Below are 223,973 nucleotides of genomic sequence, written 5' to 3' on the forward strand. Positions count from 1 at the left end.
GAACGCCCGGTCGAAGTCCCGCGCCATCCCCCGGCGTTCGTCGTTCGAGAGCCCGAAACCGACCACGCCCCGATCCACGTACCGCACCGCCAGCCGGGCCAGCGTGCGCGCGTCCAGCGGGTGCTTCATCCGGTTTGCCGCGACCAGGACCCGCATACCGAGCCCCGTCTCACGGGACGTCGTCTCCACCGCGTCGAGGATGACCTCCAGCGCCGGGATCAGACCCCCCAGCCGCGGTGCGTACGACGTCGGGTCGACCTGGATCTCCAGCCACCCCGACCCGTCCCGCAGATCCTCCTCCGCGGCCTCCCGCACCAGCCGCTGGATGTCCTCCGGCTCCCGAAGACACGAGCGCGCCGCGTCGTACAGCCGCTGAAAGCGGAACCAGCCCCGCTCGTCCGTCGCCCGCAGTCTCGGCGGCTCCCCGCTGACCAGCGCCTCGCTCAGCGCGTCGGGCAGCCGCACCCCGTACTTGTCGGCCAGTTCCAGCACGGTCGAGGGCCGCATCGACCCGGTGAAGTGCAGGTGCAGATGGGCTTTCGGCAGTTCAGAGACATCACGTACACGCTCCATCCCAGGATCCTGCCGTATGCCTCAGCCGTCCCGACAGCGTTTTCCCCGAACGTGGTCTTGCTCGCACGCCCTCACGACAACACACGCACACGAGAAAGCGAGCCGCTCCCCACAAGGGGAACGGCCCGCTTCAACCTACTCACGTGAGCAGGCTGGATCAGTCCCTGGCCTCCGCCAGCAGCTTCTGAATCCGGCTCACGCCCTCGACGAGATCCTCGTCACCCAGCGCGTACGACAGCCGCAGATACCCGGGCGTGCCGAACGCCTCACCCGGCACCACCGCGACCTCGGACTCCTCCAGGATCAGCGCGGCCAGCTCGACCGTGTCCTTGGGCCGGCGCCCCCGGATCTCCTTGCCGACCAGCGCCTTCACCGACGGGTACGCGTAGAACGCGCCCTCCGGCTCCGGGCACACCACGCCGTCGATCTCGTTCAGCATCCGCACGATGGTCTTGCGGCGCCGGTCGAACGCCTCACGCATCTTCGCGACGGCGTCCAGGTCACCGGAGACGGCGGCCAGCGCGGCCACCTGCGCCACGTTGGACACGTTCGAGGTGGCGTGGGACTGCAGGTTCGTCGCGGCCTTGACCACGTCCTTCGGGCCGATGATCCACCCGACCCGCCAGCCGGTCATCGCGTACGTCTTCGCGACACCGTTGACAACGACGCACTTGTCGCGCAGCTCGGGCACCACGGCCGGCAGCGACACGGCGGAGGCGTCGCCGTAGACCAGGTGCTCGTAGATCTCGTCGGTCAGCACCCACAGACCGTGCTCGGCGGCCCAGCGGCCGATGGCCTCGGTCTCCTGCTCGCTGTAGACAGCACCGGTCGGGTTCGACGGCGAGACGAACAGGACGACCTTCGTCTTCTCCGTACGGGCCGCCTCCAGCTGCTCCACGGACACCCGGTAGCCGGTCGTCTCGTCGGCGACGACCTCCACCGGGACACCCCCGGCCAGCCGGATCGACTCCGGGTACGTCGTCCAGTACGGCGCGGGCACGATGACCTCGTCGCCCGGGTCCAGGATCGCGGCGAAGGCCTCGTAGATGGCCTGCTTGCCACCGTTGGTGACAAGGATCTGCGAGGCGTCGACCTCGTAGCCGGAGTCGCGCAGCGTCTTCGCGGCGATCGCGGCCTTCAGCTCGGGCAGACCGCCGGCCGGCGTGTAGCGGTGGAACTTCGGGTTCTTGCAGGCCTCGATCGCGGCCTCGACGATGTAGTCCGGGGTCGGGAAGTCGGGCTCACCGGCGCCGAAGCCGATCACCGGCCGCCCGGCGGCCTTGAGTGCCTTGGCCTTGGCGTCCACGGCGAGGGTGGCGGACTCGGAGATCGCGCCGACTCGGGCGGAGACCCGGCGCTCGGTGGGAGGGGTTGCAGGGCTCATGGGCCCCATCGTTTCAGACCGGAAACGCTCGCGGCACGGGGGTTTCACAGACTGAACAACGTCGGGCAAACCCCTGAACAACAGTACGGATCGGCCGCCCGGCCTGGGCGATCTTCAGCCTGAGGCCCGCCGTCCGCTCCCCGCCCCGGGGGCGATCTTGCGCCAACGAGGCCTCCTGCGGGCCCTTTCTGTTCGACGACCGGCCGCGGAGCACGTACACTCTCACCTCGTTGGCCTTCAGCAGGCCGCGCCCGTTCGGTGCACACCACGCATCCGGATGGATGCGGTACGTTGGGGAACACACAAAGGGTCGTAGCTCAATTGGTAGAGCACTGGTCTCCAAAACCAGCGGTTGGGGGTTCAAGTCCCTCCGGCCCTGCTACACACACCTTCGCCAGGATGTGTGCGCATGTACGTACAGCAATGCACCGCCGTGCGGCTCAGACCGGGCGCGGCACGGCCACGACCCGGAATCAGGTGAGGACGAGTGACGGACGCCGTGGGCTCCATCGACATGCCTGATGCCCAGGATGAGGCGCCGGAGTCCAAGAAGGCCCGCAAGGGCGGCAAGCGCGGCAAGAAGGGCCCGCTGAAGCGCCTGGCCCTCTTCTACCGCCAGATCGTCGCGGAGCTGCGCAAGGTCGTCTGGCCGACGCGCAACCAGCTCACGACGTACACGACCGTGGTGATCATCTTCGTCGTCATCATGATCGGCCTGGTCACCGTGATTGACTATGGACTCAGCAACGCCGCCAAGTACGTGTTCGGCTGAGCAGCCCGCGAAGAGCGCCGAGGTACCCGGCGCTCCTTTCGCATGTTCCACCCCTATGTATCCAGGAAGAAGCAGCCACCGTGTCTGACCCGAACGTGAACGACGCCATCGAGCCTGTCGAGTCCGTCGAGGACGAGCTCGACACCGTCGAGGGCGCGGACAGCGAGGACACCGAGACCTCCGCCGAGGTCGAGGCTGCCGACGCCGTCGCGGACGACGACGCCGAAGCGGAGTCGGAGGACGGCGAAGAGGAGTCCGAGGACGGCGAAGAGGCCGCGGAAGAACTCGAGGAAGAGCCCGAGGACGACCGTGACCCGATCGAGAAGCTTCGCGAGGAACTGCGGGTCCTGCCCGGCGAGTGGTACGTGATCCACACCTACGCCGGCTACGAGAACCGCGTGAAGACCAACCTCGAGCAGCGCGCCGTCTCGCTCAACGTCGAGGACTACATCTTCCAGGCCGAGGTGCCGCAGGAAGAGGTCGTCCAGATCAAGAACGGCGACCGCAAGACGATCAAGCAGAACAAGCTCCCCGGCTACGTCCTCGTCCGCATGGACCTGACGAACGAGTCCTGGGGCGTCGTCCGCAACACCCCCGGCGTCACCGGCTTCGTGGGCAACGCCTACGACCCGTACCCGCTGACCCTGGACGAGATCGTCAAGATGCTCGCCCCCGAGGCCGAGGAGAAGGCCGCCCGCGAGGCCGCCGAGGCCGAGGGCAAGCCGGCTCCGGCCCGCAAGGTCGAGGTCCAGGTGCTGGACTTCGAGGTCGGCGACTCGGTCACCGTCACCGACGGCCCGTTCGCCACGCTGCAGGCGACCATCAACGAGATCAACCCGGACTCGAAGAAGGTCAAGGGCCTCGTCGAGATCTTCGGCCGCGAGACGCCGGTCGAGCTCTCCTTCGACCAGATCCAGAAGAACTAGCGGACACCAGCTTCCGAGCAGGTCAGACGGGCTCCTGGAGCCTGCCTGACCTGCTCGGTTTTTGGCCGCACATGGATACCCGTTATCGTTGTGCGGTATGCCTCCAGCCGGATGATCCGGTTCGGAGGCTGGAAAACTCTCACTAGGACCCGGAGAGAGCAATGCCTCCCAAGAAGAAGAAGGTCACGGGGCTCATCAAGCTCCAGATCCAGGCCGGTGCGGCCAACCCGGCTCCGCCGGTCGGCCCCGCGCTGGGCCAGCACGGCGTCAACATCATGGAGTTCTGCAAGGCCTACAACGCCGCGACCGAGTCGCAGCGTGGCTGGGTCATCCCGGTGGAGATCACGGTCTACGAGGACCGTTCCTTCACCTTCATCACCAAGACCCCGCCGGCCGCCAAGATGATCCTGAAGGCCGCGGGCATCGAGAAGGGCTCGGGCGAGCCGCACAAGACCAAGGTCGCGAAGATCACGCGTGACCAGGTCCGTGAGATCGCCACGACCAAGATGCCCGACCTCAACGCCAACGACCTGGACGCCGCCGCGAAGATCATCGCCGGCACCGCCCGCTCCATGGGCGTCACGGTCGAGGACTGAGCCCCAACTCCATCAGCAGAAGTGGCAGGGCCCGCTCGGCCCGGACCACGACTCCTAAGAATCCACAGGAGCAGTAGTGAGCAAGCGCAGCAAGTCCCTTCGCGCTGCGGACGCCAAGATCGACCGGGAGAAGCTCTACGCCCCGCTCGAGGCCGTCCGTCTCGCCAAGGAGACCTCCACGTCGAAGTTCGACGGCACCGTCGAGGTCGCCTTCCGCCTGGGTGTCGACCCGCGCAAGGCCGACCAGATGGTCCGTGGCACCGTGAACCTCCCGCACGGCACCGGTAAGACCGCCCGGGTCCTGGTCTTCGCGACCGGTGACCGTGCCGAGGCCGCACTCGCCGCGGGCGCCGACATCGTCGGCTCCGACGAGCTGATCGACGAGGTGTCGAAGGGCCGTCTGGACTTCGACGCCGTCGTCGCCACCCCGGACCTCATGGGCAAGGTCGGCCGCCTCGGCCGCGTGCTCGGCCCGCGTGGTCTGATGCCGAACCCGAAGACCGGCACCGTCACCCCCGATGTCACCAAGGCTGTCAACGACATCAAGGGCGGCAAGATCGAGTTCCGCGTCGACAAGCACTCGAACCTGCACTTCATCATCGGCAAGACGTCGTTCGACGACACCAAGCTGGTGGAGAACTACGGCGCGGCGCTGGAGGAGATCCTCCGTCTGAAGCCGTCCGCCGCCAAGGGCCGTTACATCAAGAAGGCCGCCATCAGCACCACGATGGGCCCCGGCATTCCGCTGGACTCGAACCGCACCCGCAACCTCCTCGTCGAGGAGGACCCGGCGGCGGTCTGAGCCTGACGGCTCGCCCAACCGGTCACGGGCCCCGCACCTCTCACAGGTGCGGGGCCCGTTCCCTTTTCCGGTGCGTACGCCGGTGGCCTGGGTTAACGTGCGGGAACCGGATGCGAACGGGGGGACGTATGCAGGGCACGACCGTGCGCCGCGTGGGCCAGGTGCTCGCGGTGGCGACCGCGCTGACGGGGGTGGCCGCCTGCACCTTCTCGGACTCCTCCGACCGCCCGGGCAAGGACGACCGTGCCGTGAGCGGCAGCACCCTGGCGGCCCTGCGCTCCGCCGAACGGGCCACCGCACGGGCCGAGTCCGCCCGCGTCGAGTCCACGACGACCATGGGCTCGCTGATGTCCATGACCGCCGGCGGCGCCCTCGGCTGGAGCGACGGCATCACCGGCACCCTCACCATCACCTACACCGGCGGCACGATCGCCGACACCATGCGCAAGCTCGGCACCACCTCGATGGAGGCCCGCTACCTGCCCGACGCGTACTACGCGCGCATGGGCGACAAGTTCGCCGAGCAGACCGGTGGCAGGCACTGGATCAGGTACGCGTACGACGATCTCGAAGCCCTCACCGGCGGCTCCGGGGCCCACCTCGGCGACCAGATGCGCAGCACCACGCCCAACCAGTCCGTGAAACTCCTGCTGGCCTCGGGGGACGTCCGGAAGATCGGCGAGGAGACCATACGCGGCCGGGCCGCCACCCATTACTCCGGCACCGTGGCCACGGCGGACGTCACCGACGACGGCCTGAAGAAGCAGCTCACCGAGGCCGGCGTCACCACCGAGACCGTCGACATCTGGATCGACGAGCGGAACCTTCTGGTCAAGAAGGTGGAGAAGGCGCGGATGACCGCGGGCCGGATGACCCAGACCGCGCACTACCGCGACTACGGCGTGCGGGTCCGGGCCCAGCGGCCCCCGCTGTCCGACACCGGTGACTTCGAGGACCTGATGCGGAAGAAGGCCGGTACAGCCGGTAAGCCCTGAGGTTGCCGTGAATTCGGTTAGATCACTTGTGCCCCCTGGGGTAGGCTCACGGCCTTGCTGTGAAGCAAGTCTGCATTCCTTGGGGGGAATCAATGAAGACATCCATACCCACCGCCGGCCTGGGCGCGCTGCTTCTCGCCGTCGGCGCGGTCGGCTGCGGATCCGAGCAGTCGCCGGAGATGACGCCCGCGGCCGCCGTAGCCAAGGCCGCGAAGAACACGGAGGACATCACGTCCCTCCGGTACCGCCTGAGTGGCACGAGCCCGGGCGAGGGCCGGGTCAAGGGCGAGGCGTCGATGCGCATGAAGCCCACGATCGCCATGAGCATGAAGATGACGGCACCCGACAAGGGAGCCACCGAGGCCGTGGAGATCCGCCTCGTCGACAAGGCCATGTACCTCGGTGGGGGAGCCGAGATGGCCAAGGAGATGGACGGCAAGCGCTGGATGAAGTTCGACCTGTCCGGATCCGAGGCCGGCAAGGATCTCGACAAGATGGGCAGCAGCACGAGCCAGGCCGACCAGAACCCCGCGGACCAGTCCGCCTTCCTCACGGGCGCCAAGGACGTGAAGGAGGTCGGCTCCGAGAAGGTCGAGGGCGTCGAGACGACCCACTACTCGGGCACGGTCACCCTGGCTGACCTGCGCGCCTCCCTCAAGGACGCCAAGGCGGACACTCGCAAGCAGCGCGAGAAGAGCATCAAGCAGTTCGAGAAGCTCGGCGTCGACAAGCTCACGATGGACATGTGGATCGACGGTGACGACCACACCAAGCAGTTCCGCATGAAGGGCGATGCCGACAAGGGCCCGCTCGACATGACCATCACCTTCCTCGACTACAACAAGCCGGTGGACGTCAAGGCGCCGCCCGCCAACGAGGTCGCCGACCTCGCCGGCATGTTCAAGGAGCTGGAGCAGGGCTGATCCGGCCCCGCTTCGCCGGTCGTACGACGGAGCCGTACGGGCGGATTTGCTTGACGGCGATCCGTTCCCGTACCCTCCTGTAGAAGCCAAAGACCGCTGGTCGTTACCGCGTGCTCGGAAGAGGGCGTGGTGGCCGAAGGATCCGCTGAACGGCGGACGACCCGCGCAGGTGACACTGGAAGAGCTCCTGGATTTCGCCGCCTCGTGCGGACTGAGAACCGGTCGAGCTACGCCCCGTGCGCTTGCGCCGGGGCGTTTCGTTTTCCCCAGTCCTCCTTCGGGTCCGCGCGGTCCGAATCACCCGGAAGGAGGCCGAGGCTCATGGCGAGGCCTGACAAGGTCGATGCCGTCGAGGAGATGCGGGACAAGTTCCGCAACTCCAACGGTGCCGTCGTCACCGCGTACACCGGTCTCACCGTGGCGCAGCTGCAGCAGCTGCGTCGTTCACTCGGTGAGAACGCTAACTACCGTGTGGCGAAGAACACGCTGACCAAGATTGCGGCCAATGAGGCCGGGATCAACACGATCGACGACCTCTTCACGGGTTCGTCGGCCGTCGCCTTCGTGACCGGTGACCCGGTCGAGGCGGCGAAGGGTCTCCGTGACTTCGCCAAGGACAACCCCAACCTCGTCATCAAGGGCGGTGTCCTTGACGGCAAGGCGCTGTCCGCCGACGACATCAAGAAGCTTGCGGACCTCGAGTCCCGCGAGGTTCTGCTCTCCAAGCTGGCCGGTGCCATGAAGGGCAAGCAGTCCCAGGCTGCTTCCGTCTTCCAGGCGCTGCCGTCGAAGCTCGTCCGCACCGTGGACGCGCTCCGTGCCAAGCAGGACGAGCAGGGCGGTGCCGAGTAACTCGGCTCGCATCCCGGTCCCCGCTGCCTGAACGCGGAGACCGTCGCGGGCCAGACGTACGCCCGCCTCACATGTACATCCGGCACCTGCCGATTTAGTGGAAGGACCGCCATCATGGCGAAGCTCAGCCAGGACGACCTGCTCGCCCAGTTCGAAGAGATGACCCTCATCGAGCTCTCCGAGTTCGTGAAGGCCTTCGAGGAGAAGTTCGACGTCACCGCCGCCGCTGCCGCGCCGGTCGTCGTCGCCGGTGGTGCCGCTGGTGGCGCCGCCGCCGAGGCCGCCGAGGAGCAGGACGAGTTCGACGTCATCCTCACCGGTGCCGGCGACAAGAAGATCCAGGTCATCAAGGTCGTGCGTGAGCTGACCTCCCTGGGTCTGAAGGAGGCCAAGGACCTCGTGGACGGCGCCCCGAAGCCCGTCCTCGAGAAGGTCGCCAAGGACGCCGCCGAGAAGGCCGCCGAGTCCCTCAAGGGCGCCGGCGCCTCCGTCGAGGTCAAGTAAGACCCCTCGGATCCGACAGGATCCACGACACGTCCGGCTGGACGTGTAACGCGTAAGCGCGGAAGAGCGATCATCCATCCGGGTGGTCGCTCTTCGGCGTTCCCGGGGTCCGGCCACGGTTGCCTTGCACCCTCAGTGACGGGGGGTATGGTGATCTTCGTCGTGTCTCCGGGCAGCCCCGGTTCGGGCAGGGGGGCCTTGACGAACCGCACGCAGCGCGCAATTCTCAGGACGCGTCGTCACAAGGATCCGTATCCGAGGCATGGATCGACGACGAAGAGGGCAGTATCAACGTGCGTTGAGGGCAGCGCCTTGTCGCAGGAGTGGAACAACGAGGGTCAACACGGGCGTGAAAACCCGGACTGGACATCAGTGTGCCAAGTGGCTACACTGACCCTTTGCGCTGCCTGTTAGCTGTCCCCTGCCCGTCACCAGGGGTCTGCCCTCACTCGAGCATCGATGACAAGACCTGTCTGACCTGGCCTTTTGGCCGGACCGACTCGGCTTGTCTCTGTGTACGGGAGAGGGGCCGGTACGCGCGTAGTGAGTCCGAGCCCTCGGAAGGACCCCCTCTTGGCCGCCTCGCGCAACGCCTCGACCGCGAATACGAACAACGCCGCCAGCACTGCCCCGCTGCGCATCTCTTTTGCAAAGATCAAGGAGCCTCTCGAGGTTCCGAACCTGCTCGCGCTGCAGACCGAGAGCTTCGACTGGCTGCTCGGCAACACCGCTTGGCAGAGTCGGGTCGAGGAGGCTCTGGACAGCGGTCAGGACGTCCCCACCAAGTCCGGTCTGGAGGAGATCTTCGAGGAGATCTCCCCGATCGAGGACTTCAGCGGGTCGATGTCGCTGACCTTCCGTGACCACCGCTTCGAGCCGCCGAAGAACTCGATCGACGAGTGCAAGGAGCGCGACTTCACGTACGCGGCTCCGCTCTTCGTCACCGCCGAGTTCACCAACAACGAGACCGGCGAGATCAAGTCCCAGACCGTCTTCATGGGCGACTTCCCGCTCATGACGAACAAGGGCACCTTCGTCATCAACGGCACCGAGCGTGTCGTGGTGTCGCAGCTGGTCCGTTCGCCCGGTGTCTACTTCGACTCCTCGATCGACAAGACGTCCGACAAGGACATCTTCTCCGCCAAGGTCATCCCGTCCCGCGGTGCCTGGCTGGAGCTGGAGATCGACAAGCGCGACATGGTCGGTGTCCGCATCGACCGCAAGCGCAAGCAGTCCGTCACCGTTCTGCTCAAGGCTCTCGGTTGGACGACCGAGCAGATCCTGGAGGAGTTCGGCGAGTACGAGTCCATGCGCGCCACCCTGGAGAAGGACCACACCCAGGGCCAGGACGACGCGCTGCTCGACATCTACCGCAAGCTGCGTCCGGGCGAGCCCCCCACGCGTGAGGCCGCGCAGACGCTCCTTGAGAACCTGTACTTCAACCCCAAGCGCTACGACCTCGCCAAGGTCGGCCGCTACAAGGTCAACAAGAAGCTGGGCGCGGACGCTCCGCTCGACGCCGGCATCCTGACCGTCGAGGACGTCATCTCGACGATCAAGTACCTGGTGAAGCTGCACGCGGGCGAGACCGAGACGGTCGGCGACAGCGGTACCTCGATCGTCGTCGAGACCGACGACATCGACCACTTCGGCAACCGCCGTCTGCGCAGCGTCGGCGAGCTCATCCAGAACCAGGTCCGTACGGGTCTGGCGCGTATGGAGCGTGTCGTCCGCGAGCGGATGACGACCCAGGACGTCGAGGCGATCACGCCGCAGACCCTGATCAACATCCGGCCGGTCGTCGCCTCCATCAAGGAGTTCTTCGGCACCAGCCAGCTGTCGCAGTTCATGGACCAGAACAACCCGCTGTCGGGTCTGACGCACAAGCGTCGTCTCTCGGCTCTGGGTCCCGGTGGTCTGTCCCGTGAGCGGGCCGGCTTCGAGGTCCGTGACGTGCACCCCTCGCACTACGGCCGCATGTGCCCGATCGAGACGCCCGAAGGCCCGAACATCGGTCTGATCGGCTCGCTCGCCTCCTACGGCCGGGTCAACGCGTTCGGTTTCGTCGAGACCCCGTACCGCAAGGTCTTCGAGGGCCAGGTCACCGACGACGTCGACTACCTGACCGCCGACGAGGAGGACCGCTTCGTCATCGCGCAGGCCAACGCGCCGCTGACGGACGACCTCCGCTTCGCCGAGGCCCGTGTGCTCGTCCGCCGTAAGGGTGGCGAGGTCGACTACGTCACCGGTGAAGACGTGGACTACATGGACGTCTCGCCGCGCCAGATGGTGTCGGTCGCGACCGCCATGATCCCCTTCCTCGAGCACGACGACGCCAACCGTGCCCTCATGGGCGCGAACATGATGCGTCAGGCCGTGCCGCTGATTAAGTCCGAGGCCCCGCTCGTCGGCACCGGCATGGAGTACCGCTCCGCCGCCGACGCCGGCGACGTGGTCAAGGCCGAGAAGCCGGGTGTGGTCCAGGAGGTCTCCGCGGACTACATCACCACCGCCAACGACGACGGCACGTACATCACGTACCGCCTGGCCAAGTTCGCCCGTTCCAACCAGGGCACCTCGGTCAACCAGAAGGTCATCGTCAACGAGGGCGACCGGATCATCGAGGGCCAGATCCTCGCCGACGGTCCGGCCACCCAGCACGGCGAGATGGCGCTGGGCAAGAACCTGCTCGTGGCGTTCATGCCGTGGGAGGGTCACAACTACGAGGACGCGATCATCCTGTCGCAGCGCCTCGTGCAGGACGACGTCCTCTCCTCGATCCACATCGAGGAGCACGAGGTCGACGCCCGTGACACCAAGCTCGGCCCCGAGGAGATCACCCGGGACATCCCGAACGTCTCCGAGGAGGTCCTCGCCGACCTCGACGAGCGCGGCATCATCCGTATCGGTGCCGAGGTCATCGCCGGTGACATCCTCGTCGGCAAGGTCACGCCCAAGGGTGAGACCGAGCTGACGCCCGAGGAGCGCCTGCTGCGCGCGATCTTCGGTGAGAAGGCCCGTGAGGTCCGTGACACCTCGCTGAAGGTGCCGCACGGCGAGACCGGCAAGGTCATCGGCGTCCGCGTCTTCGACCGCGAGGAGGGCGACGAGCTTCCCCCCGGTGTGAACCAGCTGGTGCGCGTCTACGTCGCACAGAAGCGCAAGATCACCGACGGTGACAAGCTCGCCGGCCGCCACGGCAACAAGGGCGTCATCTCGAAGATCCTGCCGATCGAGGACATGCCGTTCCTGGAGGACGGCACCCCGGTCGACATCATCCTCAACCCGCTCGGTGTGCCGTCCCGAATGAACCCGGGTCAGGTCCTGGAGATCCACCTCGGCTGGCTCGCCAGCCGCGGCTGGGACGTCTCCGGTCTCGCGGACGACTGGGCGCAGCGCCTCCAGGCCATCGAGGCCGACAAGGTCGAGCCCGGCACCAACGTCGCCACCCCCGTCTTCGACGGTGCGCGTGAGGACGAGCTGGCGGGTCTGCTGAACCACACGATCCCGAACCGCGACGGCGAGCGCATGGTGCTCCCGACCGGTAAGGCGCCGCTGTTCGACGGCCGTTCCGGCGAGCCGTTCCCGGAGCCGATCTCGGTCGGCTACATGTACATCCTGAAGCTGCACCACCTGGTCGACGACAAGCTCCACGCCCGTTCGACCGGTCCGTACTCGATGATCACCCAGCAGCCGCTGGGTGGTAAGGCCCAGTTCGGTGGCCAGCGCTTCGGTGAGATGGAGGTGTGGGCGCTGGAGGCTTACGGCGCCGCGTACGCCCTCCAGGAGCTGCTGACCATCAAGTCCGACGACGTCACCGGCCGCGTGAAGGTCTACGAGGCCATCGTCAAGGGCGAGAACATTCCCGAGCCCGGCATCCCCGAGTCCTTCAAGGTGCTCATCAAGGAGATGCAGTCCCTGTGCCTCAACGTGGAGGTGCTGTCCTCGGACGGCATGTCCATCGAGATGCGCGACACCGACGAGGACGTCTTCCGCGCTGCGGAGGAGCTTGGCATCGACCTGTCCCGGCGCGAGCCGAGCAGCGTCGAAGAGGTCTGACGGGAGTTCGGAGGCCTTCGTCATGAAGGCCTCCGGCCCCAGGACCCCCGTATCAGACCCCATGACTTACAACCCTGAGAGGGATTGACGCATAGTGCTCGACGTCAACTTCTTCGACGAGCTCCGGATCGGTCTGGCTACCGCTGACGACATCCGTCAGTGGAGCCACGGCGAGGTCAAGAAGCCCGAGACCATCAACTACCGCACCCTCAAGCCCGAGAAGGACGGACTCTTCTGCGAGAAGATCTTCGGTCCGACCCGGGACTGGGAGTGCTACTGCGGCAAGTACAAGCGCGTCCGCTTCAAGGGCATCATCTGTGAGCGCTGTGGCGTCGAGGTCACCCGCGCCAAGGTGCGTCGTGAGCGGATGGGCCACATCGAGCTGGCCGCGCCCGTCACGCACATCTGGTACTTCAAGGGCGTCCCGTCGCGTCTGGGCTACCTGCTCGACCTCGCCCCGAAGGACCTGGAGAAGGTCATCTACTTCGCGGCGTACATGATCACGTACGTCGACGAGGAGCGCCGTACGCGCGACCTGCCCTCGCTGGAGGCCCACGTCTCCGTCGAGCGCCAGCAGGTCGAGCAGCGCCGCGACGCCGACCTGGAGGCCCGGGCCAAGAAGCTCGAGACCGACCTGGCCGAGCTGGAGGCCGAGGGCGCCAAGGCCGACGTGCGCCGCAAGGTGCGCGAGGGTGCCGAGCGCGAGATGAAGCAGCTGCGCGACCGTGCGCAGCGCGAGATCGACCGTCTCGACGAGGTGTGGAACCGCTTCAAGAACCTCAAGGTCCAGGACCTCGAGGGCGACGAGCTGCTCTACCGCGAGCTGCGTGACCGCTTCGGCACGTACTTCGACGGCTCGATGGGTGCCGCGGCGCTGCAGAAGCGCCTGGAGTCCTTCGACCTCGACGAGGAGGCCGAGAAGCTCCGCGAGATCATCCGCACCGGCAAGGGCCAGAAGAAGACCCGTGCGCTCAAGCGCCTGAAGGTCGTCTCCGCGTTCCTGCAGACCAGCAACAGCCCCAAGGGCATGGTGCTCGACTGCGTGCCGGTCATCCCGCCGGACCTTCGCCCGATGGTGCAGCTGGACGGTGGCCGCTTCGCGACCTCCGACCTGAACGACCTGTACCGCCGTGTGATCAACCGGAACAACCGACTGAAGCGCCTTCTCGACCTCGGTGCGCCCGAGATCATCGTGAACAACGAGAAGCGCATGCTCCAGGAGGCCGTCGACGCGCTGTTCGACAACGGCCGTCGTGGCCGTCCGGTCACCGGTCCCGGCAACCGCCCGCTGAAGTCCCTCAGCGACATGCTGAAGGGTAAGCAGGGCCGCTTCCGTCAGAACCTGCTCGGTAAGCGTGTGGACTACTCCGCGCGTTCCGTGATCGTCGTCGGTCCGCAGCTGAAGCTGCACCAGTGCGGTCTGCCGAAGGCGATGGCGCTGGAGCTCTTCAAGCCGTTCGTGATGAAGCGTCTGGTCGACCTGAACCACGCGCAGAACATCAAGAGCGCCAAGCGCATGGTCGAGCGCGGCCGCACGGTCGTGTACGACGTGCTGGAAGAGGTCATCGCGGAGCACCCGGTTCTGCTGAACCGTGCGCCCACGCTGCACCGCCTCGGCATCCAGGCCTTCGAGCCGCAGCTGGTCGAGGGCAAGGCCATTCAGATCCACCCGCTCGTCTGCACCGCGTTCAACGCGGACTTCGACGGTGACCAGATGGCCGTGCACCTGCCGCTCTCCGCGGAGGCGCAGGCCGAGGCCCGCATCCTGATGCTGTCCTCGAACAACATCCTCAAGCCCGCCGACGGCCGTCCGGTGACGATGCCGACCCAGGACATGGTCCTCGGTCTGTTCTTCCTCACCACCGACGGCGAGATGCGCGACCTCAAGGGCGAGGGCCGTTCCTTCGCCTCGGTCGCCGAGGCGATCATGGCCTTCGACGCGGGCGAGCTGTCGCTCCAGTCGAAGATCGACGTCCGCTTCCCGGTCGGCACCATCCCGCCGCGTGGCTGGATGCCGCCGGCGCGTGAGGAGGGCGAGCCCGAGTGGCAGCAGGGTGACAGCTTCCGGCTGAACACCACCCTGGGCCGCGCGCTCTTCAACGAGCTGCTGCCCGAGGACTACCCGTTCGTCGACTACGAGGTCGGCAAGAAGCAGCTCTCCGAGATCGTCAACGACCTCGCCGAGCGCTACCCCAAGGTCATCGTGGCGGCGACGCTCGACAACCTGAAGGCGGCCGGCTTCTACTGGGCGACCCGCTCCGGCGTCACCGTGGCCATCTCCGACGTCGTCGTTCCCGAGGCGAAGAAGGAGATCGTCCGCGGCTACGAGGCGCAGGACGAGAAGGTCCAGAAGCAGTACGAGCGCGGTCTGATCACCAAGGACGAGCGCACGCAGGAGCTCATCGCGATCTGGACCAAGGCGACCAACGAGGTCGCCGAGGCGATGAACGACAACTTCCCGAAGACCAACCCGATCTTCATGATGGTGAACTCGGGTGCACGAGGCAACATGATGCAGATGCGTCAGATCGCCGGTATGCGTGGTCTGGTGTCGAACGCGAAGAACGAGACGATCCCGCGTCCGATCAAGGCGTCGTTCCGTGAGGGCCTGTCCGTGCTGGAGTACTTCATCTCCACGCACGGTGCCCGTAAGGGTCTGGCGGACACCGCTCTGCGTACCGCCGACTCGGGTTACCTCACCCGTCGTCTGGTCGACGTCTCCCAGGACGTCATCATCCGCGAGGAGGACTGCGGCACCGAGCGCGGTCTGAAGCTGCGGATCGCCTCGAAGGACGAGGCCGGTGTCCTGCGCAAGGCCGAGGACGTCGAGACCAGCGTCTACGCCCGCATGCTCGCCCAGGACGTCGTCATCGACGGCAAGGTGATCGCGCCGGCCAACGTGGACCTGGGCGACGTGCTCATCGACCAGCTCGTGCACCACGGTGTCGAGGAGGTCAAGACCCGCTCGATCCTGACCTGCGAGTCGCACGTCGGCACCTGTGCCATGTGCTACGGCCGTTCGCTGGCCACCGGCAAGCTGGTCGACATCGGTGAGGCGGTCGGCATCATCGCCGCCCAGTCCATCGGTGAGCCCGGCACCCAGCTGACGATGCGTACCTTCCACACCGGTGGTGTGGCCGGTGACGACATCACCCAGGGTCTGCCGCGTGTCGTCGAGCTCTTCGAGGCCCGTACCCCGAAGGGTGTCGCCCCGATCTCCGAGGCCTCCGGCCGCGTCCGGATCGAGGAGACCGAGAAGACCAAGAAGCTCGTCGTCACCCCGGACGACGGCAGCGACGAGACGGCGTTCCCGATCTCGAAGCGTGCCCGTCTCCTGGTCAGCGAGGGCGAGCACGTCGAGGTGGGCCAGAAGCTCACCGTGGGTGCCACCAACCCGCACGACGTGCTGCGCATCCTGGGTCAGCGTGCCGTCCAGGTCCACCTGGTCGGCGAGGTCCAGAAGGTCTACAACTCGCAGGGTGTGTCGATCCACGACAAGCACATCGAGATCATCATCCGGCAGATGCTCCGCCGTGTGACGATCATCGAGTCCGGCGACGCCGAGCTGCTGCCCGGCGAGCTGGTCGAGCGCTCGAAGTTCGAGACCGAGAACCGTCGTGTGGTCCAGGAGGGCGGTCACCCGGCCTCCGGTCGTCCGCAGCTGATGGGTATCACCAAGGCCTCGCTGGCGACGGAATCCTGGCTGTCGGCCGCCTCCTTCCAGGAGACGACCCGAGTCCTGACGGACGCGGCGATCAACGCCAAGTCCGACAGCCTCATCGGCCTCAAGGAGAACGTCATCATCGGTAAGCTCATCCCGGCCGGTACGGGTCTGTCCCGCTACCGCAACATCCGGGTCGAGCCGACCGAGGAGGCCAAGGCCGCGATGTACTCGGCCGTCGGCTACGACGACATCGACTACTCGCCGTTCGGCACGGGCTCCGGCCAGGCCGTTCCGCTGGAGGACTACGACTACGGTCCGTACAACCAGTAAGCGAGTCGCTTGAACCGGAGGGCGGTCACCTTGGGGTGGCCGCCCTTCGGCGTGTCAGCGCCGGCTGTCCAGATGGGCCTGCAAGCGGTGGAGCCGGGTGTGCACATCGGGGTGCGAGTCGAGCAGCCGCGTGATCATCCCGCCTTTCGCGAAGGCGAGGCCCGGGGCGGTGGCCGTGGCCTCCCGTTCGCGCTCCTGGTGCAGTACGGCCATGAGCTGGGGCGCGAAGCCGAGCCCCGCCGCGTGCTCGTCGGCCCGCAGCTCGGACCGCCGGGCGACCGCGGCCACCAGATAGGGCGTCGCCAACGGCAGGAAGATCAGCCCGTACGTGGCGGTCGCCAGCGCGATGAGAACGGCCCCGGCCACGCCGATCAGCACGGCGGCCGCACCCGTCGGGAGCCGGCCCAGCCGGGTGCACAGCAGGAGCAGCAGCCGCCAGGCGAGCCGGGCGGGCAGCGCGTACCAGAGGGACAGCAGCGAGGCCCACGCGTGTCCCCGCGTGTGATGCCCGAGTTCGTGGGCGAGGACCCCGGCGAGCTGGCCGGGTGTCAGCGTCCGCAGCGAGTGACGGGTCACGCCGACGATATGACCGGCCGCCGCCAGGGCGTTGATCTCGTCGCTCTCCTCCATCCAGAGTTGATAGGCGCTCGCGTCCACTCCGGCCCGGGCGGTCACCTCGCGCCAGACGGGCCGCAGCCGCCTGTCCTCCTCCGGTGTGGGGTAGCGCAGGCCGAACAGCCAACGGGCCAGGAGCCGTTCGCACGGCCGGTGGAAGACCAGGGCTCCGCTCAGGACCCAGCAGCCGAAGAGAAGCCACCAGGGCAGCTCGCTGAGGTGGCCCAGGGCGTAGGACAGGACGAAGACGACGGCCAGGCTGGCGGTGACGTGGGGGAGGTGCAGCGCCAGCGCGCCAAGGGCGGTGAGGTCCGCCCCGCGCCGGCGGGCGGCTATGTGGATCCGGCCGGGGCGGCGGGGGAGGTCGTCGTCGGGGACCGGTGCGGACATGGGCATGGGCCTTCCTTCCCGTGCGGGGGACAGAGCGGCGTGGTTCAGGCGAGGAGCATCGATCCGGGCAGCAGGACCGCCGAGCAGCCGAACGAGACCAGTCCGGTCCGGATCCAGAAGTGCTTGCGGGCGGCGATGCCGCTCGTCTCGGCGAGAGCGAGCAGCAGGCCACGAGCGGGGTCGCGGCCGGTGTCCGCCAGGGCCGTGGTGAGCCGCCCCTCGGCTGCGGCCCGTCGTACGTCGCCGAAGTAGGTGAGCGGGCTGCCGGGCGTCCAGCGGCTGCTCCGGTAGCGGGGCACGACCGCGAGCAGGAGGGCGAACAGCGCGACGACCAGGGACGTCGCCCCGGCCCACCACAGCACGGCCGCGGGCGCGGGAAGCCGGCCGGGAGTCCAGTCGCGGTCGGCCAGGAGCGCGGCGAGCATGCCCCCAGAGATGCCCAGGGCGCCGACGAGCACGGTGGCCTTGGCGTCGGCGCGGGCGATCTCGCCGCGGAGATCGGCGAGCAGCTGGACGCCCGCCCGCACGCCGGAATCGTCCGACGAGGTCATGTGCCCGACTCCGGATCGTCCTCGGGCGGGGCGGACGGGTCCGTGGTCCGCAGGATGACCTTCATCCGCTCGGCGATGAGCTTGTGGGGCTCGTCGAGCTGGTAGCCCTCCAGCTGCTTGCTGTCCAAGGCCTGGTTGATCAGGTTCACCTGGGTGTCCAGCAGCCTGTTCTGGCCCGACTGGAGATGCTCCAGGACGAGCCGGGTCTCCTCCGGGTGCGCCGCCAGGTGCAGGGCGAGCGCGGCGGTACCGCCCCTGGCCAGGGTGAGTTCGTAGAACCTGATCTGCTCGGCCCTGCGCTCGGCATCGTAGGTGTCGCGGAGCCGGGTCGCCTCGTGCTCCGGCTTCGCGGCCTCCACCTCGTGCCGGGCGGTCCGCAGACGGTCCTGGTGGGATCGCTCGGTGGCGTCGCGGCGCAGGCGTATCGAGCAGGTGACGTGCAGGCCCTGGGCGCGGCCGAGCGAGGTCGCCTCCCGCACCGCCCGCTGTACGGCCCGCTCCGCCTCCGCGCTCGCGTCGATCGGGTGATGGCGGCCGGCGTCCCGCATCAGCGGCAGCAGCTCCCGGGTGAGCAGGCCGGGTACGTCCCGCTCCTGGCTGCGGACGAAGAGCGCCGGGTGGCTGACCCGCCAGCCGACGTCGGCCGTGACCTCGAACTCGAAGCTGTCGACCAGGCTGGGCAGGAGCACGTCCAGCTGGAAGGCGTGCGGGTCCGTGTCCACCTCGTACACGGCGACGTACCGCCGCATCGACGCGGGACGGTCGGGCGGCGGGAAGGTCTCGTACGCGCCCTTTCGGGTCACACACACCAGGGCGTGGTCGATGCGGCCCGTGAAGCGGCGGCCGCCGAGGTGGAAGCGCGGCAGCTGCCAGACGGTGCGGACGGGATCGGTGTCGTGGTCCATGGTCGGCCTCCGTAGGCGGGTCAGTCGAGGGCGAGGCGCTTGCGCAGCCGGTCAGCGGCCGGTGTGACGGCTCCCCTGGAGTCGCGGACCGTGCCCAGCAGATGGCTGACGCGCCGCCGGTTGGTGGGCGTGGCGACGAGGGCGCCGAGCAGCGAGGCGAGGGCCGACTCGGTCTCCGGGTCGTCGTCGGCATGGCGCACCCAGCCGCGCAGGACGCCGAGGGCCTTCGGGTTGTGCGTCCGGTCGGTGAGCAGCCCGTCCCAGTACGCGGCCAGCTGCCGGGCGGCCGTCGGGTCCTCGGCTGCCGCGGACCGCGCGTACCAGGCGAGGACGGGCGGACGGTCGCTGTCGTCGTCCTTCGTCTGCCGGCAGGCCTGGAGGAAGGCGAGCAGGGCGTGCGGGCGGACGCGGTCGGTGCGGCGGAGTTCGGTCAGGGCGGCCAGTACCGGGTCCCGTACGGCGAGGAGGAGGAGTTCGAGGGCGTCGGCGAGCTGCCGGGCCTCCTCCGATGGCTCCCCGTCCTCCTGGACGCTCCCGGCCTCGTCGGGCGGCGGCCGGTGCATGGCGTCCACGAGTGCCGCCAGGGTCTCCTCGTGGTGCACCGGCCCCAGGAGGCCGTAGGCACGGATGGCCGTCCAGCGACGGCTCTCCACGTCCCCGACGCACCAGTCGTGCAGGATCCGGGAGACGGCCGGCACGTCCAGCAGCTGGGTCATGGTGAGGGCGTTGGCCGCGGTCAGCCAGGCATGCGGCTTACGGCCGTCCGCCCATGGCTCGATGAGGTGGGCCATGGCGGACGACAGATCGGCCTTGGCCAGCAGCGCGGCGGCCGACGCCGCCCGGGTCCGCACCAGAGGGCGGCGGTCGTCGGCCAGCTTGCGGATCCACTCCGCGAAGGCAGGGCGGGCGGACGGATGGAGGTTCCACACCTCCTCCAGCAGCATCGGAGCCGTCCGCTCGTCCCGGAACGCGGCGCAGAACCTGCCCTCCAGGGAACCCCACTCGGTGACCTCCGCGGTCGCATAGCCGTCGGCGTGCGCGAGCCGGAGCCGCTCCTCGCGGGAGCTGCCGAAGACGGGGATGGACGGCCGGATGTTCGGATCCTGGATGTCGTGCAGGCGTACGAAGAGGCCGTCGGCGAGCTCGGCCGTCACCGCGTACGGCGCCTTGTCGAAGACGGCGAGGGAGACGAGAAACGCCTTGTCGCGCAGTTCGGGCTTCTCCTCGGTGAGCCAGCGGGTCACCTGGGTCGCCACGGCCGTCTCGCCGAAGGCGGCGAGCCGTGCCTCGTCGATCTCGCCGCGCTGGTGCGCGACGAGCTCCAGCGCGAACCGCCTGATCGCCTCGGGCCGGTGATGCCGGGTGAGGAACTCCTTCACCGCTGTGAGTCCGCACAGTTCCGGCCAGGCGGACTCACCGGTCGCCGGCGTGACATGGGCGTGCAGCAGGTCCTCGGCCGACGGCGGCTCCCACCGTACGGAGGGCAGGTCGCCCAGCGCCGCCGAGGGCTCGACGGTGATCACCAGACGGGCCTGAGCGCGCTCCAACCGCTCTCGAAGAGAGTGCAGTTGGGCCTCGCGCAGGAGACGCTTCCGGGTGACGGGCAAATCGCACAGGACGTAGCCGGCCGAGGCGTCCACCTGGTCGGCCAGCTCCGGGAACGACGCGGGGGGATCGAGGGAGCGCAACCGCCCGGCGCCCGACCGGTGCAGCAGCATCAGCGCGGCGGTACGACGGCCTGTCTCGCGTCCGCCGGACAGGATGACGAGCCTGTCGTCCCGCAGGCGCTTCAGGGCCTCGTCAAAGCTCTGGCAGCCACGGAAGACGCCCTCCAGCTCCTCGACCTCCGACGGTGGAATCGGCCCGGACAGCGTGCGACGTGCCTCTGCCCGGCCTCCGAAGTGGAAGTGCTGGTCGCCGTGGTGCGTGCCGCCTGTCTGACCGAACTGGTCCCGGGCGACGAGAGTGGAGACGAAGTCCGGGGCGTGCGCGATCAGGTCCCGGCGCGCGGCCCACGCCTCCTGCCTCGGCTGTTCCTCGGCCGCCTCGTCCCGCTGCTTCTTCTCGCCGTCCTGCGCTTCGGCCGGATGCGTCGCGTCGGCCGCCGCTTCCTCCTGGCTCATCGGCGCTCGTCCCGGGCCCGGCCGGTGAAGTCGAAGTGCTGGCCGCCGTGGAGTGTGCCGCCCGCCTGACCGTACTGATCGCCGTAGACGCGGACGTCGGAGCGCTGGGGGGCTGGCGCGTCCTGGCCTGAGGCGTCGGCGGGGGCTTCGGACGAGCTCGGCGTGCTGCCCGGCTCCCCGTGCACCCAGGCCACCGTGGGCCCCTCCTTCGTCCCCACGGTCACCCGGTGGAACTCCTCCGGCCGCACGCCCAGCGGGCCGTGCCGTACCACTCCCTGGTAGATCCCTTCCGACACGCACAGCACGCAGTCGGACTCGCGCTGCTTCAGGGCGTCGCGCAGGGGGTCGGAGTTCAGCAGGCGGACCGCGTGGTTGAGGTCGGAGCCGACCCAGCCGTCGAGTTCGTCGACGGCGACGTAGCCCGAGGACAGGACGATGCGCAGCCGCATACGGGCGCTGGTCGCCAGGAGGCGGTTCTTGTTGTGGAGGAGGGCGGGGGTCTCGGTCAGAAGTGTCTTGATCAGGGCGGGTACGGGGACCGCGGTGTCGATCAGCTCCATGACGGAGTCGCCGCGGTCGGCGCGCAGCCGGGCCGTCTCGTCGACGGCGGCGTCGAGCAGGGTCGTGTCGACGACGTCGTACAGGACGCGTCGCAGGAACGCCTGTTCCACGTCGTCGCGCGATCCGTACTGCTCGATGTCGAAGAGGAGGATCGTGCGGTACACGGGGTCGGTCATGGCTGCCTCTCGCACGTCGGTGTCCGTCGTCCAGCACGATGGCGGGTCGCGGGCGGGCGCCGGAGGGCCGATGACACGGACGGAATGTGACCGTGTGCATGGAACGGCGGGCGGGGATGTGCGTCAGGCGGAGGCTTCGCCGGCCATGTGCGTCAGGCGGAGGCTTCGCCCGCTATGCGGCGCAGTACGTCGGGGCGGAGTACGACGATGCGGCGGCGCCGGGTGGCGACGACCTGCCGGTCCCGCAGCTCCTTGAGGAGCCGGGCCACCGCCTCGCGGGAGGAGCCCACGGAACCGGCGAACTCCTGCTGGCTGAGCCCGATGGTGAGCTCGACGCCCTCGTCCGTCCGGCTGCCGTGCGTGCGCACCAGTTCGAGCAGCAGGACGGCCAGCCGCTCGCGCACGGTCAGCGCGGCCCATTCCAGCCGGCGGCGGTCGGTCGACCGCTGCCGGTCCGTGGACAGGCTCAGCAGGTGCAGTGCCACCCGGGCGTGGTCCGAGACGAACGTGGTGAAACGGTTCTGGTCGATGACGACCGCCTCGACCGGCTCCAGGGCCGTCACCGTCGCAGAGCGGCCGCGGCCGCTGAGGGCCGCGCCCTCGCCGATGATGTCGCCGGGGCCGCGCAGGGCGAGCAGCGCCTCGTAGCCGTTGGCGGCGATCGCCGTGACCTTGGTCCAGCCGTGCAGGAGGAGCAGGACATGGGCCGAGGGCTCGTCCTGGTGCAGGATGACGCCCCGGGCCCGGTAGCCGAGGGGGCGGCCGATGGCGAGCAGGGCGGCGCGGTCCTCCCGCTCCAGCCGGGCGAGGAAGGGGACGCCGTCGTCGTCCCACGCGCGTGTCTGCCCCCCGGTCATCCCGCCGCCCCCGCGTTCACCCGTGCCGATGCCTGCCCTCTACAGGCGTCGTCGTACAGGCGTCAACGTACTTGAAATGACCATGGGAGAAACGGGCGACATTCGGCCGCGTGGCTGACGTGCGGTGCCTCGCCCCGGGCACACCGATGCCGGAAGCGTCCCCTCGGCGCATCATGGAAGGACTCGGGTTCCCGGGGAGGTACTCCGTGTCGCAGCCGCCCTATCCCTCCTGGCACCCCTGGCAGGGCGCCGGCCCACCGTCCATGCTCGCCTCCCACGCCGACCGGGAGCGGGCCGTGGACGTGCTCAGAGCCGGGTTCGGCGAGGGGCGGATGGAGCGGGACGAGTTCGAGAAGCGGGTGGCGCGGGCGTACGGGGCCCGGACCGTGGGGGAGCTGGCGCTGCTCGTCGCGGACCTGCCGCAGGGGCCCGTGCCGCAGTCGGCCGGTGTTGTGCCCGTGCCGCGGACGTTCCTGCCGGTGCCGCGGCCCGCGACGAACGGGAAGGCGGTCGCGGCGGGCGTGTGCGGTCTGCTGTGTGTGCCGACGATGGGGCTGACCGGGATCCCGGCCGTCGTGCTGGGGCACGTGGCGCGGGCCGAGATCCGCAGCCGGGGCGAGCTGGGGGACGGGCTCGCGCTGACCGGGCTGGTGCTCGGATGGTTGTCCACGGCGGGCTGGGCACTCGTCCTGGTGTTGCTGACGGTGGTGTCCATCGCGGCGGGCTGAACGGCGGGCTGAACAGCGGGCTGAACGGCCGGTTGAACCGTCGGCCGAACGGCCGGTTGAATGGCTGGCTGAACGGCCTGGGGCCTTGACATGCTCCGCATAACCATGCGGGCGGCACCCATTTGTTTTGACCGCAGCGAATGCGATAGGTACGCTCAGACCTTGTGCCTGGGGTGTGCCCTGGCTCTCGTGCGTGCCATCAACCGCATCGCGAGCTGTTACCGGCCACCGCAATCTGCGCTTCTTTCTGCCTCGCGGCGGGAGTCCGCGGGATTCGACACACCCGACCGCGTGGGTCGGCGACGTTCCAGGTTAGCTTCACCATTCGGCACACAGAAACCGGAGAAGTAGTGCCTACGATCCAGCAGCTGGTCCGTAAGGGCCGGCAGGACAAGGTCGAGAAGAACAAGACGCCCGCACTCGAGGGTTCCCCTCAGCGTCGTGGCGTCTGCACGCGTGTGTTCACGACCACCCCGAAGAAGCCGAACTCGGCCCTGCGTAAGGTCGCGCGTGTGCGTCTGACCAGCGGGATCGAGGTCACCGCTTACATTCCGGGTGAGGGACACAACCTGCAGGAGCACTCCATCGTGCTCGTGCGCGGCGGCCGTGTGAAGGACCTGCCGGGTGTTCGCTACAAGATCATCCGCGGCTCGCTCGACACCCAGGGTGTCAAGAACCGCAAGCAGGCCCGCAGCCGCTACGGCGCCAAGAAGGAGAAGTAAGAATGCCTCGTAAGGGCCCCGCCCCGAAGCGCCCGGTCATCATCGACCCGGTCTACGGTTCTCCTCTGGTGACCTCCCTCATCAACAAGGTGCTGCTGAACGGCAAGCGCTCCACCGCCGAGCGCATCGTCTACGGCGCCATGGAGGGTCTGCGTGAGAAGACGGGCAACGACCCGATCATCACGCTGAAGCGCGCACTGGAAAACATCAAGCCGACCCTCGAGGTCAAGTCCCGCCGTGTCGGTGGTGCGACGTACCAGGTTCCGATCGAGGTCAAGCCCGGTCGTGCCAACACGCTCGCGCTGCGCTGGCTGGTCGGTTACTCCCGCGCCCGTCGCGAGAAGACCATGACCGAGCGTCTGCTCAACGAGCTTCTCGACGCCTCCAACGGCCTTGGTGCCGCTGTGAAGAAGCGCGAGGACACCCACAAGATGGCCGAGTCCAACAAGGCCTTCGCGCACTACCGCTGGTAGTCGCTACCCACATCGAGACCGAGAGAAGACTGAAGCCTTATGGCTACCACTTCACTTGACCTGGCCAAGGTCCGCAACATCGGGATCATGGCCCACATCGACGCGGGCAAGACGACCACCACCGAGCGGATCCTGTTCTACACCGGTGTGTCTTACAAGATCGGTGAGGTCCACGACGGCGCCGCCACCATGGACTGGATGGAGCAGGAGCAGGAGCGTGGCATCACGATCACGTCTGCTGCGACCACCTGTCACTGGCCGCTCGAGGACAACGACTACACCATCAACATCATCGACACCCCGGGGCACGTCGACTTCACCGTAGAGGTGGAGCGCTCCCTGCGTGTGCTCGACGGTGCCGTGACGGTGTTCGACGGTGTCGCCGGTGTCGAACCGCAGTCCGAGACGGTGTGGCGTCAGGCCGACCGTTACGGCGTTCCGCGTATCTGCTTCGTCAACAAGCTCGACCGGACCGGCGCGGAGTTCCACCGCTGCGTCGACATGATCTCGGACCGCCTTGGTGCGCAGCCGCTGGTCATGCAGCTGCCGATCGGTGCCGAGGCGGACTTCAAGGGCGTCATCGACCTCGTGACGATGAAGGCCCTGGTCTGGTCGGCCGAGGCGACCAAGGGCGAGATGTACGACACCGTCGACATCCCGGACACCCACGCCGAGGCTGCCGAGGAGTACCGCGGCAAGCTGCTCGAGGCCGTCGCCGAGAACGACGAAGAGCTGATGGAGCTGTACCTGGAGGGCACCGAGCCCACCGTGGAGCAGCTCTACGCCGCGATCCGCCGTATCACCATCGCGTCCGGCAAGAGCGACGGCACCACCGTCACCCCCGTGTTCTGCGGCACCGCGTTCAAGAACAAGGGCGTTCAGCCCCTGCTCGACGCGGTCGTGCGCTACCTGCCCACCCCGCTCGACGTCGAGGCCATCGAGGGCCACGACGTCAAGGACCCGGAGCAGGTCATCGCGCGCAAGCCGTCGGAGGACGAGCCCCTCGCCGCGCTGGCGTTCAAGATCATGAGCGACCCGCACCTCGGCAAGCTCACCTTCGTCCGCGTGTACTCCGGCCGTCTGGTGTCCGGCACCGCCGTGCTGAACTCCGTGAAGGGCAAGAAGGAGCGCATCGGCAAGATCTACCGCATGCACGCGAACAAGCGTGAGGAGATCGAGTCGGTGGGCGCCGGCGACATCGTCGCCGTCATGGGCCTCAAGCAGACCACCACCGGTGAGACGCTGAGCGACGACAAGAACCCGGTCATCCTGGAGTCCATGGACTTCCCGGCGCCGGTCATCCAGGTCGCCATCGAGCCCAAGTCGAAGGGTGACCAGGAGAAGCTGGGCGTCGCGATCCAGCGCCTGGCCGAGGAGGACCCGTCCTTCCAGGTCCACACCAACGAGGAGACCGGCCAGACCATCATCGGTGGTATGGGCGAGCTTCACCTCGAGGTGCTGGTCGACCGCATGAAGCGCGAGTTCAAGGTCGAGGCCAACGTCGGCAAGCCGCAGGTCGCCTACCGCGAGACGATCCGCAAGGCCGTCGAGCGCGTCGACTACACGCACAAGAAGCAGACTGGTGGTACCGGCCAGTTCGCCAAGGTGCAGATCGCGATCGAGCCGATCGAGGGCGGCGACGCCGCGTACGAGTTCGTGAACAAGGTCACCGGTGGCCGCATCCCGAAGGAGTACATCCCTTCGGTGGACGCCGGTGCGCAGGAGGCCATGCAGTTCGGCATCCTCGCCGGCTACGAGATGACGGGCGTCCGCGTCACGCTCATCGACGGTGGCTACCACGAGGTCGACTCCTCCGAGCTCGCGTTCAAGATCGCCGGCTCGCAGGCCTTCAAGGAGGCCGCCCGCAAGGCCAGCCCCGTGCTGCTCGAGCCGATGATGGCCGTCGAGGTCACCACGCCCGAGGACTACATGGGTGAGGTCATCGGCGACATCAACTCCCGCCGTGGCCAGATCCAGGCCATGGAGGAGCGGGCCGGTGCCCGCCTCGTGAAGGGCCTGGTGCCCCTCTCGGAGATGTTCGGCTACGTCGGAGACCTCCGCAGCAAGACGTCGGGTCGCGCAAGCTACTCGATGCAGTTCGACTCCTACGCCGAGGTTCCCCGGAACGTCGCCGAGGAGATCATCGCGAAGGCCAAGGGCGAGTAACGCACCGCGTCTACACGCCGTAGGCTTGACTCCGGAGCCTTGAGGGGCATTCCGTCACAATCGTGGCGAGAATGCCCCGGGCCCGGGCTTTCCAGCAAAGATCACCTGGCGCCGATGAGTAAGGCGTACCAGAACCACTCCACAGGAGGACCCCAGTGGCGAAGGCGAAGTTCGAGCGGACTAAGCCGCACGTCAACATCGGCACCATCGGTCACATCGACCACGGTAAGACGACCCTCACGGCCGCCATTACCAAGGTGCTGCACGACGCGTACCCCGAGCTGAACGAGGCCTCGGCCTTCGACCAGATCGACAAGGCTCCCGAGGAGCGCCAGCGCGGTATCACGATCTCGATCGCGCACGTCGAGTACCAGACCGAGACGCGTCACTACGCCCACGTCGACTGCCCCGGTCACGCGGACTACATCAAGAACATGATCACGGGTGCGGCGCAGATGGACGGCGCCATCCTCGTGGTCGCCGCCACCGACGGCCCGATGCCGCAGACCAAGGAGCACGTGCTCCTGGCCCGCCAGGTCGGCGTTCCGTACATCGTCGTCGCCCTGAACAAGGCCGACATGGTGGACGACGAGGAGATCCTGGAGCTCGTCGAGCTCGAGGTTCGTGAGCTGCTCTCCGAGTACGAGTTCCCGGGCGACGACGTTCCGGTCGTCAAGGTCTCCGCTCTGAAGGCCCTCGAGGGCGACAAGGAGTGGGGCAACTCGGTCCTGGAGCTCATGAGCGCCGTCGACACCGCGATTCCGGAGCCGGAGCGCGACGTCGACAAGCCGTTCCTGATGCCGATCGAGGACGTCTTCACGATCACCGGTCGCGGTACGGTCGTCACCGGCCGTATCGAGCGTGGTGTCCTCAAGGTCAACGAGACCGTCGACATCATCGGCATCAAGACCGAGAAGACCACCACCACGGTCACCGGCATCGAGATGTTCCGCAAGCTGCTCGACGAGGGCCAGGCCGGTGAGAACGTCGGTCTGCTGCTCCGCGGCATCAAGCGCGAGGACGTCGAGCGCGGCCAGGTCATCATCAAGCCGGGCTCGGTCACCCCGCACACCGAGTTCGAGGCCGCGGCGTACATCCTGTCCAAGGACGAGGGTGGCCGCCACACGCCGTTCTTCAACAACTACCGCCCGCAGTTCTACTTCCGTACGACGGACGTGACCGGCGTGGTGACCCTCCCCGAGGGCACCGAGATGGTCATGCCGGGTGACAACACCGACATGAAGGTGGAGCTCATCCAGCCCGTCGCCATGGAGGAGGGCCTGAAGTTCGCCATCCGCGAGGGTGGCCGCACGGTGGGCGCCGGCCAGGTCACCAAGATCAACAAGTGAGTCTTCGGACTGGCTTGAGGGTCTACTGACCTGAGTGGCTCGAAAGGGCCCGTACGACTTCGGTCGTGCGGGTCCTTTTGCTGTTGGCCGGGGGGCATCGCGGGATTCTGGGCGTGGGGGTGCCTGAACAGGTCGCTGCAGTCCGGGGGGCAGGCTCAGAAGCCCAGGTACGTGATCTGGACGATGTAGATCCGCTCGCTGCGGACGACGACTTCCGCCTTCCTGTCCACCTCGGCGAGGAAGTCGGTGGGAGCGGTTCGGGCCGCTTCCTCGGCACCGAAGGCGTACTCCCATTTCCAGCTCACCCGCGGACTGCCTTCATGGCCTCGTCGAGGACGGCGCTCAGTTCGCGCAGCGCATCCTGGGCGATGGCCGGGTCCTCGTGTTCCAGGTTGGTCTTCGCGTGGGCGTAGCGGGTGGACAGGTCGGGCCGTCGGGCGATCTCGATGTCCCGGGCCCAGGCCAGCACCCAGCTCTGCACCGGGCTGAGGGACTGCCATTCGACAGCCTTGGCGAACGCGTCGTCCTTGGTGGCCTGCATCTCTCCCAGGCGGGCCGGATCGACGGTGGCGAGAGCCGCGCGCAGGGCGTCGGGAGTCTGCTGAGGGCGGGGGGCCAGCTCATGTCCGTGGTCGGCCTGCGTGCTCATCGTGTCCACCTCCGAGGAGTGCCCGGGCCAGGCTATCCCGCCCGGGTGCCGGGGAAGCGCGGCGATGTGGGCGGCAGATGTTCTCCTCATGCTGCTCCCGGAAGCTCGGTTCGGCCGGATCGGCAATCGCGGCAGTGGCCCGGGGCCGGTGCGCGGAAGGCTCGGTCGCAGGTGTCGCAGGTCTGGAGGGGGTGCCGGGCTGGCGGTGGGGATGCGGCCGGTCGCGCGAAGGGCGGCGGGGGCGGTAGCTGGGCCGTGAGGCGGTGGGCCAGGAGGGCGGCCGGGCGGCGGAGGGGCTCGGGTGGGAGGTCGGTGGTCATGGCGTGGCGTACGGCGGCGGGGGCGACGTCTCGCTCCAGCCAGGCGGCGACGCCGGGGGCGAGGTGGGCGGTGTCGCCGGCCGAGAGCAGGAGGCGGGGGTCCTCGCGGCGGAGGCCGGTGAGGAGGTCGGTGGCCTGCTGGAGGAGGGCGGGGGCCGGGCAGGCCGGTCGCGGTACGGCGGGCAGGGTCTTGCCGCCGGACGGCCTCGTCTGCTTCCTCGGGGCCGGAGGCGGAGCCTCTGCACCCCTGTGACCTGGCTGGTTGCAGGAGGTCGTACGGGTGATGATCCGGCCGTCGGGTACGCGTACGCGCTCGCGGCGCAGGTAGCCGTGGGCTTCCAGCTCTTTCAGGGCGGCGGCGATACGGGTCGTGCCCTCGGGGAAGCGGGTGGCGAGCGACTTGATGTCGATGCGGGCGCCGACGGGCAGCGACTGGATGTGCGTGCCGAGCCCGATCGCGAGCAGCGACAGCTCCGGGTGCTGGGCGAGGTGGTTGCCGATCACCGTGAAGCGGGTGGTGTGGCGGGTGTGGTCGTGCACCAGGCCGGAGTGGGGATGCCGCCGGTTCGGGTGCTTCTTTGCGGCAACCCGGGTGTGGGCGTGCGAGGGCACGTTAGGGTTCTGCGTATCCATCAGGAAGTTTGAGCCTTCCTCGGTGGTCAGGCCCTCGCACTGGGATTGCCGTCCCGGCGGGGGCCGTCGCATGTCTGCGGTTGTGTTGCGCTGAGCGTAGGGCAGGCAATGGCCCCCGACGCCAGTCGAGTTGGTGATGTTCACCCGCGCGGGTGAGGCCTCTCGGCGGCCGGGAGGAGGGGTGGGGCTTGGTGGGGTCCTTTCAGCTGTCTGTTCCTTCTGGGAGGCCGCCCGCGCCACCGAAGTCCAGGTTCTTGGGCTCCGGTACGAGGCCGATCTCGGCCCAGACGGTCTTGCGGGGCGGGAGCCCGGCGGTGGTGCCCCAGCGGTCGGCGAGCGCCTCGACGAGGCGCAGGCCCCTGCCCGCCTCGGACAACACCGGCAGACGGTCGCCGCGCGTGTCCGTCACCTCGATGCGGAGCGTGTCAGCGACGACGTAGAGCAGCAGGCGGAAGTCACGACCGGGGACGCGGCCGTGCGTCACGGCGTTGACCGACAGCTCCGCGACGACCTGCCTCGCCGGGTCCAACGGCAGCCCCCAGGAACGCAGTTGCTCGACGGCCAGGAGGCGGGCCAGCCGGGCACCGCGTGGGGTCGGCGACAGCTGGAGGCTGAAGTTGCGGACGGGGGTGGTGAGTTCAGTGGATCGCTGCTTCACGTCACTCAGAGTGGCGGTGCGCGCTTATCGTGAACAGTGACTCAGCGGGTGCGTACGGTGACTGTCCGGAGCTTGTCCAGTGGTGTCCGGGCTGTCGGGGCCGGGCGTACGGGTAGGGCGCAGGGCATGTTCGTACGACGGCGGAAGGGTGCGGGATGACGGCGGTCGAGGCGGACTCGGGACGGCTCAAGGGCGAGGCGGACGAGCCGGGTTGGGAGGTGGACCCCGACGACGAGTGGGGCGTCGCCGTCATCGCGACCGTCGGACGGCAGCTGAAGCTGCGGCGGGAGGCGGTGGGGATGCGCGCCGGCGAGTTCGGGATGGCCGTGGGGTACGGCGAGGACATGGTCTACAAGATCGAGAGCGGGAAACGGATCCCTCGGCAGGACTATCTCGTCAGGGCGGATGGGGTGCTGGGGGCGGGTGGGCTGATTGCGGCGACCTGGGAGGACGTGAAGAGGGTTCGGTATCCCAAGAGTGTGCGGGCGCTGGCGCAGTTGGAGTCCAAGGCGGCTGAGTTGGGGGTGTACGTCGGGCTGAGCATCCATGGGTTGTTGCAGACGCCCGAGCATGCGCGGGCCTTGTTCGAGGCGTGGCAGCCGCCCTACTCGGAGGAGGAGGTGGAGCACCTGGTTGCCGCGCGTATGGCCAGGAAGTCGATCTTCGAGCGCTGCCCAGCGCCGTCGCTCAGCTTCGTCCTGGAAGAGGCCACGCTGCGCCGACGGGTTGGAGGCACAATGATGTGGCGTCAGCAGCTCGAACACCTGCTGGGGGTGGCCCGATTGCGTAACGTCTCGCTTCAGGTGATGCGGATGAGCTCAGGAGCTCATCCGGGGCTGGACGGCAGGATCGAGGTGCTGAAGTTCGCCGATGGCTCGGCAGTGGGGCGCTCTGACGGCGCGTTCAGCGGCCGACCGACATCCGATCCGAAGCACCTGCGGATCCTTGAGCTGCGGTATGGCACCATCCGGGCGCAGGCTCTTACGCCGGAGGAGTCGCTGGCCTTCATCGAGCAAGTGCTGGGAGAAACATGATCCGCAAGCCTTCCGCAGAACTGGTCTGGTTCAAGAGCAGCTACAGCGACGGCCCCGACGGCAACTCCTGCGTCGAGGTCGCGATAGCACCCCACACCATCCACGTCCGCGACTCGAAGCAGGACCACGGTCCCCGACTGGCGCTCTCCCTCACCACCTGGGCGGGATTCGTGTCGGGAGCCGCCAAGTTGGCCCAACTGGAGCCTTCCGGCCACTAGCCCGCCCCATTCGCGGCCCCCCCAACGACCCATCCGCTCCACTCCCCGCTGCCGCCGCCGAACCACCCGGCGTGCATGCGAAAAGCAACCGCGCGCCCGTTACGCAGAGCGGCAACGCAGGCAACCGTAGGGTCCGAGGGACCTGGACCACCCGCGTTTCAGGGCCGCTCGCTCGCTTCTCCCACGTGCTTCCGCGGCCCGGGTCAAGGGTCGGGCGAAGGCCGATCGGCGGAGCCGACGCAAAGCGCCCTTGAGGCGGGTCGTGGAAGCACGACACTGGCAAAGAAGCGGGCGGCCCGACAGCGTCATGGTCAACGCCCCGCTGAAGCCCGACTCCGCAGCTCAGAGACAGCCCGGTCGAACGCGGAGTCCTTCTTCTCCTCGAACTCCTCCTTCGTGAACACCGGCTCGGAGAGGTGGGGCGGGATGCCGGGGCCGTCGTAGGTCCGGCCCGACCGGTTCAGGAACTCCTCGTTGGGGAGGACCGCGGCCATGCCGTTGGGCAGGTCGCGTTCCATGACGTCGGAGAAGACGCCCTGGGTGGCCTGGCCGATGCGGACGGTGTGTCCCGGCCGGTCGATCAGGGCCTGGGTGAAGGTCTCGCCGGCGCTGACGGTGGAGCCTGAGGTCAGTACGGCGATGGGCCCGGTGTAGCGGGGCCCGTCCACCGGCACGACCCGGATCGGCTCGGGCCGGGTGTGCCGGCCCGGGTCGCTCGGATGGTTCCGGGCGCGCTTGGCGTAGGCGACGTAGGGCGTGTCCGTCAGGCGCTCGGCGATGCGGATGCCGAGGGCGTCGGAGCCGCCGCCGTTGATGCGCAGGTCGATGATCAGGCCTTTGAGCCGCTGGGTGCGGTCCTTGGTGAGGACGGTGTCCAGGGCCTTGTCGAGCGCGGCGACGTGGGCGGCGTACGGGGCGTCCTCGGAGGTGTAGCCGGCGAACCCGGAGATACGGAGATAGCCCTGGCTGGTGCGGCCGGGCAGGTCGGCGTAGGTGATGCGGCCGTTCGCGAAGTCCTGGCGATACGGGGCGCCCTTCAGATCGCGTTCGACGACGAACTTCTTGACCTTGGTGTCCAACTCCTCCGTGGGCACCTCGGTGCCCGGGCGGACCTGGGCGAAGACGAGGTCCCCGTCCTCGACGGCGACATGGGCGTCGTAGAGGGGCCGCACCATGTCGCTGAAGACCTTGAAGAGCTCCTCGCGGGTGGTGTCTCTGTGCACCTTGGACCGATACCGGTCCCGGACGTCCCGCCAGTCGATGCCCTTCGCGGCGAAGAAGGGGTAGTTCTCGGCGAAGGAGTGCCAGAAGACGTCGAAGGAGGTGCGGGGGTCCTTGGGCATGGGGCGGGTGCAGTCGGCGGGCAGTTCCTTGATCCGCCGGAGCGCGCGATGGCCGACGGAACTGTCCGTACCGAGGGTGGCGCGGTCCCGGCCCGGCCCCGGGCGGACGGTCAGTACGGTGCCGTCGTCGGTCGTGTACGCGCCAGTACCGGTCCTCCGCGCTGCCTCGCCCTCGATACAGCTGACGGACGTCGTCTGGAACTCCTGAAGGGTGTCGCCGTCGAGGGAGAGGACGGTGCCGTAGCCGTCCATGCGCCAGACACCGTCGATGCCGGGCCTGCCGGAGCCGGCGGCGACGGGCGCTGCCCCTGCCGCGGCGAGGGCCAAGGCGAGGACGGTGGCTGTGACGGTTCGCATGATCGACTCCCCCGTTGTGTGGTCGTGTACCTCCTACGGTGCCCGGGGGAGCGGGGGCGGGCCATCCGGCGGGCTGGGTGGACGGGGGTGGGGGCAGCCCCCGGCCGGCCACTACCAGGCCGGGACAATGGAGCATGACTTCAGAACCGACAGCTGGTGAGGACCACCTCGACCTGGACGCCATCGAGGAGCTGTGCGTGGCCTCGACTCCGGATCCGGTCTTGGCCGCCACTGCCAGGGAGACGATGCCGCTGCTCGTGGCGGAGATCAGGCGCCTGCGCTGGCTCGTCTCCTTCGGAGCGTGCGACACGGCCGGCACCACGGGCACGGAGTTCGTACTGGCGCTCGACGAGGAGATGCTGGCGTACTTCCGCGAGATGGCGGACGTACTGGTGGAGCACATCGGTATCTCCCGTGCGGAGGCGGTCGCGAGGATCAACGCGGTGTACGGGACGCGGGAGTCGGTCAGCTGGGGTGTGGGACTCCTGGGCCACGAGCTGCCCGAGTACTGGGCGTACGGCGTGTACTACGGCCCGGATGACCAGCACCGCGTCCCGAAAGGATGCCCCACCGCGGACGCGGACATCGACTTCAGCACACATCCCGTACGCCCCGCACCACCGAAGGACTCGCCGTTCTGGACGCTGGAGGAGTAGTGACACGATGTGCGCACAAGTGATCGAGCGAACATCGCGTGAGCGAGTGAACGGGGAGGCCGGCGTCATGGCCCGCTACATGGAGACTCTGACCGTCGAGCGGGGCGGTTTCCGGATCAAGGTGCCGGAGACGTGGTGGGAGTTCGACGTACGCCCGGAATCGCGGGACGACTCGATCCGCCGAATGGTGAGCGAACGTGTGCAGCAGCGCCCGGAGTTGGAGCAATACCGCGGCACCTACGTCGACTTCCTCCAGAAGGCCGCCGCGGACGCCTGGAAGTCGGGCGCGCTCTACTGCGGCTGCATGGCGGAGAACTTCGGCGGCGATACGCCGATAACCGGCTCAGTGACCGTCTCCCTCGTCGGCGGCCGCAACGAGCGGGGTGAGCCACTCTCCAACGACCCCTCTGCCATCGCGAGCCAGCTCGCGGTCAAGGAGGCCAAGCGAGAGGGCGACTCCTGGCGCAAGGTGACGACGGTCGACATCCCCGGAGTCGGCCCCGCCGCCCGCACGCACGGCATCGAGGACATCGCAGTCCCTGGCGACACCCTCAACCGCACCATCCGTGCCGTCCTGATGCAGACGTACATCCCCGTTCCGGGCCAGGAGGGCAAGGTCGCCCTGGTCGCCGGCAGCAGCCAGGTCCTCGACCTCGCGGACTCGTTCTTCGACATCTTCGACGCGATCACGTCGACGTTCCGGTTCACGGAGGCGTGATGAGGCAATGACCGGTGTCGACATCACGGGGACATCGGAGCCCTGGGTCATCTTCGTCGCGCGAGGAGATACCGGCATCCAACGGCAGCTGTCAGGGCTGGAGGCGAAAGGAGGGCGTGTCCACCACTTCGACTCCCGCGACCTGATTACTGAGGAGGGGATCTACCGTTCCTTCGCGGAGGTTCTGCAGTTCCCCGGCTACTTCGGGATGAACTGGGACTCTGTGGTGGACTGCCTGGATGACCTGTGCGGTGCGGTGACGGGCGGAGTCGGGATCGTGGGTGTGATCCATGACGCGGACCGACTACTGGAGGCGGCACACTTCCCCCTGTTCGTGTCAGTCCTTTGTCAGGGTGCCGACCGTGCGAATGGGGCGGTAGATCTCGACGGGTTTCCCCTGGATCGTCTTGCGATCGCCGAACACTTCGTATTCGAGTTCCGTCAGTTCGATCGCGAGAAGGTGGCGCTGCGCATCGAACAGCCTGACCTCACCGTCACCGCCGGCGACTCCTTCGCCGCTGCCAGCCTCAACCCCCGGATGTGGCACTGAAGTCGCGGCGAGCGGGCCGCGCTCGGACGCTGTCCGCGATGTGGGGGCTCACTTTTCCTCGAACGGCTGTGCCTTGTAAGTTCACGTGTGCATACGGTTGTTGACGTTGAGGTGCGCGTGACGGGGGTTGGGGTATGGCGGGGCACAGGCCTACGGACTGGCATGTCCTGGATCTGGACAAGGACCCGACGCCGGGCGACCCGCAACGCGTCCGCACGCTCGCGAAGCATCTGCACGACTTCGCCGACGATGTCTCGGAGGGGCTGCGGCTGGTCAAGGGCATGGCGGGCGAGGGCACCCTCCTGGAGTGGGCGGGCAAGTCCGCGGACGTCTTCAAGGAGGACTTCGCGGATGTCCCGAAGAACCTCAAGAAGCTGAAGAAGTCGTACGAGATGTGCGGTGACGCGCTCTCGGACTTCTGGCCGAAGCTGGAGCGTGCCCAGTCCCTGGCCGACAAGGCCCTCATCAAGGGCCGCGAAGCGCGCGACAACCTCTCCTCGGCCCAGTCGAAGCTGACGTCGGCCGACTCCTGGGTCACGCGGGCCGGCAAGGAGGCGGACAAGTACAAGGACGACCCCACCGGCAGCAAGTCGGACGCGGACAAGCCCGACGAGGCAAAGGTCCGCGCCGCTACCCGCGACGTCCAGCACGCCAAGTCGGCCCAGTCCAAAGCCCAGTCGGACGTCGCCGACGCGCAGGACGCCTTGGCGGCGGCGAAGAAGATGGCCGAGGACGCGCGCAAGATGCGCGAGGACGCGGCGCGTGAGGCGAAGTCGAAGATCGACGAGGCCTCGGACGCGGGTATTCAGAACCGGTCGTGGTGGGAGGAGGTCGGTGACTGGTTCACCGACAACTGGGACACCATCGTGGCGGTGTGCAAGGTCGTGGTCGCGGTCGTCGGGATCGTGGCGATGATCATCGGCGGGCCGATCCTGGGTGCGATCGTGCTGATCGCAGGTCTCGTGGTGCTGGCCGACTCGCTCTACAAATACTCCAAGGGGCAGGCGTCCCTGTGGGATGTCGGGCTCGCGGCTCTGGACTGCATACCGGGCATGAAGGGCCTGACCACGCTCGGGGGGCTGGCCAAGGGCCTCAAAGTGCTCGGCAGAGGCGGCCTAAAGGGCATGGCGCTGGGCGCCAAGGGACTCGGAAGGAGCGCCAAGGGCCTGGTCGGGGACGGCGCCAAGGGGGCTTACAACCGTCTGAAGACCAAGATCTTCGGATGCGGTGACCCCGTCGACATAGCAACCGGCGCGATGTATCTGCAGCAGACGGATGTTGAACTTCCCGGCCTGTTGCCTCTCGTGTTCACCCGCCGTGGCTCCTCGAACTACCGCTGCGGATGGTGGTTCGGTCCGACCTGGGCCTCCACGGTGGACCAGCGGCTGGAGGTGTCCGACGGCAGCGCCGTCTTCGTCACCGAGGACGGCATGTTGCTCACCTATGAGTTCCCCTCCACCACCGGCGCCCGTTCCTATCCGGATCAGGGACCTCGCTGGCCGCTCACCCTCCTCGACGACGGCGGCTTCGAGATCCAGGACCACGACACCGGACATACACGCACCTTTGCACCTGCAGTGCGAGGTCTGTCGCTGCTGCACCGGATATCCGACCGGAACGGCGCCTCCATCACCTTCGACTACGAGCCGGACGGCACGCCCCTCGCCATGCGGCATTCCGCCGGATACCACGTGACGTTCACAGTGGCCGACGACAGAATTCATGCGCTGCATCTGCGCGGGGCCGGCGAGGACGGAGACGTCACCGTCAAGCGCTTCCTCTACACGGACGGCCGGCTCACCGGAATCGTCGGATCGGCCGGGACCCCGCTGGGGCTCACCTATGACGATCAGCACCGGATCACGGCGTGGACCGACACCAACGGCAGTTCGTACCGCTACACCTACGACGAGCGAGGCCGTTGCACGGCACAGGGCGGTGAGGCCGGTCATGTCTCCTTCACCTTCGCCTACGACGGAATCGACGGCGACCGGCCAGATTATAGGGTCACCACGGTGACGAGCGCTTCCGGCGCTTCGAGCCGCTACGTCATCAACGCCGACTCGCAGGTGGTGGCCGACGTCGACCCCCTCGGCGGCCGGCGGACGAGGACGTTCGACAGCAACCACCACCTCCTGTCCCACACCGATCCGCTGGGCAGGACCACGCGGGTCGAGTACGACGCCGAAGGCCGTTGCATGGCGGTCGTGCGCCCTGATGGTGCTCGCAGCGACTACACGTACAACGCACTCGGCCTGACCGTGATCGTCGCTCTACCCGACCGCACGTCTGTCCGGAGTTCCTACGACGCGAAGGGGAACCGCACAGCGATCACCGACCCCGACGGTGCCACGAGCACGTACGTGTACTCGGCGGCCGGGCACCTGCGTGGCTTGACGGACGTCCTTGGGCACACGACGACGATCCGCACCGACGCGGCGGGGCTACCCGTCGAAGTCACCGACCCGCTCGGGGGTGTGATCCGCCACGAGCGCGACGCGTTCGGACGCACTGTCCGGTTGACGGACCAGATGGGTCACATCACCAGTCTCGAGTGGTCCGTCGAGGGATGGCTGACGCGGCAGACGGACGCCGACGGCACGGAGACGTGGGAGTACGACGGTGAGGGAAACTGCCTCCGCCACGAGGACACCGCCGGTCATGTGACTACCTACGAATACACGCACTTCGACCTGCTGTCGGCCAGGACGGATTCTGCGGGGACGCGGTTCGTCTACTCATACGACGCGGATCTGCGCCTCACCCAGGTGACCGCGCCCACAGGCGATACCTGGCAGTACGCCTATGACGCCGCCGGTCGAATGGTGTCGGAGACAGACTTCGACGGTGTGACCACCCGCTACGCCTACGACCTTGCTGGTCAGCTCACCGCGCGAACGAATTCCATGGGCCAAACCATTCACATGGAGCACGACGTTCTGGGTCGCATGCTCCGAAAGCGCCTGGATGGCAGGACCATGAACTTCCGCTACGACCTGGGCGGCCGCCTCACTGAGGCGATGAGTCCGGAAGCGACGATCACCAGGACCTACGACGCGACGGGGCGGATCCTCACCGAAACGACCAACGGCCGCCGCTTGACTCACACCTACGACCTGACGGGCCGCCGGCGCAGCCGCGTCACCCCCAGTGGTGCCGTCAGCAACTGGAGCTATGACGCGGCGGGCAGCGCCGTCGAGCTCGTCAGCTCGGGAAACACCATGAGCTTCGACCGGGACGGTTTGGGGCAAGAACTGGCACGCCGGTTCGGCGACCGCACCGTACTGGCCAACACGTACGATCCGCGCGGACGTAGACTCACCCAGTCTCTGGTTCACGACGGACACACGCGAGGGTGGCGTCGCTACAGCTACCGGTCCGACGGATACCTCGACGCGATCGAGGATGCGGCCGGGGCGCGCAATGGCTACGAGACGGACCTGACGGGACGCGTAACCACGGTGCACGGTCCGCAGGGCACGGAACGCTACGGCTACGACGCACAGGGGAACCAGACGCACGCGTCTTGGCCGGCCGTGTTCCCCGGGCAGGAAGCGGTGGGCGACCGCAGGTACCGGGGGTTGCGCCTGGAGAGGGCCGGCGGCGTGCGCTACGAGTACGACGCGCAGGGACGCATCACGCTCCGCCAGAAGACACGTCTGTCACGCAGGCCGGACACCTGGCGCTACGAGTGGGATGCCGAAGACCGTCTGACGGCGGTCACAACCCCCGATGGCACCCGCTGGACATATCTCTACGATCCGCTCGGGCGCCGTATCGCCAAGCAGCGGCACACCGCGGACGGTGCAGGCGTCGCGGAGCGCACCGACTTCGTGTGGGACGGCACCACGCTGTGCGAGCAGAAGACCTGGTCCGTCGATCAGCCGCAGGAAGTCGTCTTGACATGGGACCACCAAGGGCAGCACCCCATAGCCCAGGCCGAACGCATCCTGGACGCGGGTGCCGGGCAACAGGAAATCGACCGGCGATTCTTCGGCATCGTGACCGACCTCATCGGCACCCCCACCGAACTCGTCGACGACGAGGGCGAGACGGCTTGGCTCGCACGTGCGACCCTCTGGGGCGCCACCACCTGGAGTCGCACCGCGCGGGCTTACACCCCACTGCGCTTCCCCGGTCAGTACTTCGACCTGGAGACCGGTCTCCACTACAACGTCTTCCGTTACTACGATCCTGAAACCGCTCGTTATCTCAGTAGTGATCCTCTGGGTCTGGCTGCGAGCCCGAACCCCGCCACCTATGTCCATAATCCGCTCACGTGGTCGGACCCGCTGGGGCTCACTCCTTGCGAAGACGCAGCCCGGCAGGCCGCAGCCCGAAACGAGACAGTGCTGGGTCCGAACGTGCCCGCGCGAACCGAAGCATCCGTCGGCAGCGCCGCAAGCCACAACTACAAGAAGACATTCTTCGAGGCACATCCAGGTCTCAAGGGAAAGGTTGTCGTCCATCACGCAATCGAGCAACAGGTGCTGAAGCGATATCCTGGTCTGTTTTCGGCGGACGAAATGCACTCCCTGGAAAACCTGCGAGGAATACCGAAGGGTGACATCAACAGCAGGGTTCACCTGAGTCAGATCCGAGTCGAGTGGAACAGGTTTTACGATGCGAACCCGAACCCGACTCGACAGGAAGTGCTGGATCAAGTGACGCGAGTCGATGATATGCTCGGCAACTGGTTCAGCCCGCGCATCCGATAGTCGTGCACGGAAAGATGGGTCCAGGAATATGTGGCGTGAGATCCTTGAAGCATTCCCGTCGGCGGAACTTCGTGGCTCTGTTGATTCCGACACTCTAGACCGGATCGAGGGGACTCTCGGTCAGCCGCTTCCCGGTGATCTCCGATCATTTTTGCTCGAGAGTGACGGACTTTCCGACGAGTACGGTACCGAAGTCGTATGGTCCGCCGAGCGAATTCTGCGTGACAATCTCTCGTTTCGCGGCGACGAACAGTTCCGCTCGCTGTACATGCCTTTCGACTCTCTGATGTTCTTCGGCGACAACGGCGGCGGCGATCAGTTCGCCTTCGTGCGTGCGCCCGAACGTGATGAGGTGTTCGTCTGGGACCACGAGACGGACAGCAGAAATCTCGTGGCTCCGGCTCTCGAGAGGTACGTGCGCAGCGCGCTCGAGAGTGATGGCGAGGACTGGTACCGGTAGTTCCGCCAGGATCAGCGGGTCCCGCGTGAGGGGTGACGAGTTCCGTAAATGATGGACGTAAGTGGAGAACTGAGTCGCATTTCCGGCCTTGGCATGCTCACCGGCCGGGCCGTCGAGACGGTTCTCTCCGCATCCGGCTGGGAAGGCGAGCGCAGGAACCCGGCGAAGCAGTGGGCCACCACGTGGCGCCGCGGTGACGCGCACGCCTGGATCCAGGGCGACGGCCCGGTGGAGGTGGAGTTCACGCTCTGGTACCGGACGGTCGAGGACGAGCGGCCGGACCCGGACACCTACATCGACGAGCTGTACGACGCCGCTTCCGCCGAACTTCCTCGCGTTGCCGACCAGTTGGAGTCGGGAGTGCTCGCGTCGCGCCTCGAGACCGTGGACGAGGACCTGACGGACGGGGTGGACTACATCGCCCACACGGCGTGGCGGATCGGGGACAAGGTCCTCCTGGCCGGCGTCAAGCACGACGACACCGACGCACCCGTTCAGCTGGTGGTCGTGATGCGGGGGCACGGCACGGGCGAGCAGGACGACGAGGGGGAGTGTCTCTGACGCGCAGCCTGGAGTGGGGCGACGGCCGGTTCCCCACGGCCCGAGCCGAGCCCATGGCGCGGGCGGTCTTCGCCGCCCTAGGAGGCGTCGTGGAGATCGGTGCCGTCCGGGCGGCCGGAACGCGGCTGCTCCCCGACGTCTCGGTCGGGGCGTTCCTCGAACCCCGGCAGGACGATCTGCGCCGCCTCCTGTAGGGCGTCCGCGTGGTCGGGCGGTTTCCTCGAGAGGTCATGGCCATCGCCGACGAGCTCGGGTACTTCGCGGACCACGAGGTGCGCGCCGCCTCCCTGCTGCTGCGGTCCGAAGGGATCGCCGGCGTCCCCGAGCCCAGGGAGCGGCTGGAGGAGCCCGAGCTGGTGCGCCGCATGTGCCGGATCGGGGCCGATCTCCAGCTGACCCGGCTGCTGCAGGCCCTGGTGACCGCCTGCCTCGCAGCCGGCACCGAGCGGGGGGAGGGGGCCGCCGGGAGCGCGGAGATCCTCCGGATCGCATGCGGCCTCGCCGAACCGGGCCGTGCCGCGATCACCCCCGCCGACATCCACCGCATGTGGCGCGTCGCCCACCTGCCCGGCATCCTGCGGCCCGCGTCGGACGCACCCGAGTGGGGGAAGGCCGGCTACCGGGCCTACGACGCAGAGCTGGAGCGGCTCGTCCAGGGGGAGTGAGGGTCCTGCCGGCAGGGTCGTCCGGCCTCGCGTTTGACCCACGTCACCCCCGGGGTATTCTCTCCGGCTCGATTGGCGTAGGCCCCGCTCCCTATGGCAGACTGTCCGAGTTGCTCGGTCGAGTGTTGATGCTGCGCGCCTCCCGCCGGGAGGACTGGAAGCGAGTCCCACAGTACTCGTCGCCCCAACTGCCTTACGGCAGCGCTGAGGCGGACGTACGGGAATCTTCCGGGAAGTGTCAGCGCGGCACCGGCCAGGCACCCGGTGGGCCTTCCGCCCCCGGCTCGCGGTTCCGGCAGGGCCGTGTGCAATCCCGCAGGGATGTTCGAACAAGGGGCATCCATGTCAGCGAGAGTGCGACACGCCCGACCGCGTGGGTCGGAGGAACGAAGGCAGCAGAAGGAATCCGCCGGGTTCCAGAGCGTTACGAGAGACAGGACTACTGAGTAGCCATGGCGGGACAGAAGATCCGCATCCGGCTCAAGGCCTACGACCACGAGGTCATCGACTCCTCGGCGAAGAAGATCGTCGAGACGGTGACTCGCACTGGTGCGTCGGTCGCGGGCCCGGTGCCGCTGCCCACTGAGAAGAACGTGTACTGCGTCATCAAGTCGCCGCACAAGTACAAGGACTCGCGCGAGCACTTCGAGATGCGCACGCACAAGCGCCTGATCGACATTCTCGACCCGACCCCCAAGACCGTTGACTCTCTGATGCGACTCGACCTCCCGGCCGGTGTCGACATCGAGATCAAGCTCTGAGGGCTGGTGATCTGAGAATGGCTAAGCAGATCAAGGGCATCCTGGGCGAGAAGCTCGGCATGACGCAGGTGTGGGACGCGAACAACCGTGTTGTTCCGGTCACCGTCGTCAAGGCCGGCCCCAATGTCGTCACCCAGGTCCGCACGAACGACGTCGACGGCTACGAGTCCGTCCAGATCGCGTTCGGCGAGATCGACCCGCGCAAGGTGAACAAGCCCCTCAAGGGCCACTTCGCCAAGGCCGACGTCACTCCCCGCCGCCACCTCGTCGAGATCCGTACCGCTGACGCCAGCGAATACACCCTCGGCCAGGAGATCACCGCTGAGGTGTTCGAGGCCGGCCTCAAGGTCGACGTGACCGGCAAGAGCAAGGGCAAGGGCTTCGCCGGTGTCATGAAGCGTCACAACTTCAAGGGCCTCGGCGCCGGACACGGCACCCAGCGCAAGCACCGCTCCCCCGGTTCCATCGGTGGCTGCGCCACCCCGGGCCGCGTGTTCAAGGGCCTCCGCATGGCGGGTCGCATGGGCAACGAGCGTGTCACCACCCAGAACCTGACCGTCCACGCCGTTGACGCGGAGAAGGGTCTGCTGCTCATCAAGGGCGCGGTTCCCGGTCCGAACGGCGGCCTCGTCCTGGTCCGCACCGCGGCCAAGGGGGCCTGAGGTACCGATGAGCACTGTTGACATCCTTTCGCCTGCGGGCGAGAAGACCGGTAGCGTCGAGCTCCCCGCGGAGATCTTCGGCGTGGAGAAGATCAGCATCCCGCTGATCCACCAGGTCGTCGTCGCGCAGAACGCCGCTGCCCGCCAGGGCACGCACAAGACCAAGCGTCGCGGTGAAGTCCGTGGTGGCGGCAAGAAGCCGTACCGCCAGAAGGGCACCGGTCGCGCCCGTCAGGGTTCGACCCGCGCGCCGCAGTTCGCCGGTGGTGGCGTCGTGCACGGTCCCGTGCCGCGTGACTACTCGCAGCGGACCCCGAAGAAGATGAAGGCTGCCGCTCTGCGTCACGCCCTCACCGACCGGGCCCGCCACAACCGCATCCACGTCGTCTCCGGCGTCATCGAGGGTGAGAACCCGTCGACGAAGGCCGCCAAGTCGCTGTTCGGCAAGATCTCGGAGCGCAAGAACCTGCTCCTGGTCGTCGACCGCGCCGATGAGGCCGCGTGGCTGTCCGCCCGTAACCTGCCCCAGGTCCACATCCTGGAGCCGGGCCAGCTGAACACGTACGACGTTCTCGTCTCGGACGACGTGGTCTTCACCCAGGCCGCCTTCGAGTCCTTCGTGTCCGGCCCGAAGGCCAATGACACCGAAGGGAGCGAGGCCTGATGGCTATCCGTCACCCCGCTATCGCCTCCAAGGCGGCGAAGAAGGCCAAGGCCGCGCGCGTCGCCAAGGCGCGCCGCCACGCCGCCGAGGGCAAGAACACCGTCGAGACCCCGCTGAGCAAGTCCTTCACGGACCCCCGTGACGTGCTGCTCAAGCCGGTTGTCTCGGAGAAGAGCTACGCGCTCCTCGACGAGGGCAAGTACACGTTCGTCGTCGACCCGAGCGCCAACAAGACCCAGATCAAGCAGGCCGTCCAGGCGGTCTTCTCGGTCAAGGTCACCGGGGTCAACACGATCAACCGCCAGGGCAAGCGCAAGCGGACCCGCACCGGCTTCGGCCAGCGCGCGTCCACCAAGCGCGCGATCGTGACCCTCGCTGAGGGCGACCGTATCGACATCTTCGGCGGTCCGACCGCGTAAGCGGGTCGGATCGTCCGATATCGGACGAGGACTGAGAAATGGGAATCCGCAAGTACAAGCCGACTACGCCGGGCCGTCGCGGCTCCAGCGTCGCCGACTTCGTCGAGGTCACGCGGTCCACGCCGGAGAAGTCGTTGGTCCGCCCCCTGCACAGCAAGGGTGGCCGTAACAACTCCGGTCGTGTGACCGTCCGCCACCAGGGCGGTGGCCACAAGCGCGCCTACCGCGTGATCGACTTCCGTCGTCACGACAAGGACGGCGTGCCGGCGAAGGTCGCGCACATCGAGTACGACCCCAACCGCACCGCGCGTATCGCGCTGCTGCACTACGCCGACGGCGAGAAGCGCTACATCCTCGCCCCGCGCAACCTGCAGCAGGGCGACCGCGTCGAGAACGGTCCCGGGGCCGACATCAAGCCGGGCAACAACCTTGCCCTGCGCAACATCCCGGTCGGTACCACGCTGCACGCCATCGAGCTGCGTCCCGGCGGCGGTGCGAAGTTCGCCCGCTCCGCCGGCGCCTCGGTGCAGCTGCTCGCGAAGGAGGGCTCGATGGCCCACCTCCGCATGCCGTCCGGTGAGATCCGCCTGGTCGACCAGCGCTGCCGCGCCACGGTCGGCGAGGTGGGCAACGCCGAGCAGAGCAACATCAACTGGGGTAAGGCGGGCCGTAAGCGCTGGCTGGGCGTTCGCCCGACCGTGCGTGGTGTGGTCATGAACCCGGTGGACCACCCGCACGGTGGTGGCGAAGGCCGTACCTCGGGTGGTCGTCACCCGGTGTCCCCCTGGGGCAAGAAGGAAGGCCGTACTCGTTCGCCCAAGAAGGCGTCGAACAAGTACATCGTCCGCCGCCGCAAGACGAACAAGAAGCGCTAAGGACGGGTTGAGATGCCTCGTAGCTTGAAGAAGGGGCCCTTCGTCGACGACCACCTGATCAAGAAGGTGGACGCACAGAACGAAGCCGGCACCAAGAACGTCATCAAGACCTGGTCCCGTCGCTCCATGATCGTGCCGGCCATGCTCGGCCACACGCTCGCGGTGCACAACGGCAAGACCCACATTCCGGTGTTTGTCACCGAGTCGATGGTCGGCCACAAGCTCGGCGAGTTCTCGCCGACGCGCACCTTCCGGGGTCACGTCAAGGACGACCGGAAGTCGAAGCGCCGCTAAGCGCGGGGTGGAATGACCATGACAGACACTGGAAGGACAACCATGGAAGCCAGGGCCCAGGCGCGGTACATCCGCGTCACGCCCATGAAGGCCCGCCGCGTGGTGGACCTCATCCGTGGCCTGAACGCCACGGAGGCTCAGGCGGTCCTGCGTTTCGCCCCGCAGGCCGCGAGCCAGCCGGTCGGCAAGGTGCTGGACAGCGCCATTGCCAACGCCGCGCACAACTACGACCACACCGATGTCGACAGCCTCTTCGTCTCCGAGGCCTACGTCGACGAGGGCCCGACCCTGAAGCGGTTCCGTCCGCGCGCCCAGGGCCGTGCCTACCGGATCCGCAAGCGGACCAGCCACATCACCGTGGTCGTCAGCAGCAAGGAAGGAACCCGGTAATGGGCCAGAAGGTAAACCCGCACGGGTTCCGGCTCGGTGTCACGACCGACTTCAAGTCGCGTTGGTACGCCGACAAGCTGTACAAGGACTACGTCAAGGAAGACGTCGCCATCCGTCGGATGATGACGTCCGGCATGGAGCGCGCCGGCATCTCGAAGGTGGAGATCGAGCGCACCCGTGACCGTGTGCGTGTGGACATCCACACCGCGCGTCCGGGCATCGTCATCGGCCGCCGTGGCGCCGAGGCCGACCGCATCCGCGGTGACCTCGAGAAGCTCACGGGCAAGCAGGTCCAGCTGAACATCCTCGAGGTCAAGAGCCCCGAGACGGACGCTCAGCTGGTTGCCCAGGCCGTCGCCGAGCAGCTCTCCTCCCGCGTCTCCTTCCGTCGCGCCATGCGTAAGAGCATGCAGGGCACGATGAAGGCCGGCGCCAAGGGCATCAAGATCCAGTGCGGTGGCCGCCTCGGTGGCGCCGAGATGTCCCGCTCGGAGTTCTACCGCGAGGGCCGTGTGCCCCTGCACACGCTCCGCGCGAACGTGGACTACGGCTTCTTCGAGGCCAAGACGACCTTCGGCCGCATCGGTGTGAAGGTCTGGATCTACAAGGGCGACGTCAAGAACATCGCCGAGGTCCGCGCCGAGAACGCCGCTGCCCGTGCGGGTAACCGCCCGGCCCGTGGCGGCGCTGACCGCCCGGCCCGTGGTGGCCGTGGTGGCGAGCGTGGCGGTCGCGGTCGCAAGCCGCAGCAGGCTGCTGGTTCCGAGGCCCCCAAGGCCGAGGCTCCCGCGTCCGCCGCTCCGGCTGAGAGCACCGGAACGGAGGCCTGACCGAAATGCTGATCCCCCGTAGGGTCAAGCACCGCAAGCAGCACCACCCCAAGCGCAACGGCATGTCCAAGGGTGGCACGCAGGTTGCGTTCGGCGAGTACGGCATTCAGGCCATGACCCCGGCGTACGTGACGAACCGGCAGATCGAGGCAGCTCGTATCGCCATGACCCGTCACATCAAGCGTGGCGGCAAGGTCTGGATCAACATCTACCCGGACCGCCCCCTCACGAAGAAGCCCGCCGAGACCCGCATGGGTTCCGGTAAGGGTTCTCCCGAGTGGTGGATCGCCAACGTCAAGCCCGGACGCGTGATGTTCGAGCTGTCGTACCCCAACGAGAAGATCGCGCGCGAGGCCCTGACCCGTGCGGCTCACAAGCTGCCGATGAAGTGCAAGATCGTCAAGCGCGAGGCAGGTGAAGCGTGATGTCGGCCGGTACCAAGGCGTCCGAGCTGCGCGAGCTGGGCAACGAGGAGCTGCTCAACAAGCTCCGCGAGGCCAAGGAAGAGCTGTTCAACCTCCGCTTCCAGGCGGCGACGGGCCAGCTCGAGAACCACGGCCGGCTGAAGGCCGTCCGTAAGGACATCGCGCGGATCTACACCCTGATGCGTGAGCGCGAGCTGGGCATCGAGACGGTGGAGAGCGCCTGATGAGTGAGAGCAACGTGACTGAGCAGACTGCAGAGGCCCGCGGCTTCCGCAAGACCCGCGAGGGTCTCGTCGTCAGCGACAAGATGGACAAGACCGTCGTCGTCGCCGTCGAGGACCGCGTCAAGCACGCGCTGTACGGCAAGGTCATCCGCCGTACCAACAAGCTCAAGGCGCACGACGAGCAGAACGCCGCGGGCGTCGGCGACCGTGTCCTCCTCATGGAGACCCGGCCGCTGTCCGCCACCAAGCGCTGGCGCGTCGTCGAGATCCTCGAGAAGGCCAAGTAATCCCTCCTAGGGGGACCCCCTAGGAATCGTTCCGCCAGGCTCGGCAGGGGCCGACCTCGCAAGAGGGAAGCCCCTGCCGGGAACCGGCAGACAACCAGGAGATAGACGTGATCCAGCAGGAGTCGCGACTGCGTGTCGCCGACAACACGGGTGCGAAGGAAATCCTCTGCATCCGTGTGCTCGGTGGCTCCGGTCGCCGCTACGCGGGTGTCGGTGACGTCATCGTCGCCACCGTCAAGGACGCGATCCCCGGCGGCAACGTGAAGAAGGGTGACGTCATCAAGGCGGTCATCGTTCGCACCGTCAAGGAGCGCCGCCGTCCGGACGGCTCGTACATCCGCTTCGACGAGAACGCCGCTGTCATTCTGAAGAACGACGGCGACCCTCGTGGCACCCGTATCTTCGGCCCGGTCGGCCGTGAGCTGCGCGAGAAGAAGTTCATGAAGATCATCTCCCTCGCGCCGGAGGTGCTGTGAGCATGAAGATCAAGAAGGGCGACCTGGTCCAGGTCATCACCGGTAAGGACAAGGGCAAGCAGGGCAAGGTCATTGCCGCTTACCCGCGCGACGAGCGTGTCCTGGTCGAGGGTGTCAACCGGGTCAAGAAGCACACCAAGGCAGGTCCGACGGCTCGCGGTTCGCAGGCCGGCGGCATCGTCACCACCGAGGCGCCGATCCACGTCTCCAACGTCCAGCTGGTCGTGGAGAAGGACGGCAACAAGGTCGTGACCCGCGTCGGTTACCGCTTCGACGACGAAGGCAACAAGATCCGCGTTGCCAAGCGGACGGGTGAGGACATCTGATGACGACCACCACCAGCCCGCGTCTGAAGCAGAAGTACCGTGAGGAGATCACGGGCAAGCTGCGTGACGAGTTCAAGTACGAGAACGTCATGCAGATCCCCGGTCTCGTCAAGATCGTGGTCAACATGGGTGTGGGCGACGCCGCCCGCGACTCCAAGCTGATCGAGGGTGCCATCAAGGACCTCACCACGATCACCGGTCAGAAGCCGGCCGTCACCAAGGCCCGCAAGTCCATCGCGCAGTTCAAGCTGCGTGAGGGCCAGCCGATCGGTGCCCACGTCACGCTCCGTGGCGACCGCATGTGGGAGTTCCTGGACCGCACCCTGTCGCTCGCGCTGCCGCGCATCCGCGACTTCCGCGGCCTGTCCCCCAAGCAGTTCGACGGCCGTGGCAACTACACCTTCGGTCTCACGGAGCAGGTCATGTTCCACGAGATCGACCAGGACAAGATCGACCGCACCCGGGGTATGGACATCACCGTGGTGACCACGGCGACCAACGACGCTGAGGGCCGCGCGCTCCTTCGTCACCTCGGCTTCCCCTTCAAGGAGGCGTGAGCGAGATGGCGAAGAAGGCTCTGATCGCTAAGGCTGCTCGCAAGCCGAAGTTCGGTGTGCGTGGCTACACCCGCTGCCAGCGCTGTGGCCGCCCGCACTCCGTGTACCGCAAGTTCGGCCTGTGCCGCGTGTGCCTTCGTGAGATGGCTCACCGTGGCGAGCTGCCGGGCGTGACCAAGAGCTCCTGGTAATCCCCCTTTTAGGGATTCCCAGGGCTCTCGGTAAGCAATGGGCGTGTCAGGTGCCCTCCTCTCCATGGCTTAGGCTTGGAGGGTTGGGCGCCTGACTGCCGCCCGTACGACTTACTACGCCGTAGGTCCACCGCGCCGCACCCGCCCCGTCTCGGATCGGGGAGAAGGATGGCGCACCAGGAAACCCCGGCGAGAGAGGCCGAAGGCCAATTCATGACCATGACTGATCCGATCGCAGACATGCTGACGCGTCTGCGGAACGCGAACTCGGCATACCACGACTCCGTGACGATGCCGGCGTCGAAGATCAAGTCGCACATCGCGGAGATCCTCCAGCAGGAGGGCTTCATCACGGGCTGGAAGGTCGAGGACGCCGAGGTCGGCAAGAACCTCGTCCTGGAGCTGAAGTTCGGCCCCAACCGTGAGCGCTCCATCGCGGGCATCAAGCGGATCTCCAAGCCCGGTCTCCGGGTGTACGCGAAGTCCACCAACCTGCCGAAGGTTCTGGGCGGCCTGGGCGTGGCCATCATCTCCACGTCCCACGGTCTCCTGACCGACAAGCAGGCGCAGAAGAAGGGCGTGGGTGGGGAAGTCCTCGCCTACGTCTGGTAATTCGGGAACGGAGGAGAGACAGCAATGTCGCGTATCGGCAAGCTCCCCATCCCGGTTCCCGCCGGCGTGGACGTCACCATCGACGGCCGTACGGTCGCGGTCAAGGGCCCCAAGGGCGAACTGACCCACACCGTCATCGCGCCGATCGACATCGCCAAGGCCGAGGACGGCACCCTTCAGGTGCTCCGGCCCAACGACGAGCGGCAGAGCAAGGCCCTGCACGGCCTGTCCCGCACGCTGGTGGCGAACATGATCACCGGTGTGACCCAGGGATACGTCAAGAAGCTCGAAATCAGCGGTGTCGGCTACCGTGTCCTGGCCAAGGGCTCCAACCTGGAGTTCTCTCTGGGCTACAGCCACCCGATCCTGGTCGAGGCCCCCGAGGGCATCACCTTCAAGGTGGAGTCCCCGACCCGTTTCTCGGTCGAGGGCATCGACAAGCAGAAGGTCGGCGAGGTTGCGGCCAACATCCGCAAGCTGCGCAGGCCCGACCCGTACAAGGCCAAGGGCGTCAAGTACGAGGGCGAAGTCATCCGCCGCAAGGTCGGAAAGGCGGGTAAGTAAGCCATGGCATACGGACAGAAGATCCTTAAGGGCGACGCCTACAAGCGCGCCGCGATCAAGCGCCGCCACATCCGGATCCGTAAGCACATCAACGGAACGGCGGAGCGTCCGCGTCTGGTCGTTACCCGCTCGAACCGCCACATCGTGGCCCAGGTGATCGACGACATCAAGGGTCACACCCTTGCGTCGGCGTCCACCCTGGACACCTCGATCCGCGGTGGCGAGGGCGACAAGTCCGCGCAGGCCAAGCAGGTCGGCGCCCTGGTCGCCGAGCGCGCCAAGGCCGCCGGTGTCGAGGCCGTCGTGTTCGACCGTGGTGGTAACCAGTACGCGGGGCGCATCGCCGCCCTGGCGGACGCCGCCCGCGAAGCCGGGCTCAAGTTCTGAGCCTGCCGTAGCTAGCGGAAACAGAGAGAGGTAATTCCAATGGCTGGACCCCAGCGCCGCGGTGGCGGTGCCGGTGGCGGCGAGCGGCGGGACCGGAAGGGCCGTGACGGCGGCGCTGCTGCCGCCGAGAAGACCGCGTACGTTGAGCGCGTTGTCGCGATCAACCGCGTCGCCAAGGTTGTGAAGGGTGGTCGTCGCTTCAGCTTCACCGCGCTGGTCGTGGTGGGCGACGGTGACGGCACCGTGGGTGTCGGATACGGCAAGGCCAAGGAGGTGCCGGCCGCCATCGCCAAGGGCGTTGAGGAGGCCAAGAAGCACTTCTTCAAGGTCCCCCGCATCCAGGGCACCATCCCGCACCCCATCCAGGGTGAGAAGGCTGCCGGCGTCGTGCTGCTCAAGCCCGCGTCGCCCGGTACCGGTGTTATCGCCGGTGGTCCGGTGCGCGCCGTGCTCGAGTGCGCCGGCATCCACGACGTGCTGTCGAAGTCGCTCGGCTCCGACAACGCGATCAACATCGTGCACGCGACCGTGGAGGCCCTCCGGGGTCTGCAGCGTCCCGAGGAGATCGCGGCCCGCCGTGGTCTGCCCCTCGAGGACGTCGCCCCCGCGGCTCTTCTCCGTGCGCGTGCCGGGGCGGGTGCGTAATCATGGCGCAGCTCAAGATTACGCAGGTCAAGTCCTACATCGGCAGCAAGCAGAACCACCGTGACACCCTGCGTTCCCTTGGTCTCAAGGGCATCAACACGCAGGTCGTCAAGGAGGACCGCCCCGAGTTCCGCGGCATGGTGCACACCGTCCGCCACCTCGTGACGGTCGAGGAGGTCGACTGATCATGGCGGAGAACAACCCGCTCAAGATCCACAACCTCCGTCCCGCCCCGGGCGCCAAGACCGCCAAGACCCGTGTCGGTCGTGGTGAGGCGTCGAAGGGTAAGACGGCCGGTCGTGGTACCAAGGGCACGAAGGCCCGTTACCAGGTTCCGGAGCGCTTCGAGGGTGGCCAGATGCCCCTCCACATGCGTCTTCCGAAGCTGAAGGGCTTCAAGAACCCGTTCAAGACGGAGTTCCAGGTCGTGAACCTGGACAAGCTCGCCGCCCTCTACCCCGAGGGTGGGGAGGTCACCGTTGCCGACCTGGTCGCCAAGGGTGCCGTCCGCAAGAACAGCCTCGTCAAGGTCCTCGGCCAGGGCGAGCTCTCCGTGGCGCTGCAGGTGACGGTCGACGCCGTCTCCGGCTCCGCCAAGGAGAAGATCACCGCCGCCGGCGGTACCGTCACCGAGCTCGTCTGAACCACCGGCGCTGATCACCGAGGGTGATGAGCACCAGCTTGTATGCCAGCCCCACTCCGCGATTGCCGGAGTGGGGCTGGTTTTTTGTGTCCCGGTCGGCTTTTTAAGGCTTGGACATGACATCAGAAGTGAACTAGCGTTCCATTGCTTGCCGTTGCAACATGACCACCTGCAGTAGCGGCGGGCGTTTCTGCTGTCTATGGGGGGCGCTTCACGTGCCCAGCAGAGAGAACGAGGAACCAGTGATCAAGTCCAAGCTCACCCGCATGGCGATGGTTGGGGCGGCTGCCGCAGCCATGGTCGTAACGTCGACGGCCCCGGCCATGGCCGTCAGCGACAAGACCATCTCCCTCCCGAATGGCCGGGGATACATGAAGTTCGTCGACGACGGCGATGTCTTCCGTGTCTGCGACACCAAGGCGGACGGCCATGGTGTCACCGGCACGTTGTGGGTCAGGAACGCCAGTGGACTCGTGTCCAAGGTGTTCGACCTGGGGGACGGTGGCGATGCCGGCTGTGGCAAGAAGCCGTACAACATCGGCCAGCTGGCCAGCTACAAGATGGAGGTCTGCTGGAACGGCGGCGGAGGCTGCAAGTTCTCCGAGTGGTTCAACGAGTAGGCCGACATCTCACGCATGCTCAGCCGCGACCCCTGCTGCTGGTGATCTGCGGCAGTCGAGCTGACGCATGACGACAGGGCCCTGTAGTGGTCGGAGGACGCCGAGCCAGCCGACGTACTGGGGCCCTGTCTTGTCGTGGTGCAGGGATGCTGGTCTGCTTCCACGATGATTCATGGAGGTAGAGCGGCGTCCGTCCGGCCCTCGATTTGGGTAGGCTGTGCTGTCGGCTCCCAGCGCCGTTCTGGCATGCCGTAATCTCGTTCCTCAGGCCATCAGCCCCTCTTAACCGTCCACCTCACGCGCGCACACGCGGGGGTCGCAGGAGGCACCGTGCTCACCGCGTTCGCCCGGGCGTTCAAAACACCCGACCTGCGCAAGAAGCTGCTCTTCACGCTCGGCATCATCGTGGTCTACCGGGTCGGTACGCACGTCCCGATCCCAGGCGTCGACTACCGGAATGTCCAGACCTGTATCGACGCGGCCCAGACCAATCAGGGTCTTTTCGGGCTGGTCAACATGTTCAGTGGTGGCGCGCTGCTGCAGATCACGATCTTCGCGCTGGGCATCATGCCGTACATCACGGCGAGCATCATCCTCCAGCTGCTGACCGTGGTGATCCCGCGTCTGGAAGCCTTGAAGAAGGAGGGCCAGGCCGGTACAGCGAAGATCACGCAGTACACCCGTTACCTGACGGTCGCCCTTGCCGTCCTCCAGGGCACCGGCCTCGTCGCCACCGCCCGCAGCGGAGCCCTGTTCTCGGGCTGCCCCGTGGCCAGCCAGATCGTCCCGGACCAGTCGATCTTCGTCACCATCACCATGGTCATCACGATGACCGCCGGCACGGCGGCCGTGATGTGGCTCGGTGAGCTCATCACCGACCGCGGCATCGGCAACGGCATGTCGATCCTGATGTTCATCTCGATCGCCGCCACCTTCCCGTCCGCCCTGTGGGCAATCAAGACCCAGGGCTCGCTGGCCGGCGGCTGGATCGAGTTCGGCATCGTCATCTTGGTCGGCCTCGTCGTGATCGGCCTGGTCGTCTTCGTCGAGCAGGCTCAGCGCCGTATCCCGGTCCAGTACGCGAAGCGCATGATCGGCCGCCGGTCCTACGGCGGCACGTCGACGTACATCCCGCTGAAGGTCAACCAGGCGGGCATCATTCCTGTGATCTTCGCCTCGTCGCTGCTCTATATCCCGGCCCTGGTAGCGCAGTTCGCCGGTGGAAACTCCGGCTGGAAGATCTGGATCGAGAAGAATCTCGCGGTGCCCGACGCACCGATGCACATGGTTCTCTACTTCCTCCTGATCATCTTCTTCGCGTTCTTCTACGTGGCGATCTCCTTCAACCCCGAGGAAGTCGCCGACAACATGAAGAAGTATGGTGGCTTCATCCCGGGCATCCGGGCTGGCCGACCGACCGCTGAGTACCTGAGCTACGTACTCAACCGGATCACCTGGCCGGGTTCGTTGTACTTGGGACTGATCGCTCTCGTGCCGACGATGGCGTTGGCAGGTTTCGGGGCAAACCAGAACTTCCCGTTCGGCGGGACCAGCATCCTGATCATTGTGGGTGTCGGCCTCGAGACCGTGAAGCAGATCGAGAGCCAGCTCCAGCAGCGCAATTACGAAGGGTTCCTCCGCTGATGCGTATCGTCCTCGTCGGGCCGCCGGGCGCCGGTAAGGGAACGCAGGCCGCGTTCCTGGCCAGAAACCTGTCGATCCCGCACATCTCCACGGGCGACCTGTTCCGGGCCAACATCAGCCAGCAGACGGAACTCGGCAAACTGGCGAAGTCCTACATGGACGCGGGCAACCTGGTACCCGACGAGGTCACCATCGCCATGGCGAAGGACCGCATGGAGCAGCAGGACGCCGAGAACGGCTTCCTGCTGGACGGCTTCCCCCGCAATGTCTCGCAGGCCGAGGCGCTCGACGAGCTGCTCGAGACCGAGAGCATGCAGCTCGACGCGGTGCTGGACCTGGAGGTCCCCGAGGACGAGGTCGTCAAGCGGATCGCGGGCCGCCGCATCTGCCGCAACGACTCCGCGCACGTCTTCCACGTGACGTACAAGAAGCCGGCCAAGGAGGGCGTCTGCGACGTCTGCGGCGGCGAGCTGTACCAGCGGGACGACGACTCCGAGGAGACCGTCCGCACGCGGCTGGAGGTCTACCACACGCAGACCGAGCCGATCATCGACTACTACAAGGCGCAGGGCCTGGTGGTCACGATCTCCGCGCTCGGCAAGGTGGAGGACGTCACGACACGCGCCATGGAGGCGCTGAAGCGTGGCGAGGGCGACAAGTAGTCGTTCGTACGCAGCTACGGCCGCGGTTCCCCTCGGGGAGCCGCGGCTGCTGCGTGGGGGGTCCTCGAGGGGCCCCGTATCGTTGAAGGCGTTCATTCCCTCCGAAGGTCCAGAAAGGCCGTAGTCCCCATGGTGCAGATCAAGACCTCCGAGCAGATCGCCAAGATGCGCGAGGCGGGCCTGGTCGTCGCCGCCATCCACGCGGCGACCCGTGAAGCCGCCGTGCCGGGGGCCACCACGAAGGATCTGGACCAGGTCGCCCGCAAGGTGCTCGCCGAGCACGACGCCAAGCCGAACTTCCTCGGCTACGGCGGTTTCCCCGCGACGATCTGCACGTCCGTGAACGAGGTCGTCGTCCACGGCATCCCGTCCGACGACGTCGTCCTCAAGGACGGGGACGTCATCTCCATCGACTGCGGCGCGATCATCGACGGCTGGCACGGTGACGCCGCGTACACGGCCTTCGTCGGCTCCGGCCACTCCCCGGAGCTGGTCGAGCTCTCCCGGGTGACCGAGGAGTCGATGTGGGCCGGCATCGCGGCCATGAAGCAGGGCAACCGGCTGGTCGACATCTCCCGGGCCGTCGAGACGTACATCCGCCGCCAGCCGAAGCCCGGCGGTGGCAAGTACGGGATCATCGAGGACTACGGCGGCCACGGCATCGGCACCGAGATGCACATGGACCCGCACCTGCTGAACTATGTCGACCGGCGGCGGGGGAAGGGGCCGAAGCTGGTCCCCGGGTTCTGCCTCGCCATCGAGCCGATGGTGTCCCTCGGCACGCCGAAGACCGAGGTTCTTGAGGACGACTGGACCGTCATCACGACGGACGGCACGTGGTCGTCGCACTGGGAGCACTCGGTCGCGCTGACGGAGGAGGGCCCGTTGGTGCTGACGTCTCCCGACGGGGGGAAGGCGAAGCTCGCCGAGCTGGGCGTCACGGCAGCTCCTGATCCGCTGGGCTGAGCGCCGTCCGCGGCCGCGGACCGGTGGGGGTTGTTCGCGCAGTTCCCCGCGCCCCTTTCGGGGCGCTTAATGATCTGTGTGATGGGGCAGGATCTCTCGATTCGTGTTTCTGAGGGGCCTGACGTAGACTGACTCGTCGGCTCTGGTGCACCCGCATGTCTGCATGCGCTCGCACAGAGTCGATCAAGGTAGTCGATTCGAAGGGCGAAGCGTGGCCAAGAAGCAAGGTGCCATCGAGATCGAGGGCACTGTCGTCGAGTCTCTTCCGAACGCCATGTTCAAGGTCGAGCTCCAGAACGGCCACCAGGTCCTGGCACACATCAGCGGCAAGATGCGTATGCACTACATCCGCATCCTCCCTGACGACCGGGTCGTGGTGGAGCTGTCTCCGTACGACCTGACGCGTGGCCGGATCGTCTACCGCTACAAGTAGATCTTGCCCCGCATCTCGCCTCGGCGAGGTGGTGGCACTGACCCGGAGAACCTCACCTAATGAAGGTCAAGCCGAGCGTCAAGAAGATCTGCGACAAGTGCAGGGTGATCCGCCGTCACGGCCGGGTCATGATCATCTGCGACAACCCGCGCCACAAGCAGCGCCAGGGCTGATCGACAGCGGATCGCACCCTCTGCATCCATCGCAGAGATTCGCGCGACGCGAGCTGAATATGTTCATACGCAGGACCCGGGCGGACGATGTTCGCCTGACACCCCTGGTTCGGAGGCCGGGGACCCAGTTCGTACCTCATACGGCGGCTGGGAGTCGGTTCTGTGGAAGACCTCCGACAAGTAACTGGAGCCATTGAATGGCACGCGTTTCCGGTGTCGACATCCCGCGCGAAAAGCGCGTGGAGGTCGCCCTCACCTACGTGTTCGGCATCGGCCGGACCCTCGCGCAGCAGACGCTGGCCGCCACCGGCGTCGACCCGAACACCCGCGTTCGCGACCTCTCCGAGGAGCAGCTCGTCGCGATCCGCGAGTTCGTGGACAACAACATCAGGACCGAGGGTGACCTCCGTCGTGAGATCCAGGCCGACATCCGCCGCAAGGTCGAGATCGGCTGCTACCAGGGTCTGCGTCACCGCCGCGGTCTGCCCGTCCGCGGTCAGCGCACCAGCACCAACGCCCGCACCCGCAAGGGGCCGCGTCGCGCCATCGCCGGCAAGAAGAAGCCGGGCAAGAAGTAGTCCGCAGCGGACGCCTGTCCACGGTCTTCGCTGTAGGACCGACCACCTCCCGTAGGAGTTAAGAGATGCCCCCCAAGGGACGTCAGGGCGCTGCCAAGAAGGTGCGCCGCAAGGAAAAGAAGAACGTCGCTCACGGCCACGCGCACATCAAGAGCACGTTCAACAACACGATCGTCTCGATCACGGACCCGTCCGGCAACGTGATCTCCTGGGCCTCCGCCGGCCACGTCGGCTTCAAGGGCTCGCGCAAGTCCACGCCGTTCGCCGCGCAGATGGCCGCCGAGTCGGCTGCCCGTCGCGCCCAGGAGCACGGCATGCGCAAGGTCGACGTCTTCGTCAAGGGCCCGGGCTCCGGTCGTGAGACCGCGATCCGCTCCCTGCAGGCGACCGGCCTCGAGGTCGGCTCCATCCAGGACGTCACGCCGACCCCGCACAACGGCTGCCGTCCGCCCAAGCGCCGTCGCGTCTGATCTTTCACAGATCTGACGCAGGCCGCTTGGTCTGAGGTTTTCGGGCGGTACGACTCCTTCGGGTCGTATCGCCCGTACCCTTGTCCGTAACACCATCGGGCTTCGCCCGGTGCATCAGGGCGTCAAATAGCGGGCGCCCCTGACAGAAGGATCACCACATGCTGATCGCTCAGCGTCCCTCGTTGACCGAAGAGGTCGTCGACGAATTCCGCTCCCGGTTCGTGATCGAGCCGCTGGAGCCGGGCTTCGGCTACACCCTCGGCAACTCCCTGCGTCGTACGCTCCTGTCGTCGATCCCCGGTGCGGCTGTCACCAGCATCCGGATCGACGGTGTCCTGCACGAGTTCACCACCGTGCCGGGCGTCAAGGAGGACGTCACCGACCTGATCCTCAACATCAAGCAGCTGGTCGTCTCCTCGGAGCACGACGAGCCGGTCGTGATGTACCTGCGCAAGCAGGGCCCGGGTCTGGTCACCGCCGCCGACATCGCGCCCCCGGCCGGTGTCGAGGTGCACAACCCCGACCTCGTCCTCGCCACGCTCAACGGCAAGGGCAAGCTGGAGATGGAGCTGACGGTCGAGCGCGGCCGCGGTTACGTCTCCGCCGTGCAGAACAAGCAGGTCGGCCAGGAGATCGGCCGGATCCCGGTCGACTCGATCTACTCGCCGGTGCTCAAGGTCACGTACAAGGTCGAGGCCACGCGTGTCGAGCAGCGGACCGACTTCGACAAGCTGATCGTCGACGTCGAGACCAAGCAGGCCATGCGTCCGCGTGACGCCATGGCGTCGGCCGGTAAGACCCTGGTCGAGCTGTTCGGTCTGGCCCGCGAGCTCAACATCGACGCCGAGGGCATCGACATGGGCCCGTCCCCGACGGACGCTGCCCTCGCCGCCGACCTGGCGCTGCCGATCGAGGAGCTCGAGCTCACCGTTCGGTCGTACAACTGCCTCAAGCGTGAGGGCATCCACTCCGTGGGTGAGCTCGTGGCTCGTTCCGAGGCGGACCTGCTCGACATCCGCAACTTCGGTGCGAAGTCGATCGACGAGGTCAAGGCGAAGCTGGCGGGTATGGGCCTCGCGCTCAAGGACTCGCCTCCCGGGTTCGACCCGACCGCCGCCGCGGACGCCTTCGGTGCGGACGACGACGCGGATGCCGGGTTCGTGGAGACCGAGCAGTACTGAGTGCTCCGCGGGGAGGCCGTACTGCGTCTGCGGGCCGGTTGTGGCTGGTCGCGCAGTTCCCCGCGCCCCTTCCAGGCCCCCTCCGGGGGGCCTGGATCTCCGACGGGCGACCGCTCGCTCGGATACTGACCCCGGTACCTGATACGGCCGGGGCAGACACCTAGGAGAAACACCATGCCGAAGCCCACCAAGGGTGCCCGTATGGGCGGCAGCGCCGCGCACGAGAAGCTCCTCCTCGCGAACCTCGCGAAGGCGCTGTTCGAGCACGGTCGCATCACCACCACCGAGGCGAAGGCCCGCAAGCTGCGGCCGTACGCCGAGCGTCTGGTCACCAAGGCGAAGAAGGGCGACCTTCACAACCGCCGTCAGGTGCTCCAGGTCATCACGGACAAGAGCATCGTCCACACGCTCTTCACCGAGATCGGCCCGCGCTACGAGAACCGTCCGGGTGGCTACACCCGTATCACCAAGATCGGTAACCGCCGTGGCGACAACGCGCCCATGGCTGTCATCGAGCTGGTCGAGGCGCTGACGGTGGCGCAGGAGGCGACCGGCGAGGCCGAGGCCGCGACCAAGCGCGCCGCGAAGGACGCCGAGGCTGCCGAGGCTCAGGTCGACACGACCAAGGCCGAGGACGCCGAGGAGTCCAAGGACGCGTAAGCGTTCTGCCGGGGGCCTGTGCACCGGCGGCTGCGGGTTCGTCGTGGTTGCTCGCGCAGTTCCCCGCGCCCCTGAGGGTGCGTTGGCGGGCCCGTTCCTTTTCAGGAGCGGGCCCGCCTTTGTGTTGCTGAGAGGATCTGTGCGTGAGTGATGAAGCAGCTGCCGGGTTCGTTCGTGTCCGGCTTGATCTGTCGTACGACGGGAGTGAGTTCTCCGGGTGGGCCAAGCAGGCCGGGGGGCGGCGGACCGTACAGGGGGAGATCGAGGACGCGCTGCGGACCGTGACGCGGTCGCGGGAGACGTACGAGCTGACCGTGGCGGGGCGTACCGATGCCGGGGTGCATGCCCGGGGGCAGGTCGCGCATGTCGATCTGCCACGTGAGGTCTGGGCCGAGCACCATCAGAAGCTGCTGAAGCGGCTCGCCGGGCGGTTGCCCCGGGACGTGCGGGTCTGGGCCCTCAGGGAGGCGCCCAGTGGCTTCAACGCGCGGTTCTCGGCCGTCTGGCGGCGGTATGCCTATCGGGTCACCGACAATCCGGGGGGTGTCGACCCGCTGCTGCGGAACCATGTGCTGTGGCACGACTGGCCGCTCGACGTCGACGCCATGGACGAGGCCGCGCGCCGGCTGCTCGGGGAGCACGACTTCGCCGCCTACTGCAAGAAGCGGGAGGGCGCGACGACGATCCGCACGCTCCAGGAGCTGAGTCTCGTGCGGGGCGAGGACGGGATCATCACCGCGACTGTGCGGGCCGACGCCTTCTGCCACAACATGGTGCGCTCGCTCATCGGGGCGCTGCTGTTCGTGGGCGACGGGCACCGGCCGCCGGACTGGCCGGGCAAGGTGCTGGCAGCCGGTGTCAGGGACTCGGCCGTGCACGTCGTACGGCCGCACGGGCTGACGCTTGAGGAGGTCGGCTACCCGGCCGACGAGCTGCTGGCCGCGCGCAACAAGGAGGCGCGGAACAAGCGGTCGCTGCCGCCGGCCGGGTGCTGCTGACGGCTATTCGTCGGCCGCGGCCGATGCCTGGGCCTCGCCGCGGCGGCGGATCTGGTTGAACGTGAACTGCTGGAGGTTGTCGCCGGTGGCGAACACCTCGGTGTCCTTCTCCGTCACGTCCTTGCCGTTGGTGAAGCCGGCGTTGGTGAAGTAGGCGTAGCGGCCGTAGGAGTTGCTGGTCGTGCGGCAGAACCCGGCTTCGCAGAAGGGCTTCACGCCGCCGCCGGAGAGCGACTTCACAAAGCTCTTCTTGTTGCTCTGGGCCTTGGCCTTGACGGCCTGTGCCTCGGTGTCGAAGACCGCCACGCCGACCGTCACCGCGATGCCGTCCTTGGAGTAGGTGACTCGTATCAGGCGGGTGCAGTCGTTCGCCTTGAGGACCTTGGGCAGCGAGCCGCCCGCCGCCGTGCCGCAGCTCCTGGTGTCGGCCGTCGGGCCCTTCTTGTAGACCGTCTCGCCCATGGTCAGCTGGGTGCCCGGGAAGAGCGTGTCCGGGCCGAGCGGCGCCTTGTCCTTCTTCGCGCTGGCGACGAAGTCCTTCGGGTCCAGCGGGGGCGGGGCGCTGGTCGGGGCGAACGACGGGCCGGAGGGCGACCCGCTCGGGATGTCCGCCGAGGGCAGGGAGGCCGGGTTGTTCGCCTGGTTGTCGCCGTTGGCCGAGACCACGGCCACGGCCACGGCGGCACCGATCGCGACGGTGGCGACCGCGCCACCGCCGACCAGCAGCAGCCGCCGTCGTTTGTTACGTGACTCGGACGCCTCGGCGAGCGCGGCCCAGTCTGGAGACTGGCCTCCGCCCCCGCTGTTCCAGGGCTGCTGCGACTGCGGTTTCCAGGGATCCCACTGGGACTGGGGTCCCCCCTGCCCATAGCTCATGTGGCGCATCTTAGACGGGACATGGGGTGTGCTGGTCCGTCCGGACCGGCCTCGTAGCGCTTAGCGTTCCTCCCATGCGGACGGGCAAAGGCGACATCTCCGGGTGGTTGGGGCGACTCGTGAGCCGGAGTCTGTGGGTGGGGTCCGCGCGGGTGCTGGTAGCCGTCGCGCTGCTGGTGTGCGTGCTGTCCTGGCCGTCGGTCGGGCTGCCGGCCGGGCTCGCGGCGCTGCGGGCCTACCGTCGTCCGCGCGGTGGCGGATCCGTGCTGCGGTGGGGCGTCGCGGTGGCCGTCGATGTGGCGCTGTCGTCGGTGTTTCCGTTGGTGCGGCCGGTTCGGCGCCGGACCCTGCGGAGGGCTGTCACGCTCTGTGCGGGACTGTGCGTCTGCGTGTTCGACCGTCGACGGTGATCCCGCGTTTTGACCCTTGTGGTGTGCCCCGGTATTCTGCTTGTTCGTTGTGTATTGGCTTGCTCATTCTCACGGGACGGGCCCTTACACCGGTCCGCCGGGCCGATGACCAGCGACCAGCACGCGGTTTGCGTCACCGCAGTGCGGTCAAGGCTGTCGTGATCGTTTCGGTGACCTGTTCAGGACCATTCACTCGAAGCGAAGGCTACGAACCGTGCGTACGTACAGCCCCAAGCCCGGCGATGTGACGCGCCAGTGGCACGTCATCGACGCCCAGGACGTTGTCCTGGGTCGTCTCGCCACCACCGCAGCGACCCTCCTCCGGGGCAAGCACAAGCCGATCTACGCCCCCCACGTCGACGCTGGTGACTTCGTCATCATCATCAACGCGGACAAGGTGCACCTGTCCGGCAACAAGCGGACCCAGAAGATGGCGTACCGCCACTCCGGTTACCCGGGTGGTCTGCGCTCCGTCCGTTACGACGAGCTGCTGGACAAGAACCCCGAGAAGGCCGTCGAGAAGGCCGTCAAGGGCATGCTCCCCAAGAACTCCCTGGGCCGTCAGATGCTCTCGAAGCTGAAGGTCTACAAGGGTGACCAGCACCCGCACGGCGCGCAGCAGCCGCAGCCGTACGAGATCACCCAGGTCGCGCAGTAAGTCCGGCCACACCCCCTAAGACTGAACAGAATCTGAGGAGCATCGTGGCCGAGACCACTGCCGAGCAGCCGCTCGAAGAAGTCGACATCGACAGCTACACCACCGAGTCCGAGGTTCCGGTGGAGGGTGAGTACACCTCCGAGTCCCTCGCCTCGCGTTTCGGTGAGCCCCAGCCGGCCGCCGGCCTGGGCCGTCGCAAGAACGCCATCGCCCGTGTCCGGATCGTCCCGGGCACCGGCAAGTGGAAGATCAACGGTCGCACCCTCGAGGACTACTTCCCGAACAAGGTGCACCAGCAGGAAGTCAACGAGCCCTTCAAGGTGCTCGAGCTCGACGACCGCTACGACGTCGTCGCCCGCATCTCCGGTGGCGGTGTCTCCGGTCAGGCCGGTGCGCTCCGTCTCGGTGTCGCCCGTGCGCTGAACGAGGCGGACGTCGACAACAACCGCGGCCCGCTGAAGAAGGCCGGCTTCCTCAAGCGCGACGACCGTGCGGTCGAGCGCAAGAAGGCCGGTCTGAAGAAGGCCCGCAAGGCCCCGCAGTACAGCAAGCGCTAAACGCGTCGCCTGTCCTGGCGACTGGCTTTCGCAACGATCGCCCCGGCGGCCCGCATGGTGCCGCCGGGGCGGTTCGTTTACACAACCCCTACCGCCCCCGGACAGTCTCAGGGATGTACCAGGGAAGTCTTTGGGGATGTGAGCCGCATTCTCACAGCAATTCGGAGGACACCACAGTGGGACGACTCTTCGGCACTGACGGCGTGCGCGGTGTGGCCAACGCGGATCTGACGGCGGAGATGGCCCTGGGCCTCTCCGTGGCCGCGGCGCACGTACTGGCCGAGGCGGGCACCTTCGAGGGGCACCGCCCGACCGCGGTCGTCGGGCGTGACCCGCGCGCGTCCGGGGAGTTCCTGGAAGCCGCCGTGGTCGCGGGCCTCGCCAGCGCCGGTGTGGACGTCCTGCGGGTCGGCGTGCTGCCGACCCCGGCGGTGGCGTACCTGACCGGGGAGCTCGGCGCCGACCTCGGTGTGATGCTCTCCGCGAGCCACAACGCCATGCCCGACAACGGCATCAAGTTCTTCGCCCGCGGCGGGCACAAGCTCGCCGACGAGCTCGAGGACCGGATCGAGTCCGTCTACGAGGAGCACCGCACCGGCGCCCCGTGGGAGCGGCCGACCGGGGCCGGAGTGGGCCGCGTCCGGGAGTACGGGGAGGGCTTCGACCGGTACGTCGCGCATCTGCTGGGCGCCCTGCCGAACCGGATCGACGGGCTGAAGGTCGTCCTCGACGAGGCGCACGGCGCAGCCGCCCGGGTCTCGCCCGAGGCGTTCCGGCGGGCCGGTGCCGAGGTCGTCACCATCGGGGCCGAGCCGGACGGGCTCAACATCAACGACGGCTGCGGCTCCACGCACCTGGACAAGATCAAGGCCGCCGTCGTCGAGCTCGGGGCGGACCTGGGCATCGCGCACGACGGTGACGCCGACCGGTGCCTCGCCGTGGACCACACCGGCGCGGAGGTCGACGGCGACCAGATCCTGGCCGTGCTCGCGCTGGCGATGCGGGAACGCTCCGCTCTGCGGTCCGAGACGGTGGTCGCCACGGTGATGTCCAACCTCGGGTTCAAGCTGGCCATGGAGCGTGAGGGCATCCGGCTGGTGCAGACCGCCGTCGGTGACCGGTACGTGCTCGAGGAGATGAAGGAGCACGGGTTCGCCCTTGGGGGCGAGCAGTCCGGGCATGTGATCATCCTCGACCACGCGACGACCGGGGACGGGACGCTGACGGGGCTGCTGCTGGCGGCTCGGGTCGCCGGGAGCGGGCGTTCGCTGCGGGAGCTGGCCGCTGTCATGGAGCGGTTGCCGCAGGTGCTCATCAATGTGCCGGATGTCGACAGGACGCGGGTGGGGACGTCCGCGGAGTTGTCGGCGGCCGTCGCTGACGCGGAGCGGGAGCTAGGGGCCACCGGGCGGGTGTTGTTGCGGCCCTCCGGGACCGAGCCGTTGGTTCGGGTGATGGTGGAGGCGGCTGATATCGAGCAGGCTCGGTCTGTTGCGGGGCGGCTGGCCGATGCGGTGAAGTCCGCGTTGGGGTAGTTGGCCTTTGCGGTTCGGGGTGGGGGGTTCTGCTGTGGGCGGGCTGCGGCTGCGTCGTGGCTTGTCGCGCAGTTCCCCGCGCCCCTGAGGGAGTTGTCCTCGCGCCCCTTTGACGGTCACCCGCGTTGCTTCGACCAGAGCCACTTCTGGGCCAGCAAGGTGAGGGTGCCTGCCAAGAGGATCCCCGCGAGGTTCAGCAGGAGTTGTTCTGTGGAGCGCAGGGTCTGGTTGGTGTCGCCGTAGATGAGGGCCACGGCCGCGTTTGCCGCGGCCGGGACCGTGGTGACCGAGATGGCCACGCCTACCAGGGCTCCGGACTTCGCTGACGTCAGGGAGAGGGTGCCGGCGATGCCGGCCAGGACCGCCACGACGAAGGAGAACCAGTCGGGGGCGTAGATGAAGCCGGTGTTGGGGCGGTCCGCCTCCAGTTGGGCCTCGGTGAAGAGGCCCACTGCGTTCATGAAGAGGCTGAAGAGGACCGTCACCGCCATCGCCACCGCGAAGCCCACCAGCAGGGCGATCAGGGAGCGCAGGGCCAGGCGTGATCTGCGGCGGACGATCGCGGTGCAGATGCCGGCGAGGGGGCCGAACTCCGGGCCCACCGCCATGGCGCCCACGATCAGGATCGCGTTGTCCAGGACCACGCCGCAGGCCGCGATCATCGTGGCCAGCGTGATGAAGGCCAGGTAGGTGACGGAGAGCGTCGACTCCTCGTGTGTCGCATCGCTCAGGTGCTCCCACAGGACCGCGTCCGCGCCCTCGCCCGGCGCGTCTGCCTCGGCCTTCTCGGCCCGCTCGGACAGCGACAGGTCGATGTTCTCGACGGCGATGGAGCCGGTGGTGTCGATGCCCAGCTCCCGCAGGCCGGCCAGCAGTTCGTCGCCCGCCTCGCGGGCCACGTCGCACATGACGACGTCCCCGGCGGGGTTGCGTGCGGTGTCCGGCAGTACGACGAGGTGGGTGGTGCCGACCGTCTTCTCGATCAGCAGCACCACTTCGTCGGTCTTCGCGGACGGTGTGATCAGGCGCATGTGGAGCATGGCGACCATCTAACCGGCCTTTTCCCCGGGCGTCACAGCTTGCGCAGGCTGAGCCGCTGCACCTTGTGGTCGGGGCCCTTGCGTACGACGAGGGTGGCCCGGCCCCGGGTGGGGGCGATGTTCTCGACCAGGTTGGGCCGGTTGATCGTGCGCCACATCGTCTGCGCGTAGTCGAGGGCCTCCTCCTCCGAGACCTGGGTGTACTTGCGGAAGTACGAGGACGGGTTCTGGAAGGCGGTCGCGCGCAGCTTGCGGAAGCGGTTGAGGTACCAGCGCTCGACGTCCTCGACGCGGGCGTCGACGTACACGCTGAAGTCGAAGTAGTCGGCGAGACCGACCCGGGTGCGGCCGTCCTTGCCGGGCAGCGCGGGCTGGAGGACGTTCAGGCCCTCGACGATCAGGATGTCGGGGCGGCGGACCGTGAGCTTCTGGTCAGGGACGATGTCGTAGATGAGGTGGGAGTAGACCGGGGCCGTGACCTCGTCCTTGCCTGCCTTGATGTCGGCGACGAAGCGGGTCAGGGCGCGGCGGTCGTAGGACTCCGGGAAGCCCTTCCGTGACATCAGGCCGCGGGCTTGGAGCTCCTTGGTGGGCAGCAGGAAGCCGTCGGTGGTGACCAGCTCGACGCGCGGGTGTTCCGGCCAGCGTGAGAGCAGGGCCTGGAGGAGGCGGGCGACGGTGGACTTGCCGACCGCGACCGAGCCGGCGACTCCTATGACGAACGGGGTGCCGGACTGGGAGCCCTGTTCGCCCAGGAACGTGTTCAGGGCGCCTCGGAGGCCGTCGGTGGCGCCGACGTAGAGGTTGAGGAGTCTGGAGAGCGGGAGGTAGATGTCCCGCACCTCGTCGAGGTCGATGACGTCACCGAGACCGCGCAGTTTCTCGACCTCCTCGGCCGTCAGCGGGAGCGGCGTCTTGTCACGCAGCGCGCTCCACTCGGCTCGGGTGAGGTCGACGTAGGGAGTCGCCTCCGGCCGCTGCCGGTGGGCGCTCCGGGGCATCGAGGAGACCGGAGAGATCACAGTCCATTGTTACGGGCATACGAACGGACGGTGAGGTGGGATCCGTCACGCGAGGTATTCGCCGCGGTTCGCCCTTGTATGCGGGGAGAAAAACTGACACGGGTGGAATGTCAGTGGTATGCGTCACAGTTGTGGGAGGAGTGGGCCCGGTCCGGGGTCCGCGAACGCCTGGGGGTACCCATGACGTATGCGATAGAGGCGGAAGGCCTGGTCAAACGGTTCAAGGAGACCGAGGCGCTGGCCGGCGTCGACCTGGCGGCCCGCAAGGGCACGGTGCTCGGGCTGCTCGGGCCCAACGGTGCCGGGAAGACGACCGCGGTGCGGATCTTCGCGACACTGCTGCGCCCGGACGGAGGCAGAGCCCGGGTGGCCGGCCACGACGTGGTCAGGGAGGCCGGGGTGGTCCGCTCCCTCGTCGGGCTGACCGGGCAGTACGCGGCGGTGGACGAGAACCTGACCGGCACGGAGAACCTGCTGCTCATCGGCCGGCTGCTGGGTCTGCCGCGGCGGGAGGCGAAGGCGCGGGCGGGTGAGCTGCTGGAGCGGTTCCAGCTGACGCACGCGGCCGGGCGGGCCGCGAAGACCTTCTCGGGCGGTATGCGCCGGCGCCTGGACCTCGCGGCCAGTCTGGTGGGGCGGCCCAGCATCCTCTTCCTGGACGAGCCGACCACGGGTCTCGATCCACACAGCCGCGGAGAGCTGTGGGATCTGCTGCGCGGCCTGGTCGCGGACGGGGCCACCGCGCTGCTGACCACGCAGTATCTGAACGAGGCCGATGTGCTCGCCGACGACATCGTGGTGATCGACAAGGGCCGGGTGATCGCCGAGGGCACGCCGGACCGGCTGAAGGCGCAGGTCGGCGGGCAGGTGCTGGAGCTGCGGCCGATCGTCGGGCAGGACCTGGCGCGGGCGCACGCGCTGGTGGCCGGGGCCGCCGGGCCAGAGGCCCGGATCGAGGGCGAGATGGTCACCGCCCCGGTGAAGGACCCCGAGCTGATGCCGGCCGTGGTGCGCGCGCTGGACCGGGAGGGGATCGCGGTGGGGGAGCTGGCCCTGCGCCGCTCCTCGCTCGACGAGGTCTTCCTCGCCCTGACCGGACACCGAGCCGAGCCGGGCGGGCCCGAGGGGAACGGCGGGGCCGCCGTCCATGACGACGAAGAGACCGCCCGTGACGACGACGGGCTCGAGAAGGCGGTGAGCCGGTCATGACCGCCACCACGCTGACCGCGCCGGTCACCGCGTCGGGGCGCGTGCCGCCGCTCGCGGGGATGCGGCAGACCTTCACGATGGCCTGGCGGAGCCTGGTCGCCGTCAAGCACAACCCGCTCGAACTGGTCGACTACAGCATCACGCCGATCATGTTCGTGTTTCTCTTCACCTATGTGCTGGGCGGGCAGATGGCCGGATCGCCCGAGGCGTATCTGAAGTACGCGCTGCCCGGGATCATCGTGCAGAACACCCTGTTCATGACGATGTACACGGCGATGGCGCTCAACACCGACCTCACCAAGGGCGTCTTCGACCGGCTGCGCAGTCTGCCGATCGCGCGTTCCGCGCCGCTGATCGGCCGGATCACCGCGGACCTCGCCAAGCACCTCTGGGCGCTGCTGCTGATGATCGGCCTCGGCCTGGCGCTCGGCTTCCGCATCACCGGCGGATTCGGCGGGTTCCTGCTCGGGGCGCTGCTGGTGGTGGTGTTCGCCGCGGCCGTGTCCTGGAGTGCGGTGCTGATCGGGATGCTGGCCGGAGACGCGGAGAAGGTGCAGGCGTTCGCCTTCACGCTCATCTTCCCGATCACCTTCACCAGCAGCGCGTTCGTCGTCGTCGACACCATGCCCGGCTGGCTGCAGGCGTGGAGCGACGTCAATCCGGTCACGCATCTGTCCGACGCGTTCCGGGGGCTGCTGCTGGGCGGGGCGGTGGCGGAGCCGGTGCTGTGGTCGTTGGTGTGGGCCGCGGGGATCGCGCTGGTGTTCTATCCGTTGGCCATGAGGGCCTATCGGGCGAAGGTCTGATCCAACCCTTCGTACCCCGGTGGGAATTTCCGATTTCGGGCACGCAACGGCCGGTTCGGCGCGGGAATCGACCCTAAGCTGCCGCTCATGTGTGGAATCGTGGGATACGTGGGGCCGCAGTCCGCGCTCGAGGTCGTGATGGCCGGGCTGAAGCGGCTGGAGTACCGGGGGTACGACTCGGCGGGTGTCGCCGTGCTGGCCGATGGCGGGCTGGCGGCGGCGAAGAAGGCCGGGAAGCTCCTCAATCTGGAGAAGGAACTGGACGGCCGGCCGCTGCCGACGGGCACGACGGGCATCGGGCACACCCGGTGGGCCACGCACGGCGGCCCGACGGACTCCAACGCCCACCCGCACCTCGACAACGCGGGCCGGGTCGCCGTCGTGCACAACGGCATCATCGAGAACTTCGCCCTGCTGCGGGCCGAGTTGGAGGAGCGGGGCCACGAACTCGGCTCCGAGACGGACACCGAGGTCGTCGCGCATCTGCTCGCCGAGGAGTTCTCGTCGTGCGCGGATCTGGCCGAGGCGATGCGGCTGGTGTGCCGGCGACTGGAGGGCGCGTTCACGCTGGTCGCGGTGCATGCCGACGAGCCGGACGTGGTGGTGGGCGCACGGCGCAACTCGCCGCTGGTGGTGGGTGTCGGAGAGGGCGAGGCCTTTCTCGCCTCGGACGTCGCCGCGTTCATCGCCCATACGCGGTCGGCCATCGAGCTGGGACAGGACCAGGTGGTGGAGCTGCGCCGGGACGGCGTGACGGTGACCGGCTTCGACGGCCGCCCGGCCGAGGTCCGGTCGTACCACGTCGACTGGGACGCGTCGGCCGCGGAGAAGGGCGGCTACGACTACTTCATGCTCAAGGAGATCGCCGAGCAGCCCAAGGCGGTCGCCGACACGCTGCTGGGCCGGATCGACGGCTCCGGGTCGCTGACCCTGGACGAGGTGCGGATCCCCCAGGGGGTGCTGCGGGAGATCGACAAGGTCGTCATCGTCGCGTGCGGTACGGCCTTCCACGCCGGGATGATCGCCAAGTACGCCATCGAGCACTGGACGCGCATTCCGTGCGAGGTGGAGCTGGCCAGCGAGTTCCGGTACCGGGATCCGATCCTGGACGCGCGGACCCTGGTCATCGCCATCTCGCAGTCCGGCGAGACCATGGACACGCTGATGGCGCTGCGTCACGCCCGTGAGCAGGGCGCCAAGGTGCTGGCGATCTGCAACACCAACGGCTCGACGATCCCGCGCGAGTCCGACGCGGTGCTGTACACGCACGCCGGTCCGGAGGTCGCCGTGGCCTCGACGAAGGCGTTTCTGACACAGCTCGTGGCGTGCTACCTGGTCGCCCTGTACCTGGGGCAGGTGCGGGGCACCAAGTGGGGCGACGAGATCCGGGCGGTGATCCGGGACCTGTCCTCGATCGCCGGCGCGGTGGAGCAGGTCCTGGGGACGATGGAGCCGGTCCGGGAGCTCGCGCGCACACTCGCCTCCAAGAACACGGTGCTGTTCCTCGGGCGGCACGTGGGGTATCCGGTGGCGCTCGAGGGCGCGCTGAAGCTCAAGGAGCTGGCGTACATGCACGCCGAGGGGTTCGCGGCGGGGGAGCTGAAGCACGGTCCGATCGCCCTGATCGAGGAGGACCTGCCGGTGGTCGTCGTGGTGCCGTCGCCGCGGGGGCGGTCCGTGCTGTACGACAAGATCGTGTCCAACATCCAGGAGATCCGGGCGCGAGGGGCTCGGACGATCGTCATCGCGGAGGAGGGGGACGAGGCCGTGGTGCCGTACGCGGATCACCTGATCCGGGTCCCGGCCACGCCGACCCTGCTTCAGCCGTTGGTGACCGCGGTGCCGCTCCAGGTGTTCGCGTGCGAGCTGGCGACGGCTCGCGGCAACGATGTGGACCAGCCCCGGAACCTGGCGAAGTCGGTGACGGTGGAGTGAGGGCGGCGGAGTGAGGAAAGGGGCGAACGGCTGTGCGCCGTTCGCCCCTTCACCGGCCGGTCAGTGGTCGGCCGGTCGGGCGATCACCAGTTGATGCAGGTCTTCGGGACCCAGCCGTTCACTTTGTCGCCGCCGTAGTACCACTTGTTGCTCTTCTTGCCGCAGGCCTTGTACGAGCCGCCCTTGTACGCCTTGCCGTCGTTGCAGATTGCGCCCCTCTTGCCCTTGCCCCAGATGCCGACGGCCGTGGCGGACGTCTTCGGTGAGGTGCGGACGTTGACGGTCTGCTTGGCCTTGACGTTGACGATCGCCTTGCTGCAGTCCTTCGGCGGAGCCGCGGCGGCGGTGCCGGCCGTGGCGACGGTCCCGGTGAGGGCCGTGGCGAAGAGGACCGCGGCGGTGGCGGCGGTTCCCAGCGACCTGAACTTCATCGGTGTGTTCTCCCCGTTGTGTGCGGTTGTGCGTGGCGGCGCGCCGGTCAGGAGTGGCCCCACTTGTACTTCAGCGTGTAGTTGGCACCGTTGGTGAACTTCAGCGTGCCGCTGCCGCTGCTCACGGTGTGTGTGCCGATGACGTCGTCCGGGTCGGGACCGTCCTGCTCGATGAGCTTGATGGTCGCCTTGTTGGTGTGGACGTACCGGTGGATGGAGACCTTGTCGCCCGGGTCGAAGAACTCGGTGAGGATGTTCTTTCCGTTGACCTCGATCCGGAGCTCGTCCTGGTTCCAGTCCTCGGTGTCGTTGCACTTGATGGAGTCCAGGTAGATCCACTTGCCGGAGGCGGCAGAGGTGCTTGCCTGGGCGGTTCCGCCGGTGTTCGCCTGGGCGGTCCCGCCGGTGAGAGAGACGAGTGCCAGAGCGGCGATGCCGGCGGCGGCGGACGTACGAATCCTGCGCGTCATGTGATGCTTCGCTTTCCCCGTTTCGGTGGGTCAGAGCCCCGTTCGTGCGCCACGAAGCCGGCCCAACTCGCCGTGCTGCGGCGGAGTTCGGGTCGTGTGGTCGCACGTCCCTGATCCGGAATCGGACCGTACCAGACTCGTCGTGTCCTCGACCTTCATTTCTGCGAACGAAAACGAAGGGTGGATCATGTGTGTGAGCTGCGGTGATGGTGTGGAGATTTGCGGGTTGATATGCCGCGTGCGGCCATGTGGAATCGCCGGGAGCGGACCGGCCGGAGGGGGCGGGCGCTGACCGTAGGGTGCTCGGCATGAGCATCATCGGTGTGGGGATCGACGTGGCGGAGATCGACCGGTTCGCGGCGTCGCTGGAGCGGACGCCCGCGATGGCCGGGCGGCTGTTCGTGGAGGGGGAGTTGCTGCTGCCCAGTGGGGAGCGGCGTGGGGTTGCCTCGCTCGCCGCGCGATTCGCCGCCAAGGAGGCGTTGGCCAAGGCGCTCGGGGCTCCGGCCGGGCTGCTCTGGACCGACGCGGAGGTGTATGTGGAGGACAGTGGGCGGCCGCGGCTCCGGGTGAGCGGGAGCGTGGCCGCGCGGGCCGCCGAACTCGGTGTGCGGTCCTGGCATGTGTCGCTCAGTCACGACGCGGGGGTGGCCTCGGCGGTGGTGATCGCGGAGGGGTGACCCGGGGTTGCGCGGTGGCCGGGGGTTGCGCGGTGACCGGGGGGCGGTGACCCGGGGTTGCGTGGTGACCGGGGGTGGCGCCGGCGGTTCCGCTCCCCGGCTAGGACATGCCCCCGATGAGTACGACCGTGCCGAGGAAGCCCAGGGCGCCGAGTGTCGTGCCCGCCGCCGAGCTCCACATGCGGCCCACGCCCTGACGGGCGTAGTGCATGCCCATGGTGCCGAAGGTGACGGCGAGAGCGCCGGCGATCACCGTCCAGGGTATGAGGAACGCCCAGGTGCCCGCGGCGGAGAAGGCGCCGAGGGCGAGTGCGGTGGGGCCCAGGGCGGTGGCGGGTGTGTCGGTTCCCTCGGGTGTGGTCGCGTTGCTCATGGTTCGGGCCCCCGTTTTGAACGAGTTCAAATCCTTGGGTTCAGCATAGGGCAGAGCCCCCGCCGGTGGTGGCGCGGGGGCTCTGCGCGGTCGTGCGTACCGTTCAGCAGATCGACTGGCTGGTGTTCACCCGCGTGATGTTGCGGAACGTCGTGTTCTCGCCGCACGGGCTTTCCCTGATGGCCGAGTTGGTGACCGTCAGGTTCTGGACGGTGATGTCCTTGTTGTTCGGGAACTCCGAGCGGGCGGCCAGGCGCAGTTCGCCGCCGCCCGTGATCGTGCCGCTCTGGGCCGCCAGAGTGACGTTGTAGCAGTTCTCGATCAGGACCGAGTTGTTGCCGGCGCTGGAGAGCGTCACCTTGTTGATCGTCGCCCCGCCGCTCTCCGAGACGCAGAACACGCCGCGTCCGCCGCCACGGGCGATGACCTCGCCGACGCGGATGTTGGTGGGGTAGCCGCTGCCGATCCGGCCGTTGCGGTTGGCCATGCGGAAGGCCGCGTAGCCGGTGCCGGTGCCGGCGTTCTCCGCGTCGACCTTCGTGACGTTGGCGTTGATCGTCTGGTTGAGCAGCAGTCCGGACTCGCCCACGTTGCGGGCGGTGACCGTGCCGATGGTGAGGCCGTCGACGCCATAGGTCTCGACGGCGTGGCTGGACGCGCCGGAGACGTAGACGTTGTCGATACGGACGTTGCGCGTCCACTGGCTGGTGTCGCCGCGGTTGTCGATACGGACGCCCAGGCCGCGGGAGAGGCGCATGTCGATCTGGCCGAGCACCACGTTCTGGACGTTGCGCAGGAAGACGCCGTAGAGCGGGGTGCCGGTGAGCTTGAGGTTCTGCACCTCGATGTCGCGCGTGCCGCGGGAGTAGACCGGGGCCTGGTCGCCCGAGCCGCTGCCGGTGACGTTGATGGTGCCGCAGACGTCGAGGACGGTGTAGCTCGGGAGGGAGACGCGGGAGCCCGCCGAGATCGAGCCGGAGCCGCGGACGACGACCCGTTCCTTCGAAGTGCGGCCCGCGGTGAGGCTGTTGACGGCCGCCTGGACCGCCGCGCGCATGTCGGTGCCGGTGTAGACCGTGCTGCTGCCGCGCCGGGCGGTCCAGTTGGCGCCGTTCTGCACGGCCTCGGCCTGGTAGGAGCCGTCTCCGCAGGCCAGTGCCCGTGCGGGAGTGGCGGTGGCGGTGGCGGGAGCGGTCAGGGTGCCTGCGGCGACCAGAACGGTGGTGGCGCCGGCGGCGGCCAGTAATGCGGCTCTGCGTCCCATGGGGGCCTCGGTTTCGTCGGACAGTGGGGGGTGTGAAGCTGTGCAAGCGCTTTCTTCGCGGCCGGGAGTCTGGCAAAGGGACGGCAAAGCGTCAATGGGCTCGACACGGTTCGGAGTTGCGCGAGATACGTGCGAGTGGTCCGGCGGTCGTACGGGAAACTCGACCGCATGCGGAGTGCGTACAGCGTGGACACGGTCAGGACCGCCGAACGGGAGCTGATGGCGCGGCTGCCGGAGGGGGCGTTGATGCAACGCGCCGCCGCCGGACTCGCCGCCGCCTGCGCCGACCTGCTCGGGCGGGTGTACGGCAGCCGGGTCGTGCTGCTGGTCGGGAGCGGTGACAACGGCGGTGACGCGCTGTACGCCGGGGCCCGGCTGGCCCGGCGCGGAGCCGGGGTCACCGCTGTGCTGCTCGCTCCGGAGCGTGCGCACGCGGCGGGGCTCGCGGCGTTGCGGCGGGCCGGGGGGCGTGCGGTGGATGCCGGGCGTGCGGTGGATGCCAGTGGGGCCGTGAGTGGCGGTGGCGGTTCCGTCGAGGAGCTGATCGAGGGGGCGGATCTCGTCCTCGACGGCATCGTCGGGATCGGCGGGAAGGGCGGGCTGCGGCCGGACGCCGTGCCGCTGGCCGCCGCCGCCGGGCGGGCGCGGGGTGCTGTGGTCGCCGTCGATCTGCCGAGCGGGGTGGACGTCGACACCGGGCAGGTGCGCGGCGTCGCGGTCCGGGCCGATCTGACGGTGACGTTCGGGACGCACAAGCCGGGCCTGCTGATCGATCCGGCGCGCGAGTACGCCGGGTCGGTGCGGCTGGTCGACATCGGCCTCGAGCTGCCGGTCGAGCCGGAGCTGGAGGCGTTGCAGCACGCGGACGTGGCGCGGCTGCTGCCGGTGCCCCGGGCCGAGAGCGACAAGTACCGGCGGGGTGTCGTCGGGATCGCCGCCGGGTCGGCGCGCTACCCGGGCGCCGCCGTGCTGGCCGTCTCCGGAGCGCTGCGGGGCGGTGCCGGGGCCGTGCGCTACGTCGGGCCTGCCGGGGACGCCGTCATCGCACGGTTTCCCGAGACGCTCGTGTCGGACCAGGGGCCGAAGCGCGCCGGGCGGGTGCAGGCGTGGGTCGTCGGGCCGGGGGCCGGGGACGACGCGGCGACGGTGGGGGAGGTGCTGGCGGCGGACGTGCCGGTGCTGATCGACGCGGACGGGTTGCGGCTGGCCGACGCGGAGGCCGTACGAGGGCGGAGGGCTCCGACGCTGATGACGCCGCATGCCGGGGAGGCGGCGGCGCTGCTCGGTGTGGAGCGGGGTGAGGTCGAGGGGGCCCGGCTGGCGGCGGTGCGGGAGCTGGCGGGGCGGTACGGGGCGACCGTGCTGCTGAAGGGGTCCACGACGCTGGTCGCCGACTCGGGGGGCGGGGCGGTGCGGGTGAATCCGACGGGGACGTCCTGGCTGGCCACGGCGGGGAGCGGGGACGTGCTGTCCGGGCTGGCGGGGTCGTTGCTGGCGGCGGGGCTGTGTGCGGTGGATGCCGGGAGTGTGGGGGCGTATGTGCATGGGCTTGCCGGGAGGCTGGCGGCGGATGGGGCGCCGGTGGGGGCGCATGATGTGGCGGATGCGGTTCCTGTGGCTTGGCGGAATGTTCTTGGCTGAGTGACTCGTGGGGTGTGCGGGTGGGTGGGGTTGCCGTGGGGGTGGGGTCGCCCCCTCCGCCCCTTCCCGTCCCGAATCCGGGGGCTGCCGCCCCCGGGCCCCCGCTTCGGCCTGAACGGCCTCGTCCTCAAACGCCGGACGGGCTGGAAGGTGGGGGCTGGTGTCCCTGGGCCCCCGCTTCGGCCTGGACGGCCTCGTCCTCAAGCGTCGGACGGGCTGGGAGTGGGGGCTGGCGTCCTCCAGGCTCGGGTTTGGTCTCGAGCGTCGGACGGGCTGATATTGCGGGGCCGCTGACCCGGCAGTGTCAGGGGGCTCTGAGACACTGTTCGCGATGAGCGAGAGAACAGCCCCGCGGACCGCGTTCTTGCGGGCCCGGGCCGAGATCGATCTGGCCGCCCTGCGGGCCAATGTGCGGGCCCTGCGTGCCCACGCGCCGGGCGCGGCCCTGATGGCCGTGGTGAAGTCCGAGGCGTACGGCCACGGGGCTGTGCCGTGCGCCCGCGCTGCGGTCGCCGCCGGGGCGGACTGGCTGGGTACCGCCACGCCCGAGGAGGCCCTCGCCCTGCGGGCGGCCGGGCTGCCGGGGCGCATCATGTGCTGGCTGTGGACGCCCGGCGGGCCCTGGCGCGAGGCGATCGAGGCCGATCTCGACGTGTCCGTCAGCGCGATGTGGGCCCTGGACGAGGTCACCGCGGCGGCCCGGCTCGCCGGGCGGCCCGCGCGGGTGCAGCTCAAGGCCGACACCGGGCTGGGACGCAACGGCTGCCAGCCCGGTGACGACTGGGCCGGTCTCGTCAGCGCGGCCCTGCGGGCCGAGGCCGAGGGGCTGCTCAGGGTCACCGGGCTGTGGTCGCATCTCGCCTGTGCCGACGAGCCCGGACATCCCTCCATCGCCGCCCAGCTCGGCCTCTTCCGGGAGATGGTCGCGTACGCCGAGGAGCGGGGCGCCCGGCCCGAGGTCCGGCACATCGCCAACTCGCCGGCCACGCTCACCCTCCCCGAGAGCCACTTCGACCTGGTCCGCACCGGCATCGCTACCTACGGCATCTCGCCCAGCCCCGAGCTGGGCACCCCGGCCGACTTCGGGCTGCGCCCGGTGATGACGCTGTCCGCCTCACTCGCCCTGGTCAAGCACGTACCGGGCGGGCACGGGGTCAGCTACGGCCACCAGTACGTGACCCCCGGCGAGACCACCCTCGGCCTGGTCCCCCTGGGCTACGCGGACGGCATCCCGCGGCACGCCTCCTCCGCCGGACCGGTCCTGGTCGAGGGCAAGTGGCGCACGATCGCGGGACGGGTCGCCATGGACCAGTTCGTGGTGGATCTGGGCGGCGACGCGCCCGCGGCGGGCGCCGAGGCGGTGCTCTTCGGGCCCGGGGACCGCGGCGAGCCCACCGCCGAGGACTGGGCCCAGGCGGCCGGAACCATCGCATACGAGATCGTGACCCGGATCGGAACGCGCGTTCCTCGCGTCTATGTGAATGAGGAACAGGACGGGTAACTCGCACAGGGTGCCGTCACGCGAGAAACGACAGGCACCCTGGCAACACCAGCACCATCCGACCCAGTGAGTCACCCGATGAGAACCCCGGCGAAGAGGAGCGGTACGTGAGCGAGAGCAGTGCGGAGGCCGTCGCGAACGCAGCCTCCGCGGCCGTCGCGGCCTCCGCCGCGGGGGCGGCGGGAGGCTGGCGCCGGGCGACCGGCATCGCAGGCGTGGCGATAGGTGTGGTGGCCGCGGGCGCGGCCGCCGGTGTCGCCCTGGAGCGGATGACGGTGGGCCGGGGCATGCGCCAGAAGGCCCGGCTCGCCCTGGACTCGGCGGGACCCTACGGCTCGCTGCGCGGCATGCCCGGCAAGGCGTTCGCCGACGACGGTACGGAGCTGTACTACGAGGTCGACGACATCGACCCGGAGGCCGCACCCGCCGCCATCGGCCCGCGCCGCCGACGGCTCTTCGGCCGCAAGGCACCCGCCCCCGTCACCGTCGTCTTCAGCCACGGCTACTGCCTCAGCCAGGACTCCTGGCACTTCCAGCGGGCGGCGCTCAGAGGCGTCGTGCGGACCGTGCACTGGGACCAGCGCAGCCACGGCCGGTCCGCGCGGGGCGTGGCGCAGGGGCGGGACGGCGAGCCTGTCACCATCGAGCAGCTGGGCCGCGACCTCAAGGCCGTCATCGACGCGGCCGTCCCCGAGGGGCCGATCGTGCTGGTCGGCCACTCGATGGGCGGCATGACGGTGATGGCGCTGGCCGACGAGTACCCCGAGCTGATCAGCGAGCGGGTCGTCGGGGTCGCCTTCGTGGGGACGTCCTCGGGGCGGCTCGGCGAGGTCAACTACGGGCTCCCGGTCGCCGGCGTCAACGCGGTGCGGCGGGTGCTGCCCGGCGTGCTGAAGGCGCTGGGGCAGCGGGCCGACCTGGTGGAGAAGGGGCGCCGGGCCACCGCTGACCTGTTCGCCGGGATCATCAAGCGGTACTCCTTCGCGTCCCGGGACGTGGATCCGGCCGTCGCCCGGTTCGCCGAGCGGATGATCGAGAGCACGCCGATCGACGTGGTCGCCGAGTACTACCCGGCGTTCAACGACCACGACAAGACCGAGGCGCTCGAGTGCTTCGCCGACATGCCGGTTCTCGTCCTGGCCGGGGTGCAGGACCTGGTCACACCCAGTGAGCACAGCGAGGCCATCGCCGATCTGCTGCCGGACGCCGAGCTGGTACTGGTGCCGGACGCGGGGCATCTGGTGATGCTGGAGCACCCGGAAGTGGTCACCGACCGTCTCGCCGACCTGCTCACCCGCACGGGTGCCGTGCCCGCAGGGGCTACCGTGAAGGGCTATGGAAGCACCAGCACCGCACAGCCCGGCTGAGCCCGGATCCGTCCAGATCACCGTCACGTCCCCCGAGCAGATGCGGGAGCTGGGCCGCCGGCTCGCGAAACTGCTGCGCGCGGGTGACCTGGTGATGCTCAGCGGAGAGCTCGGCGCGGGCAAGACGACGCTGACCCGTGGGCTGGGGGAGGGGCTCGGCGTGCGCGGTGCCGTCACCTCGCCGACCTTCGTGATCGCCCGGGTGCATCCCTCGCTGGGCGACGGGCCGCCGCTGGTCCATGTCGACGCCTACCGGCTCTCCGGCGGTCTCGACGAGATGGAGGACCTCGACCTCGATGTCTCGCTGCCCGAGTCCGTGATGGTCGTGGAGTGGGGCGAGGGAAAGGTCGAGGAGCTGACCGAGGACCGGCTCCAGGTCGTCATCCACCGCGCGGTGGGCGACACGACCGACGAGGTACGCCAGATGACGATCACCGGTGTGGGCGAACGCTGGGCGTCGGCGGACCTGAGCGTGCTCGCCGCGTGAGGTCGTGGGCCGCGTACGTCGTGTCGTGAGCCGCGCACGTCGAGTCGTGGGCCGCACACGTCGAGTCGTGAGCCGCGTACGTCGTGGTGTGCGGTCTTTTGATGAACGTTCCGACAAGACGTCGGCAAGATGTTGCGTTTGGCGTCTTGTGCGTGGTCACATGGTATCCAGTCCGTGGTTAGGTGAACCTAACTTCGTTGCCCCGGCCCTTCGGGAGGCGTCCATGTCGGCTACAGAGAGCAAGGGGCAGCCCCAGCCGTTCGCGGTCGCCGGGGTGTCCATGCGAGATCTGCTGGCGGCCGGCGAGGCGGCGGCCCTGGTCTCCACGCCCCCGCGCGCTCCCGAGCCGGAGTTCTCGGAGCGGGCCCCGGAGCGCCGCGAAGCGGCTTAGTCGCCAGGTCCTGTCGCCCGCAGCCTGGAGCAACGCGTCACCAGCAGAGGGGCAGGCCTGCACGCGCTCCCGGAAGGCAGCGACTACAGGGGATTCGACGGACCCGGTACCGCCGGTGAACCCGTACGCGGGTACGGCCACGATGCGCCTTGCCGCACAGCCAGGCCGTGGGCCGGCCTGACGGTCTGCAAGGGAGAGGTCGCTCCGGCGCGCGCGGCCCACGCGGTGGGCGTGGAGGGCGCGGATGTCGCCAGGGGCTCGCGGGACGCTGACACGCGGCGCACGACCTGCTGTCCGAGGGGGGGGCTCAGTTCGAATCGGGGGCGGAGCTGCCGGGAACCTCGTGCCCGGCACGGCGGCGGTACTCGGCGTTGATGCGCTGAGCTTCCTCGAGCTGGTCCTCGAGGATGACGATGCGGCAGGCGGCGTCGATCGGGGTGCCTCGGTCGACGAGCTCGCGGGCGCGCGCCGCGATCCGCAGTTGGTAGCGGGAGTACCGGCGGTGTCCGCCCTCCGAGCGCAGCGGAGTGATCAGCCGGGCCTCACCGATGGCTCGGAGGAAAGCCGGGGTGGTGCCGAGCATCTCGGCGGCCCGCCCCATCGTGTACGCGGGGTAGTCGTCGTCATCCAGACGACCACTGAGTGGGGTATCTGCTGTCATGTCACCTCGATGTGCAACGCGTCGAGGGGCCCTGGTGCCGTACGGCACCAGGGCCCCGAAGGAAATTCAACACCATCGGTCGGCCCTCATGCGGTGCCGACCTTCTCTTTCCGCTACCGGCCCTGCGGGAGGGGGGTGCGGGGATCGCGGTGCGTGACCGGGGACCACCTTCCAATCCGGGGTCTTGCGGTACCCGGGCCGAGTGCCTCTCGGGCCGGGCGATCCTGATGGCGTCTGCTCCTCCGTCCTTCCTCCGAACCAGCCACTGGGCGGACTGGTACTGCGGAACTGCTCAGGTACTGCACCCGCCAGTTCGTGTCTGCCGGGTTTCGCTTGACCTCGTCTACGAGAAAAATGCTAACCGGGTCAGCGCTCAATGTCTACTCTGGCAAGAGTAGATTTCAGCTCTCTGGGGGTGCAGATAGCCTGCGGTCGGCCTTGATGGAGGGAGCCTCGGGCCCCGCGACGGGTGGAACGGACGGCGAGACGGCGATGAGGGCCCTGCCGACGCGCGTCGGCAGGGCCCTCATCGGGATCTTGACGGCGGTTTCCCGCCCTCCCTCATTCCTCCAGGGGCGGGGTGCCGAGCAGTGCCGACGCCGTCTGGAGGGGAGTGGGGACCTGCGCGGCCGCGGTTGTGACGTGGTCGTGGCAGGTGAAGCCGAGACGGGTCATGGCCCGGATGACCTCGCCGCTGGTGAAGTCGCGGCGGTCCTGCCGGGTGAGGACCTCGCCGACCTGCTTGACGGGGTAGCGGCGGCGGCCGATGGCCACGGACTCAGCCGTGACCAGCTCGGGCGTGACGCCCTTCATCGAGGTCAGCACTCCACTCCTGGTCAGGTCGAACGGGTACCGGGCGATGACACAGCGCATGATGCCCCCACGGGGAGAAGGAGAACGGGCTGATCGGGCCGGGGCGGATCAGTGGGAGAGGGCCGGGACGACATCCCGTAGACGGATCCGGTCCGTGTACGTGGCACTGCCGCGGTGAACGGCGAGTTCGGCCCGGGTGACCGAGCCCGTGCACTGGTCGTCCCCGTCGCACAGGAGGAGGTACTCGACCCGGGCACCGGCCATGACGGACAGCGCGACCTCTACGGTCATGTCGTCCCGGACCCGGGGGCCGGACGCGGCCATGTCGTCGGCCAGGGCCATGGGGGAATGTTCCGCCTCGTGTCGCCGTGCCTGTACCGGTGTCATGGCTGCCTCCTCGGAGATGGGTGGGCTCTTGATCGACGCGCTCTAGGCCGTCGGGTCGAAGGCGGGCCGCTGCGGCCTGCGCCGCCCCGCTCGCCCGGTGGCGCGTCCCTGGGTGGGACGGTCGTGGCGGCCTCGGGACGAGGGAGCCGCGGAAGACGCGGAGCGGCGGGGGCGCGGCGCGGCAGGCGGGGTGATGACGACGGGGACACCGGAAGGGGCCTGGGCGCCTGTGATGCGGCTCAGTTCCGCCTCACCCGAACGTACCGCGGTGATCCGGGGGGTGATCGCGGCCGAAGCCATCAGCCGGCTGATGCCGCGGCGCTGGCCGGGGGTCACGAGGGTGACGACGCTGCCGGACTCGCCGGCACGGGCGGTACGGCCGCCGCGGTGCAGATAGTCCTTGTGGTCGCTCGGCGGATCCACGTTGACGACCAGGTCGAGGTTGTCGACGTGGATGCCGCGGGCCGCGACGTTGGTCGCCACCAGTACCGTCACATGGCCGGTCTTGAACCGGGCGAGGGTCCGGGTGCGCTGGGGCTGGGACTTGCCGCCGTGCAGAGCCGCGGCGCGGACGCCGCTGTTGAGCAGATGCTCGGTCAGCCGGTCCACGGCGTGCTTGGTGTCCAGGAACATGATCACCCGGCCGTCCCGCGCCGCGATCTCGGTGGTCGTCCGGTGCTTGTCCGCCTCGTGCACGTGGAGCACGTGGTGCTCCATCGTGGTGACGGCGCCCGCCGACGGATCGACGGAGTGGACCACCGGGTCCGTCAGGTAGCGGCGGACGAGCCGGTCCACGTTGCGGTCCAGGGTGGCCGAGAAGAGCATCCGCTGCCCTTCGGGGCGCACCTGGTCGAGCAGGGCGGTGACCTGGGGCATGAAGCCCATGTCGGCCATCTGGTCGGCCTCGTCGAGGACGGTGATGTCGACGTCGTCCAGTCGGCAGTCACCACGGTCGATGAGGTCCTTGAGCCGCCCGGGCGTCGCGACGACGACCTCCGCCCCGGTCCGCAGCGCACCCGCCTGCCGTCCGATCGACATGCCGCCGACCACGGTGGCCAGTCGCAGCCGCACGGAGCGGGCGTACGGGGTGAGCGCGTCGGTCACCTGCTGGGCCAGCTCGCGGGTGGGGACGAGGACCAGGGCGAGCGGCTGCCGTGACTCGGCGCGCCGGCCCGCTGTACGGGCCAGCAACGCGAGGCCGAAGGCGAGGGTCTTGCCCGACCCGGTACGGCCGCGGCCGAGCACGTCACGCCCTGCGAGGGAGTTCGGCAGGGTCGCCCCCTGGATGGGGAACGGCACGGTCACGCCCTCGTGGCCGAGCGCGGCCAGCAACGGCGACGGCAGGGCGAGGTCGGCGAACGACTCGACGGCGGGCAGCGCGGGCGTGATCGTCTTGGGCAGTGCGAACTCGCCCTGCCGTGCGGCCGGTCGACGCTCGTAACCGTTGGAACGCCGCGGAGCTCCCGAGCGCTGGGGGGCAGCACCCCGGGAGCGGTCGAAGGTGCGGGGCGTGCGGGTCGTGCGGGAGGTGCGTGCGCGGTTCAAGCGGAACCTTCCTCGATGTGGGCACGTAGGCACGTAGCAAGGAATTTTCCGCAGCAAAATGAAAGGCGCAGAGAATCGCGAGAACGAGCCGGAGATGACGGGCGGCGAATGGGCGCCCTGAAATGCGGCGAGCTGGGGCCCGCACCCCAAGGTGCGGGCCCCAGCTGCGAAGTATGCGTAGCCGCCGGTGTCAGGCGGGAACGATGTTCTCGGCCGTCGGGCCCTTCTGGCCCTGCGCGATGTCGAACGACACCTTCTGGCCTTCCTGGAGCTCGCGGAAGCCCTGGGTGGCGATGTTCGAGTAGTGGGCGAAGACGTCGGCGCCGCCGCCGTCCTGCTCGATGAAGCCGAAGCCCTTTTCCGCGTTGAACCACTTCACGGTGCCAGTAGCCATGTCATTTCTCCTTCGGAGACGATGTTCGGAATTCGCCTTGTGCGGATTCCGCGTCGCCGTGCTGATTAACCGTCGGAAAATGAACCTTCTGGCAACCACACCTGCAACTGAGATCGACACTAGCACGGCGTGATGGGCCCTGTGCGGTCGTTAATTCCGATCCGGTCTGCGGTCGAGGAATACTCGCAGCGGACCGCAGCTATTTCTTACGTCACGGATACAGATATTGGTTCCGTGCGGGTGAAGTGTTCCTGCCGATCACTTCCGGCGCAGCGCCATGACCTCCGTCGATGAGCCATCCGCCGATGCCGTCGTCATGGCCGGACGGGGTGACGGCGAGCGCGCCGAGACCCCGCTGTCGCGATGAAGGTCACATCGTTCTGTCCTGCGCGGTCACCGCACTAGCGGACCACGACGACCTTGCGGCCGATCGTCGCGAACGTCCACATCGCGTCGCCGTTCACGCGTGACTCGCGGATGCCGCCCGTGCGGACCTTCGGGTCGGGGGCGGCGGTCGAGCCGGGCACGGCCGCGCTGAAGCCGATGACGACGCCGTCCACGCTGGTGAAGCGCACGACGTGCTCGACGGGGATACCGTCGGAGCCGGTGATCGCGTTCGACCGGGATGTCACCGAGTAGCTGCCCGGGGCCGGATCCACCGCGCTCGGGTCGACCTCGAACGTGCGCGTGACCACCTCGTCCGTGCCGACCAGCCACACCCGGTCGCCGCCCAGCGAGTACACGACCCGGGCGCCCTGGCCGGAGCCGCCCGGCAGCGCGGAGGGGTCCTTCTCGGTCCGGGGCGCCTTCGAGGCGCCGGCCTTCGGTGAGGCGCCCGCCTGCGGCCTGCCGGAACCGGCCGGTGCCGTCGCCGACGCCTGGTAGGCCAGGTAGCCGACCGTCGCGAGGGCCGCGGCGGTGAGCCCGGCCACGATTCCCGAGCTGCTGACTGCCACCGGCGGCCACCTCCGCGTCGTACGTCCCTGCCGTGACGGTAGGTGACGCTAGCAGCAGCTGACGGCCCGGCAGGTGCGGCTCCGCCGGGCCGGTGGACCGTGTCGAACGTCCTGCGTGCCGCGCGATGCCAGGCACGTACGCTCGCCGCGCTGACGAGGGCCCTCCGTGCCGCGCGGCCCGCTCGACGGGCGGACGGCAAGGCGTCCGACACCGGCCCCATGGAGCCGTAGGCTGTTTGCGTGCTCTTGCTCGCTCTGGATACCGCCACACCCGCCGTCACCGTCGCGCTGCACGACGGCCGCGACGTCATCGCCTCGTCGAGTCAGGTGGACGCGCGGCGGCACGGGGAACTGTTGCTGCCGGCGATCGACCGGGTGCTCGCCGAGGCCGGTCTGAAGCTGGACGCCGTCACCGGGATCGTCGCCGGCATCGGTCCGGGCCCGTACACCGGGCTGCGGGTCGGGCTGATGACCGCCGAGACCTTCGGGCTGGCGCTCGGCGTCCCCGTGCACGGCCTGTGCACGCTGGACGGCCTCGCCTTCGCCGCCGACCTGGAGGGCCCGTTCGTCGTGGCCACCGACGCCCGCCGCAAGGAGGTGTACTGGGCGCGCTACGCCGACTCCCGGACCCGCCTCACCGACCCGGCCGTCGACCGGCCCGCCGACATCGCCGAGCAGGTCGAGGGCTTGCCCGCGGTCGGCGCCGGCGCGCTGCTCTACCCGGACACCTTCCCCAAGGCGCACGAGCCGGAGCATGTGTCCGCCGCCGCCCTCGCCCGGCTGGCCGCCGAGAAGCTGGCGGCGGGCGAGGAGTTCCCCGCGCCCCGGCCGCTGTATCTGCGCCGCCCGGACGCCCAGGTCCCCAAGAACTACAAGGTGGTCACCCCCAAGTGACCGAACCCGTGAGGTGTGCGCTGCGCGAGATGCGCTGGTGGGACATCGACCCCGTGCTGGAACTGGAGCGGGACCTGTTTCCCGAGGACGCCTGGTCGCGTGGCATGTTCTGGTCCGAACTGGCCCACGCGCGCGGGCCGGAGGCGACCCGGCGGTACGTGGTCGCCGAGACCGGCGGGCGGATCACCGGGTACGCCGGACTGGTCGCCAGCGGTGAGCAGGGTGACGTCCAGACCATCGCCGTCGCCCGGGACCTGTGGGGCACCGGACTCGGCGGGGTGCTGCTGGCCGAGCTGCTGCGCGCGGCGACCGCCTTCGAGTGCGCCGAGGTGATGCTGGAGTGCCGCGTCGACAACGTCCGCGCGCAGAAGCTCTACGAGCGCTTCGGCTTCGAGCCCATCGGCTTCCGGCGCGGCTACTACCAGCCCGGGAACGTGGACGCCCTGGTGATGCGCCTCACCGACCCTTCAACTTCCGTACAAGGAACCGAGATCAATGGCTGACGAACCGCTCGTCCTGGGCATCGAGACCTCCTGCGACGAGACCGGCGTCGGCATCGTCCGCGGCACCACCCTGCTGGCCGACGCCATCGCCTCCAGCGTCGACGAGCACGCCCGCTTCGGCGGCGTCGTCCCGGAGGTCGCGAGCCGCGCCCACCTGGAGGCGATGGTCCCCACCATCGACCGCGCGCTGAAGGAGGCGGGCGTCAGCGCCCGCGACCTCGACGGTATCGCCGTCACGGCCGGTCCCGGACTCGCCGGTGCCCTGCTGGTCGGCGTCTCGGCGGCGAAGGCCTACGCGTACGCGCTCGGCAAGCCCCTGTACGGCGTCAACCACCTCGCCTCGCACATCTGCGTGGACCAGCTGGAGCACGGCCCGCTGCCCGAGCCGACCATGGCGCTGCTGGTCTCCGGCGGTCACTCCTCGCTGCTGCTGTCCTCGGACATCACCTCCGACGTCCGCCCGATGGGCGCGACCATCGACGACGCGGCCGGCGAGGCCTTCGACAAGATCGCGCGGGTGCTGAACCTGGGCTTCCCGGGCGGTCCGGTCATCGACCGGTACGCGCGCGAGGGCGACCCGAACGCGATCGCGTTCCCGCGCGGTCTGACCGGCCCGCGCGATCCGGCCTACGACTTCTCCTTCTCGGGGCTGAAGACGGCCGTGGCCCGCTGGATCGAGGCCAAGCGGGCCGTGGGGGAGGAGGTCCCGGTGCGGGACGTGTCGGCCTCCTTCCAGGAGGCGGTCGTGGACGTGCTCACCCGCAAGGCCGTCCGGGCCTGCAAGGACGAGGGCGTCGACCACCTGATGATCGGCGGCGGTGTGGCCGCCAACTCCCGGCTGCGCGCCCTGGCACAGGAGCGTTGCGAGGCCGCCGGGATCCGGCTGCGGGTGCCGCGGCCCAAGCTGTGCACGGACAACGGGGCGATGGTCGCCGCGCTCGGCGCCGAGATGGTGGCCCGCAACCGGGCCGCGTCGAGCTGGGACCTGCCGGCCGACTCCTCGCTGCCGGTGACGGAGCCTCATGTGCCGGGCAGTCACCAGGGCCACCACCACGACCATGTGCACGAGGTCAGCAAGGAGAACCTCTACCCGTGACGGTCGCCCTGATGTGGGAGGCGCGGGCCGTGGCCGGGCGGGGCGAGGACCTGCTGGCCTGGGTCCGTGCCCAGGAGCTGCCCCGCCGGCCGCTGCGCCGGGAGACCCTGCGCGCTCCCCAGGACCGGGTCCTCGTCCTCACCTGGTGGGACGCCCCGTACGACGCCGAGCTGCCCGAACTGCCGGAGCCGGACGGGGAGCTGGTGACCCGGGCGGTGCACCGGTGGCGGTTCGAGTCGCTGGGCGTGGACTGAGCGGGCCGGTCACTCCACGCCGCCGACCTCCGTGTCGCAGCGCAGCCGCCGGTCGGGGCCGAGCACCCGGACCGGGCCCGTGAGGGTGACGCGCGCGGTGTGCCGTACGTCCGCGCTCGAAGCCGCAAGCCTCAGTTCCAGGGCGCCCGGCTCGACCACCCTGCGGCCCGCGCGGTCGCTGAAGGACGACAGATCCGCGTGGAAGCGGAACGTCACCCGGGCCGCCTCGCCCGGTGCCGCCGTCACCCGCTGGTAGCCGATCAGCCGCATGTCGGGGCGGGTCACGGACGCCACCGGGTCGTGCAGATACAGCTGCACCACCTCCGCGCCCTCGCGCTCGCCCGTGTTGCGGACCGTAACGGACAGGTCGTACGTCCCGTCCGTGCCGAGCTCCGCCTCGCCTCCGGTGAACTCCTCCCAGGCGAACGCCGTGTACGAGCGGCCGTGGCCGAAGGCGTACAGCGGGGTCGGGTCGAGGTTGCTGACCTCACCCGCGAGGCCGAGGGGCGGCTGGAGATACGTCCAGGGCTGGCCGCCGGGCACCTGCGGGACGCTGACAGGGAGCCGGCCCGACGGGTTGACGCGGCCCGACAGGACGCCCGCGACCGCCGGGCCGCCCTCCTCCCCCGGGAAGAAGGCCTGGACGACGGCTCCCAGGCGTCCGTGCCAGCGGCCGAGGGCATACGGCCGGCCGGTCAGCAGGACCAGGACCACGGGCACGCCGGTGGCGATCAGCGCGTCCAGCAACTCGCCCTGGGCGCCCGGCAGGCCGAGGTCCGCCGCGTCGCAGCCCTCGCCCGAGGTGCCCCGGCCGAACAGGCCCGCCCGGTCGCCGAGGACCGCCACGCACACGTCCGCCTCGGCGGTGCGGGCGACGGCCTCCTCGAAGCCCGAGGTGTCCGGGCCGGTCACCTCGCACCCTTGTGCGAACGTCACCTTGGCGTCGGGGAGTTCGGTGCGCAGGGCGTCGAGGACGGTCGGGATCTCGATGCCGGTCGGCACATCGGGGTGGTGGGTGAGGACATGGGACGGGAAGGAGTAGCAGCCCAGCATGGCCAGGGCGTCCGCCGCCCGGGGGCCGACCACCGCGATCCGGGTGTCGGGGGCCAGCGGGAGAAGGCCGTCGGGGTTGTCGAGCAGGACCACCGACTCCTCGGCCAGACGGCGGGCCAGGATCCGGTTGCCCGTGGAGTCCAGGTTCACCGCGGCGGCCGGCTCGGGTGTCCAGTCCTCGTCCAGCAGGCCCAGTTCGCACTTCTGGAGCAGGACGCGGCGGGCCGCGCGGTCCACGAGTTCCTCGGGCACCTGGCCCGACCGGACGGCGGCCGGCAGCGGATCGCCGTAGCACTTGAGGGTGGGCAGTTCGACGTCGATGCCGGCGGTCAGGGCCGCGTGGGCCGCCTCGGCCGGGGTGCCGGCGACGCGGTGCAGGGTCTGGAGGAATCCGATGCCGAAGTAGTCGGCGACGACCGTGCCGGTGAAGCCCCACTCCTCGCGCAGGAGCCCGGTCAGCAGCTCGGGGTCCGCCGAGGCCGGGACGCCGTCCCGCTCGGTGTACGCGGCCATCACCGAGCGCGCCCCGCCCTCGCGCAGCGCCATCTCGAAGGGCGGGAGCGTGACGTCCGCGAACTCGCGGACCCCGGCCCGTACCGGTGCCAGATTGCGGGCGCCCGCCGAGGAGGCGTACCCGGCGAAGTGCTTGAGCGTGGCGACGACCCCGGCCGACTCCAGGCCCCTCACATAGGCCGAGCCGACCGTGCCGACCAGATACGGGTCCTCGCCGATGGTCTCCTCCACCCGGCCCCAGCGCGGATCGCGTACGACGTCCAGTACGGGCGCGAGGCCCTGGTGGACGCCGGCCGAGCGCAGGTCGTCGCCGATCCGGCGGGCCATCTCCTCGACCAGCGGGGGATCCCAGGTCGCGCCCCAGGCCAGCGGGACCGGATAGGCCGTGGCCTGCCAGGCGGTGAAGCCGGCCAGGCACTCCTCGTGCGCGATCGCCGGGATGCCGAAGCGGCCGGCCTCGGTGATACGGCGCTGGGCGCGGGCCAGGGCGCGCACGCCGAGCGCCGGGTCCACGGGGGCGGTGCCGAAGGAGCGCGTGAGCTGGCCCAGGCCGCGTGTGATCAGCTCGTCCCATGCCTCGTCGGAGTAGTCGACGGTCATGTCGTGCTGATGCGGAGCGACTCCGTCGCCGTCCGTCGAGGCGCCCACCCACACGCCGTACAGCTGGGCGGTCTTCTCCTCCAGGGTCATCCGGGAGAGCAGGTCGTCGACGCGGGCGGCGGCGGGCAGCGCGGGGTCACGCCAGGGCACGGTGGTCATGAAGCTCCTGTCGGGTGGACGGACGGCCCTCTCACGAACGGTGCTGGAGCGTTTCTCACGAACGTATTCACGAATGTTTCGCTGTGCATTCCGAATGTTCCGGGAACCTATGGCGCCGCGAGGACTTCGTCAAGGGGGCCCGCAGGGTTACGATCGCCGCCATGACTTCCCCGGAGCCCGTTGAAAGCCGGACGCAGACCCGGACGCAGGGGCGCACCGCGCAGACCGCGACGCTCGCCGAGATCGCCCGCGAGGCCGGTGTGTCGGCGCCGACTGTTTCGAAGGTGCTGAACGGCCGTGCCGATGTCGCCCCGGCCACCCGGGCCCGCGTCGAGGGCCTGCTGCGCGCCCACGGCTACCGGCGCCGCCGCGCCGAGGCGACCCGCTCGCCCCTGATCGACCTGGTCTTCCACGAGCTGGAGAGCGCCTGGGCGATGGAGGTCATCCGGGGTGTGGAGAACGTGGCCAGGGATGCCGGGCTGAGCGTGGTGCTGTCGGAGAGCGCCGGTCGGCTCACCCCCGGGCGGACCTGGGCCGACCAGGTCGCCGCGCGCCGCCCGCACGGCGTCGTCCTGGTGCTGTCCGGGCTCGACGCGTCGCAGCGGGCGCTGCTGACCAGCCGCTCCATCCCGTTCGTGGTGATGGACCCGGCCGGTGACCCGGGCGCCGACGTGCCGTCGATCGGCGCCACCAACTGGCAGGGCGGTCTCGCGGCCACCCGGCACCTGGTCGAGCTGGGGCACCGCAGGATCGGCGCGATCACCGGGCCCTCGCAGATGATGTGCAGCCGCGCCCGGGTCGACGGCTACCGGGCCGCTTTGGAGACGGCCGGGCTGCCGGTGGATCCCGGGCTGATCGCGGACGGCGACTTCCATCACGAGGCCGGCTACCGGCGGGGCCTGGAGCTGCTGCGCCGCCCGGACCGGCCGACCGCCGTCTTCGCGGGGAACGACCTCCAGGCGCTCGGGCTGTACGAGGCCGCGCGCGAACTGGGGCTGCGCATCCCCGAGGACCTGAGCGTGGTCGGGTTCGACGACCTGCCGGTGGCGCCCCTGGTCGGGCCGCCGCTGACGACCGTACGGCAGCCGCTGACGGAGATGGCCGAGGCGGCGGCCAAGCTGGTCCTTGACCTCGGCCGCGAGGAGGGCACCCCGGCGGCGACCCGGGTGGAGCTGGCGACGAGCCTGGTGGTGCGCAGCAGCACGGCGGCGCCCCTGGCCGGAAGTTGACGTATGGACGGGTGGGGCGGGCGTCTCCGCACCCCTCCGAAGTCAATCGGTTGCACCTACGAAACTTTCGGATGGGGCCCTGACGCAAGGCGGCGATGAACGCCTGTGTGGCGGTCAGTTGTGTGAACGCCTCGTGCAACGGGTCGGTGCCGAACGGCAGTTCGGTGGCGTTCGGCCCGCGAAGTCTGAGAATTTCCGAAGAAAAGGCGCGTCGAGGTCCCTGCCCGTAATAATTCGGACTTATGTTCCTGTCGTGACGGGACACGAGGCGAACGGGGACGAGAACAGAGGCACGGGGCGGCGGTCGATCGCGCTGCGGACCGTCGGCCTGACCCTGACGGCCCTGCTGATGCTGGCCGCCGCGGCGGCGGGCTGGGCCTACTGGCAGCTCGACAGCAACATCAAGAGCGTCGACATCGACAACGCGCTGGGCGACAACCGCCCGCCGAGGCCGGTGACCGTACCGTCGCCCTCGGCGTCCGCCCTGCCCAGCGGGGCGCTCAACATCCTGGTCCTGGGCTCGGACTCACGTGGCGGCGAGGAGAACCAGCGGCTCGGCGGCGGCGACAGCACGGGTGCCCGCTCCGACACGGCGATGGTCGTCCATCTCGACGCCGGGCGGACCCGCGCGACGGTGGTGAGCATTCCGCGCGACACCCTGGTCACGCGCCCGTCCTGCCCGCGCTCGTCCGGCGGTTCGACGGCGGTGGCCTACCGGTCCATGTTCAACAGCGCGTACGCGGTGGGCGGTCCGGTCTGTGCCGTGAAGACGGTCGAGTCGCTGACCGGCGTCCGCATGGACCACTACATCGAGATCGACTTCTCCGGCTTCGCGAAGCTCGTCAACGCACTCGGCGGCGTCACCGTCACCACCGACGAGGACATCGCCGACGACCACAGCCATCTGCGCCTGAAGGCGGGCACCCACCATCTGGACGGCACCCGGGCCCTCGCCCTGGCCCGCACGCGGCACGGCATCGGCGACGGCAGCGACCTCGGCCGCATCGGCCTCCAGCAGACGCTGGTGAAGGCGCTGCTGGAACAGATCGCCGCACAGAACCTGCTCACCGACCCGGCGAAGCTGTACCGGGTCGCGGACGCGGTGACCGCCGGCCTCACCACCGACACCGGTCTGGACTCCCTGACCGATCTGACCCGGCTCGGACAGAGCCTGCGGGGCCTGTCGGCGAGCGGGGTGCGGATGGTGACGATGCCGGTGGTGCGGGCACCGTCGGACCCCAACCGGGTGGTGGCCGAGGAGCCCGAGGCGGAGAAGCTGTGGGAGTCGCTGCGCTGACCTGCGGGAACGCGGCCCGGGGAAGATCCCGGAAAAAATCTCGAAGAAATGCGGTGACCGTGTCGATCCCGGGGGCTCCCGATCGACGCAGGGGTGAGAGCGGGAAGAGATCCCGCTCCACAGACCCCGAGGAGTCACCATGCCGCGCTTTCTCACCCTGATCCGTATCGACGAGAAGAACGCGCCCGCCGAGGGCCCGAGCCCCGAGCTCATGGAGCGGATGGGCGCGCTCCTTGAGGAGATCACCAAGGCCGGGGTCATGCTCGACACGGCCGGGCTCACCCCGAGCTCGGACGGCAGCCGGGTGACCTGGGAGGGCGGGCAGCTGTCCGTCACCGACGGGCCGTTCACCGAGTCCAAGGAGGTCATCGGCGGCTACTCGATCAGCCAGTGCAAGGACAAGGCCGAGGCGATCGAGTGGACCAAGCGGTTCCTGTCCGTGCACGAGGACTACTGGACGATCACGGCCGAGGTCCGGCAGATCACCGAGGACTGACGGGCGCTGCTTGGCCGGGTCGCGTCGAGGGTGTCTGATGGTGGGCTGTGACAGCGCAGCCCACCCCGGATCCCAGCGGCACCGGCACGGCCATCGAGACGGTCTTCCGCATCGAGTCGCCCCGCATCATCGCCGGCGTCACCCGGATCGTCCGGGACGTCGGCATCGCCGAGGAACTCGCGCAGGACGCCCTGGTCGCCGCGCTGGAGCAGTGGCCGCGGGACGGCGTGCCCGACAACCCGGGCGCCTGGCTCATGGCCACCGCCCGCAACCGCGCCGTCGACCTGGTCCGTCGCCGGGAGAACTACGCCCGCAAGCTGGCGGAGATCGGCCGCGACCTGTCGGCCGTGGCTCCCCCGGAGGAGCCCGCGGACCCCGACGACATCGACGACGACCTGCTGCGCCTGGTCTTCACCGCCTGCCATCCGGTGCTGTCCACCGAGGCCCGCACCGCCCTCACCCTGCGCCTCCTCGGTGGCCTCACCACGGCCGAGATCGCCCGCGCCGTCCTGGTCCCCGAGCCGACGGTCGCCCAGCGCATCGTCCGTGCGAAGCGCACCCTGGCCACGAAGAACATCGCCTTCGAGGTGCCTTATGGCCCCGACCGCGAGGCCCGTCTGGGCTCCGTCCTCGATGTCATCTACCTCATCTTCAACGAGGGGTATGCCGCCACGGCCGGTGACGACTGGCTCCGCCCGTCCTTGTGCGAGGACGCACTGCGCCTGGCCCGGGTGCTCTCGTCCCTCATGCCGAAGGAACCCGAGGTCCATGGCCTGACCGCGCTCCTGGAGTTCCAGGCGTCCCGCACGGCGGCCCGGACCGGTCCGTCCGGCGAACCCGTCCTCCTCAAGGAACAGAACCGTGCCCGCTGGAACCGCATGCTCATCGCCCGAGGCGTCGCCGCGCTGGGCAGAGCCGAGGCCGCCTCCTCGGGCGCCCCGGGTCCGTACCTCCTGCAAGGCGCCATCGCCGCCTGCCACGCGCACGCGTACACGTACGAGGAGACCGACTGGGCCCGCATCAGCGTGCTGTACGGCCTGCTGGCCGCCCGCTCCTCGTCCCCGGTCGTGGAGCTGAACCGGGCGGTCGCCGTCTCGATGTCCGAGGGCCCGGAGACCGCGTTGCCCCTCGTCGACGCTCTGACCGACGACCCCGCCCTGCGCGAATACCACCTGCTCCCCAGCGTCCGGGCCGACCTGCTCTCCCGACTGGGCCGTACGGCGGAGGCCCGGGCCGAGTTCGAGCGGGCGGCCTCGCTGACGCGCAACGAGAGGGAGCGGGAGCTGTTGCTGCGCAGGGCGGCGGAACAGCCCTGACCGTCAGACGGGGTGCCCTACGAGCATCGCCGGGGCCCCCGCCACCCGGGTCAGGAACACCGTCGCCGCGTGCGGCCCCTGCGGCTTGACCTTCTTGCGGAGTTCCTCCGGTTCGACCGCCGAGCCCCGCTTCTTGACGGTGAGCGTGCCGACCTGGCGTTCCCTCAGCAGGGCCTTCAGCTTCTTGACGTTGAAGGGGAGATGGTCGGTGATCTCGTAGGCGGTGGCGTACGGGGTCGGGCGCAGGGTGTCGGCCGTGACGTACGCGATGGTCGCGTCGAGCAGGCCGCCGTCGACCTGGTCGGCCACCTCGGAGACCAGGTGGGCCCGGATCACGGCGCCGTCGGGCTCGTACAGGAAGCGGCCGGGCGTGCGGACCTCCGGGTCGGGCAGGCCGCGGGAGAGCAGGGTGCGGGGGCCCGGCAGCAGGGTGGCCCGGACCGCCCCCGGCTCGGTGCCGAACCACAGCACCGCCTCCTTCACGTCCCCGCCGTCGGAGATCCACTCGGCCTCGGCGTCCTCGGGCACCGCCTCGTGCGGGATGCCGGGGGCGATCTTCAGCGCGGCGGCCCGGGGGGCCCGGCGGGCGGCCGAGACCGCCCAGGACAGGGGTGGTGAGTAGGCCTCGGGGTCGAAGATCCGGCCCTGGCCGCCGCGCCGGGCCGGGTCGACGAAGACGGCGTCGTACCCGGCCGTGTCCACCTCCGTGACATCGGCCTCCCGCACCTCGATCAGGCCGGCGAGACCCAGTGCGTCGGCGTTCGCCCGGGCCGCCGCGGCCGTCAGCGGGTCCCGGTCCACGGCCAGGACCCGGATCCCGGCGCGGGCCAGCGCGATCGCGTCCCCGCCGATGCCGGAGCACAGATCGGCGACGGAGGTGATCCCCAGGTCCTTCATCCGCTGGGCGCGATACGCCGCCACACTCGCCCGGGTCGACTGCTCCACCCCGTTCGGCGTGAAGAACATCCGCCCCGCGTCCTCGGCCCCGAACTTCACCGCCGCCCGCTGCCGCAGCCGCGCCTGGCCCAGCGCCGCCGACACCAGCTCGGCGGGGTGCTCCCGGCGCAGCCGCGTCGCCACGGCCAGCTCCCGCGCGGGATCGGTGTCCCGCACCTCGTCGAGGAGGGCGCGGCCTTCGGGGGTGAGGAGGGGGGCGAGGTCGTTCACCGGATCATTGTCGGCCACGGAGCGGCGGGGGCGGCGGGCCGGGGCGGATGTGGGCCAGTCGGTGGACGGTATGCCGCCGGCCGCGGTGTCGGGGAGGGTTCGCACCGGCCGGCTGCGAGGATCCGACATCATGCGAGCAGTCGTACAAAATGACAAAAGGCGGGCCATGGGAGGCGTCCGTATCGGCCTCGTCGTGCTCGCCCTCGCTGCCATCGCCTCGGGCTGCGCGCAGGCGGACGGCGGCCAGGTCGCCCCGGCCGGCGGCCAGCAGCCCCTCGACGCGCCCCCGGCCCGCGCGCTCGACTCCTACGCCACCAAGCTGCGCGCCGCGCACGCCGCCCGCATCGCCGCGGCGCACCGCTGGGGGCTGCGAAGGGTCCCGCCGGCCGCCCCGCCGGCTCCCGAGCAGAAGCCGAGGATCAGGACGCGCAAGGGCTTCGAGGTGGACGGCCACCGGGAGCTGGGCCTCCCGCCCGTCTTCACCACCGTCCCCACCAGGGACAAGGTCGTCTTCCTCACCATCGACGACGGCGCCGAGAAGGACCCGGCGTTCCTGCGGATGATGAGCGACCTGGACGTCCCGTACACCGCCTTTCTCAGCGGCTACCTGGTGAAGGACGACGACCGCTACTTCCGCCAGATGCAGGCCAGGGGCGTGGTCCTGAACAACCACACCCTCTGGCACCGCTACATGCCGGGGCTGCCGTACCGCGCGCAGCGGCGCGAGATCTGCGGCATGCAGCGCTTCATCGAGAGGCGCTACGGCACCCGCCCCACCCTCTTCCGCCCGCCCTTCGGCAGCTACGACAGGGCGACGCTGCGCGCCGCCGAGGTCTGCGGCATCGAGTACGTCCCCCTGTGGAACGCGGAGGTCTTCGCCGACCACTGGGAGTACCGCGAGGCGGACCGGAGGCTGCGCCCGGGCGACATCGTCCTCACCCACTTCCGGGGCCGCGAGCAGTGGAAGGCAACGATGCCCGACATGATCCGCCGCTTCCTGAACAAGGTCACGGCCGAGGGATACGCGGTGGGCAGGCTGGAGGACTACCTGTGAGGCGGCTGCCGGCCGCCGCCGCGCTGTGTGCGGGCATGCTCCTGCTGGCCGGCTGCGCCGGGACGGCGGGGGAGCGGGCGGGAGCGGACGGCCGGGGCCAGGACCCGGCCCGCACGGCCGGCCCCCTCGCGCGTCCGGCGCGCCTGCCGCCCGTCGTGGACCGGGTCCGCACCCGCGACCCGGTCGTCTTCCTGACCTACGACGACGGCGCCGAACGCGACCCCGCCTTCGCCGGCCTCGTCCACGAACGGCGGCTCCCGGTCAGCCTGTTCCTCACGGACAGCGTCGCGGGCCCCGGATACGGCAGGCTCGCCCGGCTGCGCGCGGTCGGCGTGTCCCTCCAGAACCACACCCTCGACCACCCGGCCCTGCGCGGTCTGCCCTACGCCGGGCAGCGCGCCGAGATCTGCGGCCAGCAGCACAAACTCCGCACCCGCTTCGGCATCCGCCCCCACCTCTTCCGCCCGCCCTACGGCACCTACGACACGACGACCCTGCGCGCCGCCGCCGACTGCGGCATCACGGCGATCGTCCTCTGGCGGGCGTCCCTGTCCGCCGGCGGCGAACTGACGTACACCCACGGCGAGCCCCGCCTTCGCCCGGGCGACATCATCTCCGTGCCGTCGGCCCCGACGGAGTCCCTGTCACCGGCGGAACGGACCGCGCGTCTGCTGGGGGAGATCGAGGGGCGGGGGCTGCGGGTGGGGCGGCTGGAGGACTACCTCCGACACGAACTCCCCGGCCGACGCGCCGCGGGCAATTAGCAGTCCGCTTGACCGAGTGCTAATCGCGGTCATAGTCTCGGCTCTGGCACTCACCACTGGAGAGTGCCAACACAGCGACGGGCAGGTCCGGCACCCGCGACGACGGATCCACCTGGTCGCCACCTCAGACAGTTAACCCCGTGAGATCTCCGAAGGGGGAGGTCGGATCGTGACGACCACCAGCTCCAAGGTTGCCATCAAGCCGCTCGAGGACCGCATTGTGGTCCAGCCGCTCGACGCCGAGCAGACCACCGCCTCTGGCCTGGTCATCCCGGACACCGCCAAGGAGAAGCCCCAGGAGGGCGTCGTCCTGGCCGTGGGCCCGGGCCGCTTCGAGGACGGTAACCGTCTTCCGCTCGACGTCTCCGTCGGCGATGTCGTGCTCTACAGCAAGTACGGCGGCACCGAGGTGAAGTACAACGGCGAGGAGTACCTCGTCCTCTCGGCTCGCGACGTGCTCGCGATCGTCGAGAAGTAATTCACCCCGCATTACCAGCATTGCAGTGAACTGCGCCCCTGGCCCCCGCGACCTTATGAAGCCGGGCGTCGGGGGCGCAGTTCGTTTCACCCACATTTTCCGAGAGGGCTGAACCGCTCCCATGGCGAAGATCCTGAAGTTCGACGAGGACGCCCGTCGCGCCCTCGAGCGCGGCGTCAACAAGCTTGCCGACACGGTCAAGGTGACGATCGGCCCCAAGGGCCGCAACGTCGTCATCGACAAGAAGTTCGGCGCCCCCACCATCACCAACGACGGTGTGACCATCGCCCGTGAGGTAGAGGTCGAGGACCCGTACGAGAACCTCGGTGCCCAGCTGGTCAAGGAGGTGGCGACCAAGACCAACGACATCGCGGGTGACGGTACGACCACCGCGACCGTGCTCGCCCAGGCGCTCGTGCGCGAGGGCCTGAAGAACGTCGCCGCCGGTGCCTCCCCGGCCGCCCTGAAGAAGGGCATCGACGCCGCCGTCGCCGCCGTCTCCGAGGACCTCCTCGCCACGGCCCGCCCGATCGACGAGAAGTCCGACATCGCCGCGGTCGCCGCGCTGTCCGCCCAGGACCAGCAGGTCGGCGAGCTCATCGCCGAGGCGATGGACAAGGTCGGCAAGGACGGTGTCATCACCGTCGAGGAGTCCAACACCTTCGGTCTGGAGCTGGACTTCACCGAGGGCATGGCCTTCGACAAGGGCTACCTGTCGCCGTACTTCGTGACGGACCAGGAGCGCATGGAAGCCGTCCTGGACGACCCGTACATCCTCATCACGCAGGGCAAGATCTCCGCCATCGCGGACCTGCTGCCGCTGCTGGAGAAGGTCATCCAGGCCAACGCCTCCAAGCCGCTGCTGATCATCGCCGAGGACGTCGACGGCGAGGCGCTGTCCACCCTCGTCGTGAACAAGATCCGCGGCACCTTCAACGCCGTCGCGGTGAAGGCCCCCGGCTTCGGCGACCGTCGCAAGGCGATGCTGCAGGACCTCGCGGTCCTCACCGGCGCCACGGTCGTCTCCGAGGAGGTCGGCCTCAAGCTCGACCAGGTCGGTCTTGACGTCCTCGGCTCCGCCCGCCGCATCACCGTCACCAAGGACGACACCACGGTCGTCGACGGCGCCGGCAACAAGGACGACGTGCAGGGCCGCGTCGCCCAGATCAAGGCCGAGATCGAGTCCACCGACTCCGACTGGGACCGCGAGAAGCTCCAGGAGCGCCTCGCGAAGCTGGCCGGCGGCGTGTGCGTCATCCGCGTGGGTGCCGCCACCGAGGTCGAGCTCAAGGAGCGCAAGCACCGTCTGGAGGACGCCATCTCCGCGACCCGCGCCGCGGTCGAGGAGGGCATCGTCTCCGGTGGCGGCTCCGCGCTCGTCCACGCCGTGAAGGTCCTCGAGGGCAACCTCGGCAAGACCGGCGACGAGGCCACCGGTGTCGCCGTCGTCCGCAAGGCCGCCGTCGAGCCGCTGCGCTGGATCGCCGAGAACGCCGGCCTGGAGGGCTACGTCATCACCTCCAAGGTCGCCGAGCTCGACAAGGGCCAGGGCTTCAACGCCGCGACCGGCGAGTACGGCGACCTGGTCAAGGCCGGCGTCATCGACCCGGTCAAGGTCACCCGCTCCGCCCTGGAGAACGCCGCCTCCATCGCCTCCCTCCTCCTCACGACCGAGACCCTGGTCGTCGAGAAGAAGGAAGAGGAGGAGCCGGCCGCCGCGGGCCACGGCCACGGCCACTCCCACTGAGGCACGATGAGTGACGGCTGACGACCTCAGTCGGCCCGAGCCCGAGCGAAGGCCCGGCACCCCGGAGACGGGGCTGCCGGGCCTTCGCCGTGCCGTTCGCTGGTCAGGGAACCGTCACGGGGCCGGCGACGGTCTACCCACGAGAGCGGTCGGATCATGAGGGGGTAGGGATGAACCAGGTGCTCTATGGGGAAAGTTCCCGCAACCCGCTGGCGCGGACGGTGCGGCTCACCGAGGACGGACTGCGCAGGGGCGGCAGGACGACCCCGCTGGACGAGCTGAACCTCGCCGCCATGGCAGAAGCGTTCCTGCGGGGCCGCTGGCTCGGTGGCGGGGGCACCGAACGCCCCCTGGCGGCGCTGCCGCAGGGTTCCGGCGCCGTCCCGGTCACCCGCGTGACCGGCACCACCACTCCCTTGAAGGCCCGTCAGGCCGCCGAGTTCGCCCACACGCTGGGCGAACTGGCGGTGCGCAGATGCGGCGGGCCGGACCACGTCGCCGCTCTCGCCGCACAGGCGCAGGCGGAGGGCGTACCGCTGTGGATCGCACGCCGCTACGCGCCCGGCCCCGTCGGGCGGGTGGCCGTCGCCGTTGACCGGCGTCTGGTCCGCGTGGACGTTTGGAGCCCGAACGCCCCCGCCGTTCGGCTCAGGGCACCGTACGGCTACCGCCCCGACAGCGCCGACCGGGCCGGTGGCCTGGTCATGACCGTCGGTGACACCTCCGCACGGCTCGAACTGAGCCGGAGAATACGCAAGTCCAAGAGCAAGGTCGAGATCCGTCTGCCAGACCGGCTCTGGACCCTGCGCCGCGAGAACGCCGAGAGCTCGTGGCTGCTGCGCGACGACCGCCGGGTCGCGCTGCTGACCCGCCCCTCACGGTGGCCCGGCCCGCCGTCCGGCTCGGTGCTGCTGCCGCTGGCCGACGTGCACCATGAGAGCCCCGACCCCTTGGACGCCGTCATGGCCCACGCGGTCGCGGTGTCCTTCGGCCTCGGCGACACGACGGGCCTGGCCAGATTCCGCGCCGTGAAAACCCGCAGGGACACGGACGACGGCATCTGGGAGCGCCCCTGGTTCAGCAACCTCGGCAGGGACCGCACCGACAACGAACCCGGCGGCGGCGACGGCTGGGGCAGCGACGGCGGGGACGGCGGCGACGGCGGTGGGGGCGGCAGCGACGGCGGCGGAGACGGAGGGGGCGGGGGCGGAGGCGGAGGCGACTAGCCGCCCGGCGGCGGAACCTCACCCCCGAAGTCTTGGGCTGGTGGGGGATTCTCACTCCGGTTCCTGATCGTCCAGGTGACCCAGACGTTCTCGAACCCTGCGAGCGGTCGTCTGTCTCGATGCTGACGAGGTCGCCGCGTTCGCCGCTCGCGCCCTCGACCGCCCGCCCTGCGGCTCCTCGCCTTGCGGCTCCTCGCCCTGCCCTTCACCGTCCTGGCCGCGTTGCTTCCCTCCGTCGTCCTGCGGGACCGAGCAAGAGACCGGCCCGGCGGGTCAGGGACACCGGCGGGTCCCCGCCGAGCGGCACATCACGCACGGCACGGGTGCTGGAACGACATGGCGGTGGCGTGCGGCGGCCTCGCCGGCCGGACCTTCGTCGTCTGCATGGGGCTGGGGCTCTTCTGGGAGTGGTGGCCGGCGCGGGCCGCAGCCCTGAAGTGGTCCTGGCAGGAGCTCCAGCCTCCGCCCGGCGCCCCGTCCCTCGTCACCGGCTGCCCCGGCTCAGCCGGGACGACTCGGGCGGTGACGACACAACGTCACCCGTGCTGCGGTAGCTGGCATTTGTCGTGATGAGTGGGAAAACAGGTCGACGGGTAATATCCCGTCACTTCCTCTGAACAAGCAGACACGCGACATCCGAAAGGGGCGGCGACGGTCATGGGGGTGGACGACCGGGCGATCGGGTTCGAGGTGGTGCTGGAACCGGGACGGGGGGATGGGGACAGATCGATGGAGCTGGCCTCCGCCCAGCTCGCGCGTGAACTGAACGGTCTGCCCGACACCACGGCCCGGCGGAAGCCCGAACTGCCTCCGCCGCCCGGCTCCCGGGCGGGGGAGGGTCTCGCCGAAGTGTTGCGCCTGTCAGTCGAGTTCGCCCCCCTGGCGGCGGTGATCCTCCAGGGCGTCCAATTGTTCGGCAACTGGTCGGCCTTGCGGCCCGGGCGTAAGGTGCGGCTCAGGCGCCGGGGCGGTGAGGAGATGGAGGTGACCGGCCTGTCCGCCGAGGACCAGCGTCGGCTGATCGACTCCTGGCTGGACGGCCGGGAAGACCCCCCGGACGACTCAGCCCCCACGCCTGAAGACCAGGGAACCCCACCGGACGGGCAGCGGGACTCGTCATGACACAGCGGCGTGCCCTGCTGATCGGCTGCTCCCGCTACCAGGATCCGTCCTTCGCCGAACTCGCCGCACCCTTCCACGACCTCGCCGAGCTGAGCACCGTGCTCTCACGTCAGGACATCGGCGGTTACACGGTGCAGCGGCTGTTCGACGTGCCCGCGTCGGAGGCGCGACTCGCCGTGTCGGCGCTGCTCAAGGAGGCGAAGCGGACCGACGTCCTGTTCGTCCACTTCTCCTGCCACGGCTGGCTGGACGACACCTTCCGCCTCCACCTGGTGCTGCGCGACTCGCACAGCGAGCACATCGAGGCCACCGGATTCTCCGTCGCCCTGCTCGCCGAACTACTGGAGGTCTGTGCCTCGGAACAGATCGTCCTCAGCATCGACTGCTGCTACAGCGGACGGGTCAAGCGCGTCCTCACCCACCGCGGGCCCAGTTCCGTAGGGCTGGGAGCCCGCCTGCAAGAAGCAGGCTCCGGCTTCGCCGTACTGACCTCCGCCGACGAGGTGCAGGCGGCGATGGAACCCTCGGGAAAGCTCCGCAAGGTCGGTGCGCCCCGCACCTCCCTGTACGTCACCGCCCTGGTCGAAGGACTCAGGACCGGTGACGCCGACCTCGACCGGGACGGCGTCGTATCCCTCCCCGACCTGGCGGAGTACCTCAGACAGCGCTTCGTGGGGCAGGCCCAGCAGCCGACGGCGTCCCTCTTCCTCAAAAGGCCCGTGACGGTCGCCCTCAACCCCCAGCATCCGGTTCCCGACAAGGTGACCGGCAGACCACCCGCCCCCGCGGACACCGAGGAGATCTGCCGCGTCCTGCGCAGCGCACCGCTGGCCCTGGGTCTGGTGATCAGGCCGCCTGAGGACGACCCGGCCCTGAGACACATGCGGAAGACCGTGCCGGGCGTGTCCGGGGAGAAGATCCTCGGCTACCAGAACCGGGGCCACCACTTGCACCTCTTCAACAACTTCCTGCCCGTATGGCGGAGTCATAACGGCTACCTCGTCTTCACCGACACGGCGGTTCACCTGCCAGGGCGCAGCGGACGCTTGACCTACGAGGAACTCACCACCCACGAGATCACGGCGACGAGCACCCGGGTCTCCGGCCACTACCGCCAAGGGGGCGGGTACGTCTCCCACTTTGTCCTCCTGGCACACCCTTACCGCAGGCTCACCCTCGGCGCCGGAAGCGCGGGCAGCGCCGAGCGCATGGCAGCCCTGCTGGGCGCCCTGGCCGGACTCCGCCCCGGCCGATGAAGCCTGTAGCCCGGCTACTGGTACGCGACACCCAGATCACAGAGGTAGACGTGGTGTCGGCGAGCGGCGCCATGCCGGCGGGAGCCGCGACGGCGGGCAGCTCACGCAGCGCCGTGGTCCGGCCCGGGCCGCGGTTCCCGGCGGGCCAGGTCGGCGGCCGACTCACCCGACGCCGTCGCTTGGTGCGCGAGTTCGGCGGGAGTCGGATCGTCGGAGCCCGGCTGGTCCTCCGGTGCGATGGCGACCCGGCCGCCCCGCCGCTGCACGGCCAGCCGCGTGGGTGCTTCCACCGGTTCACCGGAAGGGGCCCCGGCCGGGTCGTCGTCCCGCTTGCGGATCTCCGCCTCGACCGCCGCACGCACCACGGCCAGCGCCCTGGCCAGGGACACGGCTGGAGCACCGGCCCCCGCGCCGTGCCGCGCGCAGCTCGGCCGCCGGCTCCTCCGCCGTGGACACCCGGTCCCGCTCGGTGAGGACGGCCACCACTTCGTCGCGCCCTCTGCCGAGCCAGGGCATCCCCGCCCACTGCTCGACGGCCACCTGCTGGTTCCGCGGCACAGTGGGCCGGCTGATGCCCAGCGCCTTCGCGATCAGGCTCTGCGCCGACCACGGCTCCAGTGCCTCACCGGCCTCCAGGCCGACCACGGCTCCAATGCGTCACCGGCCTCCAGGACGCCGGGCAGCTGAAGCGTCGCCCGGACCACGAGACAGGCGTCGAGCCGGATGGGACTCGCGGTGCCGGAAGAGGATCGCCGGACCGCCCTCATGCTCGCGGATCTGCGCCGCCTGCACGATGCCGCGGTGGTTGATCCCCTGAAGCACCTGGTACTCACGGAAGCACCTGGTACTCACGGCGGGCCGCACGGTCCACCTTCGCCCGCTGCTCCGCCGAGGCGGCCTGCCCGGCCAGGTATATGCGGGACCCGGCCGCGGCGGGCTCTGCGAGGTCCGGCCGCTGAGCACCGAGGAGGCGGCACCATCGGTCACTCCTACCAGGGTGTGGCCACCGCACACCCTGGCGTGTGCGCACCATCGCCGCGAGGAGCGGCTGACCGGAGGAGTACCGAGGTCACAGCTCCAGCGGCTCGAGCGCCCCGAGCTGTTGCATCAGCCCCAGCCGGTCGTACTGCCACCAGCCCTCGGCGAGCTTCCCGTCCGGCGTGCACCGGTGGACGGTCGTCCCGGTCATGGTGACGTCCTTCCCGGTCGGCGGAATCCCGAGGAAGTCGCCCTTGTGGTGTCCCTTCCAGGTCCACCGGGTGCACACCCGGTCGCCCTGGGCGACCTGGTCGTCGATCGTGAAGGAGAAGTCGAACCCGCCTCGCCACACCTCCACCTCGCGCCGCAGCGCGTCCAGCCCGATGACGTCCTGCACATTGGCGGGATCGTGGTCGTGGTAGTCCTCGATGAACACGTCGTTGAACGGGGGCGCCGCACCCTGCCCGGGCGCCTGCTCGAAGAACCTGCGCGCGGTCGCCGCGTACAACTGCTCGTCCCGCACCACGTCCAGATCCGTGAACGTCGGTGCCTCGTCGCAGAGCGCCACCATGTCCTGGAAGATCCGGTCGGTCTCCGGAAGCCCGGAGTTCCGCATCGCCTCCTCGTACGAGGGGAACTCCACGATCTCGACCACGTGCGACGCGTCGGCCCGGTCCTTCGCCACCACACTGTGCGACGCGGTCCGCTTCCCTTTGGTCTGCTCGACCCACCTGTCCATCAGCCGGTTCATCTCGTCGAGCCGACTGGTCCTGCATTCGATGAGCTGTACGAAGGTCATGGCCTCGCCTCCGGCCCCCCTGGGTCCGGTCGAACAGCTCCAATTGTCCCAACGGGAGCTGCCCGTCGCCTCCCGACCCCGGGCTCCTACTGCGGTCCGTACTTCCGTCCGGTCCTGGACGACACCGCCCCGAGCATCCCTCTGGGCACCAGCTTCGCCGCCCCCATCAGCGCCTTGTAGCGCGGGTCCGGGATCGACAGCGTCTTGCCCCGGGCCAGATCGTGCAGCGCCGCCGCCACCAGCTTGTCCGCGTCGAGCCACATCCAGCTCGGGATGTTGTCCGTGCCCATACCGGCCCGGTCGTGGAACTCCGTGCGCACGAAACCGGGGCAGAGCGCCATCAGCCGTACGCCGCTGCCGGCCAGGTCGCGCGCCGCGCCCTGTGTGAACTGCACGACCCAGGCCTTGGACGCGCCGTAGGTGCCCCGCGGGACGAACGCGGCGACCGACGCGACATTGACGACACCGCCCCGGCCGCGCTCCCGCATGCCCTCGGCCGCCGCCGACGTCAGCCGCAGCACCGCCTCGCAGTGCACCTTGAGCATCCGCAGCTCGTCGGCCATGGAGACATCGAGATAGCGGCCCTTGTTGCCGAAGCCGGCGTTGTTGACCAGGAGGTCGACGGGGTTCTTGCGGTCGCTCAGCCGGCCGGCCACCGCCTCGATGCCCTTCTCCTCCGCCAGGTCGGCCGTCAGCACCTCCGCCTCGATGCCGTGCCTGTCGTGCAGCTCGGTCGCCTGTTCCCTGAGCCGCTTGGTGTCGCGGGCCACCAGCACCAGGTTGTGCCCGTCGGCCGCCAGTCGCCGCGCGAACGCGGCCCCGATGCCTGCCGTCGATCCCGTAATCAGAGCCGTTGTCATGGCAGAAGGTTAGTGACACGGACTGGGTGCGTCCGCTTCCGGACGGGGCCTTCGGCGGTGAAGGGTCGGTGGAGACAGTCGCGGTGAGGCGCCGTCAGGCCCCGTTCTTCTCCTTGTACTCCCGCGCTTGGCGCAGCACCTCCGGGTGCAGGGCCTCGCCCGCCGCCAGCAGCCGCGGCAGCAGCGTCCGCTCGGTGGTCACCGCGCGGAACTGCAGGGCCACCGTCACGTCGTGGTCCGGCCGGTGCAGGATCTCGACGGCGTCGCCCGCGCGGATCGCCCCGGGCTCGATCACCCGCAGATACGCCCCCGGCGCGCCCCGCCGGGTGAACCGCTTCACCCAGCCCTTCTCCTCCAGATGGCCCTGGAACGTGCGGCACGGGATCCGCCCGGAGGTGATCTCCAGCACCACCTCGGGCCCGATGCGCCAGCGCTCGCCGATCAGCGCGCCGGACACGTCCAGCCCCTTGGTGGTGAGGTTCTCGCCGAACGCCCCGTCGGCCAGCGTCCGGCCCAGCTCGCGCTCCCACTCGTCCAGGTCCTCGCGCGCCATCGCGTACACCGCCTGGTCGTCGCCGCCGTGGTGCTCCAGCTTGCACACCGCGTCCCCGGCCAGGCCGCTCCCGCCGATGCCCTTGGGCCCGGGCGCCGACACCCGCACGGCCCTGTCCACCGGCCGCTTGTCGATCCCGGTCACGCCCTCCGGGTTGTCCGTGTACGGCACAGCCTCGGCACGGCCCAGATTCACAGACAGAAGCTTCATACCCGCACGGTAAGGGACCGGGACTCAAAGCGTCGACGCATTATTCGCATCGGCGTCAAAGGGTCGCTTATCCTCGAAGGGTGATCGAAGCTCGTCATCTCCGTGTACTGCGCGCCGTCGCCGCCACCGGTTCCTTCTCCGCCGCGGGACGTGAACTGGGCTGCACGCAGCCCGCCGTCAGCCAGCAGATGAAGGCCCTGGAAACCTCCGTCGGCACCCCCCTTCTCATCCGCACCGGGCGCGAGATGCGCCTGACCCAGGCCGGGGATGCGCTGGTGCGGCACGCCGCCGGGATCCTCGCGGGGCTCACGGCCGCGGAGGAGGAGGTCGCCGCCATCGCCGGGCTGCGCGCGGGACGGGTCCGGCTCGTCTCCTTCCCCAGCGGCAGCTCCACCCTCGTACCGACGGCCCTCGCCGCACTGCGCGCGGCACACCCGGGTACCCGCGTCTCCCTGGAGGAGGCCGAACCGCCCGCCTCGGTGGGTCTGCTGCGCGAGGGCGACTGCGATGTGGCGCTCGCCTTCCGCTACGAGGGCGCGGCGGGCGCGGAGGAGTGGGACGACCTCGTCGTACGGCCGCTGCTGTCGGACCGGCTCGTCGCCCTGGTGCCGGAGCGGCACCGGCTCGCGGGTGCGGGGTCCGTCGCCATCGGGGAGCTCGCGCGGGAGTCGTGGATCGCGGGCTGCCCGCGCTGTCGCGGCCAGTTGGTCGAGGTGTGCGCGGCGGCCGGCTTCACGCCTCGCATCGACTTCGCCACCGACGACTATCCGGCGGTGGTCGGCCTGGTCGGTGCCGGTCTTGGCGTGGCCGTGCTGCCCCAACTGGCCGTCGAGGCGGTGCGGCCCCGGGGTGTACGCACCGTGACGCTGGAACCGGCGGTGCGCCGGGAGATCGTCGCGCTCACCCTGCCCGACCTCGCACAGGTACCGGCGGTGTCGGCGACGCTCGACCAGCTGGCGCGGGCGGCCGTCCGGTAGCGGGGACCGGCGGCACGCGTGCGCGTGTCCTTCGCAGAAACGTTATTTCAGTGATGCGAGGCGGTGTGCCCGCCCGGTGCCGACGCCGACACCAGCCGGTTGCGCGCCCGCCCCATGAGCTCTTCGCGCTCGTCCTCGGTCAGCCCGCCCCACACGCCGTACGGCTCACGCACCGCCAGCGCGTGAGCAGCGCACTCGGCGCGTACCGGGCACCTCATGCAGACCTCTTTGGCCGAGTTCTCGCGAGCACTCCGAGCCGCACCGCGCTCGCCCTCCGGATGGAAGAAGAGCGAGCTGTCCACCCCGCGACAGGCAGCCAGCAGCTGCCAGTCCCACAGGTCCGCGTTCGGTCCGGGAAGGCGGGAGAAATCTGCCATTACGTGACCCCTTGTAGCCGTTCTGGGCGGATCCGGTGTCTACGACCGTACAACTACGATCTAAGGAGATGAAAATATGACTCATTGCGAATCTAGCTCCAGACACTGGCAAAGCGGAAGAAATGGGTCTGAATGGGGCATAGGTTGTGATGAAAGTTCGTGGGTCTGCTGCGCATGTCTGCACCGTGTCCGCCCCCTCACGTAGAGTGCCGAAGATGACAGCCGACCCCGTAACTCTTTCGAGTGACCGTCGTTGAGAGTGCGAGGCGGTTGAAGGAACAAGCGCTCGGACAGGCGTCCGAGGCGGTCGACCGCACAGGTGACGATTTCGTACCAGCCTGGAGGCTCAAGGTGACGCGCATCAGCTGCGGAGGGCGGTCATGACATCCGTCCTCGTCTGCGACGACTCCCCGCTTGCCCGAGAGGCGCTCCGTCGCGCGGTGGCGACCGTGCCCGGCGTAGAGCGCGTGACGACGGCGGCCAACGGCGAGGAAGTCCTCCGCCGCTGGGGGGCCGACCGCTCGGACCTGATTCTGATGGACGTACGCATGCCCGGTCTGGGCGGCGTCGAGACGGTCCGGCGGCTGCTGTCCGCCGACCCCGGTGCGCGCATCATCATGCTCACCGTCGCCGAGGACCTGGACGGTGTGGCGCTCGCCGTCGCCGCCGGTGCCCGCGGCTATCTGCACAAGGACGCCTCCCGCGCCGAGCTGCGCGCGACGGTGACGCAGGCCCTGGCCGACCCGACCTGGCGGCTCGCCCCGCGCCGGCTGCGCTCGGCCGAGATGGGCGCAGCGCCCACGCTCACGGCGCGTGAGATCCAGGTCCTCGAAGGCATGAGCCACGGCCGCTCGAACGCGGAGATCGGTCGCGAGCTGTTCCTCTCCGAGGACACCGTCAAGACGCACGCCCGGCGCCTGTTCAAGAAGCTCGGCGCCTCGGACCGGGCCCACGCCGTGGCGCTCGGCTTCCGGTGGGGCCTGGTGCGCTAGGGCCTGTCGTTCGGATCGGGCCGGCTTCGAGGCGCGGGCCGGGGAGCGGGGGCATGTGGATGCCCCCGCGTGAGCCGGACGCGCGCGTGCGACAGCCGGTGGCCGACGGCGATGCCGGTGCGGCCCACTGCCTCCCCGGGCGGGGCCGGGAGCCCGGGAGGGTGTCCGCGAGGACCCGCGTCCCGGGGATGATCCGAACAGCAGGCCCTAGGGGCGACCGCGGAGGTCGGAGCGGTCGGAGCGGAAGTACGGAAACCCAGGTGGGCGGGGGTGGACCGGGGGTCCGCAGGGTGCCCGCTGCTTGTTTCGCCGCGGATGCCGCATCCTTGAGGGTGTGGAGTTCCTCGGGGACGAGTCGGTCGAGCGGAAGGGGAGGGCGCAGGAGATGAGTGCCGGCGCACCTGCTCATAACGCTTCGGTGCACAACAACGGGCGCGGCGCCGCGGACCCGGTGGCCGCAAGGCACCATGGACCGATGCGCGACGACGAGGCGGTCAATGCCCATGGGGCGATCGGCGCGCTCGTCCACCGCGCCGTCGACGGGGACGAGCAGGCCACGCACGATCTGCTCGCCCATGTCCACCCTCTGGCGCTGCGCTACTGCCGCACCCGTCTGTCCCGTCTCCCGGGCGACGCCCGGCACTTCGTCGAGGACCTCGCCCAGGAGGTGTGCGTGGCGGTGCTCCTCGCGCTGCCCCGCTACCGGGACACCGGGCGTCCCTTCGAGGCGTTCGTCTTCGCCATCGCCGCCCACAAGGTCGCCGACCTGCAGCGCGCGGCGATGCGTCACCCCGGCTCGACGGCCATCCCGTCCGACGAGATGCCCGAGCGCCCCGACGACTCCCTGGGACCGGAAGAGCGCGCACTGCTGAGCAGTGACGCGGAATGGGCCAAGAAGCTCCTGGCCAACCTGCCCGAGAACCAGCGGGAGCTGTTGCTGCTGCGCATCGCGGTGGGGCTCACGGCTGAGGAGACGGGCCAGATGTTGGGAATGTCACCCGGCGCCGTCCGGGTGGCGCAGCACCGGGCGCTGAGCCGGCTGCGGGCCCTCGCCGAGCAGTAGCCCCTTCAGCGGCCCTTGGTTGAACAGGCGGTGCGCGCCCTCCGTACGAACATACGAAGCCCGGAGCGAGCCGGAACCGTGGAATGAGACAGCCGCGCTTCCCGTTAGCATGGACATCCGCACCGATCAAGGCCATTTGGGGAAGGTGTCATGACTGCAAACGTCGACGGAGTGCCCGGAAAATTCGCGACACTCGGGCTGACCTACGACGACGTGCTGCTGCTGCCGGGCGCATCCGAGGTGCTCCCCAACGCGGTCGACACCTCGTCCCGCATCTCCCGCAACGTCCGGGTCAACATCCCGCTGCTCTCCGCGGCGATGGACAAGGTGACCGAGTCCCGTCTGGCGATCGCGATGGCCCGCCTCGGCGGTGTCGGCGTGCTGCACCGCAACCTGTCGGTCGAGGACCAGGTCAACCAGGTCGACCTGGTCAAGCGGTCCGAGTCCGGCATGGTCACCGACCCCATCACGGTGCACCCCGACGCCACGCTCGCCGAGGCGGACGCCCTGTGCGCCAAGTTCCGCATCAGCGGCGTCCCCGTCACCGACCCGGCAGGCAAGCTGCTCGGCATCGTCACCAACCGCGACATGGCCTTCGAGACCGACCGCAGCCGTCAGGTGCGTGACGTCATGACGCCGATGCCGCTGGTCACCGGCAAGGTCGGCATCTCCGGCGTCGACGCCATGGAGCTGCTGCGCCGCCACAAGATCGAGAAGCTGCCGCTCGTCGACGACCGGGGCATCCTCAAGGGCCTGATCACGGTCAAGGACTTCGTCAAGGCCGAGAAGTACCCGAACGCCGCCAAGGACGCCGAGGGCCGGCTGCTGGTCGGTGCCGCGGTGGGCGCCAGCCCCGAGGCCCTGGAGCGCGCCCAGGCGCTCGCCGAGGCCGGGGTGGACTTCCTGGTCGTCGACACCTCGCACGGCCACAACAGCAACGCCCTCAGCTGGATGTCGAAGATCAAGTCGAGCGTGTCCGTCGACGTGATCGGCGGCAACGTCGCCACGCGCGACGGTGCGCAGGCCCTGATCGACGCCGGCGTCGACGGCATCAAGGTGGGTGTGGGCCCCGGCTCGATCTGCACCACGCGTGTGGTCGCCGGTATCGGTGTCCCGCAGGTCACCGCCATCTACGAGGCCTCCCTCGCCGCCCGTCCCGCGGGCATCCCGCTGATCGGCGACGGCGGTCTGCAGTACTCCGGCGACATCGGCAAGGCGCTCGCCGCCGGTGCCGACACGGTCATGCTCGGCAGCCTGCTCGCGGGCTGTGAGGAGTCGCCCGGCGAACTGCTCTTCATCAACGGCAAGCAGTTCAAGTCCTACCGCGGCATGGGCTCGCTCGGCGCCATGCAGTCCCGCGGCCAGGGGCGGTCCTTCTCGAAGGACCGCTACTTCCAGGCCGAGGTGGCCTCCGACGACAAGCTCGTGCCCGAGGGCGTCGAGGGCCAGGTGCCCTACCGCGGCCCCCTGGCCAACGTGCTGCACCAGCTCGTCGGCGGTCTGCGCCAGACCATGGGCTACGTGGGCGCGGCCTCCATCGAGGAGATGGAGTCCAAGGGCCGCTTCGTCCGCATCACCTCGGCGGGCCTGAAGGAGAGCCACCCGCACGACATCCAGATGACGGTCGAGGCGCCGAACTACAGCCGTCAGTAGGCACCAGGCCTGATGGGGCGGCCCCGGACGCATCCGGGGCCGCCCTCGTCATGCCCGTCGGCGATACTGGAAGACGCTGCAACGCATCAGGGAAAGGCCACAGACGTGACTGAGATCGAGATCGGGCGCGGCAAGCGCGGCCGCCGGGCGTACGCCTTCGACGACATCGCCGTCGTCCCCAGCCGCCGTACGCGGGACCCGAAGGAGGTCTCGATCGCCTGGCAGATCGACGCCTACCGCTTCGAGCTGCCGTTCCTGGCCGCCCCCATGGACTCGGTCGTCTCCCCGGCCACCGCGATCCGCATCGGCGAGCTCGGCGGCCTCGGCGTGCTGAACCTCGAGGGTCTGTGGACGCGCCACGAGGACCCGCAGCCGCTGCTCGACGAGATCGCCGAGCTGCCCGCCGAGGCGGCTACCCGGCGCCTCCAGGAGATCTACGCCGCGCCGATCAAGGAGGAGCTGATCGGCGCCCGCATCAAGGAGGTGCGCGACTCGGGCGTGGTCACGGCCGCCGCGCTCTCCCCGCAGCGCACGGCCCAGTTCTCCAAGGCCGTCGTCGACGCGGGCGTGGACATCTTCGTCATCCGCGGTACGACGGTCTCCGCGGAGCACGTCTCCGGGGCGTCCGAGCCGCTGAACCTGAAGCAGTTCATCTACGAGCTGGACGTCCCGGTGATCGTCGGCGGCTGCGCCACGTACACCGCGGCCCTGCACCTGATGCGCACCGGCGCGGCCGGTGTGCTGGTCGGCTTCGGCGGCGGCGCCGCGCACACCACGCGCAACGTGCTCGGGATCCAGGTCCCCATGGCGACGGCCGTCGCCGACGTGGCCGCCGCCCGCCGGGACTACATGGACGAGTCCGGCGGCCGCTACGTGCACGTGATCGCGGACGGCGGTGTCGGCTGGTCCGGCGACCTGCCCAAGGCGATCGCCTGCGGTGCCGACGCGGTCATGATGGGCTCCCCGCTCGCCCGCGCGACCGACGGTCCGGGCAAGGGGCACCACTGGGGCATGGAGGCCGTGAACGAGGAGCTGCCGCGCGGCAAGAAGGTCGACCTCGGCACGGTCGGGACCATCGAGGAGATCCTCACCGGCCCGTCCCACACCCCCGACGGCTCGATGAACCTCTTCGGCGCCCTGCGCCGCGCTATGGCCACCACCGGCTACAGCGAGCTGAAGGAGTTCCAGCGCGTCGAGGTGACGGTGGCGGACTCGCAGCACCGGCGGTAGTCCGCGGGCCGCAGTAGGGGGAAGGGCCTGGTCACTCGAGTGAGTGACCAGGCCCTTTCGCGTACCCAACTGGCTCTGGCAGGGCGCGTGTTGCCGTTGGGGGGCGCACGGTTGCCTTTGGGCCGTTCGGCCCGGTGTAGGGCGGTTTCGAGGCGCTAGTGTCCTTGATCGGCGCCCAGGTTCTTCTGGGCTCCCCCTTCCAAGGACACGGTTCCGGACCCCGGCCCCTCGGGGCCCGGCCCGATTCCGACGTGCTGCCTACCGGGTCAATGGGCAGTGTCGTGGAAGGGGGCGCCCATGGGTCGCCACCGCAAGCCCACCCGCTGGGACCGACTCCGTCTTCGGATGGTGCAGTGCCGGAGGAGGTGGATCTTGCGGATTTTCGGATGGTGAGCGGCCGCCCCCATGTGAACTAGGGGCGGACACTCCGTGATCCATCCTGGAGCCTGCCGCAGTGACCGCTGTGGTGGGCTCCACCTCGTTTTGGATGGTGAGCGGCCGCCCCCAGAGAACGTAGGGGCGGACACTCCGTGATCCATCCTGGAGCCTGCCGCAGTACCCCCTGCGGTGGGCTCCACCTGTGTCCGTAAGGTACCCGCGCCGCACGCCGCATGCCACCAGCCTTCGGGGTTCACGCACCCCACGCGCCCCCTTTCACAACCGATGCGCCGCCCCCGCAGGCGTCGCCCCTCGCGTGTCCAGGAGCAGTTGCGCCTTCACCGACAGGCCCTGGAGGTCGTATGTGCGGTGCTGCTGGAGGAGGATGGTCAGGTCCGCGTCGGCGGCCGCTTCGTAGAGGGCGTCGGCCCGGGGGACGGGGCGGTCCAGCACGCTCCAGGCGGGGATGTACGGGTCGTGGTAGCTGACCGACGCGCCCAGGTCCATCAGGCGCAGGGCGATCTCCTGGGCGGGTGTGCCCTCCAGGTCGGCCAGGTCGGGCTTGTAGGTGACGCCAAGGAGCAGCACGCGTGCGCCGCGCGCCGATTTGCCGTGCTCGTTGAGGAGCTGGGCGCCGCGCTTGACGACGTAGCGGGGCATGCGGCTGTTGACCTTCTGGGCCAGTTCCACCATGCGCAGGCTGCGGCCGCCGTGGGCGGTCAGGTCCTGCGGGAGGGCGTGGCCGCCGACGCCCGGGCCGGGGCGGAAGGCCTGGAAGCCGAACGGCTTGGTCTCCGCGCAGCGGATCACGTCCCACAGGTCGACGCCCAGGTCGTGGCAGAGCGCGGCCATCTCGTTGACGAGGGCGATGTTGACGTGCCGGTAATTGGTCTCCAGCAGCTGCACGGTCTCCGCCTCGCGCAGTCCACGCGCGCGTACCACCTTGTCCGTGAGCCGTCCGTAGAAGGCGGCGGCCGACTCGGTGCAGGCCGGGGTGAGACCGCCGATGACCTTCGGGGTGCCGGCGGGGGTGAGGTCGCGGCTGCCGGGGTCGACGCGGCTGGGGGAGTGGGCGAGGTGGAAGTCGCGGCCCGCCCGCAGGCCCGATCCCTCTTCGAGGAGCGGGCGCAGGAATTCCTCTGTCGCCCCGGGGTGCACAGGTGACTCCAGGATCACCGTGGTGTGCGGGCGCAGCTGGGCGGCCAGGGTGCGGGCGGCCGTCTCCACCTGGCTGAGATCGAGCCGTCCGTCGGCGCCCGGCGGGGTCGGTGCGCAGATGACCGCGGTGCGCACCCTGCCGAGTTCGGCGGCGTTCGTGGTCTGCCGGAAGCCCCCCGAGAGCATCCGGCGCAGTTCGGCGGGGCTGAGGGGACCGGTCTCGGGTCCGGTCCGGTAGCCGATGGTGGGGACGCCGGCGGCGACGGCGGCCTGAGCCAGGGGCAGGCCGTAAGGGCCGAGTCCGATGACGGCGAGATCTGCGGGCACGGCGTGGCCGTCCTTCCCGTAGCCGAAGTGGGACAGGTGCGCAAGCCCTGTGGACAGGACGGGCGAGCGCAATGTCAGACTAGGAGTAAATATGACCGTTATGTGGGATTGCCTGGCCGAGTTTCGGTGAGTGTTCCGTGCGCGTTGTCCACAGGCTGAGGGCCCGTGGTGGCTGAAGTCGGGCAACCCGGTCAGAATTTTGGGCATGGGGGATACGGACGGGGCCGCACCCGACGGGTGCGGTCGGCGCGACCGATGAGCGGGAGGCAGCGTGAGGACAGCGACACTCGGGCCGGCGCAGCGAGCCGAGTCACTTGCATCCATGGCCGAGCGAGAGCTGGACGTGCTGGTCGTGGGCGCGGGCGTGGTCGGTGCGGGTACCGCCCTCGACGCCGTGACCCGGGGCCTGGCCACCGGCCTGGTCGAGGCCCGCGACTGGGCCTCGGGCACCTCCAGCCGGTCCAGCAAACTGATCCACGGCGGCCTGCGCTATCTGGAGATGCTCGACTTCGCGCTCGTCCGGGAGGCGCTGAAGGAGCGCGGCCTGCTGCTGGAGCGGCTCGCCCCGCACCTGGTGAAGCCCGTGCCGTTCCTGTACCCGCTGCAGCACAAGGGCTGGGAGCGCCTGTACGCCGGGTCGGGCGTCGCGATGTACGACGCCATGTCCATGGCACGCGGCCATGGCCGGGGCCTGCCGGTGCACCGCCACCTGACCCGCTCTCACGCCCTGCGCGTGGCGCCCTGCTTGAAGAAGGACGCCCTGGTCGGGGCGCTCCAGTACTACGACGCCCAGATGGACGACGCCCGCTATGTGACCAACCTGGTGCGCACGGCGGTGGCGTACGGCGCCAAGGCCGCCAACCGCGCGCGGGTGACGGGCTTCCTGCGCGAGGGTGAGCGGGTCGTCGGCGCGAGGGTGCAGGACGTCGAGGGGGGCGGGGAGTACGAGATCCGCGCCAAGCAGGTCGTCAACGCGACCGGCGTGTGGACGGACGACACCCAGGCGATGGTCGGGGAGCGCGGCCAGTTCCACGTCCGGGCGTCCAAGGGCATCCACCTGGTCGTGCCCCGCGACCGGATCCACTCCACGACCGGGCTGATCCTGCGCACGGAGAAGTCCGTGCTGTTCGTCATCCCCTGGGGCCGGCACTGGATCGTCGGGACCACGGACACCGACTGGGACCTCGACAAGGCCCACCCGGCCGCGTCCAGCGCGGACATCGACTATCTGCTGGAACATGTGAACTCGGTGCTCGCGGTGCCCCTCACCAGGGACGACGTCCAGGGCGTGTACGCGGGCCTGCGACCCTTGCTCGCGGGCGAGTCGGACGCCACCAGCAAGCTGTCGCGCGAGCACACCGTGGCGCATCCGGTGCCCGGGCTCGTCGTCGTGGCGGGCGGCAAGTACACGACGTACCGGGTCATGGCCAAGGACGCGGTGGACGCCGCGGTGCACGGGCTCGACATGCGCGTCGCCGAGTGTGTCACCGAGGACGTGCCGCTGGTGGGCGCCGAGGGCTACCGGGCGCTGTGGAACGCGCGGGCCCGGATCGCCGCCCGGACCGGACTGCATGTGGTGCGGGTGGAGCATCTGCTGAACCGGTACGGGGCGATGACCGAGGAACTCCTGGAGCTGATCGCCGAGGACCCGTCGCTGGGTGAGCCCCTGGCGGCGGCCGACGACTATCTGCGCGCCGAGATCGTGTACGCGGCCTCGCACGAGGGGGCGCGGCACCTGGACGACGTGCTGACCCGGCGGACGCGCATCTCGATCGAGACCTTCGACCGGGGCAGCCGCAGCGCACGCGACGCCGCCGGGCTGATGGCGCCCGTGCTCGGCTGGGACAAGGACCAGATCGAGCGCGAGGTCGAGCACTACCAGAAGCGGGTGGAGGCCGAGCGGGAGTCGCAGCGGCAGCCCGACGACCTCACGGCGGACGCGGCGCGGCTGGGGGCGCCGGACATCGTGCCCCGATAGGCACCCGCCGCTTCGGGGCCCTCTCCCGACATCACTCGAACGAGTGTCGCGGGCCGGGATCTCCGTTCGGGGCCCGGTCGTTCTACGAGGTGCGGGGGCAGAACTCGGCCGCGAGCACCGCGGGTTCGAGGTCGGGATCGGCGATCGCGTCCGTGTTCACGCGGAAGGTGAGGACACGCCGGCCGTCGACGGTGGCCGCGGTGCGTACATAGCTGCCGGATATGTGCCCGTTGTGTCCCCACACCGTGGTGCCGCACGGAAGCTTCTCGGGGAACAGGCCCATGCCGTACGCGCCGTGTGCGGCACGGGTGTCGCGCATCTCGCGCAGCCAGTGCGGGGGCAGCAGCCGGCCGTCGAGCAGGGCCGCGTAGAAGCGGTCCAGATCGGCGAGCGTGGTCACCAGCTCGCCCGCGGCGCCGGCCACCCGCGGGTCCAGATCGGTGACGTCGGTTCCGTCGGCGGCGTAGGCGCGGCCGTGCGGAGGGGGCAGCGAGGTGCGGGAGCCCGGGAAGGAGGTGCCCGTCAGACGCAGGGGAGCGATGATGCGGCGCTCGGCCTCGTCGGCGTACGGGTGGCCGGTGACCTGCTGGATGACCAGGCCGAGCAGGACGTAGTTGGTGTTCGAGTACGAGAAGCGGCCGCGCGCGGTCGGAGGGTGGGTGAGTGCGATGCGTACGGCCTGACGGGGTGTGACGGGTGCCCTTCCGCCGGTGTCCGAGGCGAAGTCGGACAGGCCGCTGGTGTGGGTGAGCAGGGAGCGCAGGGTCAGCGCGCGGCCGTCGTTGCCCGCTACCCGCACCAGCCCGGGCAGGTGGTGCTCCACGGTGTCGGACAGCGACAGCCGGTGCTCGGCGGCCAGTTGCAGGACGACCGTCGCGATGAAGGTCTTTGTGATGCTGCCGGCGCGGAAATGGTCCGACCGGGCGATTCCGGTACCGGCGTGGGCATAGCGGGTGGTGCTTCCCTCCCGGGCCAGCAGGGCCGCGGCGGGGGCTCCGCCCCGGGTCGTGAGCAGCGGCAGCACCGCGTCCGTGGGCGGTGCCGAGAACGCCGAGGAGTCGGCCGGGGGCAGGCCGAGGAGGGCGACGGCCACGGGCAGGGCCAGCAGCGTCCGAAGCGGTGGCATACGGGCTCCTCCCTCGTCAGGGCCCATCATGCAAGGCGGCGCGGGGCGCGGCACACCCGGGTTACGGGTGGGCGGGCCCGGCGCCCCGTGCCCAGGGAGCCCCCTGGGCACGGGGCACTTGTCGGGTGAGAGACAATGGAGGCTCTGTCAGGGCGGGTTGTATGAGGGGACGCATGTCGGAGGCGGAGCGGGCGGGCACATCCCGTCAGGACACTCGTCAGGACAACAGGGAGCGTCTCCTGGCGGGGCGCTACCGGCTGGGCGAGGTGCTCGGCCGCGGCGGCATGGGCACGGTGTGGCGCGCCGAGGACGAGACGCTGGGGCGGACGGTCGCCGTCAAGGAGCTGCGGTTCCCGACCAACATCGACCAGGAGGAGAAGCGGCGGCTGATCACGCGGACGCTGCGCGAGGCCAAGGCGATCGCGCGGATCCGCAACAACAGCGCCGTGACCGTCTTCGATGTGGTCCAGGAGGACGACCGGCCCTGGATCGTGATGGAGCTCGTCGAGGGCAAGTCGCTCGCCGAGGTCATCCGGGAGGACGGCCTGCTTGAGCCGAAGCGGGCCGCGGAGGTCGGGCTCGCCGTCCTCGACGTGCTGCGGTCCGCGCACCGCGAGGGCATCCTGCACCGCGACGTGAAGCCGTCGAACGTGCTGATCTCCGACGACGGCCGGGTCGTGCTCACCGACTTCGGTATCGCCCAGGTCGAGGGTGACCCCTCCATCACCTCGACCGGCATGCTCGTCGGCGCGCCCTCCTACATCTCCCCGGAGCGGGCGCGCGGCCACAAGCCGGGCCCGGCCGCCGACCTGTGGTCGCTCGGCGGGCTGCTGTACGCGTCGGTGGAGGGAGCGCCGCCGTACGACAAGGGGTCGGCCATAGCGACCCTCACCGCGGTGATGACCGAACCGCTGGAGGAGCCGAAGAACGCGGGCCCGCTGACGGACGTCATCCACGGGCTGCTCACCAAGGACCCGGCCAAGCGGCTCGACGACGCGGGCGCCCGGGCGATGCTGAACTCCGTCATCCACGCGCCGGAGAAGGCCGAGCCGGAGCCGCTGGACGCGACGAAGGTCGTGCCGCTGCCCAAGCAGCCGGACAAGGCCTCACGCAAGGGCGGCGGTCCGTCGGGCGCCGGGAGCAAGCGGGGCGAGGAGGCCGGGGAGCGGCTGCGCGGGGCGTTGCGCTCGGTGCGCAAGGCCGCGGCCGGACCTGCCGCTGCGTCGGCCGCGACCCGCACCAGGACCGAGGACGCCAAGACCGCATCCGGGCCGAAGGACGACGCGGCCGCCGGAGGCGCGGGCGCGTCCGCGGCGAAGCCGGGTCCGAAGCAGACGCCGGGGGCCGCGGCTTCCGGGGCCGGTGAGCGGGCCGGGCAGGACGCGAAGGCGACCTCCGAGGGGCGGAGTTCGGGGTGGCCCGTCGTGCCCCCGCCGGACCTGCCGCCCCGGCAGGTGCCCCGGGCGCCGCTCACCGACGTGGTGTCGCGGCGGACCCTGCTGATCATCGCCGTGGTCGTGGTGCTCGCCGTGCTCGGCACGGTGCTCACCATCGCGTTCAGCGGGGACGGCAACGGCTCGAAGGGAGCCGGGGGCGAGAGCGGCGGCAAGACCGTCGCGACCGCGTCGAGCGCTGACACCAAGGGCGACGAGAAGGGCGGCACGGGCACCGACGACACCGCGACGCAGCCCGCGCCGTCGGGGCCCGCCTCGAACAGCGAACCGAGCGGCGGGGCGAGCGGACCGGCCGGCGACGGGAAGGACGGGTCCGCCGGGAAGGGCACCGCGGCGGAGTCGACTCACCAGGGGAACCAGGGGTACTCGATCGGCCTGCCGAAGGGGTGGAAGTTCCAGTCCACGGGCTCCGCAGGCGACCGGTTCACCGGGCCCGACGGGCAGAAGCTGCTCATCGCCTGGACGTCCACGCCCAAGGGCGACCCAGTGGCGGACTGGAAGAGCCAGGAGCGCTACATGCAGCGCGCGGCGTACAAGAAGATCCGAATAGAGAAGGTGGACTACCGCGGCTGGAACACGGCCGACTGGGAGTTCACCTACCGGGAGAGCGGCACCAAGTACCGCACCATCGACCGCGGGTTCGTCGTCGACGACTCCCAGGGCTACGCGCTGATGTACACGGCGAAGGCGGACGGCTGGGGCGACGCGTCGCGCAAGGACACGTGGGCGACGCTGACCAAGACCTTCGAACCCAAGTCCTGAGCATGAGCCTTCCCGGGTTTGGGGAGGCAGATCTGGCATCCCCACATTGCGGGTTGCCTGCGGCACGTATCGTAAATATTTGCGGTCCGTGCGCAGCCGGAACGGACCGTGGGGCGAACGGATGTGACCGACCGGGCTGACGGGGGAGGCAACGTGGACGACTATGCGGGCCGGGTACTCGCCGACCGCTACCGCCTGCCGCTGCCGCCGTCCGACGAGTACGAACTCACCGAGACCCGGGCCTTCGACACCTACAGCGGACAGGAAGTCCTCGTCAGGCAGGTGCCGTTGCCTGAGGTGGTCGAGGCCGAGGTCCTCGACGCGGAGGGGCTGCCCGACGGCTTCACCGCGCGTGACGGTGGTGCGCGGCGGTCCGGCACCCGTCCGGGCCCCCGGCGGCCCACGGACCCGGTGGTACGGCGCGCAGTCGACGCCGCCCAGGCCGCAGCGGCCATTCCCGACCATCCGCGGCTCGACCAGGTCTTCGACGTGTTCGCCGAGGGCGGTTCGCTGTGGATCGTCAGCGAGCTGGTGGCCGCGCGTCCGCTGGCGGCGCTGCTCGCCGAGAAGCCCCTGACGCCGTACCGGGCGGCCGAGGTCGCCTCCGACGTCCTGATGGCGCTGCGGGTGCTGCACGCGCACGGCTGGGTGCACCGGAACGTCACCGCTCGGACGGTGCTCGTCTGCGACGACGGCCGGGTGATGCTGACCGGTCTCGCGGTGGGCGCGGCGGAGGAGGCGCTGTGCGGGTACGACCCGGTTCCGGCTGCCGAGGAACTTGAGCAGGGACCGGCCGACGGTGGCGCCGGGCCGGTCAACGGCGTCGGAGGCCCGGGTGGCGGCGCCCCGGGCGGCCGCGGTGGCGCGGCCGATCCCGAGGCCGCGCGGCGAGCCGCCATAGAGGCACGGGAGGCCAGGGGACTGCCCGCGGCCGGGGGTGACACGGCGGGCGGGGGCGCGGCCGTACCGGCTCGCAGAAGTGTGGACGACAGCGGTGACCCACGGGCCGCCCGAGCCGGGGCGATCGCGGCCTACCGGGCGGGTGCCCGGGCCGCCGCACGGGTCCAGGAGGCGCAGGAGGGCGGCCGGGCCGCCCTGCCCGGTGCCCGGTCCGCCCCGGACAGCGAGCCCGCGCCCCACGGCGACGGCTCGGCGCAGTCGCCGTACATCCCCGGGCAGGGCCCGGCACCCGGTGCGGGCCCGCCGGGGCGGATAGCCGACCCCTACGGCGTGGGCGGCGCCCCCCGGACGACCGCGTGGCACGGTGCCACGCCCCGGGGCGGAACCGGCGGTGCGCCCTTGCCGCAAGGGCAGGGCCAGGAGCAGGCGGCTCTCCCGCCGGCCCCGGACCCCGCCGCCCAGGGCGCGCCCGCCCGGTGGGACGAACTGGTCGCCGACACCCCCGCACCCCGGCGCGGCCCGGCCACGGCCCTGGCCGCCGAGCGGGCCCGGCAGGCCCGGATGGCCGTGGTGGGTCCCGTGACGGAGCGCTGGGCGCCCGAGCAGGCCGGACCCGTGCACGAGAACTGGCAGTTGGCCGCCCCGATCGGTCCCGCGACCGACCTGTGGGCGCTCGGCGCGCTGCTCTTCAGGGCCGTACAGGGGCATGCGCCCTACCCGGAGGAGTCCACGGCCGAGCTGGTGCAGATGGTGTGCGCCGAACCGCCCGCGTACGCCGAGGAGTGCGGGCCGCTCCGGCCGGTCGTGGAGTCGCTGCTGCGTCAGGACCCGACCGAGCGCCTCGACTTCGAGGAGCTGCGCGGCTGGCTGCGCTCGCTCGTACGCTCGGCGCCCGAGCCGGAGGCCGGGGTGCACGTCGTCGCGGCGCCGCCCGCCGACGCGAGCCGACTGCCCGTCGTACGCCGCCGGGGCGAGCTCGTGCGCAGGCGGAAGGCCGGGCTGCCCGCGCACCACGCGCGGCACAAACGGGCCAAGCGCGAGTCCCGGTCGCCGAACCGCCTCGGCCGCACCCTGCTCCTGCTGGTCCTGCTCGCGATGGCCGCCGCGATCGCCTACGCCATGCTCTTCATGCCCAGGTCGAAGACCGACGGCGCGGAAGGCACGGGCGGCACGGACCGCACCGGTTCCGCCGGTGAGGTCAGCCAGGCGCCCGAGCCGGACGCCAGCAGCGAGCCCCGGCCCGACCAGACCTCGCCCGAGCCGGAGAAGAGCCCGTCGACATCGGCCGGTTCCGCGGAGACGCAGACCGCGGGCCCCGATGTCGCCGAGGGCTTCACCCTGCGCAAGGACTCGGCCGGGTTCCAGGTCGCCGTCGCCAAGGGCTGGAGTCACACCCCGCGCAACGGCAGCGGCCAGGTCGTCTACGCGAAGGGCGACTTCGAGCTCATCGTCGTACCGGGCCGGGACAGCTCCGCGGAGTTCGGCAGTGATCCGATGTCCTACCAGCGGGAGAGGGAGCGGGAGTTGCAGCCGTACCGCGACTCCAGCTGGGCCACCTCCACCGGGCTGAAGACGATCGAGGTGGGCGGACGGACCATGGCCGAGGGACAGTTCACCTGGACCGGCGGCGACGGGGGCGAGCTGTACGTGCGCAACCTCGCGATGCTGGTCGACGGGCGGTACCACGTGGTCCAGGTGCGCGGGCCGGAGGCCGAGCGGGACGAGGTGACGCGGCTGTACGAGCAGGCGGCGGCGACCTACAAGGCGACGGGCTGAGGGTCCGGCGCGCCGCCTGTACGCGGTAGTTCAACCTCTGGTTGCCTCGCGTCCCGACAGGCGACAACCGTCACAGTGCGGTCACCGTGGTACCCCGCTTGTTCCCTGGGGAGGGGCGGGTCCTTACGCTGACCCTGTCAAGACCATTGCGGGGCAACGTGAATCAGATGCAGGGCCAGCTCGTCGCGGGCCGCTACCGGCTCGCCGACTCCATCGGCAGCGGCGGCATGGGCCGGGTGTGGCGCGCCCATGACGAGGTGCTGCACCGGTCCGTCGCCATCAAGGAGTTGACGGCAGCCCTCTACGTCTCCGAGAGCGAACAGGCCATCCTCCTGGCGCGCACCCGGGCGGAGGCGCGGGCGGCCGCGCGGATCAACCACTCGGCGGTCGTCACGGTGCACGACGTGCTGGAGCACGACGGCCGCCCGTGGATCGTGATGGAGCTGGTCGAGGGCCGCTCGCTGGCCGACGCCGTCAAGGAGGAGGGGCGCGTCGAGCCGCGCGAGGCGGCACGCGTCGGCCTCTGGGTGCTGCGGGCCCTGCGCGCCGCGCACACCGCCGGTGTCCTGCACCGCGACGTCAAGCCGGGCAACGTCCTGCTCGGCCGGGACGGGCGCGTCCTGCTCACCGACTTCGGTATCGCCCAGATCGAGGGCGACACGACCATCACACGGACCGGCGAGGTCGTCGGCTCCGTCGACTACCTGGCGCCCGAGCGGGTGCGCGGCCACGACCCGGGCCCGTCCTCCGACCTGTGGGCGCTCGCCGCGACGCTCTACACGGCGGTGGAGGGCCGGTCGCCGTTCCGCCGCACCACACCGCTGACCACCATGCAGGCGGTGGTCGAGGAAGAGGCCGCCCAGCTGCAGCACGCCGGTCCGCTCGCGCCCGTCATCACCGCCCTGCTGCGCAAGGATCCGGCCACCCGGCCGGGCGCGTCCGAGGCCGAGCAGATGCTCGCCGAGGCGGCGGAGGGGCGGCGGCCGAGCGGGGCGGAGGCGTATGTCCCGACGCAGTACGGGGGGACGCCGTACCGGGACGTCCACAGCGGCACGGGCACGGCGGGCACGGGCATGACCGGTCCGGGTACGGGCTCGACCGGGCCGGGCATGTCCGGCACCGGCTCCGGGTCGCACACCCGGACGCCGCTCCCGCCGCTGGCCGGTACCCCCGCCAACGGTGCCCCGGCACCCGGGACGCCGTCGTCCGGGACCCCCGTCGCCGGCCATCCGACGACCGGTCCCACCACGGTCGGTCCGACGGCGACGGGTCCGCAGGGGGCCGGGCCGCAGCGGACCGGTTCGGGCCGGCGCCGCAGGCTTCGTACGCTCGCCCTCGTCGTCGCCCTCGCGGCCATCATCGGCGGGACCACCGCCGTGGTGCTCCAGCAGTGGAACGAGGGCCGGCAGACGCCGGGCGGGGCCTCCGCGTCAGCGGATCCCACGAGCACCCAGCAGCCCGGGGGATCGGCTCCCGACAGCTGGGTCCGCCACGACGACCCCGCGGGTTTCAGCCTCTCCCTGCCCAAGGGCTGGAAGCGCAAGCCCTTCGGTCCGCAGGGCGAACTCAAGCAGATCGACTACACGCCGGACGGCGGACGGCACTTCGTGCGCATCGCCGTCGACACCTCCCCGGACTTCGGCGACCCGTACGCGCACCAGCTCGACCTGGAGCAGCAGATCAAGGATCTGGCCGACTACAAGCGGATCACGCTGGAGCGCAACGTCTACCGTGACCGGGGCGGCGCCCTGTGGGAGTACACCTGGACGGCGCGGGCGAAGGACACCCCGTTTCCTGGCCCGCGCCGTGCCATCGAGGAGACGTACGTCGCCCGCGACGGCACTGAGTACGCGCTCTACATGTCGTCGCCCGCGAAGGACTGGGCGAAGGCGCGCAAGCAGTTCACCTCGCTGCTCCAGGGCTGGCAGGAGAAGACCTCCTGACGCGGGGGCCCGCCGGCACAGAGCCCTTCTGACGCAGGGGCCCGCCGGCACAGAGCCCTGCTGACGCAGGGGCCCGCCGGCACAGAGCCCTGCTGACGCGGGCCGTCTGTTTCGGCCACCCGCGAGCGCCGCCCCGGAGCCGATCCGTCCGGTGGGGCATGATTGCCGCATGGGGACCGAGGGGCACAACACGCGTGTCATCGCGGGCCGCTACCGGTTCGAGGAGAGACTCGGGCGCGGTGGCATGGGCGTGGTGTGGCGGGCGACCGACCAGCTGCTCGGCCGGGGCGTGGCCGTCAAGGAGCTCCCCTACGACGAGACGCTCTCCGCGGCGGAGGCCCGTCGGCAGCGGGACCGTACGCTGCGCGAGGCCCGGGCCGTCGCCCAGCTGAGCCATCCGCACATCATCGTCGTGCACGACGTCGTCGAGGACGACGAACGCCCGTACATCGTCATGGAGCTGATCGAGGGCGGCTCGCTCGCCGACCGGGTCGCGGCCCGGGGCCCGGTCGACGCGGCCGAGGCCGCGCGCATCGGCATCGACCTGCTCGGCGCGTTGCGCGCGGCGCACGCGGCCGGGGTCCTGCACCGGGACCTCAAGCCCGCGAACGTCCTGCTGGAGGCCGGAACCGACCGGGTCGTCCTCACCGACTTCGGCATCGCCCAGGTCGCGGGCGCCCCCACCCTCACCGAGAACAACTCCTTCGTCGGCTCGCCCGAGTACACCGCGCCCGAGCGGATGTCGGGGGCCAGGACCGGGCCCGAGTCCGACCTGTGGTCGCTGGGCGCGCTGCTGTGCGCGGCCCTCAGCGGTGAGTCGCCGTTCCGCCGCGACTCGTTGGGCGGCATCCTGCACGCGGTCGTCGCCGCCGAGATCCGGCCACCCGCGCAGGCCGGGCCGCTCCTGCCCGTCGTACAGGGCCTGCTCGAACGCGATCCGGACCGGCGGCTGGACGCGGACCGGGCGGAGCGGATGCTGCGGGCCTTTCGTGACACGGGCCGGACGCCGGAGGCGCCGCCGCCCGGGTACGTGCCGACGGTCCGGGACACACCGGGCGGACGGCCGCCCGGCACCGCGCAGGACGCCGCCGGCCGGCAGCCGTTCATGCCGCCGGCGGGCATGCCCGCACCCGGCCGGCTCGCCGAACAGCTGATGCGGCAGCCCACCCGGAGGGTGCTCGTGGCCGCGCTGCTGGTCGCCGCGATGGCGGGGGCGGGAGTGTCAGCGGCGGCGCTGCTCATGGACGACAGCGGCGAGCCGGGAGGCGGCTCCACACCGACGAGTTCGGCTCCCGGGACGCCCACGCCCCGGCCCTCGTCCCCGAGCGTCCCCGCACCCACGACCACTCCGGTCAGCTCTCCTACCGGTACAAACGGGAGATAAGCCCTCGGCCAGGGTCACGGGTCTGTGACCGGTTCGCGGCATTGGTGGATACGTAAGCGCTTGGCGCGATATGGATGACCTCATGAGCAGCGACGGGGGATCCAGATCCGGGGCCGATGAGCCGACGAGTTTCGTTCTGCAACCTCCCAGCCCACCGGCGCCGGTACCGGGCAACCCGTACGCGACGCCCACCCAGGTCGTGCCGCCCCGGTCGGCGGCCGCGGCGCCGACGGCGACGGCAGCGGACGAGGATCCTGGTGCCGGGCGGCTCATCGCCGGGCGTTACCGGCTGATCGCCAAGCTCGGTCATGGCGGCATGGGCACGGTGTGGCGGGCCGAGGACGAGACGGTGGACCGGGAGGTCGCCGTCAAGGAGCCCCGCGTCCCGGATCATCTTCCCGAGCGCGAACGCGCCAATGCCTTCGAGCGGATGCGTCGTGAGGCGCGTGCCGCGGCCCGGCTCGACCATCCGGCGGTGGTCGACGTCCACGACGTGGCGGTCGTGGACGACCAGCCGTGGATCGTGATGGAGCTGGTGCGGGGCCGGTCGCTGGGCGACGCGCTCCAGGAGGGCACCCTGTCCGCGCGCGAGGCGGCCCGGATCGGCCTTGAGGTGCTCGGCGCGCTGGAGGCCGCGCACGCGGCGGGCATCCTGCACCGCGATGTGAAACCGGACAACGTGCTGCTCGGCCGCTACGACCGGGTCGTCCTCACGGACTTCGGCATCGCCCAGGTCGAGGGCGAGACCAGCCTGACCGACACCGGCGGCTTCGTCGGCTCGCCCGAGTACATCGCGCCGGAGCGGGTGCTGGGCCAGCGCCCGGGCCCGGCCAGCGACCTGTGGTCCCTGGGCGTGGTGCTGTACGCGGCGACGGAGGGCGTCTCGCCGTTCCGCCGCAGCAACACCCCCGCCACACTGCAGTCCGTCCTCAACGCCACGCCCGCGCCGCCCGCCTCCGCCCCGGGCCCGCTCGCCGAGGTCATCACGGGGCTGCTGCACAAGGACCCGGCCCGTCGTCCGAACGCCGCGCAGGTGCGTGCCCGGCTGGAGGCGGCCGCGAACCCGCCCGCCGCTCGGCCCACCCAGGTCGTGCGGGGCCCGGGCCAGGGCACCGGCAGCCGGGGCTTCCGGCTCGGCCGCGGGGCGTGGGCCGGACTCGGCGCGGTGGTCGTGGCGGCGGCGGTGACGGCGTACCTGGTGATCGCGGATCCGTTCGCCGGGCCGTTGCCCGACGGCTGGGGGACCAAGCAGGAGAAGAGCCTCGCCGCGTCGCTCGCGGTCCCCGACGAGTACCGCCGGACCGTGCCCGACCGGGAGAGGGACCAGGGGCACTGGGTGACGTACACCGACTGGAGCGGCAGCATCTGGATCGGCCTGACCCTCTACAAGAAGGCGGAGGACACCGGCCGCAACATCGCGGGCTCCGCGGCCGCCGAGATGTACGACGACGACAGCGGGTTCAAGGAGAGCGGCAGCTACGACCTGGACATGCCGGAGAACCCGAGGACGAACCCCAAGGTGACGACGTACAGGGGCAAGAAGGCCGCCGAGAACACCGTCGTCTACGACACCGACGACAGCGAGAACCCCCGCCCCCGCGAGCTCCGGATGTTCTACTACGGGACACCCGGCGGCGACATGTACAAGCTCACCGTCAGCTACCCGGGCAAGGGCGACTTCACCGACCGCGGGCGTGAGGTGGCGAGCACGGCGATCGCGAACCTGGACATCGACGGGACCTGAACCCGCGCCTCCAACACCCCTGGAAAGCCCCCGCGTCGACAACCGCCCGCCCCGCACGGTACTGATGGGGCATGAGCAACGACGGGGGCGGGACGGACGCTCAGGGCCGGCTGATCGGTGGACGTTACCGGCTGATCGAGCGCATCGGCTCCGGCGGGACGGGCACCGTCTGGCGGGCCCGCGACGAGCTCGTCCAGCGTGAAGTCGCCGTCAGGCAGCCCCGGTTGCCGGGCGGCCCCCAGGACGAGAGCCACCGGCGCGCGGCCCACCGGCTCCATCGTGAGGCCCGGGCCGCCGCCCGCGTCGACCATCCCGCGGCCCTCACCATCCACGACGTGGTCGTCGAGCCGGAGCGGCCGGACGAGGGCCTGCGCCCTGCGGGCCCCGACGAGCTCGACGCGGCCGAGGCGCTCGACGGACTCCCCTGGATCGTCATGGAGTCGGTCCAGGGCGAGTCCCTGCATGAGACGCTCCGACGCGGCCCCGTCGAGGTGCGCGAAGCGGCCCGGATCGGCCTCGCCGTCCTCGGCGCCCTGCGCGCCGCGCACTCCGTCGGCATCGTGCACCGGCACGTGAAGCCCGCCAACGTCCTGCTCGGCCCCGACCGGCGCGTCGTCCTCACGGACTTCGGCATCGCCCATGTCCAGGGCGAGGGGTCCCTTGCGGGAGGCGGGGAGTCCCTCGCGGCTGGTGGGAAGTCCCGCGGGGTTGGCGGGGAGTCCCGCACGGCTGGTGGGGAGCCTCACACCGCTGGTGGGGAGCCGCACACGGCTGGTGGAGAGCCGCACACGGCTGGTGGAGAGCCGCACACGGCCGGTGGGGAGTCCCTCGCGACCGGCGGGGAGCCCCACACGGTCGGCGGGGAATCCCTCGCGACCGGCGGGGAGCCCCACACGGTCGGCGGGGAATCCCCCGCGGACGACGGGGAGTTCGCCGCCTCGCTGGAGTTCGTCGCCCCCGAGCGGCTGTCCGGCCGTACCGCCGGGCCCGCGTCCGACCTGTGGTCCCTGGGTGCACTGCTGTACGCCGCCGTGGAGGGCTCGTCCCCGTTCCGCCGGACCACGCCGGAGGCCACACTCGCCGCGATCCGGGCCGCCGAGCCTCCCGGGCCGGAGCAGGCCGGGCCGCTCGGGCCGCTGATCGGCCGTTTGCTCCTGCCGGAACCCCGACTGCGGCCGGACGCCGAGGAGGTCGCGAAGGAGCTGGAGGCCGTGGCGGGACCACCACCCCTCGAGCCCGTCGCGGAGATACCCGCCGGGAACCAGGAGGCCGAAGACGTACAGGAGCCGGCGGACGGCCCGGGCCCCGGCGCTGGCCCCGGCTTCGGCCTTGGCCCCGGCCCCGGCCCCGGCCCCGGCCCCGGCCCCGGCCCCGGCCCCGGCCCCGGCCCCGGCCCCGGCCTCGGCCCTGGCCCCGGCCCGGGACCGCGCCCGGACGCGACCGCCGCACCACCGGAGTCGCCGAAACGGCACAGCCTCCTCCGCCCCGCCCCCCTCGCCCTCCTCAGCGCACTGCTCGCCGGAGGCCTGGGCGCCGCCACCCACCTCGACGGCGCCGGCACCGCGGAGAGCGCTGAACAGACCGCCGACACGACGGACACCTGGACCCCGCACCACGATCCGGACCTGGCGGCCGTACTCCATCTCCCGCGCCACTACCGCGAACTCGACCGGACCGGCAGCGCGACCGACCAGCCCCGCACCGTGCTCTACGGCGACGAACGGGGCGGCACGGTCCAGGTCCGCCTCCTCCTCTGGGACCGGGCCCCGGGCTCCCCGCTGGACCAGGCCCGGAAGGCACCCGTCGTCCAGGGGGACACGCGGTACACCCGCACCGGCGTCCAGGGCCACGAGGCCGCCCTCGCCGACACGGCCTACCACGCCGACGAAGGTCCCAGACGGGTCATGCGCGTGCTGATCCGCACCGGAGACGACCGCATGTACGAACTGCGCGTCGACATGTCCAGGGGCACGCCGGAGGAGGAGGAAGGCACCTCGGTGTTCCAGGGCGCCCGCGACCGGCTGGGGATCGGCTCGGGATCGTAAAAGGCTGAATTACACCGACTGTCACCGCACAACGCCCTGATCAGGGCGTTTGTTGCCAGCAGCCACTGGCGTCGTGTGTGCACTCGGTGAAGCCGTATTACCGACGGGTACCCAAAGCCTCCGCCGAGGCATACCCTGCGGCTCATGACGGACGCGCACGCCCCGGAGAAGCCCGGCACGGCACAGACCGGCACGAACCCCCTCGCCCCCGCCCCGGAGGGCGCCCGCACCGCCGCCGATGTGGTCACCCCAGAGCTGGTCGCCCAGCTCACCAAGGGCGTGGTCGGCTCCGGTCGCACCGCCAACCACACGCCGTTCACGGGGGAGAAGCTGGCCGATCTCCCCGAGTCGACGCCCGAGGACGTGGCGCGGGCCTTCGAACTGGCCCGCGCCGCCCAGGCCGTGTGGGCGCGGACCCCCCTGCGGCAGCGCGCCGCCGTCCTGCTGCGCTTCCACGACCTGGTGCTGGAGCGCCAGGCCGAGGTGCTCGACCTGATCCAGCTGGAGACCGGCAAGGCCCGGCTGCACGCGCACGAGGAGGTCCAGGCCGTCGCGGTCGCCGCCCGGCACTACGGCCGCAAGGCCCCCTCCTACCTGCGGCCGAAGCGGCACGCCGGTGCCATGCCGACCCTCACCAAGGTCACCGAGCTGCGCCACCCGCGCGGTGTGATCGGCCAGATCGCCCCCTGGAACTACCCCCTGGAGCTGTCGGTCGGCGACGCGATCCCGGCCTTCGTCGCGGGCAACGCGGTCGTCATGAAGCCGGACACGGAGACCTGCCTCACCGCCCTGTGGGCCCGTGACCTGCTCATCGAGGCCGGACTGCCCGCCGATGTCTTCCAGGTCGTCCTCGGCGACGGCCCGGTCGTCGGCCCGGAGGTCGTCCGGCACGCCGACTACGTCTCCTTCACCGGCTCCACCCGCACCGGCCGCGAGGTCGCCCAGGGCGCCGCCGCCAGGCTGGTCGGCGTCTCCCTCGAACTCGGCGGCAAGAACGCCATGCTGGTGCTGGAGGACGCCGACATCGAGAAGGCGGCGGCCGGGGCCGTACGCGCCTGCTTCTCCTCCGCCGGCCAGCTCTGCATCTCCATCGAGCGGCTCTACGTCCACGAGTCCGTGGCAGACGCCTTCCTGGAGCGCTTCGCCGCCCGTACGAGGACGATGCGCCTCGGCAGGTCGCTGGCGTACGGCGCCGACATGGGCTCCCTGGTCGGCGAACGCCAGCTGGAGACCGTCACGCGGCACGTGGACGAGGCGGTGTCCAAGGGCGCGAAGGTCCTCGCCGGCGGTACGGCCCGCCCGGACATCGGCCCGTACTTCTTCGAGCCCACGATCCTCGACGGGGTCGGCACGGAGATGTCCGTCTGCGCCGAGGAGACCTTCGGCCCGGTCGTCTCGGTCTACCGCTTCAAGGACGAGGACGAGGTCATCGAGCGCGCCAACGCCACGGCGTACGGCCTGAACTCCTCGGTCTGGACGAAGAACGCCCGCCGCGGCCAGGAGGTCGCCGCCCGGCTGCGCACCGGCACGGTCAACATCAACGAGGGCTACGCACCCGCGTACGGCAGCGTCCAGTCGCCCATGGGCGGCATGAAGGACTCGGGCCTCGGCCGCCGCCACGGCTCCGAGGGCATCCTCAAGTACACCGAGGCCCAGACGGTCGCCCACCAGAGGGTCCTCCCGATGGCCCCCTCCCTCGGCATGGACGACGAGAAGTACGCCCAGTTCATGAGCCGCAGCCTCCGCCTGATGAAGGCACTGAGGTTCCGGTAACCGGCCTTCTTTTCAGGGGCGCGGGGAACTGCGCGAGCAACCACAGAGCACCCGCACTGCACACTCAAAGGGGAGACGGCACGTGCCAAAGGACGCTTACGACTACGACGTCATCGTGGTCGGCTCCGGCTTCGGCGGCTCCGTAACCGCCCTGCGCCTCACCGAAAAGGGCTACAAGGTCGGCGTCCTGGAAGCCGGCCGCCGCTTCACCCGCGACTCCCTCCCCAAGAACTCCTGGGACCTCAAGAACTACCTCTGGGCGCCGAAACTCGGCATGTACGGCATCCAGCGCATCCACCTGCTGGGCAACGTCATGGTCCTGGCGGGCGCGGGCGTCGGCGGCGGCTCCCTCAACTACGCCAACACCCTCTACGTCCCGCCGAAGCCGTTCTTCGAGGACCCGCAGTGGCGTGACATCACGGACTGGCAGGACGAGCTGAAGCCGTACTACGACCAGGCCCGCCGCATGCTGGGCGTACGGCTCAACCCGACCATGACCCCGTCCGACGTCCATCTCAAGGCCGCCGCGGAGAAGATGGGCTGCGGCGACTCCTTCCACCTCGCCCCGGTCGGCGTCTTCTTCGGCGACGGCGAGGACGCCGACGGCACGGCGAAGGCGAAGCCGGGCCAGGAGGTGCCCGACCCGTACTTCGGCGGCGCGGGCCCGGCCCGCAGGGCCTGCGCGGAGTGCGGCGAGTGCATGACCGGCTGCCGCCACGGCGCGAAGAACACCCTCAACGAGAACTATCTGCACCTGGCCGAGAAGGCCGGCGCCGTCGTCCACCCGCTGACGACGGTCGTCTCCGTCACCGACGACTCGCGCGGCGGGTACGCCGTCGCCACGCTCCCCACCGACGACCGCCGCAAGGCGAAGGGCCGCACCTACACGGCCCGCCGGGTCGTCCTCGCCGCCGGCACCTACGGCACCCAGACGCTACTGCACCGCATGAAGGCGGGCGGACAGCTGCCGTACATCTCAGACAAGCTGGGCGAGCTGACCCGCACCAACTCCGAGGCCCTGGTCGGCGCCCAGACCGACGACCGGCGCTACCGAAAGGCCCACGGCGGCCGGAAGGCCGACTTCACCCGGGGCGTGGCCATCACGTCCTCGATCCACCCCGACGAGAACACCCATATCGAGCCGGTCCGCTACGGCAAGGGCTCCAACTCGATGGGCGGCCTGTCCATCCTCCAGGTCCCCTACGCCGGCGGCGGCTCGGGCACCTCGCGGGTCCTGGGCTTCCTCGCCAACGCGGCGAAGCACCCCTTGCTGGTGCTGCGTTCCCTGTCCAACCGCCGCTGGTCGGAACGGACCATCATCGGCCTGGTGATGCAGTCGCTGGACAACTCCCTGACGACGTATCTGAAACCGTCGGGCGCCGGCCGGGGCCTGCTCACCGCACGCCAGGGCCACGGCGCCCCCAACCCCAAGCAGATCAAGGCCGCCACGGAGAGCGCCTCGGCCCTGGCCGCCGAGATCAACGGCTTCGCGGGCTCCAACGTCGGCGAACTCATGGGCACCCCGCTCACCGCCCACTTCCTGGGCGGGTGCCCCATCGGCGCCTCCCGCGAGACCGGCGTGATCGATCCGTACCACCGCCTCTACGGCCACTCCGGCATCTCGGTGGTCGACGGCGCCGCGGTCTCCGCCAACCTGGGCGTCAACCCGTCCCTCACCATCACCGCCCAGGCCGAGCGGGCGATGTCGTACTGGCCCAACAAGGGCGAGCCCGACCTCAGGCCGAAGCAGGGCGCGGCCTACGAACGTCTCCAGCCGGTCGAGCCCAAGTCCCCGGCGGTCCCGGCGGACGCGTTCGGCGCACTGCGGCTGCCGTTCCTGGGCATGCCGGCGGTGCCGCCGAAGAAGTGACCGAGCCGGCACACAGAAGAGGGACCTGCGCCCCCCTCCGAGCGCAGGTCCCTCTTCGTCTTGCGTAAAGCTCTGGCGCCTTAGGCCTGGACACCGGCCTTGCGGCGACGCACCACGAAGATCGCACCGGCACCGGCGACGACCGCGGCACCGCCGACGAGGCTGATCATCGGCAGGGCGGAGCTGGAGCCGGTCTCGGCGAGGCTGCCGGTGACCTCCGGCGTGGTGCCCTTCGGCTTCTCGTCGGTGACGGGCGCCTTGCCGCCTTCCTGCGGCTTGGTGCCACCGGTGTCCGTACCGGCGGAGACGATCTGGAACTTGTAGGAGATCTGGCCGAAGCCGGTGCACTCGGCGTCGTTGTCGCCGTAGATCGTCGCGCCGAGCGAGAAGCCGGCGCCGACCGGGGCGGACTTGCTGACGCTGAGGCGCAGCGGGATGTTGACCTCGTAGTCGGGCTTCAGCTCGTCGGTGTAGCCGACGTAGCCGACCGCGAGGCCGCCCTCGTTGAGGTCGACCCAGATCTTGTCCTGGGGGTCCCAGGCCTGGAGCTGAACCTGCTTGCTGGTGAACAGGTCCTCGCCGTTCTTGTCGGCGGAGGCGCCGGCGAAGAAGTCGAGGTCGTTCAGCGTGGAGTCGGAGTTGTTGAGCACGTTCAGCGAGAACTTGTGCCAGCCGCTGCCCGCCGCGATCTTGCCGGGCAGACCGCTGATGCTGACGTCGACCTTGGTGTCCTCGCAGACCGAGGGCTCGGGGTCGGGGGACTCCGACTCCTCGGGCTCGGACGCGGAGGGCGCCGGGGAGGACTCGCTCGCGGAGGCGCTCGGCGTGGGCGTCGTCTCCGGGGAGGACTCGCTCGCGGAGGCGCTCGGAGTCGGCGTCGTCTCGGGCGTGGACTCGCTCGCCGACGGCGAGGGGGACGTCTCGGGAGCGGACTCGCTCACGGACGCGCTCGGAGTCGGCGTCGTTTCGTCGGTCGCGTACGCGGCCGGTGCCGCGAGCAGTGCCACCGGGGCTATGACCGCCGTAGCGGCCGCTGCTGCCATGGCGCGGCGAAGCTTCATGAAGACCTCGGAGAGTCCGGCGTACCGCAGGGCGCGGTACGAACGTTGGGGGAGGCCTCCGCGTGTGGGGCGCGGGAGTGCCCGTGGTTCTGAAGGTTTGATCCGTGAAACCTGTGAATGGTTGTGCTGGCCTTCACAGGATTTTTATGTGGGCTGAGTCACATCCATGACCTTCTTGTGAAGGCGCTTGCCGAACGCCTAGAACTGACGCTCGTGTCTGACAAACCGTCCGATGATCAGTCGTCGGCCTCCGAGATCCCCGACGATGTCTGGGAACAGTTCATCCGCGACGCCGAACGGGACACCCGCGGCTCCGCCCCGAAGGAGCCGTCCGCGCGGGCGCGCATGGTGACCGAGCGGTTGCGCCGGCAGGAGGAGCGGGGTGAATCGCCCCCGGGCTGGCGTACCGGCCCCGTGCCGCCGGAGACGAACCGCCGGGCGGGCCGCCGCCGCACGCTGTGGACCGTTCTCGGTGTTGCGGTCGCCGTCGCCGTGACCGTGGTGGCCCTGAAGCCGTCGCTGCTGCCCGGTGACCCTTTCGGCACGGGTGAGTCCGGGGCGGGCGAGGCCTCCTCCCTGCCCGCCGAGACGGCGGCGCCCACCACCGCGCCCGGGGCGTCGGACCCCGAAACCCCCACCCTGGACGAGCCCTTCGCCGGCTCCCCGGCGCTGCGCTGGGCCGACGGCGAGGCCGGCATCGTCCTGCCCGAGGCGAAGGCCGTCGGCCCGGTCCCGAAGGACCGCGTGGAACAGGCGCTGAAGCTGACGAGGAAGCTGCTGATCGCCGCCAACCTCGACCCGGCGACGGTACGCGGCGAGCGCCCCGAGGCCGCGCTCTCCGTGCTCGACCCCAAGCAGCCGGGGCTCCTCGACGACCTGAACACCGCCCTGCGCTCCCCGAGCGACAAGCACGACCCGTTGACGATGTTCAGCCGTTTCGACCCCGACGAGATACGACCGGTCGGTGACGTGATCAAGACGCGCGGGCGTATGACGTTCGCGAAGGGCTCGCACGCGGGGGTCGCGGTGCGCGCCGACTACACCTTCGTCTACCCCGTCATGCGCGCCGACGGATCGACCGAGGTCACCCGCACGATCGTGCGCAGGGTCCTCGACGTCGAACTCGCCGACCCCGCCCGCTACCGCGCCACCGAGGGCCGGCTGATCGTCCGGGAGTACGACGAGGAGGTCGGCAACACCGCCTGCGACGTCAACGACGGCTATCTGCACCCGGAGTTCCCGTCGAGCGAGGACAAGGGCCCCGACCCCACCGGCCCGACGACGGACCCGTACGACCGCAGCAGGAGCCTCGACGACGGCCACGACTGCGGGACGGTGACCCGCACCTGAGCGGGTGTCGCTCAAGCATGGGCCATGAGCGAAGGGCCCCGCGGGGTGGAGCCGCGGGGCCCTTCCTCTCGTCAGCACCGACGTCAGGGCAGCGCCGGTGCCTGGAAGCGGCGCCGGGGGGTTGCGCCGCTGGTCTCGACTTCTGGCAGTCTCCGCCGGGCGGCCCCGGGCGTCCCCGGAGCCGTCCGTTCTCTTGGGTGACCGGGCTGCTGTCCCCTGCCGTCCGGTCACTTCCCTGGAGCGAGGTCCCACGACGCACGGCACGATCCGTACGTCTCATCGCTCCAGTGAGCCACGCGTGGTTCTTTCGGGCCCGCCCCTGGCTGGCACGGACAACGAGACCAACGAGGGGGCCCGGGGGCGGTCACGCGCCGTACGGGTGAGAGGGGTGCGTACGTCTGTCCCAGGAACGCGGATTCCTCCGGCGGATTCAGATCTCGGCGGATTCAGATCTTGCCCCGGCACAGCTCCAGCAGGGTCATCGCCAGGGCCGTGCCCGGCTTGCCCAGCGCGTCCCTGTAGTGGCCGAGCACCTCCATCTCGCGGGAGAGGTTGACGCGCCGGCCCCCGGAGGTGATCCGCGCCTCCTGGATGACGGCCGACACGGCCACCCGTTCCTGGATCAGGCCGATGATCCGGTCGTCGAGCGCGTCGATCCGCTCACGCGCGCCGGTGATCACCTCGGCGGCCTCGGGGGTGCGGGCGCCGGTCACGTCGGTGGTGGTGGGAACGGTCATGGGAGGGGCTCCTCGTCGTCTGGGGGTGCCCCGGAGCGGCAAGGCCCGGACGACGACAGACGCCCCGGGCCTTGTCGGCCCGGGGCGCCTGGGAAGTCGCTTGTCAGTTGCTCAAGCAGCACGACCATGGCAGCCGGCGGGCCGGATGCCATAGGTAAAGCGGAAGGTCTGGTGCGTGAGCATGGCGCCCAGTATGCCCCGGGGCGGCACGGTGTCCAAGCGGGTGTCCGAACGGTTCGCATGGTGAGACACGGGTGCCGGAGCCCGGACTGTCCGTGGGCGGGACGCTCCCCACGAGCACCTCGGTAGAATCGGGTGGCACAAGACCCCCGCCCCACCGCCGGAAGGCACCCCGTGTCATCAGCGACTCCCGCTGCGAACGCCCCCGACACCGTTCTGGTCGTCGACTTCGGCGCGCAGTACGCCCAGCTCATCGCCCGTCGTGTCCGCGAGGCGCGGGTCTACAGCGAGATCGTGCCGAGCACCATGCCGGTCCAGGAGATCCTCGCCAAGAACCCCGCGGCGATCATCCTCTCCGGCGGTCCCTCGTCGGTCTACGAGGAAGGCGCCCCGAGCCTCGACCGCGCGATCTTCGAGGCCGGCGTCCCCGTCTTCGGCATGTGCTACGGCTTCCAGCTGATGGCACGGACCCTAGGCGGCACCGTCGACAACACCGGAGCCCGCGAGTACGGCCGCACCGGCCTGCACGTCTCCAAGTCGTCCTCCACCCTCTTCGAGGGCACCCCCGCCGAGCAGGCCGTCTGGATGTCGCACGGCGACGCCTGCTCCGCCGCCCCCGAGGGCTTCTCCGTCACGGCCTCCACGGACGTCGTGCCCGTAGCCGCCTTCGAGAACGACGAGAAGAAGCTCTACGGCGTCCAGTACCACCCCGAGGTGATGCACTCCACGCACGGGCAGCAGGTGCTGGAGCACTTCCTCTACCGGGGCGCGGGCCTGACCCCGTCCTGGACCACGGGCAGCGTGATCGAGGAGCAGGTCGCCGCGATCCGCGAGCAGGTCGGTGACCGGCGCGCCATCTGCGGGCTGTCCGGCGGTGTGGACTCCGCGGTCGCGGCGGCGCTGGTCCAGAAGGCCATCGGCTCCCAGCTGACCTGCGTGTACGTCGACCACGGCCTGATGCGCAAGGGCGAGACCGAGCAGGTCGAGAAGGACTTCGTGGCCGCGACCGGCGTGCAGCTGAAGGTCGTGGACGCGGAGGAGCGGTTCCTCAAGGCGCTCGCCGGGGTCTCCGACCCCGAGGAGAAGCGGAAGATCATCGGCCGTGAGTTCATCCGGGTCTTCGAGCAGGCCCAGGCCGAGATCATCGCCGACCAGGGCCCGGCGGTGGAGTTCCTCGTCCAGGGCACCCTCTACCCGGACGTGGTCGAGTCCGGCGGCGGCACCGGCACGGCCAACATCAAGTCCCACCACAACGTGGGCGGCCTGCCCGAGGACCTCGAGTTCCAGCTGATCGAGCCGCTGCGCCAGCTGTTCAAGGACGAGGTCCGGATGGTCGGCCAGGAGCTCGGACTGCCGGACGAGATCGTCCAGCGCCAGCCGTTCCCCGGCCCCGGCCTCGGTATCCGTATCGTCGGCGACGTCACCAAGGAGCGCCTGGACCTGCTGCGCGAGGCCGACGCCATCGCCCGCGAGGAGCTGACGGCGGCCGGCCTCGACCGGGACATCTGGCAGTGCCCGGTGGTCCTGCTCGCGGACGTCCGCAGCGTGGGCGTCCAGGGCGACGGCCGCACGTACGGCCACCCGATCGTGCTGCGCCCCGTCTCGTCCGAGGACGCCATGACGGCCGACTGGTCGCGCCTGCCGTACGACGTCCTGGCGAAGATCTCGACCCGGATCACCAACGAGGTGCGCGACGTCAACCGCGTCGTCCTCGACGTGACCTCGAAGCCGCCGGGGACGATCGAGTGGGAGTGACCCCCCGTGCCTAGGTGCGCTTGACCGTGCGCAGGGGCTCGCCGGGCGTCCAGACCTGGACGACGAGGTATGTGTCGTCCTCGACGTAGGTCCTCACGACCTCCGTCAGCTCGGTGCGGAAGAGGTGGAACGGCTCCGGCGGTTCCACCTCTTCGACGTATCCGGCCTTGGTCTCCGCGTCGTCGACCTCGATCGCCCGGCCGCTGATCCGGACGTCCCCGCCGCCCATGCCCGTGCCCTCCCCGGGGTTCGCCTGGAGCGTGAAGCGCGGGTCGCGGCGCAGATCGTGGGCCTTGAGCGAGCCCGGCATCATGCCGAGCCACAGCTCGCCGTTGAGGAACCGCACCTCGAGGCCGCTGGTGCGGGGCGAACCGTCCTTGCGGAGAGTGGCGAGGACGTGGTGGGTGTAGGCGCCGAAGCGCTTCTCGACCGTGTCGGCCAGGTCCGGTTCGGCGGTCGCGAGAGCCGCCCAGTTCGCTGTCATACGGAGAGTGTGGCGCCGAAATCCGACATCCTCTGTCGGCTATTCGTGGGGTAGGGGAGACCGGGGGCACAAGGGTGCGCACAGGGTGCTCTCAGGGGCGCTCGTTCCATCTTTACGAAACGGTTCTGTTCATCCCGCCCCGACCGGCGGTAGCTTCCGCCCGTACGAAGAAACAGCGCTGGAGGACCTATGCACGGGCCCACCCCGCCCCTGCCGCTGCCCACCGACCGGCTGCGGTTCGCGATGCCGCCCATGCACGAGTCGGTGGAGGACGAACGCCGGCACCGCAAGGAACGGCTCGCGGGCGCCCTGAGGATCTTCGGGCGGCTCGGCTTCGAGGACGGTGTGTCGGGACACATCACGGCCCGAGACCCGGAGTACACCGACTGCTTCTGGGTCAACCCGTTCGGACTGCCCTTCCGGCACGTCACCGTGAGCGACCTGGTGCTCGCCAACCAGGACGGCCAGGTCGTCGAGGGCCGCTACCACGTCAACCAGGCCGCGTTCACCGTGCACGCCCAGGTGCACGCCGCCCGCCCCGACGTGGTCGCCGTCGCCCACTGCCACTCGGTGCACGGCCGGGCGCTCGCCGCCCTCGGCGAACTGCTGGAACCGATCACCCAGGAGAGCTGCGCCTTCTACGAGGACCACACCCTCTACGACACCTACACCGGCGTATCCGTCGATGCCGAGGAGGGGCGGCGCATCGCGGCAGAACTCGGCTCCCGCAAGGCACTCGTGCTGCGCAGCCACGGCCTGCTGACCGTCGGCGACTCGGTGGACGCGGCGGCCTGGTGGTTCGTGTCGATGGAGCGGTCCTGCCAGGTGCAGCTGACGGCGCAGGCGGCCGGGCGGCCGGTCCGCATCGACCACCGGATGGCGGTGGCGACACGGGAGCAGCTGGGCGGCGACCTGGTGGCGTGGATCAACTACCAGCCGATGTGGCAGGACGTCAGCCGGAGCGAGCCGGATCTGCTGAGCTAGACGGCTGTGGGGCGTGGTGCGCCACCGGTGTCAGAAGCCGCGGAGCACCACCGCCTTCGTCATCGCGAACTCCTCGTCCGTGAGCACCCCGTCCCGGTGCAGCCGGCCCAGTTCGCGCAGGCGGCGCAGCAGTACGTCGTGGTGCTCGGAGGCCGGGGGCACGGCGGATGCCGGGCGGTGGGCGTCCGACTGGTGCTCGGCGTCCGTCGACGGGTGCGGCAGCCGGGCCGTGACCGCCGTGGCGACGAGCGCCGTGAGCAGATCGCGGCGGGCGCTGCCCCACAGATCCAGGGCGTACGGGTCCTTCTCCGGCGGCAGCTTCGAGAACACCGTCTCGCGGGTCACAAAGCGCAGGAGACCGTCCTCGTGGCCGGAGTTCGGCAGCCACTCGACCCGGGCCAGGTCGCCCAGGGTGATGATCCGCGGGCCGGTGGCGCGTTTGACCCGCTCGGAGGTGTCGGCCCAGTCGATCCGTACCCGGGTGCCGTCGAAGGAGACCGTCCCGTCGGACGAACGGACCGAGACCGGGACCGGCGGGCCGGGCAGTAGATAGGCCTTCGCCGGCTCCTTCGGAATCCGGTCGAGGAGCAGCGCGCGGCGGATCTCCTCGGCGACGTACTCGGCGACCCCCGTCCGGTCTGCGTCCACCGTCAGCCGGTACGGATCGGCCGCGTCGGGCAGCCGCCCGCCGGTCGCCTGGAGCAGGGGGTCGGCACCCTCCCGCAGCCGCAACCGCAGCCGTCCGTGCCTGCGTTCGGGTTCCAGGACGACACTCGAGACCGCTTCGAGCGGCACGGCGATCTCTCCGTACGTCTGCCGGAACAGCGGCACGGAGCGGTGCAGACCGGGGGTGATCCGGACCGTGTCGCCGTCGAAGGCCCAGGTCCCGTCACGCTGGATGATCTCGGCCATAGGGGAATTCTCCCAGTCAGGTCAACACGGCACGCCGAAGTTCACTCGTGTTGACCAGACCGAGCGGACGTGAACCGGCTGGTGTAGGGCACAATTCGCTGTCGTCGCAGGGGAGTTGTACAGCGGTGTTTCCGGGGTCCGGAAGGCCGACGGTGGTTGGGTCGCGGGAAGGCGGGCGTCGGGCGTGGCGGTGCGCGAGGGACAGGGCGGCGCGGAGGCCGGTGGGTACGCGGATGCGGGGGCGTACACGGATGCGGGTGCGTATGCGGGCCGGTACGCCGGTGGGCCCGTGAGCGGGTACGCCGACGGCCACGGCAGTGCTCATGGCAGTACTCACGGCAGTAGTTACGGCAGTGCTTACGGCAGTGCTTACGGCAGTGCTTACGGCAGTGCTTACGGAGGGGCTCACGAAGGCGGGTGCGCCTGCGGGGACTGTCCGCACGGGGCGCGTGAGGGACACCGGCGGGCCGTCGCCGCGTTCCTGCGCAGGCGCGACGAGTTCGCGGCCGGGCAGGGGCTGCCGGCCGCGGTGGCCCACTCCGCCTCCGCTTCCCGGCAGTGGGTCTCGGAGGAACTGGCGCAGTCCGCGGAACTCGTCGCCGAGCGCGGCCGGGCCGAGGGCCGGTCCTGGCTGACGGGCCTGTGGCCCCGTACCGCGGGTGTGGTGTGGGCGGCCGTCGTGCTGTTGCTGCTCGGGCAGTGCCTCACCGCGGTCGGTGCGGGCTGGACGGCGGCGCGTACGGCCGGGCTGGCCGCGGCGCTGGTGGTGGCCGGTGCGGTGACCGCCGCGTCCTGGTTCCACCGGTCGAAGGGCGGTGCGCTGGCGCCCGTGATCGGCGAGGACAACCGCCTGTCCACCTCCCGCACGGTCGCCGCGGCGTGGGTGCTGTTCGTGGCCTACGCGGTGCTCGTCCTGGCGGGACGGCTGGCGGCCGCCTCCCGGCACCGGGAACGGGACACGCTGATCTCCGGGCTGGAACTCGCCCGCGGCGCCGGGGTCGTGACCGTGCTCGCCGTGGTGTGCGGGATCGCGGTGCTCGTACGGCGGGTGGTCGGGCTGCGGGTGCTCGGGCAGCGGCTGCAGAAGGTCCGCGCCGACCGGCCGCGCGCCGCCGACCTGCTGACCGACGACGCGGGCCGGGGCACCTTCGCCGACATCCAGTACGTCGTCATCAGCGGTGTCGCGCTGGTCTTCGCGGCGGTGCGGCTGGCCAGGCGCCCGGACCAGTTGCCGGATCTGCCGTGGGGGCTGGCGGTCGTGGTCCTGGTGTCGGCGGCGACCTATCTGGCCGGCAAGTACGCGGAGGGCGGCCGGCCGGTCATCCTCTCCGTCGTCCGGGCCCGGGAGGCGGGCGACCTCGACGGGCCGATCCGCACGGGCGACGACATCGAGATCCGGGGTGCCGGGTTCGTGCCGCCGGGTGCGCAGGGGGCCGACCGGCTGGCCCGGATGGTCGTCCGGGTGGGTGCCGTGCACGTCCACGTCCCGCTGGTACCGGTACCCGGTGGCTTCAGCAACCCGGCGGACACGCTGCTGACGGTGCCGGTGCCGGCGGATGTCGAACCGGGGCGTGTGGACGTGCAGGTGGTCACGGCGGCCGGGGTGGAGACGAATCGGTACGCGGTTGATGTGACGGAGTGACGGTTGCCCGCCGACTCGGGCGGTCGGGCAAAAATTGGGGACATACAGGGTTGAGCGCGGTCTGTTTGTCGTACGTATGGTCTGTTGAGGGGGTCTCGGCACCGGCGGCGAGAGGCGGCTAGCAGCGATGACTCACAGTATGCGAACGGACACGAGCTCCCCCCACTTCCGCGGCGACGGAGGCTGGCGGGACACCGCCGGCCGCTACGCCCTCCTTCCTCTGCGCATCTTCCTCGGCGTCACCTTCATCTACGCCGGCCTGGACAAGATCACTGACAGCGCCTTCATGAAGGACTCCGGCGCCGGGTCGATCGGCGACATGATGCGCGCCGTCCGCGACTCCTCCGCCATTCCCGCCCTGGTGGACCTCTCCCTGAAGAGCCCGGTCGGCTTCGGCTACGCCATCGCCTTCGGAGAACTGGCCGTCGGCATCGGCACCCTGCTCGGTGTGCTCGCCCGACTGGCCGCACTCGGCGGCGCGCTGATCTCCCTCAGCCTGTGGCTGACCGTGAGCTGGGCCTCCGATCCGTACTACTACGGCAACGACCTCGCCTACCTCATGGCCTGGACCCCCCTCGTCCTGGCGGGTGCGCCCCTGCTGTCCGTGGACGCCGCCCTGAGGTCACGACGACGGCAGAGGCGGGAGTACCGGTAGCCGGGCCAGGGAGTCGGAGCCCGGGGGCCGGAGCCCGGGGCCCGGGGCACAGGTGGCCTGGAGCCCCGGCGGGCGCTAGTCGGTGGCGGTACGCCCCGTCGTGCGGCGTCGGCGCAGTCGGCCCGTCAGGAACGCCACCGCGCCGGCCAGGCACAGTCCGCCCGTGACGAGGGGGATCGCGACGAACCACGGAGTGTCCCAGGCGCCGCCGGCGTCACCGGCGTAGAGGACGCCCGTCAGAACGAGGACGACACCGGCGACCAGCTTTCCGGGCCGGGGCTCATGACGCAGCACGGGTCACCTCCGCCTGTCCCATGCCGACCTGGAGGTCCAGGTCGATGGTGCCGGACCTCTCGACGCCCTTGGCGGGGGAGAGGGTGATCTGTTTCCGCTGGTCCGGTTTCACGTCCACGTCCTTCGTGTCGTCGCCCGGCAGCTGGAGGTCGCCGAGCCCCACGTCGACGCTCAGCCGCACCGTCACGTCCTCGGGCACGAGCACCTTCACCCGGCCGATGCCCACGTCGGCGCGTGTCGTCACGGTCTGTCTCCTTGCCACGTCCAGCCCGGTCAGGTCGAGGGTGCCGACGCCGGTGCCCAGTTCGTACTGCTGCCGTACGTCCGCCACCGTGGCGGGCCGCCAGGTCGTGCGGGCCCACTGGGTGCCGATGTCCTTGGGTAGTGCCGCCGAGGCGGCGAGCAGTCCGGCCGTGATGATCGCCAGGAGGATCGAGCCCGCCCCGGTCCGTCCCAGGAAGGCGCTGACGGCTATGCCCAGGCCCAGGACGGCGAGCGCGCAGGACAGACCCGTCTGCAGGCTGGTGCCCAGCGGGTGCTCGTCCCAGGTCAGGTCGGTGCCCAGGGCACCGGCGAGCAGGGCCAGCAGGAAGACCCAGCCGCCGATCCAGCGGGGGCCGCGCGGCTCGGGCGGCCGGCTGCCCGGGACGGGTATGTCCTGGCGGCCGCCGGCCCGGATGCCGAGCCCGATGTTGATGGCTGCCGTGACGTCCGGGCCGCGGGGGTCGCGGGGGCCCCACAGGTAGCCCGTGCCGCCGATGTGGGTGCCGTCCTTGACGATGGGGTCGCGCCACCAGGAGGGAGAGGTGACCAGGGCCGGCGGTGCCTGGGGCTCGGGCGGTGCGTCGGCGGCGGCCTGGGCGGCCAGCGGGTCGGGGCTGGGGGCGCCGCGCTGGCGTGACCAGTATCCGGATCCGGCCAGAAGTATCGAGAGGACGAAGGCGAAGGTCAGCACTCCGCCGTTGTTCAGCAGGGTCAGGAACACCCCGCAGCCGACCAGCGCGAACAGCACGGCCGTCAGGGCCTGGCCGTCGACGCGTCCGGTCAGCAGCTTGCGCACCTCGTTCTCGTCCTCGTCGTCGTACGGGACGAGGAGCCAGACGAAGCCGTAGAAGAGCAGGCCGATGCCGCCGGTGACGGAGAGCACCGCGAGCGTGATCCGGAAGATCACCGGGTCCAGGTCGCACTGCCGTCCGAGCCCGGCGCAGACGCCGGCCAGGGTCTTGTGGCGGCGGTCGCGACGGAACGCGTGGGGCGGGCCGGGCGGGGCCGCCTCCCCGGTCGGGCCGGCCGGATCGGCCGCGTCGGGGGCTCCTCCCTGTTCTCCCGCGCCCGCACGCCCTTGCGCGGGGGAGCCGGCGGGCGCGGCGTCCTGCGGCCCGGCGCCCGGTGCGGGGCGCGGGCCGGAGCCGGGTCCCGGACCCGTCGCGGCGTGCTCGTGATCGGTCATGGGTCCATGGTGACGGGCGCGGCGCCGCGGCGGCAGTCGGATCGACCCTGGCCGGACCCTGATATCGGCCCTGAGGAACGGCTCGGGAGGTGTTCGACGGGCCGGCCTCCGGAGATCAGGGGAGTCTCCGGGGTCGACCCTGATGCTCCGGCCCTCCGGCCGTGTGACCATCAATGGCATGTCGGAAGCCGCAGCAGCGCCACTCGCCGAACCGCGGCCGCCGCGCAAGCTCTACCGCAGCAGTGACGGACGCTGGCTCGGTGGCGTGGCGCGAGGCCTCGCCGGGCACCTCGGGCTGCCCGTCGTGTGGGTGCGGCTCGTGTTCGTCGGCCTGTTCATGGCCGACGGCCTCGGTGCGCTGCTGTACGCCGCGTTCTGGTTCTTCGTCCCGCTCGGCGTCGGCGGAGTCGACGCGCAGAAGCCGCCGGCCGCCTCGGAGACCGCGCCCGACGGCCGCCGCAGACTCGTCGCCCGCAAGCCCGACAAGGGCCAGATAGTGGCCCTGCTGCTCATGGTCGCCGTGGCCCTGGTGTTCGTGGGCAATGTGAACCTCAGCGGAGGGGCCCGGGTGTACCTGTGGCCGGCGGTGCTCGTCGGCGCGGGCGTCGCCCTGGTCTGGCGGCAGGCGGACAACGCCCGCCGGGCCCGCTGGGTCGAGGTCGGCCGCCGCCGGCGCACGGTCACGCTGCTGCGCGCGGGGGGCGGGGTGCTGCTGGTGACGGCCGGTGTCTCCGGCATCTTCGTCCTGCAGGGCTCCGCCGCCCACCTCGGCTCCGTCCTGCAGGCGGCCCTCGCGGTCCTCGTCGGGATAACGCTCCTCGCCGGGCCGTATCTGGTGCGCATGACGCAGGACCTCTCCGAGGAGCGTCTGATGCGCATCCGTGCCCAGGAGCGCGCGGAGGTCGCCGCCCATGTGCACGACTCGGTGCTGCACACCCTGACCCTGATCCAGCGCAACGCGGAGAACGTGAACGAGGTGCGCCGCCTCGCCCGCGCCCAGGAGCGCGACCTGCGCACCTGGCTCTACAAGCCCGAGGGCACCGGCAAGGACGAGGCCGACGAACCCGCCACGCTCGCCGACGCCGTGCGGCGCAACGCGGCCGAGGTGGAGGACAAGCACGGCGTGCCCATCGAGGTCGTGGTGGTGGGGGACTGCCCGCTCGACGAGGGGACCGGCGCACAGATGCAGGCCGCACGGGAAGCAATGGTGAACGCCGCCAAGTACGGTGGCGAGGGCGGAGCCGTACAGGTCTACGCCGAGGTCGAGGGGAAGACGGTCTTCGTGTCCGTCCGGGATCGCGGCCCCGGCTTCGACCTCGACTCGATACCCGCCGACCGCATGGGTGTCAGAGAATCGATCATCGGCCGCATGGAGCGCCACGGCGGCACGGCGCGGCTGCGCGCGGTGCCGGACGGCGGCACGGAGGTCGAGCTGGAGATGGAGAGGGCGGAGAAGACGTCATGAGCGACCCGACCGAGGCGAACGGTACGGCGGGACCGGCGGAGGAGGCCGGGCCCGCGAAGTCGGGCGGCGGCGCCGGAGGGCGTCGGGTGCGCGTGGTCCTCGTCGACGACCACCGCATGTTCCGTACGGGGGTCCAGGCCGAGATCGGGCAGACCGAGCAGACCGGTGTCGAGGTCGTCGGCGAGGCCGCGGACGTCGACCAGGCGGTCACGGTCATCACCGCGACCCGGCCCGAGGTGGTCCTCCTCGACGTGCATCTCCCGGGCGGCGGTGGGGTGGAGGTGCTGCGCCGCTGTGCCCCGTTGATGGCCGACGCCGAGCAGCCGGTCCGCTTCCTCGCGCTGTCCGTGTCGGACGCGGCGGAGGACGTGATCGGCGTGATCCGCGGCGGGGCCCGCGGATACGTCACCAAGACGATCACCGGCACGGACCTGGTCGACTCCGTCTTCCGCGTCCAGGAGGGCGACGCGGTGTTCTCCCCGCGGCTGGCAGGGTTCGTCCTCGACGCCTTCGCCTCCACGGACGCGCCTCCGGTGGACGAGGACCTGGACCGGCTGACCCAGCGCGAGCGCGAGGTGCTGCGGCTGATCGCCCGGGGGTACGCGTACAAGGAGATCGCCAAACAGCTGTTCATCTCCGTGAAGACGGTCGAGTCGCATGTCTCGGCGGTGCTCCGCAAGCTCCAGCTCTCCAACCGGCACGAGCTGACGCGGTGGGCCACGGCACGACGGCTGGTGTGACGCGCGGCCCGGACCGGTCCCCTCAGACCACCCGCGTCGCCCCCGCGTACGGCATCTCGTCGAGCGGGGCGACCCGTACCGGGGCCGCGGAGTTCGGGGCGTGGATCATCTGCCCGTTGCCCACGTAGATGCCGACGTGACTGATACCGGCGTAGTAGAAGACCAGGTCGCCGGGGAGGAGTTCGGAGCGGGCGACGCGGCGGCCGGCTGCGATCTGGGAGTACGTCGTGCGGGGCAGCGAGACGCCCGCGGAGCGGTACGCGGCCTGGACGAGGCCCGAGCAGTCGAAGGCGTTCGGGCCGGTCGCGCCCCAGACGTAGGGGCTGCCGAGCTTCTGGTAGGCGTAGGAGACGGCGGCGGCCGCGCGGGCGTTGGGCGCCTGCGCGGCGGCGGAACCGGGGGCCGCCAGAGCGTCGCGGGCGTCCGTCGAGGAGCGTGAGGCGCGGTTCGCGCCCGGTCCTTCGCCCAGGTCGGCACGTTCCTGCGCGGTGAGCCGGGACAGCAGGTGCCGTGCGGAGCCCAGCTTGCCGGTGATCGTCTTCTTGTGCCGCTTCAGCTCCGTCTGCCGCGACTTCAGGGACGTCAGCTCGATGTGGGCGGCCCCGCGCAGCTGCTCGATCTCCCGGAGCTGCTTGCGGACGCCCGCGACGGCGGACTTCTGCCGGTTGCCGGCCCGCTCGACGAACTCGGCGTTCTCCAGGTACCGGTCGGGGTCGTCGGACAGGGCGAGCCGGAGGGCGGGGTCGATGCCGCCGTCCCGGTACTGAGCGGCGGCGACCGAGCCCAGGGCGTCGCGGGCCGAGTTGAGCCGTTCCTCCTTGCGGGCCGCCTGGTCCTGGAGCTTCTTGAGCCGCTCTCCGGCGGCGTCGGCCTTCTCCTTCGCGCCGTTGTACTTCTCGGTGGCGACCTCCGCCTCCTGGTACAGCTTGTCCACCTCGGCCTTGACCTGGCCGGGGGTGAGCTGCGGTTCGGCGTGTCCGGTTCCGTCGAAACCCGTCGCGGTCGCCGCGCCGGCGAGCGCGATCGTGGCGGCCGTACGGGCCGTGTTGCCGCTCGCGGTGCGCTGTCGGGGCTTGCGGTGCGCTGCCACCTTGGGAGCCACGTCCTTTCCTGCGACCGCCCGGTGCGTGCGACGGCCGCCGTGGGGAGCGGACGGGCGGCCTGCGCGTCCGGCGGCGGCCCGCACAGGGGAAGCGGGCCGCCGCCGGACTTCTGGCGGTGGTGCCCGACTGCCGCCCCTGGCCCGGGCGGCGGTGGGGAGCCGGTCACCTGGAGGAGGACGTTAAACCTCGCCATGGCGGGCCCGTGGCCGGTGCGCGGAACTGTCCCGAGAGGACCGACGGTGACCGTATGCGACCGCGATCCCGCCGGGGCGCCGTCGCCTTAACTCAGCGTGATGACCGATGCGTCGATTTCATGGGTGAGTGTCGGTGATCGGGTGCTATGGGGCGCATATATGCAGCGGTGGGCCGGTGTCGGGCGGATCGGGCCCCCTGATTAGGCTCCGGCCTCATGGACGTACTCATCCACCTCTTCGTCGGCCTCCACATCATCGGCATAGCCTCGCTTCTGGGCGGCTTTCTCACCCAGATGAAGGCGATGGGCGAGGGCACCGCCCGCTACACCCCGGCGATGCTGCACGGCGCGCTGACGATGCTGGCCACCGGTGTGATCCTGGTCGGCCTCAACCAGGCCGACGACCAGTCCGTGAACAACATCAAGATCGGCGTGAAGCTGGCCCTGCTGATCGTGATCCTCGGCCTGGTCTACGTGAAACGGGACGACGAGAAGGTGGACAAGGGCCTGTTCGGGCTGGTCGGCCTGCTGACCACGGTGAACGTCTTCATCGCCGTGCTCTGGACCTGACCCGGCGGCCGGGCGGCGCACCGGAGCGGGCCGAGGCGGCCGTCCAGGCGGCGGCCACGAGCCACCCGGCCACCGCGATCCACAGCAGAGCCTCCCCGAAGCCGTCCAGCCAGGAGACGTCGAGGGCGACGGCGACGGCCAGTGCCGCCGTCCCCGTCTTGGCCCAGGTGAACACGGTCGCCCAGCGGCGGACGTCATGGCGGGGCCGGGGCCACAGGAACTCGGCGGCGAGCAGGACGGCGTAGCAGACCAGTGCGAGGACGAGCAGCACGACGGTCACGGTGCGCAGGACGTCCCGGTCGTCCTCGTTCCACAGGTACAGACGCGCGCTGTCGGCGCTGATCAGCCGCGCCCCGGCGAGCGCCGAGAGGGCGAGCGCCCCGCCCGCGAGCCAGTGATCGCCGGTCCCCTCGGACACCTGCCGCACATCGAAACGGACCAGGGCGAGGACGTACAGCACCAGTCCCAGCCAGAACAGCACCAGCGCCGCGTGCGCCAGCCAGTCCGCCGACTCGGCCGCGGCCAGCGTGGCGCCGAGCACGGCGAGCCCCTGTGTGGCCATGCAGCGCGCGAACACCGTCCCGGGCCTGCGCCGCTCCCCGCCCTGCGGGACGAGGACGAGCGGCACCGGCCAGAGCAGCACGGCGAGCACCAGCAGCATGACGGCCAGAGCCTGGGAGCCGGCCGCCGAGAAGGCGGTCCCCAGGACGGCCGTCGCCGCCACGGTGGTCAGGGCAGCCGTCGTCACGCTCTCGAGGACACCCGGCCTGCGCGTGTACGCCCGCCACCTGGTCCCGGCCCGCAGCAGCCGCAGGGTGAAGTCCGCGGCGAACATCAGCCAGGCCGCGCAGGCCAGAACCAGGGCGATGCGTGAGAGGACCTCGTACCCCGCCAGCTCAAGACCGACCGACAGGGTGCCGGTCGCCAGCACGGCGGCACTGGCCGCCGGAGCACGCTGCGCCCACCAGGCGACTGAGGGGGAGGGGCCGGGCATGGGGCCGATGCTAAGAGGCCCCGCGCGCGTTACGGGCAGGCCACGCGCGCGGGGTCACAAAAACCTGCGAGACCGGTCAGGCCGGCCGCACCACGCTGTGGATCGACGACTCGCCGTCGTAGTAGATCGACTCCTCGCGCACGTACGTGCCGGGCTTCGGAGCGTGGATCATCATGCCGTTGCCGATGTAGATGCCGACGTGGGTGACATCGTCGTAGAAGAAGACCAGGTCACCGGGCTGAGCGTCGGCCAGCGGGACCGTGGTGCCGGCGTTGACCTGGTCGTACGTCGTGCGCGGCAGGGTCACCCCGGCGGCCTTCCAGGCGGCCTGGGTGAGCCCGGAGCAGTCGTAGGAGCCGGGGCCGGTGGCGCCCCAGACGTACGGCTTGCCGATCTGGGCGCGGGCGAAGGCGAGTGCCTTCTCGGCCTTGGTGGCGTACGAGGAGTCGGGCGCGGTGGACGACGAGGACGAGCCCGTCGACGAGGAGGAGCCGCTGTCCTGCTGCTGGGCGGCCTCCTGCTGCGCGGCTTCCCGCTCCTTCTGCTGCTCGGCCTGCTGCCGGGCCAGCTCGGCGGCCTTGCGGGCGGCCTCCTCCTGCTTCTCCTTCTCGATCGCCGCGAGCCGCGCCTTCTCCTCGGCGGTCAGCTTCGACAGCAGCTCGCGCGCGTCGGCGAGCTTCCTCTGGACGGTCGCCTTGGCCGTCTTCAGGTCGCCCTGTGACTCGGTGAGCGTCTCGAGGCTCTCGGCGGCCTCCCGACGCTTCTCCATCGTCTCTGACTGCTGGGTGACGTAGTCGTCGACCGCCACCTTCTGACGGCCGGTCATCCGGTCCATCAACTGGGTCTGGTCGAAGTAGTCCTGCGGGGTGTCCGCGAGCAGGAACGTCGCCGTGTCCGGGGCGGAGGCGCCGGTGCGGTACTGGGCGGCGGCGAAGGTGCCCAGTTCCTCCCGCGCCTCGTTCAGCTTCTGGGTGCGCTCGGCGACGTCGTCGAGGAGGGTGTCGACGCGCTTGCGCTGCTTGGCGGTCTTCTCCTTGGCTCCGTTGTACTTCTCGGTCGCGGATCCCGCCTGACGGTAGAGGTCGTCTACCTTCTTCTCGACTTCCTCAAGGCTGGGCTTGTCGTCGGCCTCTGGGGCGGCGTTGGCCGACTGGGACAGCAGGGCCACGGAGGTGAGGGCCGCCGTCGCGAGGGCGGGGGTCCGTATGCCTGCAACGCGCGAACCCGTAGGACGCGACTTGCGGTGCGACGCCAAGGGAGGCGACTCCTTCCATGCTCCGCCTACCGGGTTAGCTGTCGGGTTCGGGCGGGTGGTTCGGAAGGGTTGCCCTACGGCCGTCTCCGGAAAGGGAGTCGGGCCGATTCACCCCGGGGTCTCGGTTGGGTCCCCGGCTCTGGCTGCCGCTGCGGCACGCCGGACTCGGCGGAGGCCACGCGGCCCGGCGACGTTCGCCGGTGGGGGTCGTGTGACCTCCTCGCACGGTAGCCAACTCGTGTGGCCCTTGTGAAGGTTGATGGGTGATATGCCCGATACATTTCCGTGACCTTGCTCATGAGTATCGCCGAGAGTGATCAATCGAGGGGGGTTGGTCACCATTCGGGAGTAATCGTGAAGGCCGTAGCGGCCTGTGATCACGCACACCTGGAGGGTGACAGGGGGCACTTTCGGCGATGTTCTCAGGGCGGCGGCGGGCTGTCAGTGGGGCGCCCTAGACTCGGAGAGCGATGAGCAGCCTCTTTGACGACAGCTTCCTGGCGGACCTCCAGGCCCAGCGGGGCCCCGCGGACGAGCCCCCGCCGCCGCCCGAGGACGATCACGGACCGGAGTCGGTCCCGGACGATCTGTTCGGTGGGAAGTTCGACGTGCCGCCGGACCGCGACGCCTACTACCGGGACGGTGCCGCGCGCCCGCCGGTGGATGCCGCCGCGCTCCTGGAGGGGCTGAACGACAACCAGCGCGCCGCCGTCACACACTCCGGCTCCCCGCTGCTCATCGTGGCCGGCGCCGGCTCCGGCAAGACCCGCGTGCTCACGCACCGCATCGCCCACCTGCTCGCCGAGCGGGACGCCCACCCGGGCCAGATCCTCGCCATCACCTTCACCAACAAGGCCGCCGGCGAGATGAAGGAGCGCGTCGAGCAGCTCGTCGGCCCGCGCGCGAACGCCATGTGGGTGATGACCTTCCACAGCGCCTGCGTACGCATCCTGCGCCGGGAGAGCAAGAAGCTCGGCTTCACATCGAGCTTCTCGATCTACGACGCCGCCGACTCCAAGCGCCTGATGGCCCTGGTCTGCCGCGACCTGGACCTCGACCCCAAGCGCTTCCCGCCGAAGTCCTTCAGCGCCAAGATCAGCAATCTCAAGAACGAGCTGATCGACGAGGAGGACTTCGCGGCCCAGGCCGGCGACGGCTTCGAGAAGACCCTCGCCCAGGCCTACGCGATGTACCAGTCGCGGCTGCGCGAGGCGAACGCCCTCGACTTCGACGACCTGATCATGACGACGGTCAACCTGCTGCGCGCCTTCCCGGACGTCGCCGAGCACTACCGCCGCCGCTTCCGCCACGTCCTCGTGGACGAGTACCAGGACACCAACCACGCCCAGTACGCCCTCGTCCGGGAGCTCGTGGGCACCTCCGAGCACCCCGTCGACGTACCGCCCAGCGCGGACGACCTGCCGCCCGCCGAGCTGTGCGTGGTGGGTGACGCCGACCAGTCGATCTACGCCTTCCGCGGCGCGACGATCCGCAACATCCTCCAGTTCGAGGAGGACTACCCGGACGCGACGACGATCCTGCTGGAGCAGAACTACCGCTCCACACAGACGATCCTGAGCGCGGCCAACGCGGTCATCGAGCGCAACGAGTCCCGCCGCCCCAAGAACCTGTGGACCAACGCGGGCACGGGCGCGCAGATCACCGGCTATGTAGCCGACACCGAGCACGACGAGGCGCAGTTCGTCGCCGACGAGATAGACCGTCTCACCGACGCGGGCGAGGCGAAGGCGGGCGACGTCGCCGTCTTCTACCGCACCAACGCCCAGTCCCGTGTCTTCGAAGAGATCTTCATCCGCGTCGGCCTGCCCTACAAGGTCGTCGGCGGCGTCCGCTTCTACGAGCGCAAGGAGGTCCGGGACGTCCTGGCCTACCTGCGTGTGCTGGCCAACCCGGAGGACTCGGTGCCGCTGCGCCGGATCCTCAACGTGCCCAAGCGGGGCATCGGCGACCGCGCCGAGGCGATGATCGACGCCCTCTCCCAGCGGGAGAAGATCAGCTTCCCGCAGGCGCTCAAGCGCGTCGACGAGGCGTACGGCATGGCCGCGCGCTCCACCAACGCCGTCAAGCGGTTCAACACGCTGATGGAGGACCTCCGTACGGTCGTCGAGTCCGGCGCCGGGCCCGCCACGGTGCTGGAGGCGATCCTGGAGCGCACCGGATACCTCGCCGAGCTACAGGCCTCCACCGACCCGCAGGACGAGACCCGGATCGAGAACCTCCAGGAACTCGCCGCCGTCGCCATGGAGTTCGAGCAGGAGCGCGGCGAGGACGAGCAGGGCACCCTGGCCGACTTCCTGGAGAAGGTCGCGCTGGTCGCCGACTCCGACCAGATCCCCGACGAGGAGGACGGCGACGGTGTCATCACGCTGATGACCCTGCACACCGCCAAGGGCCTGGAGTTCCCGGTCGTCTTCCTGACCGGCATGGAGGACGGCGTCTTCCCGCACATGCGCGCCCTCGGCCAGACCAAGGAGCTGGAGGAGGAGCGGCGTCTGGCATACGTGGGCATCACGCGTGCGCGAGAACGGCTGTATCTGACGCGCTCCACCCTGCGCAGCGCCTGGGGCCAGCCGTCGTACAACCCGCCCTCCCGGTTCCTGGAGGAGATCCCGCCGACCCACCTGGAGTGGAAGCGGACCGGTGCGACCGCGCCGGCGTCCTCCGGGCCGGTCTCCGCCGTGGCGGCCTCACTGTCGTCGTCCCGTTCGCGTTCGTCCGCGTCGGGCGCCTCCGGCTTTGCCACCCGCCGCACCTCCGAGAAGCCGGTGGTGTCGCTTGCGGTCGGGGACCGGGTCACGCACGACCAGTTCGGGCTCGGGACCGTCGTGGCGGTCAAGGGCACGGGCGGGAACGCCGAGGCGAGCATCGACTTCGGGGACACCAAGCCGAAGCGGCTGCTGCTGCGGTACGCGCCGGTGGAGAAGCTGTAGCCCCGGGCCGCGGTAGTCCTGCGAGGTGAGCATCCGCCGGCCGGACGACACTGTTGGCGAACCCTGGGGCTGAACGTGACGTCGGCCTACGCTCTTCTGCCAGCGGCAGAACATCGGCCGGACCGGGCTCGACGATCACTACAGTCCAGCCTCATGACGACGATTACGACGCGTACGGTCGAGTACCCGGCCGACGGCTTGACGATGATCGGGCACCTCGCGCTCCCGGCAGGTGTCGACCGCCGGCCCGCGGTGCTGCTCGGACCAGAGGGCATGGGGCTCAGCGACGTCGAGCGCCGCCGGGCCGATGCTCTCGCCGAGCTGGGATATGTAGCGCTGGCCTTCGACCTTCACGGCGGACGCTATTTGGGCGACCCCGAGGAGATGCTGGCCCGTTGCATGCCACTGCTCGCTGATCCCGACCGGATGCGGCGCATCGGCCACGCGGCACTCGACGAGTTGCGCACCGAGCCCCGGACCGACCCCGACCGGATCGCCGCCATCGGCTACGGCACCGGGGGCGCCATCGCGCTGGAACTCGGGCGAGGCGGCGTCAACCTGCGCGCGATCGGGACAGTCAACGCGACCATCACGGGCCGACCGGGCGAGGCGGCGCACATCCGCTGCCCGGTGTGGGCCGGGGTCGGATCGGAAGACCCGATCATGCCGCCCGCGCAACGCAACGCGTTCACCGCTGAGATGCAGGCCGCGGGCGTCGACTGGCGCCTCGTGATCTATGGCGGCGCCTTGCACGCCTTCCACCACCCGCCGGTCGACCACCCCGTGGTCCCCGGTGTCGGCTACCACCCACAGCACGCGCAGCGAGCCTGGCGCGACGTCGTCGACCTGCTCGCCGAGTGCCTGCCCGTGACGGAGGACCTGGGGGCATGCCCCAGGCAGGCATGAATCTGTAATGAGATGTCGACGCCGAAGAGGTTCTCGCCGGAGCGGCGGGGGCTGAACCAGCCGGGCTGGATCGGCGGGGCTGCCGGGACGTTACGTCGGGTCGACGCCGTGGCTGCGCAGCCACGGGAGCGGGTCGATCGGCGAACCGCCTGCCGGACGCACCTCGAAGTGCAGATGGGGGCCGGTCGAGTTGCCGGAGTTGCCCGAGCGCGCGATCGAATCGCCGGCCTTCACGGTCGTCCCGGAGGGGACCGTGTAGGTGGAGAGGTGGCAGTACCACGTCTCCGTGCCGTCCTTCGCGGTCAGGATCAGCATGTTGCCGTACGCGCTGTTCCACTGGGTGCGGACGGTGCCGTCGGTCGCGGCCATCACGGTCGTGCCGTACGAGACGGGGAAGTCGATGCCGGTGTGCAGGGACATCCAGTTGATGCCGGACTGGCCGTACTGGGCGCTGAGTCCATGGCGCGCGACCGGCATGGCGAACTTCGGGCGCAGCCGCTCCTTGCGGGCCGCCTCCTCCGCCGCCCGCTTCCGCTCGGCCGCCTGCTGAGCCTTGAGGTCGATACGTTCCTGCGTACGGCTGGCGCGGTCCGCGAAGTCGTCCGCTCCGGCGGAGAGGCTCTGCAACTGCGTGTCCAGCTTGTTGTTGGCGGCGGCCGGCTGCACCGGCTGCGCGTCCGCCGCGGTCGTCTGCGCCTCCGCCGCGCTGTCCTCGGTGAGGCTGCCGACGGACGCGGCGGCGATCCCCGCGACGCCCATCACACACGCCGAGGGCACCGCGATGGTCAGCAGGGCCGAGCGCTTGGGGGGTGTACGGCGGCGGGAGCGGGACCCGGCGCGCGAGGCCGCCCGTGCGGCGGTGCGCGGGCCGACCTCTTCCTGGCCGTCCAGGAGCGGGGTGACGGTGGGCAGTTCGCCGGTGGCGGCCGGCTCCGCGCCGTCCGCGGCGGGGTCGTCGTAGGCGGCCCCGGTGGCTTCGTCGTAGCCGATCTGCTCGAACGTCGCCGTCTCGAGCTGGTGGAAGGCGTCCGTGTGCTGCTCGTACCCGTCGGGGGCGGGCGCGGCGGAGCCGTCGGAGTTCCACTGCGTGGCGTCGTAGGTGCCGGTGTCGAAGGCCTGCGTGCCCCATTCCCACTGCTGGGTCTGGTCGGCCGGATTGCCTGACTGGTCGGGCTGGAGCCAGGCGCCGGTGTCCCACTGGCCGGTGGCGTCGGGAGACCCGGCCTGCGGCGGGATGACCGACAGCGGCTGCTGCTGGGCCGTCCAGGAGGTCGTGTCGTAGACACCGGTGTCGTAGGCGGCGTGGTGCTGGGCCGCGTACGCGTCGTAGTGCGGGTTCTCGTGCGCGCCCGTGGGCCAGTGACCGGTGTCGTACGCGCCCGTGTCGGGGCCGCTGCCCGGCAGGTTGCCGAAGAGGGGGTCGCTGGCGAACGTCGCGGTGGTGTGCCCGGTGGCGCCGAAACCGGCGCCGTCCGTACCGGTGGCATGGGCGCCGGTGGCGTCAAATCCGGTGGCGGCGTAGTCGCCGTACGTGGTGAAGTCGCCGTACTGGGCTTCCTGAGTGCCGTACGACGCGTAATGCGCCGAGGCGGCCTCGGAACCCGGAGCCGGGGGCATGGTCCCCGACGGGTGACGGTCGTTCACCAACTTCTCTTTCGCCTCGACAACAGGGGCTGCCAGAGCAGTGCGGCGACTGTACCCGGCGGTACGCGGGCACGACAATCTTCGGCAGGTTTCGCGCGCGCATGAAACGGGCATTCGGCCGTGTTTTGGCGGACGGCGGGCGCGGGTTTGGCTTTGTGTTCGAAGTTTGTTCGACGTTTCGACGCCGAGCGCCCATCCGTCGGGTCCGCCGTCAGGCCACCGTGAGGCCGCCGGTGTGATGGGCGGACGGTTCACCCGGGTGGGCCGTGTCGAGGACCTGCCGTATTCCGTTGGCGACTGCGGGGTGCACGGGCAGGGCGAGATGGCCGATGCCGGTCACGAGTACGTTCTGCGCCGTCAGATCGGGATGGTCGATGCGGGCCGTCTCCAGCGGGTCCATCACATGATCCAGGTCGCTCCAGAAGCTGACGAAGTGCGTACGGCAGCCAGGGGCGGGCCGAGTGAGCTCCTCGAGCACCGGTGAGCCGGGGCGCATCTGGCGCACGATGGGGTGCGCGTCCGCGAGGGGCGCGACTCGGGTTCCGGAGTGCGGCGTGCCGAGGGTGACGAGGGTCCGGACGCGGGCGTCACCGCCGAGCCGCTGCACGTAGTAACGCGCTATCAGGCCGCCGAGGCTGTGCCCGACGACATCGACCCGCCGGGCCCCGGTGCGCTCGCAGATCTCCTCTATACGCCGGCCCAGCAGTTCGGCCGCGGCGCGTATGTCGCAGGTCAGCGGCGAGTAGTTGAGGGACTCGATCTGCTGCCTGCCGTGCTGGGCGAGACTGCGCCGCAGCAGGACGAAGACCGAGCGGTTGTCGATGAAGCCGTGCAGCAGGACAACCGGGGGCTTGGCCTCCGTGGGCAGTTGGGCGGCGCCGTCCGCCGGGGGCAGCGCCGGGGCGGGTGCTCGTCGCTCCTGGGTGATGCCGGAGGGGTACAGGAGGAGATGCCCGGCCAGGATCGCGATCTCGAGGGCGGTGGCCTTCAGGAGTGCCACGGAGAGTCCCGTCAGCCGGCTCGGCAGCAGCTGCCGGCAGAACGGGAGAAAGGGCAGAGCCGCCCTGGTGACCTTCATGGCCGACCTCCTGTCGGCACGCGGAAAGACGGCTCCGCCCCCCGTGTGCCCTCGTGGAGAGCTGCTGCGAAGACGGCAGGCGATGACCATGTGAGCGGCCCGAGCCGCGTGTGCCGTGGGGCCTGAGTGAGGCGTGTGGCGTGTGTGGCGCCAGTGATCCCCTGCGTGCGGTACGTGCCGAACGTGCGGTTCTTGCCCTGCGTGTCTTCGCCGAAGTGCCGTACCGCCGCTGTGCGTGGTGGGTGCGGCGGCGGTACGGCGACTTCGTCGCGGCTCCCCTTGCGCTTGTCCCACCGTGTGATTTCCCCCTCGGTCCGCAGCGCGAAACTGCCGGTTGCGGGATCCTGGAGATAACGTTCGTTCACTTGCCCGGACGATGCGGGGCGGGGTGTCCGTGCGGTGCGGCGTGTACGGCGTGCCCGATGTGTGCGGTACTTGTCGGTACGGATGGATGTATTCGCTTCATGGAGGCAGTGATGGGTGTGGCAGCCGGTCCGATCCGCGTAGTGGTGGCCAAGCCGGGGCTCGACGGCCACGATCGTGGGGCCAAGGTGATCGCGCGGGCCCTGCGTGACGCGGGTATGGAGGTCATCTACACCGGCCTCCACCAGACTCCCGAGCAGATCGTCGACACGGCGATCCAGGAGGACGCCGACGCGATCGGACTGTCCATCCTCTCCGGCGCGCACAACACGCTCTTCGCGGCGGTGATCGAACTGCTCAAGGAGCGGGACGCCGCTGACATCCTGGTCTTCGGTGGCGGGATCATCCCCGAGGCGGACATCCCCCTGCTGAAGGAGAAGGGCGTCGCGGAGATCTTCACGCCCGGCGCGACGACGACATCGATCGTGGAGTGGGTCCGGACGAACGCCCGCCAGCCGGCCGGGGCGTAGGCCTCCGGCGGTGGGGCCGGGACGGCTTCGGCTGGTCTGGGCCGGCGTCGGGGTCAGGGCCGGGTGCGCTGTCGGTTGTGGTGTCGTGCCCGGTGGGCCCGTTGTCGGCCGGGGCCTCGCGCAGTGGTCCGGTGGTCGCGGGTCTACGACACGCCCAGTTCCTCCGCCATCGCCGCGCGCAGCCGCAGGGTCGTGACCAGGCGCTGGAAGGCCTCCGCCCAGTAGCCGCCGGCTCCGGGTGACGCGTTCTCCGGTTCGTCCGGTACGGCCAGCAGAGCGTCGAGGCGACCGGCCTCGGACGGGTCGAGGCAGCGCTCGGCCAGGCCCATGACCCCGCTGAAACTCCATGGATAACTCCCTGCGTCCCGAGCGATGTTGAGCGCGTCCACCACTGCCCGGCCGAGCGGCCCGGACCACGGCACCGCGCACACCCCGAGCAGCTGAAAGGCCTCGGACAGGCCGTGTGTCGCGATGAAGCCGGCCACCCACTCGGCCCGTTCGTCGGCGCCCAGCGTGCCGAGCAGCTTGGCGCGTTCGGCCAGCGACACCGCTCCCGGGCCGCCGGCCTCCGGCGCCGAGGGCTCGCCGAGCAGCGCGCGCGACCATTCGGCGTCCCGCTGGCGCACCGCCGCCCGGCACCATGCCGCGTGCAGTTCGCCCTGCCAGTCGTCCGCCACCGGCAGCGCCACGATCTCCTGGGGTGTCCGCCCGCCCAGCCGCCGCGACCAGGTCCCGAGCGGTGCCGCCTCCACCAACTGGCCGAACCACCAGGACCGTTCTCCCCGCCCCGCCGGGGCCTTCGCCACGACGCCGTCGCGCTCCATGCCCGGATCGCACTCGTGCGGCGCTTCGACGGCGATCATCGGTGTGGCCTGAGCGGACTGAACGGTCTGAGCGGGCTCAGGGGTCTGGGGGGTTTGGTCGGTCCGAGCCGGCCGTGCTGCCTGCGGTGTCCGCGTGTGGTCGACGGCCAGACACGCCTTCGCCCTGACCGCCATCCGTGCGGCGAGTGCCGAACCGGGCAGCGCCGACAGCAGCTCCGCCGCCGTCGCCCGGACGTTGCGGCTGCGGTCGGCCAGGGCCTGTTCCAGGAACGGCTCGTCGTCCGGGCCCAGGCCCGCGCGCAGGGAGTCGAGGAACATCAGCCGGTCCTCGGCCCGTTCCGTCGCCCAGGTCGTCGCGAGCAGTTCACGGGCGGCGGCCGGTTCGCGGGAGCGCAGGGCGGAGAGGAGAGCGACCCGTTCGGCGAACAGGCCCTCCTGCCACAGCCGCTGAATCCGGTCGCCGTCATCGGCGTGCGGCAGCGCCGCTCCACCGCCCGGGGCAGAGCGCAGGGCGAAGCGCCAGTCCTGGTTCAGCCGCGCCAGCCACAGGGCCCGCGGCCCCGCGAACTCCAGCACCGCCGGACGCAGGTCGGTACGCCCCCGGGCCGCGTCCAGGAGTGCGGGAAGCGCGTGCGGCGGAGGTGCAAAACCACGGGCGTTGGCCCCCGCGAGCCACTGCGGCAGCAGCTCCACCAGATCGGGCGCGGCGCCCCGGCGGCCGCCGCCGGACGCGCCGGGGCGGTCGGCGAGCAGCAGCGCGAGTCTGCGGGCCGCCGCGGGCGGCAGCGACGGACGAGGGTCCCGCGGGGCGGCTTGCGGACGCTCCGCCGCCCGCGCCGGACGCAGACCGGCCCGGCGTCGCACGGTCTCCGCCGCCGCCGCGTCCAGGAGGGCCACCGGTGCCTCCGGGCCCGGCCCGGTGCCCGGCGGAGTGCGCCGGTCCGTGCCCAGCAGTGCCGTGGTGACGAGCCCCTCCCAGGCGCTGGTGGCGGGCGCGTCCACAGAAGCGGCCGTACTGGTCATGAGCTTCCTTTCCGTGGGGCGCCCGGGAGCGGTTGAAGGCTCACCCTCATCGGTTGTCCCGTGATGCCTGAAAGATGCGTTGGTTCATAGGAGATGCCTGAAAGGTGCGTTGATTCATGGGAAGTGTGGGAAGGGTGGATCGGGTCGGAAAGGCCGGTCCACCGCCGTCGGTTCAGCACAGCGCCACCGCTTCGCCCGGGCCCTCGGGCCAGGCCGTCAGCGGGGTGAAGCCCTGGTGGCCGCATTCGCCGAAGACCTTGACCGGGGCACCGCCCGACAGGGCGACCAGCCGCCACAGGCCGGGCCGCGAACGCGCGGCGGGAGTGAGCGGCAGCGCCGCGTCCTCGTCGGCGTCCGCCAGCTGCCAGGAGCCGCCGTCCGGGGTGGGGACGACCCGGTCCAGCGTCACCGGGACCGACTCCAGCCACGGGTCGTCGCGCAGAGCGTCGCCGTAACGGGCCGCCGCCTGCGATGTCGTCATCCCCGGCGGACGTATGTCCGTGGGCGTGGGCGGTGCGAACCGCTCGCCCAGGGCCACCCGCAGCTGCCCGGCGCCCGGGTAGGCGGACATCTCGGCCTCGAGGGTCAGACCCACCGGCAGCGCCAGCTCCGGGGCGCGGCCTGCGGCGCCGTAGGAGAGGAGCAGCACGGTGCGGTGCGAGCCGGCGCCGTGCACCCAGATCCGGCGGGTCGTCAGGCGTGGATCGGTCGTGTCGTACTGGGCGAGCACCAGCCAGCGGTCCCGCACCGGAGGGCCCTCCGCGGAGGCCGGCACGCCGATCCGTGAACGGACCGTGGCGGCGAGGCCGTCCGGCAGCCGCTCGCGGCGCAGCCATCCCTGGCCGAGGAGATGCAGCAGCGCGCACTCCTCCAGCAGCCGCACCGGCCAGCCCGGACCGGTGGACGGGATCGCCCCCAGCTCCCGCACCCGCGCGGCAAGGCCCTGCGCCTGGGCGTCGACCATGCGGGCCGCCGTCTCCTCCCAGAGGCCGTAGCCGGACTGCTCCGCCGACGCCAGGCCGCCGCGCAACAGGTCCGCCAGGCGCTGCTCCAGCTCCACCGCACCCGCCGTGACCCGCTCGGCCCGCCGCTCCGCCCGCCGTCGCGCCGCCTCCGGGTCAGGGGACCCGGACGGCGAACCCGGACTCTCCCCCGGACTCTTCTCCTCCGCCCGCTTGCGCCGCCCCGCTATCCACTGACCGGCCCACTCCGGCGCCTGCCCCGACGGCACCGCTCCGTCGCCGCCCGCCCAGAGCAGCAGCAGCCCGAGCGCGTGCTTGCACGGGAACTTGCGGCTCGGACAACTGCACTTGTACGCGGGCCCGGAGGCGTCCGCGATGTCGACGACCGTCTGATACGGCTTGCTCCCGCTGCCCTTGCACAGCCCCCACACCGTCCCCTCGTCGGAACTCCCCGCCTCGGACCACGGCCCCGCCGCGCCGAGTTTGCTTCCCGCTTTGCGTGACGCGGTGTCAGGCGCCAGTGCCAGCACCTGGTCCGCCGTCCAGCGCACCCCCTGCTGAGTCATGCCATCGAAGGTAGATCCCGCCACTGACAATCGGGTCCGCGAGCGGCGCCGGCAGGACGTCTGCGCAGGTCAGAAGGGATTGTCAGTGGTGTGGTGCAACGTGGTCACCAGATCCGAACCGGCCGAGCTGGAGGGGGACTCAGCCATGCCTGTGTCCGTTGAACCGACGTCGCAGACCGACGGTGCCGAGGCGCTGCGGCCGCACGCCGAGGACGCTTTCGCCGGCGAACTCACCGCACTCGCCGCGCAGGACGACCGCCCGCGACCGGCCCGCTGGAAGCTGTCGCCCTGGGCCGTCGCGACCTACCTGCTCGGCGGCACGCTGCCGGACGGCACGGTGATCACACCGAAGTACGTGGGTCCGCGCCGCATCGTCGAAGTCGCCGTCACCACCCTCGCCACCGACCGAGCCCTGCTCCTGCTCGGCGTGCCCGGCACGGCGAAGACCTGGGTGTCCGAGCACCTGGCCGCCGCGGTCAGCGGTGACTCCACGCTGCTGGTGCAGGGCACCGCCGGCACACCGGAGGAGGCCATCCGGTACGGCTGGAACTACGCGCGGCTGCTCGCCCACGGCCCGAGCCGTGACGCCCTCGTGCCCAGTCCGGTCATGCGGGCCATGGCCGAGGGCATGACCGCCCGCGTCGAGGAACTGACGCGTATCCCGGCCGATGTGCAGGACACGCTCATCACGATCCTGTCGGAGAAGACGCTGCCGATACCGGAGCTGGGCCAGGAGGTACAGGCGGTCCGCGGCTTCAACCTGATCGCCACGGCCAACGACCGCGACCGCGGGGTCAACGACCTGTCCAGCGCGCTGCGCCGCCGCTTCAACACGGTGGTACTGCCGCTGCCGGAGAGCCCCGAGGCCGAGATCGACATCGTCTCGCGCCGCGTAGACCAGATCGGCCGCTCCCTGGACCTGCCGGCCGCGCCCGACGGCCTAGACGAGATCCGCCGGGTCGTCACGGTCTTCCGGGAGCTGCGCGACGGCGTCACGGCCGACGGCCGGACGAAGCTGAAGTCGCCCAGCGGCACGCTGTCCACGGCCGAGGCGATCTCCGTCGTCACCAACGGACTCGCCCTGGCGGCCCACTTCGGCGACGGCGTACTGCGGCCGGGCGACATCGCCGCGGGCATCCTCGGCGCGGTGGTCCGCGACCCGGCGGCCGACCGCGTCATCTGGCAGGAGTACCTGGAGACGGTGGTCCGCGAGCGCGACGACTGGAAGGACTTCTACCGGGCCTGCCGTGAGGTGAGCGTGTGAGCGGTACGGGGCGGGGCCGTCAGAGGGACACGTGGAGGGGAGGGGGTTGGCGTGACAGGCGTGGAGAGGGCTGAGGGCCGAGGGGCCGGGCCGCTGCTGCTCGGGGTGCGCCATCACGGCCCGGGGTCGGCCCGGGCGGTGCGGGCGGCGCTGGAGGAGGCCCGGCCGCGGGTCGTGCTGATCGAGGGCCCGCCCGAGGCCGACGCCCTGATCCCGCTCGCCGCCGACGAGGAGATGCGGCCTCCGGTCGCCCTGCTCGCCCATGCCGTGGACGAACCCGGCCGCTCGTCGTTCTGGCCGCTGGCCGAGTTCTCCCCGGAGTGGGTCGCCATCCGCTGGGCCCTGGCGCACGACGTCCCGGCCCGCTTCATCGACCTGCCGGCCACACACACGCTGGCCTGGGGGAGGCAGGAGGAGGCGACGGGGACCGTCAACGACGGTGACGGCGATGGCGACCGCGAGGGCGACAGCGACGGCGATGGCGACAGCGACGGCCATGACAACCGCGACGGCGATGACGACCGCGACTCTGGCCCCGGCCCCGCCGACCTGCGGATCGATCCGCTCGGCGTTCTCGCCGACGCCGCCGGCTACGACGATCCGGAGCGGTGGTGGGAGGACGTCGTGGAGCACCGGGGCGTGGGGCAGGGGGACGCGCTCGCGCCGTTCACCGTGCTCGAGGACGCCATGGGGGCGCTGCGCGAGACCTACGGCAGCGGGGGACACGACCGGGACCTGGTGCGGGAGGCCCATATGCGGCTCCAGGTGCGGGCCGCGCAGCGGGAGTTCGAGGACGGCGTGGCCGTCGTCTGCGGAGCCTGGCATGTGCCCGCCCTGCGGCGGAAGACGACCGTCGCCGCCGACAAGGCGCTGCTGAAGGGGCTGCCCAAGGTCAAGACGGACATGACCTGGGTGCCGTGGACCCACCGCAGGCTGTCCCGGATCAGTGGATACGGAGCCGGCATCGAGTCGCCGGGCTGGTACGGGCATCTGTTCAGCGCCCCGGACCGGCCGGTCGAGCGATGGCTGACCAAGGTGGCCGGACTGCTGCGCGCCGAGGACCGGATCGTCTCCTCCGCGCATGTCATCGAGGCGGTGCGGCTGGCCGAGACGCTCGCGGCGATGCGCGGCCGTCCGCTGCCCGGCCTGAGCGAGACGACCGACGCGGTGCGGGCGGTGATGTGCGAGGGCTCGGACGTACCGCTGGCGCTGGTGCACGACCGGCTGGTCGTGGGGGACGTGCTGGGGGAGGTGCCGCCGACGGCGCCGGCGGTTCCGTTGCAGCGGGACCTCGCCCGGCTCCAGCGCCGGCTGCGGCTGAAGCCGGAGGCGCTGGAGCGGGAGTTGGAGCTCGACCTGCGCAAGGAGACCGACGCCGGCCGCAGCAGGCTGCTGCACCGGCTGCGGCTGCTCGGAGTCGCGTGGGGCGAACCGGCCGCCTCGCGGGGCAGCACGGGCACGTTCCGGGAGACCTGGCGGCTGCGCTGGGAGCCCGAGCTGTCGGTGCGGGTCGCCGAGGCCGGAGTGTGGGGGACGACCGTACTGTCCGCCGCGACCGCGAAGGCCGAGGCGGACGGGGTCACCGCGCAGGGCCTCGCCGATGTCACCGCGCTCGCCGAGCGCTGCCTGCTGGCCGAACTGCCGGACGCCCTGCCCACGGTGATGCGGATCCTCGCCGACCGGGCCGCCCTCGACACGGACGTCGGCCATCTCGCCCAGGCGTTGCCGGCCCTGGTCCGCTCCCTGCGCTACGGCGATGTGCGCGGTACGGCCACCGGGGCCCTGGGTGAGGTCGCCGCGGGTCTGGCCGAGCGGGTCTTCGTCGGTATGCCCCCGGCCTGCGCCGCGCTCGACGCGGATGCCGCCGAGGAGATGCGGCGTCATGTGGACGCCGTGCACGGGGCCGTCGGGCTCCTGGGCGACGCACCCGCGGCGGGGCACGGCGATCTGAGAGGCCGTTGGCAGTCGGTGCTGCGGGTGCTGTGCGGGCGGGACACCGTGCCCGGGGTGATCCGGGGGCGGGCCGTGCGGCTGCTGCTCGACGACGGGGAGCTGGCGCAGGACGAGGCGGCGCTGCTCATGGGGCTCGTCCTGTCGCCGGGCACACCTCCCGCGGACGCGGCCGCGTGGATCGAGGGCTTCGTCGGAGGAGGCTCCGGTGGCGGGATGCTCCTGGTGCACGACGAGCGGCTGCTCGGGCTGGTCGACGCCTGGCTTACCGGTGTGCCGGCGGAGGCCTTCACGGACGTGCTGCCCCTGCTGCGGCGGACGTTCTCGGCGTACGAGCCCGGGGTGCGCCGGACGCTCGGCGAGCTGGTCCGGCGCGGGCCGGGGGCCGGGGGAGGTCCGGCGGCGGCCGGCTCCGGCATACCCGGTTTCGCGGCCGAGCTCGACGCGGCGCGCGCGGATGCCGTGCTGCCGGTCTTGCGGCTGCTGCTCGGGCTGGACGAGGTGGATGAGAAGACCGGCAACGACCTGGCGGGGGTGACGGGATGACGACCGAAGGACCTGGGGAGCCGGCTCCGAGGACGGAAGCGGCGGACGGTGTCGGCAACAGGCCACGGGCGGAAGGCCGGCCGACGACGACCGTGCCGGTGATCCCGCTGTGGGAACGGCGTCGCGGGGGAGGACACGGATGACGACCGAGGTGGCGGACCCGGCGCAGGAGCGGTTGCGGCGGTGGCGGCTGGTGCTCGGGGGCCACGCGGCGGACGGCACCGGATGCGCGCTGTCGGGGCAGGACGCGGCGATGGACGGGGCACTCACCGCGCTCTACGGAAAGGGGGAGAAGCCGCAGGGGGGCCGGGACCGTTCGGCGGGGCTCGGGGCGTCGGCGCCGTCCGTGGCGCGCTGGCTCGGGGACATCCGGACGTACTTCCCGTCCTCCGTCGTGCAGATCATGCAGCGCGACGCCATCGACCGGCTCGGTCTCGCCACGCTGCTGCTGGAGCCGGAGATGCTGGAGGCGGTGGAGGCCGACGTGCACCTCGTCGGCACGCTGCTGTCGCTCAACAAGGCCATGCCGGAGACGACGAAGGAGACGGCACGGGCCGTCGTGCGCAGGGTCGTCGAGGACCTGGAGAAGCGGCTCGCCACCCGCACCCGGGCCACCCTCACCGGCGCCCTCGACCGCAGCGCCCGCGTCAACCGGCCCCGCCACCACGACATCGACTGGAACCGCACCATCGCGGCCAACCTCAAGCACTACCTGCCCGAGTACCGAACGATCGTGCCGGAGCGGCTCATCGGGTTCGGGCGGGCGTCCCAGTCCACCAAGAAGGAGGTCATCCTCTGTATCGACCAGTCGGGATCCATGGCGGCATCGGTTGTGTACGCGTCGGTGTTCGGAGCGGTGCTCGCCTCGATGCGGACGATCTCCACGCGACTCGTCGTCTTCGACACGGCGGTCGTCGACCTGACGGACCAGCTCGACGACCCGGTCGACGTGCTGTTCGGCACGCAGCTCGGGGGCGGTACGGACATCAACCGGGCGCTCGCGTACTGCCAGTCGCAGATCACCCGGCCCGCCGAGACGGTGGTCGTGCTGATCAGCGACCTCTACGAAGGGGGCATCCGGAACGAGATGCTCAAGCGGGTGTCGGCGATGAAGGCGTCGGGGGTGCAGTTCGTGACGCTGCTGGCGCTCTCGGACGAGGGGGCACCGGCGTACGACCGGGAGCACGCGGCCGCGCTCGCCGCGCTGGGGGCACCGGCGTTCGCCTGCACGCCCGATCTGTTTCCGGAGGTGATGGCGGCGGCGATCGAGAAGCGGCCGCTGCCGATACCGGACGCGGTGTGACGATTTGTCGACGCGTCGTCGTCCGATTCGGTTCGGCAAAACGGATATGACTGGCCATCAATAGAGGAGGGCTTGCGCGACCTCCGCACTCCCGTGCGAGGATCAGCGCCTGCTCGGCAGAGTGTCGCGCCGCGCCGGGCAGTGCCGCGTTGTGCCGACTCGTTGCCCGTGACGCGTGATGCGTTCCGCACTTGTTCCGTCGCACGGGAGGAAGCTCCCCCTCTTGACCTCGTCAGCAGCCCTGTCCGGTGTCGCTGTGCGCGTGCTGCGCACGGCGGCCGGGCGGCGTGCGCTCCAAGTGGCGTTGCTGGTGGGCGGGGTGCTCGTCATCGGGCTCCTGTGCGGCGAGCGGGCGTATGCGGCGGACGGTCTGCGGGTGTCGGCGGACAGCGCGGCCGGACGGTCGGTCAGCGGGCAGGGGCAGCTGGTTCGACCCGACGTGCACGCTTCGGCCGACCGCGTCGTACGAGTGGTGGATGACGCGAGGAAGTCGGTCAGCGGGGAGCTGGTGAAGGCGAAGCGGCCGGTACCTCCGAAGTCCCCCTCGCTGCCGGACCTGCCGGACCTCTCTGTACCGCCGAAGGCACCGTCCGCCCCCGTGCTGCCCGGCTTGCCGCCCCTGAGCGACCTGCCGGCCCCGCCCGACGCGCCGGCGATCCCGGACCTGCCCGGGCTGCCCGCTCCGCCCGAAGGTGACGTCACGGTATCGGGAGCGCCCGTTCAGCCCGGCCTCCCCGGCTATCCGGCGCCCGTCACGGTCGACCCGCAGCCGGCCGACACCCCCGCCGCCCCCGCCACCCCGGCCCCGGCCGGGGAGGCGGCCCCCGTGGCGCACGGCCCGCACGGCGACCAGTACGGCGCCCCGTACGCCGACCGCGCAGCCCAGGACCACGCAGCCCACGACCACACAGCTCACGGCCGCGCGCACCACCTCAGACGCGGAGCTCACGCCGGAGCGTCCGCAAGTGTCGGAGGCGCCGACCCGGTCGGTCACGTGCCCGGAGGGCGTCCGGACGGCACGCTCTGCAACCGTTCCCTGGGCGACCACGGCACACCGCGTCACGGCGACGCGCATGCCGTCACACCGAGCGGCCGGGCTCCGATGAGCCTCGTGCGCGGTGTCGCAGACCGCGCTCGCGTGGCCGGTGTCCGGGACGGTCACCGGGACATCCCGGTCTTTCCCGGCTGACCGAGGCAGACCACCGCTCCTCCGCCGTACCGATCTGTCGCGCGGGGGCGCGCTCCTCCCCCTGAGACTCCGCGAGCCCTCACGCCCGGACGGTCGAAAGCCGTCGACGGTCCGAGGCCGAAACCTCGTGGATGAGGTCGGCCGGTCCCCATTGGGGTGGGGACCGACCGGCCCGCCCCCCGGAGAGCAGGGCCTTGAACTGGTCCTTTGTGCTCCTTCGGGGGTGCTCGGCGGGCCTCACCGGGTTTACCCCAGCCCGGTGAGGCCCCTCACCCCAGGCACGCCGTGCCGGAGAGCGCGGCATCATGTGACAGGTATCACCGCTCAGGTGTGACCCTCGATTTAGGGGCCTCCTGCAAGCAGCGATAACCTGCGAGACGGACATGCCGCGCGCTCGGACACCGTGTGCGCCTCCCTTGTGACTGACAGACGGCGGACGTCACGTTGCCCTCGCGGCACGCCCACGCAGACAACGAACCGCGAGATCACTGATAGGGACGGAAGCGCGTGGACCTGTTCGAGTACCAGGCGAGGGACCTCTTCGCCAAGCACGATGTACCGGTGCTGGCCGGTGAAGTCATCGACACGCCTGAGGCGGCCCGCGCAGCCACCGAGCGCCTCGGTGGCAAGTCCGTCGTCAAAGCCCAGGTGAAGGTCGGCGGCCGTGGCAAGGCCGGCGGCGTGAAGCTGGCGGCGACCACCGACGAGGCGGTCGAGCACGCGACCAACATCCTCGGCATGGACATCAAGGGCCACACGGTCCACAAGGTGATGATCGCCGAGACGGCTCCGGAGATCCTGGAGGAGTACTACGTCTCCTTCCTCCTGGACCGTGCCAACCGCACCTTCCTCTCCATCGCGTCCGTCGAGGGCGGCATGGAGATCGAGGAGGTGGCGGAGACCCGCCCCGAGGCCGTCGCCAAGACGCCGATCGACGCCAACGTGGGTGTGACCCCCGAGGTCGCCCGCCAGATCGTCGAGGCCGCGAACTTCCCGGCCGAGGTCGCCGACAAGGTCGCGAACATCCTGGTCACCCTGTGGAAGACCTTCGTCGAGGAGGACGCCCTCCTGGTCGAGGTCAACCCGCTGGCCAAGGTCGCCTCCGGTGACGTCATCGCCCTGGACGGCAAGGTCTCCCTCGACGAGAACGCCGAGTTCCGTCAGCCGGAGCACGAGGCCCTCCAGGACAAGGACGCGGCCAACCCGCTCGAGGCCGCCGCCAAGGAGAAGAACCTCAACTACGTCAAGCTCGACGGTGAGGTCGGCATCATCGGCAACGGCGCGGGTCTCGTCATGAGCACCCTGGACGTCGTCGCGTACGCCGGTGAGGCGCACGGCGGCGTCAAGCCCGCCAACTTCCTCGACATCGGTGGTGGCGCCTCCGCCGCCGTCATGGCGAACGGCCTGGAGATCATCCTCGGCGACCCGGACGTCAAGTCCGTCTTCGTCAACGTCTTCGGTGGCATCACCGCCTGCGACGAGGTCGCCAACGGCATCGTCCAGGCGCTGCAGCTGCTCAAGGACAAGGGCGAGGACGTCACCAAGCCCCTGGTCGTCCGTCTGGACGGCAACAACGCGGAGCTGGGCCGCAAGATCCTCTCCGATGCCAACCACCCGCTGGTGCAGCGCGTGGACACCATGGACGGAGCGGCCGACAAGGCCGCCGAGCTCGCGGCTGCGAAGTAAGGGACGAGGGACTAAACAGCCATGGCTATCTTCCTCAACAAGGACAGCAAGGTCATCGTCCAGGGCATGACCGGTGCCACGGGCATGAAGCACACCAAGCTCATGCTGGCCGACGGCACGAACATCGTCGGTGGCGTGAACCCCCGCAAGGCGGGCACGTCGGTCGACATCGACGGCAACGACATCCCGGTCTTCGGTACGGTCGCCGAGGCGATCGAGAAGACGGGCGCCAACGTGTCCGTCCTCTTCGTGCCGCCGGCCTTCGCCAAGGCCGCCGTCGTCGAGGCCATCGACGCCGAGATCCCGCTCGCGGTCGTCATCACCGAGGGCATCGCCGTCCACGACTCGGCCGCGTTCTACGCCTACGCCGTGTCGCAGGGCAACAAGACCCGCATCATCGGCCCGAACTGCCCCGGTCTCATCACCCCGGGCCAGTCGAACGCCGGCATCATCCCGGGCGACATCACGAAGCCGGGCCGTATCGGCCTGGTCTCGAAGTCCGGCACGCTGACGTACCAGATGATGTACGAGCTGCGTGACATCGGCTTCTCGTCCGCCGTCGGCATCGGTGGCGACCCGGTCATCGGCACGACGCACATCGACGCGCTCGCCGCGTTCGAGGCCGACCCCGACACCGACCTGATCGTGATGATCGGTGAGATCGGCGGCGACGCCGAGGAGCGCGCCGCGGCCTTCATCAAGGAGAACGTGAAGAAGCCGGTCGTCGGCTACGTCGCGGGCTTCACCGCGCCCGAGGGCAAGACCATGGGCCACGCCGGCGCCATCGTCTCCGGCTCCTCCGGCACGGCCGCCGCGAAGAAGGAGGCCCTCGAGGCCGCCGGCGTCAAGGTCGGCAAGACGCCGACCGAGACCGCGAAGCTGGCCCGCGCCATCCTCGCCGGCTGAGCAGCGCCTCACGGCTCACAGGTGGGCCCGCTCCCCGCACGGGGGCGGGCCCACCGCCGTTTCACGGAAGCCGAAGCCGGCCTCACCGAGGCTGCGGCCGCAGCCGCTCGGGTCCCTTCTGCTCCTCCTCACGCAGCTTCGACCGCAGTTCCCGTTCCTTCTCCGACAGCGGTCCGGGCGCGACCGGTGGCGGTACGCCCTGGACGGTCTCGCCCGCCGGTACGGGTGGCTCGTAGCGCGTCGGGGCCGTACGCACGGTGAGCACCGTCGTCCCGATCAGCAGGGCCGTGAAGGCGATGGCCGCCCGGGTCCAGAGGCGGGCCCGGCGCTCCCCGGCCTGCCGCACCACCAGCGGCTTGGCGGCCCGCAGCCGCTCGGTCGAGGCGAGTTCGACCAGCCGCCAGTGCAGGACCTCCGGGTCCGCCAGCTCCGGCAGCCGCTCGGCGACCGCCTCGCGCGCGTGCATCAGCCGGTTCACGGCGGCACGGGTGCTCGCCTCCGTCTCCGCCGCGGTCTCCGGCAGGCCGAGGCCGACGCCGTCGTACAGCAGCAGCGTGCGGCGGTACGAGGGCGGGAGCCCCAGCAGGCTGTCCATCAGCGCGCGGTCGAACGCGTCGGGCGGCGGCGGCTCGGGGTGCCGGTAGCGGGGCCGGAGCCGGTGCCACGGGGAGAGCGCGCACTCGTACGCCACCGCGCGCACCCAGCCCGCCGGGTCCCGGTCGCGGGCCACCTCGGGCCAGCGCTGCCAGGCGGTCTGGAAGGCCCGCTCGACGGACTCCCTGGCCAGCTCACGACGCCCGGTCAGCAGATAGGTCTGCCGGACCAGCGCGGGGGCGCAGAAGGCGTACAGCGCGTCGAAGGCCTGTGCGGGGTCCAGCGCGGAGGTCGCGTCGTCCGGCCGGTGGGGGGTCTTCGCACGGCGGGGAGCCCGGCTGAGGTCGGCGAGGGTGACGCGGGGGGTGGTGCGGCCGCGGTCGGGGGCAGGGGCACGGCCCCGGTCGGCGGCATGGGCGCGGTCCCGGTCCCGGTCGGCGACATGGGGGCGGTCCCGGTCCCTGGCGGGCGGGCGGCTCCTGGCAGCCCTGCCACGGGCGGACGCCCTGCCCCGGTCGGTCGTGGTGACGCCCCTATGAGGCTCCGTCACCTCCCGCTGCGTCCCCAGGGAGTTCAGCAGCCTCGCGTACTTCTCCCCCTTCCGGCCGCGTGGCGTCGCGCGGCCGGTCTCCCATCCGCGCACCGTCTCGCTGGTGACGCCCACCCGGGAAGCCACCTGAGCCCGCGTCAGCGAGGCGGCCTCGCGCAGGCGTCGGCGTTCCTTCGGCGGAGGGAGCCGGAGGGCAGGGCTCTGGGTCACAGGGCGCCCCTGGGTACGGAAAAGTACATAAACGTATATTGGGCGACACAACGGTGGTTCGCCTGTTACGACGGGAAAGCGCGTGTCGTTGGGAGCATGGCGGGCGTGATCAAGATGACCGCTCGCCGCCGTCTGCCGGCGCCCCTGCTCGCCTGGGTGCGTGACCGTTCGCCCGGACTGGGCGACGCCCTCGTGAGTGGTGCGGTGGCGGCGGGCCTGGGGCTCGCGTGGTTCGCCGTGCTGGTGATGATGCTGTGGATCACCTCGCCGTACCCCGACAGCGGGCCCGGCGGCGTACTGCACGTCACGGCGGCGCTGTGGCTGCTGGCCCACGGAGCCGAGCTGATCCGCGTCGACACGCTCTCCGGCGCCCCGGCCCCCGTGGGCATCCCGCCACTGCTCCTTCTGGCGCTGCCCGTGTGGCTGCTGCTCCGGGCGGCGCGCGACGCCACGGACGGCGGGGCGGGGGACGAGGGTGACGACGTCGGCGGCTTCCGGGCCATGGCGACCATCGAGGACCTGGAGGGCGCCGAGGAGGCCGAGGAGGCCGAGGAGTTCGATGGCGCGGGACCGCCGCTGGTCGCCGCCCGTACGGCATGGACGGGTGTCGTCCTCGGCTATCTGGCCGTCGCCCTGCCCGCCGCGCTGTTCGCCGCCGGCGGTGTGCTGCGGCCGTCGTGGCTGTGGACGGGCGTGTATGTGCCGCTGGTCGCCGTCGTGGTGGCGGGGGTGGGTGTGTGGTCGGCGTACGGCCGTCCGGGCGGGCCGCTGCGGCGGCTGCTGCGGGTCCTGCCGGCCGGCCTGCGGCCGCTGGTCCACGGCCCGGACGGGCGCCCCGGTGTCGCCGCCCGGGCCGCGGCGGCCGGGGTGGCGGTGCTGCTCGGGGGCGGCGCGCTGCTGGTGGCGGTGTCCCTGGTGGGGCACGGTGCGGAGGCCCAGGCGTCGTGGCTGCGGCTGACCGAGGGGTGGTCGGGGCGGTTCGCGGTCCTGCTGCTGTGCACGGCCCTGCTGCCGAACGCGGCGGTATGGGGTGCCGCGTACGCCCTCGGTCCCGGCTTCGCGCTCGGCGCCGGTCATGTCGTCGGCCCGTTGTCCTCGGCGCCGCCGCCGTTCCTGCCGCCGTTTCCGCTGCTGGCGGCGGTGCCGGAGGCGGGGCAGGGGGTGTTCGTGCACTGGGCGGCCGGGGTCGTGCCGGTGGTCGCCGGGGTGGTGATGGGCCGGACCGTGGTGCGCGGGGCGGCCGGGGCGGCCTCCGGAGAGCGCGGCGGGCGGGGCGTCGGCTGGTCGCCGTGGCGCGGCGCCGGTGCCGCCGCCCTGGCGGCACTCCTGTGCGCGGCCGTGCTCGCGGGGCTCGCCGGGTTGGCCGGCGGGCCGCTCGGGGTCGCCGTACTGGCCCGTTTCGGGCCGGTGTGGTGGCAGGTGGGCGCGGCGACCCTGGCCTGGCTGACGCTCGTGGCCGTCCCGACGGCGGTGGGGGTGGGGCTCTGGCGCTGCCGGTCACCCCGGGCGAAGGAGCCGGCGATCGGCAGGCAGCGCGAGGAGAGCGCCGGCGCCGCCAGGGCCGGGCGGACGAGCCGCCGAGGCGGCTGGTTCGCGCGCACCGGAGCGGCCGGAGCCGCCGGGGCCGCTGGGACCACCGGAGCCGCCGGGACCACCGGGGCCGCCGGAGGCGCTGGGCGGTCCGGACGCACCACGGCCGCCGGGGGCAAGGGAGCAGTCGCAGGGGAATTCGGTGCCGCCTGGGGCGCTGACGCGGCCGGAGTCGCCGGGGATGCCCGAGCCGCTCGGGGCGCCGGGAGCGCCAAGGGGGCCGGCGCTGCCGGGGACGCCGGAGACACCTGGGGCGCCGGGAAGGGCAAAGGGCTCGGGGACGCCAAGGGTGCCGGGAACGGCAAAGGGCTCGGGGACGTCAAGGGTGCCGGGGACGCCAAGAGCGCCGGGGAGTCCGGAGCTGCCTGGGGTGCCAAGACCGGCAGGAGCGCCGGAGTCGCCGGGGGAGCCGGGGCCGGGCGCGGGGTCAAGAGCGCCAACGGCGCGCCGAGCCCCGGGCATGGAGGCTCGTCGTCGGGCGGGACTGCGGCATCACGCACCCCGGACCTCGAGCCGGACCTGCCCTACGCCGCCTACTCACCCTTCGAGCGCGACGCACCCTTCGAGCGCGACGCACCCTTCGAGTACGAGCACGACGCTCCGTATGGCCCGCAGGACCAGGACGACGACGGCTACGAGCCCTACGACTTCCTGCCGGCCGACCCGGCTCCGGGTTCCGACAGGCCCTGACGGGTGCGGGGCCGCCTCAGTCCTGCGACCCCAGCAGCCCCCGCAGCTCCTCCGGCAGCAGCTTCGTACAGGACTTCTCGGCCTTGTTCGTCAGGGCGTCGTTCGTGCACGTGTAGTAGTCGCTGTAGACCAGCTGCGCCGTGAACGTCGCGGCGACCAGGGCGATCGCCAGGGACGCCGTGACCAGGCCGCTGACCGCGGCGGTCGTCTGGGGGCGGCCCGGCTGCTGCTCGGGGGCCGGGGAGTCCGGGTCGGACCTGCGGGGCTTGGCGCGCAGCGCGCTGATGCCCCAGTAGAGGGCGAGCGCGCCGAGCAGCAGCGCCACGTACGGCCAGCTGAACAGGGCGAAGAAGAAGGCCCACATGCCCGACAGCAGGGCGTAGCGCGCACGGCGCTGGGAGGGGTCCGTCGGGTCCCAGCGGAGGTTCGAGCCGCCCTGGGGGCCGCCCTGGCCCTCGGGGCCGCCGCGGGGGCGCTCGCCGAAGCCGTCGGGGGAGCGGCCGGGCTGGCGGTCGCTCCACTGACTGCCCCACGGCGCACGGTCGCCCCCGTCGCCGTCCTGGGAGTCGTCGCCCGACGGGCGGCGCGGCTGCCAGGGCCGGTCCGGGGTGCCCTCGGGCGGCGGGGCGAAGGGGTTGTCCTCCTGGGAGCCGCGCTCTCGCCCGTCGCCGCCGGAGCCGTCCGACTGCGCGTCGGGCGGTGAGCTGGGGCGCTCCCGCAGCAGCACGGCGCCGCGCTCCCCTCCCTGTGCCGACAGCGGGGGGAACGTGAGGAGTCGCAGGCTGCGGTCCGGCATCAAGTGAGCGTCTTCCCGTTGGTGAGTAGGACGGTGAGTAAGGCTGGGGGTCAGGAGTGGGGATCAGGTCTGGACGGACAGAGGTCGGTGCGGCGTCGGGACCGGCTCCGTCACCCTCCTGAACGCACCACGCCCGGACGGCGTTCCCGAACCGGCTCCGCCCAGACGCTACCTTCCGGCCACGCCCCCGTCCCGTGGGGGCCGTCCGGTGTGCCGGTATCGTTGCTGACGGTCGGCCGGTTCGTAGGCTTCCCCGTATCAGGGGGCCCGAAGCATTCGTATGAATGTACAAACGTCACAGTCCGGCCGCCCGGACAGACGCTTCCCCGAGAAAGGCCCCCACCGTGGCCGCCAAGCCCGTGGCCCCGCGCGCCAAGCGCCTCGTCGTGCTGGTCTCCGGATCCGGCACCAATCTGCAGGCGCTCCTCGACGAGATCGCCGCCACCGGCGCGCAGGCGTACGGGGCCGAGATCGTGGCCGTCGGCGCCGACCGCGAGGGCATCGAGGGGCTGGCGCGCGCCGAGCGCGCCGGGCTGCCGACCTTCGTCCGCAAGGTCAAGGACCACGGGAGCCGCGAGGAGTGGGACACCGCCCTCGCCGAGGCCGTCGCCGCCTTCGAGCCCGACCTCGTCGTCTCCGCCGGCTTCATGAAGATCGTCGGCAAGGAGTTCCTCGCGCGGTTCGGCGGGCGGTTCGTCAACACGCACCCCGCCCTGCTGCCCAGTTTCCCGGGAGCCCACGGCGTGCGGGACGCGCTCGCGTACGGCGCCAAGGTCACCGGCTGCACCGTCCACTTCGTCGACGACGGCGTCGACACCGGCCCGATCATCGCCCAGGGCGTGGTCGAGATCCGGGACGAGGACGACGAGAGCGCTCTGCACGAGCGCATCAAGGACGTCGAGCGAAGGCTGCTCGTCGAGGTCGTGGGGCGGCTCGCCCGCAACGGCCATCGCATTGAGGGACGAAAGGTAGTTATCCAGTGACCGCCGACAGCAACAAGCGGCCCCTTCGCCGGGCGCTCGTCAGCGTCTACGACAAGACCGGGCTCGAGGAGCTCGCGCGCGGGCTCCACGAGGCCGGGGTCGAGCTCGTCTCCACCGGCTCCACGGCCGCGAAGATCGCCGCTGCCGGCGTCCCCGTCACCAAGGTCGAGGAGCTCACCGGCTTCCCCGAGTGCCTGGACGGCCGCGTCAAGACCCTGCACCCCAGGGTCCACGCCGGCATCCTCGCCGACCTGCGCCTCGAGGACCACCAGCGGCAGCTCGCCGAGCTGGGCGTCGAGCCGTTCGACCTGGTCGTCGTCAACCTCTACCCGTTCCGCGAGACCGTCGCCTCGGGTGCCTCGCCCGACGAGTGCGTCGAGCAGATCGACATCGGCGGTCCTTCGATGGTCCGCGCCGCCGCCAAGAACCACCCGTCGGTCGCGGTCGTCACCAGCCCGGCCCGGTACGCCGATGTCCTCAAGGCCGTCCAGAGCGGCGGCTTCGACCTCGCCACCCGCAAGCGGCTCGCCGCCGAGGCCTTCCAGCACACGGCCGCCTACGACGTCGCCGTCGCCTCCTGGTTCGCCTCCTCCTACGCGCCCGTCGACGAGTCGGGGTTCCCCGACTTCCTCGGCGCCACCTGGGAGCGCGAGCACACCCTGCGCTACGGCGAGAACCCGCACCAGCCCGCCGCGCTCTACGTCTCCCCGGAGGGCGGTGGCCTCGCCCAGGCCGAGCAGCTGCACGGCAAGGAGATGTCGTACAACAACTACACGGACACGGACGCCGCCCGCCGTGCCGCGTACGACCACGACGAACCGGCCGTCGCGATCATCAAGCACGCCAACCCGTGCGGGATCGCGGTCGGTTCGGATGTCGCCGAGGCGCACCGCAAGGCGCACGCCTGTGACCCGCTGTCGGCGTTCGGCGGCGTGATCGCCGTCAACCGCCCGGTCAGCAAGGAGATGGCGGAGCAGGTCGCCGAGATCTTCACCGAGGTCATCGTCGCGCCCGGCTACGAGGACGGCGCCCTGGAGGCCCTCACCAAGAAGAAGAACATCCGGGTGCTGCGCTGCCCCGACGGCCCCGCCGCCCCCGTGGAGGTCAAGCCGATCGACGGCGGTGCGCTGCTCCAGGTGACGGACCGGCTCCAGGCCGACGGCGACGACCCGGCCGGCTGGACGCTGGCGACGGGCGAGGCGCTGAGCGCCGAGGAGCTGGCCGACCTGGCCTTCGCCTGGAAGGCCTGCCGCGCGGTGAAGTCCAACGCGATCCTGCTGGCCAAGGACGGCGCCTCGGTGGGCGTGGGCATGGGGCAGGTCAACCGCGTGGACTCCGCGAAGCTGGCCGTCGAGCGGGCCGGGGCCGAGCGCGCGGAGGGTGCGTACGCCGCGTCCGACGCGTTCTTCCCCTTCCCGGACGGCCTGGAGATCCTCACCGAGGCCGGCGTGAAGGCCGTGGTCCAGCCCGGCGGTTCCGTCCGTGACGAACAGGTCGTCGAGGCCGCGCGCAAGGCCGGCGTCACGATGTACTTCACCGGGACGCGGCACTTCTTCCACTGACGGTGGCGGCGGAGCGGGTCGGCGGCACGGCCGACCCGCCTCGGACGACTCAGCCGTCCACTTCGTACTGCCCGGTCTCCAGGAAGTAGCGCAGCTCCTCCGGAGTGCCGTCGATGACGTCCTCGGCGGCCGCGCGCAGGGCCGGGCTGATCTTCGGGTCGGCCAGGATGCGGGCGACGGCGACGCGGTCGTCCTCGGCCTGGGCGAGGCGGTAGCCGGTCTCCAGGAAGGCGCGCAGGGCCTCCGGGGTGTTCGCGTCGAGGGCCTTGCCCGCTTCCCTCTTGACGCCCCGTCCGGAGTCCGGGTCGCCGATGATGCGGGCGATGGCGACGCGGTCGTCCTCGGCCTGGGCGAGGCGGTAGCCCGTCTTGAGGAAGGCGCGCATGTCCTCCACGGTGCCGTCGAGGGCCTTGTTGGCTTCCCTCTTGACGCCCCGTCCGCTGTCCTCGTCGGCCATGATGCGGAGGATCGCTATCCGGAGCTCTTCCTCCGACATCTCGTCCACCGGCGTGCCGTCCGCCGGTGCCGCGGCCGTCACGGCGGCTGCCGCCGGGGCCGGGCCGGCGGCCACGGCCGGGGTGGCGAGCAGGAGGACGGGCGTCAGGGCGGCAGCGACCGCCAAGGCACCGCGGGTGCGTCTCATACATGAACCTGCTTTCGAATCAAAGGAGTTCGGAACGGCCATCCTCACATCCTCCGACACACCGAGCAGCGTGTTTTCGGAGCGGTACCCGAGAATTCCCAGGGTCACCTCTTCCCCGGCGGGCTGTACTCCTTGAGGTAGTGCGCGACGCGGTCGGCGTAGACGCGAGTGTCCGGGGGAACGCCGCCCGCGTCGTTCACCGTCTTGTACGACGTCCGGTACGCGGCGGCGACCAGCGCCCGCCGCTCGCCCCGCAGCCCGGGTTCCAGGCGTGGGGCGATCCAGCACAGGTAGCGGCCCATGGCCGGGATGGACTCGGCGGGCGGGAACGGGGGCCGGGGGACGGTCTCGCCGGGAGTGCCGTCCTCGTTCATCCACCAGCGCAGGACGCGCGGGGTCCAGCGGGCGATGCCGTACTCGTCGTTGGCGGGGTCGGAGAGGTCCGGGTCGAAGTCGCTCTCCACCTTCAGCATGGCGGCGATCAGGACCGGGGTGACGTCCTTCTGGTCGCAGTCGTGCGCCGTCTCCACGATCAGCAGCCGGTAGGCGGGCGGGATGCCCCGGTCGGTGCGCAGGTCGGAGGCGCCGTACGCGGCGGCCGAGACGTTCGCGGTGGCACCGGAGCCACCGCCGCCCGGGCCACCGCCGCCCGGGGCACCGCCGGCCCAGACGCTGACGCCGTAGGCGAGGGCGGCGAGCGCGCCGGCGGCCATGGCCGCCGCGACGGACGTACGGCCCACGCGGCGGCGGGCCGGGCGCAGCCGGGGCAGCCGGAAGGGCCGGTGAGCCGTCCCGGCGGCAGCCGCCCGGACGCGGCGCAGCAGTGCGTCGCCGGTGATGCGGTCCTGGTACGTCCGGGTCAGGCAGGCGCGTACGATCTCCCGCCAGTCGTCGGCCAGTTCGGGCGACAGACGCAGTTCGTCGGTGCCGCGGGCGTAGGCCGCCGCCGCGTCGCGGCGGGCCGCCGGGGTGGCGCCGGGCAGCGGGAAGGAGTCGGTGAGGACGAGGTGGGCGAGGACGCCGAAGGCCCACACGTCGGCGGACGGGCGGATGCGGCGGCCCCGTTCGCCGATCTCGGTCCACAGGAGCTCGGGCGGCGTGTAGTCGGGGGTCGAGAAGGCCGGGGTGTAGGCGTGGGTGCCCTCCAGCTCGGCCGCCATGTTGAAGTCGGCCAGCCGGACCGAACCGTCCTCCATCAGCAGCACGTTGGCCGGCTTCAGGTCGCCGTGCACCCAGCCCGCGTCGTGCAACTGGGCCAGCCCCTCGCAGATCTGCGCGAGCAGCGCGGGACCCGCCTCGGGCCGGGGCACCGCCGTGAGCAGGGCGGACAGGGAGCCCTTGGCCCGCTCCAGGACGAGGACGGTGGCGCCGTCCAGCTCCGGACGGCCCGGGTCGTCGACGGTCAGCGTCTCGTACATCCGCACCAGCCGCGGGTGTTTCAGCCGCCGGTACAGCGCGACCTCCCGCTCGATCAGCTCGCGCAGGTGGCTGAGCCGGCGGGGCGTGGCCGTACCGGTGGGCAGGAACTTCAGGGCGGCGGTCCGGGGCAGCTCCGTGCTCTCGCCGACGCGCCGGGCGGCGTACACACTGCCGAAGGCGCCGGTCGCGATCGGCTCGCGCACCTCCCAGGCGCCGACCCGGTAGCCCTTCGGCACGGGCACCGCATAGGCCTCGTTCACCGGGGCCTCCCGCCCGGCGGAGCGGCCAGGACGCCCAGGTCGTCCTCCCGGACCAGGTCGAAGCGGAGCGCCAGGGAGACCAGGGACTCCTTCTTGCCGTTGAGCCGCGGGCCCGTGTCCGCGCTCTCCGGGCCCGGTTTGAGGCGCAGCTTCACGGCGAGGTAGTCGATGTTCCACTGCACGGCCGTGCGGGACGCGGCAGGCCAGGCGGGGCGCAGGCGCTCGGCGACCTGGTCGACGGTGGGCAGCGGGGCGTGCGGGGTGCCGCGCAGTCGCGGTTCGCACAGGGCCGCCAGGACCGCGAAGTAGCGCTTGGTGCGGTCGACCGAGAAGGCCGGAGCGGTCGTGGCGCCGTCGAGGCCGCCCGTGCCGCTCAGATAGTCGTGGCGCGGTGCCCACACCTCCAGCGCCAGCAGGTCGCCGGCGGCGGGCAGCACGATCCGCGAGAACTCGAAGGGGACCGGCGCGTCCAGCCGCCCGGGCGCCACCTTGACGTGCTCGCCGGCGCCCTCCGGGTTCTCCACCACGTAGGTCTGCTCGCGGCTGAGGTTGCTCAGGATCCAGAAGGCGCCCTGCGCGGTGATCTCACCGGCCCGGCGGGAGACCCCGTCGTGGGCGATGGGCAGGTCGTTGTCGTGCGCGGACCGGCCGAAGGTGAGGCGTTCGCCGGGCGCGAGTCTGTGTTGGGTGCGGTTTCGCTCGTCCTCCGTGGTCGGCGGAGGTACCACGATGATGCTGAACAAGGTGCTCTCCCCGTGCCTGCACAGCTACCACCGTCAGACTAGGGCGACGCACCAGGGCCGTGCCCCCCTCGTACGGGTGAGACACGGCCCTTGGAAGTGATTGGCGTGAACTGGTCCGGTCGACCGGGTCCGTTCAGTACCTGGGGCGGTTGAACCAGGCCTTGCCGTTGGCGTTGCCGACGAACACCGCGACCAGGATGGCCAGGACGGTGTGCACCAGGCCCATGATGACGAACGGGTAGATGCCGAGGACGGCCGTGATGATGGCGAACACCAGGATGGTGATCCGGGCGCCGTTGCCGCCGTTCTTGAACTTCGTCGCCAGGACGGCGGCGAACACCAGCCAGGCCAGCCCGAACACCACGTAGCCCCAGATCAGGCCGGTCGACTGGCCGACCAGGTCCTGGAAGGCGACGTTGTCCTGGAGGGACTCGTCGTCCTTCGCGGCGTTGATGGCGGCGGCGGCGAAGGCGAGGAGGGCCACGGCGACGACCTGGAGGCCGACGATCACCCACACCATCACGCGGGCGGCGCTCACCGAACCGGGCATCGTGGTCGGCGCTGCGGGGCCGGCGCCGTAGGGGGAGACCGGAGGGGCCTGCGGGTAGCCGTAGCCGGGGGCCTGGCCCTGCTGCTGCGGGTAGCCGTAGCCCGGCTGCTGCCCCTGGGGAGCGCCGTAGGGGTTGTTCGGGTCGCCGTAGCTCATGGCTGACTTTCCTCCGTTGGTATTTCGAGTGCGGGGACGACGCGGGTCATCCGCACGGAGGAGAAGTACTTCGTATTGCGACCGTCCCCCCGTTGAACTGCCCGCGGCACTTGTCATGTCATCGTTCTGCACCGGTGACGGGCTTGTCCAGCCGCATTCCCGATGTGTTGTGCAAGTGCAACATCGCTGATCATGGGCGGATACGGGAGGAGCGGCCCCCGGTGCCCGGATTGTGGCCGGATTGGAACCGTGGGCGGGTCATCCGCGAGGATGGGGTCATGACCGCCCAGATTCTCGATGGCAAGGCCACCGCAGCCGCGATCAAGTCCGATCTGACCGCCCGCGTGGCGGCGCTGAAGGAGAAGGGCGTCACGCCCGGCCTCGGCACGATCCTGGTCGGGGACGACCCCGGCAGCCAGAAGTACGTCGCCGGCAAGCACCGTGACTGTGCGCAGGTCGGTATCGCCTCGATCCAGCGCGAGCTGCCCGCGACGGCCTCGCAGGAGGAGATCGAGGCCGCCGTCCGCGAACTGAACGAGGACCCGGCCTGCACCGGGTACATCGTGCAACTGCCGCTCCCCAAGGGCATCGACGAGAACCGCATCCTCGAACTGATGGACCCGGACAAGGACGCGGACGGGCTCCACCCGATGAACCTCGGCCGCCTCGTCCTGAACGAGCCGGCCCCGCTGCCCTGCACCCCGAACGGCGTGCTGACCCTGCTGCGCCGCTACGGCGTGGAGATCAAGGGCGCGGAGGTCGTGGTGATCGGCCGGGGCGTGACCATCGGCCGGCCGATGCCGCTGCTGCTGACGCGGCGCAGCGAGAACGCGACGGTGACCCAGTGCCACACCGGCACGCGCGATCTGTCGGCGCACCTCAAGCGCGCGGACATCATCGTCGCCGCGGCCGGCTCCGCCCATCTGATCCGCGCCGAGGACGTCAAGCCGGGCGCGGCCGTCCTCGACGTCGGCGTCTCCCGCAGCGCCGAGGGCAAGATCGTGGGCGACGTCCACCCCGACGTGGCCGAGGTCGCCGGCTGGATCTCCCCGAACCCCGGCGGAGTCGGCCCGATGACCCGTGCCCAGCTGCTCGTCAACGTGGTCGAGGCGGCGGAGCGCAGTGCCGGCTGAGCGGAGCGCGAGGAGCGCGGCGGGCGGCGGGAGCGTCGAGGCCGGAAAGGTCGGCCCGACCGCCTCGGCCGAGCTGGACGGGCGTGTGGGCCGGGGTGCTTCGGGTGAGCCCGAGAGGCAGGTGCGCCAGGGTGCTTCGGCCGGGTCGGATGGGCAGGCCGGGCCGGGGGCTTCCGGCGGGTCGGAAGCGGGTGAGGACGACCTCACCGTCCGGGACCCGGTCAGTGCGCCCGACGCCGAGGGGCGGCCGCGGCGGGTCACCCGGCGGTTCCCGCTCTTCACCAAGGACACCGCGCGGCCCGAGGGCGGTGGCCGGGCCGTGTCCGGGGACGCGTCGGCGCCGGTGCGGCAGTGGCCCGTCCTCGCCGTGCTGGGGCTGGTGGGGCTCGGACTGCTGGTGACCGCCTTCGACCAGTTCCGGCTCGGGACGCTGCTGATCGGCGTCGCCCTGCTGGGCAGTGGCGTGCTGCGCTGGCTGCTGCCGGACGTCGGCATGCTCGCCGTCCGCTCCCGCTTCACGGACATCGTGACGTACGGCGTGCTGGGCTTGACGATCGTCCTGCTGGCGCTGATGGCACAGCCGAAACCGTGGTTGCAGCTCCCGTTCCTGAAGGACACGCTGCACTTCACGGTCACCAGCGAATGACCCGACGGCGGTCCGTCCTCTCCCCCGAGGAAGGACGGGCCGCCGCCACGGACCAACCCTCCTGCACGGCGAACGGCCTGTTCAACGGCTGTCAGAGCGCTGTGGCACGGAAGTGACAGTTCCGGTACTTCCTGTGGCGGATTCCGCACGAAGTGGTGCGACAACGGGGTTGGCGTGGACAATCAGGACGGTCCAGGGTGTATCGCGCGCGGTCTGCATGCTTCTGTGCGCCCCCAGTGGGGGAACTGAGATCCTGAGTCTGCGCATCCCTGTGGGTAACCAGAACGGGGACTCGGCCAAGGCCGCCAACGCGCGGGGCGAACAGCGCGGGAAATATCAGCACGACCGGGGGGAAGAGGGGGGAAGCAATGCCTCGTTGGAGGGCCTTGCCGGATGAGCTCGATCCACAGATCAGGGAGTTCACCAGCCAGCTGCGCAGACTCGTGGACCGCAGTGGTCTGAGCATCGCGTCGGTGGCGGACCGCACGGGCTACAGCAAGACGTCGTGGGAGCGTTATCTGAACGGCCGGCTGCTCGCGCCCAAGGGCGCGATCGTGGCGCTGGCCGAGGTGACCGGGACCAATCCGTTGCACCTGACCACCATGTGGGAGCTCGCCGAGCGTGCCTGGAGCCGCTCGGAGATGCGGCACGACATGACGATGGAGGCCATCCGGATCTCCCAGGCGCGCGCCGCGCTCGGGGAGTTCGGCGGGCAGGACTTCGGCGACCCGTCGGCCGGCTCCAAGAGCGGCGGTACGACGGCCTCCGGCGGCAAGGCCGCTTCGGGCAAGTCGGCTTCCCGGGGTGACGACAAGCCCGCCCGCCGGAGCGGCAGTGCCACGGTCACGCCGGGTATCGCGGGGCCGGCCGGAGTGGCCCCGACCGTGCCGCCGCAGCCGACGGCGCCGGAGGTCCAGGACTCCTCCACCAGCGGTGGTGCGCGGGAGGACGGCGGCCGGGGCGGTGCGACCGGGGTCAACTCGTGGGGCATCGCCGGGTACCAGGGTCCGTCGCCGTCGGGCGGCCGCTCCGCCGGCACCGGCGCGGGCACTGGCATCAGCGGCGGCACTGGCATCGGCGGCGGGTCCCGGCCCGGTGCGGGCGGCGGTCCCGCCGGAGCGACCGACGGGCCTGCCCGGACGCCGGGTGCGGGCGCGGGCTCGCAGCACCGGTCGCCGCGGGGCGCCGCCCCGGCCCGGGCGAAGGGCTCCGCCGGGGGCAAGCGGCGGACCGCGACGTTCCTCGCGGGTGTCGTGGGCGTGCTCGTGGTGATCGCCGGCGCGTTCTATCTCACCGGTGGTGGTGGCGACGACGAGGCCAAGGGCGGTACCAAGTCGCCCACGCCGAGCGCCACCACGAACCCGGATCTGCCGCCCGGTGTGAAGTGCAGCGGCGACAGCTGCACCGGCAAGGACGCGGAGGCCATGGGGTGCAGTGGTGACCTGGTCACCACGGCGCAGACCGCGACCGTCGGCACCACCGTCGTGGAGGTCCGCTACAGCGAGACCTGCAAGGCGGCCTGGGGCCGTGTCACCCAGGCGACCCAGGGCGACGAGGTCGAGATCAGCGCGGGCAAGGCGAAGCAGTCCGGAAGCATCACCGTCGCCGGTGACGCGATCGCGTACACCCCGATGGTGGCGGTGAAGAACGCCGCCGACGCGAAGGCCTGCGCGACCCTGGCCGCGGGTGGGCAGGGCTGCACGGAGTAGGCCGCCGGGGGGGGCGTCGGGGGCGGCGGGGGTGGCGGGTACGGGCCGGTGGGGGTTGTTCGCGCCGTTCCCCGCGCCCCTGAAAGGGGCAGGTCGGCAGTGCCGTCAGGGGCGCGGGGAACTGCGCGATCGGCCACGACGGCGCCGCTGCCGACATGGCATCCGAGGTCGCTCCGGCGGGCCGTCCGAACGAATTTCGGAGACGGAGGAATGGCCGGGGGAATCGGGGGCACGCGAACCGTACCCCCACGGGAGTCCGGCACAGTCGGTTCCCCCCGGCGGCCGCCCCAGTCCACCTCTCCCGGACGGGCGGCCGCCTTTTGCGTGGGCTCCGGGAGGGTTGTGGGGTGGGCCACACCGACCCGGCCGTGCGAGATACCGGATGCGCGATAGCCTGACCGCTGGTGGATCTCTTGATACCAAGAGATCGATCAGACGTCCGGGGCAGGGACCGCCCCACCGCCAGCTGTCATACGGAGAACGCCATGACCCGCACTCCCGTGAACGTCACCGTCACCGGCGCGGCCGGCCAGATCGGTTACGCCCTGCTCTTCCGCATCGCCTCCGGCCAGCTGCTCGGCGCGGACGTGCCGGTCAAGCTGCGCCTCCTTGAGATCACCCCCGCGCTCAAGGCCGCCGAGGGCACCGCCATGGAGCTCGACGACTGCGCGTTCCCGCTCCTCCAGGGCATCGACATCTCGGACGACCCGAACGTCGCCTTCGACGGCGCCAACGTCGCGCTGCTCGTCGGCGCCCGCCCCCGCACCAAGGGCATGGAGCGCGGTGACCTCCTCGAGGCCAACGGCGGCATCTTCAAGCCGCAGGGCCAGGCCATCAACGCCCACGCCGCGGACGACATCAAGGTCCTGGTCGTCGGCAACCCGGCCAACACCAACGCGCTGATCGCCCAGGCCGCCGCCCCGGACGTACCGGCCGAGCGCTTCACCGCGATGACCCGCCTCGACCACAACCGCGCGCTGACCCAGCTCGCGAAGAAGACGGGCTCGACGGTCGCCGACATCAAGCGTCTGACGATCTGGGGCAACCACTCCGCCACCCAGTACCCGGACATCTTCCACGCCACGGTCGCCGGCAAGAACGCCGCCGAGGTCGTGAACGACGAGAAGTGGCTGGCCGAGGACTTCATCCCGACCGTCGCCAAGCGCGGCGCCGCCATCATCGAGGCCCGCGGCGCCTCGTCGGCCGCCTCCGCCGCGAACGCCGCCATCGACCACGTCCACTCGTGGGTCAACGGCACCGCCGACGGCGACTGGGTCTCCATGGGCATCCCGTCGGACGGTTCGTACGGCGTCCCGGAGGGCCTGATCTCCTCCTTCCCGGTCACCACCAAGGACGGCAAGTACGACATCGTCCAGGGCCTGGACATCAACGAGTTCTCCCGCGCCCGGATCGACGCCTCCGTCAAGGAGCTCGAGGAGGAGCGCGAGGCGGTCCGCGGCCTCGGCCTCATCTGACCCGAGCCTCTCCACGCAGGCCCCGTACCGGTTGGTTCCGGTGCGGGGCCTGCGGGCTTTCGCCCGCGTTTGCCCGCATCCTCAGTGACACAGCGCACTTTCGGCCACGGATCGTGCATGCATCCAGGGGGTGAGGGCAGGCGCACTCGGTCTCTTAGTGACACGTGTGTGACACAAGGGCGCTGATCAGGAACGGAAGGCGAAAGCGGTCATGGCGGAAAGCAACGTACTTCAGGCGCGCAGCACCATCCACGCGGGAGGCGAGTGGCGTGCGGCCGTCTCCGGCGCCACCCGGGAGATCCTCGACCCCGCGGACGCGCTGCCGTTCGCCGTGGTCGCGGAGGGCGACGAGAAAGACACCGACCTGGCGATCGCCGCCGCCCGGCGCGCCTTCGACGAGGGCGACTGGCCCCGCACGCCCGTCGCCGAGCGCGCCGCGCTGCTGAGGCGCGTCGCCGACCTGCTGGTGCGCGACCGCGAGGAGCTCGGGCGGCTGGAGGCCCAGGACGCGGGCAAGACCGTCGAGGAGGGCCGCGTCGACATCGACTGCGTCGCCGACGCCTTCCGCTACTTCGCCGACCTGGTCGCGGGCGAGGCCCCCGGCCGGGTCGTGGACGCGGGCTCGCCCGAGATCCACAGCGTCGTCGTGCACGAGCCCATCGGCGTCTGCGCGATGATCACGCCCTGGAACTACCCGCTGCTGCAGGCCAGCTGGAAGATCGCCCCGGCGCTCGCGGCGGGCAACACCTTCGTCATCAAGCCGAGCGAGATCACGCCGATGACGACGATCGCGGTCGTCGAGCTGCTGGTCGAGGCCGGGCTGCCCGCCGGCGTCGCCAACATCGTCACCGGGCCCGGCCACTCGGTCGGCGCGCGGCTGTCCGAGCATCCCGACGTCGACCTGGTCTCCTTCACCGGCGGTCTGGTCAGCGGCACCAAGGTCGCCCAGGCCGCCGCGCCCGGCGTCAAGAAGGTCGCCCTCGAACTCGGCGGCAAGAACCCCAACGTGGTCTTCGCCGACGCCTGCGCCACCGAGGAGGGCTTCGACACCGCCGTCGACCAGGCCCTCAACGCCGCCTTCATCCACAGCGGCCAGGTCTGCTCGGCCGGCGCCCGCCTCATCATCGAGGAGTCGGTCCGGGACCGCTTCGTCGCCGAACTGGCCCGCCGCGCCGAGAAGATCCGACTCGGCCGCGGCACCGAGGACGGTGTCGAGTGCGGCCCGCTGGTCTCCGAGCAGCAGCGCGCCAAGGTCGAGATGTACGTCGAGTCCGCCCTCAAGGAGGGCGCGGTGCTGCGCTCCGGCGGCAAGCGCCCCGAGCCGTCCCCGCAGCGCCCCGAGAACGGCTACTTCTACGAGCCGACCGTCCTCGACCACTGCCACCGCGAGATGCGCGTCATCCGGGAGGAGGTCTTCGGACCGGTCCTCACCGTCGAGACCTTCCGCACCGAGGACGAGGCCGTCACCCTCGCCAACGACACCGAGTACGGCCTCGCGGGCGGCGTCTGGACCTCCGACGCGGGCCGCGCCCGGCGCGTGGCCGGCCGGCTGCGGCACGGCACGATCTGGATCAACGACTTCCACCCCTACCTGCCGCAGGCGGAGTGGGGCGGTTTCGGCAAGAGCGGGGTGGGCCGGGAGCTCGGCCCGGCCGGACTCGCCGAGTACCGAGAGACCAAGCACGTCTACCAGAACCTCGCTCCAAAGCCGGTGCGCTGGTTCGCGGGCTGACCTCCCTCACCCTTCGAGCCCGACCTCTTCGTCCCCGCTGGTTCATCCCCTCTGGAGCAAGTACGCCATGTCCCACACCAGTCACGAGTACGACTATGTCGTGATAGGCGGCGGAACCGCAGGTTCCGTCATTGCCTCCCGCCTGACCGAGAACCCCGACGTGACCGTCGCCGTCATCGAGGGCGGCCCCAGCGACGTCGGCCGCGACGACGTGCTGACCCTGCGCCGCTGGATGGGCCTGCTGGGCGGCGAGCTCGACTACGACTACCCCACCACCGAGCAGCCACGCGGAAACTCGCATATCCGGCACAGCCGCGCCCGGGTCCTGGGCGGCTGCTCCTCGCACAACACCCTGATCGCCTTCAAGCCGCTGCCGGCCGACTGGGACGAGTGGGAGGCCGCCGGCGCCAAGGGCTGGGGCGCGGTGCAGATGGAGGCGTACTTCGCGCGGCTGCTCAACAACGTCGTCCCGGTCGACGAGAAGGACCGGAACGCCATCGCCCGTGACTTCGTCGACGCGGCCCAGGCGGCGCTGAACGTGCCGCGCGTGGAGGGCTTCAACAAGAAGCCGTTCACCGAGGGCGTCGGCTTCTTCGACCTCGCCTACCACCCGGAGAACAACAAGCGCTCCTCGGCGTCGGTGGCGTATCTGCACCCGGTGATGGACGAGCGGCCCAACCTGACGATCCTGCTGGAGACCTGGGCGTACAAGCTGGAGCTTGACGGCAACCGCGCCGAGGGCGTGCACGTCCGCACCAAGGACGGCGAGGAGATCCTCGTCAAGGCCCGCAACGAGGTCCTGCTCTGTGCCGGCGCGGTCGACTCGCCGCGGCTGCTGATGCACTCCGGTATCGGCCCGAAGGCGGACCTGGAGAAGCTCGGCATCCCCGTCACGCACGACCTGCCGGGCATCGGCGAGAACCTGCTCGACCACCCCGAGTCGGTGATCGTGTGGGAGACGAACGGCCCCATCCCGGAGAACTCCGCGATGGACTCCGACGCGGGCCTGTTCGTGCGCCGGGACCCCGAACAGCCGCACCCCGACCTGATGTTCCACTTCTACCAGATCCCCTTCACGGACAACCCGGAGCGACTGGGCTACCAGCGGCCGGAGTTCGGCGTCTCGATGACCCCGAACATCCCCAAGCCCAAGAGCCGCGGCCGGCTCTACCTGACCAGCGCCGACCCCGAGGTCAAGCCGGCCCTGGACTTCCGCTACTTCACCGACGAGGACGACTACGACGGTCAGACCCTCGTCGACGGCATCAAGATCGCCCGTGAGATCGCGAAGACCGAGCCGCTGGCCGGCTGGCTCAAGCGCGAGGTGGCGCCCGGTCCGCACGTGACCGACGACGCGGAGATCAGCGAGTACGCCCGCAAGGTCGCGCACACCGTCTACCACCCCGCGGGCACCTGCAAGATGGGCGACGCCGACGACCGGCTCGCCGTCGTCGACCCCGAGCTGCGCGTCCGGGGCCTGGAGGGCATCCGCATCGCCGACGCCTCCGTGTTCCCCACCATGACCACCGTGAACCCGATGATCGGCGTGCTCATGGTCGGGGAGAAGGCCGCCGAGCTGATCGGCGGTGGTGACCGGTGACCGAGATACCGACCCTGGAACCCCCCACGGAGGAGCAGAGCATGGACACCACCCCCGTCTTCTCGGTGGAGGGCCTGTGGAAGGTGTTCGGCCCCAAGGCCGAGCGCGTCCCCGCCGACCCCGAGCTCACCGCCCTCGACGCCGACGAGCTGCGCTCGCGCACCGGCTGCACGGCCGCCGTCCGCGACGTCAGCTTCGATGTGCGCAAGGGCGAGGTCTTCGTCGTCATGGGCCTGTCCGGCTCCGGCAAGTCCACGCTGGTGCGCTGTCTGACCCGGCTGATCGAGCCGACCGCCGGCACCATCGCCATCGACGGCGAGGACGTCCGCGCCATGGACCGCTCCCGGCTGCGCGAACTGCGCCGCCACCGCGCCGCCATGGTCTTCCAGCACTTCGGCCTGCTGCCGCACCGCACGGTCCTCGACAACGTCGCCTACGGCCTGGAGATCCAGGGCGTCGGCAAGGCCGAGCGGCGTGAGCGGGCCGCCGAGGTCGTCGCCAAGGTCGGCCTGGACGGCATGGAGCACCGCCGCCCCAGCCAGCTCTCCGGCGGCCAGCAGCAGCGCGTGGGCCTCGCCCGCGCACTCGCCGTCGACCCCGAGGTCCTCCTCTTCGACGAGCCGTTCAGCGCGCTCGACCCGCTCATCCGGCGGGAGATGCAGGAGGAAGTGGTCCGGCTGCACCGCGAGGAGGGCCGCACGATGGTCTTCATCACGCACGACCTCCAGGAGGCCCTCAAGCTGGGCGACCGCATCGCCCTGATGCGCGGCGGCCAGGTCGTCCAGCTCGGCACGCCCGAGGAGATCGTGGGCTCGCCCGCCGACGACTACGTCCGCGAGTTCGTCCGGGACGTCCCGCGCGAGCAGGTCCTCACCGTCCGCACAGCCATGCGCAACCCCTCGGCGGACCTGGACGGCAGCGGACCGGCGGTCCCGCCCGACGCGACGGTCTCCGAGGCGATCGAGGCCGTCGCCCGCGCCGGCGCCCCGGCCCGGGTCGTGGACAAGGGCCGGTGTGTGGGCGTCGTCGACTCCGACACGCTGCTCGGTGTCGTCGCCGGCACGGAGCAGCCCGCTCCGCCCGGGACGGAGAAGACCAAGGAGGCGGTGTGATGGCGACCATCACCGCGAACCCGCCCCGGGTCGGCCTGCCCGGCCTCCTCAAGCACCGGGCCGTGCACAAGCTGTTGCTCCTCGCCCTGGCCGCCGCGATCCTCGTGCCGCTGGCCAACGCCCGCTGGGCGAGCGGCAGCTGGCCCACCGCACTGACCGTCGACTTCTCCGAGCCGCTCGCCAAGGCCAGCGACTGGATCATCGACAACCGCGACAGCCACCCGCTGTTCCTCTACTTCTTCGGCCACGTCAGCAACGTCGTCGTCATCGCCGTACGGGCCGTCTACCTCGGCCTCCTGGCCGTCGGCTGGGCGGGCGTCACGGCCCTGGGCGCGCTGGTCGCCTGGCGCGTCGCGGGCATCCGGCTCGCGCTCGGCACGGGCGTCGCGTTCCTCGCCTGCGGCCTGCTCGGCATGTGGGTGCCGACCATGCAGACCCTCGCCCTGATGGTCGTCGCGGTCCTCGCTTCGGTCGTGGTGGGCGCGCTGCTCGGGCTCGCCGCCGGGCTGTCCGACCGGATGGACCGCCTGCTGCGCCCCGTTCTGGACACCATGCAGGTGCTCCCGGCCTTCGCCTATCTGCTGCCGGTCGTGCTGGTCTTCGGCATCGGCGTCCCGGCGGCCGTCCTGGCCACCGTCATCTACGCCGCCCCGCCCATGGCCCGGCTGACCTCGCTCGGTCTGCGCGGCGCCGACAAGGGCGTGCTGGAGGCCGTCGAGTCGCTCGGCTCCACCGCACGCCAGCGGCTGCTGACCGCCCGGCTCCCGCTGGCCCGCAAGGAACTCCTGCTCGGCCTCAACCAGACGATCATGATGGCGCTGTCCATGGCCGTCATCGCGGCCGTCATCGGCGCGGGCGGTCTCGGTGACCGCGTCTACCAGGCGCTGGCCTCGGTCGACGTCGGTGCCGCGCTCGCCGCCGGTATCCCGATCGTGCTGCTCGCCGTCGTCCTGGACCGCGTCACGGGCGCGGCGGGGGAGCGGCTCGGCGCCGAACCGGAGCCCCGGCGCGGACTCGGCTGGCTGTACGCCCTGGTCGCCTTCGCCGCCGTGGCGGTCGCCGGGCGGCTCGTCGGCCGGCTCGACTGGCCCGAGTCCTGGGTCGTCGGCATCGCCGAGCCCGTCAACCGCGCGGTCGACTGGATGACCGCGCATCTCTACTCCGGCGTCCCCGTGGTCGGCGGCACCGCCGACTGGGCGGGCCACTTCACCACCTGGGTCCTCGACCCCATGCGCGACAGCCTGCAGGGGCTGCCCTGGTGGTCGGTCCTGCTCATCGTCGCCGCCCTGGCCTGGGTCATCGGCACCTGGCGCACCGCGCTCACCGCCGTCCTCGCCATGGCCGCGATCGGCGTGCTCGGCGTCTGGAAGCCCTCCCTCGACACCCTGTCGCAGGTCCTCGCCGCCGTCGCCGTCACCCTCGTCCTCGGCTTCGCCATCGGCATCGCGGCGGCCCGCAGCGACCGTCTGGAGCGGCTGCTGCGTCCCGTCCTGGACGTCTTCCAGACCATGCCGCAGTTCGTGTACCTCATCCCGGTCGTCGCCCTCTTCGGCGTCGGCCGCGCCCCGGCCGTCGCCGCCGCGATCGTGTACGCGCTGCCCGCCGTCGTCCGTATCACCACCCAGGGCCTGCGCCAGGTCGACCCCGCAGCGCTGGAGTCCTCCAGCTCGCTCGGCGCGACCAGCTGGCAGCAGCTGAGGCAGGTCCAGCTCCCGCTGGCCCGCCCGGCGCTGCTGCTCGCCGTCAACCAGGGCCTCGTCCTGGTCCTCGCCGTCGTCGTCATCGGCGGCCTGGTCGGCGGTGGCGCGCTCGGCTACGACGTGGTCTTCGGCCTCGCCCAGGGCGACCTGGCGACCGGTCTGGTGGCCGGCGCGGCCATCGTCTGCCTCGGCCTGATGCTCGACCGGGTGACCCAGCCCACCGAGCGGCGCGCGAAGAAGGGAGCCTGACATGCGAGTCCGTACGACGGCGATAGCCGCCACCGTCAGCTCCCTGGCGCTGCTCACCGGCTGCGGCGCCGCCGACATGACCAAGCAGGCCTCGCCCTTCGCCAACGCGCAGGGCGCCAAGTCCGTGACCCTGTCCGTGCAGTCCTGGGTGGGCGCGCAGGCCAACGTGGCCGTCGCCCAGTACCTCCTGGAGAACGAACTGGGCTACCGCGTCGACACCGTCCAGGTCGACGAGGTGCCCGCCTGGGACGCGCTCAGCCAGGGCCGCGTCGACGCGCTCCTGGAGGACTGGGGCCACCCCGAGCAGGAGCAGCGGTACGTCAAGGACAAGAAGACCATCGCCCCCGGCGGCGGACTCGGCGTCACCGGGCACATCGGCTGGTTCGTCCCGACGTACTTCGCCAAGAAGCACCCGGACATCACGAACTGGAAGAACCTCAACAAGTACGCCGACCAGTTCCGCACCCCGGAGAGCGGCAGCAAGGGCCAGCTGATGGACGGTTCGCCGTCCTACGTCACCAACGACAAGGCGCTGGTGAAGAACCTGAAGCTGGACTACCAGGTGGTGTTCGCCGGCTCCGAGGCGGCGCAGATCACCCAGATGAGGCAGTTCGCCAAGGAGAAGAAGCCCTTCCTCACCTACTGGTACTCCCCGCAGTGGCTGTTCAAGAAGGTCCCGATGACCGAGGTGAAGCTGCCGGAGTACAAGGAGGGCTGCGACGCCGACCTGGAGAAGGTCGCCTGCGCCTACCCGCACACGCCGCTGCAGAAGTACCTCAACGCGGACTTCGCCAAGAACGGCGGCAAGGCGGCGGCCTTCCTGAAGAAGTTCAAGTGGACGACCGAGGACCAGAACGAGGTCTCCCTGATGATCGCCGACAAGAAGATGACCCCGGAGGAGGCGGCGAAGAAGTGGGTGGACAGCCACAAGTCCACGTGGAAGAAGTGGCTGTCCTGACCTGCTCTACGTCAACTGACCGGCGATCTCCCGCAGGGCCCGGGTGGCCCGCCGCTGGAGTCCCGGCCCGAAGGTGATCCGGGTGGCCCCTCGCGCGCCGAGTTCGGCGGGCGAGGGGCCTTCGCCCGGTACGGCCCCCACATTGACGGGCCCCTGGATCCCGGCCCGCAGCAGCGGCAGCACCTCCGGCGGGGCGCCGATCGGGTAGACACAGTCGGCGCCCGCGGCGACGTACAACGCGGCCCGCTCGATGGCCCGTTCGGGATCCTGGACCCCGCAGGCGAAGGTGTCCACGCGCGCGTTCACGAAGAGCCGCTCACCGGCTGCCTCCCGCACCTCGGCCAGCCGGTCGGCGTGCGCACGCGGGTCCTTGAGCACCCCGTCCTCGGAGTCCTCCAGATTGCAGCCCACCGCCCCCGTCTCCAGCAGCCGCTCCACCAGCTCCTTCGGGGCGAGTCCGTAGCCGCCCTCGACGTCCGCCGACACCGGCACGTCGACGGCCCGCACGATCCGGGCGACCGCGGCGAACATCTCGTCGGCCGGGGTCTGCCCGTCCTCGTACCCCAGGGACGCGGCGACCCCGGCGCTGGGCGTGGCGAGAGCCGGGAAGCCCGCCTCCACGAACACCCGCGCACTGGCCGCGTCCCAGGGGCCGGGCAGCACGAGGGGGTCACCGGGCACCCGGTGGTGGTGCAGGGCGCGGAACACATCGGCCTTGCTCATGGCGTGTGTCCCCCCGGCGGGATCCGGCGGCTCACCATCATCCGGTTCCAGTTGTTGATGGCGACGACCAGCCCGATCAGATGGGCCAGCCGGGCCTCGTCGAAGTGCTTGGCGGCGTTCTCGTACACCTCGTCCGGCACCAAGCCTCCCCCAGAGCCGAAAGCCTGGGAGGTGCCCCCAGTCAGCAGGGTCACCGCCTCCGTCAGCGCCAGCGCGGCCCGCTCCCGCTCGTCGAAGACGTCCTCGGCCTCCTCCCACGCGGCCAGCATGCCGAGCTTCCGCTCACTCACCCCGTACTCGCGGGCGATCGCGAGATGCATGTCGAGGCAGAACGCGCACTGGTTGAGCTGCGAGGCGCGGAGCACGACGAGTTCGGCCAGGGCCGGGTCGCCGAGGCCCTTCTTCGCCACCGCGCTGAGCGTGGACATGGCCCGGCCCACCGCCGGGTCGAGCAGCCGGGTCCGGGCCGTCACTTGTACTGGCCCGGCTGGTAGTGCCCCGGTGCCATCCGGCAGGTCACGCCGAACCGGTTCCAGGCGTTGATCACCGTGATCGCGGCGATCAGCTGCGCCAGCTCCGCCTCGTCGAAGTGCCGCGCGGCCTCCTCGTAGACCTCGTCGGGTACGAACCCGTCCGTCAGGACCGTCACGGCCTCCGTCAGCTCCAGCGCCGCGAGCTCCTTCGCGGTGTAGAAGTGCCGCGACTCGTCCCAGGCGCTGAGCTGCACGATCCGCTCGACGCTCTCGCCCGCCGCGAGGGCGTCCTTGGTGTGCATGTCGATGCAGAAGGCACAGTGGTTGACCTGGGAGGCGCGGATCTTCACCAGCTCGTACAGCGTGTGGTCCAGGCCCTGCCGGGCGGCGGTCTCCAGCCGGACCATCGCCTTGTAGACGTCGGGCGCGTGCTTGGCCCACTCCAGGCGGGCGGGCCGCTCGGGGGCGTACTCCGCGCTTGTCGCGGGTGTCGTGGTCGTCGTGTCGTCGGTGGGCGTCGTCATGCTCCCGACCCTAGGAAGGAAGCAGCCCAGGAGTATGGTCCATTTCCATGGCGGAACCATGGGCCACTCTGGGCATCGACCTGCACGTGGAGCCGACCGGCCCGGGCCTGCGCCGGGGGCTGACCGACGCCCTGCGCGAGGCGGTGCGCTCCGGCCGGCTGGCCTCCGGCACCCGGCTGCCCTCCTCCCGCGCGCTCGCCGCCGACCTGGGCATCGCCCGCAACACGGTCGCCGACGCCTACGCCGACCTCGCCGCCGAGGGCTGGCTCACCGCCCGGCAGGGCTCGGGGACCCGGGTCGCCGCGCGGACCGTCGTCCCGCCGGCCGGTACGGCACCCCACCCCCGCGCCCGCACCCGCCCGGCCTACGACCTGCGCCCCGGCAGCCCCGACCTCGCGTCCTTCCCGCGCGCCGAGTGGCTCAAGGCCGCCCGCCGCGCCCTCACCGCCGCCCCGTACGACGCGCTGGACTACGGCGACCCCCGGGGCCGCCCGGAGCTGCGGGCCGCGCTCGCCGGCTACCTCTCCCGGGCCCGGGGCGTACGCGCCGACCCCGAACGCATCGTGGTGTGCGCCGGGTTCGCGCACGGCCTGAAGCTGCTCGGCACGGTCCTGCGGGCCCGCGGGGCACGAACCGTCGCGGTCGAGTCGTACGGTCTCGACGTGCACTGGAGGCTCCTCGCCGGGTCCGGCCTGGGCACCACCCCGCTGCCCTTCGACCGACTGGGCACGGACCCGGGCGAGTTGTCCGGCGCCGACGCGATCCTCCTCACCCCCGCCCACCAGTTCCCCATGGGCGTGCCCCTGCACCGCGACCGCCGTGCGGCCGTGGTCGACTGGGCGCGCCGCACCGGCGGGCTGGTGCTGGAGGACGACTACGACGGCGAGTTCCGCTACGACCGCCAGCCCGTCGGCGCGCTCCAGGGCCTGGACCCCGACCGGGCGGTCTATCTGGGCACCGCCAGCAAGTCCCTCGCCCCCGGGCTGCGGCTGGCCTGGATGGTGCTGCCGCCGGGCCTCGCCGAGGAGGTCACGGCGGCGAAGGGCGGCGTCGACACCTGCGGGGTGCTCGACCAGCTGACCCTGGCCGAGTTCCTCGCCTCCGGGGCCTACGACCGCCATGTGCGCGCGACCCGCCTGCGCTACCGCCGCCGCAGGGACGCCCTGGTCGCCGCCGTCGCGGCCCGCGCACCCGGGGCCCGGATCACCGGTATCGCGGCCGGTCTGCACGTCCTGCTGCGGCTGCCGCCCGGCACCGAGCAGTCCGTGGTCCAGGCAGCCCACTGGCGGGGGCTCGCGCTGCACGGACTCGCCCGCTACACCCACCCCGCCGCGCAGGCCGCTCCGGTCGACGCCCTGGTCGTCGGATACGGAACCCCGCCGGATCACGCCTGGTCCGGGGCGCTGGACGCGCTGTGTGCGGTACTGCCCGGATAAATCACGCCCGGACCGTTGCGCGAATTCCCCTTCGAGAATGCGCTTCCGAGGATATGGTCACCTCATGAGTGAAAGCCCTTCCATATCTCGCGTCGCCCTGAAGAAAATCACCCCGGACGTCTCCGCAGCAATGGGTTCCCTGCACTCCGCCGCCGTTTCCGCGGCGCAGGACGCCAAGGTCGAACCGGAACTGCTCGAACTGGTCAGGATCCGCGCCTCGCAGATCAACGGCTGCGCGTTCTGCCTCGACATGCACACCAAGGACGCCCGCTCCCAGGGCGAGACCGAGCAGCGCCTGTACACCCTGAACGCCTGGCGGGAGACGCCTTTCTTCACCGAGCGGGAGCGCGCCGCACTGGCGCTGACCGAGGCCGTGACCCTGGTCCACGACGGTCGCGTCCCGGACGCCGTGTACGCCGAGGCGGCCGAGGTGTTCGACGAGAACCAGATCGCCGCGCTGATCTGGGCGGCCACCGTCATCAATGCCTACAACCGCATCGCGATAGCCACGCGCATGGTGCCGAAGAGCTGACCTATTGGTGCCGAAAAGCTGAAACGAACAGCGGAAATCACGCCGGGTCGAATTTCTTCGGCCCGGCGTCGTCATGTCTTCTGTTCTTCTGTGAATTCAGCTCGGCAGTGGCTCCACAAGGCCGTCCAGCCAGGCCCGCCATTCGCCGGCCCGCTCCGCCGGAGGCACCCGCATCGGGCGGCCCGTCCAGCTCGTGACGGGCCGGATCCCGTGCAGCGCGTTCACCAGCCACACCTCACGGCCGTCCAGTTCGGCCACGGTCCGCTCGCGGTGCGCGATCCGGATCCCGGACCGCAGCGCCCGCTCCTGGATCAGCCCGGCCGTCACACCCGGCAGGACGGGCAGCCGGGGCGGGGGCAGACAGAGGGTGTCGTCCTCCCACCACAGCACGCTGGCGGTGGCCGACTCCAGCACCGTGCCCGAGGGCGCGATCAGCAGCGCCTCCTCAGCGCCCTCGCCGGCGGCCAGGCAGCGCACCCGGGCCAGGGTCTCCAGGTCCGGGCCCTTGCGGCGGGGCACGGCCCGCGGGTCGGACTGGCCCGCCGCCCACAGCCGGATCTCCGTGCCGAGCGGCGGGGCGGGACGCACCAGCAACCGCAACTCCGGGGAGCCCGCCACGAGTTCCACCCGAGGGAACCACTCACCCGTGCGCGGCAGCGCGGCGGTCACGTCCTGCCAGAACGCGACGAGCCGGCGCGGCTCCGGCCCGCCGCACTCGGCACAGGACCGCGAGAAGCGCTCCCGGTGCCGGGCATAGGCCCGCACCCGGCCCTCGCGCAGCAGCCACGAGTCCGCGACGAGCAGCCGTCCCCCGGCCTCCTCGCCCGGGGCGGGGGCCAGGCCACGGCCGGGCGTCCACGCCCACAGGCCTTCGCCCACCGCCGGTCGTGTCACCACCAGCTCCTCCTCAGTACTTGCGGCCCGCGACGGCCGGCGCCCCGTGCCGGGGCCCGTACGGCGCGTGCTCCAGCCATGATCCGCACCACGGCAGCACCGGCGCCAGGGCCGCCGCCGCCCGCTGTCTGACCCGGACGGTACGGCGGTGCGGCCGCAGATGGTCCAGGGCCGTACCGGCGGCGGCGCTGTTGAACAGGCCCGCCGCCCGCCGCACCTCGGCGAAGCGCGCGACCGCCGCGCCGGTCCCGGTGGCGATCGCCTCGGCGGCGGCCGCCGCGTCCGCGATCCCGCTGTTCATGCCGCGTGCCCCGAACGGCGGGAAGAGATGCGCCGCCTCCCCGGCCAGCAGCACGCGCCCGTGCGGATCGGTGAACGAGGCCGCCACCTTGCGCAGGAAGCGGTACGTCGACACCCACATGATCCGGTCGCCGTAGCCGTCCCCGACGATCGCGGGCAGCCACCGCCGTACGGCCTCCTCGGTGCCGTACTCCTCCTGCGCGTCGTCGTCCCGGCACTGCAGGTCGACCTGGAAACCGCCGGTGAACGGCACCCGCATCACACTGCGCCCGCCGACCCCGGGATGCTCGTAGTGGAAGACCCGCTCCAGCGGCAGCTCCGCGCCCGGCACGTCGGCGACGTCCACCACGACATGGAAGCCCTCGCCGTGCGTGCCCTCCATGGCGATGCCCAGCTCGCGCCGGACCGCCGAGCGGGCGCCGTCGGCGGCCACGGCATACGCGCCCGTCCACACCCGCCCGTCCTCGCCCGTCAGCCGGACCTCCGTCTCCGAGGTGCTCACCCCCGCCACGCGCGCGCCCCACACGAACTCCACCCCGGCCCCCTCGCAGGCCGCGCGCAGGAACCGTTCGGTGTCCGTCTGGCGCAGGCTGGTGAAGGGCGGCGGACCCGACGGCGGCGGAAAGGTGCGGGCGTAGACCTCACGTCCCCGGTAGAGAGTGCGCCTGGTGTGCCAGGTCCGCCCGTACGAGGTGATCTCGGCGGCGAGCCCGGGCAGCATCGCGTCCAGCAGGCCCAGGGTCTCCCGGTGCACGAACAGGGCCCGGCTGCCCGGCCGTTCCCGGTCCTCGGGGTCGGCCTCCAGCAGCACCACCGGCAGTCCGTGCCCGCGCAGGGCCAGGGCCGCCGACAGGCCCACGGGTCCGGCGCCCACGACCACGGCCAGGGTCATGCGCGGGCGCCTTCGGTGAGCATCCGCGCGATCTCCACGCGCTTCACCTTCCAGGTCGCGGTCATCGGCAGATCCTCGAACCGCCACTGCCGCGGCTCGGCCATCGCCGGCAGTCCCGCCGTCGCCCGACGCCAGCGCTCCGGGTCCAGGGGACGCTCGCCGCGCACGCACACCACCGGCACCGGCTCGCGGTCCGCGCCCGGCACGATGACGACCTCACGCAGCTCCTCCAGGCGGGACATCAGCGTGTCCTCGACCTCGAGGTTGCTGTGCACCTCGTCGATCTGGTCGACCTCCCGGTCGATCAGGTACAGCGCGCCCAGGCGGCTCCGGTAGCCCATGTCGCCCATCTCCCACCAGCCGTCGGTGAGCTGACGGTCGTAGCGGTCCGGCATGCCCAGGTAGGTGAGGATCCGGCCCCGGGTGCGGGCCTCGATCCGGCCGGGCGTGCCGGGCGGGACCCGTCTGCCCTCGGCGTCGGTGACGCGGACCCGGGTGAAGCCGGGTATCCCGGTCCCGACCCGGCGCCCGTCCACCCGGGCGGCACCGCGCCGCGTCACCACCTGGAACGCCACCGGGCCCGTCTCGCTCTGCCCGTACAGCTGGATCAGCCAGGGCGTACGGCGCCGGGAGGCTCCCAGCAGCCGCCGTACGGTGCGCGGATGGATCGCGTCGAACGTGGAGCCGTACGACCGGACCCGGGACAGCGGGGCCCCGGGGGCGTCGGCCAGCTCCTCCCACAGCACGAACGTGTTGGGGTGCGTCTCCACGATGCCGGGCCGGTGCCGGACCAGCAGCGGGCCCACCGCGGCCGGATCCGGGTCGGTGATCAGCACCAGCGGGCTGCCGAAGTGCAGCAGGACGCCGAGCAGATGGTAGAAGCGCGAGTGCACGAACGACATGTGCAGCGCCGCCGGCTCGCCCCGGGTGGGCCAGCCCATCGCCTGCTGCGGCACGAGCCGGTTCCACATGGTCTGCGCGCAGTGCACGGCCAGCTTCGGGACGCCGGTGGTGCCCGAGCTGTGGGTGATCAGGGCGGGTTCGCGGGGGTGGAGCCGGACCGGCGGAGGCGGCTCGGCGCCGGCGTACTTCGCCAGCGGCTCCGCCCCGGGCGCGTCGTCCACCGAGAGCGTCCGCCGCACGAGCCCGGACAGGGCGAGGTCCTTCAGCCCGTCCAGGGTGGCGCTGTCGGTGATCAGCCAGGGGCGGCGCAGCCGGGCGAGGAGCTGCCCTGCCACCTGAGGGGCCAGCGCGGGCGACAGCAGCACCGGCACGGCGCCGATCCTGGAGGCCGCGCAGGTCAGCAGCATGATGTCGACGTTGTCGGCCTTGTGCACGACGACCTGCTCCGAGGGCCGCACCCCGGCCTCCCACAGCCGGCCGGAGAGTTCCTCGACCACCTCGGCGAGCACGGTGTAGCTCAGGTCGACCCCGAGGGAAGGGTTGACGTCCAGCGGCCGGTCCAGGGTGACGAAGACGGCCCCGTGCCGGTCGGCGGCCCGCCGGAAGACCGGTCCCAGATAGAAGCCGCGATCGGCGAGCAGGGGCGGCCGGGGCCGGGTCTGCCGGGACTGTCGCATGAGGCCGTTCCTTTCCGAGGTGGTCACCAGGCACCCCGGCGCACCAGATGGCGGCGGAGCTTCCCGGTCGGGGTGCGCGGCAGCGAGGGGACGAAGCTGACGCTGCGGGGGACCTTGAAGGCGGCGAGGCTCTCCCGCGCCAGGCCGATCAGCTCGTCCGACAGACCGTCACGCGCGGACGCGACCGGCACCACGAAGGCCCGCAGCCGGCTCGCGCCCCGCCCGTCGGGCACCGCCGCGACCGCCACCTCCCGCACCGCCGGATGGCCGCGCAGCACGGCCTCCACCTCCAGCGGGGAGACGGTGATGCCGCCGACCATCTCCATGTCGTCGGCGCGGCCCAGATGCCGGTAGGAGCCGTCCGGTTCGCGGCACGCCCGGTCGCGGGTGGCCAGCCAGCCGCCGACCAGGGTCCGCGCGGTCTCCTCGGGCCGGTTCAGGTAGCCCGGGGTGACCGTCGGTCCGCGCACCCACATCTCGCCCTCCTCGCCGTCCGGCACCGGGCGCCCGTCCCGGTCGCGCAGCTCCACCTCGAAGCCGGGCACGGGACGGCCGACGGTGCCCGGATGGTCGTGGGCGAAACCGTTGGCGCAGAACGCGTGGCCCGCCTCGGTGGAGCCGATCTGCTCCAGCACCGGCGCCCCGAGCAGCGCGGTCAGCTGCCGTGCGAGCCCGTCCGGCAGTCCCTCGCCGGCCGACACCGCGGCCCGCACCGAGGCGAAGCAGCCCTCGTGCCCGTGGCCCCGCTCGGCGACCAGCGCGGCGTACGCGGACGGCACGGAGTAGAGCAGCGTCACCCGGTGCCGGGCGACCAGCTCGTCGAGGGTGGCCGGAGTGGGGCGCCGGTCCACCAGCACCGCGGACGAACCGGAGAACAGCGGGAAGACGAGGGCGTTGCCGAAGCCGTAGGCGAAGTACAGCTTCGACACCGACAGGGTGACGTCGTCCGCGGTGATCCGCAGCACCCGCCGGCCGACCAGGTCGTGGTACGTCCGGGGATCGCCGTGCGTGTGCACGACGCCCTTGGGGCGGCCCGTGGTGCCTGAGGTGTACTGGACGTACAGCGGGGCGTGCGCGTCGACCTGGTGGGCGGGCGCGGGCTCGGCGGCCGGGGTGAGTGCCATCAGCTGATCCGCTCCGAGGCAGGCCCGGCGGGCGAACCGCTCCTCCAGACCCGGCCCCGTCACGCACAGCAGCGCTCCGGTGTCCTCGGCCAGGAACACATGGTCGGCCGCGGGGAGTTCGGGGTTGACCAGGACCGCGACGGCGCCGAGCCGGGCGGTGGCGAGGAACGCCGTCACCCAGGCGAGCGAGTCGGGCAGCGCCAGCAGCACCCGGTCCCCGGGGCGCACCCCGTGCTCCGCGAGCACGGTGGCCGCACGGGCCGCGAGGTCGTGCACCTCCCCGTGGGTCCAGGCCCGGTGCCCCTGGTGAAAGGCGGTCCGGCCGTTCCACCCGCGCCGCTCGGCGAGTTCGGCGAGCTGGGCCGCCATGTTCCCGGGCGCCTCGACCTCGCCCGGGTTCGGCTCGGCCTGAGGCGCGGGCGTCTCGGCCCGTGGCCTGGCCGTCTCGGCCTGAGCACCGGTCACGTCGGCCTGCGGCCTGGTCGTCTCGGCCTGAGCACCGGTCACGTCGGCCTGCATCCCGGCGACCTCGGCCTGAGGCCGGTTCGTCTCGGTCCGTGGCCCGGGCACGCCGGCCTGGAGCCTGGGCGCCTCGGCCTTTGCACTGGTCATCTCGACCTGAGGACTGGTCATCGCCGGGCCTCCCCGGCCGCCTCGGCTCTGTCCCCCGACGGGGCCTGCTGCCGTATCCGGTCGGCCGTGTGCTGGTGCAGGGCCCGCATCGGGGCCGCGGTCTTCAGCAGCATCTCCTCGTACTCCGCCTCCGGATCGGAGCCGAGCACGATCGCGCCGCCCGCGCCCAGATGCAGCTGGCCGTCGGCGAACACGGCGGTACGGATGACGATGCTGAGATCCGCGCCGCCGCCGCACCCGAAGTAGCCGAGGGCGCCGGAGTACACGCCCCGCGCCTCGGTCTCCAGCGAGTCGATGATCTCCAGCGTGCGCAGCTTCGGCGCGCCGGTCATCGACCCGCCGGGGAAGCAGGCCCGGACGCAGTCCACCGCGTCCGTGCCCGGCCGCAGCCGCCCCGCCACGGTCGAGACGAGCTGGTGCACCGTGGCGTACGTCTCCGTGGCCATCAGCTTCGACACCCGCACCGACCCCGTCCGGCAGACCTGTCCCAGGTCGTTGCGGAGCAGATCGACGATCATCAGGTTCTCGGCCCGGGTCTTGTCGTCCGACGCGAGCGCGTCCCGCAGCCGGGCGTCCTCCTCCGGGTCGTCGCCCCGGGGCGCGGTCCCCTTGATGGGCCGGGCCTCGGCCGTACCGTCCCGGTCGATCTTCAGAAACCGCTCGGGCGAGGAACCGGCCACCTCCAGCTCCCCGAATCTCAGGAAAGCCGCGTACGGGGCCGGGTTGTCGCGGCGCAGCGTCCGGTAGAAGTCGAGCGCGTCGGGCGGAGCGGGTAAACGGGCGGCGTTCGTCAGGCAGACCTCATAGCTGGTGCCGGCCCGCAACTCCCGCTGGCACGCCTCGATGTCCGCGAGATACGTCGCCCGGTCCCGTACGAGCCACGGCTCGGCGGCGCCGGGGTCGGCCGGGGCCGCCGGCACGGGCAGCGGCGCCCGCTCCGTCGCCACGCAGCTGAGGTCCGCCAGCGCGCCCTCCAGCCAGTCGGCGGCCTCCCGGGCCGCCTGCGGGGTGTCCTCCGCCAGGCACACGGCGTAGGTGAAGCCCTCCTGGTGGTCCACCGCGATCACCCGGTCGGCGAACAGCCAGGCGGCGTCCGGGGCGGGGGAGCGGTGCCGGTTGGGCGATCCGCAGTCGGCCTTCACCTCGTAGCCGAGGTAGCCGACGTAGCCCCCGGTGAAGTCGAACGGCAGGCCGGTCGCGTCCACGCGCCGATTCGTCAACTGCCGCTTCAGATAGTCGAAGACACTCGCCGCGACCTTGCGCACCGGCCGCCCGGCCCGCTCGATCTCACAGCGCCCGGCCGTGACGTCGTACCGCACGAACTCGGCGAGCGGCCCGCTGTCGTCCCCCAGGAACGAGAACCGCGACCGACCGGGCTCGACCAGGGAGCTGTCCAACCAGAACGACCGTCGAGACGCGGCGAACATCCGGGTGAAAGCCGCCTCGGTGTCGACGGCACCGGTGACCCGGCGGGTGTGCAGCCGGTAGCCGACCCGGCCGGGGCGCCGGGGGCGGGGAATGGCGGCGGTGGGCGGTGGGGCGGGCAGGGGGGCGTCGGCGCCCGCGGTGGCCCCGCCGGCCGGAACGGCGTCTCCGGCCGCTACGGCCCCGTCAGACCCTGACATCGCCGAGACGGGGAAGACGGCGGCAGGCCGAGGTACCGCGGCCCGCGGCGGACCCGCCGCGGCCCCGGTCCGACTGCCGGCCCCGGCCCCGGCCCCGGAGACACCCGCCGACCGGTTGCTCGCCTTGGCTCCGGGAACGGCCCGGGCCCGATCGTCGGTCCCGGCCTCGGAGACACCCGCCGCCCGACTGCTCAGCGCGGCCCCGGCAACAGCCGCAGGACGGGAATCCGTTGCAACCGCCGCCTGGGCCGCCGTAGCCCTCCGAGTCCCCGCCGGCCGCCGGACCCCCGCGTCGCACTCCGGGACCACTGCCCGGCGTCGGGCCGGTGCCTCGGGGGACGGCACCGCCGTGTTCTTCGTGCGTAGCTTGCCGGCCCGCGCGGCGGTCAGGTTGCGGAAGTTCACGAGCATGCGGTGGCCGTACTCCGTGAGGACGGACTCCGGGTGGAACTGCACACCCCACAGCGGCCGGCTGCGGTGCCGCAGCCCCATCAGGACGCCGTCCTCCGCCCAGGCCGTGGCCTCGAGCGCCGGAGGCAACGGCTCGCGCACGGCCAGCGAGTGATAGCGCACGGCGGTGAAATGCTGCGGCAGGCCCTGGAACAGATCCTGTTCGTCGTGCCGGATCGTGGAGAGATGCCCGTGCCGCGGTTCCGGCGCCGGCCCCACAAGACCCCGCTCGCCGAGCGCGATGCCCTGATGGCCGAGACACACGCCGAGCACGGGAACGGGGGAGGTCGCGAGCAGCCTGGTCCCGATGCCGAAGTCACGAGCGTCACCCGGGTGCCCGGGGCCCGGGGACACCACCAGATTGTCGAACCCCCGGAGATCCGGAACCCCGTCGACGGGCGCGTCGTTACGGACCACCACCGGCTCCTCGCCATTGACCTCGGCGATCAGCTGGAACAGGTTGTACGTGTACGAGTCGTAATTGTCGATGAGCAGGGTCTTCACCCGCCCACCTCCCTCTGTTCGTTCGCGGACCTACGTGGCCCGGCGTTTGTGCCGCCCACGAAGCGCCTGGAGCGACGGGTAAAGCCATTTCCTGAAGAAACGCTGGAGGCGCGGCATGAGAATCCAGGTGACAAGGGCGGTCACACACAGACATAACAACAGCGTGCGTATCAGTGCGTTGAGGTCACCGAGATAGGGAAGAACCGTCAGATTGAACAGGAGCACCGGCGGAAAAACCGCGCTCATATTCACGAACCACAGTTTCCATTTCTTCGGCGGTGCCGGTGGCGCGGGCGTCAGCGTCTGCGCTTCGAACCAGGCCCTGGCGCCCGGCACTCTCCGGCGCTCCGCCTCCCGCGCGACCCCCTCCAGCCGGGCGTCCCACTGGGTCCGGGAGGGTGATTGCTCCCAGGCCAGGGCCGACCCCTCGCTGGCGAAGCGATAGACGACATGCCACTCCGCCCCTCCGTCGACAAGTACCCCACCCCCCAGAAATCCCGGCTGCCGGGCGGTCGCGCCCAGCATGGCCCACCCCCAGGAGTGGAAGTCGGCCGCACGGCCCGGCGTCACGCGATAGGCCACGGTGACCGTGACGGGATTACTGGTCACGCCGTCCTGTACGGAAAGCGGTTCCCGCGCGTTCAAGTTTCAACAAACAATTTTCCGGCTGTCCGGAACGTGAAGCTTTACGGCAGGTGCGCCGCCTTGGGGAAAAGCCCTGCTCACTTAGGTGCGATCGCGTCCTCCCCGGCCGCCCCCGCCTCCCCGGCCGCCCCGCCCCCGGACTCCACCGGCGCCTCCCCGAACCGCGACAGCGCCAGCGCCCCGGCCACCGCCACCGCGAATCCGAGCACCGCCAGCCAGCCCAGCCCCTCCCGCGTGCGGTCCCCGAGCCAGATCACGCCGATCAGCGCGGGCGCCACCGTCTCCCCGAGCACCAGACCGGCGGTCGCGGTGGTCACCGACCCGCGCTGCAGGGCCGAGGTCAGCAGCAGGAACGCGGCCCCGCCCCCGAGCACCAGCGCGTAGGCCGCCGGGTTGGTGAAGAGCTCCCCGGGCGACAGCCCGTCGATGAGCCGGACCGCCACCTCCACCACCCCGAACCCGCAGCCGGCCCCCAGACCGAGCGCGAGCGCCCGCCCCCGCTCCGGCAGCCGCCCGCCCACCGCCCCGAGCAGCAGCACCCCGCCCGCGGCCCCGAGCATCGCCCACTTCAGCCAGCCCGGCCCCTCCTCGTCGCCCTCGGCCCCGGACGCCAGCCCCAGCAGCGCGAGCCCGGCGCACACCACCCCCACCGCCCCCCACTCCATCCGGGTCAGCCGCACGTCGAGCAGTCGCGCCGCGACCACGGCCGTCACCGCGAGGCTCGCTGCCAGCGCCGCCCCCACGGCATAGATCGGCACCGACCGCAGCGCGATGATCTGGAGCAGGAAGCCGAGACCGTCCAGCGCGAGCCCCAGCAGATACCGCCACTGCCGCAGCGCCCGCCACAGCAGGGCCACGTCCCCGCCCGGGCCGGTCGCCGCGGCCGCCCGCGCGGCCATCGCCTGCAACACCGTCGCCGTACCGAAGCAGACGGCCGCACCAAGGGCGCACACCATTCCAAAGATCACAAAACGACAGTAGGGGAGGGGGCGCGGACAGGGGGGCATGCACGCCCGCTCTCACCCCTCTCTAGGCTGACCGCTCGGCAGTACCCGGCGCGGTACACGACGCCGTACACGACACGAAGAAGCACGGGGGAGAGACGAAAATGGCCGAGACACGACGGCGACTGCGCTCCAGCACGGTGGTGCTGGGCGGTATGGGTGTCCTCGCGGCGGCTCTGTCCGCCTGCGGCTCCGACCCGGACCGCCGCTGTGTGGACCGGGACAGTTACGACTACATCAACGGCTACAAGATCGTCGCCGACAAGAACTGCAACTCGTCCTCCTCGTCCGGCTCCTCCTACGGCAAGGGCAAGGGCGGCAAGAAGACCGGCAAGTCCAAGACCACGGACGCCGACTGGTACTACGACGCCGACGTCAGCGGCGGCTACGCCGACCACGGCACCTTCAGCCGCAGCGAGGCCGTCGACCGGGGCGGCTTCGGCTGCTCGGGCTCCGGCAGCGGCGGCGGCTGAGCGGGCCCGCGCAGATGGAACGCCACACGACGGAGCCCCGCCCCGGCTGGCAGCAGACCGTCGAGGAACAGGGCCTGATCTACCCCCTCACCCGCTACCCCGACGACTCCCTGCGCCCCTACTGGGACGAAAGCGCGTACTACGTCTTCACCCTTCCGGAGATCGAGGCGCTGGAAGAGGTCGTCGAGGAACTCCACCGTATGTGCCTGGCGGCGGCCGCCCACATCGTCGCCGAGGACCGTTTCGCCGACCTGGGCATCACCGACCCCCGCGTCGCCCGGGCGGTCGCCGAGTCCTGGCACCGCCGCGCCGAACTCCCCTCCCTCTACGGCCGTTTCGACCTCCGCTACGACGGCACCGGCCCGGCCAAACTCCTGGAGTACAACGCCGACACCCCCACCTCACTGGTCGAGGCCGCGTCACCCCAGTGGTTCTGGATGGAGGAGCGCTTCCCCGGCGCCGACCAGTGGAACTCGCTCCACGAACGCCTCATCGACGCCTGGAAGAAGCAGGCCGCCCTTCTCCCGCCGGGCAGCCCCCTGTACTTCGCGTACTCCTCCGCCGACGAACTCGGCGAGGACATGATGACGGTCGCCTACCTCAAGGAGACGGCCGAGCAGGCGGGCCTGGCCACCGACTGGATCGCCATGGAGGAGATCGGCTGGGACCGTCTCTCCGGCCGCTTCGTCGACAACCGCCTCCGCTTCATCCGCAGCGCCTTCAAGCTCTACCCCTGGGAGTGGCTCACCACCGACCGCTTCGCCGCCCACGTCCTGGACACCCTCGACAACGGCGGCGGCACGGGCTCCACGCTGTGGATCGAACCGGCCTGGAAGATGCTCCTCAGCAACAAGGCCCTGCTCGCCATCCTCTGGGAGCTCTACCCCGACCACCCCAACCTCCTCCCGGCCCACCTGGACGGCCCCCGTGACCTGCCGGCCCACGGCTGGGTCGCCAAGCCCCTCCTCGGCCGAGAGGGCGCGGGCGTCACGATCCACGCCCCCGGCACCGACCCCTTCGTCCGGGACGAACCCTGCGTCTACCAGCAGCTCGCCCCCCTGCCCGACTTCGACGGCAACCGGGTGGTCCTGGGCGCCTGGGTGGTGGAGAACGAGTCGGCGGGCTTGGGCATCCGCGAGTCGTCGGGCCTGATCACAGACGAGTACGCGAGATTCCTGCCCCACGTGATCCTTTGAACGGTGTGGGGGGATCTCGCCCTCCAGGGGCGCGGGGAACTGCGCGACCAGCCACAACGCACCCGCACCCGGCAACGCGGAGCAACCCGGCAGACGCTCCCCCGCCCCAGCCGGTAGGCTGATCGCCGGGCCGTGACTGGCGCGCTGGGATGGACAAACCATCGGGGAGCGGCCCGAGCAGAGAGTGCCGTGCGCCTGGGCCGTACCGTGAACGCTGAACGCAACGTCCGGAGGTCCCCCATGCCCGAGCAACTCTCCCCCGCTTCCACCGCCTACCGCGCCGCGCTGGACGTCATCCGCGCCGTGGAACCCCGCGTAGCGGACGCCATCGGCCAGGAGGTCGCCGACCAGCGCGAGATGCTCAAGCTGATCGCCTCCGAGAACTACGCCTCCCCGGCCACCCTCCTGACCATGGGCAACTGGTTCAGCGACAAGTACGCCGAGGGCACCGTCGGCCGCCGCTTCTACGCCGGCTGCCGCAACGTCGACACCGTCGAGTCCCTGGCCGCCGAGCACGCCAGGGAGCTCTTCGGCGCCCGCCACGCCTACGTCCAGCCGCACTCCGGCATCGACGCCAACCTCGTCGCCTTCTGGGCCGTCCTCGGCGCCCGCGTCGAGGTGCCCTTCCTGGAGAAGACCGGCGTCCGCCAGATCAACGACCTCACGGACGCCGACTGGTCCGAGCTGCGCCAGGCCTTCGGCAACCAGCGCATGATCGGCATGTCCCTGGACGCCGGCGGCCACCTCACCCACGGCTTCCGCCCGAACATCTCCGGCAAGATGTTCGACCAGCGCGCCTACGGCACGGACCCCGCCACGGGCCTGCTGGACTACGAGGCCGTGCGCGCCACCGCCCGTGAGTTCAAGCCGCTGATCATCGTCGCGGGCTACTCGGCCTACCCCCGCCTGGTGAACTTCCGGATCATGCGCGAGATCGCCGACGAGGTCGGCGCCACGCTGATGGTCGACATGGCGCACTTCGCCGGCCTGGTCGCGGGCAAGGTCCTGACCGGCGACTTCGACCCGGTCCCGCACGCCCAGATCGTGACGACGACCACCCACAAGTCGCTGCGCGGCCCCCGCGGCGGCATGGTCCTGTGCGACGACACCCTGAAGGACCAGGTCGACCGCGGCTGCCCGATGGTCCTCGGCGGCCCGCTCCCGCACGTGATGGCCGCCAAGGCCGTCGCCCTCGCGGAGGCCCGCCAGGAGTCCTTCCGTGACTACGCCCAGCGCATCGTCGACAACTCCCGCGCCCTCGCCGAGGGGCTGATGCGGCGCGGCGCGACGCTGGTGACGGGCGGCACGGACAACCACCTCAACCTGATCGACGTCGCCTCCTCCTACGGCCTCACCGGCCGCCAGGCCGAGGCCGCCCTGCTCGACTCGGGCATCGTCACCAACCGCAACGCGATCCCCGCCGACCCGAACGGTGCCTGGTACACCTCCGGCATCCGCATCGGCACCCCGGCCCTGACCACCCGCGGCCTGGGCACGGCCGAGATGGACGAGGTCGCGGGCCTGATCGACCGCGTCCTGACCACCACGGAAGCGGGCACGACCAAGTCGGGCGCCCCCTCCAAGGCCCAGCACGTCCTCGACGCGAAGGTGGCGGACGAGATCTCCCAGCGCGCCACGGACCTGGTCGCGGGCTTCCCCCTGTACCCGGAGATCGACCTCGGCTGACGAACGCCGTCAGGGCAGCGCCCTCAGGGGCGCGGGGAACTGCGCGACCAGCCACGAACGGTCCGCGGTTCCCCACCCGCCGAAACCACCCACACCCCTCTGAGACAATAAGAAACATGGCCTCTGACCGACCTCGCGTGCTCTCCGGTATCCAGCCCACCGCCGGCTCGTTCCACCTCGGCAACTACCTCGGCGCCGTCCGCCAGTGGGTGGCCCTCCAGGAGACCCACGACGCGTTCTACATGGTCGTCGACCTGCACGCGATCACCATCCCGCAGGACCCGAAGGACCTGCGCGCGAACACGCGCCTGGCCGCGGCCCAGCTCCTCGCGGCCGGTCTCGACCCGGACCGCTGCACGCTCTTCGTCCAGAGCCACGTCCCCGAGCACGCCCAGCTCGCCTGGATCATGAACTGCCTCACCGGCTTCGGCGAGGCCGGCCGGATGACCCAGTTCAAGGACAAGTCCGCCAAGCAGGGCGCCGAGCGCGCGTCCGTCGGCCTCTTCACGTACCCGATCCTCCAGGTCGCGGACATCCTGCTCTACCAGGCGAACGAGGTCCCGGTCGGCGAGGACCAGCGCCAGCACATCGAGCTCACCCGCGACCTGGCCACGCGCTTCAACGGCCGCTTCGGCGAGACCTTCACGCTCCCCAAGCCGTACATCCTCAAGGAGACGGCGAAGATCTACGACCTTCAGGACCCGTCGATCAAGATGAGCAAATCGGCGTCCACGCCGAAGGGCCTCATCAACCTCCTCGACGAGCCGAAGGCCACCGCGAAGAAGGTCAAGAGCGCGGTCACGGACACCGACACCGTCATCCGCTTCGACGCGGCGGAGAAGCCCGGCATCAGCAACCTCCTCGGCATCTACTCCACCCTCACCGGCGAGACCATCGCCGAGCTGGAGCAGAAGTACGAGGGCAAGGGCTACGGCGCGCTCAAGACGGACCTCGCGGAGGTCATGGTCGATTTCGTGACGCCGTTCCGGGAGCGCACCCAGCAGTACCTGGACGACCCCGAGACGCTCGACTCGATCCTCGCCAAGGGCGCCGAGAAGGCACGCGCGGTCGCCGCGGAAACCCTTTCCCAGGCGTACGACAAGGTCGGTTTCCTGCCCGCCAAGCACTGAACCCGCCCCCGCGCACAGCCGTACCACCCGACAGCGCTGTACATCACTCCGGTTGCGCCTGCCCGTAACCCGCCCGTGGCCGTACAGTCGATAACCGGGTGGTCGTATCAGCGACCCGCCAACTGAACGACAGGAGACGACGTGGGGACCGTAACGATCGGTGTCTCGATCGCGGTCCCGGAGCCTCACGGCAGCGAGCTCCAGCAGCTGCGCGCGGGCTTCGGCGACGCCTCGGCTCACGGCATCCCCACGCACGTCACCCTGCTGCCGCCGACGGAGATCGACGAGGACGCCCTGCCGGCCGTCGAGGCGCATCTGACCGAGGTCGCCGCGGCCGGGCGGCCGTTCCCCATGCGGCTGTCCGGCACGGGTACGTTCCGGCCCGTGTCGCCGGTCGTGTTCGTCCAGGTCGTCTCGGGAGCGGAGGCCTGCACGGGGCTCCAGCAGCAGGTCCGCGACCCCGTCGGGCCGGTCCCGCGCGAACTGCAGTTCCCGTACCACCCGCACGTCACGGTGGCGCACGGCATCGACGACGCGGCGATGGACCGCGCCTTCGAGGAACTCGCCGACTACGAGGCCGAGTGGCCCTGCACCGGCTTCGCCCTCTACGAGCAGGGCGCCGACGGCGTCTGGCGCAAGCTCCGCGAGTTCCCCTTCGGCGGCGCGGTCGTCCCGCCCCAGGCCGGCCCCGCGGAACGCGGCTCGGTCCCCACCCGCTGAATCGGCATCAGACCGGCGACCGCGTCAGATCGGCAGCCGCGTCAGATCGGCAGCCGCCGGAACACCGCGCGCGGCAGGTGGCGCAGTGCCGCCATCACCACGCGCAGGGCGCCCGGTACCCACACCGTCTCCGCGCGGCGGCGCAGCCCCAGCTCCACGGCCGTCGCGACCGCCTCGGGCGTGGTCGCCAGGGGCGCCTCGGGCAGGCCGGCGGTCATCCGTGTACGGACGAAGCCGGGGCGTACGACCATGACGTGCACGCCCGTGCCGTGCAGCGCGTCGCCCAGGCCCTGCGCGAAAGCGTCCAGGCCGGCCTTGCTGGAGCCGTAGATGAAGTTCGCGCGACGCGCCCGCTCGCCCGCCACGGAGGACATGACGACCAGGGAGCCGTGCCCCTGGGACTGGAGCGCCCGGGCGCACACCAGGCTCGCCGAGACCGCGCCGGTGTAGTTGGTCTGCGCGACCCGCACCGCCGCCTCCGGTTCCCGCTCGTCACGGGCCTGGTCGCCGAGCAGGCCGAAGGCGAGCAGCACCATGTCGATGTCGCCCTCGGCGAACACCTTGCCGAGCACGGCCTCGTGGGAACCGGGGTCGAGCGCGTCGAAGGCGATGGTGTGCACGTCGGCCCCGAGCCCGCGCAGCCGCCCGGCGGCCTCCTCCAGGGCGGCCGAGGGGCGGCCCGCCAGCCAGACCGTGCGGGTGCGGCGGGCGATCAGCCGGCGGGTGGTCGCCAGCGCGATCTCCGACGTACCGCCGAGGACGAGCAGGGACTGGGGGAGACCGAAGGCGTCCTTCATGACAGCTCCTAAATGCCTAGAGATGGAGGCGGCGGGCCAGGTCGGACACGAACACCCCGTGCGGGTCCAGTTCGGCGCGCAGCGCGCGGAAGTCGTCGAGGCGCGGGTACATGGCCGTGACCAGCTCCGGGCGCAGGCGGGCGTCCTTGGCGAGGTAGACCCGTCCGCCCGCGGCGGCGACCTCCTCGTCGAGTTCGTCGAGGAACGTGCCGAGGCCGGGCAGCCCCGCCGGGATGTCCAGCGCCAGCGTCCAGCCCGGCACCGGGAACGACAGCCAGCCCGGGTCGGACTCCCCGAACCGCTTGAGGACGGCCAGGAAGGACGGGCAGCGGCGCTCCGCGATACGGCGGACGATGCCGCGCAGGGCGTCCTCCCGGCCGTGTCCGACGACGAACTGGTACTGCACGAAGCCGCCGCGGCCGTAGACCCGGTTCCAGTGGGGCACACCGTCCAGGGGGTGGAAGAAGGCCGAGATCCGCTGGAGCCGGCCGACCCGTGCGCGCGGGGCCTTGCGGTACCAGAGCTCGTTGAAGAGGGCCACGGTGGTCCGGCTGAGCAGGCCCTCGGGAACGACGGCCGGGGCGGCGGGGAGGCGGGCGGTGCGGAAGGCCAGTGGGTCCGTGCGCAGCCGGGCGGGCAGCGCGTCCAGGGGCGCGTGGTCGCCGCGGGTGAGGACCGCCCGGCCGGTGGCGGCGCCGCGGGCCAGCAGGTCGATCCAGGCGACCGAGTAGCGGTAGCGGTGGTCGGTGGCCGTCAGCCGGGCCATCAGGTCGTCGAGGTCCGCCGCCCGTTCGGTGTCGACCGACATCAGCGAGGTCTCGACCCGCTGGAGGCGGAGCGTCGCGGTGAGGATCACGCCGGTCAGCCCCATGCCGCCCGCGGTGGCGTCGAACAGGGGCGTGCCGGGGACCACCGTGCGGATCTCGCCGTCGGCGGTGAGCAGTTCGAAGGACAGCACGTGCCGCGAGAACGAGCCCGAGACATGGTGGTTCTTGCCGTGGATGTCGGCGCCGATCGCCCCGCCGACGGTGACATAGCGCGTGCCGGGGGTGACCGGCACGAACCAGCCGAGCGGCAGCAGCACCTGCATCAGCCGGTGCAGGGAGACGCCCGCGTCGCACAACACGGTCCCGCCGGCGGCGTCGATCGCGTGGACGCGGTCGAGGCCCGTCATGTCGAGCACGGCACCGCCCGCGTTCTGCGCCGCGTCCCCGTACGCCCGTCCCAGGCCCCGGGGGATCCCGCCCCGGGCCCCGCACTCCCGGACGGCCGCCGCGGCCTCCTCGTACGTCCTCGGGCGGATCAGCCGGCCCGCCGTGGGAGCGGTGCGGCCCCAGCCGGTGACGGTGGTGTGGTCCAGGCCCATGACGTCCGGGGCGGAATCGGTGTCGGCAGACATGTCCGTGACCGTATCGCCCTCTTGTGGGCGATTAGTTAGGGAACATGGCATCCCTCCCCGAAATGGGTGATTAATGGGATGTCGCTCAATATTGCCGGAGTTCGGGCCGCATGGGCATGAACAGTGAGTCCACATGGACGACCTCGACGACCTGCACGACATGGACCACCGGATCGTTTCGGCGCTCAGGGCGTGCGGCACCGACCCACGCGTGGCGGGCGCCGCGCGTGCCCTGTCCTGGGCGGGGGAGCACGCGGCGCTGTGGCTGGCGGCGGGGCTCGCCGGAGCCGCCGTGGACGGCGGGCGGCGCGGGGCCTGGCTGCGCGGCACGGCGCTGACCGCCGGGGCGCATCTCGTCAGCATGGGCGTGAAACGAGTCGTGCGCCGACCGCGCCCCGCGCATGTCGAGCCCCTGGTGCGCACCGCCGGCCGGCACTCCTTCCCCAGCTCGCACGCCGCCTCCGCCACGGCCGCCGCCGTCGCCTTCGGCGCCCTGGGAGCGCGCGCGGTACCGCCGCTGGCCGCCGCCGTGTGCGTCTCCCGGCTGGTGGCCGGCGTCCACTACCCCTCGGACGTCGCGGCCGGCGCCGCCCTCGGCGCGCTCACGGCCCGGCTCGGCGCCCGCTGGGTGAAGGGGGGCGCCCGCCATGACTGAGGCGCCCGCCATGGCCGAGACGGCCGTCCTGCGGCAGCGCGCCGGTGAGAAGCGGCCCGCGCCACCCCGCAGGGGCGGTCTCCTGGCCGGTCTCCTCAGGACCGCGCGCCCCCGGCAGTGGATCAAGAACATCCTCGTGGTCGCCGCCCCCGCGGCCGCCGGTGAGCTCTTCTCCCGGCACGCCCTGGCGCAACTCGCCCTCGTCTTCGTCCTCTTCACCGCCTGCGCCGCCGCCGTCTACCTCGTCAACGACGCCCGCGACGCCGAAGCCGACCGTGCCCACCCCACCAAGCGGCACCGGCCGGTCGCCGCCGGGCAGGTCCCCGTACCCGTCGCCTACGCCGTCGGCGGCGTCCTCGCCGTCCTCGCGCCCGCCGCCGCGGCCCGGCTGTGCCCCCCGGCCGTCGCCGCCCTGCTGGCCGCCTACCTCGGCATGCAACTGGCCTACTGCGTCAGCCTCAAGCACGTCCTCGTCGTCGACCTCGCCGTCGTCACGACCGGCTTCCTGATGCGGGCGATGATCGGCGGACTCGCCCTCGGTATCCCGCTGTCACGCTGGTTCCTGATCACCACCGGCTTCGGCGCGCTGTTCATGGTGTCGGCCAAGCGCTACTCCGAAGCCGTGCAGATGGCCGGAACGGCGGGCGCCACGCGCGCGTTGCTCACCGAGTACACCAGCGACTACCTCCGCTTCGTCTGGCAGCTCGCGGCCGGGGCCGCCGTCCTCGGCTACTGCCTGTGGGCCATGGAGGAGGGCGGCGTCCCGCACACCAGCGTGCTGCCCTGGCGGCAGCTGTCCATGGTCGCCTTCATCCTCGCCATCCTCCGATACGCCGTCTTCGCCGACCGCGGTACGGCAGGCGAACCCGAGGACGTCGTCCTGCGCGACCGGGCGCTCGCCCTCATCGGCCTGGTGTGGATGGCGATGTACGGCCTGGCGGTGGCCAATTGGTGACCACGCGCGCGTGGCGAAGCCGGCCGGCCCTCCCCTCGCGGCGGGAACTGACCGGCTTCGCCGCCGTCGGTCTCCTCGCCTACGCCGTCGACCTGGCCCTGTTCACCTGTCTGCGCGGCCCCGCCGGACTCGACCCGCTCACCGCCAAGGCCCTGTCCTTCGTGGCCGCCTGCTCGGTGGCCTACGCGGGCAACGCCCTCGGCACCTACGGATCCGAGCGGGTCCGGGGCTGGCGGCCGTACGCCGTCTTCTGCGCGGTGAACCTCGCCGGGGCCGCCGTCCAACTGCTCTGCCTCACCGTCAGCCACTACGGCCTCGGGCTCACCTCCCAGCGTGCGGACACCGTCTCCGGCGCTGTCGTCGGCATGGCCCTGGCCACGATTCTGCGGTTCTGGGGTACCCGTACATGGGTGTTCCGGGCGGAGGGCAGAAGCGGATCATGGACTGGCTGAAAAAGCTCCCGATGGTCGGGCCGTGGGTGGAGCGGCTGATGATCACCCACGCGTGGCGGTCGTACGAGCGGCTGGACCGCGTGGCGTGGACGCGGCTGGCCGCCGCGATGACCTTCACCAGCTTCGTCGCGCTGTTCCCGCTGCTGACCGTGGCCGCCGCGATCGCCGCCGCCACGCTCGGCAAGGGCCAGCAGGACAAGCTGCAGGACAAGATCGCCGAGCAGGTGCCCGGGATCTCCGACCAGCTGGACATCTCAGGCCTGGTGGACAACGCCGGTGCCATCGGCCTCATCGCGGGCGCGCTGCTGCTCTTCACCGGCATCAGCTGGGCGGGCTCCATGCGCGAGTGTCTGCGCGCGGTGTGGGAGCTGCCCGACGAGGAGGAGAACCCGGTCGTGCGCTACGCCAAGGACGCGGGTGTCCTGATCGGCCTGGGCGGCGCGATCCTCGTCACCCTCGCCGCCTCGGCGGTGGCCTCCGCGATGGTCGGCTGGATCATCCGGCAGCTGGGCATCGACGAGGGCGGCTGGGGCGGGGTCCTGCTGCGGATCGTCGCGTTCCTGGTCGCCGTCCTCGCCGACTTCCTGCTTCTGCTCTACGTCCTGACGCTGCTGCCCGGCGTGGAGCCGACGCGGCACCGCCTGATCGTGGCCGCGCTGACCGGAGCGGTCGGCTTCGAACTGCTGAAGCTCCTGCTCAGCGGCTATCTCCAGGGCGTGGCCGCGAAGAGCATGTACGGCGCGTTCGGCGTCCCCGTCGCGCTGCTGCTGTGGATCAATTTCACCTCGAAGCTGGTGTTGTTCTGCGCCGCCTGGACGGCGACGCAGAGCAAGCGGGACGAACTCCCGGCCACCGCCCCCGGCCGCCCGGACGGGCCGGGCGGGGCGGCGGATCCGGCCGTGGCGGGCGGCGGCTGACCGAAAACACCTGGCAGCGCTCCGGCGCTGCCGGCACCGGGGCGTCAGCTGTCGTCGCCCGAACGGGCCCTGCGGCGTACCAGGTCCGGCAGGGGCCAGCGGCGGTTGATCAGGAAGGCGCCGGCCGCGAGCAGGACCAGGACGCCGCCGGTGATGCCGAGCGCCGTTCCGATGCCGCTGGAGCCGTCCGCGGCCGCGGCGCCGGCCACCGGCTTCGAACCGGTCCCGGCGTCGCCTGAGCCACCGGCCTCTCCGGACGGGTTCGCGCCGGGCCGGTCACCGCCCTGCGCGGCGCTCCTCGGCGGCACCAGCTCACCCACCGGCTGCACCTTCCCGGCCGCCTTGAACCCCCAGTCGAACAGCCGGGCGGTCTCCTTGTAGACCTCGTTGTGCTCGTCCTTCTCCGGGTTCATCACCGTGACCAGCAGCACCTTGCCGTTCCGCTCGGCGACGCCGGTGAAGGTGGCCCCGGCGTTGGTGGTGTTGCCGTTCTTCACGCCCGCGATGCCCTGGTAGACGGGCACGTCCGCGTCGCCGCTCAGCAGCCGGTTGGTGTTGCGGATCTCGAAGGACTTGCGGACGGACTTCCCCTTCTTGTCCTTCTTCGTCTCGCCGGGGAACTTCGCGCTGACCGTCGAGCTGTACTCCCGGAAGTCCTTCTTCTGGAGCCCCGAACGGGCGATCAGCGTCAGGTCGTAGGCCGACGACACCTGCCCCTCGGCGTCGTAGCCGTCCGGGCTGACGACGTGCGTGTCGAGGGCCTGGAGCTCCTCGGCGTGCGCGTTCATCTCCTTGACGGTGTTCTCGACGCCCTTGTTCATCGCGGACAGGACGTGCACCGCGTCGTTGCCGGACTGCAGGAAGACACCGAGCCACAGGTCGTGGACGGTGTACGTCTCCTCCTCCTTTATCCCGACCATGCTGGACCCCGCGCCGATGCCCGCCAGGTCGGAGGGCACGACCTTGTGCTCGGTCGTGCTCGGGAACTTCGGCAGCAGCGTGTCCGCGAACAGCATCTTCAGCGTGCTCGCCGGGGCCAGCCGCCAGTGCGCGTTGTGCGCGGCGAGCACGTCACCGGTCTCGGCGTCGGAGACGATCCAGGAGCGGGCGCTCAGATCCTTCGGCAGCACCGGCACACCGCTCGCCAGGTTCACCTGCGTCCCCGGCCGGCCGAGCCGGGCACCGCCCACGCTCGACATCTTCGCCGGGGGAGTGGCCGAAGGGCTCGCCGACGGGCTGCCCGACGGGCTGTCCGAGGGCTTCGGGGCCGCGACGGCGGCGGGCGCGGCCAGGGCGAGAGACGACAGGACGGCGGCGGTGACCAGCAGGGATCCCCTGGTGGTCTTCTTCGGTGCGGGCACGGTCGGAAACGTACATGCCGTACGCAGGGAAGTCCCGCTTCCACCCCCACCCCATGAACGGAACAGGACACGCTCTGGCGATACTGGACTCATGCCGTGCTCATCCGGGGGACAACCCCCGGACCCCCGGCCGGTCCCGGAAGCACGGCGTCGTGAGGAAAGGTCTGTCGTTGTGAAGCTCAGCCGCCCCGTCTCCTGGTTCCTGCTCGCCTTCGGGGTGTGGAGCTGGGTCATCTGGATCACTTTCGTCAAAAACCTTGTCAAGGACGGCAGCGGGCTCGCCTTCGACGACGGTCAACCCACGGCGTACTTCTGGGTGCACCTGCTGCTCGCCGTCGTGTCCTTCGTATTGGGGACGGTCGTCGGGGCCATCGGGTTGCGTGGTCTGCGCGCACTGCGCCGGACGTCATAACGGCAATCGGGAGACACGACACCGTGGCCATCGTCTTCGTACTCGTCGCACTGCTGGTCCTGGCCGTCATCGTGACGGCCAACTGGTACGTGTGGCGCCGCCTGTTCCGCGACACGACCCGCGGCCCGGGCCTCACCCGCCGCGCGGGCGCGGTCCTGATCGCCGGCGGCTGGACCCTGGCGATCGCGGCCCTGGTCGCCGAACGCTCCGGAGCCCCCTTCTGGCTCCAGCAGACCCTCGCCTGGCCGGGCTTCATGTGGCTGGCCCTGTCGATATACCTGCTGCTGGCGGTGGTGGCGGGCGAGGTCGTACGCCCCCTGCTGCGGAGGTTCCTGGAACGCCGGGACAGAGCGAGAGCCGAAGCCGGGACGGGGCCGACGGCGTCGCCCGCGGACCGGCCGCACACCCCTGACGCACCCGGCGGAGCGACGGGCTCCGCGCCGGCGGCCGCCGCCCAGGCCGGCCCCCATGGCGGAGCGGCCGGCTCCGCCTCCGCGCCGGCCGCCGGCCCCAAGGCGGGCGTCGGGGCGGGGCTGCCCGGCGAAGCGGCCGGTGCCGGGACTGCGGCCGATCCGCAGGCCGGCGTCGGCGCCGCGGCGCCCGGTGTGGCAGCCGCTGCCGCCGCACAGGCCGGTCTCCGAGGTGGAGCGACCGCCTCCGCCACCGAGCCCCACCCCCTGACGGACCCCACCCTCGACGACGCCCCGGAAGCCACCCCGCGGCCGCTCACCCCCACCGGCACCACCGACACCACACCCTCCACCGCCCCCACCGGCCCCTCCCGCCGGCTCTTCGTCTCGCGGGTCGTCGCCGGGGCCGCCGCGGCCGCCGCTGTCGGGACCGTCGGGTACGGGACATACGGCGTGCTGCGGGGGCCGAAGGTGAAGCGGGTCACCGTGCCGCTGGCCAAGCTGCCGCGCGCGGCGCACGGGTTCCGGATCGCGGTGGTCAGCGACGTCCACCTCGGCCCGGTCCTGGGCCGAGGCTTCGCCCAGACGGTCGTCGACACGATCAACTCGACCCAGCCCGACCTGATCGCGGTCGTCGGCGACCTGGTCGACGGCAGCGTCAAGGACCTCGGCCCCGCCGCGGCCCCGCTGGCTCAGCTGAGGGCCCGTCACGGCTCCTACTTTGTCACCGGCAACCACGAGTACTTCTCCGGCGCCGAACAGTGGGTCGAGGAGGTCCGGAGCCTCGGCATCAACCCCCTGGAGAACGCCCGCCAGGAGCTCCCGTACTTCGACCTGGCCGGAGTCAACGACATCGCCGGTGAGGAGGAAGGCCAGGGCCCCGACTTCGCCCGGGCGCTCGGCGACCGGGACACCGCTCGCGCGTGCGTGCTGCTCGCCCACCAGCCCGTGCAGATCGACGACGCGGTCGAGCACGGCGTCGACCTCCAGCTCTCCGGCCACACCCACGGCGGCCAGCTCTGGCCCGGCAACCTCATCGCCTCCGCCGCCAACCCGACCCTCGCGGGCCTGGAGCGCTACGGCGACACCCAGCTCTACGTCTCACGAGGCGCCGGCGCCTGGGGCCCGCCCACCCGGGTCGGCGCACCCTCGGACATCACGCTGATCGAGCTGGCGTCGAAGCAGGCCTGACCGCCCGTCACCCTGTGGGAACGCTGTGAAAACGGACCGAACCGCCCATCAGTAAGTTCTTTCCCAAGTCGGCAGATCTCCCTTCCCCGAGGTCAAAAGCCTGTGATTGTGTGAGGCCGCCACGAAGGGGTGTGGCACTCGCACAAGGGTCACAACGGGCCCTAAGGGCCTGGGGAGGGCAAGGCCGATGCGATCGGTTCGCATACGGATACTCGCGGGGCTGCTCGTCCTGGCGGCCGCGGGCGTGGGCGCCTGGCAGTTCCTGCCGTCGAAGAGCGACGGCAAGGCCATCACGGTGGGCACGACGGACGCCGTCACCTCGCTCGACCCGGCCGGCGCCTACGACGCCGGCTCCTGGGCGCTGTTCAGCAACGTCTTCCAGTCGCTGCTCAGCTTCACGCCGGGCGGCACCGCACCCGTTCCGGACGCGGCTAAGAGCTGCGCGTTCGCGGGCGGCGCCCTGACGACGTACCGCTGCGAGCTGCGCTCCGGCCTCACCTTCCCGAGCGGCCGGACGATGACCGCCGAGGACGTGAAGTACTCCTTCGACCGGATCCTGAGGATCAAGTCGCCCGTCGGCCCGGCGCCTCTGCTCGACACCCTCGGTTCCGTCAGCGCCGACCGGCTGACCGTCACCTTCCACCTGTCCTCGCCCGACGCGACCTTCCCGTTCAAGGTGGCCACCGGCGCCGGCTCGATCGTCGACCACACCGCGTACCCGGCCGGCAAGCTGCGCACCGACAACGGTGTCGACGGCACCGGCCCGTACACCATCAGCTCCTACACGAAGAACGCCGAGGCGGTCCTCGCGCCCAACGCCCACTACCAGGGCGCCGTCAAGGGCGGCGCGGACCGTTCCGTCGAGCTGCGTTACTACGGCACCCCCGACGCCCTCGACACCGCCTGGAAGGACAGGCAGGTCGAGGTCGCGACCCGCCAGCTGCCGCCCCAGGTCCTCGCCGGCCTCAACCCCAGCGACCCGGCCCAGCGCGTCTTCGAGGCGGACGGCTCCGAGACCCGCAACCTGTACTTCAACACCCGCGCGGGCAAGCCCCTGCACAAGCCCGAGGTCCGCCGGGCCATGGCCTGGCTGATCGACCGCGAGCGACTGGCCGCCACCGTCTACGACGGCACCGTCGACCCGCTGTACTCCCTGATCCCGGCGGGCATCACCGGCCACACCGCCTCGTTCTTCGACGACTATCCCGAGCAGGACGCGAAGAAGGCACGGCAGTCGCTCACCAAAGCCGGCGTCACCCTGCCCGTCCGCATCACCTACGGCTACGCCAAGGGCCGCGGCGCCGGTGCCCAGGAGGGCGCCGAGATCAAGAAGGAGCTGGAGGCGAGCGGGCTGTTCAAGGTCACTCTCCAGGGCTACGAGTGGACCGACTTCCAGAAGCGCTGGGCGACCGGCAGGCTCGACGCGTACGCCGTCGGCTGGGTCGCCGACTTCCCCGACCCGGACACCTTCGGCGCCGCGCTGGTCGGCACCGGCAGCGCCATGAACACCGGCTACAGCAGCAAGACCGTGGACCGGCTCATCAAGGACAGCCAGCGCTACGCCGACCGAGGCGAAGCCGACCGGGACTTCCGCGAGGTGCAGCAGACCGTCGCACAGGACGTGCCGGTGCTGCCGCTGTGGCAGGCGAAGGAGTACGTCGTCACCACCGAGGACATCGGCGGCGGCCAGTACCTCTCGGACGGCACGGGCGTCTTCCGCCTCTGGAGCCTCACACGGCTCTGAGGCGCCCTGCGCGGCCCTGGTACTCGGCGCGGCCCTGGTGCCCTGCGCGGCCTAGGACTCGGTGCGGCGTGCCGCCGGGTCCGGGATCGCCCGCGTCATCCCCGGCAGGAAGTCCGTGAACAGTTCGTGCACCTCCCGCACCAACGGCCGCAGCACTCGGAAGCGGGCCAGGGCGACGCCCCGCGCGGTGAGCCGGGCCCCGCGCTCGGCGAGCCGGTAGCTGCGCTCCCGCCCTTCCGTACGGTCGAAGATCCAGTACAGGACGAGCCCCATCTGGGACAGCCACATCAACTCGGGAAGGATGTCCCGCAGTTCCTCGGGCACCTTCGTCTTCGTCGCCCCGGCCAGCACCTCCCGGTGGACGCTGATGGCCTCCACGCGCGCGTGCTCCGACTCGGGGGAGAAGGGGCTGAGCGGGCTGTCCGGGTCGGCGGCGTTCTTGAAGAACTGCACCGCGAACTCGTGGTAGGGCGCGGCGATGTCCAGCCAGGTCCGCAGGACACCCGCGAGCCGTGCCTCCAGGTCGGTCTCCCGGTCCAGGATCTCCCGGACCGCCACCTGGTGCTCGGCGGCGATCCGGTCGTAGAAGCCCTGGATCAGGTGCTCCTTGCCCGCGAAGTAGTAGTACGCGTTGCCGACGGAGACCCCGGCCTCCTGGGCGATGGCCCGCATCGTCGTCTTGTCGTAGCCGCGCTCCTGGAACAGCCGCATGGCCGTCTCCAGGATCAGGGCGCGGGTCTGCTCGGACTTCGTGGGGGTGGCGCCGTCGTCGGGGCCGTCGTTCTTCGCGGACACGGTAAGAGAGCCTAACGTCAGCACCGGTGCGGCTACCGAGGGGCGCAGGTGCCGTCGGCGCAGCCCGGCGCGGTATAGGTCCAGCCGGTGTCCGGCGCGTACGCCCACCCGTCCGCGCCCCGGTACACCCGGCCGCCCCACCCCGTGCCGCCCCACTGCGACCCGCGCCACTTGGCGGCAGCCAGCACCGCGCCCTTGGCGAGGAGGGCGCCGGCCGGAGTGCTCAGCCGGTGGGCGAGCGGCCGGTGCTCGCGCAGCGCCCACAGGGTGACGATCCAGGCGGCGGGCCCCCGGTAGATCTGCCCGGCGTCGCCGACGACGGTGATCTCGTCGAGGGTGGCGCCGTGGTCCAGTCCGGGAAAGCGCCGCCGGGCCTCCTCGGAGGCGGCCGGGACCAGCTCCAGCGGCACCAGCTGCGGCTGCCGCAGGAGCCAGTCGCGCACGAACGCGCACAGGGAGCACTCGGCGTCGTACAGAACGGTGAGCCGGCGGACCGCTGCGGTGGTGTTCATGCCGGTCTCCGCTCAGGCCCGCGCCTGCGGGGCCACCCAGCCCTGCGGCGGCACGGGCGGCACCTGCTCCCGCTCCATCACGCCCCGCCGCCGGATCCGGTTCAGCACATAGACGTTGGCCAGGTGCATCACACCGAGCACCAGCAGCACGACGCCGAGCTTGGTCGAGAGGGCCTCGAAGACCCCACGCGTGTCGGTGATGGTCTCGTCCCCGCTCAGATACAGCGCCACGAACCCGAGGTTGACCAGATAGAAGCCGACCACCAGAAGGTGGTTGACGGCGTCGGCGAGCTTCTCGTTGCCGTGCAGCACATCGGCGAGGAACACCTTCCCGTTCCGGCTGAGCGTGCGAGCCACCCAGACCGTCAACGCGACGCTGACCACCAGGTAGATGACATAGGCGATGACCGTGCGGTCCATTGCCCCACCCTTCTTGAACACGTTCAAAACGCTGTCGAGGGAGACTGTAGACCCTTTTTTGAACACGTTCAACACGCAGAACCGGGGCCGTCTTCGACGAAGACGGCCCCGGTTCGCACACCTCAACAGCGGGTCACCCGATGGCGATGCGGGTCCTCCAGTAGTCGGCTCGCCCGATGACCTCCGTACCCGAGCCGGTCAGAGCGGTCTTGCTGCCCGCCTGGAAGCGCACCGACCCGTCAGCGAGGACGGCCCAGATGTCGGGAACCGTGTCGCCGTTGGCGCTCGGCGTGCCCATCAGATGAGGCTTGTCGCTGCTCGACCAGCCCGAGGCGCCGTACTCGTTGTCCTCCCCGCCCGACGAGTTCGCTGCGGTCGCCAGCGAGCCGAGGTCGACCCCATCGCCGGAAGCGGCGATGCCCTTGCGCAGCCACAGTTTCCCGGACACGTCGGACCGGTAGACCATGTCGGTCACACCGTCGCCCGAGATGTCCTGGGCGACGACGAGGTCGCGCTCCTTCCAGGCGGAGGAGTTCAGGCGGACGGTCTGGTCGACCGTCGCACCGTGATAGCCCGTCAGGGCCCACAATTCGTCGTCGGTTCCTGCGGAGTTCTTCACCGTGGCGAAGAAGTCAACGCGGCCGTCTCCGGTGGCGTCGCCCGCGCTGAGGATCTGCGTGAAGTCGGCCGGACTTGGCGCCCCTTCGGGCAGGAGGATCTCCTGGCGCTTGTCGATGT

Annotated in this window: 213 protein-coding genes, 1 tRNA gene and 2 riboswitches (2 of these 216 running past the window's edge); of the genes, 143 read left to right on the plus strand and 71 right to left on the minus strand. The window is 70.7% G+C overall.

Annotation, left to right across the window (positions count from 1 at the left end; all coding sequences use genetic code 11):
- Both ACIBK5_RS12245 and ACIBK5_RS12250 read right to left on the minus strand, forming a co-directional pair.
- Positions 1–573 carry the 5' portion of an adenosine deaminase gene (locus tag ACIBK5_RS12245; RefSeq protein ID WP_399018750.1) on the minus strand. 459 nt of this gene lie to the left of the window's left edge, so the window shows 573 of its 1,032 coding nt (coding positions 1–573); its start codon is at positions 571–573; its stop codon lies beyond the left edge, outside the window.
- A gap of 157 nt (positions 574–730) precedes the next feature.
- Positions 731–1,957: a pyridoxal phosphate-dependent aminotransferase gene (locus ACIBK5_RS12250; protein WP_399018752.1), complete on the minus strand. Its 1,227-nt coding sequence runs from the start codon at positions 1,955–1,957 to the stop codon at positions 731–733.
- A gap of 306 nt (positions 1,958–2,263) precedes the next feature.
- Between ACIBK5_RS12250 and ACIBK5_RS12255 the strand changes: the two genes are divergently transcribed.
- The 11 genes from ACIBK5_RS12255 to ACIBK5_RS12305 all read left to right on the plus strand — a co-directional run bounded on the left by ACIBK5_RS12255 (position 2,264) and on the right by ACIBK5_RS12305 (position 16,380).
- Positions 2,264–2,336: transfer RNA gene (locus ACIBK5_RS12255), tRNA-Trp, on the plus strand.
- Positions 2,337–2,444: 108 nt separating this feature from the next.
- Positions 2,445–2,729: a preprotein translocase subunit SecE gene (gene secE, locus ACIBK5_RS12260; RefSeq protein ID WP_104785540.1), complete on the plus strand. Its 285-nt coding sequence runs from the start codon at positions 2,445–2,447 to the stop codon at positions 2,727–2,729.
- An 80-nt stretch (positions 2,730–2,809) separates the two neighbouring features.
- Positions 2,810–3,655 (plus strand): transcription termination/antitermination protein NusG, encoded by an 846-nt coding sequence (gene nusG / locus ACIBK5_RS12265; RefSeq protein WP_399018754.1) that lies wholly within the window; start codon positions 2,810–2,812, stop codon positions 3,653–3,655.
- A 161-nt stretch (positions 3,656–3,816) separates the two neighbouring features.
- The gene (gene rplK, locus ACIBK5_RS12270; RefSeq protein WP_031141270.1) at positions 3,817–4,251 is read left to right on the plus strand and encodes a 50S ribosomal protein L11; all 435 of its coding nucleotides are present in this window, start codon (positions 3,817–3,819) and stop codon (positions 4,249–4,251) included.
- A gap of 76 nt (positions 4,252–4,327) precedes the next feature.
- Positions 4,328–5,053: a 50S ribosomal protein L1 gene (gene rplA, locus ACIBK5_RS12275; RefSeq protein ID WP_399018757.1), complete on the plus strand. Its 726-nt coding sequence runs from the start codon at positions 4,328–4,330 to the stop codon at positions 5,051–5,053.
- 128 nt (positions 5,054–5,181) lie between these two features.
- The gene (locus ACIBK5_RS12280; RefSeq protein ID WP_399018759.1) at positions 5,182–6,048 is read left to right on the plus strand and encodes a hypothetical protein; all 867 of its coding nucleotides are present in this window, start codon (positions 5,182–5,184) and stop codon (positions 6,046–6,048) included.
- Between the two features lie 92 nt (positions 6,049–6,140).
- Positions 6,141–6,971 carry a DUF1396 domain-containing protein gene (locus ACIBK5_RS12285; RefSeq protein WP_399018760.1) on the plus strand — a complete coding sequence of 277 codons (831 nt, stop codon included), beginning with the start codon at positions 6,141–6,143 and terminating at the stop codon, positions 6,969–6,971.
- A gap of 321 nt (positions 6,972–7,292) precedes the next feature.
- On the plus strand, positions 7,293–7,823 hold the full coding sequence (rplJ, locus tag ACIBK5_RS12290; RefSeq protein WP_215119470.1) for a 50S ribosomal protein L10: 531 nt from the start codon (positions 7,293–7,295) through the stop codon (positions 7,821–7,823).
- A 114-nt stretch (positions 7,824–7,937) separates the two neighbouring features.
- Positions 7,938–8,327, plus strand: a complete 390-nt coding sequence (gene rplL, locus ACIBK5_RS12295; protein ID WP_189728713.1) for a 50S ribosomal protein L7/L12 — start codon at positions 7,938–7,940, stop codon at positions 8,325–8,327.
- A gap of 573 nt (positions 8,328–8,900) precedes the next feature.
- A complete protein-coding gene (gene rpoB, locus ACIBK5_RS12300; protein ID WP_189728715.1) occupies positions 8,901–12,386 on the plus strand; it encodes a DNA-directed RNA polymerase subunit beta in 3,486 nt (1,161 codons plus the stop codon).
- Between the two features lie 94 nt (positions 12,387–12,480).
- Positions 12,481–16,380: a DNA-directed RNA polymerase subunit beta' gene (locus tag ACIBK5_RS12305; RefSeq protein WP_399018763.1), complete on the plus strand. Its 3,900-nt coding sequence runs from the start codon at positions 12,481–12,483 to the stop codon at positions 16,378–16,380.
- Between the two features lie 54 nt (positions 16,381–16,434).
- Here the strand turns inward: ACIBK5_RS12305 and ACIBK5_RS12310 are convergent, their stop codons facing one another.
- The 6 genes from ACIBK5_RS12310 to ACIBK5_RS12335 all read right to left on the minus strand — a co-directional run bounded on the left by ACIBK5_RS12310 (position 16,435) and on the right by ACIBK5_RS12335 (position 22,558).
- Positions 16,435–17,385, minus strand: coding sequence for a M48 family metalloprotease (locus tag ACIBK5_RS12310; protein ID WP_399018765.1), 951 nt, complete (start codon positions 17,383–17,385; stop codon positions 16,435–16,437).
- Between the two features lie 44 nt (positions 17,386–17,429).
- Complete coding sequence (locus ACIBK5_RS12315; protein WP_399018766.1) at positions 17,430–17,936, minus strand: Pycsar system effector family protein; 507 nt, start codon at positions 17,934–17,936, stop codon at positions 17,430–17,432.
- A complete protein-coding gene (locus ACIBK5_RS12320) occupies positions 17,933–18,841 on the minus strand; it encodes a hypothetical protein (protein WP_399018768.1) in 909 nt (302 codons plus the stop codon). Before ACIBK5_RS12320 ends, ACIBK5_RS12315 begins: the two co-directional genes overlap by 4 nt.
- A gap of 20 nt (positions 18,842–18,861) precedes the next feature.
- Positions 18,862–20,964 (minus strand): hypothetical protein, encoded by a 2,103-nt coding sequence (locus ACIBK5_RS12325; RefSeq protein WP_399018770.1) that lies wholly within the window; start codon positions 20,962–20,964, stop codon positions 18,862–18,864.
- A complete protein-coding gene (locus tag ACIBK5_RS12330; protein WP_399018772.1) occupies positions 20,961–21,701 on the minus strand; it encodes a hypothetical protein in 741 nt (246 codons plus the stop codon). Before ACIBK5_RS12330 ends, ACIBK5_RS12325 begins: the two co-directional genes overlap by 4 nt.
- A 152-nt stretch (positions 21,702–21,853) precedes the next feature.
- Entirely contained in the window at positions 21,854–22,558 is a 705-nt protein-coding gene (locus ACIBK5_RS12335; protein ID WP_399018773.1) for a Crp/Fnr family transcriptional regulator, read from the minus strand.
- A 263-nt stretch (positions 22,559–22,821) separates the two neighbouring features.
- Between ACIBK5_RS12335 and ACIBK5_RS12340 the strand changes: the two genes are divergently transcribed.
- The 5 genes from ACIBK5_RS12340 (at position 22,822) to tuf (ending at position 27,996) form a co-directional block, all read left to right on the plus strand.
- Positions 22,822–23,286, plus strand: a complete 465-nt coding sequence (locus ACIBK5_RS12340) for a DUF1707 and DUF4190 domain-containing protein (protein WP_399019194.1) — start codon at positions 22,822–22,824, stop codon at positions 23,284–23,286.
- Positions 23,287–23,636: 350 nt separating this feature from the next.
- On the plus strand, positions 23,637–24,008 hold the full coding sequence (rpsL, locus tag ACIBK5_RS12345) for a 30S ribosomal protein S12 (protein WP_003948652.1): 372 nt from the start codon (positions 23,637–23,639) through the stop codon (positions 24,006–24,008).
- 2 nt (positions 24,009–24,010) lie between these two features.
- Positions 24,011–24,481 carry a 30S ribosomal protein S7 gene (gene rpsG / locus ACIBK5_RS12350; RefSeq protein ID WP_003992340.1) on the plus strand — a complete coding sequence of 157 codons (471 nt, stop codon included), beginning with the start codon at positions 24,011–24,013 and terminating at the stop codon, positions 24,479–24,481.
- A gap of 39 nt (positions 24,482–24,520) precedes the next feature.
- Complete coding sequence (gene fusA, locus ACIBK5_RS12355) at positions 24,521–26,647, plus strand: elongation factor G (RefSeq protein WP_184591469.1); 2,127 nt, start codon at positions 24,521–24,523, stop codon at positions 26,645–26,647.
- A gap of 155 nt (positions 26,648–26,802) precedes the next feature.
- A complete protein-coding gene (tuf, locus tag ACIBK5_RS12360; protein WP_399018776.1) occupies positions 26,803–27,996 on the plus strand; it encodes an elongation factor Tu in 1,194 nt (397 codons plus the stop codon).
- A gap of 155 nt (positions 27,997–28,151) precedes the next feature.
- Here tuf and ACIBK5_RS12365 read toward each other — a convergent pair whose 3' ends face one another.
- From ACIBK5_RS12365 to ACIBK5_RS12380, 4 genes are all read right to left on the minus strand, one after another.
- Positions 28,152–28,301 carry a hypothetical protein gene (locus ACIBK5_RS12365; RefSeq protein ID WP_399018778.1) on the minus strand — a complete coding sequence of 50 codons (150 nt, stop codon included), beginning with the start codon at positions 28,299–28,301 and terminating at the stop codon, positions 28,152–28,154.
- Positions 28,298–28,645 (minus strand): hypothetical protein, encoded by a 348-nt coding sequence (locus ACIBK5_RS12370; protein WP_399018780.1) that lies wholly within the window; start codon positions 28,643–28,645, stop codon positions 28,298–28,300. The genes ACIBK5_RS12365 and ACIBK5_RS12370 overlap by 4 nt, the downstream gene beginning before the upstream one ends.
- A gap of 86 nt (positions 28,646–28,731) precedes the next feature.
- Positions 28,732–29,598, minus strand: coding sequence for a helix-turn-helix domain-containing protein (locus tag ACIBK5_RS12375; RefSeq protein ID WP_399018781.1), 867 nt, complete (start codon positions 29,596–29,598; stop codon positions 28,732–28,734).
- 202 nt (positions 29,599–29,800) lie between these two features.
- A complete protein-coding gene (locus tag ACIBK5_RS12380) occupies positions 29,801–30,256 on the minus strand; it encodes an ATP-binding protein (RefSeq protein WP_399018783.1) in 456 nt (151 codons plus the stop codon).
- Positions 30,257–30,411: 155 nt separating this feature from the next.
- Here ACIBK5_RS12380 and ACIBK5_RS12385 point away from each other — a divergent pair, with 155 nt between their 5' ends.
- Together ACIBK5_RS12385 and ACIBK5_RS12390 are read left to right on the plus strand one after the other, a co-directional pair.
- Positions 30,412–31,290 (plus strand): helix-turn-helix domain-containing protein, encoded by an 879-nt coding sequence (locus tag ACIBK5_RS12385; protein ID WP_399018786.1) that lies wholly within the window; start codon positions 30,412–30,414, stop codon positions 31,288–31,290.
- Positions 31,287–31,508, plus strand: a complete 222-nt coding sequence (locus ACIBK5_RS12390) for a DUF397 domain-containing protein (RefSeq protein WP_399018788.1) — start codon at positions 31,287–31,289, stop codon at positions 31,506–31,508. The genes ACIBK5_RS12385 and ACIBK5_RS12390 overlap by 4 nt, the downstream gene beginning before the upstream one ends.
- Before the next feature lie 311 nt (positions 31,509–31,819).
- Here ACIBK5_RS12390 and ACIBK5_RS12395 read toward each other — a convergent pair whose 3' ends face one another.
- Complete coding sequence (locus tag ACIBK5_RS12395) at positions 31,820–33,208, minus strand: S41 family peptidase (RefSeq protein ID WP_399018790.1); 1,389 nt, start codon at positions 33,206–33,208, stop codon at positions 31,820–31,822.
- Positions 33,209–33,342: 134 nt separating this feature from the next.
- Between ACIBK5_RS12395 and ACIBK5_RS12400 the strand changes: the two genes are divergently transcribed.
- From ACIBK5_RS12400 to truA, 40 genes are all read left to right on the plus strand, one after another.
- Positions 33,343–33,864, plus strand: a complete 522-nt coding sequence (locus ACIBK5_RS12400) for a hypothetical protein (RefSeq protein WP_399018792.1) — start codon at positions 33,343–33,345, stop codon at positions 33,862–33,864.
- Positions 33,865–33,931: 67 nt separating this feature from the next.
- Positions 33,932–34,582 carry a hypothetical protein gene (locus ACIBK5_RS12405; RefSeq protein WP_399018794.1) on the plus strand — a complete coding sequence of 217 codons (651 nt, stop codon included), beginning with the start codon at positions 33,932–33,934 and terminating at the stop codon, positions 34,580–34,582.
- Positions 34,583–34,589: 7 nt separating this feature from the next.
- Positions 34,590–35,132, plus strand: a complete 543-nt coding sequence (locus ACIBK5_RS12410; RefSeq protein ID WP_399018796.1) for a barstar family protein — start codon at positions 34,590–34,592, stop codon at positions 35,130–35,132.
- Positions 35,133–35,266: 134 nt separating this feature from the next.
- Positions 35,267–39,850, plus strand: a complete 4,584-nt coding sequence (locus ACIBK5_RS12415) for an RHS repeat-associated core domain-containing protein (protein ID WP_399018798.1) — start codon at positions 35,267–35,269, stop codon at positions 39,848–39,850.
- Between the two features lie 28 nt (positions 39,851–39,878).
- Positions 39,879–40,310: an SMI1/KNR4 family protein gene (locus ACIBK5_RS12420; RefSeq protein WP_399018800.1), complete on the plus strand. Its 432-nt coding sequence runs from the start codon at positions 39,879–39,881 to the stop codon at positions 40,308–40,310.
- 93 nt (positions 40,311–40,403) lie between these two features.
- Positions 40,404–40,871 carry a hypothetical protein gene (locus ACIBK5_RS12425; RefSeq protein WP_399018801.1) on the plus strand — a complete coding sequence of 156 codons (468 nt, stop codon included), beginning with the start codon at positions 40,404–40,406 and terminating at the stop codon, positions 40,869–40,871.
- The gene (locus tag ACIBK5_RS12430; RefSeq protein WP_399018803.1) at positions 40,862–41,065 is read left to right on the plus strand and encodes a hypothetical protein; all 204 of its coding nucleotides are present in this window, start codon (positions 40,862–40,864) and stop codon (positions 41,063–41,065) included. The genes ACIBK5_RS12425 and ACIBK5_RS12430 overlap by 10 nt, the downstream gene beginning before the upstream one ends.
- A gap of 36 nt (positions 41,066–41,101) precedes the next feature.
- Complete coding sequence (locus tag ACIBK5_RS12435) at positions 41,102–41,536, plus strand: hypothetical protein (protein ID WP_399018804.1); 435 nt, start codon at positions 41,102–41,104, stop codon at positions 41,534–41,536.
- A gap of 452 nt (positions 41,537–41,988) precedes the next feature.
- On the plus strand, positions 41,989–42,297 hold the full coding sequence (rpsJ, locus tag ACIBK5_RS12440) for a 30S ribosomal protein S10 (RefSeq protein ID WP_003948644.1): 309 nt from the start codon (positions 41,989–41,991) through the stop codon (positions 42,295–42,297).
- Between the two features lie 17 nt (positions 42,298–42,314).
- Positions 42,315–42,959 carry a 50S ribosomal protein L3 gene (gene rplC, locus ACIBK5_RS12445; protein ID WP_030839681.1) on the plus strand — a complete coding sequence of 215 codons (645 nt, stop codon included), beginning with the start codon at positions 42,315–42,317 and terminating at the stop codon, positions 42,957–42,959.
- 7 nt (positions 42,960–42,966) lie between these two features.
- Positions 42,967–43,623 carry a 50S ribosomal protein L4 gene (rplD, locus tag ACIBK5_RS12450; protein WP_189728748.1) on the plus strand — a complete coding sequence of 219 codons (657 nt, stop codon included), beginning with the start codon at positions 42,967–42,969 and terminating at the stop codon, positions 43,621–43,623.
- Positions 43,623–44,042, plus strand: a complete 420-nt coding sequence (gene rplW / locus ACIBK5_RS12455) for a 50S ribosomal protein L23 (RefSeq protein WP_031105224.1) — start codon at positions 43,623–43,625, stop codon at positions 44,040–44,042. Before rplD ends, rplW begins: the two co-directional genes overlap by 1 nt.
- A 38-nt stretch (positions 44,043–44,080) precedes the next feature.
- Positions 44,081–44,917 carry a 50S ribosomal protein L2 gene (gene rplB, locus ACIBK5_RS12460; protein ID WP_030839671.1) on the plus strand — a complete coding sequence of 279 codons (837 nt, stop codon included), beginning with the start codon at positions 44,081–44,083 and terminating at the stop codon, positions 44,915–44,917.
- 12 nt (positions 44,918–44,929) lie between these two features.
- Positions 44,930–45,211 carry a 30S ribosomal protein S19 gene (rpsS, locus tag ACIBK5_RS12465; RefSeq protein ID WP_003992359.1) on the plus strand — a complete coding sequence of 94 codons (282 nt, stop codon included), beginning with the start codon at positions 44,930–44,932 and terminating at the stop codon, positions 45,209–45,211.
- Positions 45,212–45,253: 42 nt separating this feature from the next.
- Positions 45,254–45,601: a 50S ribosomal protein L22 gene (rplV, locus tag ACIBK5_RS12470; protein WP_030839668.1), complete on the plus strand. Its 348-nt coding sequence runs from the start codon at positions 45,254–45,256 to the stop codon at positions 45,599–45,601.
- Positions 45,601–46,431, plus strand: coding sequence for a 30S ribosomal protein S3 (gene rpsC / locus ACIBK5_RS12475; RefSeq protein ID WP_399018807.1), 831 nt, complete (start codon positions 45,601–45,603; stop codon positions 46,429–46,431). Before rplV ends, rpsC begins: the two co-directional genes overlap by 1 nt.
- A gap of 5 nt (positions 46,432–46,436) precedes the next feature.
- On the plus strand, positions 46,437–46,856 hold the full coding sequence (rplP, locus tag ACIBK5_RS12480) for a 50S ribosomal protein L16 (protein WP_382584709.1): 420 nt from the start codon (positions 46,437–46,439) through the stop codon (positions 46,854–46,856).
- The gene (rpmC, locus tag ACIBK5_RS12485) at positions 46,856–47,080 is read left to right on the plus strand and encodes a 50S ribosomal protein L29 (protein WP_010036720.1); all 225 of its coding nucleotides are present in this window, start codon (positions 46,856–46,858) and stop codon (positions 47,078–47,080) included. The genes rplP and rpmC overlap by 1 nt, the downstream gene beginning before the upstream one ends.
- Complete coding sequence (gene rpsQ / locus ACIBK5_RS12490) at positions 47,080–47,367, plus strand: 30S ribosomal protein S17 (protein ID WP_003992363.1); 288 nt, start codon at positions 47,080–47,082, stop codon at positions 47,365–47,367. The genes rpmC and rpsQ overlap by 1 nt, the downstream gene beginning before the upstream one ends.
- A 107-nt stretch (positions 47,368–47,474) precedes the next feature.
- Complete coding sequence (gene rplN, locus ACIBK5_RS12495) at positions 47,475–47,843, plus strand: 50S ribosomal protein L14 (RefSeq protein WP_184591446.1); 369 nt, start codon at positions 47,475–47,477, stop codon at positions 47,841–47,843.
- 2 nt (positions 47,844–47,845) lie between these two features.
- The gene (gene rplX / locus ACIBK5_RS12500; RefSeq protein WP_053674523.1) at positions 47,846–48,169 is read left to right on the plus strand and encodes a 50S ribosomal protein L24; all 324 of its coding nucleotides are present in this window, start codon (positions 47,846–47,848) and stop codon (positions 48,167–48,169) included.
- Entirely contained in the window at positions 48,169–48,726 is a 558-nt protein-coding gene (gene rplE, locus ACIBK5_RS12505; protein WP_003992366.1) for a 50S ribosomal protein L5, read from the plus strand. Before rplX ends, rplE begins: the two co-directional genes overlap by 1 nt.
- A gap of 5 nt (positions 48,727–48,731) precedes the next feature.
- The gene (locus ACIBK5_RS12510) at positions 48,732–48,917 is read left to right on the plus strand and encodes a type Z 30S ribosomal protein S14 (RefSeq protein WP_003948630.1); all 186 of its coding nucleotides are present in this window, start codon (positions 48,732–48,734) and stop codon (positions 48,915–48,917) included.
- Positions 48,918–49,130: 213 nt separating this feature from the next.
- Positions 49,131–49,529 (plus strand): 30S ribosomal protein S8, encoded by a 399-nt coding sequence (gene rpsH, locus ACIBK5_RS12515; RefSeq protein ID WP_030839654.1) that lies wholly within the window; start codon positions 49,131–49,133, stop codon positions 49,527–49,529.
- Positions 49,530–49,553: 24 nt separating this feature from the next.
- The gene (gene rplF, locus ACIBK5_RS12520) at positions 49,554–50,093 is read left to right on the plus strand and encodes a 50S ribosomal protein L6 (protein ID WP_215119438.1); all 540 of its coding nucleotides are present in this window, start codon (positions 49,554–49,556) and stop codon (positions 50,091–50,093) included.
- A gap of 3 nt (positions 50,094–50,096) precedes the next feature.
- Positions 50,097–50,480 (plus strand): 50S ribosomal protein L18, encoded by a 384-nt coding sequence (rplR, locus tag ACIBK5_RS12525; RefSeq protein ID WP_007494754.1) that lies wholly within the window; start codon positions 50,097–50,099, stop codon positions 50,478–50,480.
- A gap of 39 nt (positions 50,481–50,519) precedes the next feature.
- Positions 50,520–51,125 (plus strand): 30S ribosomal protein S5, encoded by a 606-nt coding sequence (rpsE, locus tag ACIBK5_RS12530; RefSeq protein WP_164332815.1) that lies wholly within the window; start codon positions 50,520–50,522, stop codon positions 51,123–51,125.
- A 2-nt stretch (positions 51,126–51,127) separates the two neighbouring features.
- Positions 51,128–51,310, plus strand: a complete 183-nt coding sequence (rpmD, locus tag ACIBK5_RS12535) for a 50S ribosomal protein L30 (RefSeq protein ID WP_003974250.1) — start codon at positions 51,128–51,130, stop codon at positions 51,308–51,310.
- A gap of 2 nt (positions 51,311–51,312) precedes the next feature.
- Positions 51,313–51,768: a 50S ribosomal protein L15 gene (gene rplO, locus ACIBK5_RS12540; RefSeq protein WP_193482350.1), complete on the plus strand. Its 456-nt coding sequence runs from the start codon at positions 51,313–51,315 to the stop codon at positions 51,766–51,768.
- A 215-nt stretch (positions 51,769–51,983) separates the two neighbouring features.
- Positions 51,984–52,388: a hypothetical protein gene (locus ACIBK5_RS12545; RefSeq protein ID WP_399018813.1), complete on the plus strand. Its 405-nt coding sequence runs from the start codon at positions 51,984–51,986 to the stop codon at positions 52,386–52,388.
- A 330-nt stretch (positions 52,389–52,718) separates the two neighbouring features.
- Entirely contained in the window at positions 52,719–54,032 is a 1,314-nt protein-coding gene (gene secY / locus ACIBK5_RS12550) for a preprotein translocase subunit SecY (RefSeq protein ID WP_399018814.1), read from the plus strand.
- Positions 54,032–54,694 (plus strand): adenylate kinase, encoded by a 663-nt coding sequence (locus ACIBK5_RS12555; protein WP_399018816.1) that lies wholly within the window; start codon positions 54,032–54,034, stop codon positions 54,692–54,694. The genes secY and ACIBK5_RS12555 overlap by 1 nt, the downstream gene beginning before the upstream one ends.
- A gap of 129 nt (positions 54,695–54,823) precedes the next feature.
- On the plus strand, positions 54,824–55,660 hold the full coding sequence (map, locus tag ACIBK5_RS12560; protein WP_399018818.1) for a type I methionyl aminopeptidase: 837 nt from the start codon (positions 54,824–54,826) through the stop codon (positions 55,658–55,660).
- Positions 55,661–55,871: 211 nt separating this feature from the next.
- Positions 55,872–56,093: a translation initiation factor IF-1 gene (gene infA, locus ACIBK5_RS12565; RefSeq protein WP_003948620.1), complete on the plus strand. Its 222-nt coding sequence runs from the start codon at positions 55,872–55,874 to the stop codon at positions 56,091–56,093.
- A gap of 59 nt (positions 56,094–56,152) precedes the next feature.
- Entirely contained in the window at positions 56,153–56,266 is a 114-nt protein-coding gene (gene rpmJ / locus ACIBK5_RS12570; protein WP_003948619.1) for a 50S ribosomal protein L36, read from the plus strand.
- 197 nt (positions 56,267–56,463) lie between these two features.
- Complete coding sequence (gene rpsM / locus ACIBK5_RS12575; RefSeq protein ID WP_189728755.1) at positions 56,464–56,844, plus strand: 30S ribosomal protein S13; 381 nt, start codon at positions 56,464–56,466, stop codon at positions 56,842–56,844.
- A 65-nt stretch (positions 56,845–56,909) separates the two neighbouring features.
- Complete coding sequence (gene rpsK, locus ACIBK5_RS12580; protein WP_003956432.1) at positions 56,910–57,314, plus strand: 30S ribosomal protein S11; 405 nt, start codon at positions 56,910–56,912, stop codon at positions 57,312–57,314.
- 158 nt (positions 57,315–57,472) lie between these two features.
- Positions 57,473–58,495: a DNA-directed RNA polymerase subunit alpha gene (locus ACIBK5_RS12585; RefSeq protein ID WP_003966937.1), complete on the plus strand. Its 1,023-nt coding sequence runs from the start codon at positions 57,473–57,475 to the stop codon at positions 58,493–58,495.
- A gap of 174 nt (positions 58,496–58,669) precedes the next feature.
- Positions 58,670–59,155, plus strand: coding sequence for a 50S ribosomal protein L17 (gene rplQ, locus ACIBK5_RS12590; RefSeq protein ID WP_354740797.1), 486 nt, complete (start codon positions 58,670–58,672; stop codon positions 59,153–59,155).
- Positions 59,156–59,298: 143 nt separating this feature from the next.
- Positions 59,299–60,153: a tRNA pseudouridine(38-40) synthase TruA gene (gene truA / locus ACIBK5_RS12595; RefSeq protein ID WP_399018821.1), complete on the plus strand. Its 855-nt coding sequence runs from the start codon at positions 59,299–59,301 to the stop codon at positions 60,151–60,153.
- 3 nt (positions 60,154–60,156) lie between these two features.
- Here truA and ACIBK5_RS12600 read toward each other — a convergent pair whose 3' ends face one another.
- Positions 60,157–61,029, minus strand: a complete 873-nt coding sequence (locus ACIBK5_RS12600; protein ID WP_399018823.1) for a hypothetical protein — start codon at positions 61,027–61,029, stop codon at positions 60,157–60,159.
- 74 nt (positions 61,030–61,103) lie between these two features.
- Between ACIBK5_RS12600 and ACIBK5_RS12605 the strand changes: the two genes are divergently transcribed.
- The 4 genes from ACIBK5_RS12605 (at position 61,104) to glmM (ending at position 64,189) form a co-directional block, all read left to right on the plus strand.
- A complete protein-coding gene (locus ACIBK5_RS12605) occupies positions 61,104–61,439 on the plus strand; it encodes a hypothetical protein (protein ID WP_399018825.1) in 336 nt (111 codons plus the stop codon).
- A gap of 214 nt (positions 61,440–61,653) precedes the next feature.
- On the plus strand, positions 61,654–62,097 hold the full coding sequence (gene rplM, locus ACIBK5_RS12610; protein WP_003992380.1) for a 50S ribosomal protein L13: 444 nt from the start codon (positions 61,654–61,656) through the stop codon (positions 62,095–62,097).
- Positions 62,098–62,141: 44 nt separating this feature from the next.
- Positions 62,142–62,654, plus strand: coding sequence for a 30S ribosomal protein S9 (gene rpsI, locus ACIBK5_RS12615; protein ID WP_184591418.1), 513 nt, complete (start codon positions 62,142–62,144; stop codon positions 62,652–62,654).
- Between the two features lie 176 nt (positions 62,655–62,830).
- Positions 62,831–64,189 carry a phosphoglucosamine mutase gene (gene glmM / locus ACIBK5_RS12620; RefSeq protein ID WP_399018827.1) on the plus strand — a complete coding sequence of 453 codons (1,359 nt, stop codon included), beginning with the start codon at positions 62,831–62,833 and terminating at the stop codon, positions 64,187–64,189.
- A gap of 116 nt (positions 64,190–64,305) precedes the next feature.
- Here glmM and ACIBK5_RS12625 read toward each other — a convergent pair whose 3' ends face one another.
- Together ACIBK5_RS12625 and coaA are read right to left on the minus strand one after the other, a co-directional pair.
- Complete coding sequence (locus tag ACIBK5_RS12625; protein ID WP_399018829.1) at positions 64,306–65,229, minus strand: DUF389 domain-containing protein; 924 nt, start codon at positions 65,227–65,229, stop codon at positions 64,306–64,308.
- 32 nt (positions 65,230–65,261) lie between these two features.
- Entirely contained in the window at positions 65,262–66,230 is a 969-nt protein-coding gene (gene coaA, locus ACIBK5_RS12630; RefSeq protein ID WP_359887783.1) for a type I pantothenate kinase, read from the minus strand.
- A 201-nt stretch (positions 66,231–66,431) separates the two neighbouring features.
- Between coaA and ACIBK5_RS12635 the strand changes: the two genes are divergently transcribed.
- From ACIBK5_RS12635 to glmS, 3 genes are all read left to right on the plus strand, one after another.
- A complete protein-coding gene (locus tag ACIBK5_RS12635) occupies positions 66,432–67,460 on the plus strand; it encodes an ATP-binding cassette domain-containing protein (RefSeq protein ID WP_399018831.1) in 1,029 nt (342 codons plus the stop codon).
- Positions 67,457–68,266 (plus strand): ABC transporter permease, encoded by an 810-nt coding sequence (locus tag ACIBK5_RS12640; RefSeq protein ID WP_399018833.1) that lies wholly within the window; start codon positions 67,457–67,459, stop codon positions 68,264–68,266. The genes ACIBK5_RS12635 and ACIBK5_RS12640 overlap by 4 nt, the downstream gene beginning before the upstream one ends.
- An 87-nt stretch (positions 68,267–68,353) precedes the next feature.
- Positions 68,354–70,201, plus strand: a complete 1,848-nt coding sequence (gene glmS / locus ACIBK5_RS12645; RefSeq protein ID WP_399018835.1) for a glutamine--fructose-6-phosphate transaminase (isomerizing) — start codon at positions 68,354–68,356, stop codon at positions 70,199–70,201.
- 83 nt (positions 70,202–70,284) lie between these two features.
- On the opposite strand, the gene ACIBK5_RS12650 is transcribed toward glmS, so the two are convergent.
- Positions 70,285–70,632 carry a hypothetical protein gene (locus ACIBK5_RS12650; RefSeq protein WP_399018837.1) on the minus strand — a complete coding sequence of 116 codons (348 nt, stop codon included), beginning with the start codon at positions 70,630–70,632 and terminating at the stop codon, positions 70,285–70,287.
- A 47-nt stretch (positions 70,633–70,679) separates the two neighbouring features.
- A complete protein-coding gene (locus ACIBK5_RS12655; RefSeq protein ID WP_399018839.1) occupies positions 70,680–71,102 on the minus strand; it encodes a hypothetical protein in 423 nt (140 codons plus the stop codon).
- Positions 71,103–71,410: 308 nt separating this feature from the next.
- Here ACIBK5_RS12655 and ACIBK5_RS12660 point away from each other — a divergent pair, with 308 nt between their 5' ends.
- Positions 71,411–71,782, plus strand: a complete 372-nt coding sequence (locus ACIBK5_RS12660; protein ID WP_382489395.1) for a holo-ACP synthase — start codon at positions 71,411–71,413, stop codon at positions 71,780–71,782.
- A gap of 100 nt (positions 71,783–71,882) precedes the next feature.
- Here ACIBK5_RS12660 and ACIBK5_RS12665 read toward each other — a convergent pair whose 3' ends face one another.
- Together ACIBK5_RS12665 and ACIBK5_RS12670 are read right to left on the minus strand one after the other, a co-directional pair.
- On the minus strand, positions 71,883–72,155 hold the full coding sequence (locus ACIBK5_RS12665; RefSeq protein ID WP_399018841.1) for a hypothetical protein: 273 nt from the start codon (positions 72,153–72,155) through the stop codon (positions 71,883–71,885).
- Between the two features lie 103 nt (positions 72,156–72,258).
- Positions 72,259–73,419 carry a hypothetical protein gene (locus ACIBK5_RS12670; RefSeq protein WP_399018843.1) on the minus strand — a complete coding sequence of 387 codons (1,161 nt, stop codon included), beginning with the start codon at positions 73,417–73,419 and terminating at the stop codon, positions 72,259–72,261.
- 168 nt (positions 73,420–73,587) lie between these two features.
- Between ACIBK5_RS12670 and ACIBK5_RS12675 the strand changes: the two genes are divergently transcribed.
- The 5 genes from ACIBK5_RS12675 (at position 73,588) to ACIBK5_RS12695 (ending at position 78,806) form a co-directional block, all read left to right on the plus strand.
- Positions 73,588–75,060 (plus strand): NAD(P)H-hydrate dehydratase, encoded by a 1,473-nt coding sequence (locus ACIBK5_RS12675; protein WP_399018845.1) that lies wholly within the window; start codon positions 73,588–73,590, stop codon positions 75,058–75,060.
- 331 nt (positions 75,061–75,391) lie between these two features.
- Positions 75,392–76,561: an alanine racemase gene (gene alr / locus ACIBK5_RS12680; protein WP_399018847.1), complete on the plus strand. Its 1,170-nt coding sequence runs from the start codon at positions 75,392–75,394 to the stop codon at positions 76,559–76,561.
- 107 nt (positions 76,562–76,668) lie between these two features.
- The gene (locus ACIBK5_RS12685; protein ID WP_399018850.1) at positions 76,669–77,928 is read left to right on the plus strand and encodes an alpha/beta fold hydrolase; all 1,260 of its coding nucleotides are present in this window, start codon (positions 76,669–76,671) and stop codon (positions 77,926–77,928) included.
- Positions 77,897–78,415, plus strand: a complete 519-nt coding sequence (gene tsaE, locus ACIBK5_RS12690) for a tRNA (adenosine(37)-N6)-threonylcarbamoyltransferase complex ATPase subunit type 1 TsaE (protein WP_391098934.1) — start codon at positions 77,897–77,899, stop codon at positions 78,413–78,415. The genes ACIBK5_RS12685 and tsaE overlap by 32 nt, the downstream gene beginning before the upstream one ends.
- A gap of 223 nt (positions 78,416–78,638) precedes the next feature.
- Positions 78,639–78,806, plus strand: a complete 168-nt coding sequence (locus ACIBK5_RS12695; protein WP_399018852.1) for a hypothetical protein — start codon at positions 78,639–78,641, stop codon at positions 78,804–78,806.
- A gap of 307 nt (positions 78,807–79,113) precedes the next feature.
- On the opposite strand, the gene ACIBK5_RS12700 is transcribed toward ACIBK5_RS12695, so the two are convergent.
- The 6 genes from ACIBK5_RS12700 to ACIBK5_RS12725 all read right to left on the minus strand — a co-directional run bounded on the left by ACIBK5_RS12700 (position 79,114) and on the right by ACIBK5_RS12725 (position 83,562).
- A complete protein-coding gene (locus ACIBK5_RS12700; RefSeq protein WP_399018854.1) occupies positions 79,114–79,467 on the minus strand; it encodes a helix-turn-helix domain-containing protein in 354 nt (117 codons plus the stop codon).
- A gap of 561 nt (positions 79,468–80,028) precedes the next feature.
- Positions 80,029–80,340, minus strand: a complete 312-nt coding sequence (locus ACIBK5_RS12705) for an SCO5918 family protein (protein WP_399018855.1) — start codon at positions 80,338–80,340, stop codon at positions 80,029–80,031.
- 48 nt (positions 80,341–80,388) lie between these two features.
- Complete coding sequence (locus ACIBK5_RS12710; RefSeq protein ID WP_399018856.1) at positions 80,389–80,667, minus strand: hypothetical protein; 279 nt, start codon at positions 80,665–80,667, stop codon at positions 80,389–80,391.
- Between the two features lie 42 nt (positions 80,668–80,709).
- A complete protein-coding gene (locus ACIBK5_RS12715; protein ID WP_399018858.1) occupies positions 80,710–82,212 on the minus strand; it encodes a DEAD/DEAH box helicase in 1,503 nt (500 codons plus the stop codon).
- A gap of 190 nt (positions 82,213–82,402) precedes the next feature.
- On the minus strand, positions 82,403–82,606 hold the full coding sequence (locus ACIBK5_RS12720; RefSeq protein WP_189725621.1) for a cold-shock protein: 204 nt from the start codon (positions 82,604–82,606) through the stop codon (positions 82,403–82,405).
- Between the two features lie 401 nt (positions 82,607–83,007).
- The gene (locus tag ACIBK5_RS12725) at positions 83,008–83,562 is read right to left on the minus strand and encodes a hypothetical protein (RefSeq protein ID WP_399018860.1); all 555 of its coding nucleotides are present in this window, start codon (positions 83,560–83,562) and stop codon (positions 83,008–83,010) included.
- Between the two features lie 240 nt (positions 83,563–83,802).
- Here ACIBK5_RS12725 and tsaB point away from each other — a divergent pair, with 240 nt between their 5' ends.
- Genes tsaB through ACIBK5_RS12745 form a run of 4 tightly spaced genes read left to right on the plus strand, consistent with a single transcriptional unit; the run spans position 83,803 to position 86,309 of the window.
- Positions 83,803–84,456 (plus strand): tRNA (adenosine(37)-N6)-threonylcarbamoyltransferase complex dimerization subunit type 1 TsaB, encoded by a 654-nt coding sequence (gene tsaB / locus ACIBK5_RS12730; protein ID WP_399018862.1) that lies wholly within the window; start codon positions 83,803–83,805, stop codon positions 84,454–84,456.
- A complete protein-coding gene (rimI, locus tag ACIBK5_RS12735) occupies positions 84,453–84,959 on the plus strand; it encodes a ribosomal protein S18-alanine N-acetyltransferase (protein ID WP_399018863.1) in 507 nt (168 codons plus the stop codon). The genes tsaB and rimI overlap by 4 nt, the downstream gene beginning before the upstream one ends.
- Positions 84,952–86,055 carry a tRNA (adenosine(37)-N6)-threonylcarbamoyltransferase complex transferase subunit TsaD gene (gene tsaD, locus ACIBK5_RS12740; protein ID WP_399018865.1) on the plus strand — a complete coding sequence of 368 codons (1,104 nt, stop codon included), beginning with the start codon at positions 84,952–84,954 and terminating at the stop codon, positions 86,053–86,055. Before rimI ends, tsaD begins: the two co-directional genes overlap by 8 nt.
- Positions 86,052–86,309 carry a hypothetical protein gene (locus ACIBK5_RS12745; RefSeq protein ID WP_399018867.1) on the plus strand — a complete coding sequence of 86 codons (258 nt, stop codon included), beginning with the start codon at positions 86,052–86,054 and terminating at the stop codon, positions 86,307–86,309. Before tsaD ends, ACIBK5_RS12745 begins: the two co-directional genes overlap by 4 nt.
- A 9-nt stretch (positions 86,310–86,318) precedes the next feature.
- Here the strand turns inward: ACIBK5_RS12745 and ACIBK5_RS12750 are convergent, their stop codons facing one another.
- Positions 86,319–88,634 (minus strand): glycoside hydrolase family 3 N-terminal domain-containing protein, encoded by a 2,316-nt coding sequence (locus tag ACIBK5_RS12750; protein ID WP_399018869.1) that lies wholly within the window; start codon positions 88,632–88,634, stop codon positions 86,319–86,321.
- 161 nt (positions 88,635–88,795) lie between these two features.
- Between ACIBK5_RS12750 and ACIBK5_RS12755 the strand changes: the two genes are divergently transcribed.
- The 4 genes from ACIBK5_RS12755 to ACIBK5_RS12770 all read left to right on the plus strand — a co-directional run bounded on the left by ACIBK5_RS12755 (position 88,796) and on the right by ACIBK5_RS12770 (position 92,972).
- Complete coding sequence (locus tag ACIBK5_RS12755) at positions 88,796–89,863, plus strand: LacI family DNA-binding transcriptional regulator (RefSeq protein ID WP_399018871.1); 1,068 nt, start codon at positions 88,796–88,798, stop codon at positions 89,861–89,863.
- Between the two features lie 253 nt (positions 89,864–90,116).
- A complete protein-coding gene (locus ACIBK5_RS12760) occupies positions 90,117–91,160 on the plus strand; it encodes an LCP family protein (protein WP_399018873.1) in 1,044 nt (347 codons plus the stop codon).
- Between the two features lie 139 nt (positions 91,161–91,299).
- A complete protein-coding gene (locus ACIBK5_RS12765; protein WP_399018876.1) occupies positions 91,300–91,656 on the plus strand; it encodes a YciI family protein in 357 nt (118 codons plus the stop codon).
- Positions 91,657–91,703: 47 nt separating this feature from the next.
- Positions 91,704–92,972 carry an RNA polymerase sigma factor gene (locus tag ACIBK5_RS12770; RefSeq protein ID WP_399018878.1) on the plus strand — a complete coding sequence of 423 codons (1,269 nt, stop codon included), beginning with the start codon at positions 91,704–91,706 and terminating at the stop codon, positions 92,970–92,972.
- A 3-nt stretch (positions 92,973–92,975) separates the two neighbouring features.
- Here the strand turns inward: ACIBK5_RS12770 and ACIBK5_RS12775 are convergent, their stop codons facing one another.
- Positions 92,976–94,139, minus strand: coding sequence for an SAM-dependent methyltransferase (locus ACIBK5_RS12775; protein ID WP_399018880.1), 1,164 nt, complete (start codon positions 94,137–94,139; stop codon positions 92,976–92,978).
- A gap of 166 nt (positions 94,140–94,305) precedes the next feature.
- On the opposite strand from ACIBK5_RS12775, the gene ACIBK5_RS12780 reads away from it, so the two are divergent.
- The 7 genes from ACIBK5_RS12780 to ACIBK5_RS12810 all read left to right on the plus strand — a co-directional run bounded on the left by ACIBK5_RS12780 (position 94,306) and on the right by ACIBK5_RS12810 (position 101,786).
- Positions 94,306–95,193 carry a polysaccharide deacetylase family protein gene (locus tag ACIBK5_RS12780; RefSeq protein ID WP_399018882.1) on the plus strand — a complete coding sequence of 296 codons (888 nt, stop codon included), beginning with the start codon at positions 94,306–94,308 and terminating at the stop codon, positions 95,191–95,193.
- A 35-nt stretch (positions 95,194–95,228) separates the two neighbouring features.
- Positions 95,229–95,957 carry a polysaccharide deacetylase family protein gene (locus ACIBK5_RS12785; protein WP_399019196.1) on the plus strand — a complete coding sequence of 243 codons (729 nt, stop codon included), beginning with the start codon at positions 95,229–95,231 and terminating at the stop codon, positions 95,955–95,957.
- A 169-nt stretch (positions 95,958–96,126) separates the two neighbouring features.
- Positions 96,127–96,435 (plus strand): co-chaperone GroES, encoded by a 309-nt coding sequence (gene groES / locus ACIBK5_RS12790; protein ID WP_003974211.1) that lies wholly within the window; start codon positions 96,127–96,129, stop codon positions 96,433–96,435.
- Between the two features lie 121 nt (positions 96,436–96,556).
- The gene (gene groL, locus ACIBK5_RS12795; RefSeq protein WP_399018884.1) at positions 96,557–98,182 is read left to right on the plus strand and encodes a chaperonin GroEL; all 1,626 of its coding nucleotides are present in this window, start codon (positions 96,557–96,559) and stop codon (positions 98,180–98,182) included.
- A 170-nt stretch (positions 98,183–98,352) separates the two neighbouring features.
- On the plus strand, positions 98,353–99,408 hold the full coding sequence (locus tag ACIBK5_RS12800; RefSeq protein WP_399018885.1) for a hypothetical protein: 1,056 nt from the start codon (positions 98,353–98,355) through the stop codon (positions 99,406–99,408).
- Positions 99,409–100,065: 657 nt separating this feature from the next.
- Positions 100,066–100,530, plus strand: coding sequence for a hypothetical protein (locus ACIBK5_RS12805; RefSeq protein ID WP_399018887.1), 465 nt, complete (start codon positions 100,066–100,068; stop codon positions 100,528–100,530).
- Positions 100,527–101,786 carry a caspase domain-containing protein gene (locus ACIBK5_RS12810; RefSeq protein ID WP_399018889.1) on the plus strand — a complete coding sequence of 420 codons (1,260 nt, stop codon included), beginning with the start codon at positions 100,527–100,529 and terminating at the stop codon, positions 101,784–101,786. The genes ACIBK5_RS12805 and ACIBK5_RS12810 overlap by 4 nt, the downstream gene beginning before the upstream one ends.
- A 101-nt stretch (positions 101,787–101,887) precedes the next feature.
- Here the strand turns inward: ACIBK5_RS12810 and ACIBK5_RS12815 are convergent, their stop codons facing one another.
- From ACIBK5_RS12815 to ACIBK5_RS12830, 4 genes are all read right to left on the minus strand, one after another.
- Positions 101,888–102,175: a hypothetical protein gene (locus ACIBK5_RS12815; protein ID WP_399018891.1), complete on the minus strand. Its 288-nt coding sequence runs from the start codon at positions 102,173–102,175 to the stop codon at positions 101,888–101,890.
- 680 nt (positions 102,176–102,855) lie between these two features.
- On the minus strand, positions 102,856–103,563 hold the full coding sequence (locus tag ACIBK5_RS12820) for an ester cyclase (RefSeq protein WP_399018893.1): 708 nt from the start codon (positions 103,561–103,563) through the stop codon (positions 102,856–102,858).
- Between the two features lie 86 nt (positions 103,564–103,649).
- Positions 103,650–104,423: an SDR family NAD(P)-dependent oxidoreductase gene (locus ACIBK5_RS12825; RefSeq protein ID WP_399018894.1), complete on the minus strand. Its 774-nt coding sequence runs from the start codon at positions 104,421–104,423 to the stop codon at positions 103,650–103,652.
- 94 nt (positions 104,424–104,517) lie between these two features.
- Positions 104,518–105,186, minus strand: a complete 669-nt coding sequence (locus ACIBK5_RS12830; RefSeq protein WP_399018896.1) for an MOSC domain-containing protein — start codon at positions 105,184–105,186, stop codon at positions 104,518–104,520.
- 80 nt (positions 105,187–105,266) lie between these two features.
- Here ACIBK5_RS12830 and ACIBK5_RS12835 point away from each other — a divergent pair, with 80 nt between their 5' ends.
- Positions 105,267–106,163, plus strand: a complete 897-nt coding sequence (locus tag ACIBK5_RS12835) for a LysR family transcriptional regulator (protein WP_399018898.1) — start codon at positions 105,267–105,269, stop codon at positions 106,161–106,163.
- Between the two features lie 47 nt (positions 106,164–106,210).
- On the opposite strand, the gene ACIBK5_RS12840 is transcribed toward ACIBK5_RS12835, so the two are convergent.
- Positions 106,211–106,540 (minus strand): WhiB family transcriptional regulator, encoded by a 330-nt coding sequence (locus tag ACIBK5_RS12840; protein WP_184591351.1) that lies wholly within the window; start codon positions 106,538–106,540, stop codon positions 106,211–106,213.
- A 380-nt stretch (positions 106,541–106,920) separates the two neighbouring features.
- Between ACIBK5_RS12840 and ACIBK5_RS12845 the strand changes: the two genes are divergently transcribed.
- The 4 genes from ACIBK5_RS12845 (at position 106,921) to ACIBK5_RS12860 (ending at position 111,478) form a co-directional block, all read left to right on the plus strand.
- On the plus strand, positions 106,921–107,532 hold the full coding sequence (locus ACIBK5_RS12845) for a response regulator transcription factor (protein WP_003948568.1): 612 nt from the start codon (positions 106,921–106,923) through the stop codon (positions 107,530–107,532).
- A 475-nt stretch (positions 107,533–108,007) separates the two neighbouring features.
- Positions 108,008–108,595: a sigma-70 family RNA polymerase sigma factor gene (locus ACIBK5_RS12850; protein ID WP_189722729.1), complete on the plus strand. Its 588-nt coding sequence runs from the start codon at positions 108,008–108,010 to the stop codon at positions 108,593–108,595.
- 150 nt (positions 108,596–108,745) lie between these two features.
- Entirely contained in the window at positions 108,746–110,248 is a 1,503-nt protein-coding gene (guaB, locus tag ACIBK5_RS12855) for an IMP dehydrogenase (protein ID WP_399018899.1), read from the plus strand.
- Between the two features lie 105 nt (positions 110,249–110,353).
- Positions 110,354–111,478 carry a GuaB3 family IMP dehydrogenase-related protein gene (locus ACIBK5_RS12860; protein WP_184591345.1) on the plus strand — a complete coding sequence of 375 codons (1,125 nt, stop codon included), beginning with the start codon at positions 110,354–110,356 and terminating at the stop codon, positions 111,476–111,478.
- A gap of 654 nt (positions 111,479–112,132) precedes the next feature.
- On the opposite strand, the gene ACIBK5_RS12865 is transcribed toward ACIBK5_RS12860, so the two are convergent.
- Entirely contained in the window at positions 112,133–113,341 is a 1,209-nt protein-coding gene (locus ACIBK5_RS12865) for a nucleotide sugar dehydrogenase (RefSeq protein ID WP_399018901.1), read from the minus strand.
- Between the two features lie 271 nt (positions 113,342–113,612).
- On the opposite strand from ACIBK5_RS12865, the gene ACIBK5_RS12870 reads away from it, so the two are divergent.
- Entirely contained in the window at positions 113,613–115,319 is a 1,707-nt protein-coding gene (locus ACIBK5_RS12870) for a glycerol-3-phosphate dehydrogenase/oxidase (RefSeq protein WP_399018903.1), read from the plus strand.
- Between the two features lie 82 nt (positions 115,320–115,401).
- Here the strand turns inward: ACIBK5_RS12870 and ACIBK5_RS12875 are convergent, their stop codons facing one another.
- Positions 115,402–116,445, minus strand: a complete 1,044-nt coding sequence (locus ACIBK5_RS12875; protein WP_399018905.1) for a serine hydrolase domain-containing protein — start codon at positions 116,443–116,445, stop codon at positions 115,402–115,404.
- Between the two features lie 173 nt (positions 116,446–116,618).
- Here ACIBK5_RS12875 and ACIBK5_RS12880 point away from each other — a divergent pair, with 173 nt between their 5' ends.
- From ACIBK5_RS12880 to ACIBK5_RS12915, 8 genes are all read left to right on the plus strand, one after another.
- Positions 116,619–118,661, plus strand: coding sequence for a serine/threonine-protein kinase (locus ACIBK5_RS12880; RefSeq protein WP_399018907.1), 2,043 nt, complete (start codon positions 116,619–116,621; stop codon positions 118,659–118,661).
- A 153-nt stretch (positions 118,662–118,814) separates the two neighbouring features.
- Positions 118,815–121,337, plus strand: a complete 2,523-nt coding sequence (locus ACIBK5_RS12885; RefSeq protein ID WP_399018909.1) for a protein kinase — start codon at positions 118,815–118,817, stop codon at positions 121,335–121,337.
- Positions 121,338–121,504: 167 nt separating this feature from the next.
- Positions 121,505–123,280 carry a serine/threonine-protein kinase gene (locus tag ACIBK5_RS12890; RefSeq protein ID WP_399018910.1) on the plus strand — a complete coding sequence of 592 codons (1,776 nt, stop codon included), beginning with the start codon at positions 121,505–121,507 and terminating at the stop codon, positions 123,278–123,280.
- A gap of 169 nt (positions 123,281–123,449) precedes the next feature.
- Positions 123,450–124,664 (plus strand): protein kinase, encoded by a 1,215-nt coding sequence (locus tag ACIBK5_RS12895; RefSeq protein ID WP_399018911.1) that lies wholly within the window; start codon positions 123,450–123,452, stop codon positions 124,662–124,664.
- A gap of 82 nt (positions 124,665–124,746) precedes the next feature.
- Entirely contained in the window at positions 124,747–126,408 is a 1,662-nt protein-coding gene (locus ACIBK5_RS12900; RefSeq protein ID WP_399018913.1) for a serine/threonine-protein kinase, read from the plus strand.
- Positions 126,409–126,479: 71 nt separating this feature from the next.
- Positions 126,480–128,453, plus strand: a complete 1,974-nt coding sequence (locus tag ACIBK5_RS12905) for a serine/threonine-protein kinase (protein WP_399018915.1) — start codon at positions 126,480–126,482, stop codon at positions 128,451–128,453.
- 144 nt (positions 128,454–128,597) lie between these two features.
- Positions 128,598–130,226, plus strand: coding sequence for a succinic semialdehyde dehydrogenase (locus tag ACIBK5_RS12910; RefSeq protein ID WP_399018917.1), 1,629 nt, complete (start codon positions 128,598–128,600; stop codon positions 130,224–130,226).
- Between the two features lie 82 nt (positions 130,227–130,308).
- Positions 130,309–132,096 carry a GMC family oxidoreductase N-terminal domain-containing protein gene (locus tag ACIBK5_RS12915; RefSeq protein ID WP_399018919.1) on the plus strand — a complete coding sequence of 596 codons (1,788 nt, stop codon included), beginning with the start codon at positions 130,309–130,311 and terminating at the stop codon, positions 132,094–132,096.
- An 80-nt stretch (positions 132,097–132,176) separates the two neighbouring features.
- On the opposite strand, the gene ACIBK5_RS12920 is transcribed toward ACIBK5_RS12915, so the two are convergent.
- On the minus strand, positions 132,177–133,157 hold the full coding sequence (locus tag ACIBK5_RS12920; RefSeq protein ID WP_399018921.1) for an LAETG motif-containing sortase-dependent surface protein: 981 nt from the start codon (positions 133,155–133,157) through the stop codon (positions 132,177–132,179).
- Between the two features lie 213 nt (positions 133,158–133,370).
- Between ACIBK5_RS12920 and ACIBK5_RS12925 the strand changes: the two genes are divergently transcribed.
- A complete protein-coding gene (locus ACIBK5_RS12925) occupies positions 133,371–134,507 on the plus strand; it encodes a hypothetical protein (protein ID WP_399018922.1) in 1,137 nt (378 codons plus the stop codon).
- 446 nt (positions 134,508–134,953) lie between these two features.
- On the opposite strand, the gene ACIBK5_RS12930 is transcribed toward ACIBK5_RS12925, so the two are convergent.
- Positions 134,954–135,244, minus strand: coding sequence for a chorismate mutase (locus ACIBK5_RS12930; protein WP_399018924.1), 291 nt, complete (start codon positions 135,242–135,244; stop codon positions 134,954–134,956).
- 354 nt (positions 135,245–135,598) lie between these two features.
- Between ACIBK5_RS12930 and guaA the strand changes: the two genes are divergently transcribed.
- The gene (gene guaA / locus ACIBK5_RS12935; RefSeq protein ID WP_399018926.1) at positions 135,599–137,179 is read left to right on the plus strand and encodes a glutamine-hydrolyzing GMP synthase; all 1,581 of its coding nucleotides are present in this window, start codon (positions 135,599–135,601) and stop codon (positions 137,177–137,179) included.
- Between the two features lie 10 nt (positions 137,180–137,189).
- Here the strand turns inward: guaA and ACIBK5_RS12940 are convergent, their stop codons facing one another.
- Positions 137,190–137,663 (minus strand): pyridoxamine 5'-phosphate oxidase family protein, encoded by a 474-nt coding sequence (locus ACIBK5_RS12940; RefSeq protein ID WP_399018928.1) that lies wholly within the window; start codon positions 137,661–137,663, stop codon positions 137,190–137,192.
- Positions 137,664–137,852: 189 nt separating this feature from the next.
- Between ACIBK5_RS12940 and ACIBK5_RS12945 the strand changes: the two genes are divergently transcribed.
- On the plus strand, positions 137,853–138,647 hold the full coding sequence (locus ACIBK5_RS12945; protein ID WP_399018930.1) for a class II aldolase/adducin family protein: 795 nt from the start codon (positions 137,853–137,855) through the stop codon (positions 138,645–138,647).
- Between the two features lie 30 nt (positions 138,648–138,677).
- On the opposite strand, the gene ACIBK5_RS12950 is transcribed toward ACIBK5_RS12945, so the two are convergent.
- Positions 138,678–139,559, minus strand: coding sequence for a DUF4429 domain-containing protein (locus tag ACIBK5_RS12950; RefSeq protein WP_399018932.1), 882 nt, complete (start codon positions 139,557–139,559; stop codon positions 138,678–138,680).
- Positions 139,560–139,743: 184 nt separating this feature from the next.
- Between ACIBK5_RS12950 and ACIBK5_RS12955 the strand changes: the two genes are divergently transcribed.
- Both ACIBK5_RS12955 and ACIBK5_RS12960 read left to right on the plus strand, forming a co-directional pair.
- The gene (locus ACIBK5_RS12955) at positions 139,744–141,201 is read left to right on the plus strand and encodes a hypothetical protein (RefSeq protein ID WP_399018934.1); all 1,458 of its coding nucleotides are present in this window, start codon (positions 139,744–139,746) and stop codon (positions 141,199–141,201) included.
- Between the two features lie 127 nt (positions 141,202–141,328).
- Positions 141,329–141,856, plus strand: a complete 528-nt coding sequence (locus ACIBK5_RS12960; protein WP_399018936.1) for a DoxX family protein — start codon at positions 141,329–141,331, stop codon at positions 141,854–141,856.
- A gap of 75 nt (positions 141,857–141,931) precedes the next feature.
- Here ACIBK5_RS12960 and ACIBK5_RS12965 read toward each other — a convergent pair whose 3' ends face one another.
- Positions 141,932–142,150, minus strand: a complete 219-nt coding sequence (locus ACIBK5_RS12965; protein WP_399018937.1) for a hypothetical protein — start codon at positions 142,148–142,150, stop codon at positions 141,932–141,934.
- Positions 142,137–143,600, minus strand: a complete 1,464-nt coding sequence (locus ACIBK5_RS12970; RefSeq protein ID WP_399018939.1) for a PspC domain-containing protein — start codon at positions 143,598–143,600, stop codon at positions 142,137–142,139. Before ACIBK5_RS12970 ends, ACIBK5_RS12965 begins: the two co-directional genes overlap by 14 nt.
- A gap of 178 nt (positions 143,601–143,778) precedes the next feature.
- On the opposite strand from ACIBK5_RS12970, the gene ACIBK5_RS12975 reads away from it, so the two are divergent.
- Both ACIBK5_RS12975 and ACIBK5_RS12980 read left to right on the plus strand, forming a co-directional pair.
- Positions 143,779–145,065, plus strand: coding sequence for a PspC domain-containing protein (locus tag ACIBK5_RS12975; protein ID WP_399018941.1), 1,287 nt, complete (start codon positions 143,779–143,781; stop codon positions 145,063–145,065).
- Positions 145,062–145,805: a LuxR C-terminal-related transcriptional regulator gene (locus ACIBK5_RS12980; RefSeq protein ID WP_399018943.1), complete on the plus strand. Its 744-nt coding sequence runs from the start codon at positions 145,062–145,064 to the stop codon at positions 145,803–145,805. Before ACIBK5_RS12975 ends, ACIBK5_RS12980 begins: the two co-directional genes overlap by 4 nt.
- 22 nt (positions 145,806–145,827) lie before the next feature.
- Here ACIBK5_RS12980 and ACIBK5_RS12985 read toward each other — a convergent pair whose 3' ends face one another.
- On the minus strand, positions 145,828–146,895 hold the full coding sequence (locus ACIBK5_RS12985; RefSeq protein ID WP_399019198.1) for an NlpC/P60 family protein: 1,068 nt from the start codon (positions 146,893–146,895) through the stop codon (positions 145,828–145,830).
- Between the two features lie 422 nt (positions 146,896–147,317).
- Here ACIBK5_RS12985 and ACIBK5_RS12990 point away from each other — a divergent pair, with 422 nt between their 5' ends.
- Entirely contained in the window at positions 147,318–147,671 is a 354-nt protein-coding gene (locus ACIBK5_RS12990; RefSeq protein ID WP_399018945.1) for a hypothetical protein, read from the plus strand.
- Here the strand turns inward: ACIBK5_RS12990 and ACIBK5_RS12995 are convergent.
- Together ACIBK5_RS12995 and ACIBK5_RS13000 are read right to left on the minus strand one after the other, a co-directional pair.
- Positions 147,649–148,665 carry a hypothetical protein gene (locus ACIBK5_RS12995; protein ID WP_399018946.1) on the minus strand — a complete coding sequence of 339 codons (1,017 nt, stop codon included), beginning with the start codon at positions 148,663–148,665 and terminating at the stop codon, positions 147,649–147,651. The two genes, ACIBK5_RS12990 and ACIBK5_RS12995, sit on opposite strands and share 23 nt — an antisense overlap.
- A gap of 76 nt (positions 148,666–148,741) precedes the next feature.
- On the minus strand, positions 148,742–149,920 hold the full coding sequence (locus ACIBK5_RS13000; protein WP_399018947.1) for an NlpC/P60 family protein: 1,179 nt from the start codon (positions 149,918–149,920) through the stop codon (positions 148,742–148,744).
- Positions 149,921–149,928: 8 nt separating this feature from the next.
- Positions 149,929–150,087: riboswitch (cyclic di-AMP (ydaO/yuaA leader) on the minus strand.
- A 303-nt stretch (positions 150,088–150,390) separates the two neighbouring features.
- Here ACIBK5_RS13000 and pcrA point away from each other — a divergent pair.
- Both pcrA and ACIBK5_RS13010 read left to right on the plus strand, forming a co-directional pair.
- On the plus strand, positions 150,391–152,871 hold the full coding sequence (gene pcrA, locus ACIBK5_RS13005) for a DNA helicase PcrA (RefSeq protein WP_399018949.1): 2,481 nt from the start codon (positions 150,391–150,393) through the stop codon (positions 152,869–152,871).
- A 153-nt stretch (positions 152,872–153,024) separates the two neighbouring features.
- A complete protein-coding gene (locus ACIBK5_RS13010) occupies positions 153,025–153,777 on the plus strand; it encodes a dienelactone hydrolase family protein (protein WP_399018951.1) in 753 nt (250 codons plus the stop codon).
- 90 nt (positions 153,778–153,867) lie between these two features.
- Here the strand turns inward: ACIBK5_RS13010 and ACIBK5_RS13015 are convergent, their stop codons facing one another.
- Entirely contained in the window at positions 153,868–155,535 is a 1,668-nt protein-coding gene (locus ACIBK5_RS13015) for a M23 family metallopeptidase (RefSeq protein WP_399018952.1), read from the minus strand.
- Between the two features lie 97 nt (positions 155,536–155,632).
- Positions 155,633–156,499 carry an esterase/lipase family protein gene (locus tag ACIBK5_RS13020; protein WP_399018954.1) on the minus strand — a complete coding sequence of 289 codons (867 nt, stop codon included), beginning with the start codon at positions 156,497–156,499 and terminating at the stop codon, positions 155,633–155,635.
- Between the two features lie 476 nt (positions 156,500–156,975).
- Between ACIBK5_RS13020 and ACIBK5_RS13025 the strand changes: the two genes are divergently transcribed.
- Entirely contained in the window at positions 156,976–157,392 is a 417-nt protein-coding gene (locus tag ACIBK5_RS13025; protein WP_382489501.1) for a cobalamin B12-binding domain-containing protein, read from the plus strand.
- A 143-nt stretch (positions 157,393–157,535) separates the two neighbouring features.
- On the opposite strand, the gene ACIBK5_RS13030 is transcribed toward ACIBK5_RS13025, so the two are convergent.
- Complete coding sequence (locus tag ACIBK5_RS13030; protein ID WP_399018956.1) at positions 157,536–159,239, minus strand: DUF5691 domain-containing protein; 1,704 nt, start codon at positions 159,237–159,239, stop codon at positions 157,536–157,538.
- Positions 159,240–159,411: 172 nt separating this feature from the next.
- The gene (locus tag ACIBK5_RS13035; protein WP_399018957.1) at positions 159,412–160,767 is read right to left on the minus strand and encodes an SWIM zinc finger family protein; all 1,356 of its coding nucleotides are present in this window, start codon (positions 160,765–160,767) and stop codon (positions 159,412–159,414) included.
- Positions 160,768–160,912: 145 nt separating this feature from the next.
- Between ACIBK5_RS13035 and ACIBK5_RS13040 the strand changes: the two genes are divergently transcribed.
- From ACIBK5_RS13040 to sucD, 6 genes are all read left to right on the plus strand, one after another.
- Positions 160,913–162,031: an AAA family ATPase gene (locus tag ACIBK5_RS13040; protein ID WP_399018959.1), complete on the plus strand. Its 1,119-nt coding sequence runs from the start codon at positions 160,913–160,915 to the stop codon at positions 162,029–162,031.
- Between the two features lie 51 nt (positions 162,032–162,082).
- Entirely contained in the window at positions 162,083–164,527 is a 2,445-nt protein-coding gene (locus ACIBK5_RS13045) for a DUF5682 family protein (protein ID WP_399018961.1), read from the plus strand.
- A gap of 139 nt (positions 164,528–164,666) precedes the next feature.
- Positions 164,667–165,830, plus strand: a complete 1,164-nt coding sequence (locus tag ACIBK5_RS13050) for a VWA domain-containing protein (RefSeq protein ID WP_399018962.1) — start codon at positions 164,667–164,669, stop codon at positions 165,828–165,830.
- 223 nt (positions 165,831–166,053) lie between these two features.
- Complete coding sequence (locus tag ACIBK5_RS13055; RefSeq protein ID WP_399018964.1) at positions 166,054–167,019, plus strand: hypothetical protein; 966 nt, start codon at positions 166,054–166,056, stop codon at positions 167,017–167,019.
- A gap of 507 nt (positions 167,020–167,526) precedes the next feature.
- Complete coding sequence (gene sucC / locus ACIBK5_RS13060; RefSeq protein ID WP_184591287.1) at positions 167,527–168,705, plus strand: ADP-forming succinate--CoA ligase subunit beta; 1,179 nt, start codon at positions 167,527–167,529, stop codon at positions 168,703–168,705.
- Between the two features lie 21 nt (positions 168,706–168,726).
- Positions 168,727–169,611: a succinate--CoA ligase subunit alpha gene (sucD, locus tag ACIBK5_RS13065; protein ID WP_193481601.1), complete on the plus strand. Its 885-nt coding sequence runs from the start codon at positions 168,727–168,729 to the stop codon at positions 169,609–169,611.
- A gap of 82 nt (positions 169,612–169,693) precedes the next feature.
- Here the strand turns inward: sucD and ACIBK5_RS13070 are convergent, their stop codons facing one another.
- Positions 169,694–170,965 carry a helix-turn-helix domain-containing protein gene (locus ACIBK5_RS13070; RefSeq protein WP_399018966.1) on the minus strand — a complete coding sequence of 424 codons (1,272 nt, stop codon included), beginning with the start codon at positions 170,963–170,965 and terminating at the stop codon, positions 169,694–169,696.
- A gap of 114 nt (positions 170,966–171,079) precedes the next feature.
- Here ACIBK5_RS13070 and ACIBK5_RS13075 point away from each other — a divergent pair, with 114 nt between their 5' ends.
- The gene (locus ACIBK5_RS13075) at positions 171,080–173,245 is read left to right on the plus strand and encodes a DUF6350 family protein (protein ID WP_399019200.1); all 2,166 of its coding nucleotides are present in this window, start codon (positions 171,080–171,082) and stop codon (positions 173,243–173,245) included.
- Positions 173,246–173,261: 16 nt separating this feature from the next.
- Here the strand turns inward: ACIBK5_RS13075 and ACIBK5_RS13080 are convergent, their stop codons facing one another.
- A complete protein-coding gene (locus tag ACIBK5_RS13080; RefSeq protein ID WP_399018968.1) occupies positions 173,262–174,041 on the minus strand; it encodes a hypothetical protein in 780 nt (259 codons plus the stop codon).
- Between the two features lie 344 nt (positions 174,042–174,385).
- Between ACIBK5_RS13080 and purN the strand changes: the two genes are divergently transcribed.
- On the plus strand, positions 174,386–175,024 hold the full coding sequence (gene purN, locus ACIBK5_RS13085) for a phosphoribosylglycinamide formyltransferase (protein ID WP_184591279.1): 639 nt from the start codon (positions 174,386–174,388) through the stop codon (positions 175,022–175,024).
- Entirely contained in the window at positions 175,021–176,586 is a 1,566-nt protein-coding gene (gene purH, locus ACIBK5_RS13090) for a bifunctional phosphoribosylaminoimidazolecarboxamide formyltransferase/IMP cyclohydrolase (RefSeq protein ID WP_399018970.1), read from the plus strand. Before purN ends, purH begins: the two co-directional genes overlap by 4 nt.
- Before the next feature lie 49 nt (positions 176,587–176,635).
- On the opposite strand, the gene ACIBK5_RS13095 is transcribed toward purH, so the two are convergent.
- From ACIBK5_RS13095 to ACIBK5_RS13110, 4 genes are all read right to left on the minus strand, one after another.
- Positions 176,636–177,229 carry an ALF repeat-containing protein gene (locus tag ACIBK5_RS13095; protein ID WP_399018972.1) on the minus strand — a complete coding sequence of 198 codons (594 nt, stop codon included), beginning with the start codon at positions 177,227–177,229 and terminating at the stop codon, positions 176,636–176,638.
- A 104-nt stretch (positions 177,230–177,333) separates the two neighbouring features.
- Positions 177,334–178,908, minus strand: coding sequence for a protein kinase (locus ACIBK5_RS13100; RefSeq protein ID WP_399018974.1), 1,575 nt, complete (start codon positions 178,906–178,908; stop codon positions 177,334–177,336).
- On the minus strand, positions 178,905–179,651 hold the full coding sequence (locus ACIBK5_RS13105) for an FHA domain-containing protein (RefSeq protein ID WP_399018976.1): 747 nt from the start codon (positions 179,649–179,651) through the stop codon (positions 178,905–178,907). The genes ACIBK5_RS13100 and ACIBK5_RS13105 overlap by 4 nt, the downstream gene beginning before the upstream one ends.
- A gap of 133 nt (positions 179,652–179,784) precedes the next feature.
- Complete coding sequence (locus tag ACIBK5_RS13110; protein WP_399018978.1) at positions 179,785–180,357, minus strand: hypothetical protein; 573 nt, start codon at positions 180,355–180,357, stop codon at positions 179,785–179,787.
- Between the two features lie 278 nt (positions 180,358–180,635).
- Here ACIBK5_RS13110 and ACIBK5_RS13115 point away from each other — a divergent pair, with 278 nt between their 5' ends.
- From ACIBK5_RS13115 to ACIBK5_RS13155, 9 genes are all read left to right on the plus strand, one after another.
- Positions 180,636–181,490 (plus strand): bifunctional methylenetetrahydrofolate dehydrogenase/methenyltetrahydrofolate cyclohydrolase, encoded by an 855-nt coding sequence (locus tag ACIBK5_RS13115; protein ID WP_399018979.1) that lies wholly within the window; start codon positions 180,636–180,638, stop codon positions 181,488–181,490.
- Complete coding sequence (locus ACIBK5_RS13120; RefSeq protein WP_399018981.1) at positions 181,480–182,136, plus strand: DUF3017 domain-containing protein; 657 nt, start codon at positions 181,480–181,482, stop codon at positions 182,134–182,136. Before ACIBK5_RS13115 ends, ACIBK5_RS13120 begins: the two co-directional genes overlap by 11 nt.
- Positions 182,137–182,522: 386 nt before the next feature.
- Positions 182,523–183,845 (plus strand): DUF2690 domain-containing protein, encoded by a 1,323-nt coding sequence (locus tag ACIBK5_RS13125; RefSeq protein ID WP_399018983.1) that lies wholly within the window; start codon positions 182,523–182,525, stop codon positions 183,843–183,845.
- Between the two features lie 485 nt (positions 183,846–184,330).
- Entirely contained in the window at positions 184,331–185,320 is a 990-nt protein-coding gene (locus ACIBK5_RS13130; RefSeq protein WP_382489546.1) for a malate dehydrogenase, read from the plus strand.
- A 211-nt stretch (positions 185,321–185,531) separates the two neighbouring features.
- Positions 185,532–187,052, plus strand: coding sequence for an aldehyde dehydrogenase family protein (locus tag ACIBK5_RS13135; RefSeq protein WP_399018985.1), 1,521 nt, complete (start codon positions 185,532–185,534; stop codon positions 187,050–187,052).
- A gap of 67 nt (positions 187,053–187,119) precedes the next feature.
- Positions 187,120–188,652, plus strand: a complete 1,533-nt coding sequence (locus tag ACIBK5_RS13140; RefSeq protein WP_215119233.1) for a GMC family oxidoreductase — start codon at positions 187,120–187,122, stop codon at positions 188,650–188,652.
- 41 nt (positions 188,653–188,693) lie between these two features.
- Positions 188,694–189,764, plus strand: coding sequence for a glycine betaine/L-proline ABC transporter ATP-binding protein (locus tag ACIBK5_RS13145; protein WP_399018987.1), 1,071 nt, complete (start codon positions 188,694–188,696; stop codon positions 189,762–189,764).
- Positions 189,764–191,713 (plus strand): ABC transporter permease, encoded by a 1,950-nt coding sequence (locus ACIBK5_RS13150; RefSeq protein WP_399018989.1) that lies wholly within the window; start codon positions 189,764–189,766, stop codon positions 191,711–191,713. The genes ACIBK5_RS13145 and ACIBK5_RS13150 overlap by 1 nt, the downstream gene beginning before the upstream one ends.
- 1 nt (position 191,714) lies before the next feature.
- Positions 191,715–192,671 (plus strand): ABC transporter substrate-binding protein, encoded by a 957-nt coding sequence (locus ACIBK5_RS13155; protein WP_399018992.1) that lies wholly within the window; start codon positions 191,715–191,717, stop codon positions 192,669–192,671.
- 6 nt (positions 192,672–192,677) lie between these two features.
- On the opposite strand, the gene ACIBK5_RS13160 is transcribed toward ACIBK5_RS13155, so the two are convergent.
- From ACIBK5_RS13160 to ACIBK5_RS13170, 3 genes are read right to left on the minus strand one after another with little or no spacing between them, the layout of a single operon-like run.
- A complete protein-coding gene (locus ACIBK5_RS13160; RefSeq protein WP_399018993.1) occupies positions 192,678–193,394 on the minus strand; it encodes an isocitrate lyase/phosphoenolpyruvate mutase family protein in 717 nt (238 codons plus the stop codon).
- On the minus strand, positions 193,391–193,867 hold the full coding sequence (locus ACIBK5_RS13165) for a carboxymuconolactone decarboxylase family protein (RefSeq protein ID WP_399018995.1): 477 nt from the start codon (positions 193,865–193,867) through the stop codon (positions 193,391–193,393). Before ACIBK5_RS13165 ends, ACIBK5_RS13160 begins: the two co-directional genes overlap by 4 nt.
- Complete coding sequence (locus ACIBK5_RS13170) at positions 193,864–194,391, minus strand: carboxymuconolactone decarboxylase family protein (protein ID WP_399018997.1); 528 nt, start codon at positions 194,389–194,391, stop codon at positions 193,864–193,866. The genes ACIBK5_RS13165 and ACIBK5_RS13170 overlap by 4 nt, the downstream gene beginning before the upstream one ends.
- Before the next feature lie 47 nt (positions 194,392–194,438).
- On the opposite strand from ACIBK5_RS13170, the gene ACIBK5_RS13175 reads away from it, so the two are divergent.
- On the plus strand, positions 194,439–195,827 hold the full coding sequence (locus ACIBK5_RS13175) for a PLP-dependent aminotransferase family protein (RefSeq protein WP_399018999.1): 1,389 nt from the start codon (positions 194,439–194,441) through the stop codon (positions 195,825–195,827).
- Between the two features lie 64 nt (positions 195,828–195,891).
- Complete coding sequence (locus tag ACIBK5_RS13180; RefSeq protein WP_399019001.1) at positions 195,892–196,359, plus strand: carboxymuconolactone decarboxylase family protein; 468 nt, start codon at positions 195,892–195,894, stop codon at positions 196,357–196,359.
- A 96-nt stretch (positions 196,360–196,455) separates the two neighbouring features.
- On the opposite strand, the gene ACIBK5_RS13185 is transcribed toward ACIBK5_RS13180, so the two are convergent.
- The 7 genes from ACIBK5_RS13185 to ACIBK5_RS13215 form a co-directional block, all read right to left on the minus strand.
- Entirely contained in the window at positions 196,456–197,253 is a 798-nt protein-coding gene (locus ACIBK5_RS13185; protein WP_399019202.1) for an aminotransferase class IV, read from the minus strand.
- A 13-nt stretch (positions 197,254–197,266) separates the two neighbouring features.
- Positions 197,267–198,445 (minus strand): FAD-dependent monooxygenase, encoded by a 1,179-nt coding sequence (locus ACIBK5_RS13190; RefSeq protein WP_399019003.1) that lies wholly within the window; start codon positions 198,443–198,445, stop codon positions 197,267–197,269.
- The gene (locus ACIBK5_RS13195; protein ID WP_399019005.1) at positions 198,442–200,025 is read right to left on the minus strand and encodes a class I adenylate-forming enzyme family protein; all 1,584 of its coding nucleotides are present in this window, start codon (positions 200,023–200,025) and stop codon (positions 198,442–198,444) included. The genes ACIBK5_RS13190 and ACIBK5_RS13195 overlap by 4 nt, the downstream gene beginning before the upstream one ends.
- A gap of 23 nt (positions 200,026–200,048) precedes the next feature.
- A complete protein-coding gene (locus ACIBK5_RS13200) occupies positions 200,049–201,518 on the minus strand; it encodes an AMP-binding protein (RefSeq protein ID WP_399019203.1) in 1,470 nt (489 codons plus the stop codon).
- A gap of 260 nt (positions 201,519–201,778) precedes the next feature.
- Positions 201,779–204,361 (minus strand): aminodeoxychorismate synthase component I, encoded by a 2,583-nt coding sequence (gene pabB / locus ACIBK5_RS13205; RefSeq protein WP_399019007.1) that lies wholly within the window; start codon positions 204,359–204,361, stop codon positions 201,779–201,781.
- Between the two features lie 30 nt (positions 204,362–204,391).
- Positions 204,392–204,970, minus strand: a complete 579-nt coding sequence (locus tag ACIBK5_RS13210; protein WP_399019008.1) for an antibiotic biosynthesis monooxygenase — start codon at positions 204,968–204,970, stop codon at positions 204,392–204,394.
- Positions 204,971–205,083: 113 nt separating this feature from the next.
- Complete coding sequence (locus tag ACIBK5_RS13215) at positions 205,084–205,962, minus strand: hypothetical protein (RefSeq protein WP_399019205.1); 879 nt, start codon at positions 205,960–205,962, stop codon at positions 205,084–205,086.
- A gap of 152 nt (positions 205,963–206,114) precedes the next feature.
- On the opposite strand from ACIBK5_RS13215, the gene ACIBK5_RS13220 reads away from it, so the two are divergent.
- From ACIBK5_RS13220 to ACIBK5_RS13240, 5 genes are all read left to right on the plus strand, one after another.
- Positions 206,115–206,483 carry a hypothetical protein gene (locus ACIBK5_RS13220; protein ID WP_399019010.1) on the plus strand — a complete coding sequence of 123 codons (369 nt, stop codon included), beginning with the start codon at positions 206,115–206,117 and terminating at the stop codon, positions 206,481–206,483.
- A 14-nt stretch (positions 206,484–206,497) separates the two neighbouring features.
- Positions 206,498–207,679 carry a glutathionylspermidine synthase family protein gene (locus ACIBK5_RS13225; RefSeq protein WP_399019012.1) on the plus strand — a complete coding sequence of 394 codons (1,182 nt, stop codon included), beginning with the start codon at positions 206,498–206,500 and terminating at the stop codon, positions 207,677–207,679.
- 122 nt (positions 207,680–207,801) lie between these two features.
- Positions 207,802–207,887: riboswitch (ZMP/ZTP riboswitch) on the plus strand.
- Positions 207,869–209,365 carry a glycine hydroxymethyltransferase gene (locus tag ACIBK5_RS13230; RefSeq protein WP_399019014.1) on the plus strand — a complete coding sequence of 499 codons (1,497 nt, stop codon included), beginning with the start codon at positions 207,869–207,871 and terminating at the stop codon, positions 209,363–209,365. (Overlaps the previous riboswitch by 19 nt.)
- Positions 209,366–209,481: 116 nt before the next feature.
- The gene (gene trpS, locus ACIBK5_RS13235; RefSeq protein WP_399019016.1) at positions 209,482–210,495 is read left to right on the plus strand and encodes a tryptophan--tRNA ligase; all 1,014 of its coding nucleotides are present in this window, start codon (positions 209,482–209,484) and stop codon (positions 210,493–210,495) included.
- Between the two features lie 141 nt (positions 210,496–210,636).
- Complete coding sequence (locus ACIBK5_RS13240) at positions 210,637–211,215, plus strand: 2'-5' RNA ligase family protein (protein WP_399019018.1); 579 nt, start codon at positions 210,637–210,639, stop codon at positions 211,213–211,215.
- 41 nt (positions 211,216–211,256) lie between these two features.
- Here the strand turns inward: ACIBK5_RS13240 and ACIBK5_RS13245 are convergent, their stop codons facing one another.
- Positions 211,257–212,012, minus strand: a complete 756-nt coding sequence (locus tag ACIBK5_RS13245) for a decaprenylphospho-beta-D-erythro-pentofuranosid-2-ulose 2-reductase (RefSeq protein WP_399019020.1) — start codon at positions 212,010–212,012, stop codon at positions 211,257–211,259.
- A 16-nt stretch (positions 212,013–212,028) separates the two neighbouring features.
- Positions 212,029–213,411, minus strand: a complete 1,383-nt coding sequence (locus ACIBK5_RS13250; protein WP_399019022.1) for an FAD-binding protein — start codon at positions 213,409–213,411, stop codon at positions 212,029–212,031.
- Between the two features lie 133 nt (positions 213,412–213,544).
- Here ACIBK5_RS13250 and ACIBK5_RS13255 point away from each other — a divergent pair, with 133 nt between their 5' ends.
- The 4 genes from ACIBK5_RS13255 to ACIBK5_RS13270 are packed head-to-tail and all read left to right on the plus strand — an operon-like array spanning position 213,545 to position 216,390.
- Positions 213,545–214,066 carry a phosphatase PAP2 family protein gene (locus tag ACIBK5_RS13255; RefSeq protein WP_391099165.1) on the plus strand — a complete coding sequence of 174 codons (522 nt, stop codon included), beginning with the start codon at positions 213,545–213,547 and terminating at the stop codon, positions 214,064–214,066.
- 10 nt (positions 214,067–214,076) lie between these two features.
- Positions 214,077–215,021: a decaprenyl-phosphate phosphoribosyltransferase gene (locus ACIBK5_RS13260; RefSeq protein ID WP_399019207.1), complete on the plus strand. Its 945-nt coding sequence runs from the start codon at positions 214,077–214,079 to the stop codon at positions 215,019–215,021.
- A complete protein-coding gene (locus ACIBK5_RS13265) occupies positions 215,018–215,473 on the plus strand; it encodes a GtrA family protein (protein WP_399019023.1) in 456 nt (151 codons plus the stop codon). Before ACIBK5_RS13260 ends, ACIBK5_RS13265 begins: the two co-directional genes overlap by 4 nt.
- Entirely contained in the window at positions 215,461–216,390 is a 930-nt protein-coding gene (locus tag ACIBK5_RS13270; protein ID WP_399019025.1) for a YihY/virulence factor BrkB family protein, read from the plus strand. Before ACIBK5_RS13265 ends, ACIBK5_RS13270 begins: the two co-directional genes overlap by 13 nt.
- A 44-nt stretch (positions 216,391–216,434) precedes the next feature.
- Here the strand turns inward: ACIBK5_RS13270 and ACIBK5_RS13275 are convergent, their stop codons facing one another.
- Entirely contained in the window at positions 216,435–217,751 is a 1,317-nt protein-coding gene (locus ACIBK5_RS13275; protein ID WP_399019027.1) for a D-alanyl-D-alanine carboxypeptidase family protein, read from the minus strand.
- A 172-nt stretch (positions 217,752–217,923) separates the two neighbouring features.
- On the opposite strand from ACIBK5_RS13275, the gene ACIBK5_RS13280 reads away from it, so the two are divergent.
- The 3 genes from ACIBK5_RS13280 to ACIBK5_RS13290 all read left to right on the plus strand — a co-directional run bounded on the left by ACIBK5_RS13280 (position 217,924) and on the right by ACIBK5_RS13290 (position 221,508).
- Positions 217,924–218,163, plus strand: coding sequence for an SCO4848 family membrane protein (locus tag ACIBK5_RS13280; RefSeq protein ID WP_391099174.1), 240 nt, complete (start codon positions 217,924–217,926; stop codon positions 218,161–218,163).
- A gap of 254 nt (positions 218,164–218,417) precedes the next feature.
- Complete coding sequence (locus ACIBK5_RS13285; RefSeq protein ID WP_399019209.1) at positions 218,418–219,764, plus strand: metallophosphoesterase; 1,347 nt, start codon at positions 218,418–218,420, stop codon at positions 219,762–219,764.
- Positions 219,765–219,951: 187 nt separating this feature from the next.
- On the plus strand, positions 219,952–221,508 hold the full coding sequence (locus tag ACIBK5_RS13290) for an ABC transporter substrate-binding protein (RefSeq protein ID WP_399019029.1): 1,557 nt from the start codon (positions 219,952–219,954) through the stop codon (positions 221,506–221,508).
- A gap of 51 nt (positions 221,509–221,559) precedes the next feature.
- Here the strand turns inward: ACIBK5_RS13290 and ACIBK5_RS13295 are convergent, their stop codons facing one another.
- The 4 genes from ACIBK5_RS13295 to ACIBK5_RS13310 form a co-directional block, all read right to left on the minus strand.
- Entirely contained in the window at positions 221,560–222,303 is a 744-nt protein-coding gene (locus tag ACIBK5_RS13295; RefSeq protein WP_382489596.1) for a TetR/AcrR family transcriptional regulator, read from the minus strand.
- Positions 222,304–222,335: 32 nt separating this feature from the next.
- A complete protein-coding gene (locus tag ACIBK5_RS13300) occupies positions 222,336–222,815 on the minus strand; it encodes a thiol-disulfide oxidoreductase DCC family protein (protein WP_399019031.1) in 480 nt (159 codons plus the stop codon).
- A gap of 12 nt (positions 222,816–222,827) precedes the next feature.
- Positions 222,828–223,235 (minus strand): hypothetical protein, encoded by a 408-nt coding sequence (locus tag ACIBK5_RS13305; protein ID WP_399019033.1) that lies wholly within the window; start codon positions 223,233–223,235, stop codon positions 222,828–222,830.
- A gap of 133 nt (positions 223,236–223,368) precedes the next feature.
- Positions 223,369–223,973, minus strand: partial view of a DNRLRE domain-containing protein gene (locus ACIBK5_RS13310; RefSeq protein ID WP_399019035.1) — the final stretch only. Its footprint extends 2,875 nt past the window's final position; the window shows 605 of its 3,480 coding nt (coding positions 2,876–3,480); the start codon falls outside the window, past its right edge — the gene reads right to left on this strand; the stop codon is at positions 223,369–223,371.

The sequence above is a fragment of the Streptomyces sp. NPDC050546 genome (assembly GCF_044457425.1).
Classification (GTDB): domain Bacteria; phylum Actinomycetota; class Actinomycetes; order Streptomycetales; family Streptomycetaceae; genus Streptomyces.

What these genes read in the sequence shown, in the direction of transcription:
- ACIBK5_RS12400 (WP_399018792.1), top strand. Translation starts at nt 33,343, where the DNA reads ATGACTTCAGAACCGACAGCTGGTGAGGACCACCTCGACCTGGACGCC.
- rplV (WP_030839668.1), top strand. Translation starts at nt 45,254, where the DNA reads ATGGAAGCCAGGGCCCAGGCGCGGTACATCCGCGTCACGCCCATGAAG.
- ACIBK5_RS13140 (WP_215119233.1), top strand. Translation starts at nt 187,120, where the DNA reads ATGTCCCACACCAGTCACGAGTACGACTATGTCGTGATAGGCGGCGGA.
- ACIBK5_RS13095 (WP_399018972.1), bottom strand. Translation starts at nt 177,229, where the DNA reads ATGAGACGCACCCGCGGTGCCTTGGCGGTCGCTGCCGCCCTGACGCCC.
- ACIBK5_RS12765 (WP_399018876.1), top strand. Translation starts at nt 91,300, where the DNA reads ATGCCGCGCTTTCTCACCCTGATCCGTATCGACGAGAAGAACGCGCCC.
- ACIBK5_RS13285 (WP_399019209.1), top strand. Translation starts at nt 218,418, where the DNA reads ATGTGGCTGGCCCTGTCGATATACCTGCTGCTGGCGGTGGTGGCGGGC.
- alr (WP_399018847.1), top strand. Translation starts at nt 75,392, where the DNA reads ATGAGCGAGAGAACAGCCCCGCGGACCGCGTTCTTGCGGGCCCGGGCC.
- ACIBK5_RS13115 (WP_399018979.1), top strand. Translation starts at nt 180,636, where the DNA reads ATGACCGCCCAGATTCTCGATGGCAAGGCCACCGCAGCCGCGATCAAG.
- ACIBK5_RS13035 (WP_399018957.1), bottom strand. Translation starts at nt 160,767, where the DNA reads ATGACTCAGCAGGGGGTGCGCTGGACGGCGGACCAGGTGCTGGCACTG.
- ACIBK5_RS13245 (WP_399019020.1), bottom strand. Translation starts at nt 212,012, where the DNA reads ATGAAGGACGCCTTCGGTCTCCCCCAGTCCCTGCTCGTCCTCGGCGGT.
- ACIBK5_RS12820 (WP_399018893.1), bottom strand. Translation starts at nt 103,563, where the DNA reads ATGACCTTCGTACAGCTCATCGAATGCAGGACCAGTCGGCTCGACGAG.
- tsaE (WP_391098934.1), top strand. Translation starts at nt 77,897, where the DNA reads ATGGAAGCACCAGCACCGCACAGCCCGGCTGAGCCCGGATCCGTCCAG.
- ACIBK5_RS12625 (WP_399018829.1), bottom strand. Translation starts at nt 65,229, where the DNA reads ATGCTCCACATGCGCCTGATCACACCGTCCGCGAAGACCGACGAAGTG.
- glmS (WP_399018835.1), top strand. Translation starts at nt 68,354, where the DNA reads ATGTGTGGAATCGTGGGATACGTGGGGCCGCAGTCCGCGCTCGAGGTC.
- ACIBK5_RS12840 (WP_184591351.1), bottom strand. Translation starts at nt 106,540, where the DNA reads ATGGCAGATTTCTCCCGCCTTCCCGGACCGAACGCGGACCTGTGGGAC.
- coaA (WP_359887783.1), bottom strand. Translation starts at nt 66,230, where the DNA reads ATGCCCCGGAGCGCCCACCGGCAGCGGCCGGAGGCGACTCCCTACGTC.
- rplB (WP_030839671.1), top strand. Translation starts at nt 44,081, where the DNA reads ATGGGAATCCGCAAGTACAAGCCGACTACGCCGGGCCGTCGCGGCTCC.
- ACIBK5_RS12250 (WP_399018752.1), bottom strand. Translation starts at nt 1,957, where the DNA reads ATGAGCCCTGCAACCCCTCCCACCGAGCGCCGGGTCTCCGCCCGAGTC.
- ACIBK5_RS12710 (WP_399018856.1), bottom strand. Translation starts at nt 80,667, where the DNA reads ATGACACCGGTACAGGCACGGCGACACGAGGCGGAACATTCCCCCATG.
- ACIBK5_RS12705 (WP_399018855.1), bottom strand. Translation starts at nt 80,340, where the DNA reads ATGCGCTGTGTCATCGCCCGGTACCCGTTCGACCTGACCAGGAGTGGA.
- ACIBK5_RS13300 (WP_399019031.1), bottom strand. Translation starts at nt 222,815, where the DNA reads ATGAACACCACCGCAGCGGTCCGCCGGCTCACCGTTCTGTACGACGCC.
- ACIBK5_RS12320 (WP_399018768.1), bottom strand. Translation starts at nt 18,841, where the DNA reads ATGGACCACGACACCGATCCCGTCCGCACCGTCTGGCAGCTGCCGCGC.
- rplK (WP_031141270.1), top strand. Translation starts at nt 3,817, where the DNA reads ATGCCTCCCAAGAAGAAGAAGGTCACGGGGCTCATCAAGCTCCAGATC.
- ACIBK5_RS13200 (WP_399019203.1), bottom strand. Translation starts at nt 201,518, where the DNA reads ATGGCGGCCCAGCTCGCCGAACTCGCCGAGCGGCGCGGGTGGAACGGC.
- ACIBK5_RS12980 (WP_399018943.1), top strand. Translation starts at nt 145,062, where the DNA reads ATGAGCGACCCGACCGAGGCGAACGGTACGGCGGGACCGGCGGAGGAG.
- ACIBK5_RS12330 (WP_399018772.1), bottom strand. Translation starts at nt 21,701, where the DNA reads ATGACCGACCCCGTGTACCGCACGATCCTCCTCTTCGACATCGAGCAG.
- ACIBK5_RS13040 (WP_399018959.1), top strand. Translation starts at nt 160,913, where the DNA reads ATGCCTGTGTCCGTTGAACCGACGTCGCAGACCGACGGTGCCGAGGCG.
- ACIBK5_RS12315 (WP_399018766.1), bottom strand. Translation starts at nt 17,936, where the DNA reads ATGACCTCGTCGGACGATTCCGGCGTGCGGGCGGGCGTCCAGCTGCTC.
- ACIBK5_RS12640 (WP_399018833.1), top strand. Translation starts at nt 67,457, where the DNA reads ATGACCGCCACCACGCTGACCGCGCCGGTCACCGCGTCGGGGCGCGTG.
- ACIBK5_RS13170 (WP_399018997.1), bottom strand. Translation starts at nt 194,391, where the DNA reads ATGACGACGCCCACCGACGACACGACGACCACGACACCCGCGACAAGC.
- map (WP_399018818.1), top strand. Translation starts at nt 54,824, where the DNA reads ATGGTGCAGATCAAGACCTCCGAGCAGATCGCCAAGATGCGCGAGGCG.
- ACIBK5_RS12945 (WP_399018930.1), top strand. Translation starts at nt 137,853, where the DNA reads ATGCACGGGCCCACCCCGCCCCTGCCGCTGCCCACCGACCGGCTGCGG.
- ACIBK5_RS13190 (WP_399019003.1), bottom strand. Translation starts at nt 198,445, where the DNA reads ATGACCCTGGCCGTGGTCGTGGGCGCCGGACCCGTGGGCCTGTCGGCG.
- ACIBK5_RS12785 (WP_399019196.1), top strand. Translation starts at nt 95,229, where the DNA reads ATGCTCCTGCTGGCCGGCTGCGCCGGGACGGCGGGGGAGCGGGCGGGA.
- sucD (WP_193481601.1), top strand. Translation starts at nt 168,727, where the DNA reads ATGGCTATCTTCCTCAACAAGGACAGCAAGGTCATCGTCCAGGGCATG.
- ACIBK5_RS12975 (WP_399018941.1), top strand. Translation starts at nt 143,779, where the DNA reads ATGTCGGAAGCCGCAGCAGCGCCACTCGCCGAACCGCGGCCGCCGCGC.
- trpS (WP_399019016.1), top strand. Translation starts at nt 209,482, where the DNA reads ATGGCCTCTGACCGACCTCGCGTGCTCTCCGGTATCCAGCCCACCGCC.
- tsaD (WP_399018865.1), top strand. Translation starts at nt 84,952, where the DNA reads ATGGCTGACGAACCGCTCGTCCTGGGCATCGAGACCTCCTGCGACGAG.
- rplD (WP_189728748.1), top strand. Translation starts at nt 42,967, where the DNA reads ATGAGCACTGTTGACATCCTTTCGCCTGCGGGCGAGAAGACCGGTAGC.
- ACIBK5_RS12700 (WP_399018854.1), bottom strand. Translation starts at nt 79,467, where the DNA reads ATGACAGCAGATACCCCACTCAGTGGTCGTCTGGATGACGACGACTAC.
- ACIBK5_RS12420 (WP_399018800.1), top strand. Translation starts at nt 39,879, where the DNA reads ATGTGGCGTGAGATCCTTGAAGCATTCCCGTCGGCGGAACTTCGTGGC.
- ACIBK5_RS12695 (WP_399018852.1), top strand. Translation starts at nt 78,639, where the DNA reads ATGTCGGCTACAGAGAGCAAGGGGCAGCCCCAGCCGTTCGCGGTCGCC.
- ACIBK5_RS13030 (WP_399018956.1), bottom strand. Translation starts at nt 159,239, where the DNA reads ATGACCAGTACGGCCGCTTCTGTGGACGCGCCCGCCACCAGCGCCTGG.
- ACIBK5_RS12845 (WP_003948568.1), top strand. Translation starts at nt 106,921, where the DNA reads ATGACATCCGTCCTCGTCTGCGACGACTCCCCGCTTGCCCGAGAGGCG.
- ACIBK5_RS13175 (WP_399018999.1), top strand. Translation starts at nt 194,439, where the DNA reads ATGGCGGAACCATGGGCCACTCTGGGCATCGACCTGCACGTGGAGCCG.
- ACIBK5_RS12325 (WP_399018770.1), bottom strand. Translation starts at nt 20,964, where the DNA reads ATGAGCCAGGAGGAAGCGGCGGCCGACGCGACGCATCCGGCCGAAGCG.
- ACIBK5_RS12900 (WP_399018913.1), top strand. Translation starts at nt 124,747, where the DNA reads ATGAGCAGCGACGGGGGATCCAGATCCGGGGCCGATGAGCCGACGAGT.
- ACIBK5_RS12905 (WP_399018915.1), top strand. Translation starts at nt 126,480, where the DNA reads ATGAGCAACGACGGGGGCGGGACGGACGCTCAGGGCCGGCTGATCGGT.
- rpsE (WP_164332815.1), top strand. Translation starts at nt 50,520, where the DNA reads ATGGCTGGACCCCAGCGCCGCGGTGGCGGTGCCGGTGGCGGCGAGCGG.
- ACIBK5_RS12425 (WP_399018801.1), top strand. Translation starts at nt 40,404, where the DNA reads ATGCTCACCGGCCGGGCCGTCGAGACGGTTCTCTCCGCATCCGGCTGG.
- ACIBK5_RS13215 (WP_399019205.1), bottom strand. Translation starts at nt 205,962, where the DNA reads ATGGTGTGCGCCCTTGGTGCGGCCGTCTGCTTCGGTACGGCGACGGTG.
- ACIBK5_RS13145 (WP_399018987.1), top strand. Translation starts at nt 188,694, where the DNA reads ATGGACACCACCCCCGTCTTCTCGGTGGAGGGCCTGTGGAAGGTGTTC.
- rpmJ (WP_003948619.1), top strand. Translation starts at nt 56,153, where the DNA reads ATGAAGGTCAAGCCGAGCGTCAAGAAGATCTGCGACAAGTGCAGGGTG.
- ACIBK5_RS12660 (WP_382489395.1), top strand. Translation starts at nt 71,411, where the DNA reads ATGAGCATCATCGGTGTGGGGATCGACGTGGCGGAGATCGACCGGTTC.
- ACIBK5_RS13015 (WP_399018952.1), bottom strand. Translation starts at nt 155,535, where the DNA reads ATGCCCGTTTCATGCGCGCGCGAAACCTGCCGAAGATTGTCGTGCCCG.
- ACIBK5_RS12435 (WP_399018804.1), top strand. Translation starts at nt 41,102, where the DNA reads ATGGCCATCGCCGACGAGCTCGGGTACTTCGCGGACCACGAGGTGCGC.
- ACIBK5_RS12995 (WP_399018946.1), bottom strand. Translation starts at nt 148,665, where the DNA reads ATGCCCGGCCCCTCCCCCTCAGTCGCCTGGTGGGCGCAGCGTGCTCCG.
- pcrA (WP_399018949.1), top strand. Translation starts at nt 150,391, where the DNA reads ATGAGCAGCCTCTTTGACGACAGCTTCCTGGCGGACCTCCAGGCCCAG.
- rpsH (WP_030839654.1), top strand. Translation starts at nt 49,131, where the DNA reads ATGACCATGACTGATCCGATCGCAGACATGCTGACGCGTCTGCGGAAC.
- ACIBK5_RS12410 (WP_399018796.1), top strand. Translation starts at nt 34,590, where the DNA reads ATGACCGGTGTCGACATCACGGGGACATCGGAGCCCTGGGTCATCTTC.
- ACIBK5_RS13075 (WP_399019200.1), top strand. Translation starts at nt 171,080, where the DNA reads ATGACCGCTCGCCGCCGTCTGCCGGCGCCCCTGCTCGCCTGGGTGCGT.
- ACIBK5_RS13195 (WP_399019005.1), bottom strand. Translation starts at nt 200,025, where the DNA reads ATGCGACAGTCCCGGCAGACCCGGCCCCGGCCGCCCCTGCTCGCCGAT.
- ACIBK5_RS12395 (WP_399018790.1), bottom strand. Translation starts at nt 33,208, where the DNA reads ATGCGAACCGTCACAGCCACCGTCCTCGCCTTGGCCCTCGCCGCGGCA.
- ACIBK5_RS13255 (WP_391099165.1), top strand. Translation starts at nt 213,545, where the DNA reads ATGGACGACCTCGACGACCTGCACGACATGGACCACCGGATCGTTTCG.
- ACIBK5_RS12920 (WP_399018921.1), bottom strand. Translation starts at nt 133,157, where the DNA reads ATGAAGCTTCGCCGCGCCATGGCAGCAGCGGCCGCTACGGCGGTCATA.
- ACIBK5_RS12665 (WP_399018841.1), bottom strand. Translation starts at nt 72,155, where the DNA reads ATGAGCAACGCGACCACACCCGAGGGAACCGACACACCCGCCACCGCC.
- rplW (WP_031105224.1), top strand. Translation starts at nt 43,623, where the DNA reads ATGGCTATCCGTCACCCCGCTATCGCCTCCAAGGCGGCGAAGAAGGCC.
- ACIBK5_RS12635 (WP_399018831.1), top strand. Translation starts at nt 66,432, where the DNA reads ATGACGTATGCGATAGAGGCGGAAGGCCTGGTCAAACGGTTCAAGGAG.
- rpsS (WP_003992359.1), top strand. Translation starts at nt 44,930, where the DNA reads ATGCCTCGTAGCTTGAAGAAGGGGCCCTTCGTCGACGACCACCTGATC.
- ACIBK5_RS13180 (WP_399019001.1), top strand. Translation starts at nt 195,892, where the DNA reads ATGAGTGAAAGCCCTTCCATATCTCGCGTCGCCCTGAAGAAAATCACC.
- rplE (WP_003992366.1), top strand. Translation starts at nt 48,169, where the DNA reads ATGACGACCACCACCAGCCCGCGTCTGAAGCAGAAGTACCGTGAGGAG.
- rpsJ (WP_003948644.1), top strand. Translation starts at nt 41,989, where the DNA reads ATGGCGGGACAGAAGATCCGCATCCGGCTCAAGGCCTACGACCACGAG.
- ACIBK5_RS12670 (WP_399018843.1), bottom strand. Translation starts at nt 73,419, where the DNA reads ATGGGACGCAGAGCCGCATTACTGGCCGCCGCCGGCGCCACCACCGTT.
- ACIBK5_RS13050 (WP_399018962.1), top strand. Translation starts at nt 164,667, where the DNA reads ATGACGACCGAGGTGGCGGACCCGGCGCAGGAGCGGTTGCGGCGGTGG.
- ACIBK5_RS12825 (WP_399018894.1), bottom strand. Translation starts at nt 104,423, where the DNA reads ATGACAACGGCTCTGATTACGGGATCGACGGCAGGCATCGGGGCCGCG.
- ACIBK5_RS12600 (WP_399018823.1), bottom strand. Translation starts at nt 61,029, where the DNA reads ATGAGCTATGGGCAGGGGGGACCCCAGTCCCAGTGGGATCCCTGGAAA.
- ACIBK5_RS12780 (WP_399018882.1), top strand. Translation starts at nt 94,306, where the DNA reads ATGGGAGGCGTCCGTATCGGCCTCGTCGTGCTCGCCCTCGCTGCCATC.
- ACIBK5_RS12370 (WP_399018780.1), bottom strand. Translation starts at nt 28,645, where the DNA reads ATGAGCACGCAGGCCGACCACGGACATGAGCTGGCCCCCCGCCCTCAG.
- ACIBK5_RS12285 (WP_399018760.1), top strand. Translation starts at nt 6,141, where the DNA reads ATGAAGACATCCATACCCACCGCCGGCCTGGGCGCGCTGCTTCTCGCC.
- ACIBK5_RS12890 (WP_399018910.1), top strand. Translation starts at nt 121,505, where the DNA reads ATGCAGGGCCAGCTCGTCGCGGGCCGCTACCGGCTCGCCGACTCCATC.
- ACIBK5_RS13155 (WP_399018992.1), top strand. Translation starts at nt 191,715, where the DNA reads ATGCGAGTCCGTACGACGGCGATAGCCGCCACCGTCAGCTCCCTGGCG.
- ACIBK5_RS12750 (WP_399018869.1), bottom strand. Translation starts at nt 88,634, where the DNA reads ATGACCACCGTGCCCTGGCGTGACCCCGCGCTGCCCGCCGCCGCCCGC.
- guaB (WP_399018899.1), top strand. Translation starts at nt 108,746, where the DNA reads ATGACTGCAAACGTCGACGGAGTGCCCGGAAAATTCGCGACACTCGGG.
- rpmC (WP_010036720.1), top strand. Translation starts at nt 46,856, where the DNA reads ATGTCGGCCGGTACCAAGGCGTCCGAGCTGCGCGAGCTGGGCAACGAG.
- ACIBK5_RS12310 (WP_399018765.1), bottom strand. Translation starts at nt 17,385, where the DNA reads ATGTCCGCACCGGTCCCCGACGACGACCTCCCCCGCCGCCCCGGCCGG.
- ACIBK5_RS12335 (WP_399018773.1), bottom strand. Translation starts at nt 22,558, where the DNA reads ATGACCGGGGGGCAGACACGCGCGTGGGACGACGACGGCGTCCCCTTC.
- rpmD (WP_003974250.1), top strand. Translation starts at nt 51,128, where the DNA reads ATGGCGCAGCTCAAGATTACGCAGGTCAAGTCCTACATCGGCAGCAAG.
- ACIBK5_RS12895 (WP_399018911.1), top strand. Translation starts at nt 123,450, where the DNA reads ATGGGGACCGAGGGGCACAACACGCGTGTCATCGCGGGCCGCTACCGG.
- rplL (WP_189728713.1), top strand. Translation starts at nt 7,938, where the DNA reads ATGGCGAAGCTCAGCCAGGACGACCTGCTCGCCCAGTTCGAAGAGATG.
- ACIBK5_RS12605 (WP_399018825.1), top strand. Translation starts at nt 61,104, where the DNA reads ATGCGGACGGGCAAAGGCGACATCTCCGGGTGGTTGGGGCGACTCGTG.
- ACIBK5_RS12880 (WP_399018907.1), top strand. Translation starts at nt 116,619, where the DNA reads ATGTCGGAGGCGGAGCGGGCGGGCACATCCCGTCAGGACACTCGTCAG.
- ACIBK5_RS12970 (WP_399018939.1), bottom strand. Translation starts at nt 143,600, where the DNA reads ATGACCGATCACGAGCACGCCGCGACGGGTCCGGGACCCGGCTCCGGC.
- ACIBK5_RS12375 (WP_399018781.1), bottom strand. Translation starts at nt 29,598, where the DNA reads ATGGATACGCAGAACCCTAACGTGCCCTCGCACGCCCACACCCGGGTT.
- rpsG (WP_003992340.1), top strand. Translation starts at nt 24,011, where the DNA reads ATGCCTCGTAAGGGCCCCGCCCCGAAGCGCCCGGTCATCATCGACCCG.
- ACIBK5_RS12755 (WP_399018871.1), top strand. Translation starts at nt 88,796, where the DNA reads ATGACTTCCCCGGAGCCCGTTGAAAGCCGGACGCAGACCCGGACGCAG.
- ACIBK5_RS13225 (WP_399019012.1), top strand. Translation starts at nt 206,498, where the DNA reads ATGGAACGCCACACGACGGAGCCCCGCCCCGGCTGGCAGCAGACCGTC.
- ACIBK5_RS12850 (WP_189722729.1), top strand. Translation starts at nt 108,008, where the DNA reads ATGCGCGACGACGAGGCGGTCAATGCCCATGGGGCGATCGGCGCGCTC.
- ACIBK5_RS12650 (WP_399018837.1), bottom strand. Translation starts at nt 70,632, where the DNA reads ATGAAGTTCAGGTCGCTGGGAACCGCCGCCACCGCCGCGGTCCTCTTC.
- ACIBK5_RS12655 (WP_399018839.1), bottom strand. Translation starts at nt 71,102, where the DNA reads ATGACGCGCAGGATTCGTACGTCCGCCGCCGCCGGCATCGCCGCTCTG.
- ACIBK5_RS13010 (WP_399018951.1), top strand. Translation starts at nt 153,025, where the DNA reads ATGACGACGATTACGACGCGTACGGTCGAGTACCCGGCCGACGGCTTG.
- rplX (WP_053674523.1), top strand. Translation starts at nt 47,846, where the DNA reads ATGAAGATCAAGAAGGGCGACCTGGTCCAGGTCATCACCGGTAAGGAC.
- ACIBK5_RS12810 (WP_399018889.1), top strand. Translation starts at nt 100,527, where the DNA reads ATGACACAGCGGCGTGCCCTGCTGATCGGCTGCTCCCGCTACCAGGAT.
- rpsK (WP_003956432.1), top strand. Translation starts at nt 56,910, where the DNA reads ATGCCCCCCAAGGGACGTCAGGGCGCTGCCAAGAAGGTGCGCCGCAAG.
- ACIBK5_RS13260 (WP_399019207.1), top strand. Translation starts at nt 214,077, where the DNA reads ATGGCCGAGACGGCCGTCCTGCGGCAGCGCGCCGGTGAGAAGCGGCCC.
- ACIBK5_RS12960 (WP_399018936.1), top strand. Translation starts at nt 141,329, where the DNA reads ATGACTCACAGTATGCGAACGGACACGAGCTCCCCCCACTTCCGCGGC.
- rpsQ (WP_003992363.1), top strand. Translation starts at nt 47,080, where the DNA reads ATGAGTGAGAGCAACGTGACTGAGCAGACTGCAGAGGCCCGCGGCTTC.
- ACIBK5_RS13080 (WP_399018968.1), bottom strand. Translation starts at nt 174,041, where the DNA reads ATGCCGGACCGCAGCCTGCGACTCCTCACGTTCCCCCCGCTGTCGGCA.
- rplJ (WP_215119470.1), top strand. Translation starts at nt 7,293, where the DNA reads ATGGCGAGGCCTGACAAGGTCGATGCCGTCGAGGAGATGCGGGACAAG.
- rplR (WP_007494754.1), top strand. Translation starts at nt 50,097, where the DNA reads ATGGCATACGGACAGAAGATCCTTAAGGGCGACGCCTACAAGCGCGCC.
- ACIBK5_RS13270 (WP_399019025.1), top strand. Translation starts at nt 215,461, where the DNA reads ATGGACTGGCTGAAAAAGCTCCCGATGGTCGGGCCGTGGGTGGAGCGG.
- ACIBK5_RS12950 (WP_399018932.1), bottom strand. Translation starts at nt 139,559, where the DNA reads ATGGCCGAGATCATCCAGCGTGACGGGACCTGGGCCTTCGACGGCGAC.
- ACIBK5_RS13305 (WP_399019033.1), bottom strand. Translation starts at nt 223,235, where the DNA reads ATGGACCGCACGGTCATCGCCTATGTCATCTACCTGGTGGTCAGCGTC.
- rplQ (WP_354740797.1), top strand. Translation starts at nt 58,670, where the DNA reads ATGCCGAAGCCCACCAAGGGTGCCCGTATGGGCGGCAGCGCCGCGCAC.
- fusA (WP_184591469.1), top strand. Translation starts at nt 24,521, where the DNA reads ATGGCTACCACTTCACTTGACCTGGCCAAGGTCCGCAACATCGGGATC.
- ACIBK5_RS12280 (WP_399018759.1), top strand. Translation starts at nt 5,182, where the DNA reads ATGCAGGGCACGACCGTGCGCCGCGTGGGCCAGGTGCTCGCGGTGGCG.
- ACIBK5_RS12875 (WP_399018905.1), bottom strand. Translation starts at nt 116,445, where the DNA reads ATGCCACCGCTTCGGACGCTGCTGGCCCTGCCCGTGGCCGTCGCCCTC.
- ACIBK5_RS12390 (WP_399018788.1), top strand. Translation starts at nt 31,287, where the DNA reads ATGATCCGCAAGCCTTCCGCAGAACTGGTCTGGTTCAAGAGCAGCTAC.
- ACIBK5_RS13130 (WP_382489546.1), top strand. Translation starts at nt 184,331, where the DNA reads ATGACCCGCACTCCCGTGAACGTCACCGTCACCGGCGCGGCCGGCCAG.
- ACIBK5_RS12585 (WP_003966937.1), top strand. Translation starts at nt 57,473, where the DNA reads ATGCTGATCGCTCAGCGTCCCTCGTTGACCGAAGAGGTCGTCGACGAA.
- ACIBK5_RS12830 (WP_399018896.1), bottom strand. Translation starts at nt 105,186, where the DNA reads ATGAAGCTTCTGTCTGTGAATCTGGGCCGTGCCGAGGCTGTGCCGTAC.
- rpsC (WP_399018807.1), top strand. Translation starts at nt 45,601, where the DNA reads ATGGGCCAGAAGGTAAACCCGCACGGGTTCCGGCTCGGTGTCACGACC.
- ACIBK5_RS12340 (WP_399019194.1), top strand. Translation starts at nt 22,822, where the DNA reads ATGCTCGCCTCCCACGCCGACCGGGAGCGGGCCGTGGACGTGCTCAGA.
- ACIBK5_RS12385 (WP_399018786.1), top strand. Translation starts at nt 30,412, where the DNA reads ATGACGGCGGTCGAGGCGGACTCGGGACGGCTCAAGGGCGAGGCGGAC.
- ACIBK5_RS13025 (WP_382489501.1), top strand. Translation starts at nt 156,976, where the DNA reads ATGGGTGTGGCAGCCGGTCCGATCCGCGTAGTGGTGGCCAAGCCGGGG.
- rplP (WP_382584709.1), top strand. Translation starts at nt 46,437, where the DNA reads ATGCTGATCCCCCGTAGGGTCAAGCACCGCAAGCAGCACCACCCCAAG.
- ACIBK5_RS12675 (WP_399018845.1), top strand. Translation starts at nt 73,588, where the DNA reads ATGCGGAGTGCGTACAGCGTGGACACGGTCAGGACCGCCGAACGGGAG.
- ACIBK5_RS12910 (WP_399018917.1), top strand. Translation starts at nt 128,598, where the DNA reads ATGACGGACGCGCACGCCCCGGAGAAGCCCGGCACGGCACAGACCGGC.
- ACIBK5_RS13135 (WP_399018985.1), top strand. Translation starts at nt 185,532, where the DNA reads ATGGCGGAAAGCAACGTACTTCAGGCGCGCAGCACCATCCACGCGGGA.
- ACIBK5_RS13150 (WP_399018989.1), top strand. Translation starts at nt 189,764, where the DNA reads ATGGCGACCATCACCGCGAACCCGCCCCGGGTCGGCCTGCCCGGCCTC.
- ACIBK5_RS12415 (WP_399018798.1), top strand. Translation starts at nt 35,267, where the DNA reads ATGGCGGGGCACAGGCCTACGGACTGGCATGTCCTGGATCTGGACAAG.
- ACIBK5_RS12555 (WP_399018816.1), top strand. Translation starts at nt 54,032, where the DNA reads ATGCGTATCGTCCTCGTCGGGCCGCCGGGCGCCGGTAAGGGAACGCAG.
- ACIBK5_RS12940 (WP_399018928.1), bottom strand. Translation starts at nt 137,663, where the DNA reads ATGACAGCGAACTGGGCGGCTCTCGCGACCGCCGAACCGGACCTGGCC.
- ACIBK5_RS13020 (WP_399018954.1), bottom strand. Translation starts at nt 156,499, where the DNA reads ATGAAGGTCACCAGGGCGGCTCTGCCCTTTCTCCCGTTCTGCCGGCAG.
- ACIBK5_RS12510 (WP_003948630.1), top strand. Translation starts at nt 48,732, where the DNA reads ATGGCGAAGAAGGCTCTGATCGCTAAGGCTGCTCGCAAGCCGAAGTTC.
- ACIBK5_RS13250 (WP_399019022.1), bottom strand. Translation starts at nt 213,411, where the DNA reads ATGTCTGCCGACACCGATTCCGCCCCGGACGTCATGGGCCTGGACCAC.
- rpsM (WP_189728755.1), top strand. Translation starts at nt 56,464, where the DNA reads ATGGCACGCGTTTCCGGTGTCGACATCCCGCGCGAAAAGCGCGTGGAG.
- ACIBK5_RS13220 (WP_399019010.1), top strand. Translation starts at nt 206,115, where the DNA reads ATGGCCGAGACACGACGGCGACTGCGCTCCAGCACGGTGGTGCTGGGC.
- rplF (WP_215119438.1), top strand. Translation starts at nt 49,554, where the DNA reads ATGTCGCGTATCGGCAAGCTCCCCATCCCGGTTCCCGCCGGCGTGGAC.
- ACIBK5_RS13160 (WP_399018993.1), bottom strand. Translation starts at nt 193,394, where the DNA reads ATGAGCAAGGCCGATGTGTTCCGCGCCCTGCACCACCACCGGGTGCCC.
- ACIBK5_RS12930 (WP_399018924.1), bottom strand. Translation starts at nt 135,244, where the DNA reads ATGACCGTTCCCACCACCACCGACGTGACCGGCGCCCGCACCCCCGAG.
- ACIBK5_RS12805 (WP_399018887.1), top strand. Translation starts at nt 100,066, where the DNA reads ATGGGGGTGGACGACCGGGCGATCGGGTTCGAGGTGGTGCTGGAACCG.
- ACIBK5_RS13290 (WP_399019029.1), top strand. Translation starts at nt 219,952, where the DNA reads ATGCGATCGGTTCGCATACGGATACTCGCGGGGCTGCTCGTCCTGGCG.
- ACIBK5_RS12990 (WP_399018945.1), top strand. Translation starts at nt 147,318, where the DNA reads ATGGACGTACTCATCCACCTCTTCGTCGGCCTCCACATCATCGGCATA.
- groL (WP_399018884.1), top strand. Translation starts at nt 96,557, where the DNA reads ATGGCGAAGATCCTGAAGTTCGACGAGGACGCCCGTCGCGCCCTCGAG.
- rplO (WP_193482350.1), top strand. Translation starts at nt 51,313, where the DNA reads ATGGCGGAGAACAACCCGCTCAAGATCCACAACCTCCGTCCCGCCCCG.
- ACIBK5_RS12405 (WP_399018794.1), top strand. Translation starts at nt 33,932, where the DNA reads ATGGCCCGCTACATGGAGACTCTGACCGTCGAGCGGGGCGGTTTCCGG.
- ACIBK5_RS12720 (WP_189725621.1), bottom strand. Translation starts at nt 82,606, where the DNA reads ATGGCTACTGGCACCGTGAAGTGGTTCAACGCGGAAAAGGGCTTCGGC.
- rplC (WP_030839681.1), top strand. Translation starts at nt 42,315, where the DNA reads ATGGCTAAGCAGATCAAGGGCATCCTGGGCGAGAAGCTCGGCATGACG.
- ACIBK5_RS12800 (WP_399018885.1), top strand. Translation starts at nt 98,353, where the DNA reads ATGAACCAGGTGCTCTATGGGGAAAGTTCCCGCAACCCGCTGGCGCGG.
- ACIBK5_RS13110 (WP_399018978.1), bottom strand. Translation starts at nt 180,357, where the DNA reads ATGAGCTACGGCGACCCGAACAACCCCTACGGCGCTCCCCAGGGGCAG.